The organism is Psychrobacter sp. M17(2026), from assembly GCF_055699815.1.
The window spans coordinates 2,941,246-3,171,931 of sequence record NZ_CM146741.1; the positions used below are offsets into that span (position 1 = coordinate 2,941,246).

178 protein-coding genes, 6 tRNA genes, 3 rRNA genes and 2 pseudogenes are annotated in these 230,686 nt (G+C 42.4%); 84 read left to right on the plus strand and 105 right to left on the minus strand.

Going from position 1 to position 230,686, the window contains the following annotated elements:
• Positions 1-15: 15 nt before the first annotated feature.
• Positions 16-1,578, minus strand: coding sequence for a DUF3360 family protein (locus ACR63T_RS12525; RefSeq protein WP_472784198.1), 1,563 nt, complete (start codon positions 1,576-1,578; stop codon positions 16-18).
• 245 nt (positions 1,579-1,823) lie between these two features.
• The gene (locus ACR63T_RS12530) at positions 1,824-2,171 is read right to left on the minus strand and encodes a hypothetical protein (protein ID WP_472784199.1); all 348 of its coding nucleotides are present in this window, start codon (positions 2,169-2,171) and stop codon (positions 1,824-1,826) included.
• Between the two features lie 155 nt (positions 2,172-2,326).
• Here ACR63T_RS12530 and ACR63T_RS12535 point away from each other — a divergent pair, with 155 nt between their 5' ends.
• The gene (locus ACR63T_RS12535) at positions 2,327-2,881 is read left to right on the plus strand and encodes a DUF4442 domain-containing protein (RefSeq protein ID WP_305899061.1); all 555 of its coding nucleotides are present in this window, start codon (positions 2,327-2,329) and stop codon (positions 2,879-2,881) included.
• A 179-nt stretch (positions 2,882-3,060) separates the two neighbouring features.
• Here the strand turns inward: ACR63T_RS12535 and rplS are convergent, their stop codons facing one another.
• The 4 genes from rplS to rpsP form a co-directional block, all read right to left on the minus strand.
• Positions 3,061-3,492, minus strand: coding sequence for a 50S ribosomal protein L19 (gene rplS / locus ACR63T_RS12540; protein WP_201570438.1), 432 nt, complete (start codon positions 3,490-3,492; stop codon positions 3,061-3,063).
• Positions 3,493-3,720: 228 nt separating this feature from the next.
• Positions 3,721-4,491, minus strand: coding sequence for a tRNA (guanosine(37)-N1)-methyltransferase TrmD (trmD, locus tag ACR63T_RS12545; protein ID WP_472784200.1), 771 nt, complete (start codon positions 4,489-4,491; stop codon positions 3,721-3,723).
• Positions 4,492-4,523: 32 nt separating this feature from the next.
• Positions 4,524-5,054 (minus strand): ribosome maturation factor RimM, encoded by a 531-nt coding sequence (gene rimM / locus ACR63T_RS12550; RefSeq protein ID WP_201570442.1) that lies wholly within the window; start codon positions 5,052-5,054, stop codon positions 4,524-4,526.
• Positions 5,055-5,309: 255 nt separating this feature from the next.
• On the minus strand, positions 5,310-5,579 hold the full coding sequence (rpsP, locus tag ACR63T_RS12555) for a 30S ribosomal protein S16 (protein WP_305899064.1): 270 nt from the start codon (positions 5,577-5,579) through the stop codon (positions 5,310-5,312).
• 223 nt (positions 5,580-5,802) lie between these two features.
• Here rpsP and ACR63T_RS12560 point away from each other — a divergent pair, with 223 nt between their 5' ends.
• On the plus strand, positions 5,803-7,275 hold the full coding sequence (locus ACR63T_RS12560) for an ATP-binding protein (protein ID WP_472784201.1): 1,473 nt from the start codon (positions 5,803-5,805) through the stop codon (positions 7,273-7,275).
• A gap of 105 nt (positions 7,276-7,380) precedes the next feature.
• Here ACR63T_RS12560 and ACR63T_RS12565 read toward each other — a convergent pair whose 3' ends face one another.
• From ACR63T_RS12565 to ACR63T_RS12625, 13 genes are all read right to left on the minus strand, one after another.
• Complete coding sequence (locus ACR63T_RS12565; RefSeq protein ID WP_305899066.1) at positions 7,381-7,560, minus strand: hypothetical protein; 180 nt, start codon at positions 7,558-7,560, stop codon at positions 7,381-7,383.
• A 51-nt stretch (positions 7,561-7,611) separates the two neighbouring features.
• On the minus strand, positions 7,612-9,297 hold the full coding sequence (locus ACR63T_RS12570; protein ID WP_472784202.1) for an ATP-binding protein: 1,686 nt from the start codon (positions 9,295-9,297) through the stop codon (positions 7,612-7,614).
• Positions 9,298-9,487: 190 nt separating this feature from the next.
• Complete coding sequence (locus ACR63T_RS12575) at positions 9,488-10,204, minus strand: response regulator (RefSeq protein WP_201570451.1); 717 nt, start codon at positions 10,202-10,204, stop codon at positions 9,488-9,490.
• Positions 10,205-10,756: 552 nt separating this feature from the next.
• Entirely contained in the window at positions 10,757-11,173 is a 417-nt protein-coding gene (locus ACR63T_RS12580) for a F0F1 ATP synthase subunit epsilon (RefSeq protein ID WP_201570452.1), read from the minus strand.
• 119 nt (positions 11,174-11,292) lie between these two features.
• The gene (gene atpD, locus ACR63T_RS12585) at positions 11,293-12,726 is read right to left on the minus strand and encodes a F0F1 ATP synthase subunit beta (RefSeq protein WP_305899068.1); all 1,434 of its coding nucleotides are present in this window, start codon (positions 12,724-12,726) and stop codon (positions 11,293-11,295) included.
• Between the two features lie 58 nt (positions 12,727-12,784).
• Complete coding sequence (gene atpG / locus ACR63T_RS12590) at positions 12,785-13,666, minus strand: F0F1 ATP synthase subunit gamma (RefSeq protein ID WP_472784203.1); 882 nt, start codon at positions 13,664-13,666, stop codon at positions 12,785-12,787.
• A 232-nt stretch (positions 13,667-13,898) separates the two neighbouring features.
• Positions 13,899-15,443, minus strand: coding sequence for a F0F1 ATP synthase subunit alpha (gene atpA / locus ACR63T_RS12595; RefSeq protein ID WP_201570456.1), 1,545 nt, complete (start codon positions 15,441-15,443; stop codon positions 13,899-13,901).
• 97 nt (positions 15,444-15,540) lie between these two features.
• Complete coding sequence (locus tag ACR63T_RS12600; protein WP_472784204.1) at positions 15,541-16,158, minus strand: F0F1 ATP synthase subunit delta; 618 nt, start codon at positions 16,156-16,158, stop codon at positions 15,541-15,543.
• Positions 16,159-16,171: 13 nt separating this feature from the next.
• Entirely contained in the window at positions 16,172-16,642 is a 471-nt protein-coding gene (locus ACR63T_RS12605; protein WP_305899070.1) for a F0F1 ATP synthase subunit B, read from the minus strand.
• A 117-nt stretch (positions 16,643-16,759) separates the two neighbouring features.
• On the minus strand, positions 16,760-17,008 hold the full coding sequence (gene atpE / locus ACR63T_RS12610) for a F0F1 ATP synthase subunit C (RefSeq protein ID WP_010197960.1): 249 nt from the start codon (positions 17,006-17,008) through the stop codon (positions 16,760-16,762).
• A 29-nt stretch (positions 17,009-17,037) separates the two neighbouring features.
• Complete coding sequence (atpB, locus tag ACR63T_RS12615) at positions 17,038-17,904, minus strand: F0F1 ATP synthase subunit A (protein ID WP_201570459.1); 867 nt, start codon at positions 17,902-17,904, stop codon at positions 17,038-17,040.
• 533 nt (positions 17,905-18,437) lie between these two features.
• On the minus strand, positions 18,438-18,836 hold the full coding sequence (locus ACR63T_RS12620; protein WP_201570460.1) for an ATP synthase subunit I: 399 nt from the start codon (positions 18,834-18,836) through the stop codon (positions 18,438-18,440).
• Positions 18,837-19,209: 373 nt separating this feature from the next.
• Positions 19,210-20,151, minus strand: a complete 942-nt coding sequence (locus ACR63T_RS12625; protein WP_201570461.1) for a metal ABC transporter substrate-binding protein — start codon at positions 20,149-20,151, stop codon at positions 19,210-19,212.
• Positions 20,152-20,356: 205 nt separating this feature from the next.
• Here ACR63T_RS12625 and ACR63T_RS12630 point away from each other — a divergent pair, with 205 nt between their 5' ends.
• The 6 genes from ACR63T_RS12630 to gluQRS all read left to right on the plus strand — a co-directional run bounded on the left by ACR63T_RS12630 (position 20,357) and on the right by gluQRS (position 25,681).
• Positions 20,357-20,914 (plus strand): Fur family transcriptional regulator, encoded by a 558-nt coding sequence (locus ACR63T_RS12630; RefSeq protein ID WP_472784205.1) that lies wholly within the window; start codon positions 20,357-20,359, stop codon positions 20,912-20,914.
• Between the two features lie 159 nt (positions 20,915-21,073).
• On the plus strand, positions 21,074-21,826 hold the full coding sequence (locus ACR63T_RS12635; protein WP_472785285.1) for a metal ABC transporter ATP-binding protein: 753 nt from the start codon (positions 21,074-21,076) through the stop codon (positions 21,824-21,826).
• Between the two features lie 80 nt (positions 21,827-21,906).
• On the plus strand, positions 21,907-22,746 hold the full coding sequence (locus tag ACR63T_RS12640) for a metal ABC transporter permease (RefSeq protein ID WP_201570464.1): 840 nt from the start codon (positions 21,907-21,909) through the stop codon (positions 22,744-22,746).
• A 168-nt stretch (positions 22,747-22,914) separates the two neighbouring features.
• Positions 22,915-23,736 carry a metallophosphoesterase family protein gene (locus ACR63T_RS12645; protein WP_472784206.1) on the plus strand — a complete coding sequence of 274 codons (822 nt, stop codon included), beginning with the start codon at positions 22,915-22,917 and terminating at the stop codon, positions 23,734-23,736.
• Between the two features lie 292 nt (positions 23,737-24,028).
• Positions 24,029-24,466 carry an RNA polymerase-binding protein DksA gene (gene dksA, locus ACR63T_RS12650; protein WP_472784207.1) on the plus strand — a complete coding sequence of 146 codons (438 nt, stop codon included), beginning with the start codon at positions 24,029-24,031 and terminating at the stop codon, positions 24,464-24,466.
• Between the two features lie 291 nt (positions 24,467-24,757).
• Positions 24,758-25,681, plus strand: a complete 924-nt coding sequence (gluQRS, locus tag ACR63T_RS12655; protein WP_472784208.1) for a tRNA glutamyl-Q(34) synthetase GluQRS — start codon at positions 24,758-24,760, stop codon at positions 25,679-25,681.
• A gap of 77 nt (positions 25,682-25,758) precedes the next feature.
• Here gluQRS and ftsW read toward each other — a convergent pair whose 3' ends face one another.
• Both ftsW and murD read right to left on the minus strand, forming a co-directional pair.
• Entirely contained in the window at positions 25,759-26,952 is a 1,194-nt protein-coding gene (ftsW, locus tag ACR63T_RS12660; RefSeq protein WP_201570467.1) for a putative lipid II flippase FtsW, read from the minus strand.
• A 244-nt stretch (positions 26,953-27,196) separates the two neighbouring features.
• The gene (murD, locus tag ACR63T_RS12665; protein WP_472784209.1) at positions 27,197-28,630 is read right to left on the minus strand and encodes a UDP-N-acetylmuramoyl-L-alanine--D-glutamate ligase; all 1,434 of its coding nucleotides are present in this window, start codon (positions 28,628-28,630) and stop codon (positions 27,197-27,199) included.
• Positions 28,631-29,068: 438 nt separating this feature from the next.
• Between murD and ACR63T_RS12670 the strand changes: the two genes are divergently transcribed.
• From ACR63T_RS12670 to ACR63T_RS12685, 4 genes are all read left to right on the plus strand, one after another.
• The gene (locus ACR63T_RS12670; RefSeq protein ID WP_201570469.1) at positions 29,069-30,568 is read left to right on the plus strand and encodes a SulP family inorganic anion transporter; all 1,500 of its coding nucleotides are present in this window, start codon (positions 29,069-29,071) and stop codon (positions 30,566-30,568) included.
• A gap of 62 nt (positions 30,569-30,630) precedes the next feature.
• The gene (locus ACR63T_RS12675; RefSeq protein ID WP_305899078.1) at positions 30,631-31,485 is read left to right on the plus strand and encodes a universal stress protein; all 855 of its coding nucleotides are present in this window, start codon (positions 30,631-30,633) and stop codon (positions 31,483-31,485) included.
• 532 nt (positions 31,486-32,017) lie between these two features.
• Positions 32,018-32,356 carry a P-II family nitrogen regulator gene (locus tag ACR63T_RS12680; protein WP_201570471.1) on the plus strand — a complete coding sequence of 113 codons (339 nt, stop codon included), beginning with the start codon at positions 32,018-32,020 and terminating at the stop codon, positions 32,354-32,356.
• A gap of 139 nt (positions 32,357-32,495) precedes the next feature.
• A complete protein-coding gene (locus tag ACR63T_RS12685) occupies positions 32,496-33,758 on the plus strand; it encodes an ammonium transporter (RefSeq protein ID WP_472784210.1) in 1,263 nt (420 codons plus the stop codon).
• 124 nt (positions 33,759-33,882) lie between these two features.
• On the opposite strand, the gene ACR63T_RS12690 is transcribed toward ACR63T_RS12685, so the two are convergent.
• From ACR63T_RS12690 to ACR63T_RS12705, 4 genes are all read right to left on the minus strand, one after another.
• Positions 33,883-34,266 carry a DUF2147 domain-containing protein gene (locus ACR63T_RS12690; RefSeq protein ID WP_472784211.1) on the minus strand — a complete coding sequence of 128 codons (384 nt, stop codon included), beginning with the start codon at positions 34,264-34,266 and terminating at the stop codon, positions 33,883-33,885.
• A 228-nt stretch (positions 34,267-34,494) separates the two neighbouring features.
• Positions 34,495-34,758, minus strand: a complete 264-nt coding sequence (locus tag ACR63T_RS12695) for a hypothetical protein (protein WP_472784212.1) — start codon at positions 34,756-34,758, stop codon at positions 34,495-34,497.
• A 52-nt stretch (positions 34,759-34,810) separates the two neighbouring features.
• Entirely contained in the window at positions 34,811-35,782 is a 972-nt protein-coding gene (locus tag ACR63T_RS12700) for a DNA/RNA non-specific endonuclease (RefSeq protein ID WP_472784213.1), read from the minus strand.
• 93 nt (positions 35,783-35,875) lie between these two features.
• On the minus strand, positions 35,876-36,721 hold the full coding sequence (locus ACR63T_RS12705; RefSeq protein ID WP_472784214.1) for a DNA/RNA non-specific endonuclease: 846 nt from the start codon (positions 36,719-36,721) through the stop codon (positions 35,876-35,878).
• A 263-nt stretch (positions 36,722-36,984) separates the two neighbouring features.
• Here ACR63T_RS12705 and ACR63T_RS12710 point away from each other — a divergent pair.
• A tRNA-Ser gene (locus ACR63T_RS12710) sits at positions 36,985-37,075 on the plus strand.
• A gap of 233 nt (positions 37,076-37,308) precedes the next feature.
• On the opposite strand, the gene ACR63T_RS12715 is transcribed toward ACR63T_RS12710, so the two are convergent.
• Both ACR63T_RS12715 and ACR63T_RS12720 read right to left on the minus strand, forming a co-directional pair.
• Positions 37,309-38,637 carry a hypothetical protein gene (locus tag ACR63T_RS12715; protein WP_472784215.1) on the minus strand — a complete coding sequence of 443 codons (1,329 nt, stop codon included), beginning with the start codon at positions 38,635-38,637 and terminating at the stop codon, positions 37,309-37,311.
• 18 nt (positions 38,638-38,655) lie between these two features.
• Complete coding sequence (locus ACR63T_RS12720; RefSeq protein ID WP_305899083.1) at positions 38,656-39,420, minus strand: OB-fold nucleic acid binding domain-containing protein; 765 nt, start codon at positions 39,418-39,420, stop codon at positions 38,656-38,658.
• A gap of 241 nt (positions 39,421-39,661) precedes the next feature.
• Here ACR63T_RS12720 and ppk2 point away from each other — a divergent pair.
• The 5 genes and pseudogenes from ppk2 to ACR63T_RS12745 all read left to right on the plus strand — a co-directional run bounded on the left by ppk2 (position 39,662) and on the right by ACR63T_RS12745 (position 45,546).
• Positions 39,662-40,627: pseudogene (ppk2, locus tag ACR63T_RS12725) on the plus strand (polyphosphate kinase 2).
• Positions 40,628-40,963: 336 nt separating this feature from the next.
• Positions 40,964-42,160, plus strand: a complete 1,197-nt coding sequence (benE, locus tag ACR63T_RS12730) for a benzoate/H(+) symporter BenE (protein ID WP_472784216.1) — start codon at positions 40,964-40,966, stop codon at positions 42,158-42,160.
• 112 nt (positions 42,161-42,272) lie between these two features.
• Positions 42,273-42,980, plus strand: a complete 708-nt coding sequence (locus ACR63T_RS12735) for a hypothetical protein (RefSeq protein ID WP_472784217.1) — start codon at positions 42,273-42,275, stop codon at positions 42,978-42,980.
• A gap of 384 nt (positions 42,981-43,364) precedes the next feature.
• Positions 43,365-44,567 carry a CynX/NimT family MFS transporter gene (locus ACR63T_RS12740; protein WP_472784218.1) on the plus strand — a complete coding sequence of 401 codons (1,203 nt, stop codon included), beginning with the start codon at positions 43,365-43,367 and terminating at the stop codon, positions 44,565-44,567.
• Between the two features lie 193 nt (positions 44,568-44,760).
• The gene (locus ACR63T_RS12745) at positions 44,761-45,546 is read left to right on the plus strand and encodes a YdcF family protein (protein WP_305899087.1); all 786 of its coding nucleotides are present in this window, start codon (positions 44,761-44,763) and stop codon (positions 45,544-45,546) included.
• A gap of 5 nt (positions 45,547-45,551) precedes the next feature.
• Here ACR63T_RS12745 and uvrA read toward each other — a convergent pair whose 3' ends face one another.
• Both uvrA and ACR63T_RS12755 read right to left on the minus strand, forming a co-directional pair.
• Positions 45,552-48,143 (minus strand): excinuclease ABC subunit UvrA, encoded by a 2,592-nt coding sequence (uvrA, locus tag ACR63T_RS12750; RefSeq protein ID WP_472784219.1) that lies wholly within the window; start codon positions 48,141-48,143, stop codon positions 45,552-45,554.
• A 417-nt stretch (positions 48,144-48,560) separates the two neighbouring features.
• Positions 48,561-49,430 carry a LysR family transcriptional regulator gene (locus ACR63T_RS12755; protein WP_305899089.1) on the minus strand — a complete coding sequence of 290 codons (870 nt, stop codon included), beginning with the start codon at positions 49,428-49,430 and terminating at the stop codon, positions 48,561-48,563.
• A 173-nt stretch (positions 49,431-49,603) separates the two neighbouring features.
• Between ACR63T_RS12755 and ACR63T_RS12760 the strand changes: the two genes are divergently transcribed.
• Positions 49,604-50,734 carry an S-(hydroxymethyl)glutathione dehydrogenase/class III alcohol dehydrogenase gene (locus tag ACR63T_RS12760; RefSeq protein WP_201570495.1) on the plus strand — a complete coding sequence of 377 codons (1,131 nt, stop codon included), beginning with the start codon at positions 49,604-49,606 and terminating at the stop codon, positions 50,732-50,734.
• 89 nt (positions 50,735-50,823) lie between these two features.
• On the opposite strand, the gene ACR63T_RS12765 is transcribed toward ACR63T_RS12760, so the two are convergent.
• From ACR63T_RS12765 to ACR63T_RS12775, 3 genes are all read right to left on the minus strand, one after another.
• Complete coding sequence (locus ACR63T_RS12765) at positions 50,824-51,369, minus strand: DUF3124 domain-containing protein (RefSeq protein WP_305899090.1); 546 nt, start codon at positions 51,367-51,369, stop codon at positions 50,824-50,826.
• A 99-nt stretch (positions 51,370-51,468) separates the two neighbouring features.
• Entirely contained in the window at positions 51,469-52,170 is a 702-nt protein-coding gene (locus ACR63T_RS12770) for a potassium channel family protein (protein ID WP_305899091.1), read from the minus strand.
• A gap of 24 nt (positions 52,171-52,194) precedes the next feature.
• Positions 52,195-53,982, minus strand: coding sequence for a TrkH family potassium uptake protein (locus tag ACR63T_RS12775; protein WP_472784220.1), 1,788 nt, complete (start codon positions 53,980-53,982; stop codon positions 52,195-52,197).
• A 405-nt stretch (positions 53,983-54,387) separates the two neighbouring features.
• On the opposite strand from ACR63T_RS12775, the gene cls reads away from it, so the two are divergent.
• Positions 54,388-55,839 (plus strand): cardiolipin synthase, encoded by a 1,452-nt coding sequence (gene cls / locus ACR63T_RS12780; protein ID WP_472784221.1) that lies wholly within the window; start codon positions 54,388-54,390, stop codon positions 55,837-55,839.
• On the opposite strand, the gene ACR63T_RS12785 is transcribed toward cls, so the two are convergent.
• The 7 genes from ACR63T_RS12785 to rsmH all read right to left on the minus strand — a co-directional run bounded on the left by ACR63T_RS12785 (position 55,820) and on the right by rsmH (position 65,497).
• Complete coding sequence (locus ACR63T_RS12785) at positions 55,820-56,875, minus strand: putative RNA methyltransferase (RefSeq protein WP_472784222.1); 1,056 nt, start codon at positions 56,873-56,875, stop codon at positions 55,820-55,822. The genes cls and ACR63T_RS12785 overlap by 20 nt on opposite strands.
• Before the next feature lie 146 nt (positions 56,876-57,021).
• Positions 57,022-58,140, minus strand: coding sequence for a phospho-N-acetylmuramoyl-pentapeptide-transferase (gene mraY, locus ACR63T_RS12790; protein WP_305899095.1), 1,119 nt, complete (start codon positions 58,138-58,140; stop codon positions 57,022-57,024).
• 3 nt (positions 58,141-58,143) lie between these two features.
• Complete coding sequence (locus tag ACR63T_RS12795) at positions 58,144-59,619, minus strand: UDP-N-acetylmuramoyl-tripeptide--D-alanyl-D-alanine ligase (protein WP_472785286.1); 1,476 nt, start codon at positions 59,617-59,619, stop codon at positions 58,144-58,146.
• Positions 59,620-59,732: 113 nt separating this feature from the next.
• Positions 59,733-61,385, minus strand: coding sequence for a UDP-N-acetylmuramoyl-L-alanyl-D-glutamate--2,6-diaminopimelate ligase (locus tag ACR63T_RS12800; protein WP_472784223.1), 1,653 nt, complete (start codon positions 61,383-61,385; stop codon positions 59,733-59,735).
• A gap of 231 nt (positions 61,386-61,616) precedes the next feature.
• Positions 61,617-63,725: a peptidoglycan D,D-transpeptidase FtsI family protein gene (locus tag ACR63T_RS12805; protein WP_305899097.1), complete on the minus strand. Its 2,109-nt coding sequence runs from the start codon at positions 63,723-63,725 to the stop codon at positions 61,617-61,619.
• Positions 63,722-64,189, minus strand: a complete 468-nt coding sequence (gene ftsL, locus ACR63T_RS12810) for a cell division protein FtsL (protein ID WP_305899098.1) — start codon at positions 64,187-64,189, stop codon at positions 63,722-63,724. Before ftsL ends, ACR63T_RS12805 begins: the two co-directional genes overlap by 4 nt.
• 309 nt (positions 64,190-64,498) lie before the next feature.
• The gene (rsmH, locus tag ACR63T_RS12815) at positions 64,499-65,497 is read right to left on the minus strand and encodes a 16S rRNA (cytosine(1402)-N(4))-methyltransferase RsmH (protein ID WP_472784224.1); all 999 of its coding nucleotides are present in this window, start codon (positions 65,495-65,497) and stop codon (positions 64,499-64,501) included.
• A 325-nt stretch (positions 65,498-65,822) separates the two neighbouring features.
• Between rsmH and gltX the strand changes: the two genes are divergently transcribed.
• From gltX to ACR63T_RS12855, 8 genes are all read left to right on the plus strand, one after another.
• Positions 65,823-67,346, plus strand: coding sequence for a glutamate--tRNA ligase (gltX, locus tag ACR63T_RS12820; protein WP_472784225.1), 1,524 nt, complete (start codon positions 65,823-65,825; stop codon positions 67,344-67,346).
• A 164-nt stretch (positions 67,347-67,510) separates the two neighbouring features.
• Positions 67,511-67,876: a hypothetical protein gene (locus ACR63T_RS12825; RefSeq protein ID WP_472784226.1), complete on the plus strand. Its 366-nt coding sequence runs from the start codon at positions 67,511-67,513 to the stop codon at positions 67,874-67,876.
• 114 nt (positions 67,877-67,990) lie between these two features.
• Positions 67,991-68,401: a hypothetical protein gene (locus tag ACR63T_RS12830; protein WP_472784227.1), complete on the plus strand. Its 411-nt coding sequence runs from the start codon at positions 67,991-67,993 to the stop codon at positions 68,399-68,401.
• 84 nt (positions 68,402-68,485) lie between these two features.
• Entirely contained in the window at positions 68,486-68,974 is a 489-nt protein-coding gene (locus ACR63T_RS12835; protein ID WP_472784228.1) for a DUF2262 domain-containing protein, read from the plus strand.
• A 132-nt stretch (positions 68,975-69,106) separates the two neighbouring features.
• Positions 69,107-69,182, plus strand: a tRNA-Ala gene (locus tag ACR63T_RS12840).
• A gap of 149 nt (positions 69,183-69,331) precedes the next feature.
• Positions 69,332-69,407: transfer RNA gene (locus ACR63T_RS12845), tRNA-Glu, on the plus strand.
• Positions 69,408-69,611: 204 nt separating this feature from the next.
• Entirely contained in the window at positions 69,612-70,427 is an 816-nt protein-coding gene (locus ACR63T_RS12850) for a nucleotidyltransferase domain-containing protein (RefSeq protein ID WP_472784229.1), read from the plus strand.
• A 35-nt stretch (positions 70,428-70,462) separates the two neighbouring features.
• Positions 70,463-71,590 carry a DNA polymerase beta superfamily protein gene (locus ACR63T_RS12855; protein WP_472784230.1) on the plus strand — a complete coding sequence of 376 codons (1,128 nt, stop codon included), beginning with the start codon at positions 70,463-70,465 and terminating at the stop codon, positions 71,588-71,590.
• Here ACR63T_RS12855 and ACR63T_RS12860 read toward each other — a convergent pair.
• The 3 genes from ACR63T_RS12860 to ACR63T_RS12870 all read right to left on the minus strand — a co-directional run bounded on the left by ACR63T_RS12860 (position 71,545) and on the right by ACR63T_RS12870 (position 73,472).
• Positions 71,545-72,444: a DMT family transporter gene (locus ACR63T_RS12860; RefSeq protein WP_472784231.1), complete on the minus strand. Its 900-nt coding sequence runs from the start codon at positions 72,442-72,444 to the stop codon at positions 71,545-71,547. The two genes, ACR63T_RS12855 and ACR63T_RS12860, sit on opposite strands and share 46 nt — an antisense overlap.
• Before the next feature lie 247 nt (positions 72,445-72,691).
• The gene (locus ACR63T_RS12865) at positions 72,692-73,066 is read right to left on the minus strand and encodes a ribosomal maturation YjgA family protein (RefSeq protein ID WP_472784232.1); all 375 of its coding nucleotides are present in this window, start codon (positions 73,064-73,066) and stop codon (positions 72,692-72,694) included.
• 106 nt (positions 73,067-73,172) lie between these two features.
• Positions 73,173-73,472 carry a hypothetical protein gene (locus tag ACR63T_RS12870; protein ID WP_472784233.1) on the minus strand — a complete coding sequence of 100 codons (300 nt, stop codon included), beginning with the start codon at positions 73,470-73,472 and terminating at the stop codon, positions 73,173-73,175.
• A gap of 175 nt (positions 73,473-73,647) precedes the next feature.
• On the opposite strand from ACR63T_RS12870, the gene ACR63T_RS12875 reads away from it, so the two are divergent.
• Positions 73,648-74,301 carry a LysE family translocator gene (locus ACR63T_RS12875; RefSeq protein ID WP_472784234.1) on the plus strand — a complete coding sequence of 218 codons (654 nt, stop codon included), beginning with the start codon at positions 73,648-73,650 and terminating at the stop codon, positions 74,299-74,301.
• Between the two features lie 14 nt (positions 74,302-74,315).
• Here the strand turns inward: ACR63T_RS12875 and ACR63T_RS12880 are convergent, their stop codons facing one another.
• From ACR63T_RS12880 to ACR63T_RS12895, 4 genes are all read right to left on the minus strand, one after another.
• The gene (locus ACR63T_RS12880; protein ID WP_472784235.1) at positions 74,316-74,711 is read right to left on the minus strand and encodes a type II toxin-antitoxin system VapC family toxin; all 396 of its coding nucleotides are present in this window, start codon (positions 74,709-74,711) and stop codon (positions 74,316-74,318) included.
• Complete coding sequence (locus tag ACR63T_RS12885; RefSeq protein ID WP_472784236.1) at positions 74,711-74,980, minus strand: type II toxin-antitoxin system Phd/YefM family antitoxin; 270 nt, start codon at positions 74,978-74,980, stop codon at positions 74,711-74,713. Before ACR63T_RS12885 ends, ACR63T_RS12880 begins: the two co-directional genes overlap by 1 nt.
• Before the next feature lie 407 nt (positions 74,981-75,387).
• The gene (gene acnA / locus ACR63T_RS12890) at positions 75,388-78,174 is read right to left on the minus strand and encodes an aconitate hydratase AcnA (RefSeq protein WP_472784237.1); all 2,787 of its coding nucleotides are present in this window, start codon (positions 78,172-78,174) and stop codon (positions 75,388-75,390) included.
• A gap of 269 nt (positions 78,175-78,443) precedes the next feature.
• Complete coding sequence (locus ACR63T_RS12895; protein WP_472784238.1) at positions 78,444-79,460, minus strand: DUF3025 domain-containing protein; 1,017 nt, start codon at positions 79,458-79,460, stop codon at positions 78,444-78,446.
• 117 nt (positions 79,461-79,577) lie between these two features.
• Between ACR63T_RS12895 and ACR63T_RS12900 the strand changes: the two genes are divergently transcribed.
• Positions 79,578-80,294, plus strand: a complete 717-nt coding sequence (locus tag ACR63T_RS12900) for a metal-dependent hydrolase (protein ID WP_472784239.1) — start codon at positions 79,578-79,580, stop codon at positions 80,292-80,294.
• Between the two features lie 180 nt (positions 80,295-80,474).
• Entirely contained in the window at positions 80,475-81,023 is a 549-nt protein-coding gene (locus ACR63T_RS12905) for a YchJ family protein (protein ID WP_201570522.1), read from the plus strand.
• On the opposite strand, the gene ACR63T_RS12910 is transcribed toward ACR63T_RS12905, so the two are convergent.
• The 4 genes from ACR63T_RS12910 to ACR63T_RS12925 form a co-directional block, all read right to left on the minus strand.
• Positions 81,020-81,919, minus strand: coding sequence for a class II glutamine amidotransferase (locus ACR63T_RS12910; RefSeq protein ID WP_305899115.1), 900 nt, complete (start codon positions 81,917-81,919; stop codon positions 81,020-81,022). The two genes, ACR63T_RS12905 and ACR63T_RS12910, sit on opposite strands and share 4 nt — an antisense overlap.
• Positions 81,920-82,255, minus strand: a complete 336-nt coding sequence (locus ACR63T_RS12915) for a hypothetical protein (RefSeq protein ID WP_472784240.1) — start codon at positions 82,253-82,255, stop codon at positions 81,920-81,922.
• 239 nt (positions 82,256-82,494) lie between these two features.
• The gene (locus ACR63T_RS12920) at positions 82,495-83,784 is read right to left on the minus strand and encodes a homoserine kinase (RefSeq protein WP_472784241.1); all 1,290 of its coding nucleotides are present in this window, start codon (positions 83,782-83,784) and stop codon (positions 82,495-82,497) included.
• 182 nt (positions 83,785-83,966) lie between these two features.
• Positions 83,967-84,815, minus strand: a complete 849-nt coding sequence (locus tag ACR63T_RS12925) for a class II glutamine amidotransferase (protein WP_472784242.1) — start codon at positions 84,813-84,815, stop codon at positions 83,967-83,969.
• A 252-nt stretch (positions 84,816-85,067) separates the two neighbouring features.
• On the opposite strand from ACR63T_RS12925, the gene hisF reads away from it, so the two are divergent.
• The 8 genes from hisF to glmS all read left to right on the plus strand — a co-directional run bounded on the left by hisF (position 85,068) and on the right by glmS (position 93,710).
• On the plus strand, positions 85,068-85,850 hold the full coding sequence (hisF, locus tag ACR63T_RS12930) for an imidazole glycerol phosphate synthase subunit HisF (RefSeq protein WP_472784243.1): 783 nt from the start codon (positions 85,068-85,070) through the stop codon (positions 85,848-85,850).
• Positions 85,851-85,976: 126 nt separating this feature from the next.
• Complete coding sequence (ribH, locus tag ACR63T_RS12935) at positions 85,977-86,501, plus strand: 6,7-dimethyl-8-ribityllumazine synthase (protein ID WP_201570527.1); 525 nt, start codon at positions 85,977-85,979, stop codon at positions 86,499-86,501.
• 198 nt (positions 86,502-86,699) lie between these two features.
• Positions 86,700-87,809, plus strand: coding sequence for a transcription antitermination factor NusB (gene nusB, locus ACR63T_RS12940; RefSeq protein WP_472784244.1), 1,110 nt, complete (start codon positions 86,700-86,702; stop codon positions 87,807-87,809).
• Between the two features lie 2 nt (positions 87,810-87,811).
• Positions 87,812-88,858: a thiamine-phosphate kinase gene (thiL, locus tag ACR63T_RS12945; protein WP_201570531.1), complete on the plus strand. Its 1,047-nt coding sequence runs from the start codon at positions 87,812-87,814 to the stop codon at positions 88,856-88,858.
• A 3-nt stretch (positions 88,859-88,861) separates the two neighbouring features.
• Positions 88,862-89,470 carry a phosphatidylglycerophosphatase A family protein gene (locus ACR63T_RS12950; RefSeq protein WP_472784245.1) on the plus strand — a complete coding sequence of 203 codons (609 nt, stop codon included), beginning with the start codon at positions 88,862-88,864 and terminating at the stop codon, positions 89,468-89,470.
• Between the two features lie 159 nt (positions 89,471-89,629).
• Complete coding sequence (glmU, locus tag ACR63T_RS12955; RefSeq protein ID WP_472784246.1) at positions 89,630-91,018, plus strand: bifunctional UDP-N-acetylglucosamine diphosphorylase/glucosamine-1-phosphate N-acetyltransferase GlmU; 1,389 nt, start codon at positions 89,630-89,632, stop codon at positions 91,016-91,018.
• Between the two features lie 57 nt (positions 91,019-91,075).
• Positions 91,076-91,444, plus strand: coding sequence for a hypothetical protein (locus ACR63T_RS12960; protein ID WP_472784247.1), 369 nt, complete (start codon positions 91,076-91,078; stop codon positions 91,442-91,444).
• A gap of 421 nt (positions 91,445-91,865) precedes the next feature.
• Positions 91,866-93,710 (plus strand): glutamine--fructose-6-phosphate transaminase (isomerizing), encoded by a 1,845-nt coding sequence (gene glmS, locus ACR63T_RS12965; protein WP_472784248.1) that lies wholly within the window; start codon positions 91,866-91,868, stop codon positions 93,708-93,710.
• Between the two features lie 103 nt (positions 93,711-93,813).
• Here glmS and ACR63T_RS12970 read toward each other — a convergent pair whose 3' ends face one another.
• The gene (locus ACR63T_RS12970) at positions 93,814-94,305 is read right to left on the minus strand and encodes a hypothetical protein (protein WP_472784249.1); all 492 of its coding nucleotides are present in this window, start codon (positions 94,303-94,305) and stop codon (positions 93,814-93,816) included.
• 81 nt (positions 94,306-94,386) lie between these two features.
• Positions 94,387-94,617, minus strand: a complete 231-nt coding sequence (locus ACR63T_RS12975; RefSeq protein WP_472784250.1) for a hypothetical protein — start codon at positions 94,615-94,617, stop codon at positions 94,387-94,389.
• A 183-nt stretch (positions 94,618-94,800) separates the two neighbouring features.
• On the opposite strand from ACR63T_RS12975, the gene truC reads away from it, so the two are divergent.
• The gene (gene truC / locus ACR63T_RS12980) at positions 94,801-95,568 is read left to right on the plus strand and encodes a tRNA pseudouridine(65) synthase TruC (protein ID WP_305899127.1); all 768 of its coding nucleotides are present in this window, start codon (positions 94,801-94,803) and stop codon (positions 95,566-95,568) included.
• Positions 95,569-96,001: 433 nt separating this feature from the next.
• On the opposite strand, the gene ACR63T_RS12985 is transcribed toward truC, so the two are convergent.
• The 8 genes from ACR63T_RS12985 to ACR63T_RS13020 form a co-directional block, all read right to left on the minus strand.
• Complete coding sequence (locus tag ACR63T_RS12985) at positions 96,002-97,393, minus strand: uracil-xanthine permease family protein (protein ID WP_201570545.1); 1,392 nt, start codon at positions 97,391-97,393, stop codon at positions 96,002-96,004.
• A gap of 348 nt (positions 97,394-97,741) precedes the next feature.
• Positions 97,742-99,094: an 8-oxoguanine deaminase gene (locus ACR63T_RS12990; RefSeq protein WP_201570547.1), complete on the minus strand. Its 1,353-nt coding sequence runs from the start codon at positions 99,092-99,094 to the stop codon at positions 97,742-97,744.
• Positions 99,095-99,486: 392 nt separating this feature from the next.
• Positions 99,487-100,014, minus strand: a complete 528-nt coding sequence (locus ACR63T_RS12995; protein ID WP_201570548.1) for a LysR family substrate-binding domain-containing protein — start codon at positions 100,012-100,014, stop codon at positions 99,487-99,489.
• 232 nt (positions 100,015-100,246) lie between these two features.
• Positions 100,247-101,023, minus strand: coding sequence for a sulfite exporter TauE/SafE family protein (locus ACR63T_RS13000; RefSeq protein WP_472784251.1), 777 nt, complete (start codon positions 101,021-101,023; stop codon positions 100,247-100,249).
• 210 nt (positions 101,024-101,233) lie between these two features.
• The gene (locus tag ACR63T_RS13005) at positions 101,234-102,739 is read right to left on the minus strand and encodes a tripartite tricarboxylate transporter permease (protein WP_472784252.1); all 1,506 of its coding nucleotides are present in this window, start codon (positions 102,737-102,739) and stop codon (positions 101,234-101,236) included.
• 5 nt (positions 102,740-102,744) lie between these two features.
• The gene (locus ACR63T_RS13010) at positions 102,745-103,200 is read right to left on the minus strand and encodes a tripartite tricarboxylate transporter TctB family protein (RefSeq protein WP_472784253.1); all 456 of its coding nucleotides are present in this window, start codon (positions 103,198-103,200) and stop codon (positions 102,745-102,747) included.
• Between the two features lie 116 nt (positions 103,201-103,316).
• Complete coding sequence (locus tag ACR63T_RS13015) at positions 103,317-104,336, minus strand: Bug family tripartite tricarboxylate transporter substrate binding protein (protein ID WP_472784254.1); 1,020 nt, start codon at positions 104,334-104,336, stop codon at positions 103,317-103,319.
• A gap of 511 nt (positions 104,337-104,847) precedes the next feature.
• On the minus strand, positions 104,848-106,137 hold the full coding sequence (locus ACR63T_RS13020) for an SLC13 family permease (RefSeq protein ID WP_201570552.1): 1,290 nt from the start codon (positions 106,135-106,137) through the stop codon (positions 104,848-104,850).
• 343 nt (positions 106,138-106,480) lie between these two features.
• On the opposite strand from ACR63T_RS13020, the gene ACR63T_RS13025 reads away from it, so the two are divergent.
• The gene (locus tag ACR63T_RS13025) at positions 106,481-107,206 is read left to right on the plus strand and encodes a GntR family transcriptional regulator (RefSeq protein WP_472784255.1); all 726 of its coding nucleotides are present in this window, start codon (positions 106,481-106,483) and stop codon (positions 107,204-107,206) included.
• 55 nt (positions 107,207-107,261) lie between these two features.
• On the opposite strand, the gene ACR63T_RS13030 is transcribed toward ACR63T_RS13025, so the two are convergent.
• The 6 genes from ACR63T_RS13030 to ACR63T_RS13055 form a co-directional block, all read right to left on the minus strand.
• Positions 107,262-108,095 (minus strand): sulfite exporter TauE/SafE family protein, encoded by an 834-nt coding sequence (locus ACR63T_RS13030; RefSeq protein ID WP_305899133.1) that lies wholly within the window; start codon positions 108,093-108,095, stop codon positions 107,262-107,264.
• A gap of 94 nt (positions 108,096-108,189) precedes the next feature.
• Entirely contained in the window at positions 108,190-108,681 is a 492-nt protein-coding gene (locus ACR63T_RS13035) for a flavin reductase (protein ID WP_472785287.1), read from the minus strand.
• Positions 108,682-108,725: 44 nt separating this feature from the next.
• Complete coding sequence (locus tag ACR63T_RS13040; protein WP_472784256.1) at positions 108,726-109,775, minus strand: methionine synthase; 1,050 nt, start codon at positions 109,773-109,775, stop codon at positions 108,726-108,728.
• 54 nt (positions 109,776-109,829) lie between these two features.
• Positions 109,830-110,852 (minus strand): DUF1852 domain-containing protein, encoded by a 1,023-nt coding sequence (locus ACR63T_RS13045; protein ID WP_472785288.1) that lies wholly within the window; start codon positions 110,850-110,852, stop codon positions 109,830-109,832.
• 241 nt (positions 110,853-111,093) lie between these two features.
• Entirely contained in the window at positions 111,094-111,984 is an 891-nt protein-coding gene (locus ACR63T_RS13050) for an OmpA family protein (protein WP_472784257.1), read from the minus strand.
• A gap of 91 nt (positions 111,985-112,075) precedes the next feature.
• Complete coding sequence (locus ACR63T_RS13055; RefSeq protein WP_472784258.1) at positions 112,076-130,024, minus strand: YadA-like family protein; 17,949 nt, start codon at positions 130,022-130,024, stop codon at positions 112,076-112,078.
• Between the two features lie 848 nt (positions 130,025-130,872).
• On the opposite strand from ACR63T_RS13055, the gene ACR63T_RS13060 reads away from it, so the two are divergent.
• A complete protein-coding gene (locus tag ACR63T_RS13060) occupies positions 130,873-132,114 on the plus strand; it encodes an amidohydrolase family protein (protein ID WP_472784259.1) in 1,242 nt (413 codons plus the stop codon).
• Positions 132,115-132,207: 93 nt separating this feature from the next.
• On the opposite strand, the gene ACR63T_RS13065 is transcribed toward ACR63T_RS13060, so the two are convergent.
• The 7 genes from ACR63T_RS13065 to recG all read right to left on the minus strand — a co-directional run bounded on the left by ACR63T_RS13065 (position 132,208) and on the right by recG (position 143,579).
• The gene (locus ACR63T_RS13065) at positions 132,208-132,897 is read right to left on the minus strand and encodes a hypothetical protein (protein WP_201570568.1); all 690 of its coding nucleotides are present in this window, start codon (positions 132,895-132,897) and stop codon (positions 132,208-132,210) included.
• Positions 132,898-133,180: 283 nt separating this feature from the next.
• The gene (locus tag ACR63T_RS13070) at positions 133,181-134,113 is read right to left on the minus strand and encodes an EamA family transporter (RefSeq protein ID WP_472784260.1); all 933 of its coding nucleotides are present in this window, start codon (positions 134,111-134,113) and stop codon (positions 133,181-133,183) included.
• A 92-nt stretch (positions 134,114-134,205) separates the two neighbouring features.
• Positions 134,206-134,829 carry a YceI family protein gene (locus ACR63T_RS13075; protein ID WP_472784261.1) on the minus strand — a complete coding sequence of 208 codons (624 nt, stop codon included), beginning with the start codon at positions 134,827-134,829 and terminating at the stop codon, positions 134,206-134,208.
• A gap of 35 nt (positions 134,830-134,864) precedes the next feature.
• Positions 134,865-137,987, minus strand: coding sequence for an efflux RND transporter permease subunit (locus ACR63T_RS13080; protein WP_472784262.1), 3,123 nt, complete (start codon positions 137,985-137,987; stop codon positions 134,865-134,867).
• On the minus strand, positions 137,984-139,363 hold the full coding sequence (locus ACR63T_RS13085) for an efflux RND transporter periplasmic adaptor subunit (RefSeq protein WP_472784263.1): 1,380 nt from the start codon (positions 139,361-139,363) through the stop codon (positions 137,984-137,986). Before ACR63T_RS13085 ends, ACR63T_RS13080 begins: the two co-directional genes overlap by 4 nt.
• Before the next feature lie 311 nt (positions 139,364-139,674).
• The gene (locus ACR63T_RS13090) at positions 139,675-140,787 is read right to left on the minus strand and encodes an OmpW/AlkL family protein (RefSeq protein ID WP_472784264.1); all 1,113 of its coding nucleotides are present in this window, start codon (positions 140,785-140,787) and stop codon (positions 139,675-139,677) included.
• A 449-nt stretch (positions 140,788-141,236) separates the two neighbouring features.
• Positions 141,237-143,579, minus strand: a complete 2,343-nt coding sequence (gene recG / locus ACR63T_RS13095; RefSeq protein WP_472784265.1) for an ATP-dependent DNA helicase RecG — start codon at positions 143,577-143,579, stop codon at positions 141,237-141,239.
• A 251-nt stretch (positions 143,580-143,830) separates the two neighbouring features.
• Between recG and ACR63T_RS13100 the strand changes: the two genes are divergently transcribed.
• Positions 143,831-144,793: a patatin-like phospholipase family protein gene (locus tag ACR63T_RS13100; protein WP_472784266.1), complete on the plus strand. Its 963-nt coding sequence runs from the start codon at positions 143,831-143,833 to the stop codon at positions 144,791-144,793.
• Positions 144,794-144,920: 127 nt separating this feature from the next.
• Here the strand turns inward: ACR63T_RS13100 and ACR63T_RS13105 are convergent, their stop codons facing one another.
• Positions 144,921-145,514 carry a hypothetical protein gene (locus tag ACR63T_RS13105; protein ID WP_472784267.1) on the minus strand — a complete coding sequence of 198 codons (594 nt, stop codon included), beginning with the start codon at positions 145,512-145,514 and terminating at the stop codon, positions 144,921-144,923.
• Positions 145,515-145,960: 446 nt separating this feature from the next.
• Here ACR63T_RS13105 and argA point away from each other — a divergent pair, with 446 nt between their 5' ends.
• Positions 145,961-147,283 carry an amino-acid N-acetyltransferase gene (argA, locus tag ACR63T_RS13110; protein ID WP_201570580.1) on the plus strand — a complete coding sequence of 441 codons (1,323 nt, stop codon included), beginning with the start codon at positions 145,961-145,963 and terminating at the stop codon, positions 147,281-147,283.
• Between the two features lie 97 nt (positions 147,284-147,380).
• Here argA and ACR63T_RS13115 read toward each other — a convergent pair whose 3' ends face one another.
• Complete coding sequence (locus ACR63T_RS13115; protein WP_305899147.1) at positions 147,381-148,106, minus strand: FKBP-type peptidyl-prolyl cis-trans isomerase; 726 nt, start codon at positions 148,104-148,106, stop codon at positions 147,381-147,383.
• A 611-nt stretch (positions 148,107-148,717) separates the two neighbouring features.
• On the opposite strand from ACR63T_RS13115, the gene ACR63T_RS13120 reads away from it, so the two are divergent.
• The gene (locus ACR63T_RS13120; RefSeq protein WP_305899148.1) at positions 148,718-150,403 is read left to right on the plus strand and encodes a mechanosensitive ion channel; all 1,686 of its coding nucleotides are present in this window, start codon (positions 148,718-148,720) and stop codon (positions 150,401-150,403) included.
• Positions 150,404-150,527: 124 nt separating this feature from the next.
• On the opposite strand, the gene ACR63T_RS13125 is transcribed toward ACR63T_RS13120, so the two are convergent.
• Positions 150,528-151,967 (minus strand): hypothetical protein, encoded by a 1,440-nt coding sequence (locus tag ACR63T_RS13125; protein WP_472784268.1) that lies wholly within the window; start codon positions 151,965-151,967, stop codon positions 150,528-150,530.
• A gap of 281 nt (positions 151,968-152,248) precedes the next feature.
• On the opposite strand from ACR63T_RS13125, the gene ACR63T_RS13130 reads away from it, so the two are divergent.
• Positions 152,249-152,917, plus strand: coding sequence for an SDR family oxidoreductase (locus ACR63T_RS13130; RefSeq protein WP_472784269.1), 669 nt, complete (start codon positions 152,249-152,251; stop codon positions 152,915-152,917).
• A gap of 89 nt (positions 152,918-153,006) precedes the next feature.
• Here ACR63T_RS13130 and ACR63T_RS13135 read toward each other — a convergent pair whose 3' ends face one another.
• The 3 genes from ACR63T_RS13135 to ACR63T_RS13145 form a co-directional block, all read right to left on the minus strand.
• On the minus strand, positions 153,007-153,687 hold the full coding sequence (locus ACR63T_RS13135; RefSeq protein ID WP_305899151.1) for a lysophospholipid acyltransferase family protein: 681 nt from the start codon (positions 153,685-153,687) through the stop codon (positions 153,007-153,009).
• Positions 153,688-153,838: 151 nt separating this feature from the next.
• A complete protein-coding gene (parE, locus tag ACR63T_RS13140; RefSeq protein ID WP_472784270.1) occupies positions 153,839-155,728 on the minus strand; it encodes a DNA topoisomerase IV subunit B in 1,890 nt (629 codons plus the stop codon).
• A gap of 127 nt (positions 155,729-155,855) precedes the next feature.
• Positions 155,856-156,479, minus strand: coding sequence for a YqiA/YcfP family alpha/beta fold hydrolase (locus ACR63T_RS13145; protein ID WP_472784271.1), 624 nt, complete (start codon positions 156,477-156,479; stop codon positions 155,856-155,858).
• Between the two features lie 220 nt (positions 156,480-156,699).
• Between ACR63T_RS13145 and ACR63T_RS13150 the strand changes: the two genes are divergently transcribed.
• Positions 156,700-156,960, plus strand: a complete 261-nt coding sequence (locus ACR63T_RS13150) for a DUF1289 domain-containing protein (RefSeq protein ID WP_472784272.1) — start codon at positions 156,700-156,702, stop codon at positions 156,958-156,960.
• Positions 156,961-157,049: 89 nt separating this feature from the next.
• On the opposite strand, the gene ACR63T_RS13155 is transcribed toward ACR63T_RS13150, so the two are convergent.
• The 7 genes from ACR63T_RS13155 to ACR63T_RS13185 form a co-directional block, all read right to left on the minus strand.
• The gene (locus ACR63T_RS13155) at positions 157,050-157,391 is read right to left on the minus strand and encodes a hypothetical protein (protein WP_472784273.1); all 342 of its coding nucleotides are present in this window, start codon (positions 157,389-157,391) and stop codon (positions 157,050-157,052) included.
• A gap of 105 nt (positions 157,392-157,496) precedes the next feature.
• The gene (locus ACR63T_RS13160) at positions 157,497-158,117 is read right to left on the minus strand and encodes a hypothetical protein (RefSeq protein WP_472784274.1); all 621 of its coding nucleotides are present in this window, start codon (positions 158,115-158,117) and stop codon (positions 157,497-157,499) included.
• Between the two features lie 111 nt (positions 158,118-158,228).
• Positions 158,229-158,343 (minus strand): 5S ribosomal RNA (rrf, locus tag ACR63T_RS13165).
• A 121-nt stretch (positions 158,344-158,464) separates the two neighbouring features.
• Positions 158,465-161,327 (minus strand): 23S ribosomal RNA (locus ACR63T_RS13170).
• Between the two features lie 325 nt (positions 161,328-161,652).
• Positions 161,653-161,728, minus strand: a tRNA-Ala gene (locus tag ACR63T_RS13175).
• Between the two features lie 9 nt (positions 161,729-161,737).
• A tRNA-Ile gene (locus ACR63T_RS13180) sits at positions 161,738-161,814 on the minus strand.
• Positions 161,815-161,896: 82 nt separating this feature from the next.
• Positions 161,897-163,435 (minus strand): 16S ribosomal RNA (locus ACR63T_RS13185).
• Together the 16S, 23S and 5S rRNA genes with 2 tRNA genes alongside form the textbook arrangement of a ribosomal RNA operon.
• A gap of 1,220 nt (positions 163,436-164,655) precedes the next feature.
• Between ACR63T_RS13185 and thrS the strand changes: the two genes are divergently transcribed.
• The 4 genes from thrS to rnr all read left to right on the plus strand — a co-directional run bounded on the left by thrS (position 164,656) and on the right by rnr (position 171,066).
• The gene (gene thrS / locus ACR63T_RS13190; RefSeq protein ID WP_201570600.1) at positions 164,656-166,590 is read left to right on the plus strand and encodes a threonine--tRNA ligase; all 1,935 of its coding nucleotides are present in this window, start codon (positions 164,656-164,658) and stop codon (positions 166,588-166,590) included.
• Between the two features lie 29 nt (positions 166,591-166,619).
• Positions 166,620-167,117: a translation initiation factor IF-3 gene (infC, locus tag ACR63T_RS13195; protein WP_201573624.1), complete on the plus strand. Its 498-nt coding sequence runs from the start codon at positions 166,620-166,622 to the stop codon at positions 167,115-167,117.
• Positions 167,118-167,382: 265 nt separating this feature from the next.
• Entirely contained in the window at positions 167,383-168,627 is a 1,245-nt protein-coding gene (locus ACR63T_RS13200) for a toxic anion resistance protein (protein ID WP_201570601.1), read from the plus strand.
• A 183-nt stretch (positions 168,628-168,810) separates the two neighbouring features.
• A complete protein-coding gene (gene rnr, locus ACR63T_RS13205) occupies positions 168,811-171,066 on the plus strand; it encodes a ribonuclease R (protein ID WP_201570602.1) in 2,256 nt (751 codons plus the stop codon).
• 108 nt (positions 171,067-171,174) lie between these two features.
• Here the strand turns inward: rnr and ACR63T_RS13210 are convergent, their stop codons facing one another.
• From ACR63T_RS13210 to hisA, 3 genes are read right to left on the minus strand one after another with little or no spacing between them, the layout of a single operon-like run.
• On the minus strand, positions 171,175-171,474 hold the full coding sequence (locus ACR63T_RS13210; protein ID WP_201570604.1) for a hypothetical protein: 300 nt from the start codon (positions 171,472-171,474) through the stop codon (positions 171,175-171,177).
• Between the two features lie 34 nt (positions 171,475-171,508).
• Complete coding sequence (locus tag ACR63T_RS13215; RefSeq protein ID WP_472784275.1) at positions 171,509-173,176, minus strand: mechanosensitive ion channel domain-containing protein; 1,668 nt, start codon at positions 173,174-173,176, stop codon at positions 171,509-171,511.
• Positions 173,177-173,230: 54 nt separating this feature from the next.
• Positions 173,231-173,989 carry a 1-(5-phosphoribosyl)-5-[(5-phosphoribosylamino)methylideneamino]imidazole-4-carboxamide isomerase gene (gene hisA / locus ACR63T_RS13220; RefSeq protein ID WP_472784276.1) on the minus strand — a complete coding sequence of 253 codons (759 nt, stop codon included), beginning with the start codon at positions 173,987-173,989 and terminating at the stop codon, positions 173,231-173,233.
• A gap of 1,029 nt (positions 173,990-175,018) precedes the next feature.
• Here hisA and ACR63T_RS13225 point away from each other — a divergent pair.
• The 14 genes from ACR63T_RS13225 to ACR63T_RS13290 all read left to right on the plus strand — a co-directional run bounded on the left by ACR63T_RS13225 (position 175,019) and on the right by ACR63T_RS13290 (position 190,115).
• Positions 175,019-176,368 carry a Na(+)-translocating NADH-quinone reductase subunit A gene (locus ACR63T_RS13225; RefSeq protein WP_201570609.1) on the plus strand — a complete coding sequence of 450 codons (1,350 nt, stop codon included), beginning with the start codon at positions 175,019-175,021 and terminating at the stop codon, positions 176,366-176,368.
• Between the two features lie 5 nt (positions 176,369-176,373).
• Positions 176,374-177,609: an NADH:ubiquinone reductase (Na(+)-transporting) subunit B gene (locus ACR63T_RS13230; RefSeq protein WP_201570610.1), complete on the plus strand. Its 1,236-nt coding sequence runs from the start codon at positions 176,374-176,376 to the stop codon at positions 177,607-177,609.
• The gene (locus ACR63T_RS13235; protein WP_201570611.1) at positions 177,590-178,552 is read left to right on the plus strand and encodes a Na(+)-translocating NADH-quinone reductase subunit C; all 963 of its coding nucleotides are present in this window, start codon (positions 177,590-177,592) and stop codon (positions 178,550-178,552) included. The genes ACR63T_RS13230 and ACR63T_RS13235 overlap by 20 nt, the downstream gene beginning before the upstream one ends.
• 1 nt (position 178,553) lies before the next feature.
• Positions 178,554-179,225, plus strand: a complete 672-nt coding sequence (locus tag ACR63T_RS13240) for an NADH:ubiquinone reductase (Na(+)-transporting) subunit D (protein ID WP_201570612.1) — start codon at positions 178,554-178,556, stop codon at positions 179,223-179,225.
• Complete coding sequence (gene nqrE / locus ACR63T_RS13245) at positions 179,225-179,833, plus strand: NADH:ubiquinone reductase (Na(+)-transporting) subunit E (RefSeq protein WP_201570613.1); 609 nt, start codon at positions 179,225-179,227, stop codon at positions 179,831-179,833. Before ACR63T_RS13240 ends, nqrE begins: the two co-directional genes overlap by 1 nt.
• Positions 179,834-179,945: 112 nt before the next feature.
• A complete protein-coding gene (nqrF, locus tag ACR63T_RS13250; protein WP_201570614.1) occupies positions 179,946-181,181 on the plus strand; it encodes an NADH:ubiquinone reductase (Na(+)-transporting) subunit F in 1,236 nt (411 codons plus the stop codon).
• 147 nt (positions 181,182-181,328) lie between these two features.
• Positions 181,329-182,135: an SDR family NAD(P)-dependent oxidoreductase gene (locus ACR63T_RS13255; protein WP_371747950.1), complete on the plus strand. Its 807-nt coding sequence runs from the start codon at positions 181,329-181,331 to the stop codon at positions 182,133-182,135.
• A 140-nt stretch (positions 182,136-182,275) separates the two neighbouring features.
• Complete coding sequence (locus tag ACR63T_RS13260) at positions 182,276-183,415, plus strand: FAD:protein FMN transferase (RefSeq protein ID WP_472784277.1); 1,140 nt, start codon at positions 182,276-182,278, stop codon at positions 183,413-183,415.
• A 152-nt stretch (positions 183,416-183,567) separates the two neighbouring features.
• Positions 183,568-183,816 carry a (Na+)-NQR maturation NqrM gene (gene nqrM, locus ACR63T_RS13265; protein WP_472784278.1) on the plus strand — a complete coding sequence of 83 codons (249 nt, stop codon included), beginning with the start codon at positions 183,568-183,570 and terminating at the stop codon, positions 183,814-183,816.
• Positions 183,817-184,122: 306 nt separating this feature from the next.
• Positions 184,123-185,379 carry an MFS transporter gene (locus tag ACR63T_RS13270; protein ID WP_472784279.1) on the plus strand — a complete coding sequence of 419 codons (1,257 nt, stop codon included), beginning with the start codon at positions 184,123-184,125 and terminating at the stop codon, positions 185,377-185,379.
• 88 nt (positions 185,380-185,467) lie between these two features.
• Positions 185,468-186,358 (plus strand): arylesterase, encoded by an 891-nt coding sequence (locus ACR63T_RS13275; protein WP_472784280.1) that lies wholly within the window; start codon positions 185,468-185,470, stop codon positions 186,356-186,358.
• Complete coding sequence (locus ACR63T_RS13280) at positions 186,355-187,107, plus strand: ABC transporter ATP-binding protein (RefSeq protein WP_305899168.1); 753 nt, start codon at positions 186,355-186,357, stop codon at positions 187,105-187,107. Before ACR63T_RS13275 ends, ACR63T_RS13280 begins: the two co-directional genes overlap by 4 nt.
• A 64-nt stretch (positions 187,108-187,171) precedes the next feature.
• Positions 187,172-189,763, plus strand: a complete 2,592-nt coding sequence (locus ACR63T_RS13285; RefSeq protein ID WP_472785289.1) for an ABC transporter permease — start codon at positions 187,172-187,174, stop codon at positions 189,761-189,763.
• Between the two features lie 10 nt (positions 189,764-189,773).
• Positions 189,774-190,115 carry a DUF3969 family protein gene (locus tag ACR63T_RS13290; RefSeq protein ID WP_201560793.1) on the plus strand — a complete coding sequence of 114 codons (342 nt, stop codon included), beginning with the start codon at positions 189,774-189,776 and terminating at the stop codon, positions 190,113-190,115.
• A 119-nt stretch (positions 190,116-190,234) separates the two neighbouring features.
• Here the strand turns inward: ACR63T_RS13290 and ACR63T_RS13295 are convergent, their stop codons facing one another.
• Positions 190,235-191,116 carry a dCTP deaminase gene (locus ACR63T_RS13295; protein WP_201560792.1) on the minus strand — a complete coding sequence of 294 codons (882 nt, stop codon included), beginning with the start codon at positions 191,114-191,116 and terminating at the stop codon, positions 190,235-190,237.
• 1 nt (position 191,117) lies between these two features.
• A complete protein-coding gene (locus ACR63T_RS13300; RefSeq protein WP_201560791.1) occupies positions 191,118-191,669 on the minus strand; it encodes a hypothetical protein in 552 nt (183 codons plus the stop codon).
• Positions 191,670-191,701: 32 nt separating this feature from the next.
• Between ACR63T_RS13300 and ACR63T_RS13305 the strand changes: the two genes are divergently transcribed.
• From ACR63T_RS13305 to ACR63T_RS13315, 3 genes are all read left to right on the plus strand, one after another.
• On the plus strand, positions 191,702-192,187 hold the full coding sequence (locus ACR63T_RS13305) for a DUF1643 domain-containing protein (protein ID WP_472784281.1): 486 nt from the start codon (positions 191,702-191,704) through the stop codon (positions 192,185-192,187).
• Between the two features lie 337 nt (positions 192,188-192,524).
• Positions 192,525-194,294 carry a D-lactate dehydrogenase gene (dld, locus tag ACR63T_RS13310; protein ID WP_472784282.1) on the plus strand — a complete coding sequence of 590 codons (1,770 nt, stop codon included), beginning with the start codon at positions 192,525-192,527 and terminating at the stop codon, positions 194,292-194,294.
• Positions 194,295-194,411: 117 nt separating this feature from the next.
• Complete coding sequence (locus ACR63T_RS13315) at positions 194,412-195,731, plus strand: valine--pyruvate transaminase (protein WP_472784283.1); 1,320 nt, start codon at positions 194,412-194,414, stop codon at positions 195,729-195,731.
• A 100-nt stretch (positions 195,732-195,831) separates the two neighbouring features.
• Here ACR63T_RS13315 and ACR63T_RS13320 read toward each other — a convergent pair whose 3' ends face one another.
• From ACR63T_RS13320 to hisB, 4 genes are all read right to left on the minus strand, one after another.
• On the minus strand, positions 195,832-196,755 hold the full coding sequence (locus ACR63T_RS13320) for a DJ-1/PfpI family protein (protein ID WP_472784284.1): 924 nt from the start codon (positions 196,753-196,755) through the stop codon (positions 195,832-195,834).
• Positions 196,756-196,968: 213 nt separating this feature from the next.
• Positions 196,969-197,346, minus strand: a complete 378-nt coding sequence (locus ACR63T_RS13325) for a hypothetical protein (protein ID WP_472784285.1) — start codon at positions 197,344-197,346, stop codon at positions 196,969-196,971.
• 96 nt (positions 197,347-197,442) lie between these two features.
• Complete coding sequence (hisH, locus tag ACR63T_RS13330) at positions 197,443-198,087, minus strand: imidazole glycerol phosphate synthase subunit HisH (RefSeq protein WP_472784286.1); 645 nt, start codon at positions 198,085-198,087, stop codon at positions 197,443-197,445.
• Positions 198,087-198,722 (minus strand): imidazoleglycerol-phosphate dehydratase HisB, encoded by a 636-nt coding sequence (gene hisB / locus ACR63T_RS13335; protein WP_472784287.1) that lies wholly within the window; start codon positions 198,720-198,722, stop codon positions 198,087-198,089. Before hisB ends, hisH begins: the two co-directional genes overlap by 1 nt.
• A 218-nt stretch (positions 198,723-198,940) precedes the next feature.
• Between hisB and ACR63T_RS13340 the strand changes: the two genes are divergently transcribed.
• From ACR63T_RS13340 to ACR63T_RS13360, 5 genes are all read left to right on the plus strand, one after another.
• Positions 198,941-199,363 (plus strand): hypothetical protein, encoded by a 423-nt coding sequence (locus ACR63T_RS13340; protein WP_472784288.1) that lies wholly within the window; start codon positions 198,941-198,943, stop codon positions 199,361-199,363.
• 93 nt (positions 199,364-199,456) lie between these two features.
• Positions 199,457-199,532 (plus strand) — tRNA-Phe (locus ACR63T_RS13345).
• A 198-nt stretch (positions 199,533-199,730) separates the two neighbouring features.
• Entirely contained in the window at positions 199,731-200,231 is a 501-nt protein-coding gene (locus ACR63T_RS13350) for a DUF4385 domain-containing protein (RefSeq protein WP_472784289.1), read from the plus strand.
• Between the two features lie 81 nt (positions 200,232-200,312).
• The gene (locus ACR63T_RS13355; protein ID WP_472784290.1) at positions 200,313-201,005 is read left to right on the plus strand and encodes a phosphoglycolate phosphatase; all 693 of its coding nucleotides are present in this window, start codon (positions 200,313-200,315) and stop codon (positions 201,003-201,005) included.
• A gap of 238 nt (positions 201,006-201,243) precedes the next feature.
• Complete coding sequence (locus ACR63T_RS13360; RefSeq protein WP_472784291.1) at positions 201,244-202,971, plus strand: formate--tetrahydrofolate ligase; 1,728 nt, start codon at positions 201,244-201,246, stop codon at positions 202,969-202,971.
• A 10-nt stretch (positions 202,972-202,981) separates the two neighbouring features.
• Here ACR63T_RS13360 and ACR63T_RS13365 read toward each other — a convergent pair.
• A pseudogene (locus ACR63T_RS13365) lies at positions 202,982-203,392 on the minus strand (magnesium chelatase subunit ChlI family protein); the annotation flags it as partial.
• 75 nt (positions 203,393-203,467) lie between these two features.
• On the opposite strand from ACR63T_RS13365, the gene ACR63T_RS13370 reads away from it, so the two are divergent.
• From ACR63T_RS13370 to ACR63T_RS13395, 6 genes are all read left to right on the plus strand, one after another.
• Positions 203,468-204,133 carry a TnsA endonuclease N-terminal domain-containing protein gene (locus tag ACR63T_RS13370; protein WP_472784292.1) on the plus strand — a complete coding sequence of 222 codons (666 nt, stop codon included), beginning with the start codon at positions 203,468-203,470 and terminating at the stop codon, positions 204,131-204,133.
• Positions 204,134-204,137: 4 nt separating this feature from the next.
• Positions 204,138-206,030, plus strand: coding sequence for a transposase (locus ACR63T_RS13375; protein ID WP_472784293.1), 1,893 nt, complete (start codon positions 204,138-204,140; stop codon positions 206,028-206,030).
• Positions 206,031-206,033: 3 nt separating this feature from the next.
• Positions 206,034-206,936, plus strand: coding sequence for a TniB family NTP-binding protein (locus tag ACR63T_RS13380; RefSeq protein ID WP_472784294.1), 903 nt, complete (start codon positions 206,034-206,036; stop codon positions 206,934-206,936).
• The gene (locus ACR63T_RS13385; protein ID WP_472784295.1) at positions 206,933-207,958 is read left to right on the plus strand and encodes a TniQ family protein; all 1,026 of its coding nucleotides are present in this window, start codon (positions 206,933-206,935) and stop codon (positions 207,956-207,958) included. Before ACR63T_RS13380 ends, ACR63T_RS13385 begins: the two co-directional genes overlap by 4 nt.
• A gap of 228 nt (positions 207,959-208,186) precedes the next feature.
• Positions 208,187-208,441 carry an antitoxin VbhA family protein gene (locus ACR63T_RS13390; protein WP_472784296.1) on the plus strand — a complete coding sequence of 85 codons (255 nt, stop codon included), beginning with the start codon at positions 208,187-208,189 and terminating at the stop codon, positions 208,439-208,441.
• Between the two features lie 40 nt (positions 208,442-208,481).
• Entirely contained in the window at positions 208,482-208,721 is a 240-nt protein-coding gene (locus ACR63T_RS13395) for an antitoxin VbhA family protein (protein WP_472784297.1), read from the plus strand.
• On the opposite strand, the gene ACR63T_RS13400 is transcribed toward ACR63T_RS13395, so the two are convergent.
• Positions 208,722-208,946 (minus strand): helix-turn-helix domain-containing protein, encoded by a 225-nt coding sequence (locus ACR63T_RS13400; protein WP_472784298.1) that lies wholly within the window; start codon positions 208,944-208,946, stop codon positions 208,722-208,724.
• 83 nt (positions 208,947-209,029) lie between these two features.
• On the opposite strand from ACR63T_RS13400, the gene ACR63T_RS13405 reads away from it, so the two are divergent.
• Positions 209,030-210,226: a hypothetical protein gene (locus ACR63T_RS13405; protein WP_472784299.1), complete on the plus strand. Its 1,197-nt coding sequence runs from the start codon at positions 209,030-209,032 to the stop codon at positions 210,224-210,226.
• A 219-nt stretch (positions 210,227-210,445) separates the two neighbouring features.
• Entirely contained in the window at positions 210,446-211,288 is an 843-nt protein-coding gene (locus ACR63T_RS13410) for a hypothetical protein (RefSeq protein ID WP_472784300.1), read from the plus strand.
• Positions 211,289-211,500: 212 nt separating this feature from the next.
• Here the strand turns inward: ACR63T_RS13410 and ACR63T_RS13415 are convergent, their stop codons facing one another.
• From ACR63T_RS13415 to ACR63T_RS13445, 7 genes are all read right to left on the minus strand, one after another.
• Positions 211,501-212,577 carry a caspase family protein gene (locus ACR63T_RS13415; protein ID WP_472784301.1) on the minus strand — a complete coding sequence of 359 codons (1,077 nt, stop codon included), beginning with the start codon at positions 212,575-212,577 and terminating at the stop codon, positions 211,501-211,503.
• A 2-nt stretch (positions 212,578-212,579) separates the two neighbouring features.
• The gene (locus ACR63T_RS13420) at positions 212,580-215,060 is read right to left on the minus strand and encodes a GAP1-N1 domain-containing protein (RefSeq protein ID WP_472784302.1); all 2,481 of its coding nucleotides are present in this window, start codon (positions 215,058-215,060) and stop codon (positions 212,580-212,582) included.
• 22 nt (positions 215,061-215,082) lie between these two features.
• Entirely contained in the window at positions 215,083-215,910 is an 828-nt protein-coding gene (locus tag ACR63T_RS13425; RefSeq protein ID WP_472784303.1) for a TRAFAC clade GTPase domain-containing protein, read from the minus strand.
• The gene (locus ACR63T_RS13430) at positions 215,907-216,872 is read right to left on the minus strand and encodes a TRAFAC clade GTPase domain-containing protein (RefSeq protein WP_472784304.1); all 966 of its coding nucleotides are present in this window, start codon (positions 216,870-216,872) and stop codon (positions 215,907-215,909) included. Before ACR63T_RS13430 ends, ACR63T_RS13425 begins: the two co-directional genes overlap by 4 nt.
• Positions 216,865-218,166 (minus strand): GTPase-associated system all-helical protein GASH, encoded by a 1,302-nt coding sequence (locus ACR63T_RS13435; protein WP_472784305.1) that lies wholly within the window; start codon positions 218,164-218,166, stop codon positions 216,865-216,867. The genes ACR63T_RS13430 and ACR63T_RS13435 overlap by 8 nt, the downstream gene beginning before the upstream one ends.
• A gap of 76 nt (positions 218,167-218,242) precedes the next feature.
• Positions 218,243-221,107, minus strand: coding sequence for a UvrD-helicase domain-containing protein (locus tag ACR63T_RS13440; RefSeq protein ID WP_472784306.1), 2,865 nt, complete (start codon positions 221,105-221,107; stop codon positions 218,243-218,245).
• Positions 221,108-221,453: 346 nt separating this feature from the next.
• Positions 221,454-222,554, minus strand: coding sequence for a cysteine desulfurase family protein (locus ACR63T_RS13445; RefSeq protein ID WP_472784307.1), 1,101 nt, complete (start codon positions 222,552-222,554; stop codon positions 221,454-221,456).
• Positions 222,555-222,764: 210 nt separating this feature from the next.
• Between ACR63T_RS13445 and ACR63T_RS13450 the strand changes: the two genes are divergently transcribed.
• The 3 genes from ACR63T_RS13450 to ACR63T_RS13460 are packed head-to-tail and all read left to right on the plus strand — an operon-like array spanning position 222,765 to position 228,041.
• Entirely contained in the window at positions 222,765-223,775 is a 1,011-nt protein-coding gene (locus ACR63T_RS13450; protein ID WP_472784308.1) for a DUF4007 family protein, read from the plus strand.
• A gap of 57 nt (positions 223,776-223,832) precedes the next feature.
• Positions 223,833-227,204 carry a hypothetical protein gene (locus ACR63T_RS13455; protein ID WP_472784309.1) on the plus strand — a complete coding sequence of 1,124 codons (3,372 nt, stop codon included), beginning with the start codon at positions 223,833-223,835 and terminating at the stop codon, positions 227,202-227,204.
• Positions 227,205-228,041 carry a phosphoadenosine phosphosulfate reductase domain-containing protein gene (locus ACR63T_RS13460; protein ID WP_472784310.1) on the plus strand — a complete coding sequence of 279 codons (837 nt, stop codon included), beginning with the start codon at positions 227,205-227,207 and terminating at the stop codon, positions 228,039-228,041.
• Positions 228,042-228,047: 6 nt separating this feature from the next.
• On the opposite strand, the gene ACR63T_RS13465 is transcribed toward ACR63T_RS13460, so the two are convergent.
• Positions 228,048-230,477, minus strand: coding sequence for a DUF262 domain-containing protein (locus ACR63T_RS13465; protein WP_472784311.1), 2,430 nt, complete (start codon positions 230,475-230,477; stop codon positions 228,048-228,050).
• Positions 230,478-230,686: the final 209 nt, after the last annotated feature.

Here is a 230,686-nt window from a genome sequence, read left to right on the forward strand (position 1 = left end):
TTTGGTAACAGAATACTAATGACGGAAGCTGGCTACTAGCGCAGGAATACCTGGCAGCATACCGACGATAGCCATAACACTCGTTAGAATAATAAACACGGCTGCTGGTATTATCCAGCGACTCATTTTGGATAAGTTGGCACTACGCTCTTTGGAACCAATTAAGCCCAAATTATCTAGTAGCAAGGTAATCGACCAACCGAATGCTGGATTAACTAACGCTGAAGCAAACACCACAATCGCTGCTGACTGGGTGGTTTTACCTTCGCGCGTCATCTCCATACCAGCCTCTAGTAGCGGAATAAAGACGCCAACGATTAAGGCCACACACATCACAGGTTCCCAAATCGCCAAATCCATCGGATAGCCCCAAAGACCAGCAATCAGACAGAACAACGCGGTTAATACCGCACCAGCAGGAATCGGACGCTTAGCAATCGCCGCAGGAACAATATAAGTTCCCCACGATGACGCAAAGTTAGCACCACCAAGTACTGAGCCAGCTACTTGTCTTATAGAAGCACTGGTCATCGTATCATCAATATCCATCAGCACGCGCTCAGTCCGTTTTGGATAGCTTATCTTTTGGAACACTTGATGACCCAAAAAATCAGGCGACCACATAGCGACAGCCAGTACAGCAAAAGGAAGTACTACGATAAAGCTCTCAACCGTTGGCAACCCTAGCATCCAGCCTGTGTTCTCACCCCACCAATAAGCAGGACTCATATGCGGCAAGCCTGGAGCAGTTTTAAACTCGAATGGCGCACCCATAGCAAACGCCACGCCGCCACCCAGTAGACAGCTGAGCGGTACGGCAAGCCAACGCTTCTGGTAATTTTCTAACACCGCATAAAGCACGATGGTTAGCAAAATTACGGTAAAGGCAATATGCGACATACCAATGCCCTCTGCCCATGCAAATAGATTCTTAACTTGTGAGGTGGTGCCAATAAAGCCTAGGTATAGTAGTAAACCGCCGCACACTCCCTTACTCGTTAAATTTGCCAGCAGACTTCCACCTTTACTGATGGCTAATAGCAGCCCAAATGCACCAATGAGCAAGCCAAAGGCCATCGGATGACCACCGGCAGCGACGACAATAGGAATGAGCGGAATTAACGGGCCATGAGTCCCTGCTAAGTTAGCAGTCGGTAATAATAAGCCTGAGAATAAAAAGACAAAAACAGCGACAATCAGTAATTCATAACGAACGTTTTCTAATACAAAGGCCTCGCTCAATCCGAGTGGCCCTGCAAAAGTAGCCGCAATCGCACCAACCATGACGACTTTGCCGATAGTCGCTGCCATCGCAGGAATAGTATCCTCATATTCAAAGCGGTAGTCACGAAAAGGTAGGTTAACTCGCCAGCGTTTAGGCTGCATGATTTGCAATTCATGTTTTAGATAAGCATCGCGGTTTTTGAAACTAGCGCTTGGTTTGTGCAGATTTGGATAACTGTCAGGTAGTTCATTAGAATCGTTATTACTAGGGTTGTTGTTACCATCGTGATTGCTATCAGAGGAATTGGGTTGCTGGAGACTATGCTCGACAGCCGAATCTTGAGTACTACTCATCACACCACCTTATAACGTCTGAAACCATTTATCAAAATAAGCTATCAAAATAAGAACTATTTGAGTGCGGCAGACGATTATTTGTTTTAGTAAACAAATGAGCCGCCCAACACAAATTGATAGCTATTGTAAGTTACAAGGTTTTCAGATTCGAGCAGCATATGCCAAATTAGCCGTTAAAAAGATACAAAATGTATCAACACTAACATTATGGATATCTTAAACACTGGCCGATAAAATATAGTTTAGTGTCTAACTCTTATTTTTAGACCCGCTGGACGTTTTTTTACCCAATTGATAAATTTTTTTACTTCACTATGTGCTTGCAAACGCTCAACGCTGTGATAGTAGCTCGCCAGTTCATGGTTATCGAACAGTCGATGCACTTGACTGTGGCAAGGTCGACAGAGCATAGCAATATCGGTTTTCATTGCTACGCGGCTAAAATGGCGCTGGGTCCGAGTTTTATTGTGCCGTGCCAGTGGGATAAGATGATGGTGAGTCAGTGGCAACTCAGTACGAGCACATAACTCACAAGCGCTGTCAGTATTAATATCGCTTTGCGTAGTAGTTAAATTATTATTATGAGACATAATTATTTCCCTGCTTTTAAACCAGTTACGCATTAAGACTGGTAGATAATTCCATTATTAATTATTATAGACCTCTTTTATCAGCTTAGAGCGTACAAAAGCTCAGGGCGTGTTGAACCCTTGCGATAATTATAAAAATACCACAGGATATCTGTATGAGCCTATTACCGAAGAATTTTGAAACCTTTAAGCGTAAAACTAAAAAGAATATCATGCCGCTACTATCTCCGCATTTGTTGAAGCTGCGTATTAACAGCTACGCGCCTTATGTCGGCGCTGGCATTAAGGTTGAGCATGTTGACTTAGATCAAGGGCTATGTGTGGTCAGCATGGGTCTAAATGCGCTTAATAAAAACATTGTCGGTACCCAGTTTGGCGGTAGCTTATATTCGATGATCGACCCGTTTTATATGACTATGCTATTGCATCAGCTTGGTGGCAGCTATGTAGTCTGGGATAAAAGCTCGCACATTGAGTTTATAGCGCCAGGTAAGACCAAAGTCACTGCCCGTATAAAAATACCCAACGATGAAATTGCTCAAATTCGCAAGCTGGCCGAGGATGGCGAAGCAGTATTTCGTAATTATAAAACTGAGATTGTTGATACTCAGCAAAAAGTCATCGCTACCGTAACCAAAACCGTTTATATCCGTTTGCGTAATCACAGCAAATCTAAAGATCAAAGTAGCCCTATAGCGGCTATTGATTAGAGAGCATTTTTACTTAAACAATTAAAACTTAACTTAATTTAATTTAAAGTCTACTATCTTAAGTTATAGATACAAAAACCCCAGTTTGGCATTAGCACAAACTGGGGTTTTGTCTTTTTTGGTACGCCTACTTATTAATATAATAAACCTATAAATAAGGGCTTGTAGCAGATCTCAGCTTAGATACCTGGTGCAGTGTCAACAGCATCAGGAACGCCGGCATCAGTCTTTTTCTGAGCGCTAGGCTTCGCTGGACGTGCGCCCAACTTTTCGCGGATACGTGCTGATTTACCAGAACGCTCACGTAAGTAGTAAAGTTTCGCACGACGAACCGCACCACGGCGTTTCAATTCGATGCTATCGATAATAGGTGAATGCAACTGGAATGCACGCTCAACACCAACACCGCTTGAAATTTTACGCACGGTGAATGCTGAGTTTAGACCACGGTTACGCTTAGCGATTACTACGCCTTCAAAAGCCTGTAAACGCTCACGTTCGCCTTCACGAACTTTTACTTGTACGACAACCGTGTCGCCAGGGCTAAATTTCGGATGCTCACGCAATTGAGAGTTTTCAACACTTTGCACTAATGGATGTTTGTTGCTCATGAGAGTTATCTCCTCACATTAGATAATAGAGGCTATGCGCATATCACCTGTTTGTAATAATGGATTGTATCTGAATCATCTATAGTTAAACTTCATGATGAAAAGTATAATTAAGAAATAGTCACATACAGGATAAGGGTTTGGTAAACGGCCATTATTTTATGACCTGTTCAGTTATTATATAAAACTTATAAATTAACTTTTAAAGCCGTTATTGCTATCATTTATTTAATGGCTATTGCTATCAGATTTCGCTAGAGCTTTTAGCCATTTCGCTTGCTGAGCATTTGGCGTGAACGCTTGCCATAAGTCTGGCCGACGCGCTTGGGTTCGAGCAACTTGCTGACCAAAACGCCATTTGGCGATATTAGCATGATGACCTGATAGTAGTACTTCAGGGACGCTCATGCCCGCATACTCATGTGGCTTAGTATAATGTGGGCAGTCCAGCAAACCATCGACAAACGAGTCTTGTATTGCAGACTGATCGTCGCCCATAGTATCAGGCAGACGACGTATCACACTGTCCATAAGCACCATCGCTGGTAGTTCACCGCCTGTGAGGACATAATCCCCAATGGACACTTCACTATCGACATAGTGCATAAGTAGACGCTCATCAATGCCCTCATAACGACCACATAATATAATCATGCCATCGTAATCGCTCATCTCAAGCACACTATTCTCGCTCAGCGTCTGTCCTTGTGGGGACATATAGATCACTGGGCAATGCGCCGCATCAATACGACAACCATGCTGACTTGCACGGCCGCGAGCATCATCAATCGCTTGTGCTAGCGGCTCTGCCATCATTACCATACCAGGACCACCACCATAGGGGCGCTCATCGATACGGCGGTAATTATCAGCGGTATAATCGCGTGGGTTGATGCAATCAATCTTGACCTGACCTTGAGCGCTAGCTCGTCCCGTAATACCAAAATCACGAATCGAGGCAAACATCTCAGGGAAAATACTAATCACGGCAAAATACATCTAAATCCCATAGCGATAAATATTGATGCGTATTAATAGTCGCTTGGCCAAGCAACCACTACCGTTTTGCTAGCCATATCGACTTGCATAACCGTTTGCTTATGCCAAGGTATCAGGCGCTCTTCATTATCTAAACTGTCTGAGGTAACCGCTACTCGCATTATATCGTGAGCACCCGTTTCAAACATTTCAGTGATGTCGCCCAAATACTCGTCTTGTTCATTGATGACTTTCAAGCCCACCAAGTCTGACCAATAATACTCATCTGCCGCCGTCTCTGGTAATACGTCTTCGACCCAAACGGTAACTCCGTTCATAGTCTCAGCCACATTACGATCAGGTACTTGCTCAAACTGAGCAACAATTCCCGATCCTTGCTGACGCCACGCTTTGACAGTCAATGGCTGCATACCAGTGGCAGTTTTCATCCACCACGGCTGCATAGCAAAGATGTCTTCGCGATTATCCGTTTCACTAAATACCCATACCCAGCCTTTTATGCCATAAGGCTTTTTGAGCTGAGCGATTTTCATCAAGGCTTTAGGATCTGGAGCAGATGACATAGCGGCGAACCTAGCTTTTTATAAATGATAATAAACAATAAGTAATGACTACTATAAAATCTAGCAACTACTTATCAAAACAATAAATTTTTATTGCAACAATAAGCTTACAGCAGCAATAAACAGTTAATAGCGCACTTGGATTAACCAGTTACGCAGTATTTCAAAAACTGTATTAATGCAAGCTAAATACTATAAAAGCTTAGTTAACATTGTTAAATCAGCTGTTTATATTATAAGCTCTGCGTTTACTACTTAGGCCGTAGCTTCAGTGGTAGCAGCAGCTTTAGTGTAAGACTTAACTATTGATGCAACGCGATCTGAAGGCTGTGCGCCTTTGTCGATCCAAGACTGATACGCTTCCATGTTAACGCGTACAGACTCTTCTGAATCTTTAGCTAGCGGATTAAAAAAGCCAATGTTTTCGATGTAACGGCCATCACGCGCGCGGCGTTGATCAGCAACTACTACTTGATAAAACGGGCGTTTCTTGGCACCGCCCCGTGCTAAACGAATAACAACCATGTGAATTCTCTCTTTCGCAGGTATACCAAAAAGGGCGTAATTATAACATAGTATTTTTTGATTAAACACCTAAACTGTGTTTATTTAATGCTTTTATAACATCAGCTTATCGAAGTCTGCCTCATACCTCATGCTTTATGAAAATCTTGAATGTCTCATGGCACAATAAGGGCTATTGCACTATACTTTAGGCTACTATTGACTTGCTAGAGCCACAACTGATATGACACCTCCAAGCTCACGTACACGTCGCCAAAGCTTATTTTCTCGCTCTTACTCTAACAGCTGGAAGACGACTTTGGTGGTCGCCTTTATTGTCATTATCAGTGTTGGCTTGAGCATCTGGTTTTTTTGGCGAAGCCTTTATCTGCCTGAGCTAAAGAGTCATGCTCGTTATCTAACGAGCGAGCTGCGCTTAATAAATAGCGTAAAAAAAGACTGGCAAGATGATTTGAAAGTACAACGCTGGGTTTATAACCACTCGCATGTCGTTGTGGTAAATAATCCTAACGACTTTCCAGAAGTTTCAGACAAGGCTTTTGTAGGATTATTTACCGATGTATTACAGCGTGAGATCAGCGCGCAGCTGGGGCGTCCAGTAGAGGTCTACTTTAAGTTCAAGCCTACCCCGCAGATTTGGATACAAGATAGCCGTGACACTAGCTTTTGGATACGTGAATCTGTTGTTTACTACTCCCAATATAGTCCTGTACTATTATTCTTATTCTTACTTGGGCTACCAATATTGACGCTGTTAACTATTATTTTATTGGCGCGTCAGCTCAATCGACCGCTGCGGCACTTGCAACGTGCGGCAACTAACTATATTCGTTTGGGGCATGCAACAACTTTACCGATTGATAATGGGCCAACCGAAATCCGTCAAGTCAATACCGCGTTCAATAGGCTATTTACGACGCTTAATCAAGCGCAAAAAGAGCGTACTATTATGCTGGCAGGTATCTCTCATGACTTGCGTACACCATTGACACGGATGCGTCTGACTGCAGAGATGTTGCCTGATGACTTTTTTCGTGAAGGTCTTATTTACGACATTGAAGATATGGATGCGATCCTTGAGCAGTTCATCTCTTTTATGAAAGATGGTTCTGATGAGCCTGTTCGTCTAACCAATTTAGATACGATATTTAAAGAGATTATGGTGCAGTTTGCGCCGATGAAGTTTGTTTATCAGTCTGATTGCGATAAAGCAGTACCGATACGCCCCTTGTCAATCAAGCGCCTAATCATAAACTTAGTCAATAATGCCAATCGCTACGGTAAACCACCGATTTATCTATCTGCGACTATCGTCCCGACATTTATTGAAACTGAAATCGTAGTAGATGAAGATGTAATTAGCGAGAGCGATATGAACAAAGAAGCGCAAGAGCAATTAGTGATTTGTGTGCGTGATTGCGGTGATGGGGTAGCAGAGGATCAGCTAGAGCGCATCATGCAGCCCTTTGAGCGCGGTGAGACGGCTCGTACCACTCAAGGTAGCGGATTGGGACTGGCGATTGTGAATCGTATTGCTGAACTACATCATGGCAAAGTCGAAGCTACTAATCATCCGCATGGCGGCTTGCAAGTCTGCGTCCGTATTCCTCTAATATCTAAAGTCACAGACGCTGATACAGCAGCTATTGATACTAAAACCTTACCTAACCCTGATAACGTTATCAAAGGCGAATAAAGGTCAATTCGCGCTAACATAGCTGCTCAAGATCAACCTACCAGCAAAATACTAACTTACTTTTAGCTCAGCAGCCTTAACCTGTACACTTAGCAATGATACTTACTACTCTCTTTCCCCAATAGGCGGTGGAATATAAGCCGCGCTATTCGCAAAAACCAAGGGCTGGGTAATTTCAGATTGCGCCTTTTGTAGGCTATCGGTGGCGCTTGGCTGCTGTAAAAATAAGTAATACCCTAAGGTAATAGCATTCAAAAGTACTAGAGCACCAAATAAATAAGGCATTAATTACCCTCCTATTTTATAGTTTTATGCATAAGCTGCAAAATTTTTGAACTAGCTCTCAAAACTTCTCTCGCTTTGATCTTGAGTGATTTGATCAGCTGAAATAGTTTGGGTCAGAGGTTTTATCGGCCAAGTCATAGTAAAGCGAGCACCGCCAAGATCAGGACTCTCGTCTACACTCATAATACCATTAAACCAAAAAGCAATGCGTGATACTATCGATAAGCCCAATCCATAGCCACCAGAAGCGCGGGTACGACTATCATCTAAGCGGGCAAAAGGAATAAATACCTTTTCGCGATCCGCCTCCGGAATACCATGCCCATCATCTTCAACCATCACAAAAGCGTCACCTTTTTTGACTCCAGCGCTAATAACAATCGTCGTCTCTGCATAGCGTAGAGCGTTACCAGCCAAGTTCTGAATGACGCGATGTAAATAGCGACGATCAGCAATAGCCGTTACTTTTGTATTAGGCGGGTTCCCCACGATCTTAATATCTTTGCCTAAAGCATTCGTCTCACGCACGATCTGCTCTATCAGCTCTTTTAGATTTACCGACTCTAAATCAAGCTTAGGCGAGCCTTCCTCTAATTTAGCATACGTTAAGATTTCATCAATTAGACCATTTAGAGATTCAATATCTTCGTCAATAAAATCACGCTGCTGAAACCGTGAGTCTTCATCCTCAGTATCTGCGAGCATATCAACGGCAAAGCGGATACGAGCAACGGGTGTACGCAGCTCATGAGATACCGCGCGTGTCAGCTCACGCTGAGATTCAATCAAACGTTTGATATGTGATGTCATAGCATTAAAAGTTGCTGACAAACGCGCAATTTCATCTTGGCCTATCACTTGCACCTGAATATCGAGATTGCCTTCGCTAACCTCATTAACCCCAACTTGAATCAGCTGCAATTTGCGCTCAAGGGGAAAGATAAGCGCATAGACACCTAAACTTATCAAGAACATACTAATCAGTACCATACTGATAATAAGATTCAGTGGAAACCAATTAAAGAGCGGTACAGGTCCCATCATCACGACCATATCATTGATCTCAGATGGCACAATAATTTTGATCGAAGAGCTGCCTTGGCTACTGCTCGTATCTTGAAACAAAATCACCACTTCATCACGGCGCAAACGGGCTAACTGATCGCTATCCAAATTTAAGCTATTAATACCCTTCAGGGTCAATGGAAACGCAAATTTCTCTGATAATTGGCTTAAACGGTCACGTTTTTCCGATATCTTGGCATAATAGGACAAATCATCTAATAAGAACACTGCCATAGCACGTACTTGCTGCTCGGTCACTTGTGATATTCTGACCGTCAATACACTCTCACCATCTGGTAGGCGATGATAAACGTCAGCAAAAGTTGGTTGAGACACATAGCGTACAACAGTCTTATCATCTTCAAAACGACGTAGCTCACTTGAGCTAAAATCTATTTCTTTAATCGGTAGCACGCGAAAGCTTGAGCCAAAAAGACTGCTGGCATCTGATAACCAATATTCGCGCTGAGACTCGCTTTCTTGACGAGAAATTCCTTCACTTACTAAATAAAAAGCACCTGTCGCCATATTTTCGCGATAAGACTGGACACGCTCTTTATTAATAGTATCCATCAAAAGCTGTGCAAATAAAGCCACACATAGACAGACAATCAAGAGTCCACCATAGATACGAACGAAGATACTGTGTTTTAACGAAGAGATTAATGACATACGTGTCGTGACCAAACGGTTGAATGTGAATGAGATAAAAATAGAGCGCTTTTTATTTATAGCAGCTAATTAAACCATATAATACTAATAATAAGGTTAAAAAATTAAAATTTAGCCCTAAAAAAACCAGCATAGCGCTGGTTTTTCAGTAATTAACTATCAATAGACTATCTTAAAAGAACCAGAAAATTTAATTGCCTTCTTTTACAAACAAATAGCCTTTGCTACGCACAGTCTTAATGCGTTTTGGATTTTCAGGATCATCACCGATTTTTGGACGAATACGTGAGATACGCACATCGATAGAGCGATCCTGACCATCATACTCAATACCGCGCAGACGCTCAAAGATATCTTCGCGTGACAAAATACGACCTGCGTTAGAAGCTAATAGCCATAATAAATCATATTCAGCACTAGTAAAATCGACAAGCTCTTCGCCTAGCATTACCGAACGACCACCATTATCAATAACCAATTCACCGAACTCTAAACGCTGCGGTACATCTTCTGATGGTGCATTCTCAGAGCGACGCAACAAGGCACGGATACGAGCAAGCAATACTCGTGGTTGTGCAGGCTTGGCAACATAATCATCAGCGCCCATCTCTAAACCTAGTACTTGATCCATATCTTCGGTGCGCGCCGTCAACATCAAAATAGGGTTTTGATAATGAGGACGTACTTCACGGCAGACCGTCAAGCCATCGCTACCAGGTAGCATAACATCGAGCACTACTAAATCAGGTTGTTCACTTACAATACGACGGATAGCGCGGTTACCATCGGTCTCAATTGCTACTTCTAAGCCGTTTTTGACCAAATAATCTTGTGTCAACATGGCCAGACGCTCATCATCCTCAACAATCAAAATTCGAGGGGTATTATCGTCATCATTTGTTGTCATTTTGGTGTCCTCTAATACATCTTAATTAAAATAAAAAAGTTAACTCATAAATATTAACAGCACAATAAAATAGCACGATTTATTCTATGACTATTCATGCCTTTATGTTGGTATTTGTATTAACTTACTAGCTTAAGTTATCGTTACTTATTGCAGTACAAAGCATAGGGCTTCCTATACTATAGCCTATTGTTACTAACAAAACCTATAAACAATACAGATTAAAACTTTAGTATACGTCCAATATTTCTAATATATTCAATATAAGCTGCCATATAGACATTATTCTAATATAAATAATCCCTATTATAAATTTATTAATGATTGAGCAGTCATTTTCTAGTATTTATAGCAAAATTATCTGCTTGATAATATAACGAAATATTAAGGATACTGCTAGTAAATTTTATTAAAAACGCTTATTTGCTAGCGCTTGAGCGTCATTCGATGAATATCAATAATAATTATAAAGATGCCATAAAAAAACAGCCCCTAATGGACTGTTTTTTTAATAAAGAATATTAATTATATTCTACCAAATTAGTAACGAGGTTAGCTGCGGTTTTGGTACTTGCGGATAGTTTGCAACTGCGCTACTGACTCTGCAAGAGATGCTAGTGCAGCATTAGTTTGCAGCGTATCAGACTGATTAACTAGCATCTGCTCCGCTTGACGGCGAGCTTCAACGATTTTGCTTTCATCAAGGTTGTGCGCACGCATAGCCGTATCTGCTAAGATAGTTACCATCTGCGGCTGAACTTCTAAAACACCGCCTGAAACATAGATAACTTCTTCCTCACCATTTGCTGTTTGTACGCGCATTGCGCCTGGCTTTAGCAAAGTAATAAGTGGCGTGTGGCCTGGCAATATCCCGATTTCACCTTCAACTCCAGTGGCGATCAGCATACTAATCTCCCCTGAATATAACTCTTCACGGGCACTTACGACGCGACATTGTAACGTTGCCATACTAAACTCCATGTTTTAAAAACGGTTCTAAAAGCAGCTATAAAATCTGCAGTTATAAATCTACAATATAAGCGAGTACATAGATCATAATTTATGCACTCGCTTAATGTCGTAACGACTTATGCTGCGGTAGATTTCATTTTTTCAGCTTTAGCGACCACTTCATCGATACCGCCTGCCATATAGAAAGCTTGCTCTGGTAAATCATCATATTCACCCGCGATGATCGCTTTAAAGCTAGCAATGGTATCGCGTAGTGGGACATATTTACCAGGTGCGCCGGTGAAGATCTCAGCAACGTGGAATGGCTGTGATAAGAAGCGCTGAATCTTACGTGCGCGATAAACGGTTAGTTTATCTTCTTCTGACAGCTCATCCATACCGAGAATGGCGATGATATCTTTCAATTCTTTATAGCTCTGCAATACTTCCTGTACGCCACGAGCGACATTATAATGCTCTTCACCGATCACTTGTGGATCAAGCTGACGTGAGGTTGAATCCAATGGATCAACTGCAGGATAGATACCTTGTGATGCGATATCACGGCTCAATACAACCGTTGCATCCAAGTGAGCAAAAGTCGTAGCAGGTGATGGATCGGTCAAATCATCGGCTGGTACATAGACCGCTTGAACTGAAGTAATAGAACCTGATTGAGTTGACGTGATACGCTCTTGAAGCATACCCATCTCTTCCGCTAGCGTTGGCTGATAACCAACTGCTGATGGCATACGACCTAGCAGTGCTGACACTTCAGTACCGGCTAGTGTATAGCGATAGATATTGTCTACAAACAGCAATACGTCACGGCCTTTACCAGTAGCAGGATCTTTCGTATCACGGAAATATTCAGCCATAGTCAAACCAGACAGTGCAACACGTAAACGGTTACCCGGTGGCTCATTCATCTGGCCGTATACCATCGCTACTTTAGATTTGCTAAAGTCTTCGGTATTGACAACACCAGCGTCTTGCATTTCGTGATAGAAGTCATTTCCTTCACGAGTACGCTCACCAACACCAGCGAAAACTGATAGACCTTCGTGTTTCAATGCGATGTTGTTGATCAGTTCCATCATATTGACCGTTTTACCGACACCCGCACCACCGAACAAACCAACTTTACCACCTTTAGCAAACGGGCAAAGTAAGTCAATTACCTTGATACCTGTCTCTAAAAGCTCAGTGCTGTTTGATTGGTCAGCATAGCTTGGCGCGTCACGGTGAATAGACCAGCGCTCATCAGCAACGACAGGACCTTCTTCATCGATAGGACGTCCAAGAACATCCATAATACGACCTAGCGTACCAACACCTACTGGCACAGAAATTGGACCACCAGTGTTAGTAACCGGTAGGTTGCGCTTGAGGCCTTCGGTTGAGCCCATAGCAATCGTACGTACGATGCCATCACCCAACTGCTGCTGTACTTCTAAAGTGGTTTCGGTGCCATCAACTTGCAGGGCATCATAAATCTGTGGAACTTCGTTACGGTTGAACTCAACGTCAAGAACCGCGCCAATAATCTGTACAATACGACCGCTACTCATTGCGTTCTCCTTTAACTTCTATATATATAGGGGTTTCATATCTCATAAAGAGGATCAATTATGAAACAGCAGCAGCACCGCCAACGATTTCCGAGATCTCTCGGGTAATCGCCGCTTGACGCAGCTTGTTATAAACCAGTTGTAAATCGTTGATTAAGTCGCCAGCATTATCGGTTGCCGCTTTCATTGCAACCATACGTGATGACTGCTCTGAAGCAATGTTTTCCATAACCGCTTGATAGACGATCGATTCGATATAACGCCCAAGCAATTCATCAATCAAAGTTTTGACATCAGGCTCGTAGATATAATCCCAGCTCAGTTCGGTTTTTATACCGCTCTCTTCATCGTTTAAAGCATTCTCTGGTAATGGTACCAGCTGATTAACTGTAGGCTTTTGAGTCATCGCATTGATGAATTGGTTATAAACCACATAGATACGATCTATATTGCCTTTATTATAGTCATCAAGCATAGCTTGCACAGGCGAGTTAATCTGCTCAAAGGTTGGCTTATCGCCATAATCAGTCACAGCTGAGGTAACTTTACCGCCGAAGCTCTTAAAAAAGCTGACGCCTTTAGAACCAATAACGGCAAACTCAGCGTCTACGGACTGGTCTTGATACTGTTGAATATTTTTTGATAAAGCTTTGAATAAGTTAATATTCAAACCACCCGCTAGACCTCGATCTGAGGTGATAACGATATAGCCCACTTTATTAACTGGGCGCGTTACCATATATGGATGCTTATAGTCTGATGAGGCATGCACCAAATGCGAGATAACCCGGCGCATACTATCGGCATACGGGCGACCCACACTCATGCGCTCTTGAGCTCGGCGCATCTTACTCGCCGCTACCATTTGCATAGCACGAGTAATTTTTTGGGTGCTTTTAATACTGGTGACTTTGGCACGTATCTCTTTTAAGCTTGCCATAATGATTCCAATATAAGAGGGTTAAAAAGCATTGACGCACTATTTAAATAAAAAACACAACTACTATTAAATAACACTACGCAATTATATGCTGCTGCTTATAGGTAGTGACACGGATTTAAAAAACGTGCCACTATCCTTACTATCAGCTAGATTAGCTTAACCCGTTAACTTAGTATTTACTAACTTAGTATTTGTTAACTCAGTAACTATTAACCTAGTAACTGCTAAATTAGTAACTGTGGTTTTGTTTAAAAGTCTCAACAGATGATTTCAAACGACCAGCAATATCATCATTATAGTTTGCTGTTTCATCAATCTCATTCATTAAGTCAGATTGCTCATCGTGCATATAACGCAAGTAAGCTTCTTCAAAAGAGCCAATCTTATCGACAGGTACGTCTGCTAAGAAACCTTCATTTGAAGCATAGATAACAGCGGCTTGCTCAGAGATAGACATGGGCTGATATTGTTTTTGTTTCATCAGTTCAGTCACACGCTCACCATGATCCAACTGTTCGCGCGTCGCATCATCAAGATCTGATGCAAACTGAGCAAAGGCTGCTAATTCACGATACTGAGCCAGTGCAGTACGAATACCACCAGATAATTTCTTAATGATCTTCGTTTGCGCTGCACCACCAACACGAGATACCGAGATACCAGCGTTAACTGCTGGACGGATACCTGAGTTAAATAGGCTTGACTCTAAGAAGATCTGACCATCAGTAATTGAAATTACGTTAGTTGGTACGAATGCAGATACGTCACCCGCTTGAGTTTCAATAATCGGCAATGCAGTCAAAGAACCTGTTTTACCAACCACTTCACCATTAGTGAACTTCTCTACATACGCTGCGTTGACGCGTGATGCACGCTCAAGTAAACGTGAATGAAGATAGAATACATCTCCAGGATAAGCTTCACGACCTGGTGGACGACGTAGCAACAGTGATATCTGACGATAAGCAACCGCTTGCTTTGATAAATCATCAAAGATGATTAACGCATCTTCACCGCGGTCACGGAAATACTCACCCATCGTACAACCTGAATATGGTGCGATATACTGTAGTGCTGCTGGCTCTGAGGCTGACGCGACTACTACTGTGGTATACTCAAGTGCGCCAGTTTGCTCAAGCTTACGTACAACGTTAGCGATCGTAGAACGCTTCTGACCAATAGCCACATAAACACATTTGATGCCAGATGATTTCTGAGCAATAATCGCATCAATCGCCATCGCGGTTTTACCCGTCTGACGGTCACCAATGATAAGCTCACGCTGACCACGACCGATTGGAATCATCGTATCAACGGCTTTATAGCCCGTCATTACTGGTTGATCCACTGATTGACGATCAATAACGCCCGGGGCGATTTTCTCGACTTTATCAGTCATTTTGGCATCGATAGGGCCTTTGCCATCGATAGGATTACCTAGGGCATCAACAACACGTCCTAGCAGCTCAGGGCCTACAGGTACTTCAAGAATACGACCTGTACAATAAGCCTTTTGGCCTTCTTGTAATTTTAGATAATCACCTAAGACTACTGCACCGACAGAATCACGCTCTAAGTTCAGCGCCATACCGTAGATTTCGCCTTCAAACTCGATCATTTCGCCATACATGGCATCTTCAAGACCATGAATCTGCACGATACCGTCAGATACTTTGACAATCGTGCCTTCATTCTTTGCAGTTGCACCCGCATCAAGGTCTTGAATACGCTGCTTAATCAGACTACTGATTTCCGCTGGATTCAATTGTTGCATTGCCTGGATTCCTTTAATTTATGATACCGCTTGCGTGCTTAAAGATGCCTACTAACACTCCAAGCCATCTTTAGCTCGATAGTGTCTGTAGAACGTATTAAGCCGTTAGCTGTGTTTTTAACTGTTTTAACTTGCCGCGCACCGAATCATCAATGATCTTGTCACCGACTTTTATGGTAGCGCCTGCTAAAAGACTAGGGTCAACGGTTTCGTGGATCACCACACTAGCATTGAGCGAAGTGGAGAGACGGGTTTGTATCTGTTCACGTTGAGCCACTGTCAATGGATAAGCTGTGGTTACATAAGCGTCGAGCTGCTTTAGGCTAATCGCTTTGTGACGACGATAATGCTCGTAAACCTCAGGCAGCAAAGCTAAACGCTCTTGCTCTGCTAACTGATTGACAAAGTTGCTAAGCGCCGCAGATACTTTAGGAGAGCTTGAGCTATCACTAGAGCCTTTGGTTGCACTTAATAACTGCTTAAAAGCAGACTCGCCATCACCAGCTACTTGCGTATCATAAAGATCAGTCAAAGCCGCTGACTTATGCTCAGCGCTAACCGCTGGATTGTCTAGCATAGTGTGGAACGATTTATCACTGACAATAGTGCTGGCAACGAATAAAAAGTCTTCCCACGCGTTGACTACGCCGTGCTCGTTAGCATAGTCAAACGCAGCTTTTGCATAGGGTCGTGCTAAGGTTGATAAGTCAGCCATTATATCCTCACAATTACAGCTTCGCCGCCAGTTGATCTAACATGCTGGCATGTTTTTGCATATCGACTTTTTCTTGCAAAATCTTCTCAGCACCAAGGACTGCAAGCTCTGCAACTTGATTACGTAATGACTCACGCGCTTGATTGATTTCTTGGTCGATTGCCGCTTGTGCTTGCTGACGAATACGCTCGCCTTCTATTTGTGCTTGCGATTTGGCGTCTTCAACAAGTTGATTAGCGCTTTTATTCGCCTGCTCAATGAGCGCAGCCGCACGGGTTTTAGCAAGGTTAAGCTCTTGCTCTACATCTTGCTCTGCGGTCGCCAGGTCGGCTTTTGCTTTTTCAGCGGCATTTAAGCCTTCAGCGATTTTGCGCTGACGCTCATTAATAGCACCGATAAGTGGTGGCCACACAAACTTCATGCAGAACATCACAAAGATTGCAAAAGCAATGGCTTGACCGATGAGGGTAGAATTGATATTCACGTGATCACCTCTTTGTTAATGAAAAATCAGTTTCATTGACCATGTTTGATAGTCAAGGTTTGGCTATGGTTTCTAGACAAGCATCGAAAATCAAACATTTTCAACTGAGCTTTCTGATTAACCTGCTAGAGGGTTTGCGAACAACAATAGCATAGCGATACCAACACCGATCATTGGGATCGCATCAAGTAAGCCTGCTACGATGAACATACGGGTTTGCAACTGTGAGCCAAGCTCTGGTTGACGGGCAACGCCTTCTAAGAATTTGCCACCTAAGATTGCAAAGCCAATACCTGTACCTAGTGCGCCAAGGCCGATAAGTAGCGCTACTGCGATAACTGTGTAACCACCTAATACTGGATCCATTGATGTAACCTCATTTACCTATTGAAAAATTAATGTTCAGTTGAAGATGCTAGTGACATATAAACTATCGTTAGCATCATAAATACGAACGCTTGGAGGGTAATAATTAAAATATGGAAAATCGCCCATGGTACTGATAGTGCCCACTGAATCCAAAAAGGCATCAAGGCAATCAGTATGAAAATCAACTCACCAGCATACATGTTACCGAATAGTCGTAGACCTAAAGAGATAGGCTTGGCTATTAGGGTAACAAACTCTAAGATGAAGTTAATGGGTATTAAAATAATTTGTACGATAGGGTTTTTAGCGCTAAAAGGATGTAGCGTTAACTCGCCAACAAACCCGCCTAAACCTTTTTCTTTGATACTATAAAATAAAATCAAGATAAAGACAGAGAAGGACATACCAAGGGTAATGTTAGGATCAGTCGTTGGGACAATCTTAAAGAACACATGATGCGGATCGTGTCCCATCATTGCGCCAATTTGTCCAGCAATCATCGGGATAAAATCAACGGGTAGTAAATCCATCAAGTTCATCAAGAATATCCACACAAAGATGGTCAACGCTAAAGGCGCGATCAGCTTTGAGGTGCCACTGTAAGAGTCACGGACGTTGTTATCAACGAACTCAACAATCATCTCAACGGCAGCCTGTGTTTTGCTTGGCACCCCTGAAGTGACTTTTCGAGCGACCATCCAAAAGATCGCACAGAAAACAATGCCTAAACCAATTGACCAAAGCATAGAATCAAGGTGGATGGCTTTAAAGCCCATAGCACTTGCTTCTTCTGCCGTATAGGCAACCTTCCAACCTTCGCCCGGCAAATAGCCGTACGTCCAATTGGTCAAATGGTGAGAGATATATTCTGTTGTTGTTTGCTCGCCTGCCATAGTTTCAGCTTCTTATTAATCAACGATTTACTCAACTACCAAAAATATGGTTGTTATCTTCTAAGGTTGTTTATCTCACTTATTAATGAGACAAATAAACGCCTATTCAGCGCCCTTAAAATCAATAACAACCACCCCAATCTAGCTTTTACCCTAATGCAAATACTTGTTTTTATTAGCTTTACATAAATTTTAGCTATAAAAAAAGGGCTTGAAAGTAATAACTACTAGCCCTTTATATTCACATATAAGCTTATTTTACATAAGCTGGTTATATGTTGGCTTGTCTGTATCCATTCGACAAGTCTGCTGCTCAAATTAGTAAAGTTGAGCAAAACAATTAGTTGTGTATAGTAATGCAGCGTTGTATTCGTGTAAAGCCTATTATTCATTTTTTATCTACTATCTGCTTGATTTATTAGCTAACAGCTTTAACAGTATAGGTTTAGATGGATAAAGAAATTGTAAGATATTATTTTAAGTCTTGTTTTTAGTGAAAATTAGGCGTATTGAGCTATCATCCATTTATAACGTTACTTTATACGGCCCAACATCAGTACATGGCTGACTTTCATGGTAATAAACCCTATAAATAGAGCGGGTGCGGATAAGGGCTCAACCGTAGTAAAGATTAGAGCAAAACCAAAAACCGTCAATAGCCACTTTAGCGCCTGTCCACGGAAAAATTGACTAACAATGCGATTGCGAGCCTGATAGCCAGTATAACTAAACATAAACCAAGCGAATACCATTTGGGTTGCAAAACCTAGAAAACCACCGATAGCAGCACTTTTGGCTATGACTAAATCACTATGCAGCCAGCTACTATCTATCAGCCAAGCGCTGACAATAACTAATAATAGTGCCCAAGTTTGCCGTTTGAAATAGACCCGAATTTGATCTTTTTGGCTGCGTTTAGCAGGTTGGGTCATCAGCTATCCTAAAATGTTAAAGGCTCAACAAAGCGCTGATTATTATAGTAATTAACCTGAGCGTAAGCAAGTGAAACACGTCTACTATCAATTGTTTAGCGCTGACTTGACTTAAGCTTTATCTACAGCGAGCTAATTTTAAAGACACACTGGTTATCAGTTTTGTAGGGTGTGGTTAGCGAAGCATAAACCGCCAAATAGTTTAGATAACAATAGTTTAGATAGCATAGGCAGGTTACGTTTTATCTTGATTCTCTGCGAGAACAGAATAAAACTAACCTACTCTACGATAATTAAGTCATCGCTCACTTTAATATACTTAGACAGTTACGAGTAAGGTTTTACTCATATTAAAGTAGTTATCAGTGACAAACTAAACTATGCAGTTGGTTATCTGCTCGCTCATATCACGCCAGCCTTGTACAAAGTCCTGAGTGGCACTCATATCCTCTGATTGTATAGTGCTAGTCACAGGCTGTAGCTTCGCCAATAACCCTTTTGCAGGCGTACTTTGCGTGACCAAACACATGGTTTCAGCAGGGCGCTGCTCGCTCAGCCAACGTATTTGACTGGCTTTTGGTGCTAAATGATGATCCTGGCTTAGGCTGCCGACAAATTGAAGATTGGTAGCTGCTTCTAGGTACTGATAAGCATCATGATAAGCCCAATAAGGACGCAGCTGATTGAGATTTTTCGGCTTATTTTGTAAGGCTACTGCTTGATCCATACGCTGAGCAAACTCTTGCGCGTTGGCTTGATACAGCGCTTTATATTGCGGATTGGCATGGCTATGGATTACTGCCAAAGCGCGAGTGATTGCCTTGGCATTTTCAGGATCTAGCCAAATATGGGGATCTAACGTTCCTTGCATAGGCTGACCTTTGACGTCGCGAAGTGGGTGGCGATTGAAAGCGTCAAAGGCAAACAGTGAGATAGCATTTGGCGCAGTCTCTAAGCTAGTGGCTAGATTATTCTCTAATGACTTGCCAAACCAAACCACGAATTTGCTGTCCTGTATGTTTTTGATATCGCCTGGACTAATACTGCCATGATGACCGACTTCGCTTGGGTCTAATAGCTGTTTGGCTGAGGGTGCACCTATCGTTACCGCTTCGCTTAATAAAAATAGCGGATAGTTACTGACACTGACAGTCGCGGCTTGGGCATTTAAAATCATAGTGCTTATCATCACCAAAGCTGTTATCACCAGTCGCGGCAAGCTCAAAACAGGAGTTGATGCTTTGTTGATCAATGTCTTACACAGGCCGATGTCAGACTTTGTCTTTTTAGTGATAAGACTGGGATAAGATTTCATAGGTAAGCAATCCTCAATAAATAAGTGGTGATAAGGTAAATGGTACAAGGTAAGCGATGATAAATAATAGGACAGTGATGCGCCTTTTATTATTTCATTATGTTATACCATAACAATTATAAATGTATAGTTATTTTGAGCTATAATTTTAAAATAATATTATGTTATAATATAACGATTAATAGTTATTATTGGAGTTACTGCCTTGTCTACTACTGTTTCTGCTTGTCAGCATCCTCACGATACTCAGCATCTTTCAAGCGCTGATATCGCTGAGCGATTGATCGCTGCCATAGAGCAGTGTCGTGTACGAGGTGTGCGTTTTACTCAGCTACGCAAGCAAATATATGAGCTAGTTCTACAAGCTAAGAAGCCTGTCGGTGCTTATGATTTGATGACCCAGCTACAGCAGCTGCGCTTAGCACAGATGGCTGACACTGATGGCTTAGCTACAGAGCTTGTCGCCAAACAAAAGAAGCAACTTCCTAAAAATGTAGCGCCACCAACGGTGTATCGTAGTCTGGAGTTTTTATTAGGCGAAGGTCTTATCCATCAACTGACCTCAATCAATGCTTATGTGCCTTGCTGTCATCCCCGCGCTGAGCATACTGCCGCCTTTCTGATCTGTGACATATGCCTGCGCGTACAAGAATGTAGTAGCTTGCCTGTACAAGAGATGATGAGCTTTGCAGAACAAGACGTTGGCTTTAGAGTGACTCGTAGCGTCATTGAATTGAGCGGTCGCTGCCAAAACTGTCATTAGCTTTTACAGGTTAACCCTTTTCATTTTTAGTTGATCCTTTTATAGCTACTACTATGCCCTGATTTACGTCCGATGAGCTACCCTATTATGAGTTATTTAAGTCTTTCCTCCAGCTCGCCCAACGCTTCTATTGTTTCTACTGATCAATCAAATATCGATATACTCAACGCCAGTAATGAGAAGCGACCTATCGATAGTAAGCTTATAAGCTTAGACAATATCAACTACGATATCGATGGGCAACGCCTGCTATCTCATATCAATATCGACATTGCAGTCAATGAGACTTTAAGCCTTATTGGCCCTAATGGCGCTGGTAAATCAACGCTGGTCAAGCTGATCCTAGGTCTGATAAAGCCCAGTCAAGGCCGCATTATCACTCATCAAGCACTACGATTAGGCTACGTACCGCAGCGTTTTGCCGTAGCGCCTATCTTGCCACTGCGGGTGACTGACTTGTTAGCACAAGCCAATAAGCAGCGATTGAGCGCTGATCAACGCCAATTTATCTTTGATAATTTATCTTTGAATCATTTGCTGCCACAGCAGATGCTGCATCTATCAGGTGGTGAAACTCAACGCGTGCTGCTAGCAAGAGCCTTGCTCGAGAAGCCCAATTTACTGATTTTAGATGAGCCTATGCAAGGATTGGATCCTGAGACTGAGCTTTGGCTGTATAAGTTTATCGATGAGCTACCTGAATTTTTGCGCTGTGCAATGCTTGTGGTATCTCACGATCTGCATTGGGTGATGAGAGGCTCTCGGCGAGTGATCTGTTTGAATAAGCACATTTGCTGCGAGGGTCAGCCCAGCGAGCTGGCGATTAGCACTGAGTTTCAAAAGCTATTTGGTCATCACTACGAGCAGCCTTATGTGCACAAGCCTCATGCTTGCGAGCATCATAGTCGTTAATAAAAAAATGACTACTAAGAAAAGTTACTGATAAACAATCATTACTTATCATTTTCACAACGAATTTTAATGGACACTTTATGACTGCTTGGTTGGCTATCATCGCCCCTGCTTGGATCGCAGGCAGCATTCTAGGACTGCTATCAGCTCCACTTGGCTGTCTCGTATTATGGCGGCGTATGGCTTTTTTTGCTGATGCACTAGCGCATGGTACGCTGCTTGGTGTGGCACTAGCCGTCTGGTGGCAATTGCCTATGGGTATTGGGATCGCGATAGTCAGTATCGCGGTTGTGTTAGGACTAGTGCTCATTGATGATGAGCGGCTGCCTGTAGATGCCGTATTAGCCGTAGTCGCGGTGACTTTATTATGTCTTGGGCTACTAGCTTTGACTCAATTGACCAACCAGCAAGCCAATGTATTGGGGTTTTTATTCGGTAACTTACTTGAGCTGGATTGGTCAGATTTACCCCTACTTGGCGTTAGCGTAGCGGTAGGCTTAGGGCTGCTAATATATATTTGGCCTGCGCAAGTCAAGCTGGCCACTCATGAAGCTTTAGCTCGTATTCAAGGTATTGATCCGACTCGCCAGCGGCTGTTTTTTATGGGTCTACTAGCAGGGTTTTGTGCCATTGCTCTACAAGCGGTCGGCAGCTTACTTATCAGTGGCTTATTGGTACTGCCCGCTTTGACCGCAAGGCTTTATTCCACAGCACCTAAGCAGATGGTGATCATCGCCCTAGTCATAGCACAGGTTGGAGTAACGCTAGGGGTTTGGGGTAGTATCTGGCTGGATATTCAGACAGGTTTATCGATAGTATTAGTGCTAGCGATAATATTCTTTGCAGCACTTATCCTCTCAAAGTTGCTCTCGTCTAAGCCGATATTGGCTAAATTTCTCGCGCGTCGTCGTCAACACTAAAAAATAGCTCGAAGGGATAAGGCTCAAGTTATTATCATAATTAATTCAACTTTATTTTACTGAAGTCATTAAAGTTTCACACAAACTATGTTATAACCTTTTGCTACATTTACTTTTTAGAATGTTACTAATTAGGCTATATTGACCACTCGATAAGGATTGCCCCTTATGCTAAGTAGTCCTGTTTATATCCATGCTCAGAGCGAAGTATTCAATATTTTGCAACTGACTGATTTACATTTAACCACTGACAACGCCATGCACAGCTGTCAGCAGAGGTTTGATAAGGTGCTTAATCAAGCGCTTGAGGAAGCAGCTGAACAGAATGTGGTATGTGATTTGATTTTAGTAACAGGTGATCTAGTCAGTCAGGTTGAGCCTGCTATTTATGATTATATTTTTGCGGTATTGACTGCGACGAATATTCCTTTTGCTTGTATTGCGGGCAATCACGACGTTACCGAGGAGGTAGGTTATGATTTACCATTTGATCAGCGCCAGCTTATCGCACACCCTGCTGATCCACGTCTGCTGAGTCGCTATATTATAGATTCTGATTACTGGCAAATATTACTGATAAACTCTGCTATTGCTGGCCGAGTTGCAGGCGAGATTGAAGAGGATGATATCGACTGGCTATGTACGCAGCTTGACCGCTGTGATAAGCCTGCATTGCTCGCAATCCACCATCATCTTATCCCTATGTGCTCTGAATGGATAGATGCGCATATGGTACAAAATGCTGAAATGTTTTGGCAACGTACTAAAGACTGTGATAATTTACGCGTTATCATCAATGGGCATACGCATCAAGAACAAGTCCAGCATCGTAATGGTGTTACTGTTTATACGACACCTTCAACTTGCTATCAGTATCAGCCCCTTAATGATGAATTTGCTTATGATAAGACATCGCGTCCTGGATTTCGCTGGTTGCAATTAGCCAACAATGGACAGGTTGCAAGCTGGGTTAAAAGGTTGGATACTTGAGCGCCATTATTATTCTTATAAAAACATTGTAGTCGTATAAAGCTATTGCTATAAGTAAATATCGGCTATGATAAGGTAGAGATAAGCGCTTTTGGTGAAATGGATATTTGTCCAAAAGTACGAAGATAATGTTGTTTTTATAATTAAAAATGAAGCAAACTTAAATTGCGTTGAGTGTACGACCTAAGCAAAGTCCGTTAAGAATTATTTTTATACTAGAGTAAAGTCACGCTGACTCTTTGTTTTGCGCTATTGTTTTGTTGGATTAATTTGAAAAAATAGGATACCTACTATGAGCACCCTAACCACAGATCCGAATGATGTAAAGTTCACCCCTTATGAGCCAGCTAAAGACGAAGAATATATGTCTGATGCCCAGCTTGAGCACTTTAAAGCTATTTTGTTAGATTGGAAGCACCAGCTGGTAGGTGAGGCTGATCGTACTAAGACCTACATCCAAGATGAATCAAGCTCTATGCCAGATATCAATGATCGGGCCACTCAAGAAGAAGAGTTTGCTTTAGCGCTGCGCACTCGTGATCGTGAGCGTAAGCTGATTCGCAAAATCGACAAGTCAATGTCAGAGATTGAGAACGATGATTATGGTTTTTGTGAGACTTGTGGCGTTGAGATCGGCTTGCGTCGCTTAGAAGCTCGCCCCACTGCAACTCAGTGTATTGATTGCAAGACATTATCCGAGATGAAAGAGCGTCAAAACCAAGGTCAGTAGTCGCTTAATTTTTGTACCTCTAAAGAATAAAAAGTGAGCATTTCTCAATAGGAGTTCTCACTTTATTTTGTGTGCTCTATTTTATAAGTACGGTTAAGAGCCACTATACTCATCTGCAATCCATCATTCAAAAGTACCCATGAATGCTACTGAAAATAAATATCTTTTTAAAACAAGCTTGTTTATCCTAAAGCTATCTTCTCATTTTGGTAGCTGATTACTTTGAACTCCAGTAAAAACCTCAACTCTCCTTCTACATTTGTGTCGTCAAAGTCAAAAAGTCACCCTCAAGTGCGTATACCCGTAGGTCGTTTTGCGCCTTCGCCTACTGGTGAGCTACATTTGGGCTCTTTGACTACTGCGCTGGCAAGCTATTGCCATATCAAGTCATTAGGCGGTGATTGGCTACTACGTATGGAAGATACCGATATCACGCGTTGTGATCGTCAGTTCAGTGAGCAAATATTATTAGACTTAGAAGCGCTTGGAATGCTCTGGGATGGCGATATCATTTATCAGTCTGAGCGTACTGACATCTATAATGACTATTTGCAGTCAGCACTACAGCCGCTAAGCTATGGCTGTCAGTGTTCGCGTAAGCGCTTAGCACAGTTTTGGGCGGTACAGGAGCATCAGCAACAGCTTAACCCTATTGATAAAAAGTCTGATCGGCAGCGCTATCCTCGCTGTTGTATCGATGCTGAGCTAAACAAGCAACATCACAAACTGCGCTTGCAATTGCCCGATTACACCACAGGGTTTATAGATGGTATTCAAGGGCTGCAATGGGCGAATCCTCAGCAAACTTTAGGTGATATGGTCGTGCGTCGGCAAGACAGTACCATTAACTACATCCTAGCAGCTAGTATCGATGATGGCTTGCAAAATGTCAGCCATGTCATGCGTGGCCTCGATATCCTACCAATGACCACCGCGCAAATCGCTATCATGCAAATGGTCAAATTGCCTGCTATCGAGCGCTGGTATCATCTACCCTTAATCTGTAATAGCGAAGGTCAAAAGCTATCGAAACAGAATCTAGCGCAACCTATCAATACTAGCCAGCCCTGCAGGCTACTAGCTACTGCACTACACTTATTAAAACAGCCAGCAGTCGATATCGATACCCCAGAGCGAATGCTCATGCAAGCTGTGAGTCAATGGACAAATAAACCGCTACAAGGGTTAGAGCAGCTAAATGAGAGTGGTAGATAGTTTAGATTATTAGGGCGTGTTCCGTGGGTTAGCACCCACGCTACGTCATGTTTGCTTGTAAGCTCAAGAGTGTTTTATTAATAATAACGACATTGACTCTTTTCAATCTCAGGGCTTTCTTTATATATTTTTAATAATAAGGCGACCATGATTAAGCTAATTAGCATTGATGAGCCGCCATAGCTAAAGAATGGCATGGTCAAACCTTTCGTCGGCATCGCACCCATATTCATCGCTGCATTAATAATAGTTTGGGCAATAAAAATAACTCCAATGCCAAAAGCAGTATAGCTCATACGCATCTGTCGACGTTTTAGTGCATTGTAGCTAATACGCATTGCACTGCCGATAATAAGAGCCTCTAGTAGCAAAATCATCGTTACGCCGACAAAGCCCAATTCCTCACCCGTAATCGCTAACAAAAAATCGGTATGTGCTTCTGGCAAATGTGAGAGTTTTTGCACGCTTTCGCCATAGCCGACCCCTGTGAACTGACCACGACCAAAAGCGATCAGACTACGCGCCAGCTGATAATCCGTATCTTGAATATCATCAAACGGGTCTAAAAATGATAAGGCGCGGGTCAATCGATACTCCACCAGCGTTACCGCTAATACCCCAAGACCGCCTACTACTGCACCTAATGCCAAGAATTGCTTATAAGGCGCGCCTGCAATATAAAATATCGCAAATACGGTACCTACAATTACTACCAGCGAGCCAAAATCGGGCTGCAACAACAATAACAACGTCATCATGCCAATAACTAATGAGATGCGCAAAAACCCATCCCAACCATTACGCACTTCAAATGAGCGCCGCACTACGAAGTCGGAGACAAAAACGATAATCACTAACTTGGCAAGCTCTGCTACCTGAAAGTTAATAAATACCAAATTGAGCCAACGCTTTGAGCCATTGATTGGCGTACCAAACAACGTTGCGATCAATAGCAACGCTGTGATCCCTAATAGAATAAATTGCGTGCCTGTTTGATATAGCGTCTTTAGCGGTACCAGATAATAAGCTAGCGCTGCCGCAAACAGTCCAACACCCATATAGAGCAGCTGACGATTAAAAAAATGCAGCTCGGTCATACCGCGACTCAGCGCAAAGGGTATAGAAGCCGAAGCGACCATCAGCAGACTGAGCACCATCATACAGCCGACACTAGAGAGGAGTATTGAGCGCACTGAAGGTAAGGACAGAACACCGTCTGAGCGCGTATTCAGCTTAGACGAGGTAGATTTATTAAAAAAGGAGAGCGCCATAATATTCAAACACACTAACAAGCAAAGTACACGGCGTCTAATACCTGATATTCAATATCCAGTATAAGTAACAAGACGCCACCGTTAAATCATTAAGTTATTAATCATCAAGCTATTAAGAACATAGCATTAAACTGTTGAAGACGTAATATTGAACTACTGAACAATAAGTTATTGACAGTAGCAGCAATAGCTATACAAAACAATAGGATAAGACAAGCGTATATTAACACTTATCTCGCTTTCATTGAGAATCGATAGCAGTAGTATCAGCGGCAAGCTCATTGACTAGCTGAGTAAAATATTCACCGCGAGCAGCGTAGCCACTGAACTGATCAAAGCTGGCACAAGCAGGCGATAGTAGCACCGCTTGCACTTGCGATAGACTACTATCGGTTAGCTGCCCAATGATGACAAAAGCATTATCTAAGGTTTGGCATTGATGCAGACGAACGTCATCACTGAGGGCAGCGGCACGCAGATCTTGCTCTATCAGCTTGCTATCTTCGCCAATACATAGGACTTGGCTGACATATTTATTAATAAAAGGGCTCAGCTCACCGAATTGTTGTGCCTTGCCTTGTCCGCCTAAAATCAATAACAGCTTGCCATCTTTTGGCGCATATACGGCACCGAGTCCTTCGATAGCTGCAATCGTTGAGCCGATATTAGTGCCTTTTGAATCATTGAAATAGTCGATATCTGCTACTGTAGCGATATATTGACAGCGATGTTCAAGACCTGCGAACTGTTGTAGGGTGCCTAGCATACTCTCTAATGGGATACCTGCCAGCTCGCCAAGTGCTAGCGCAGCTTGAGCATTGAGCAGATTATGACGACCCTTTATCACCAGCTTATCTGCCGATAGTAATCTCTCTGTACCACGCGCTAAATAAATTTGCCCATCAGGCTCAGTAATCAAGCCATATTGGCCATTATCAGGCGCATGAATACCCGTACTAATACGCGGTAAGTTATCGGCAACTAAAGGCCGTGTCAAAGCATCTTCGCGGTTGATCACGACGGACTTTGCACCCTGAAAGATACGGTGTTTGGCCTGATGATAGCCAAGCATGTCGCCGTGACGATCCAAATGATCGGGCGACATATTGAGCACAGTAGCGACCTGAGCGCCAAGGTTAGTCACCGTTTCTAATTGAAAGCTCGATAGCTCTAGCACTGCCAGCTGCATATTCGGATTGGCTAGCAAATTCAATGCAGGTATACCGATATTACCGCCTACCCCAACATCGATACCTGCATCCTCTGCCATTTGCCCCACTAAGCTGGTTACGGTGCTCTTAGCGTTAGAGCCTGTGATTGCGACAATAGGCACAGTGCAAGCGGCGCAAAATAGCTGAATATCGCTGACGACAGCAATACCTGCCCCTCGAGCGGCAGCAACGGCTGCGGTAGTTAGAGCAATACCAGGGCTAATAACAATACGAGCAGCTTGCAATAATAACTCAGCATCAATTGCCCCAAATTGTCGAATCTCAACAGCTGCAGGTAATTGCTCTGCTAGTAATGGTTTGCTTTGGCTGTCAGTCACAGCAACTTGATAGCCATGATCTGCTAAATATCGCGCTGCTGAGAGTCCTGACTGTCCTAGGCCTACCACTACCTGTAGTCCACCGCCTTTATGAATAAGAGTATCTGTTGTGGCACGGCTAGTCATATTTTATCCTTTTAAGGGGCTGGTATTGAAGGGCTAATAATAGCTTACGCTTCGGTTGCATGGCATCATAACGCTATCGTTCATTTTTCGATACTGCTTTTTTGCCACTTTGTGCTATTATGCGCATACTTTTATATGAAATTGTAATGCACGACTTAAGCGTGCCATACCTATCCTATTTTATTCTTGGTCTGAGTGTCATACGCTTAGAGACCTTGCTTGAATATCTAACCAAATCTTATAGTCTTCATAGCCTGCAATACGCTTCAATAACTTTAAAATGATAGCGTCTAGATGATAGTTTTTGAGCTATCAAGCTAAGCAGCACCTTATTTAATGGATCAGCTTTTTTAATAATTAAACCTTAATTATTAATACGGTATCAACTCTATTAGATAATGATGAATTTTTTCGCCTCCAACCCTATGCAGTTTACTTATGACCTCATTTATTGATAGCTTACATGACGAATGGTTCTCTAATATCCGCGGTGACATTTTATCGGGTACTGTAGTCGCACTAGCGCTGATTCCAGAAGCCATTGCCTTCTCTATTATCGCAGGTGTCGATCCAAAAGTCGGTCTTTATGCCTCGTTTTGTATTGCTGTCGTCATCAGCTTTGTAGGGGGACGCCCTGGGATGATCTCAGCAGCTACTGGTGCTATGGCTCTAGTCATGGTCGATCTAGTCGCTGATTATGGCTTGCAATACTTGCTGGCCGCCACGCTTTTGTGCGGTGGTATTCAGATTGTAATGGGTATTTTAAAGCTTGGCAATCTTATGCGCTTTGTGTCGCGCTCGGTGATAATAGGCTTCGTCAATGCGCTCGCGATTTTGATCTTTGCCGCGCAGCTGCCTGAGCTCAATCCAATGACTGAGCGAGTTGGCTTGACGGTCTACATTATGACGGCAGCGGGGCTGGCGATTATTTATCTGTTTCCGCTGATTCCTAAGATCGGTCGTATACTACCCTCGCCCTTGATCTGTATCGTCGGTCTGACCGCGGTGGCTATGTATCTGAATCTAGATATCCGCAACGTTGGTAGTATGGGTGACCTACCTGATTCGCTACCTGTGTTTTTGTTGCCTGATATCCCGCTTAATTTAGATACTTTATTAATTATCGCGCCTTATTCTATTACCCTTGCGATCATCGGTTTACTTGAGTCCATGATGACCGCGACTATCGTCGATGAGCTCACCGATACCTCAAGTGATAAGAACCGCGAGTGCCGTGGTCAAGGCATATCGAATGTGGTTGCTGGATTCTTCGGTGGTATGGCAGGTTGTGCGATGATTGGTCAGTCAATGATCAACATAAAATCAGGAGGTCGAGGGCGCTTATCAGCATTGATAGCAGGGGTAGTACTCCTCATTATGGTGGTATTTTTAGGTCAATGGGTCAGCCAGATTCCAATGGCAGCGCTGGTAGCCGTGATGATTATGGTCTCTATCGGTACCTTTAACTGGCAGTCTATCCGCGAGTTCAAAACTCATCCTTTATCCTTTAATATCGTCATGCTAGCCACGGTATTGACCACCGTACTTACTCATAACTTAGCTTATGGAGTCGGCGTTGGGGTGCTGCTATCCGCGCTCGCCTTTGCTAATAAGATCGGTCAGTTCTTAACGATATTTAGCGAGTATGATGATGCTAATAATAGTCGCTACTATTACGTACAAGGGCAAGTGTTCTTTGCTTCGTCCACCCAGTTTTTGAACAGCTTTGACACCAAAGAGGCGCTCGATAGTATCCAAATCGACGTTAGCCAAGCACATTTTTGGGATGTTAGCGCGGTAGATACTTTGGATAAGCTTGTGATGCGCTTGCAACGTGAGGGAACTGATGTCAAAGTAGTAGGCCTTAATAACGCCAGTCGGACTTTGATTGATCGCTTCTCTATCCACGATCGCCGTGATATCGGGTTACTGGATTAATATCTGTTGAATTACATACCTCTTGAGTTTGGCGCTAGTTTTATTATCGATGTGGTTGTCTTATGAGTAATTTAAAACCCAATAGTGTGATTGCCTGCTTGGACTGTCCCGATCATGTGCAAGCGGTTCTAGACGCTAGTATGTGGGCGGCGATGCGCCTGCGAGTGCCGATAGGCCTACTCCATTCGATACCTAGTGTGCAGCAAAAAGCCGCTGTTAACTATTCAGGCTGCCTAAACATCGATGATGAGAGCTACCTGCTCGATCAGTTCACCAGCAAAGAGCAGCTGAGTAATGGCGAGCTAAAAGCTCAAGGCCGACTCCTGCTCCATCAAGCAGCGGCATATTGTGCCCAAAACCAGCCCAAACGCCAAACTTATACTTTGCATCGGCACGAGCATCTAAGTGAAAGCCTAGATTATGTCGATAATGAAGCTCAGCTAGTGGTTATCGGTCACGAGGTCACTTGCAAATCTACGCTAAGCCAGCTGATCCGTCTTAGTCACTGCCCTGTTTTGGTGACCCCTGCACCATTTTTGCCCCCTACTACTGCTTTATTCGCCTTTGATAATCGTGCGACTACTCATAAAATGCTTGATTGGCTATGCAAAATCCCGCTAACTCGTAACCTGACCATTCATATCGTGATGGTCGGTCGTGATAGTTCTGAAAATTGTGATGCACTAAGAGAGGCTTACGCGCGACTTAAGCAAGCAGGTATCAACTGTAAAAAGAAATTGATACAAAGCCGCGATGCTTGTGCAGCAATTAGCTATTACCAACAGGAGCATGAAATAGGTCTACTTATGACAGGTGCTTTTGGGCAGTCACGACTGCGCGAGATGCTACAAGGCAGCGATACTAAAAAGCTGCTAGGCACTACTAAAACCCCTTATCTATTGTTCCCCAAAGCTTAGCTTTCTTAACAGCTTACACTCTGTATAGCCCAGCGCTTATAGGCTTAAAGCTCCGATGTTTCACTATATAAGCGTATTGAAACCTACGTAAATCAACAGCTGTTTTCTCTAATTATCACTCCTCATTTTCATAGCGTTCAGCTAAAAGCGTTTACTAAGCTGTTCAGATATTTTATGGCTAATTTTTGCCGTTATCCATATTTTACTGCCATGAACAACGCAGCAAAACATCCTAAGATAGCCTGCCCTAAACCGAGCAAAGTTGGTTATAATAAACCGACAGCTGACTAATCATCAGCGCTATGTTAACTTTTTTTACAGCAATCGTATTTATAAAATGCCGTAAAAAGCATTCTATGCTGTTATCAATGGCTTCATCTAAGACGCTTAAGTCCATCCGTAATCAACCCCTTTTGAGAGCGTTTGGCATAATTCTTGAATGTCTTAAGTGAGAGAAATTGAGCACAGTAGCCGTACGATGCATCAAAACGCATGCATAAGCCTGCGATATTACTTAGATAAGGATAATCTTATGAAGCTAATCACTGCTATTTTAAAACCTTTTAAACTCGACGATGTGCGTGAAGCACTATCTGAGATTGGTGTTAAAGGCGTCACTGTCACCGAAGTCAAAGGTTTTGGTCGCCAAAAAGGACATACCGAGCTTTATCGCGGCGCAGAATACGTGGTGGACTTTTTACCTAAAGTAAAAGTTGAAGTCGCGGTGATCGATGAGATGGTCGAGCCCGCTATCGAAGCCATTACTCGTATCGCTAGCACTGGCAAAATCGGTGACGGCAAAATCTTCGTAACTGCGCTCGAACAAGTCATTCGCATTCGTACTGGAGAATCAGGTCCTGATGCCATCTAAATAATTTACGAGCCCAAGTCTATATCGCTGTTATTGCTCACTATTGAGTCTCTACAGCGATTTATAGACCACTGCTCATAAAACACGCTTAGCTATCTAAAAAAAAGTATCTGCATTGTCAATTCAAGGGGGAATTAAGATGCAAAGTCAAATTTTCGAACTACAGTACGCGCTCGATACGTTTTATTTTTTAATCTGTGGGGCGCTGGTCATGTGGATGGCCGCAGGCTTCACTATGTTAGAGGCAGGTTTAGTACGATCAAAAAACACCGTTGAGATATTGACAAAGAACATTTCACTGTTTGCTGTTGCTTGTACTATGTATATGGTGTGCGGTTATGCCATTATGTATGGTGGCAACATGTTTTTAAGCGGTATTGCAGGCAATGAGAGCTTAGTAGAGAACGCTTTGGCAGCCTCTGTAGAAAACGGCTTCAACGGTGATTCGGTATACTCTGATCCTTCTGACTTTTTCTTCCAAGTTGTGTTTGTGGCAACCTGTATGTCGATCGTTTCAGGTGCGGTCGCTGAGCGCATGAAGCTATGGGCGTTTCTATTATTCGCGGTAGTGATGACAGGCTTTATCTATCCAATGGAAGGTAGCTGGACTTGGGGTGGCAACGATGTATTTGGCTTCTTCAACTTAGGTGACATGGGCTTCTCTGACTTTGCAGGCTCTGGCATTGTCCATATGGCGGGTGCTGCTGCTGCACTAGCAGGCGTACTATTATTAGGAGCTCGCAAAGGCAAATATGGTGCTAATGGCGAAATACGTGCCATTCCTGGCGCAAACTTGCCATTAGCAGCGCTAGGTACGCTAATCTTATGGATGGGCTGGTTCGGCTTTAACGGTGGCTCAGTATTGAAACTGGGCGATATCGATAGTGCGAACACCGTCGCTATGGTGTTCCTAAATACTAATGCCGCAGCCGCTGGCGGGGCAATCGGTTCACTAATAATCGCCCGCCTTATCTTTGGCAAAGCTGATTTAACAATGCTCTTAAATGGTGCACTAGCAGGACTGGTTGCTATTACTGCTGAACCTTCAACGCCAACGGCCCTGCAAGCAACTTTATTTGGCGTAGCCGCAGGAGTGATCGTAGTTCTTTCTATCCTAGCAATAGATAAAATGAAAATCGATGATCCAGTTGGTGCTATCTCAGTACATGGCGTCGTTGGTCTATTTGGCTTGTTGATCGTGCCGATTACAAATCCAGCATCTACCTTTATCGGTCAGATTGCTGGTGCTGCTACCATTTTTGTTTGGGTATTTGTTACCAGTTTAATTGTGTGGAGCGTGCTCAAAGCTGTCATTGGTATTCGTATCTCTGAAGAAGATGAATATGAAGGCGCTGATATTGCTGAATGCGGTATGGAAGCCTATCCTGAATTTACAAAATAAATACTCTATAGCTATAAGAAAATAAACTAAAAACCCCGCTAAGCCTATTGGTTTAGCGGGGTTTTATATAAAGCTATTACAATAGTAAATACGTAAAAGCTAAGCTTTAAAATAAAATACTATCTTATTTCTTCTTCCACTGTTGGCTACGGAAGATTGGGCCTACGTAACCTTTTAAATTTAGCGTATTGCCGCTTAAGCTTGCGGTCATACGATAATCTTTACCCTTAGCAGGATCAGTGATCGTACCACCACTATATTTACCGCCGCCGTCTGCTTTTAGGCCTCTGATGACCGTAGTGCCGACGTATTGCTTGGCTTTTGCAGTAGAGCCTTCGATCAGCTTACCTGTCAAGACGCCATTGGACTCAGTGATTTTTACCACGCCTTTTGGCTGGCCGTCATCATAAGTCTGCCAAGTAGTGTTATGCAGTGGATCCGCAGCAAATGCCATAGTAGCCATGCTGATACCTGCTACTGCCATCATAGATTTTGTAAATAATTTCATAAATCGACTCCTTTCGTACGATGATTATTCAAAATGTGAACTCGAAATAGCATTTATAATATCCTTTACTATCTCCTAGCTACTGTCTCTATCACTATAACCGATAGAGAATTAACCAAAGAAAAAGTAATATAAACGCTAACTTGAGCCATTATAAGCATATTTTGCACTTTGCCTAGTAATTTTTTATATAAATTCCTTTCTGTAATTAACAATTATATCAAAGGCTTATAGAAACGGGTTGTCAACGGTTCCGTCTGTTCGGTCATCTTTTATCTTTGACACCTCATCATTTATTGTGTACTGACTTGTTTTTTCAAAGTGCTTTAGTATCTTGCTTGTTAACTCATTTAATTGCTTTGCTTGCTCAAAACCTATCTCATTAAGGTATAAATCAATATCCCCATAGATAATAATCTTATCGGTTTGATTCTCTATTATTAGTTCACCAATCTGCATACTTTGATAATCATTAGCAAAAGGGTCAATCATACGGGTATCCTTTTTATCCAAATTTAGCCAGAGTCTATTCGATGATAACGAATTAAGCTTGTAGTTGCATCACTAACCACTGGATAATGGCAACGACAAATATCATCCAAGCAGGCTCTTCATCAGTGTTAGAAATACCCAAGTCATCACCTGCCTGCATAGGCAGTGCTAGCGCCTGCGATCTAACCTGATAGTCCAATATAGGCATCACATCAATCCCCGTTTGCTCAGCTAGCTCATCAAGGCTGATAATTTCTATCCGCTCCGATTCATCATTAGGCGCATAGTAAACCCCTGCTTGATTAATTGCTGGAATATATACTGCCTTAAAGAAGTGACTAGGTACTAGCACAAAGTTTTCACGGTTCTCAGGATCCTTAATTTTCTCACAGTTCTTTAGCTTCTCACATTTCTCACGGTTCTCACGGTTCTCACGGTTCTCACGGTTCTCACGGTTCTCAAGTGTTTTGAGTTTTTTATCGGTAAAAGCGACACCAGTGACGGTATAGACTTCACCATACTGCTGGGTCAAATAACGGGTAGCCGACTCGATATTGCGCCAAATATAACGATTATTACGTGGTGACTGCGGGGCAATATTAGCCAAGCTAAAGCTATCATACTGTTGCCTACGATTGGCCATGTTGCCATTAGGCGCTAGATGCCCTCGATCGTAGCCAGAGCCTGAATAATCCGCTACTTTGGCACGCATAGAGGTTGGCAAACGACTCTCTTCATGAAAGCTATCATCACGATCAATTAGCTTGGCTTGATTAAGACGATTGCGATCTAAATATTCTGCTGACCACAATGGCGTGCGCGAAGCACCTGAATACATCACCGCAAAACCGTCAAAGCATAACGCTTGGGTGTTTTGACTTAATTTGGTATTAGTAAATTCAGGATAAATACCGCCATAGAACGACTCGCTACAATCACTAAAATTATTGGCGTGAGCGGTTGGCATGCTAAATATAGCAATGATTACTGTTAAACCAATAGATTTAGGACCAACTGTCATCATAGAACTCATTACCATAGTTTGTGTTTGTTGATATAAATACATTATCCTAGCAGGCGCATACTTGTATATAAAGAAAGTAAAGCTCGCTACCAGCTAGAATAATTTCGCTAAGTACCAAACTAATAGCTGAATTTTGCCCTTTATCCAGTCGATAATACCTAAGACAAATAGCATCCAAGCAGGCTCTTCATCATTTATTGTGAGATTATCTAAATCCTTACCGGCTTTAAGTGGTAAATCTAAAGCCTGCGCTTTGACCTGATAGTCTAATACAGGCATAACATCGATACCTGTTTGTGCTATCAACTCATCTAAGCTGATAATTTCTATGCTCTCAAACTCATCATTAGGTGCGTAATAAACGCCAGCTTGATTGGTCGCAGGAATATATACTGCTTTGAAGAAATGACTAGGCACTAGGACGCGATTATTTAAACGAGCTAGCTTTTTGGTTGTGAAAGCAACGCCAGTGACTGTATAGATCTCACCATACTGTTGAGTCAAATAGCGCGTAGCTGATTCAATATTACGCCAAACATAACGACTATTGCGCGGTGATTGCGGTGCAATATTGGCTAGACTAAAGCTATCGTACTGCTGAGAGCGATTTGCCATATCACCGTTAGGTGCTAGATGCCCACGATCATAACCTGAGCCAGAATAGTCCTTTAATGATGCACGGAAAGATTCAGGCAAACGACTCTCTTCATGAAAGCTAGCATCATAGTCGATTTGTTTAGCATCATTCAGGCGCTTGCGAGTCAGATACTCAGCTGACCATAACGGGGTACGCGAAACGCCTGAATACATAACGGCAAAACCATCAAAGCATAGCGCTTGGGTGTTTTGACTTAATTTTGTATTAATGAATTCAGGATAAATACCGCCATAAAAAGACTCGCTACACTGGCTTAAGTCCTCAGCATGTGCTACTGACATAGTTGCTACTACAGTGACTACTATAAGGGTGCTATTAAATATAGAATTAATCTGACTATTGTTGAAGATGTTTTTGCCACTATTAATTTTACCGTTCACTCTCATTACCCTATCATCAACTATTATTCAGCTTTGCATACTGCGCGCACTCTATCCTAGCAGGCGCTTGGTTATAATGAAAGATAAGACATATTAATCTATAATCATGACCTGCAAGTCGTGACATTGTAGGCACTATCGTCTATAATGAGCCGTCTCAAAACGGTGACGTGGGTGAGTGGCTGAAACCGCACGCCTGGAAAGTGTGTATGCGTTAATAGCGTATCGAGAGTTCGAATCTCTCCGTCACCGCCAATCTTATTCTCTGCTTAATCAAAACCTCTGTATTCCTAGCTTATTCTAATTTTTCTCTAAATAATTCTTCAATAGCATGACTTCGAGTCTGGACTTATCAATTTCTGTCGTTTGAAATATATTAATTTTTACGATTGAGACCTGCAAAGCTCTATATTTAAAACTTATAAGTTTTTTTGAAAAACCGTGGAAGTTTTAGCAACCATTCCTTATATCAAAAAGCTATCAGCAGGCTACGTAAGCCTATCCTTTAATTCCATAAGGCAATCTCTAGATTTTATAACATCGTTTTCAGTAATCTTTGTATTTACCTCATGAAACCTTTTATTCCTTTTCAATCTCAGTTCATGTAAATTCTCTCTAAGATAAAGATCAATTTTTTCCTTATCATAAGAATATTCAATTAACTTAGCAGGAGTAGCGACACTGGTAGGATAAGCATAATTTTTTAATAGAGTTTCAATATCTAGCCAGTTTTTTAAAAATTCGTCACTTATCTTTAGCTCCTTTATTGTTAAGGACATTTGTTCAATCACTTTCTCATTTTCTAGATTGACTGTTTTTTGTGAGTTGATCTCATTCTGAACGCTGTTAAGCTTACTCTGTGTTATTTCTTTCTCTAGTTTCAGCTGATTTGAGCCCTTGATTAATGACTGCTGTTGCTGCCGCATTTCATCGATTTTATTTTCTAAACTTAGCTTTTCTTTAGCTTGCAAAGCTATTGACTGATGGGCTTCTCTTAGCTTCAATAGATTACTACTCTTCTCTAATTCATTGCTCTTCAACTCATTACGAATATCTCGCAGTTGTTTTTCTAATTGTTTGGTAGCATTGCTGTTGTCTTGTTTATCTTTGAACACGGTTAAACTTTCAATCTTTTGCCTCAGACCCTGCTCTTTTCTCATCAGATCTTTTTTTATATTATCAATTTCTTCTTGAGACCTCGTTAACTGTTTTAAACTATTTTCCATCAAAAAAGTACTTTTTGTCAAAGACGATAATTTATCCTCCCTGTGCTTTTTCTCAGCAGATATTTCTTTTAAATTAACCTCAAGATCTCTATTCTGCTTGGTTAAATGGCTGTTTTTGTAATTTAGATTCTGCATAACTTTCAAGTTGTCTTTTATACTAACTCGCAATTCAGTTTCTCTTTTTTTCACATCATTCAGGCTAAGGTGTAATGAGTTTCTTTCTATTTGCAATGCTTCATTTGACTTTGTTAGACCCTCATTAAGCTGTCTAGACTCTTCTTCTCTCTTTTCGAGACTTGATACTGAATGAACAATTATATTTACAATAGCACCGATACTCAAAGCAAAGCAGGTTACGATGATTAGCGATACTTTGAAACCTAGATTAGGAATAAACATACTAAAAAATAGTATAGTGGCAATAGTGCTAGTCAAAATCGACAAGCCTTTATCAATAAAATAGCGCCCGTAGTCAACATAACCACAGATACTGCCAGTAATTAAACATACAAGTAAAGGCATGAAATCGAAGCTATCAAAGGCCACAAAAGCAAACAGCAAGTATATAATTAGTAATAGTGAAACAGGCATTGTGATCTCAACAGTATGTTAGTTATAAACCTTTGAAACAATTATTTGTAGCTCATTCTTATATATACCTATTTTGCCTTCCAGCTTAACTCGTTTAGAGGTATCGTTATAGTCTTCTAATAATAACAGTCGATCTTCTAATTGGTTGGTTTCAGAATTAAATAAAACCCCGTTTATGCTGCTTTTATCATCACTAACTTTGAAGAAGGAGTGACCTTTTTTACTAGTCTTTAAATCTGAAATCATAGCATTTAACAGTACATCACGACCCTGCATGCTACCTTGCACATCAGACACATTGATAGTCTCAGTACCTATATAAGTTTCAGTGTTCTTCCCAACCACTTTATAATCTGAAGTTTTATTCACAAAATAATAAGCATTGTTATGACTTTTATTAAGGGTATCGGGAAAACTAATGACATCTCCTAAGTTCACATTCACAAGCTGAGGTTCTAAGCTAGTGAGTAAAGTGTAGTCCAGATGATCGGCAAAACTATTTACCTTAATAAAGGTCTTTTGTTCTGCATTAGTATTGACATTAACTACCTTTCCAGTGATATATGCAGACTGCTCTACATTATCTGTGCCTTTGCTATTGTAGTTGTCATTTACATACGCTTCTTCTTCGTTATTATCATTGACCAATGTCGAAATATTTTCAGATGCCATATCATTGGTACTACTGACACTATATTTGGTATAAATAACATACGCTACTGAACCTAAAAGGAGCAACGCAACCGTTAAAAAAGCAAGTTTATAATTAGAGTTATTTGTCATTGTGAACCTAAAGTTAGTAAGTAAATGATTATAGTTGATCAAATTTTTATATAGCAATTATGTTGAATCGCGGAATCTTATCATTAATAAAATGAGAGTAGTAGATAGTTTATTTAAATTGCGTGATCTTTAGGCCAAATCATAGTCATACCAAAATCTACCGCTTAGCCTTCGATGGTAGCTATAGTCAGGCTATCAATTTAAAACCAAAGAAGTTATCGACGGAATTATTCTACAAGATCTGAAGGACGGTAACATCGATGGCATCTCCGATCACCTGCAAGCGTTAATCCATGACGCCTCACAAGATGACCTGATAAAGCTAAAAGACTTATTTGCTCAAAGCGCTTTGGATAAGCAAGTAAAAACAGGGATCAAAAAAGATGACGAGCTATCCGCTAAATGGCGTGAGGGCAGCTATCCTTATGAGAACCGCTTGTCACGCAAGACCTATGAAAAGCAAAAGTATCATCTACGAGTAGAGCTACTAAAGCTGCAACGCTGGGTCCGTGAAACGGGACAAAAAGTAGTGATTGTCTTTGAAGGTCGTGATGCCGCGGGTAAAGGTGGTACGATTAAGCGCTTTATGGAGCATCTCAACCCTCGCGGTGCCAAGGTAGTTGCGCTAGAAAAATTATCTGAACAGGAGCTTGGGTAATGGTATTTTCAGCGTTATGTCCAGCATCTACCAACGCAAGGCGAGTTCGTGCTTTTTGATCGCTCATGGTATAACCGAGCAGGCGTAGAGCGGGTAATGAACTTCTGTACTGATGAGCAGTATCAGACCTTTATGCGTCAGACTCTAGGCTTTGAGAAAAACCTGATCGACTCGGGTGTACATCTAATTAAGTTTTGGTTTTAGGTGAGCCGTGATGAACAGCGCCGCCGCTTTGCTCAATGTGAGGCTCATCCATTAACGCAATGGAAGCTGTCGCTTATCGATATGGCATCATTCGACACGTGGGATGACTATACGTTGGCTAAAGAGACGATGTTTTATAACACCGATCACGCTGAGTCGCCTTGGATCGTAATTAAGTCCGACTGTAAAAAGCGCGCGCGGCTAAATGCTATGCGATATGTACTCAATAAGCTACCGTATGACAATAAAGACAAAGAGCAAATCGGCTATGTTGATCCGCTGATTGTCGGTCGTGCTGGCGCTCTGTATGAGCTGGGTGAAAAAGACGAGCTAGCAGTGGTTTAAATTATTACAGTATTTAGACTAGCATCGATACCGCTACTCTAAGCGGCCTGATCCTACTCAAGCCATCCAATTACGATCGGGTGGCTTTTTTGTGCGCGGTGATGGCTTTTATGCTTACATTTACTTTCTTAAATTAGATAATATATTTTTATATAACGATAAACTATGTATCATTATATAAATAATATCGGTTGGCATGCTATAATATTATATTGATTTTCGTGGGAAAAATTCTGTTGTCTGATAGTGATTTGTACGAGAAGTGACTGTCAAACGATTTCAGGTTTACTCTCAAGATAATCAGTTGATAATATTATAGAGTTTGTAGGAACGTAGATGGTAACTGTAATACAAGATTTAAAAAAAGACTGGTCACTTTCAGCATCTGTTGCTGGTTTTTTAGCCGTACTCATTGCTTATGCTGGACCGTTAGTGATTTTTTTTCAAGCAGCACAAGCGGCGCAAGTATCAGAGGCGATGATGGCGTCTTGGATTTGGGGGATATCGATAGGCGCAGCGATACCGAGTATTTACCTCTCTATCAAATATAAAGCACCGATAGTAAACGCTTGGTCTGTGCCAGGAACGGTTTTACTCGTGACCTTATTTCCACAGATGAGTATTAATGAGGCCGTTGCTGGTTATATTATTTCAGCCATTGTCATTTTCATTGTCGGCGTGACGGGTTATTTTGATAAAATTCTAAAGTGGATCCCTAACAGTATCGCCGCAGGTATGATGGCAGGCATACTATTTCAATTCGGTTTGGCATTGTTCGTTGCCACTGACACTATGCCAGTTATCATTTTTAGTATGTTGGGTTGTTATCTATTAGCCAAACGCCTGTCACCGCGCTATACGATGATTTGGGTATTGTTGTGTGGCATTATCTTAAGCTTAGTATTTGGCAAGATGAATCCTGTTGATGTTGATTTTACAATGACGGTTCCTGTTTTTATTTCGCCAGAATGGTCATGGAACTCAACGTTTAACCTTGCTGTTCCCCTTATCCTTGTCAGTTTGACAGGGCAGTTTTTACCTGGGATGGCGATCTTGAATTTAAGTGGTTATGACACGCCAGCGAAACCTATTGTTATGGGCTCTAGCATTGCTTCATTAGCCGTTGCTTTTATAGGCGGTATTACCATTACGCTAGCCGCGATAACTGCTGCACTATGTACGGGAAAAGATGCGCACGAGCTCAAAGAAAAGCGCTATATCGCTGGTGTCGCTAATGGTGTTTTTTACTTATTAGGCGGGGTATTTGCTGGTAGCATTGTACTGGTATTTAGCTTATTGCCTAAAGAGCTGATCGCCGCTCTAGCTGGTTTGGCACTGATAGGTGCTATCTCAGCCAATATTGCTGTGGCTATGAAAGATGAGAGCCAAAGAGAACCGGCATTGATTACCTTTTTGGCAACAGCCTCTGGTATGCAGTTTTTGGGATTAAGTTCAGTTTTTTGGGGCCTTTGTATCGGTATCGTTGCTCATTACCTATTAACTAAAAAAATCCCTCAGCCAATTAATGTATAACTGAATTAATAGTTATAGTAGATTAATAATGACAAGGATGTTATTGCTTCAAAATTCGATTATAGTTATTGTTTATAATAATAACTTTCAACATTCAAATAGGGATCGAACTATGCAAAACTTAGGATTAGGGATAATAGCAGGGCTTGGCCTGAGCCTGAGCGCTTGTGTCACCATTAACGGCGCACCGATGGGCACTACAGATAACACGACTATAGTCACCCAATACCCAATTGAAGCCACGATGCTCAACATCTATACCAAAGCGCGTAGTGCAAAACTAATGGCAATAGTCGATGGTCAAACCGTAACGGCAGATATCAAAGTCACGCCCAAAGGGGCTATGCTGTTCAATGGCAAATCTGTACAAGGTGGCGAAATCAGCACTATTAGCACTCTATCGGGTCAAGTGACCAATCAAGCCGTTGCTACTAACTACTTTACGTTGAATCCGCTAGTATTCCACGGCTTTACGGACAACACAGGTATATACTCAGTATCGAATCAAACCTCCAGCATCCCCAAGAGCGCGCGCGTTGGCGAGTCTAGCAGTTTTGTCACTGATACGGTCTATACCGATCAAACGATGAGCCGCCAATTGGGCATTTATGAGCAGACATGGTCACTGACTCAAGATAGCAATAAAACCGCATGGTTCTGTATAGGGACCTCTGGGAATCTACTACTTAATAATGACCCTGATAGTGCATCGACAGAATGCTATAACATTAATGCTCAAGGTGATATCTTGGCTAGCAAAGTGGTTATTACACAGCCTGCTGAAAATGGTAACGGTACGATTGAACTGATGAGCCAGTAGGTTTTACTAACTTGCCTAATAACTTGACAATAGCTTTACTGAATTCTTTAGTGGGGTTTGCAATACTAGTAACTCGTTTATTATAAAAAGGAATTTATTATGGTATTGACTACAAAAGCTTTTATTCACTATGCTAATGATAATAGCTGCAGTTGCCCAAAATGCGATTGTAAAAATTCAGCCACTTGCAAGAGCTGCAATTGCTGTACAAACTGCTGCCAGTGCAATTGATTGTCAACGCCACTAATGAACAGTATAAATTAGTAAAATAATCAGTGTCCTAAAGTTATATTTAGGGCGCTGTTTTTTATTGAGAATAAAACTACTTAGTCCTGCAACGTTATCTACCTAGACCCCTCTCTCCTATTTCTGATGGCCTTATAAATGCGCACTGATTACTCCAAATCAAATACTCAGACATCAGCGCTTAGCTCATTATGGCCTATACTAGTCATAGCGGCGCTCGCATTGACCCTGCGCCCGACTTTGACATCTACTGGCCCGTTACTGGATGAGATTCGACTTAGCACAGGGATTGGCTTGCAGACTGCCTCGCTACTGGTAGTGCTGCCTATGCTGTGTATGGGCATCTATCCGCTACTACTGCCTTGGCTAGGTAAAAGCTTAAGTGAGAGCACTTGGATCATAGGCGGATTGATCGCCATTGCTTTATCAGGGTTATGGCGACTAGGGCTAACTTCAAGTGAGGCGTTGATTTTCAGTACGTTGTTAGGCGGTATTGGTATCGCCATTGTACAGTCGATGGCACCCGGTGTGGTCAAGCGCTGGTATCCCCATCGTGTACCACTAACGATGGGAATTTATTCTGCATTTTTGATGGTAGGCGGCGGTATTGCAGCGACCTTTAGCCCGTCAATCGCTCAGCATTATGGTAGCTGGCAGGCAGGACTCGGTGTGTGGTTAATATTGCCCGTTATTGCCTTATTGATGTGGTGGTTTCGACCAGCCAAGGCGACTCAGACCACACAAAGTAGCGTGCTGGTTAACTTTTTTAAGAATCGCCGTGCGTGGCTACTCGCCATCTATTTTGGCCTTGCCAATGCAGGCTACGCTTGTATGATTGCTTTTTTGCCGACTTATGCACGTGGTCTAGGGTGGAGCGCTCAAAGTAGCGGTGAGCTGATCGGCATTATGACCATATTTCAGGTGATAGGCGCACTAGGCGCTCCTGCGCTCTCAAACAGTCGGCTAGATCGCAGGTCTTGGTTATTCTTCGCCGTCGGTATTCAGCTTTTAGGCTTTGCAGGATTAATCCTGATGCCTGAGTCACTATTATTGCTGTGGGCAGCTCTAATAGGCGCAGGCCTTGGCGCTTGTTTTTCGTTGACACTAACGGTAGCACTTGATCATTTATCTGCACCAAACTTGGCGGGTGCACTGACTGCTTTTGTGCAAGGTATTGGTTTTATTATTACTGCGATTGTCCCCTACTTTGCAGGCTCACTACATGAATGGCAAGGCGGTTTCCAGATTATTTGGGTCATGCTTATTTTGACGTTAATAGGCATGTTAGCGGTCACTATAAGGTTTAATCCTGACAGTTATGCTGCAACTATGGACTATTAACATTCTTTAGACAACTACTTATTTTGAAGCTGATATGCAAACTCTACCTACATTAACCGGTGCAATAGCGCAAAATATAGTTAATACCGCTGTCATTACTCAAGCAGGCCTAAAAGCTTTGGAATAAAGGCTTATGGCGCTCAAAACAGTTTTCGCTTAAAGCAATTACGCTCAACACAATAAAAGGTAGCCGATGTTACTTAAAGTCTTACGTACCTTACTCACCATTAGCGGCTTAGTTTTTATTATAGACTGCGTCATCTTGATTGCTGTTGACAAAATTAATTTCAGTACCGTAGTGCCACTTTTAATAGGTCTTATCTTTATCGCTCATGGACTGTTTTGGCATACTATTCGCAATTTTGTGATTCAAAGCACTTGGCTCAATATCAGCTGGCACGCGCTATGGATTTTGTTTGGATTATGGCTAGTGAGTTTTGGCGTATTTATAGGGTCTTTGCAACAGCAGATTAAGCTGAGTAAGCAAGTTACACCGCCCGTTGCCGCTGTCATTATATTAGGATCAGGCACAGTCGGTGGTCAGCCAACGCCAACGCTCGCCGCCCGATTAGATAGAGCTGTACCTGTTATCAAATCACAACCGCAAGCTGTCGTTATTACCAGTGGTGGGGTGGGCTTTGGGCGCACGCGTAGTGAAGCCGATATTATGGCGACTTATCTTTATGAGACTCACGGCATACCTTTAGCGCGAGTGACGCAAGAAGGCGAGAGCACCAGCACAGAGGAGAATCTAATCAATAGCCAAGCTATTTTAGCAGCTCAATCAGTCAGTCTAAATGAGCCTATCGCTATCGTCACCAGCGATTTTCATACGATCCGCTCAGCAGCTATTGCCCGTCACCAAGGCTATAAGCAGCCAATATTACTAGCCAGCCCCACCCCATTGTCCGTCCGTTATAACGCTTGGTTTCGAGAGTATTTTGCTTTTGTTAGTGGCTGGCTATTAAATGAATATTAAAAGGGTTAAGACTCACACTCTACCAATAAAAACGGGGCAGTTTTACTGATCTCAGAGCAAGCCACTTGTTTAGGCACACCTTGAGCGACAATATGTCCACCCGCGTCTCCTGCGCCAGGGCCGATATCCATAACCCAGTCGCTATTGCTAGCCACTTGCATATCATGCTCGACCATAATAACCGTGTTGCCTGCATCGACTAGTCCATTCAATTGCGCCATCAACATTGATACGTCTTTAGGGTGCAAGCCAGTGGTCGGTTCATCCAGCACATAAAGCGTATCGCCACGCTGGCTGCGCTGTAATTCGGTAGCTAGTTTGATGCGTTGCGCTTCACCACCTGAGAGTTCAGTAGCTGGCTGACCTAATCTTAAGTAGCCTAGCCCAACTTGTAATAAAGCATCTAATGCTCGCAAAATAGATGGCTCATCAATGAAGAACTCACAGGCGCTCTCAACCGTAAGCGCCAGTACTTCAGCGATATTTTTATCGCGATATGTGATTTCTAACGTGTCCTCATTATAGCGCTGACCATGACAGACTTGACAGGGAGAATAAACGCTAGGTAAAAACAGCAGCTCGACCATCACGAAGCCTAAGCCTTCACAATTAGGGCAGCGACCTTTGGTAGTATTAAATGAAAAACGACCGACATTATAACGGCGTGCTTTGGCCTCGTCGGTGGCTGCAAACCGCTTACGCACATGATCAAACAACCCAGTATAAGTCGCTAAGTTAGAGCGCGGTGTACGCCCAATAGCCTTTTGATCGACAGTGACTAATCGTTTTATATCATCCATGCCAGCGATGATTTGACCACCCGTTGGGGTCTCTAACTCTTGCTCTAATAAATCAGCTTCACCCGTTGGCGCTTCTATGACTGGTTTTTGTCCTAGTACCTCATAGACCAGCTCAACCAGCGCCTGACTCACCAAGCTCGATTTACCTGAACCGGATACCCCTGTTACGGTAGTCATCACCCCTAACGGGAACTCGACAGCTAACCCTTGCAAGTTATTGCGCTCAACCCCTGCGAGTTTTAGCCAAGCTATAGGCTGTCTCGGCGGACGTTGCGCGCGCTCAGTAATGCTTTTAGCAGTATTAAAAAGATACTGACCTGTATGTGACTGTTTAACTGTACGTAGTCCCTCGACAGGACCACTATAAATCACTTCGCCGCCATGAGCTCCAGCATCGGGGCCAACGTCGACTATCCAATCAGCATGTCGAATAACACTGACATCGTGTTCGACTACAAATACCGAGTTGCCAGACGCGATAAGCTCATCTAACGCGCCTAATAACGCTTGAGTATCAGCAGGATGCAGACCAGCAGAAGGTTCATCCAGTACATACACTACTCCAAAAAGTTTCGAGCGAATTTGAGTGGCTAAGCGCAAGCGTTGCAGCTCACCTGGCGATAAGGTCGGCGTAGTACGCTCAAGCGATAAGTAGCCCAATCCTAGCATCGTCAATGCCTCGACACGCGAGAGAATATCACTAGCAATACGCTGAGCGACAATGGCTTTTTCTCGATCTACAGTATCATCAGTTGGTTTAGCTTCGGCAGCAGCACGTAGCTCAAGCGCGACTTCGGTGAGTGTTAGTTGCGATAATTCACCGATATCCAGTCCAGCAAATTTGACCGATAGCGACGCTCGTTTTAGCTTTTTGCCATGACACTCTGGGCATACTGAGATTTGCATAAATTGAGACACCCGCTTTTTGGTGAGCGGGCTTTGAGTTGTTGCAAAAGAGTGCAGAATAAAGTTTTTGGCACTGGTAAAAGTGCCTTTATAATTAGGTTTTTCGTTACTGTCGATGGCCGCACGTACTTGCTCGATATTATATTCTGGATAGACAGGTACGGTTGGCGTCTCATCAGTGAATAGTATCCAATCGCGAGTTGCTTTAGGCAGCTTATGCCAAGGTACATCGATATCGTAACCCAAGGTAGTTAGAATACGGCTTAAATTCTGACCTTGCCATGCGGGTGGCCATGCAGCAATCGCTCTATCCCGAATGGTCTTAGTAGGATCAGGAACTAGCAGCTGCTCAGTGACTTCGAACACGCGGCCAATACCTGAACAAGTTGGACAAGCGCCCTCTGGAGTATTTGGCGAAAACGCATCAGCATACAAGATATCTTGACCAGCAGGATACTCACCCGCCCGTGAGTAAAGCATGCGCAGACCATTTGAGATCGTAGTTATACTACCGACTGATGAGCGTACCGAAGGCGTACCACGCTGTTGTTGTAGGGCGACCGCTGGCGGCAGCCCTTCTATCGCATCGACATCTGGCTCATCGACTTGATCTATCAAGCGCCTTGCATAAGGCGATACTGAATCTAGGTAGCGGCGTTGCGATTCGGCAAATAAAGTACCAAACGCTAGCGACGACTTGCCGGAACCAGAGATACCAGTGAATACTACTAATTTATCACGCGGCAAATCGATATCGACATTTTTTAGATTATGAACGCGTGCGCCTCTTACTTGGATGCTGTGACCTGCTTGAATACTATGATCTGGATTATCTAGGGAGTTATTATCAATACGCTTATTGTTAGCACTTTTATCATTAGTAGTGGCCATAAAAAGGCTGTTCCTATTTTTGTATGTTTTAGTTTTGATGTGTTTTAATTGTATTTTTCAAAGAAATTTTTGAGGAATTTATAGAGAAGCGTTTATCGCTCGAAGTTAAGTAACTTGAAGCTGTATAAATAATAGAAGGGAATGAAGATAATCTTAACATTTTGCTGTACTGGTATAGATAACACCTTACTGACACAGTACGCATTACTTACATAGCTTTACTCGTCGTTCAGAGACAAAAAAATCCCATCATAGCTGCGGGATTTTTATAGTTTAGTCGTAGTGGATCAAAGTGCAACGTAGCCACCTTCCTATTTAGTGGTAACCATTATATCTGGTTCTTTGTAAAATATAATGACCCCAAATAGTAAAAGACCTTTACGGGTGAGTAATAGTTATCTGTGTATTTTAAGCTCATTATGGAAGCAAGCGCTCTGCTAAAAACTCTACTAACAGCCTAATTTTGGGGGATAAATAACGATTGTACGGGTAGAGCGCCCATATAGCCTCTTCAGGCTCTCTATAGCTATCTAATATGCTTATCAGCGCTCCTGATTGTAAATACTTTTGCACATAATAATCAGGCAACTGCACGATACCAAGCCCTTTTAGTGCGGCGTCAGCCAAACTATAACCGCTGTTATAACGCACGCTACCAGTCACCCGAATATTGCGCTCTTTGCCCTGTTCTTTAAAATGCCAGTAATCCAAGGTGCCAAGCAAACAGTTATGCTGGCCAAGCTCAGTCAGCGTGTTTGGTACACCGTATTTTTTGATATAAGCAGGCGCGGCACAAACAAAGTTGGTGCGGCTACTGAGTTTTTTAGCCATCATTGTCGAATCATTTAAATTACCGATACGAATCGCTAAATCATAACCGCCCTCTAATAAGTCAACCGTTTGATTACTCAAAAAAGCGGTCACTTCGATATCGCTATAGCGCATCATAAAGTCATTCACTAGTGGTAGTAACTGTTGCTCTCCATAGGTGACTGGGGCGGTAAGCTTAATCCTACCTTGCGGTTTTGATTGCAAATTACTGACGGCTTGCTCAGCAGCATCTAAACCGTCTAGCACCGCGCGGCAGTGCTGGTAAAACACTTGCCCCTCTTCAGTGAGCGATACCCTACGCGTGGTGCGATACAGCAACTTGATATTCAGACGCTTCTCTAAGGCGCTTACTTGACGACTGACTTGTGCGGTTGAGAGACCAATATTTTTGGCGGCTTTAGTAAAGCTTTCGTATTCAGCCACGTAGACAAATTCGCTAATACCTTCCCATTTCATGATTGTTACCACAGCGTAAAAGATATTTTCGAATATAGCATATTATCATCAGTTCAGAAATAAGTATAATAGTTACTATAAGCTTAAATATGCTACAGTCTATAACACTCGTTTATTACAGTTAAGGCTTGCATATACTAAAAGTCCAATTCACTAAAAAAAGAGAGACTGTTATGTCAGATAAATTTATCAAATCTAAAGCCGCCATCGCTTGGGGACCAAACCAACCATTATCGATCGAAGAAGTCGATGTGATGCTGCCGCGCAAAGGCGAAGTATTAGTAAAAATTCTTGCTAGTGGTGTCTGTCATACCGATGCTTATACGCTATCGGGTGAGGATCCAGAAGGTGTGTTCCCAGCGATCTTAGGTCATGAAGGTGGCGGTATCGTTGAGCAAATCGGTGAAGGTGTCACCAGCGTGCAAGTTGGCGATCATGTCATTCCTTTATATACCGCAGAATGTGGCGAATGTAAATTTTGCTTATCAGGTAAAACCAACCTATGCTCAGCAGTGCGCGAGACTCAAGGTAAAGGCTTAATGCCAGACGGCACAACGCGTTTTTATAAAGATGGTGAGCCAATTTACCATTATATGGGTTGCTCAACCTTTTCTGAATACACAGTATTGCCAGAGATTTCATTGGCCAAAGTCAATAAAGACGCACCATTAGAAAAAGTTTGCTTACTTGGTTGCGGCGTGACGACCGGTATGGGCGCGGTCATGAATACCGCCAAGGTTGAAGAAGGCGCTACTGTGGCTATCTTTGGTCTTGGTGGTATTGGACTCGCAGCCGTTATCGGTGCCAAAATGGCCAAAGCCAGCCGTATCATTGGCGTTGATATTAACGAAGATAAATTTGAATTGGCTAAAAAACTAGGCGCGACTGATTGCATCAACTCTAAAGACTACGATAAGCCTATCCAAGAGGTCATCGTTGAGATGACGGATGGCGGCGTTGATTACTCGTTTGAGTGTATCGGTAATGTCGATGTCATGCGTTCAGCGCTTGAGTGCTGCCACAAAGGCTGGGGCGAGTCGGTTATCATCGGTGTCGCTGGTGCAGGTAAAGAAATTTCAACCCGTCCATTCCAGCTAGTAACAGGTCGCGTCTGGCGTGGTTCAGCATTTGGTGGGGTTAAAGGCCGTTCAGAGCTGCCTGGTTACGTCGATCGTTATATGCAAGGTGATATCCCATTGAACGACTTTATCACTCATACCATGCCATTAGAAAATATTAATGAAGCGTTTGACTTGATGCATAAAGGTGAGAGTATTCGTACAGTGTTGCATTTTAAATCATAAAAGTCAGCTATCTAATTTAAGTCATAAGTATGCTGTCCCGAGATGGGGCAGCATTTTTGATTGAGTTATTATATTTTGAGTTGTCGTAGTTACTCGTGTATGACAGGTGTGCCTTCTGTACTAAACGCAAAGGCTTTATTGCTAAAATTGCCAATCATAACAGCCTCTATCACTGGCGTCACTGTCTCATCTATGCCTTCAACTTCAACGATAAAATTAGCCCCTGCACCGCCTCTATTCTCTTCCTTTTCAACAATATAATTGAGCGTGCCCATCGCTGGTAGCTCAATAGGCTTGTCTAAATAGGCTTTTACAAAATTACCGTGCGTATCATAATAATCAATTTTATTAATATAAAGTGACTTATTTAGGGTAGTATTACGCACGCTCAACGTCGCTGATAGCAAGACTTTGCGATTATCTCTATCAGTATAGATATCGGAGTAGATCGGTACATAAAAGGTTTGCTTATACTGAAACTGACTACGATCGACCGCTTGTGTAATCTCAAGCTCTTTGATTGGGTCTTGCTGATCCTCAGACAGTACAACATTAGGGTCTAAATCGGGCGAATTGCAACCTGACAGCAGTAGTACTACGCTGATGCTAAGTATGGAGAGTCGACATTTAGTCATGACCTTTTTCCTTTATACATCCAAATAACGGTTATTACAGATAGTTACTAGTGTTGGTCGTTATCAGTGTAAACAGCTGAGAGTCAATATACCAGCCTACTAATGTACTCTGACTCCAACACTACGCAAGAACTGATTGATATGCTTATTGGCGCCATAGACCACTAGCACATCGTTTTTTTGTAGTATTTGCTCAGGAGTGACCAAGCCTTGGATGCTTGGTTTGCTTTGCATAAGTCCAAAGCTGTCCTCGTATTCTTCATAGCATAAAGTACTTAGTAGCTTGATGTTAAACTTTTGCTCAAGTTTTAGCTCATTGACCGCTTTACCCACCAAAGCTTGCGGTATCTTAATCTCAACCATACTAAAAGTGTCGCTTAGCTCAAACGAATCTACAAAATAGCGTAATGACAGGCGTTTTGCCCAGCGCATTGCCGATTCTTTCTCAGGATGAAAAATATCATCCACTCCGATAGCTTGCAATACGGTCTCATGTAAGGGGTTAATACTACGACTGATCAGACGTTTAGCTTTTAGGGTTTTAAATAAGGCGGTTGCCATGACGTTAGCGCCTTGATCCTCACCTATAGCGACGATGACGATATCAGTGTCAATAATCGGCAAGCCTTTGACAGCATACTCATCAGTGGCACTCATACAGATAGTATGCGAGATAACTTCTTTGTAAGCTTCGACCTTTTGCATATTGCTGTCGATACCGATCACCTCATGACCTTGACTGGTCAGCGCTATGCCCAATGATGAGCCAAAGCTTCCTAAGCCTAATATAATAAATTTCATAACTCTCCTACTAGATGACTGAGCTTAGTTAATCGTAATCTCTTCGGTGGGATAACGATAGTTGCGTTGACGAGTGTTTTTGAGCAAAGCGATAAAGATAGTGAGCATACTCACTCGCCCAACGAACATGATAACCACGACCACTATCTTATTAAAATCTGACAAAGTAGCTGTCAGATTGAGGCTCAAACCGACTGTGCTATAGGCTGAGAAACACTCAAAAACGACTTTAAATAAGTCAAGCTCAGGCTGGTTGTAGCTCATCATGGTCACACCAGAACCGATAACCAACAGCGATAGCCACATAATGGAAAAAGCGCGGCGAATAGAAATGTCTGCGATTTCGCGTTGGAACACCTCCACTCTAGACAGTCCCCGTGCTAAGCTCAAGGTATTTAATAATGCAATAGCAAGGGTGCTGGTTTTGATACCGCCACCCGTCGAATTTGGAGAGGCACCAACCCACATCAAAAATATAGTCAGCATAATCGTTGGAAAAGCTAAGCTGTCCATATCAACGTTATTGAAGCCTGCGGTCCTTGGCGTCGCTGCGGTAAAGAACCCTGCTATTAGCTTACCAAAAATACTATTATGCTCTGCCAGTACCCCGTTGTACTCAAATATCATCACCCCAACTAGCCCGATCAACAGTAAGATCCCAGTGGTGATCAATGTAATACGGCTATTGATATTAAGTAGCCACGGCTGATAGTTATACCGAGGCTCATTACTATAACTATTGTGGTATAGCAACCGCTCGGTACGATAGCGCAAGTAACGCAATAGATTAACTACGATAATAAAACCTAAGCCACCGAATATAAAAGTAGTCGCAATGGTTAATTGCAAAGGGTAATTAAAACGGAGTGCCTCATCATAGAGTCCCGCGCTAAACGTCGAAAAACCTGCATTACAAAATGCTGAAACCGCATGAAAGGTGGCAAAAAACAAGCGTTCGGATAAATCCATATTGGGTAGATCATAGATACTAATAAAGATCAGCGCAGCCGCTACTGCTTCAACGCCAAAAGTGACATAGAGAATAGATTTAAGAGTAGCGACGACATCGCCCATTCTTCGCGCATAGGTCATCTCACCGATGCTTAGCTGGGTCTCATAACTGACACCACCCTTAAAAAAATAGCTAAAGTAAGTGACAAAAGTCAAAATACCTAAGCCACCAATTTGGATAAGACCCATAATAATGACTTGTCCAAAGGTGGTAAAATCAGTTGCAGTATCGACTACTATCAGCCCCGTCACACAGACCGCACTCGTCGCTGTAAACAGCGCATCGACAAAAGATATCGATTGGGTCGTGGCTTTAGGCATCATCAATAACAGCGCGCCAAGCAGAATCACTGACATAAAGCTTAAGATAAAAAACTGGCCTGGATTTAAAAAGGTACGCTTTAAGTTGAAATCGGTATCGGATATCTCACGAATAAAAGTGACAAATACTGCAACTTTAATCGCGACAAAACCATCAACAGCCATTGAAAATCCTGACTGTAATAAATCAGTAAAATGTAGCGCCAGTAATATGATGATAGTTATGCTCGTAAAAAAGTCAAATATAGCGACTTTATTGAATAGTAGCTCATGCAGAACTAGCAGCGTTTTTGGGCGCATATAACGATCTAAGATCGCTAAAAACCCTATGACAATAATAGCCAAATAAAAAAAGTGAAATAGCTGCTGTAGCCAAGTTGTCAGCGTAAAGCCACTGTCGATTAGCGCGATGCCAACCCCAAAAAAGCTGATGACAATGGCTATTTTATTTAACAACCGATAAGGTATGGCTGCGCGCATAGCTTGAGTCCGATAGAGGCGGTAAAGTTGCGAATAATAGAGCGAAAATCAAAATAAATTTATAGCAAAATCTGTATTTAATCAGACCATAACCATCATTCGATTTTGACGCTTAAAAAACGCTTATTACGCCAGTGCAAACCTATTTTCCAAATCATTTATACGCCACTTTTAATAAAGATGCTAAAAAAATATTCTAATAATAGTAACCAATTATTCAAGCTAATAAATGACAAACCCTAATGACAATCACCTAATTTCTACTGTCCTTTTTCGCTAAACTAATATCTATTATTTATCGAAAATGACCACCTTGCTGATGAAAACTTACTTTATGGTAGAGTGGTTTATAATCACTCAAAGCTGACTCTCTACCAGCACACCTGCCTACTATCGGATATTTTTATGGTCACTGACATACTGCTAACGATTCACTTTATTTTGCTGATCGTTATCTCTCTTAGAGTTTTAGCTCGCCATGATTTATCCTCACCTGCGCGGCTGGCTTGGCTGGTCATTCTGTTTATCCTGCCCTATATTGGCGTAGTTGTATATTGGATGTTTGGTGAGATTCACTTAGGGCGTGGCTTTGAGCGCGAGCATCGACAGATTATCGATAGATTGCATAGCCATGATCCTGAAGTGCTCGGTCACAAGGCCTCATTAGCAGAGGCTATAAAACCCGCCTATCAGGCTGCGTTTGCTTATTCGGCTAATGTGACTGGCTTTCATACCACACTTGGCAATCGTGCTGAGCTAATGGCGGATGCAGCCGATACTCAGGCGCGTATGATTGCAGACTTTGATGCGGCAACCGATCATATTCATGTTTTGTATTATATTTGGCTGATCGATGGCATGGGTATAGATACAGCAGAGGCACTGATGCGCGCCGCTCGTCGCGGAGTGACTTGTCGGGCGATGGTCGACGGTATGGGTTCGCGTAAGATGATCGGCTCGAGGATTTGGCAAGATATGCAGGATGCTGGTGTACAAGTGAGCGTAGCGCTACCGATTAGCAACCTAATAAAGGTTATCTTATTCAGCCGTTTAGATCTACGCAATCACCGCAAAATCACTGTGATAGATGGTAAAATTGGCTATTGTGGCAGTCGTAACTGCGCCGATCCTGAATTTCGCGTTAAGCCAAAATACGCACCATGGGTAGATATCATGTTACGAGTTGAAGGACCAGTGGTTGCCCAAAATCAGATGTTGTTCGCTAGTGATTGGCTCACTCAAAACCCTGAAACTCCCGTTGAGAGCTTTAAGTATTATACTGATATCGATAGTGAACAGCAGGCTGATGGTTTTGCAGCTCAGGTATTTGCCGACGGGCCAACTCAGCGTCATGGCACCACCCCGCAGTTCTTGGGCGCACTGATTAGCCAAGCCCAGCACACGCTTATTATCTCCACCCCTTACTTTGTTCCTGATTATTCGCTAGTTAGCATTTTGTGCGCGACAGCCTATCGCGGTGTCGATGTGACGATGATTTTCCCCCAAAAAAACGACTCTTTTGTGGTTGCAGCGACTTCTCATAGCTACTACTGGCAATTGCTTGAGGCGGGCGTAAAAATCTATGAGTATAAGCCTGGGCTACTGCACGCTAAGACTTTGACTATTGATGGCGAAATCAGCTTGATCGGCTCAACCAATCTTGATCTGCGCAGCTTTGATTTGAACTATGAGAATAACGTGGTTATCAGCGATAAAACGCTGACTGCCGATATCGTTGAGCGGCAGTTTCAATACATCGCTGACTCAGATGAGGTGCTTCGCGAGCATGTTGAGGCGTGGTCAGTCCCTTATAAAATATGGAATAATATCGTTGCGACTATGGGGCCTGTTCTTTAGAGTGTCTGGTTTGAGCCTCGCCCTTTGACGTCTTCTGCAATATATAAACAACAAACTTAGCTTCTGTTATAAAAGGCTTAGTATCAACCAAATCTAGTAAGGCTCGACGCTTATCAATTTGCGCCCGATACGCATACGGCGTCATGGTCAATAAGTCCGCCAGCGCTTCTGCTGACAAGCTCAACTCAGTGCTTACTTGATGGGTCTCAAGCAAAGTAAAATACGGCGCAAGCTCAGTCAAAAACTTGTCTGAATCATGCTCACGAACCTCATCAAATAGTGCTGCGCGCATACTTGCTAGATGACCACTATCAGGTTTGGCAATGATTAGATAGCCATTATCTTGCAAAACCTGAGCGAATGCTGCTGGCAGTATCGGACTGAAAATACTACTAATACCCGTTATGCTCTGCGCTTGTAGCGGTAGATGAGCGGCGCTGGTAACGATTGGGTAAACAACAGTCTTTTTCGGCGACGGCTGCTGACTATCTTTTTGGCTTTGTTGGCGCGTCTGCTCATGATTAACTCCTTGATTGGTGTTTGCAACGTCTTGTTGATACCACAAAGTATGCGCCGCTTTACTACCTTTTGCCATTTCTATCAATGCAGGCTTACTGATATCAGCAGCTATTAGCTCATCGATATCGACTTGCTCTGCTAGCGCTTGAGTATAGTAGCCCTCACCGCAGCCAATATCGAGCCAGCGTCTGTTAGCATAAGCGACCTGTTCATTATACGCCCGCTCTTTGACTGACATCTCTTTAGCTAACCATAAGGTTATTTGCTCACAGATTAAGTCTCGTAGCGGCTGATAGTAGCCTGCCTGCAAAAAACGTTGCCGCGCCTTAATTGATAAAGCACTGTCACCGGGCGCTTTGGACTTCTTTTGCTGTACCGGTAACAGATTGACGTACCCTTGCCGCGCCACATCAAAGCTGTGCGTCGTTTGTTTAGGATTGAGACTGCCATCACAACACCAATTATAAATAGCAGGTTGCAGTGGTGACTGGCAAAGCGGGCAAATAAATAAGGACACGACATTCTCAAAGGCAGCAAAAAAGTAGAAAAATTAAAACAGCATCTTAGCAAAACTCAGCTTATTTAACCTACTAAAAATGCTCTAACAAGCGCCTTTTTAGTAGGTAAATTGATAGCTAATAAGTTAATTGATAAAGCTAAGTTTTATCTTAGTTTCAAGGTCATAAGACCAAAGATCACTAATAAGATAGCGATAATCCAGAATCGAACCACCACTTGGGTCTCTTTCCAACCGATCTCTTCAAAGTGATGATGTAGTGGCGCCATACGAAAGATACGCTTCTTACGCAATTTGTAAGAGCCTACTTGTAATATAACGGATAAGGCTTCAGCGACAAATAAGCCACCCATAATCGCAAAGGCGATCTCTTGGCGGGTCATGACTGCAATCGTTCCCAGCATTGCACCTAATGCTAGCGCGCCAACATCACCCATAAATACTTGGGCAGGATGCGCGTTAAACCACAAAAATCCTAGACCTGCGCCAACCATAGCGCCACAAACGATAATAACCTCAGAGTTATAGGCGATATAAGGCACATGCAAATACTCGGAGAAACGTACATCACCCGAAACATAAGCCATCGCACCAAGACCTGCCGCCACTAACACCACAGGCAAGATAGCCAAACCATCCAAGCCATCGGTTAAGTTGACCGCATTGGAGGCACCATTAATCACGAAATAGGTAAAAATAATAAAGCCAATACCCAGTGGTAGCGCTGAGAAAGGAATGACCCAATCTTTAAAGACAGGCAATAATAAATCCTGCATCGCTCTGGTAGTCGTGATATCTGGCTGGAGGGTGGCAATATAATAAAGCGATGCGCCAACGAATAGCGCACCCATCGATAACCAAAAGTACTTTTTGCGCGCGATCAAACCTTTGGGATCTTTATATTTGATCTTGAGCCAATCATCAGTCCAACCGACTGCCCCAAAGATAATCATCACCACCAGCAGAATCCACACATAAGGATTGTTTAGTCGCGCCCACAAGAGTGTCGATATCGCAATAGTGGCTAAGATCATCACCCCGCCCATCGTCGGTGTCCCAGTCTTCGCTAGATGCGACTGTGGCCCGTCATTACGTATAGCCTGCCCGTACTTAAGCGTGCGCAAATGACGAATGACCCGACCACCAAAGGTCATGCTCAAAGCTAGCGCTGTCACGACCGCCAATAAAGCTCGCAGGGTTAAAGAGGATACCGCAGAAAACGGCGTATAATACTGGCTAAGCCATTCAAACAACCAAACTAACACCGCCTACTCCTTTACTAGTGCATCAATAAGGGTTTCCATTTCCATAAATCGCGACCCCTTGAACAATACCGTACAAGGGTGCAATTGCTGCACTTGTAAATACTGCTGTAAATAAGATAAAAGACTGTCTTTATCATCGAAAGCTTGCGCGTTGATACTATCCGCTGTGCCAATCTCTTTGGCACCTGCTACCGTATAACCTGCGTATTCACCAACACAAAGCAATATATCTATGCCAGCGGTAGCAATCGTTCGACCTAAGCTTTGGTGCTCACTGACCGCCGCCGCGCCAAGCTCGCCGATATCTCCTAATACTAAAATTTTCGTACCTGTTTGCGCGGCTAATACTTTGGTCGCGGCCCGTACCGAATGCGGGTTAGAGTTATAAGTATCATCGATTAAGCGATGCAAGCCTAGCATCTGACTATCTAAACGGCCTTTTGCTGGACGGGCATTCTCTAACCCGACAACGATGTCATCTATACTGATGTTAAGGGCATGGGCACAGGCGGCAGCTGCCAAAGCATTATTGACATTATGCTCGCCCGCCAATGGCAGACAGATATCTTTTACTTGCGTGCCAATATGTAATTTGAACTCGCTACTCGCAGGCTCAACATCGAGGTGGCTGGCGCTAACATCGGTATTACCGAAGCCAATGACGTTTGCAGTGTTATCCTCAGCAATGCGGCGCAACTGGTTAGTAAAATCGTCATTATCGGGCACGATAGCGTACTGCTCAGCCTTTAGAGTATGGTAAATCTCAGCCTTAGTTTGGCAAATACCCTCACGACTACCGAATTCTCCCAAATGTGCTGTGCCAATATTGAGAATACAAGCCACATCAGGGCGGACAATTTCGGTAGTATAAGCAATCTCACCGATATGATTGGCGCCAAGCTCTATAATGGCATAGCGATGATGATCGGAGAGCTCAAGCAGCATCATGGGCACGCCTAAGTCATTATTTAGGTTACCACGGGTGATAAGGGTTGGTGCTAAGCGACCAAAAATACTGCCTAGCATCTCCTTACAAGTGGTCTTACCACTGGAGCCTGTAATAGCGATAATAGTTACGTCTTTATGCTGCTGACGGCGATGTGCAGCCAAATGTCCCAGAGCCAAGCGCGTATCACTGACCACTAACTGTGGAATACTCGTTGAAATCGGGCGCGAGACAATAGTGGCAAGTGCGCCTTTAGAAGCGGCTAGATCGATATAATCATGACCATCAAAGTTATCGCCTTGTAAGGCCAAAAAGATATCGCCGCTCTTTATAGTCCGTGTATCGGTAGCAATACGATTGGCTGTGACAATATGGGCAGCCGTCTTATCATCACTAGCTTGGTTATCAGCGGTTTTTTGAGTTTCAGGAAGCTGCCAACGCCCATCGAGTGTCGTCGTGGCTGCTAGCAGATTGTCAGCTTGCCAAACATAAAGCCCTTGCGACTGTATCGTATTTTCAGTATCGGCGGTCATCATTGTTACCTCTAAGTAGCGGCTTATTTTTATTTATTAATGTAAAAGTAGGTGTGAACTTAAATACAGTTATTAATTTAAACGCAGGGGTTAATCAACAGTTCAGCAGATAATTATAACCGCCCTGCTTGCTGCAGCGCTTGCTGCAATACGATACTGTCATCAAAGTCATGACGCACGCCATGGATCTCTTGATAAGTCTCATGGCCTTTGCCTGCGATAACTACGATATCATCTACGCCTGCATGATTAACCGCATATTCAATCGCTTGTCTGCGAGCAGGCTCGATATAGGTACGCTGATATTGCTCAGTGCTCATACCGACTTGCATGTCTTGTAATATCTGCTTCGGATCTTCAGTACGCGGATTGTCGGCGGTCAAGATGACGCGGTCAGCACCTGCTAGACCTGCCTGCGCCATCAATGGACGCTTGCCGCTATCACGATCACCGCCGCAGCCGAACACTGCCCATAACTGACCTTTACAATGCGTTTTTAGACTAGCGAGCACTTGGCTGAGGGCATCAGGCGTGTGCGCGTAATCGACTATAAAACAGCCGTCGTTAGATGCCACGCGCTGCATCCGTCCGACAGCACCTTGCAGCTGTGGTACTAGCTTGGCTACCTGCTCAATATCTATACCAAGTGCGACTACAGCACCGATAGCGGCTAGTAGATTAGCCACATTAAAACGCCCTAATAAGGGGCTAACTACGGTTATATCCGTCGTTTGAGTATCAGCGATTTGGGTGCGTAAAGTGATCTTTACCCCCTCCAAACTCGGTTCAATATCAGTGGCGACAAAGGTAGCTTGCGCTGAGGGCTGTAAGCTATACGTCCAGACTGTTAGATTGCTGGCATATGCCGTATCTAGCATCACTTGCGCATAGTTTTCACCATGAGCATCATCGATATTAATAATAGCGTGGGTCAGATCTGGAAAATAGCGACGATCAAACAGCTTCGCCTTTGCCGCGACATACTCATCCATATCAGTATGATAATCAAGATGATCACGACTAAGGTTGGTATAAATGGCAACTTTTATAGGCACGCCTTGCAGACGCTGCTGATCAAGGCCGTGCGAGCTGGCCTCAAGCGCTAATAGATCGGCGCTTTCTACACCCATCTGATGTAAGAACTGCTGCACTGCCAAGGCATCGCCTGTGGTATGGCTAGCTTGTACCAAAGCGCCCAGTCTGCCATTGCCTGCTGTGCCCATAACGGCACTGCTGAGTGACGCCAGCCGTGCTAATTGCGCAACCAATTGACTAATAGTGGTCTTACCATTAGTACCTGTCACGGCTACTACGCTCGGTAGGGCGACAGACTGATGATACTGCAGCTTTGCTTGCGCTAAATCTCCCAATACATCACGAATATTAGGCACGTATAGCACAGGACAAGGTAGGTTGTCTAAATCCTGCGTGTTGTTAGCGGATTCATCATCAGTAGCTAGCAAAGTACTGGGCTCAATCTCAGATAAAATAAAGGCGGCTTGCGCGGCGGCTTGTTTAAGATACTCTGAACTGGCTTGAGGATTTTGCGTTTGGCTAGTGAGCAAGACAAAAACGTCGCCTTTATTGACTTGCCGACTATCTAAACAAAGCTGATGAAAAGGGATTTCATTAATTGAATCTAGACCATCTGCTGCTCGAGCTATGCCTCTTAATGACTGATTTATCGTACTATCGCTACTACTGTCTATTAGCTGTTGCAAAGTTGCAGTATCAAAAGTCACAGTATTATCAGAAGCTTGAGTCATGGGCAAATCCTAGACAAATAATAAAAATAGCCGTTAGCATAACTCGTTAAAAGGGTCGATGCAAAAAATAGGGTGAAATTAATTTATAAATTATTTAACGCTTATAATTAATTATAAGCATTAAAGTTAATCCTAAATAAAAACAAGACGCGTAAAGGGGTTAGCGTATTCAAGCCTGTCGCTAATAACTGCCAACGATAACTGCCAATAATAGATAGCCTAATACACTAGCTACTGCGTCTCTAAAGGCTTATCTAAAGGTACGTTGTAGAGACGTAGCGCTTCTTTCATCACGTTATGAAAAACTGGCGCTGCAGTTAGACCTGCATAATGCAGACCACGCGGATCCTCTAGCAGTATCACCCCTACTAGCTTGGGGTTGGATGCAGGTGCCATACCAGCGAACACATTACGGTACTGGTCAGTATAATAGCCACCGTCTGGATTGATACGTCGTGAAGTACCTGTCTTACCCGCAACGCGATAGCCATCAATAGCCGCCGCTTTTGCTGTACCGCCAGGCTCAGTGACTGCCTCTAGCATTTTTACAATATCCATCGCCTGCTCATGCTCCATGATGCGCTTACTTGGCAGTGGCTTAGCATTTTTGTCCAAGGTCAATGGATGCATCACTCCGCCTGAGGCCAATGCCGCATAAGCTTGTGCAACTTGCGCCAGTGTGACTTGTAGACCATAACCATAGCTGACGGTTGCCCGACGCGAATACTCTTTTTCTTTTGGCGTTGTTACTCGTCCTGTGCCCTCACCTGGGAACTGCAATGGCGTCTTGCTACCAAAGCCAAAGTTATGCTGCATATTAGTGATAGCATCAGGCGGTAGTGATAATGCAATTTTGGTTGAAGCGACGTTACTAGATTTTTGCAAAAGCGTCGCAAAGTTAATGGTGCCCAAATTGTTATGGTCACGAATCGTATAGCCTTGCACACGAATAGAGCCTGGATTGGTATCAATAAGCGAATTAGAGGTATATTTGCCTGAATCCAATGCTGCGGCAACCGTAAAGGGCTTCATCACAGAGCCAGGCTCAAACACATCAAGCAGCGCGCGATTGCGCTGGTTTTCACCCGTCATTTCATTGAGATTATTAGAATTGAACGAAGGCCATGTCGATAGCGCTAATACTTCACCTGTCTGTACATCAACGATCATACCTGTTGACCACCGCGCTTGCTGCAAGCGACCCGCCTTCTCTAACTCTTTATACAGCAGATATTGCAAGCGCGAATCAATGGTCAATGCCATATCTTGCCCTGCGATTTCTGGCTTAAGTTGCTTAAGCTCTCGTAAGCTATTTTGCTTGGCGTCTTTTAAGATCAGTACTTTGCCATCCTCTCCTGATAGCATCGACTCAAACTGACGCTCAATACCTGCTCGCCCCTCATAGCCGCCATCGGGATCATTGGCGTTTTGACCCATAAAGCCTAACAGCTGTGAGTTAGGCTGCGGCTGTGGATAATAGCGCTGAAAAAAGTTCTTTTCATAGACGCCTGGGAAGTCAAGAGAGCTGACGCTTTGGGCAATCTCAGGGGTGACTTTATTAAGTAGCGGCAGATAGTGCGAGCCTGCGCCTGAGGGTAGCGCTGCTTTTACGGCATCGGCATCCGTGACATCGACACTAGTATCAATAGCGGCAGCCTGTTGTAACTTTTCTAAAGGGATATTAGCCGCTACCGCCAGCGGAGTCAGGTCCATATTATCTAAGCGCTTTTGCATCCGTGCTTGCATCTGTGGATGATCAGGGTTTTCGATGACAATACGCTTGAGCTCATAGTACTCTTGCGCGTAGTCATGCGGACTAAAAGAGACCGTGGCCAATGGCGCACTGACTGCGAGCGGTAGCTGGTTGCGATCAGTTATCATACCGCGGTAGGACTTTTGCGTACGCACGCTGGTGATTAGCTCATTACCTTTATCTTGATAAAACTGTGCATTGGCGACTTGAATATAATAAGCGCGACCTATCAAGCCAACTAAGACGATAAGTGCAATACCCCAAATAGTACGAAAGCGGTTTTTATCACTCTCAAAGCCGCCACGCGATGACGCACCAGAAGCTTTATTAAAGGGGCGCTTGCTGCGGTTTTTGACGCTAGTATAAGCGCCTTTCGAAGTATTGTTTTTTAATCGCTGGGTCAGTCTACTGGTACGACTTTTACTGGTATCTTTAGCCTTGTTAGCCGCCTCTTTGCTACCTTTTGTGCTATTACGACGTAGAGGTTTGATGACTTTTCCTGCTGGGCCTGCTGCCGATTTATCAGTGGCTGATTTTTTATTACCGGTTTTAGCAGTGCCTTTAGCGGTTGGTTTTTTATCGCTCATTGACCTGCCCCCAACGCGTTAGGTGTCGCTTCTAACGATTCGTCCAATTCATTATTGTCAGCTACAACAGGTTTAGGCGTAGCGCTAGCCGCTACTGGCGCACCCAGTTGAATAATAAGCTTGTCTTTTAGGGTTGGCGAATACATGTTCAACTCAGAGACAGCACGACTGGCAATCTGCGGGGTAGCACTGAAGGTTTGCTGCTCGATCAATAAGCGCTGATGCTCTACTTGTAATTTGCGATGCTGCTTTTTCATATCTTGCAAAGTTTTATAATCCTGATGATACTGCTGTACGCCGTCAGCCGTTTTGATACCGCTCCAGATGATACCCGCTGCTAGCAACAGTAGTACTAAAACGTAAATACTGACCACATTAAAACGCTGTACGAAGATCTCACTGACGTCAGTGGTAGCCTGTGATGTCGCTTTGTGTCGGGTAGTCGGTTTGCCTGATAGTGCCATGACGATCTCGGAAAGGTGAGCTTACATATAAAATAATTATCTCAAAATGCTATAAATCTCAATGTGTCATAAAGAGTTTTTATAGTTCATTGCAATAATAAAAATGTCAGTTATATTTGATAAGAAACTAGCAGTACCTTTGCTTAGCTATTGCTTATAAAACACTAAAAAGTTATTCAAGCAAAATTAAGACAAGCAACAAAGACTAGCAGCTAATGTTTACAGCTTCTTAACAGCAGCGTAGTTATTCAGCATGAACGACTGCTTCTAATACTTACTATTTTTTGTAATTACTATTTTCAATAGTTACTACTTATTGTTTTCGCTATCTAAAACATTAGCGACGATATCTGTACGAGTCGCTGACCGTAACCAAGCACTGCGCGAGCGCGGATTGGTAGCGATCTCAGCTTTGCTTGGACCGACACGCTTGGGCTTACCAAAGTAGCGCGGGCGATCAGGACGTATCGGCAGATTCTCATCTTCAGGATACCGCCCTTTACTATGGCGCTGCAAAAACTGCTTAATCAGTCGGTCTTCCAAGGAATGAAAACTAATAACCGCTAATGGTCCACCTGCCTTGATAACTGGAATGCTTTGCTGCAAAAAGCTTTCGACATCGCCTAGCTCATTATTAATAAATATACGCATCGCCTGAAAGCTTTGAGTCGCTGGATGCTTGCCACGTTGCCAATTGGGATGCGCTACCTTAATGACTTCTGCTAACTCTAAAGTAGAAGTATAACTGTCCATAGCTTTTATCGCTCGAGCAATACGGCGACTGTGGCGCTCCTCGCCAAACTCATAGAGCACGTTAGCCAAAGTCTCATCATCCACTTGCTCAAGCCACTCTGAGACGGACTGACCACGGCTGGTATCCATGCGCATATCGACCGCGCCATCACGCATAAAGCTAAAGCCGCGACTGCCATCATCGATCTGCGGCGATGAGATGCCCAAATCTGCCATCAGCCCATCAACTTGAGTAATACCCATCGCGGCTAAGCTGTTGGTCAAAGTTGCAAAACTATCATGCACGATTTTCACCCGACTATCTGTGCTAGCCAATTGCTCAGCCACGCTAATAGCAGTCGGGTCTTTATCAAAAACAATCAGCTGCGCATCGTCAGCTAACTGAGATAGTAACAGTCGACTATGACCGCCACGACCGAAAGTTGCATCGACATAAATGCCGCTCACTTGTAGGCTTTCATTGTCATTATTAGGCAATGACTTGACGCCTAATACGGCGGCAACAGCTTCGTTCAATAATACCGCTTCGTGGTTAAAGCTTAATTCATCGGACATAATTATTGTTTTTCTCTTATTTTAGTGCGTGAATGTTAGATGAATTAAACTAAGTTTTAGATAACGAAACGAATAACTCAATAAATAACGATCCATTAGACTAACAATAGTAAAAATCAGATGAAAATAAACCACTTATCATTGATCTAGCGTTATTATCGCAAGGATACACGGCTAGTCAAGCATCATCTAGGCTTTTCAATAAAAAATATTGACTATCCCTGTTATAATGACGCTATATTTTACGCTATCTGCTACTGTTAATTTTACTTTTTTAACCCTCATTTTTGATTAACAATAATATTCTGAGACTACTATGACCCAAATGACTACTTCTCCTAGCAATCGCCCTATCCGCACCCGTATCGCCCCATCGCCTACTGGCTTTCCGCATGTTGGCACCGCTTATATTGCATTATTTAATTTAGCCTTTGCCAAAGCAAACGGCGGTGAATTCATTCTGCGCATCGAAGATACTGACCAAGTGCGCTCAACCGAGCAGTCTGAGCAAATGATCTTAGACGCGCTGCGTTGGGTCGGTCTTGACTGGGCGGAAGGTCCTGACGTTGGCGGACCACACGCACCGTATCGTCAAAGCGAACGCGCTGACATCTATAAAGAGCACGCGCAAATGCTTCTTGATAGTGACCATGCTTTCCGCTGTTTTTGTAGCAGTGAAGAGCTAGATGCTATGCGTGCTGAGCAAATGGCCAATGGTGAGACGCCACGCTATGACGGTCGCTATGCTAATTTATCACGCGAAGAGTCGGATAAAATGGTCGCTGATGGCAAGCCGTTTGTGATTCGTATGCGTGTGCCAAGCGAAGGGGTTTGTAAAGTTGAAGACATGCTCCGCGGTACGGTTGAGATCCCTTGGGCGCAGGTCGATATGCAAGTGCTGCTCAAGACTGACGGACTGCCCACTTATCATTTAGCCAACGTCGTCGATGATCACTTAATGGAGATCAGCCATGTGATGCGCGGTGAAGAGTGGCTCAACTCTGCGCCAAAGCATCAGCTGCTGTATGAATACTTTGGTTGGGAGATGCCTGTACTCTGCCATATGCCATTACTACGTAACCCTGATAAATCAAAGCTGTCTAAACGTAAAAACCCAACCTCGATCACTTATTATCGTGATGCTGGCGTATTACCAGAAGCGCTACTAAATTATCTAGGTCGTATGGGCTACTCAATGCCTGATGAGGCAGAAAAATTCACCTTAGAGGAAATGATAGCGAGCTTTGATATTCAACGGGTCTCACTTGGCGGCCCTATTTTTGACGTTGAAAAACTAAATTGGCTCAATGCTGAATGGCTACGCGCGCTCACGCCAGAGGAATTAAAAAACAAAATCCTAGAATGGGCAAACGATAGCGATAAACTCACTGCTATGGCAGCCGCTATCCAGCCGCGTATCGAACTACTCTCTGATGCAGTCAACTGGGGTGGCTTTTACTTCCAAAACTTGCCAGCAATCAAAGCAGAAGACTTTAGCCATAAATCGCTCTCCGATGAGCAAATCATGGAAGTACTGCAACTGGCTATTTGGCAATTAGAGGCGCTACCGACTTGGTCCGAAGAAAACATCTATGCGACTATCAAAGGGTTATCTGCTGCGCTTGATATTAAGATGCGTGACTTTATCGCCCCGTTCTTTATCGCTATCGCGGGTAGCTCATCGTCAACGCCTGTGATGAACTCAATGTGGATCATCGGTGCGGATATGACCTTGATACGCTTGCGTCATGCGGTCGATACTCTTGGCGGTTTGGGTAAGAAAAAGCTGAAGAAGCTTGAGAAGACAGCAGCAGATTTGCCTGATTTTTTGGTTGATGCAGATGAATAAGGTTAAAAAGTATTTTGGTTTGTAGGCTAGGTTTTTAACCCAGCTATAAAATTACGAACGAAGAAAACTATCTGACACGAGAAAAGCGTGGGTTTTGTAAAAGCAAAGCCCATGCTTTTCTTATTAAACGTAACCTACCATCTAACGCATAATTGGAAATAAATATGGTCGCCAAAACTGTCACTATAGAAAGCAAAGATTATGTCTTTAACACGCTCAAAGAAGCGCAAAAATACTATGATGCAATTGTAAAAGAGCTATACGATGCCAAGCTAACCCTCACAACTGGTCAAGACTTTGAAGATTTAAAGTGGATACATACCACCTACTGTAACTATAGCAGTCATAATACAGACCCAATAAAAACATCCGCTATCGCAGGCTTTAAAGGCATAAGCACAGTAAGACAAAATGGTGGGCAATATATCCAAACCACGTGTTGTGCCATTGTTTTTTCAGATGATACAGAAGAGGAATTCTTTATCGATAAAGCTATTAAAGAGATTGCTATCAAGCAAAATCCACGCTAATTTTCGATGATTAAGCTTTTGTAGTATCTGCCATGTGCACTAGCCATAAAGTTATAATTATTCATCGGTGCATGGAACGCACCCTACAACGACTCAAGTCTCAAAAGGCTTTTTATGAAATACCCAACCGTAATAGACCCTGACCAAGTCGGAGAATACGATGAAGCCGCTTACTCAGGTGGCGGCTATTTCTTCGATGAAGTACTAGAATATCGCGTTTGGTGCTATCCTGAGCAAGACGCAAATGAGGTAGATGCTGACGGTAGTTTTTTAATTGCTAATGAATATTACCGCGCTTTTGTGACTTTCGAGCAAGCGCTATTATTCGCTAATGACACGCCAGATTCAAGAACGCCAGTTGCTCTAGTTAGGCAGCTAGAATGGATTGATCAACCCTCACGAGGGGTTTATATTCATAATAAAGGTGAGCGTATTACCGAATGGCAGGCAAACTGGTTAGTTCGTGGTATCAGACAAGCGAACGATATCAGTGAGTTTTTGTTAAAGAATAAAAAGGCTCGATAATTATATGGTGAACCGAAAATCAGACTTTTAGAACGGTATCTTATGTAGTCTTAACTATTATTTTTCTCAAGGAATACTCTTATCATGGCTAATAAGAATAATATTGAGCAAGAATATTTGGTTTCCGATGACTATAACTCGCTAATTGTGATTGAAGATGAACAGTTAAAAAGCTTAGCATATAATAAAGAGTTAGAGTTTTTTGAAGGTCTTGCTATTTGGGTTGATAAAGAAATATATGTTTGTCTTGAGCGTTGTAATGATGCCAATATCCGACTTATAGAGTTAAAAAAATTGTTAAGCAATTCGAAAGATTGGGACAAAAGAATGCGCAACTTTTGCGCAGAAAAACTTATTAAATCTGCTCGTTATTGGCAAGAGAAATATGACATAAATAGTACTCCTATCTCACAAGAAAATTTTGCTCACAGAGTATTTTTGAAAGATATTTCTATGTGGGGTAATGGCGATTTTACTGCTTATTATGATGATAATAGTATGCTTCGAGACAATATCATTATAGTAGATGGTAATATGAATGGTAGGCTAATGGACGCGTACACGCCTAACTAATATCTTTTCTAAATACTCTCTTCTGACCTTATTCATATAGTTTTTACTTCTATTCACATAATTATCACTTAATTTAAAATTAGCTATTGACAACATCGCTGCACTTGCCTAAAATACGCACACTCTTAGCGAGGGGCTATAGCTCAGTTGGTAGAGCACTTGCATGGCATGCAAGGGGTCAACGGTTCGACTCCGTTTAGCTCCACCATCTATTTATTGTTAGCTTTACTATAATAAATATCGCTAGTAGGACAGTATCAGCACCTAGGCAAGGCTTGTTAGTAATAGATAAGCATTCTGATATTGTGAAGTACCGTTGTAGCGTTATTGAAAAATAATAGTTATAACACTCTATGCGTCCCCATCGTCTAGAGGCCTAGGACACCGCCCTTTCACGGCGGTAACGGGGGTTCGAATCCCCCTGGGGACGCCACTATTCGGCGTCACTTATTAGCACTTTTGCTTAGCATTATTAAGCATCAGATCAGACTAATAAGGTGCACTCTAAAAAGCCCAATCATTTATTTGATTGGGCTTTTTTTTGCGTGATTATTTCTCTCACTTTTTATAGTTTGATGGTTTTATGACGTGCAGACAGACTATAATCAATTATTCACTCTTTTCTTAGAACAAAATTATGACTAATACTGACCATAAGACCAAGAGCTTAGACGCAATTAATAAAAACGATGCAATACAGATAAAACAAGCTATCACACAAGTCTGCGACTCTTACAATATAACTTGCCTGCACGCTATTGAGAGCGGTAGTCGGGCTTGGGGTTTTGCCTCACCTGATAGTGATTACGATGTACGCCTACTTTATTGTCATCCGCTTAATTGGTATTTGAATCTATTTGATAATAAAGATACTTTTGAATTTATCGAAGAGGATTTATTATCGGTACCTTTTGATATTGGCGGTTGGGATATAAAAAAGGCTTTAACGCTTATCTATAAGTCTAATGCGGTGATATTTGAGTGGTTACACTCCCCTATTACTTATCAACAGCGCTCAGAGCTGATAGATACTTTAAAAATAATAAGTTTAGACTATTTTAAACCGATTACTGTTTTTCATCATTATCAAGGTATGGCCAAGACCGCGAGTATCGGGCTTGATTTGACAGCCTCTATTAAGCTAAAGAAGCTGTTTTATTTGTTGCGAGCACTCTTGGCTGCCAAATGGGTCATTACTTACGAGACACCACCACCTGTGGTTATGAGTGAAATGTTTGAGCTGATTAATGATGAAGCGCAATCGGCTATCTTACAGCTCATAGCGCTCAAAAGTAGTTGCGATGAGCGTCATACCTTACACATATCACTATTATTACAAAATGCTATTGCTCAGCTATGGCTTGATATAGACCAGCCTGTATTCAAAGAAAAGCCCAAAGCAGATGCAGGCGCTCTAAATGAGTTTTTTCAGCAAGTGCTTTATACGCAATAAAAGTATTACGTAAATAAACGGTGAGATTAACAGCGATGGCAATAGATTCAATAGCACCTCCACTCACGATAGAATATCTAAAATCTGAGAATTTAATTTTATTAGAATGTATTTCGGGCAGTCGAGCTTATGGCTTAGCGACCGCTGAGTCGGACACTGATATTAAAGGCGTGTTTTATTTACCAAAATCACACTATTTTGGCTTACATAATAATTACGTGCCACAAGTGAGTAATGTGACCAATGATATCGTCTATTATGAATTAGGCCGATATATCGAGCTGCTGTTGCAGAATAATCCAAACATGATGGAGCTGTTGGCGACTCCAGCTGAAAAGATACTTTATCGGCATCCTGTGATGGACAGCTTCTTGTCTGAGTGGTTTATTAGCAAGTTGTGTAAAAATACCTTTGCAGGGTTTGCTAATAGTCAGATTAAAAAAGCGCGTGGACTTAACAAAAAAATCGTAAATCCAATGGATAAAGAGAAAAAGTCGATTTTAGAGTTTTGCTCAGTATTTGCGAATAATCATAGCATTCCACTAGCTAACTGGCTAAAAGAGCAACCTTTTAGTCAAAGTCAAATCGGTCTGGTAGTCATGCCAAAATCTACGCAAATGTATGCGATGTATGTTGATGCTGACGATAAGCTAAACTTTTCAGGATTGATTCAAAAACCTGAAGCTACTCAGCTTAAGCTTAGTGCTATTCCTAAAGGTATGATCCCGATAGCTTATCTATCCTTTAATGCGCACGGCTTTAGTAAATATTGTAATGATTACGCCACCTATTGGCAGTGGGTAAGCGATCGTAATGAAGTACGCTATCAGACGACAGTCACGCATGGCAAACAGTACGATGCCAAAAATATGATGCACACCATTCGCTTGCTTGAGATGGCTTATGATATTGCTATTACTGGGCAAGTTATCGTTGAGCGTCCCAATCGTGATGAGTTGCTGGCGATAAAATCAGGTGCTAGCGATTATGATGCGCTGTTAATGCAAGCTGAACAGCTAACCCAGAAAATCGAAACTGCTTTTGCCAATAGCGCTCTGCCTGATTATCCTCATACTCAAAAAACTTTATCTACATTAGTGACTGTAAGAGATCAACTTTATGATTTACCTAAACTTCTAAAAGATAAATTTAGCGACAAGTAGGTGCCTACTAGGATTACAATCGAGCCAATAATAGCGCCAATATCTAATGCTTCACCGAGCAGTAAATATCCTAAAATAATCGCAAAGATAGGAATGACTAAAGTAATGCTGGTCGCGCGCATCGGGCCAATGCTTTTGATCAGCTGATTCATAAACACCAGCGCGATAGCAGTAGAGAACACGCCGATACAAATAACGGATACCCATGCCTTTACGCTAATACTAGCGCCATAGGGGAAGTTATAGGCGGCGACAGGGAGCATGACTAAGCTGGCTATAATCAGCGAGCCTGCGGTAATCGCTACAGGTGAGATATCTTCTAAGTAATTCCTAGTAATATTAGCACCGACCGCATAGCCCACTGCACCTAATAGCGCATAGCCCATCGGTAGCAAATTTGAGCTCAAATCTTGGGCTCCTGACTCAGAAAATAAGCTCTCGCTCATCAAGATGACTACCCCAATTACGCCAATAATTAAGCCTACTATTTGCTTTTTAGCGAGTTTTTCATTAAAAAAGGTACTGGCAATAAAACCGCTCATCATCGGCACCGCAGCGTTGAGTACTGCTAATACACCTGCATTGACAGTCTGCGCTGAAAAGGAAAATAAGATAAATGGAATCGCGGCAGAGAATAAGCCTACGATAGTGAGTATCTTCCATCGCTCTTTGATACCTGCGCGATCTTTTGAGCTGACTATTAAGAAGATAACCATAGTCAGACCTGCAAAGATCACTCGCAAACTGGCAAAGGCTAATGAGCCAAATTCAGGAACGCCTACGCGATAAAATACAAAAGATATCGACCACATAAAGGACAGGGTAATAAATATAATCAGGTCGCGTCTGCTCATCGTTTACTCAATAGTGATATTTATCTTTTTGCCTGACATGGCTTGAAACTGCTACTCTCATAAAGCCACGATGATAGCGTTTTAAACGCACAAAAGGTGGTGTATTTGTGTACTGATAGTCAATGTAGAGGAAATGGATTTTGAGAATTAAGATTTATTGAGATATAGGTTTCATTAAAATAGCTATTTTGATATAGGCTAGATTTTTACCCCAGCAAATTTACCTAAATCATTTAAAGTAAACTTTTTAAAAAACCCTTTCAACTAGCAAAATAAGCAGACAGCCTACGGCATAACAGACTAAATCCTCTACACTAAAAGTATTACCCAAGACAATATAAGGCACACTACCCTGCTCAAATCCCAAACGCTCCGCCAATTTAAAATATTGGCTAAATTCGATAGCAAAAGCGAATATCAGCGTAAATAAGATCACTGCCTTTCTATTAAAATTAACGATAGTCATCAAGGCGCTATATATCAATATAACGACCAATACATCACCTAGGTAATGCCTTATCCAGCCACCCGTATATTTGGCAATCGCTATCTCAACTAAGAAAAGCACAATAGCTAATAAGAGATAGCCGAAGTGAAAGCGAAATTTAGTTATTTTTGACAAGGCTTATCCTACGCTTATGACAATTAACAGAACATCAGCGTAGCAAAGAAACAGTCTATTTATTATGAAGTATTAAAGGATTATTTAAGCTAAAACTTATAACTGCTTATTGATTATAGCAGGAGACAAACTCTCTAATGGCCCAGCCCCAATATCTATACCCTCCTTGATAATAACCTTCCAAATAGACCCAAGGACGATCTTTGGAGTCGTAGGTAGTTTTGGTGATATAAACTTCTCGATCGTTACGCAGCTTATTTATAACCTTACCGTTAGGCTCAGCACGTATATCGAGTGGCGTCCCAGTTGGATCCGTTACTTTACAGACTCTCTCAGCATGAGCAGCACTCATCCCAGCGACAATGGTAAAAACTGATAATAGTAATGTACAAGCTAACCTTTTCATATAGAATCCTTTTAACAACAAATGTCTTATTTATTGCAATATATTATCAGCTATTGAGTTAAACAGTAGTAAAAGTTAACTTAAAGTTTTGAAAGCAATTGATTTTGAAGCGCTTAAGCTAATTTAAAATACAGTTACTTGAGCTTGTGTAAATACATTAAAAAGAGTCCTGTCCATGTTCGGTATCGAAAACTACTTAGGATTTATTGCTGCCAGCGTTTTGCTAAATGTCACTCCTGGCACCGATAGCATGTATATCATTACGCGCAGTATCTCTCAGGGTAGCAGAGCGGGATTTTATTCTGTATTGGGCATCACTTCAGGGATTTTGGTACATACGGTTCTAGCAGCGCTAGGGTTATCCATCCTGCTGGCTAACTCTCCCTTTACCTTTATAATCGTCAAATATATTGGCGCTATCTACTTATGTTATTTGGGCTATAAGATGATAATGAATAAAGGTGAGTCGCTATTAGCCAATAGTTTACCAAAAGGTGAACAGCCTACTCGCTCAAAACCGTTAGATCGTTGGAAGATATACCAGCAAGGCGTATTAACCAACGTTTTCAATCCAAAAGTCGCGCTATTTTTTATCGCCTTTTTCCCGCAGTTTATCGACGCAAGCTACGCTTATGTGACGGTATCATTTTTGATGTTAGGCATTAGCTTTGCGATCACTGGCTTTTTATGGTGCTCGTGCTTGGCTTTTTTGGCATCGATATTTAGTAAAAATCTACGTGAGAATCCAGCTATTGAGTCAATATTAAATAAGATCGGCGGTGTGGTATTTATTGGGATGGGGATTAAGCTGTTGACTGAGAGGGGTTGAATAATTGAATAGAACTAAAGCCGAACATCTTTTACTTGTCCTTGCTCATATCGCAAAATATTTGCATCTGCTGTCATCAAAGTAAGTTTTTCAAGCTTTGACTGAACAAGCAATAGTCTGTCGAAAGGGTCGCCATGTATTAGCGGTAAGCTGCCTATAGCACAAACGTGATTAATAGTAATAGGTAACTCAATAAAACCAAGCCTTAATAGCTCTCCTGCAATTTGTTTCGGATCATAGCTAAAGTCGGGCTTACCTAAACTTGCTTTGATTGATAACTCCCAAATACTCGCAACACTGAAATATAGCCCAGAGCTAATATCATTGAGAATATCTACAGTTTCTATCGATAATTTATCTGTATTACCTGTCAAAAACCAGAGCAGCACATGAGTATCAAGCAGATACATTATAAATTACTCTTATTGAACATATCAGCTATCTCATCTTCGAATAAATGATCAAAGCTATCAGGAATAACAATACTATCTTTTAAAGTGCCCATTTCACGTTTAGTTGACGGCATATCTAAAGGTACAAGCTTTACTTGTGGTACACCAGCTTTTGCAATGATAACAGGCTGACCTAATAGCTTCACATCTTCGATAATGCGTGATAGATGCGTTTTAGCTTCATTAATGTTGACCGATTTTATATCTAATGGGGTTAGATTAGTCATAGCAATTCTCCATTTATCAACTACTTGCTAAACCAAGTCTTTTTACTTAGTTTACTACTTTAGTCTATACCTATAAGATAACTAAGTATAGTAAGCGTTAGAGTAGGCGTACTCTTAAAATTCTTATAGATAATGACAAAAAAGCGTAACTCGCCATTTTAGCTGTAGGGTGCATTCCACGCACCGATATATTATAAAATTTTTCAAACCATAACTAATATTAGCTAGAACGAGATGTTACCACTAGCCGTGACTTAAGAGCCGTTTAAAAATTGCACTGCAAACTGCGAACATAGCTCTTGTCTTGCGTCGGGGTAAGCGTTTCCCAAACACTTATTTTATCCTTCCTCACAACAAAAAACCCCAACATAAGGTTGAGGTTTTATTTTTTAAGAACTATTTAAAAGTTAACCAGCTTCCATACTCTCAGCAGCGAGTTGACGTAACACATAGTGCAATACCCCACCATGACGCACGTATTCGCGCTCTTTTGGTGTCTGTAGCATGACGTTGACATCGAAGCTTTCAGTTGAGCCATCAGCACGAGTAGCAGTGACTTTTGCTGTTTTGCTCTCACCATTATCAAGACCTGTAATACTCATAACCTCAGAGCCATCAAGCTTATAAGTCTCTGCGTTTTCACCCTCTTTAAAGGTCAATGGCAACACACCCATACCGACTAAGTTTGAACGGTGAATACGCTCAAATGAGCTGGTCAATACCGCTTTTACTCCGAGCAAAATAGTACCTTTGGCTGCCCAGTCACGACTTGAACCAGAGCCATACTCGCTACCGCCAAGTACCACGAGTGGACGCTTGTCTTCTTTATACTTCATCGCCGCATCATAGATAGCCATTTCTTGACCGTCTTGTAATGTCGCTTTGTCACCGTTGAAGTAATACGTATAACCGCCCTCTTTGCCACCCATCATTGAGTTTTTGATACGGATGTTCGCAAAGGTACCGCGTGTCATCACCGCATCGTTGCCACGGCGTGAGCCATAACTATTAAAGTCGGCTTCCATTACGCCGCGCTCTTGCAAGTACTTGCCCGCAGGAGAGCCAGCATCGATATTACCAGCAGGCGAGATATGATCTGTGGTGATCGAATCACCGAATAGACCTAAAATACGCGCGCCTTCGATATCAGGAATACCTTCTGGCTCCATAGTCATACCATCAAAGAACGGTGGGTTCTTGATATAAGTAGACGTCTCCTCCCATGGATACAGCTGGCTATCGGCTGAGCTAATAGCGTTCCATGCGGCACTACCGTCGAACACTTCACCGTAATTTTTACGGAACATATCCGCATCGATATTATTAGCGATTAGCTCGTTAATCTCTTCTGAGGTCGGCCAGATATCTTTTAAGAACACATCATTGCCGTCTTGGTCTTGTCCTAGTGGCTGCGTCGTCAAATCGATATCGACCGTACCTGCCAGCGCATAAGCGACAACCAATGGCGGCGATGCCAAGTAGCTTGCTTTTACATGTGAGTGAATACGACCTTCAAAGTTACGGTTACCTGAGAGTACAGCAGCGGCGACCAAATCTTTTTCTTCAATGCCTTTTTCGATCGACTCTAAGAGCGGTCCTGAGTTACCAATACAAGTGGTACAACCATAGCCGACTAAGTAAAAGCCTGTTTTTTCAAGCTCGTCCATTAACTTAGACTTTTCAAGATAATCAGTCACCACCTTCGAACCAGGTGCCAACGAGGTTTTAACCCAAGGCTTGGCTTTTAGACCTTTTGCAGCGGCTTTTTTCGCCACCAACCCTGCCCCAATCATAACCGCAGGGTTTGAGGTGTTAGTACACGAGGTGATAGCGGCGATAACGACCGAACCATCACGCAGCTTATGGCTTTTATCATCGATATTGACATCAGAGTAGACGTTAGGCTTAGCATAGAGTCTATCGGCTTGCTCTTGCTCGCCGCCTTCTTCATCAAAACGCTCTTTACCTTTGATTTCCGATTTGCGATCTTTGGTCATTTTTTCTAGCGTTTCGCCAAATTTTTCGTGCATATCAGATAGATTGATACGCTGCTGTGGTAAGTTAGGACCTGCAAGTGCAGGCTGTACCGATGATAAATCTAGCTCAAGCTTACTTGAATAAGTCGCAGCTGGCGTATCAGCATCATGCCATAAGCCTTGCGCCTTGGCATACTGCTCAACGAGCTTAATTTGGCTCTCTTCGCGACCTGATAGACGCAGATAATCAATCGCCATTTGGTCAATCGGGAAGATACCACAAGTCGCACCATACTCTGGTGACATATTGGCAATGGTGGCACGATCAGCCAGCGGCATACTATGCAGACCTTCGCCAAAGAATTCAACGAACTTACCCACGACACCATGGGCTCGTAGCATTTCAACCACGCGCAATACCAAATCCGTTGCGGTAACGCCTTCGTTAAGCTTACCTTTTAGCTCAAAACCGACCACTTGTGGAATAAGCATTGAGGACGGTTGACCAAGCATTGCCGCTTCCGCTTCAATACCGCCGACACCCCAACCAAGCACGCCGATACCATTAATCATCGTTGTGTGACTATCCGTACCGAACACCGTGTCAGGATAAGCGGTCAGCTCGCCGTCGACATCAGCAGCCATCACCACGCGTGCTAGATACTCTAAGTTAACCTGATGCACAATACCGGTGGCTGGTGGTACAACAACGAAGTTTTTAAAGGCATTCTTGCCCCAATGCAAAAACTCATAGCGCTCATTGTTGCGTTTAAACTCAATCTTTTCATTCAAATCTAACGCATCTTCGCGGCCGTAAGCGTCAACTTGTACCGAGTGATCGACGACCAACTCACTTGGGATAAAGGGATTAATCTGTTCGGCTTTACCGCCTAATTCAACAACAGCATCACGCATGGCTGCGAGATCGACTACTGAGGGCACGCCTGTGAAATCTTGCAGCACGACACGGGCTGGCATAAAGGCGATCTCTTTTGACGCTTCTGCGCCTGCGTCCCAATTAGCGACCGCTTCGATATGGTCTTTGCCAACAGACTGACCGTCATCCTCATTACGTAATAAGTTTTCTAAAACAACTTTCATGCAAAAGGGTAACTTACTAATATTTTCGTAAGTTTCAGTTAATTTTGGCAAGCTGTAATAGGCATGATCCTTGCCGTCAACACTCAAAGTGTTTTTTACATTGAAGATATCACTCATGGTAGCTTCCTTATCTACTAAGTAGAATGTTATGAATTTATTTTTATGACAGGTGGCTATACTTCTAAATTCTATTCATCTAAGTTTTAGTCATTAAGCTTTACTTATCTCGTGGTAAATATTTAACGAGACCTTTTATTAAAATCTTAATAATTAATAGTATTACCCTTTTACTATAACAACTAACCCTACACTTGTTAACCTTATCTAGTTAGTGAATGGTAACTAATTACGAGAAAAAACAGCTATTTAACCTTTTTAACATCAACTTATTTACTTGATTCTCGACGACCACTGCGAAACACGTAGCTATCATCATAAAAGCTAGGATCAGCGTTCTCTGACCAAAAGTGTGGCACGCCCAAAACAGGTAGGGGCGCAAGCTGACGCGGAGTAACGTTGTCTTGTGATAATAACTCATTCATATATATGGCAAGCTGGTCATCCAAATAAGAGATGCGCTCAGGCAAAGATAATGCAAAGAAATCAGCCGCTACATTAATAACCACGCTATGCGCACACAAAGGTTTGCGCGGTTGTATTAACTGTTCGAGCAAGGCATGACCAAAAATATAAACGGCAGCTTGAGAATGTGTATCACGTTTTTTGGGATTATCCCACTTATCACGCGGTACAACTAAACTTGCCTGCCAGTCAAAATTAATCAATGCCTCACCTATATTAGGGTCAGCGGTCACGAGTATCGCACCATTTTCGTCAAAGACAGTGATAGTATCGCGTACTCGCCCGCGTCTTGCACCTTTACCATCCTCATGACACGCTGCAATCTCTAGCATATGATAATAATTTAGTAGCGCTTTAGTTTTAGGAAAAGTTAGCCAAATGCTACCGTTAAATAAATCATGCAAATTATCTCGCGTCGGAATCTTGCCTGTGCTCCCAATAAACTGCTCATAGCCTACGCCCTCAGGCAAGGCGTTTTTCGAGACAAACTTTAAACGATGAGCTTGGTTGTCTTCTACAGGTTTCGTAGTTGGCAATGGGTTTTGGCAGTCTTCACTTTGCCACTTTAAAGCTGTATTTAATACTTTGGCAATGACATCTATTTGAGTATCTAAGCTAGCAGTATTAGCTAGTTGCTTATCGGCTTTATTAACATTAGCGTTAGCATCACTCAGCTGCTTTATAGTGGCACTTAGATAGCTTAATTGATTTATGTGAGCCAACCAAGGCGCTTGCCAGTCGATAGGAGCAAAGCTTGCATCAAGTTGGTTATAAGAATAAGAGCTTGAGAAATCGTTATTAATCGAGTTAGCAATAGTCATAATTAGAATCTCAAAATAAGTATCTTAGAGTCTGTAGTAGATTGGCCTATGGTATCATAGGGCGCTTTTTTAATAGCAGCTGACCTCTTATTTAGAGCACTACTCGAGACCCTTTTTATGGCCAATTTCAACACCCATCTTAATGGCGCATTTGCCGTGAGTGGTATCGCCGCTTTGACCATTTATAAAACTGGATTGATAGATGATTCGGGGTTTTTGATGTGCGTAGCGCTCGGCACGATAGGTGGACTCTTACCTGATTTGGATTCGGACAACTCGACACCGATCAAGCTTGGCTTTAATCTAGCTTCCTTTATGTTTGCTTTTGGGCTAGTGATGCACTGGCGTGATGAGTTAAGCCTATTAGCACTTATGGCGTTATGGCTGGCGGGCTATGGTTTTATGCGCTACGTAGTGTTTTATATCTTTACCACCATGACGGTGCATCGCGGGGTCATTCATTCGGTGCCTTATATGGCAATCCTAGGTCTAGGGCTGACTTGCTTGAGTTATTTTGTCATGGATAATGCTCTGACTACCAGCTGGTTTTATGGGCTATTTCTGTTTGGTGGCGCACTGGTACATCTAAGCCTTGATGAGCTATATAGCGTTAATTTATCAGGCATGAAAATGAAGCGCTCTTCAGGTACCGCGATGAAGTTCTATCAGCATCGAGATAAATGGTGGTATTTGCTGCTGTATGCAGTAATAGCCGTGCTCTTATACTTTGCACCGCCTTTCGAGCCGTTTTGGGAGCAAATGCGTGACCCAGCGCCATGGGCTCAGCTTAGAGTAGGTATGTTACCGAATATCCTAGAAGACTATTTTCGTTAAGAGAAATCACTATTATTTGTAGGGTGCTTTTTAAGCACCAGAAAGCTATTGGTGTAAAAATTACTTTATTCAACTTTCAAATAAAACCCTTTAAGTAAATATTTCTATTATTAAAATTTCATTCTAAATGATGCATGGAATGCACCCCCTACGATAAACCATATTCAGTCAGAGTAAATTATGCAACTATGCCCTTGCCAAGTCTCGCCAAAGTTAGATTTCTTAATACAGCCCATAGCTTATAGCGACTGCTGTCAGCCGTATCACGATAGTTTACTTGATAACAGTAGTGATAAAGCTGATGGTATCAAAGCCGAAAGTGCTGAGCGTCTCATGCGTACGCGTTATAGTGCTTTTGTGTTGGTGAAGCCAGAATATATCGTCAAGACTACTTTACCTGCGCAGCAAGCATTACTTGATACTAAGTCTATAGAATCATGGGCACGTGAGACCAATTGGGCAGGATTAGAGATTGTCAGTCATACTGCAAAGCTAGGTAAGCGTCATGCACAAGTTGAGTTTAAAGCGTTTTATACCCAGTCAAAAGGGCAGCCTGATGGTCAGCAAGCTGCGCATCATGAATTATCTAGTTTCGTAAAGGTAAAAGATAAAACAAGCGAGCGCTGGTACTTTTTAGATCCGACTGTTGATATGAGTGTTAGTCAAAAACAGCCGTGTATTTGTGGGTCTGGGGAGAAGTTTAAGCGGTGTTGTGGCGACTTCATCTAAACACTCGCCCCAACCGATCGTGCAATAGCTATCCCTTCGTCAATCGTTAAAAACTTACGCTGGCTTGGACTGTCTTTAAATAGAATATCGCCATCTCGAAAGATGATGCATTCGTTGACGGCCAGCTGTTGCCATTTTTCATTTTTGGTCAAGGGTACGGTGACTAAGATAGTGACTTTATCAGTATCAGTGGTCACATCACCAAAGTTAATCGCCAGCTCATCATCAGCCAGCTCCGCCTTGCCAAATGGCGCTTGACGGGTGAGATAAAACAATAAGCTACCCGCATAAGCCAATTGCCAATTGCCATTAGATATCAGGCAATTAAACAGCCCATTGGCCGATAGATAACGGCATTGAGTGGTCAAAAAGTTAAATAGAGTCCGATCATCAGGACGCGATTTAAAGCTGCTCTTAAGGCGATTGATTAAGTAGCAAAATGCCATTTCAGAATCAGTAGTACCGACAGGCTGGCAGTATTCAGCATTGCCATTGTCTTGCAAACGCTGACAGCGCTGAATAAAAGACTTATTCATCTGACCATTATGGGCAAACACCCACTGCTCGCCCCATACTTCACGGACAAAGGGATGGGTGTTAGCCAAGCAGTTTTGACCTTGAGTGGCCTTACGGATATGAGCGATGACATTTATCGCCTTGATCGGATAGTTATTGACCAAATCTGCGACAGGCGACTCATGGCTAGGGCGATTATCATGGAACAGACGCAGCCCCGTTGAAGCGTTATTATTGTCAGCGCAGTCACTACGCTCAAAAAACGCAATACCAAAACCATCTTCGTGGCTGTCCGTCACGCCGCCGCGCCGACGAAACCCTGCAAAGCTAAAGCCGATATCGGTTGGGACATTACAGTTCATACCTAAAAGTTGACACATTTACAGAGTACCGCCTTTATTCATTGTGCTGCTATCGCTTATCGTTTGGCTTGATGAAGTGTCGTTACTGATACCTAATTCGGCATCACTCATCTGAGCGAGCAGGCTTGCGCCATCAGCACCATCATTATTGACGCTTTGTAGGATGTGCTGAGCTTGTGCTAGATCGGTTTTTTCAACCCACAATACAATGCCAGAGTTCATGCCTGGTATAGCGCTTAGCGGTTGCAACGAAACCGTAACGCCATTATTACGTAATAGGTTCGCATGTAGCTCGCCTTGCATATTGGTGTCGTAGCGCGCCAGCTGGTGCCAATTATCAGCTTCATTAGTCATAAGGGTATCCTTAGATTCTGCAAGATTGGGTTCTGCGTGCTTAGCCATTGCAAGATTTGGAAGTCTGTAAGTGGCTAAGACTTTTAGAATAGATAAGGTCAATTCAGAATAGGCCTATAAAAAGGGGGAGAATAAAATTAAACCAATTGATTCATTGTATATTCTTTAACCAGCGCTAGGGTAGCTATATCATTACTAATCCCAGCTTTCTATCACTTGATATAAATCAGCTAAAAGCTTTATTGATAACTAACAAACCCTTGTGACCAATTGATTTGACCTAGCGGATACTCATCAATATGAAAACCGTTTGGATAATCTATAAAACCAGGCTGTGACTTTAATTGATCTATAGCTGCTTGAGCCTGTTTGCTAGTAGCAAATACTCCGATAAGTTTAAAATCTTCTACGTCATTATCTTTGTTGTCATCTTTATAGCGAGCATGTTCAAGCACATATACAGTATTTTGCGATTTTTCGACATGCGAGAAGTGATAAGCGGCAAGGCGTTTCATTAAGTCAGGGTTTTTGACCATGATATTATCGCCCGTACGTCCCTCGGTGCGATTATAATGAATGACATTAAGGCGCAGTAGCCAGAATATCACTGCCGCTTTGGCAAGCATCACCGGTAGCGCCTGTTTTTCATCAAAATTAAGCACGCGCTTGGATTCATACCCCTTCAAAAAAGCACTCATTTTACTACGGTCAAAATTTACTGTCTCGCCTTGCTCAGCATCGCCCCAAGTCGTACAAAAGTCATTGATAGTGATGGCAATATCCATCACATAATGATCGACACTGACCTCAGTAAAATCAAGTAAGCCCGTCAGTTTTGCATTGGCTTGTTGACCATTGTTAGAGGGCAAATTCTGTGCTGGCAGGTTTTGTGATGGTAAGTCCCACAAGGTATTATCAGCAAACATATCAAGATGACACAGACCTTTTGGCAAGGTATCAAGTGGCAAATCCGTATAAGACTGCCAAATATCACCCATCAGTTTGGCTTCATCACCAGGCATAAATTGAATTTCGCGATCACGAACCTCACTCCAGGGATAAAGCGCTACGCCATAATCCTCGCTTGGTTGCAGCGCCTGCAAGGTTTCATGCAGCAGGGCTAACGCTGCGCCAATCTCGTGACACATCGCTTGGGTAGTTTGCTTGGGATGTGCGCCAGCTAAGCAAGGCACTAAGGTAATAGCTTTATTATCGTAATGGATGACGTAGCTTTTTTGGTTCGTATTATCATCTGCTTTATCATTGACTAGAGCCAATGGCGCAGCAACGGGCAGTTTACCTTGCAATTGATTAAGGATAACCGCCATTTTTTCGATATCACTTGGTGGACGCTCTTCAAACAAGGTGAAGACATAAGAGTGATCGCCATCGTTATCATCCGTGGTTTGAATAAACCAGTTTGAGTTTTTGATACCTTGGGTAATAGGAATAGCACGGGCAAAAGACACGCCAAAGTTTTGACAAAATGCAGCAAACTGCTCATTAGTAAGTTGAGTATAGACAGACATGGACGCTCTCGTAAGAATTGATAAATAAATGAGAATTAGGAATGAGGATAAGGCTATTATACCTAAAATACTTGGGCTTACACCCTAGTGCGCTAAATGTCTTTAAGATTTTAGGATTAGGACTGTACCTTCAAGGCTTAAAAAACAGAAATGTTTTTATGACTTAAACAAGCCTGCATAAACTACTTATTTTTAGCAATCTCTAAGCCTTTTTCAATCGATAAATAGACAGGCTGATCGGGTACATCTTGATAAACAATGTCGCCCTTGGCAAATATCACGCACTCATTAATAGCTAGCTGCTGCCAATTCTCATCACTGGTTAATGGCGTAGTCGCAAGTATAGTAATCACATCGTCAGACTTGTTAACTTGAGCGAAATCGATAGTGACATCAGCATCAATAAGCGTCGCTGAGCCAAACGGCGCTTGCCGAGTGACGTAAAACAGTAAAGTTGTCGCATAACTCAGTAGCCAATCGCCATTAGATAATAGACAGTTAAAAAGACCATAACCAGCCAAAAATCGACACTGCTTTGTCAAAAAGTCAAACATCGTCTTATCATCAGGCTTATGCTCAAAACGCTCTTTTAGCTGGTTAAGCAAATAGCAAAAGGCAAACTCGGAATCCGTATCGCCTACTGGGCAATAATAGCGCGACACTCCTTGCTTGATAGCATCGTTATCACTCGCCTGCTTAATAGTCATTTTACCATTATGAGAAAACACCCAAGACTCGCCCCATATCTCACGAATAAAGGGATGAGCATTACGCAACAGACTATCATCTGACTTACGCAGATGCACGATAGTGGTTAAAGCTTTAACTTTAGTGAGGCTCACCAGTTCAGCAATTGGCGAGTCCATAGCCGCGCGATCATCACAATACAGTCGTAGCCCTGTCGGCTCAAAATAAGCCACGCCAAAGCCCTCAGTATGATCATCAGTCAAGCCGCCACGACAACGAAAGCCTGTAAAGGAAAAGCTAATATCGGCAGGGTTTTTGCTGTTCATAGCGAACAATTGACACATAAGGAGCCTTAATATTTTTTTAAAATTTCAATTATCAAATTTTTGAACTTTGAGAGGTTAAACAATAACTTTATTATATATAAATTCAAATAAATGATAGTTAAAAGTTTTGTTAGCTTTGTAGTTTTAAGAAAATTAAAGTAGTTATAAAATAGATAGCTTAAATGTCGATTACCATGATATCAGCTTGCTAATTTTGGTAAAATGCATCGATAAATACCTTTATGGTTTTAAATTAATAAGTGAGACCCTATGCTAGCAAAACGTATTATTCCATGTTTGGATGTAGATAATGGTCGCGTGGTAAAAGGTGTTCAGTTCGTCGATATTATTGATGCAGGTGATCCTGTCGAAGTCGCTAGACGCTATAACGAACAAGGCGCTGATGAGATTACTTTTTTAGATATTACGGCGACCAGCGACGCGCGTGATACTACCTATCATACGGTTGAGCGTATGGCAGAAAGCGTCTTTGTACCGCTAACTGTCGGTGGCGGCGTACGTAAGGTCGCTGATATCCGTAACCTGCTTAATGCAGGCGCAGATAAAGTGGCGATCAACTCAGCAGCTGTTTTTACTCCTGAATTCGTAGGGGAAGCGGCACAAAAATTTGGCAACCAATGTATCGTCGTGGCTATCGATGCTAAGCAAGTCGCTGATATTATGATCGATGGTATCCTGCAACCACGTTGGGAAATCTTTACCCATGGCGGTCGTAAGCCGACAGGCATAGATGCGATTGCTTGGGCGTCTAAAATGGCAGAGCTGGGCGCTGGTGAATTATTAGTCACTTCAATGGATGGGGATGGTACCAAAAAGGGCTACGATTTAGCCTTAATGAAGCAGATTACTAGCCATGTCAACGTACCAGTAATCGCTTCAGGTGGTGTCGGTAATTTGCAGCATTTAGCCGATGGCGTATTACAAGGTGGCGTCGATGCGGTACTTGCTGCTAGTATCTTTCACTTCGGTGAGCACACTGTTTTAGAGGCAAAGCGCTATATGGCAGCACAAGGTATACCGATGCGCCTATAAGACAGTAGTGGCTGTGTAAAACACAATTTTATCTAGAAAAATGCTATCATAGCGCTACCTATTTATTGATGATAATTCATCTCAGCACATTTACGATAAAAACGATTCATAATAAAGGATAACTCTATGTCAAATTTACAACAACAGCGCGATGCCGTCACTCATATCGATGGTAACTTGCACCAAAATGCTGACGTTCGTGTCGGTATAGTGGTCGCCCGTTTCAACGGTTTTGTGGTTGAGTCACTAGTAGATGGCGCTATCGATGCGCTATTACGTCATGGCGTATTGGGTAGCAATATCACTGTCGTCCGAGTACCTGGCGCTTTTGAGTTACCGCTAGTCGCCCAGCGCGCTGCTGAATCAGATCGTTTTGACGCTATTGTCGCTTTGGGCGCTATTATCCGTGGTAGCACCCCACATTTTGACTTTGTGGCCAGCGAATCCGCTAAAGGCTTAAGTAGTGTTGCTACCGATTATAATATCCCTGTCGCTAATGGCGTATTGACCACCGATAGCATCGAGCAAGCGATTGAACGTGCTGGCACCAAAGCTGGTAATAAAGGCTCAGAAGCGGCTATGGTTGTACTTGAGATGATCGCGGTATTATCACAGTTAGATATCGATGATAGCGATGAAGACGACGCTTAATTTGAAGCGCTCGTAGTTTAATCATTTTAAAAAATTAATGAGCGCTATGCCACTATCATAGCGCTCATGCTCTAAAACGGACTGGCAAAATTTACCAGTCGACTACTATTTAACAGCATTGTTTCTTATTAATAATACGCTCCAAAACCATTTATTAACGACCCTATTTAACATATTAACACCTAGGTACTGACCCTTATGACTGACCAACTCAAGCAAGCTATTAACGCTGCAAAAACCGCTCAAAACCATACCGACATGGATTTGAAGTCCGAACAAGCCGAAGCGATTCGTCTGGCAAGCAGTAGTGCTGGTGAGCAGAGCTTCGATATGAGTGAGTCGACTTATAAGACTAGCCACACGGCGGTACGAAAGGCGCGTCGCTTTGCTATGCAAGGCTTGTATGAGTGGCTAGTTACCGATCGTCGCTTTGATACCTCAGGTAAGATGGGCTGGAAAGACAATGCCCCACATGATATCGCAGCGCGTACGCGTGCCACTAATGCGATGCATACAGTACATATTGGCTATTATCATGAGATGATGCATGATATCCCAGAGCAAATTGATGCTTTAGATGCGCTGATTAGCCAGCATCTAGACCGTGAAGTGGATCAGCTCGATACCGTTGAGCACGCTATTTTATTGATTGGTGCTTATGAGCTACAAAACCGCTTAGAGATTCCTTATAAAGTCGTGATGGACGAAGCGATGAAGCTGAATAATCACTTTGGAGCGACCGACGCGCATAAATTAATCAATGCGGTACTGGATAGAATAGCCATTGAATTGCGTAGTCTTGAAGTAGAAGCTGACACCAAAGCCAATAAGCGCAACTCACAAAAGCCTGCGGTTACAAAAATATCAGCACCAACGCCAGTCAACGGAACAGCGCTAGCTGCCGAAACTGAGACAGCTGATGCCTCTACTAAGCCCCGAATTAGCGCTAATAAAGCAGGCGTTAAGCGTAAGCGCCCAAGCAAAGCTACCGCTGGCACTAGTACCAAAGCTGCGATCGCTAATGCAAAGGCTCAATCCATCAATACAAAAACAGACACCACGAAAACAGATAATGTAACACCAGCTGCTATCGTTGAAGAGACCAGCACAATTACTATCAACGAAACCGTTAATACTCAAAATATAGAGACTAATACGGAAACTGATATAAAAACTGGTACAGAAACTTTAGATACGGCTAGTATCGTTGCTGCCAGTGTAAGTGAGTCAATAGCAGAGGCACATGATGGTAGTATCGATGATGATACTGCTCATCCAGAAAACACTGTTAATAAAGATAACGACTAGTCATGACTGAATTTGAGCTAATTGAGCGCATATTTCTTAAGCTGCAAGCTGATTTATCTTTGCCTACTGATATCAGTCAAGGCATCAATAAAGGCATCGGTGATGACGCTGCCGTAATGAGCTTGCCAGCTGACGCGCGGCTGGTGAGTTGCATCGATACGCTCGTGCAAGGCCGACACTTTAGCGCAGATTGGGACGAGGTTAACGCGTTAGCATTCTCTATTGGCTATAAAGCAGTTGCCGTCAATATCTCAGATTTAGCCGCTATGGGCGCCGCGCCGCACAGCATCTTACTAGCATTAGCTTTGCCTGAGCGCTTAGCTAATGAGCTATGGCTAACTGAATTTGCTAAGGGCTTATTTCATGCCTGCAAGCTATTCAATGTGGCGCTGATCGGTGGTGATACGACTCGTAGTGATAGCTTAATATTGAGTGTTAGCGCTCAAGGGCTATTAGAGAAAAACACCCCAGCAGTCTATCGCTCAGGTGCGCAAGTGGGTGACAAGGTCTATGTATCGGGTACGCTTGGTGATGCCGCTTATGCTTTGAGAAACCTAGATAATGCCCATAATACTAGTGCTCAAGAGCTTGTCCATCGCTTACATATGCCAACGCCGCGTATCACATTAGGTGCTGCGTTAGCAAAAATTGGCGCGACCGCCATGATAGATATCTCTGACGGGCTGTATCAGGACTTAGGTCATATCTGTCAGCAGAGTGGCGTTGCGATGCGCGTCAATCTTGAGCAGCTACCGGTTAGTGAGCCGTTAGCAAAAGTCGATTTGGCCCAGCGTTTATTGTGTCAGTTAACGGGTGGCGATGATTACGAGCTAGCTTTTACTTTGCCTGCTAATGTCGAGCTACCTATTAGTAATACTCAAGTCACTTGCATTGGTGAAGTTATCGCTACTGCTGATAATGCTGATAGAAACTCTACCACCCCATTACATCCACAGTTATTTTATCAAAATCAAGCCGTCACTCAGGCAAACCCAGCACCTTTTACCATGCTTCCCACTTTGACGGGTTATCAACACTTTGCAGGTTAAGCTATGACTAATGACGCCTCTAACAACGAGCATAAGCCTGATAATAGCCATAAGCCTGATATCAGTAAGGCCAATGACTGCCCGCCCCTGCCTGCTAATGCCAGCACACTTGATACCATAGTTTATTGGCTAGGTATTGGTTTGGGTAGCGGGCTGCCACGTCGCGCGCCTGGCACTTGGGGAACCGTTGGTGGACTCATTATCGCTATTCCGCTGATGAGCTTAGGCTTTGTGCCTTTTTTGATTATCACAATATTATCTTGTGTGATTGGCGTTTGGATATGTGGGCGTACCGCTGAGCTAATGCAGATGCACGACGATCCGCATATTGTTTGGGATGAATGGTCGGGTATTTGGATTACCCTACTGCCTTTTTCCTATTTGAACGTAAGTATCGCCAACTTTTGGCAAGACATTACTCAGGCGCTATCTATTCTCTCGTTAGCAGTCGCTTTTATCCTATTTCGCTTTTTTGATATTATAAAACCGCCCCCTATCGGCTGGGCGGACGAAAAAGTCGCAGGCGGTCTCGGTATTATGCTTGATGATATTATCGCAGGGGTCATGGCCGCAATCGTTTGGATTATTTTTATCGTAGGTATAATGCTATAGCCAGCAGCATTGGTAATAGAGAATAGCGCTCTATTACCACCTGTTAACTATTCCAATATAAATTAATGCCAACATAAATCGATATTTACTACCTATATGTATTATCGGATATTTAGGTTATAATTTTAAACTATATCTTGTTACACTTTTGGAAATAATATGTCCTTATCTGCGTCTTCATCTTTATCTGTCGTTATTCTCGCTGCTGGCAAAGGCACGCGCATGCAGTCCGCTAAGCCAAAAGTACTGCAGACTCTAGCGGGGAAAACCTTGCTAGGTCACGTATTAGATACTTGCTATCAGCTTGATGTGGATGACACTATCATCGTTTATGGTTTTGGCGGTGATCAAGTTAAGACGACTATCGACAATCAATATGCGCATCTGCCTATTACTTGGGTCGCGCAGACGGAACAACTAGGCACAGGACACGCGGTAAAAGTCGCTCTTGATAAGTTGCCAAAAGAGGGACAAAGTCTAATACTTTATGGTGACGTGCCACTGGTTAGCAATCAGACTTTAACCAGTCTAAAGAGCGCTAATACTGACGGTATGTCGATGCTAACACTGACCGTAGCCAATCCCTTTGGTCTTGGTCGTATCAAGCGTAATAGCAATGGGCATATCGAGGCTATCGTTGAGCAAAAAGACGCTAATGATGACGAGCGACTCATTGCTGAGATTAATAGCGGTATTTATTGTGTAGATAATGCCTTACTACATAAATATTTGCCAAAGCTTTCTAATGATAATGCGCAGCAAGAGTATTATTTGACCGATATTGTAAAAATGGCAGTAGCAGATGGCGTTACTATCGCAGCGATTGAGCCTGAGCATGCGTTTGAGATTGAAGGCGTTAATAATCGTCAACAGCTTGCCAGCTTAGAGCGCGCTTGGCAGAATAAGATGGTTGCTGATTTGCAAGTGGCTGGTGTGCAATTTGCTGATCCAACTCGCGTTGATATTCGTGGTAGCTTGAGCGCTGGACAAGATGTGTTCGTCGATGTCAATGTCGTGTTTGAAGGGGATTGTGTCCTTGGTGATAATGTTTATATTGAAGCTGGCTGTATTATTAAGAATGCACAGATTGGTAATGCTTGTCATCTAAAACCCTATTGTGTCATTGATCGTACTCAAGTTGGTGCAGGCGTCGATATTGGACCTTTTGCCAATCTACGTCCTGATACGGTGTTGGCGGATAACAGCAAAGTTGGTAATTTTGTTGAGATCAAAAAGTCAACTATTGGTCAAAATAGCAAGGTTAATCACTTAAGCTATATTGGCGATGCCACAGTCGGCACTGGTGCCAATATCGGTGCGGGAACCATTACCTGTAATTATGATGGGGTCAATAAATCACAAACGATCATCGAAGATAATGCCTTTATTGGTTCAAACTCAAGCTTAGTGGCGCCAGTGACTATCGGTGAGAATGCTACGGTTGGTGCAGGTTCTGTCATTACCAGCGATGTCGATGCCAATGCCTTAGCTTTAGGTCGCGCTAAGCAAGTGCAAAAAACTAGCTTTATACGGCCAACTAAAAAATAAATAGCACAGCAACGTAGGCGTTTTTTTATCTAAAAAGAACATCTTAAGGAATGTGTGATGCGAAAATTTTTATCGGTTATTTTTATTTTTTCAACTACCGTGCTGTCATTTTCAATAGCATCAGCGAGCACTACTTTAGAATATGATGGAGAGTGCAAATACTCTGATGCTAAAAAAGTATCAAAGTACTCAGGTAACTGTCATTTTAACTGGGGTGTAGGTATGTTACCTGATCCTGATAATGATTCTTACGAGCGTTACATAATGACCTACCCTAATGGCAATGAAGTTTGGATATATATCAACGCGAACGGTTCTGCTAGTGTCAATGACATCGCAGCAGTGTCATTAGAAGCGGAAAAAGGGTATAGAAAAGTGATGACTACTGAAGGCGAAGTATTTGAATTTACTAAAGGGTCGGAATAAAGTTTGAATGTTTAAGTTTGGCCATTTACAAGTATCACTTTATTAATTATAAGCAGCGCGGCAATATTTGTGGTGCTGCTTATTAGTATTTATCTAGACCTTAGGGTCTGTTGAACATTCACAAGTAGGCACTGCTGATAGCTAAAATGGTTCTAGTCTAGGTAAAAATCGCAGGTAATGCAGATGCCTTGGCTAGATTTTTACAACGAATAGGGCGATTTTAGCATCAGCCTGCAAGGACAGGACTCTTTTTTGCCGATTCTAGATTAAAAAGATCCGCTTAGAGTGACTAAACTAGATATTTTTAATCTAGAATCGCCTAAAAAATAGTCACTGTCAGTGCCACGGTCGAATGTTCAACAGACCCTAATATCACTACTTATTTATAAATAACAAAATAAATTTAATTTAAGGACTTATTATGTGTGGAATCGTAGGCGCAGTTGCTGAGCGTAATATCGCTAATATCTTGCTTGAAGGTCTTAAGCGCTTAGAGTATCGAGGGTACGATTCTGCGGGTCTCACCGTGATTCGTGATGGCGCGCTACATCGCGAACGCCAAGTCGGCAAAGTACAAGCGCTAGTCGATGCGGTCGCTGTCAATCCTGAGTTTTTTGATGGTCATATTGGTATTGCTCATACGCGCTGGGCGACTCATGGCGAGCCTGCACAGCGTAATGCTCATCCGCACGTATCCGGCAAAATCGCCGTTGTGCATAATGGTATCGTTGAGAACTATGCTGAGCTCAAAGAAGAGCTAATCGCCAAAGGCTATGAGTTCACCTCACAAACCGATACCGAAGTGGTCGCCCATTTAATCAATGATCTATACAGCCAAAGCCCTGATTTATTAGAGGCGGTACGTGCCGTTATTCCACTATTGCACGGTGCATTTGCTTTAGGAATCGTCCATGTCGATAATCCTGATGAGCTGATAACCGTACGCTTAGGCTCACCGCTAGTTATTGGCGTGGGTATTGGTGAGAACTTTATCGCCTCAGATCAGCTGGCACTATTGCCTGTGACCAACCGCTTCATTTACTTAGAAGAAGGTGATATCGCCAAGTTAACTCGTAATAGCATTCAGATCTTTGCTGATGGCATTGAGGTGAGTCGCAAAATCAATGAGATTGATGCGCAGCAACATAATGCAGATAAAGGCGAGTTCAAGCATTATATGCTTAAAGAGATTTACGAGCAGCCTGATGCAGTCGCCCGTACTATTGAGATGGCAGTAGATAATGCCGATACTCCTACCTTACGTAGCGACTTCTTACAGCGCCATGAGCCACAGCTCGCTGGCATTCGTAACATACAAGTGATTGCTTGTGGCACTAGCTATCATGCGGGTATGGTCGCCAAGTACTGGTTTGAGAACTTGACTCGCCTACCCTGCTCAGTCGAAGTTGCTAGTGAATTTCGCTATCGTAACCCAGTCGTCGTCGACAACTCGCTGGTTATCTGTATCTCCCAATCAGGTGAAACTGCTGATACTTTATCCGCGCTACGTGATACGCAAAAGCAAAATCCAACGGGTTTAGTCAGTTTAGCCTTATGTAACGTGCCAACCTCGTCGCTAGTGCGCGAAACAGACATCTATCTACCAACGCTAGCAGGCCCTGAGATTGGTGTTGCCTCTACCAAGGCCTTTACCACCCAGCTTGCCGCTTTAATGCTGTTAGTATTGAAGATTGGCGCTACTCAATCACGTATTGATAATGAACGCCTAACGGATTTACTCAGTGAGCTACACAAGCTCCCTGGTCAGCTGTTTGCTAGCCTCAAGCTAGACGGCGATATTCAAATCATGAGCGAACACTTTGAAGATAAGAAAAGCTGCCTATTTTTAGGGCGCGGTCTTCAGTTCCCAATCGCCTTAGAAGGTGCACTTAAGCTAAAAGAAATCTCCTATATTCACGCTGAAGGCTATGCGGCAGGCGAGCTAAAACATGGGCCGCTGGCACTCGTTGATAAAGACATGCCTATCGTCGTACTCGCGCCAAAAGACAGTATGTTCGATAAGCTCAAAGCCAATATGCAAGAGGTGCACGCGCGCCACGGTGAGCTGTTTGTATTCGCTAGTGAAGCCAGCAAAATGGTCGCTGAGGATCGATTACATGTGGTCTATGTGCCTGATATCTGTGAGACTCTAGCGCCTATCGTTTATAGTGTGCCAATACAGTTATTGTCTTATCATGTGGCAGTCATGCGTGGTACCGATGTTGACCAGCCACGCAATCTAGCTAAGAGTGTTACGGTTGAGTAGGTTTGAAGCGTAAAAACTGAGTGTAAAAAATCCCCGCTACTGTCTTGATAGTAGTGGGGATTTTTTATTGGGAAACATAGACTGTGTAACTAACAAAAAGTTATCATACTTCAGAAGGCGGGAAGATAGCATAGCGATTTTTATAAAAAGTATAACCCGTTAACGTTATAAATACAGCGATGCCAAGCAGTAAGACTAGCTGAATTATCGAGGCTAATGAGGGAGCAACTAAACCATTAGTGTAGGCGCTATAGATACCGAAGTATGCCCATGCAACTGCGATAGGAAAGACCGCATTTCGATAGCGCAGCACATAGCCTACTACTAGAGCCACTATCACTAACAATACGATAATCGTCCAAACTGAGCCTGAAATACCAAACCCTTGCCATCCTTGTTGAACAGATAAGATAGCTGTATTCAAGATAGTGGCAACAAACACCCAAGACGCGTAAAGGCTAAAAGCTATGCCTGCTAAAGTAGACGGGAACTCGTCTCGTCCGTTGTAGATTCTATGCACAATAGCCACTAACGAGGCTAATATACCGATTATAAAGAGCGTTGACAGCCCTACTCTTTCGTAAGAAAAAGCCACGATCCATGCCAAATAAGCTACTGACCACGAATGGCGCGGATATCAATCCAATGAGCCTAGCAACGGCAGGATCTTTGCTCTTTATAAAAAGAGTGACGAGCGTTGCAAAGCAAGCGTATAAATGACGCCCCAAATCGAGAACGCAAAATTATTAGGCATCAGTAGTGTCTGGTATTTCTTTGACACCGCAGCCTGTCCCATACCATTAAAAAATCCAGATGCGCCTAGATAATTGACGCCTAAAGTGGCGAAAAAAACCAGTAAATTTATAACCGTCCACACAGTCGACCGTTTGGAATTTAACTCATTCATTATTTACGATTCCCTTTATATGGTTATCTTTACAACCTTATCTAAAATTATAGTGAACTTTATAAATAAAAGTCACTATAAGTGTAATAAAAGCATAGTTATAAAAGATAGCGGCTATATAATTATAGAATTTGAAGCATTAGTATCTAAAATAATAACATTTAAAATATAGGCACTGAACATATGGAAATTGAGAGCGACATCGCAAGCCCAATAGACATTATCTATGAAGATGAATTTTTGGTAGCGATTAATAAAGAGGCTGGTCTATTGGTGCATCGCAGTTGGCTGGATACAGGCGAGACGCGCTTTGCCATGCAGCTTACCCGTGATGCGGTAGGTTGCCATGTCTTTCCTGTACATAGGTTAGACAAGCCGACATCGGGCGTGTTGCTCTTTGCTAAGAGCTCAGCCGTGGCACGCAGCCTTAACGAGGCTTTTACTGAGCACAAAGTGACTAAGCAATATTTAGCTGTGGTGCGCGGCTATATGCCAGAGCAAGGAGTCGTCGACTATGCGTTGAGCTTTAAGCCTGATGCTATCGCCGATAAGTTTGCCGACTTGGATAAACCCGCTCAAGAGGCGGTAACCCATTGGCAGAGTCTAGCCCAAATTGAGTTGCCCTTTGCGGTGTCAAAAAAGCATGAGACCAGCCGTTATAGTCTAGTGCGCTTAACACCTGAGACAGGACGTAAGCATCAACTGCGTCGGCACATGAGACATTTATTTCATCATATAGTGGGTGATACTAGCCATGGTGACGGACGGCACAATCGGTTTTTTCGTAGTCAATATGATTGCTCACGCATGTTGCTACATGCCCAGACTTTAGCACTTAGTCATCCCGTCACTGGCGAGCCATTGTTGCTAAAAGCAGGATTGGACGATCAATGGATGCGTGTTTTAGAGGAGTTTGATTGGGCAGAGAGTGTTGAAGTTTCAAGTCTCTAGTGAGGACTCGAATATTAGGCTGTAGGTTAATGGTATCAGTGTTTTAATTTATTGGAATGATCACAGTGTACTTCATAGTGTGCTTACCCTATATATTCTATTCGTGATCAGTACGCTTGAGACAGGTATCCACTTAATTGTCTATGAGCGCAGTCGCAACTGTATGCATCCTGAGTTTCGGGTTAAATTAAAATATGCTCATTGGGTATATATGATGCTGCGGGTTGAGCGGACATAGTCGCACAAAATGAAAGGCTATTTGCTAGCGACTAATTAACTTAAAAACCTAATATTTCAGTCGAGCGCTTTAAGTATCATACTGAGCCGCAGCCTGATGTTTTGGCTATTGAAACTAATAATACACATATCGGAAAGGTGTATTATTAGTTGATGATAGACCACAATAATTTAATGATCGGCTTTAAGGCAATCACTAAGCCACGTTGATCTCTGGATTCTCTCCTGATAGCTCTTCTTGCTCAACGTCATTATTCTTTTCCTTAGGCATAATCAAGCTCATCAAAATAGCAGAAATACCGGCAACAGTAACAGATGAGCTAAAAATACTTTTCATTAATGGTGGAAATGAATTAGTTATTTCAGGCACTGCAACCACACCGAGCCCTAAACCAAAAGAGACAGCCATAATGAGTAAGTCACGACGGTCTAACTCAGCAGTCGCTAAAATACGAATACCTGCGGCAGCAACCGTACCAAATATCACTAAGGTTGCTCCTCCTAAAACTGGTTTTGGTATGGTTTGTAATACGGCACCAATAATCGGAAATAACCCAAGCAAAACAAGTAAACCCGCAACATAAAAGGCAACATAGCGACTTGCCACGCCCGTTAACTGAATAACCCCATTATTTTGACTAAAAGTCGACATTGGAAAACTGCCGAAGATAGCGGCTATACAAGAATTAACCCCATCACTTAATACACCACTTCTAATGCGATCAACGTATACAGGCCCTTGTGTAGGCTCATTCGAAACGACAGAGTTTGCCGTTAAATCACCTGTGGTCTCAATAGCAGTTACTACTGAGATAATAGCTATGGGAATAAATGCCGCTAAGTCAAAGTTAAAACCATATTTAAAGGGCATAGGAACAGATATTAGTGCTGTATCAGGAATTGCAAAGGTAACCATTCCCATAAAGTAGGCAGTAATATAGCCAATTACCATACCGATCATAATACCAGAAAGGCGTAATATTGGATTATTAAAGCGATTCATGAAAATAACGGCAACTAATGTCACCGCGCCGACAATCACAAACTTTGCGGCACCAAATTCTTCATTACCAAAACCACCAGCGATATCTGTCATTCCTACTTCAAGTAACGATAAACCAATGGTAGTAATAACTATGCCAGTGGTCACAGGTGTTATTACATTTTTTAGTTTATGGATAAAACGACTTAAAATTATTTCAACGAAAGAGGCAAAGAAAGCAACGCCAAAAATCATCGCTAAAATATCTTCTGGAGTACCACCACGGTTTTTCACAATAAAACCCGCAGCTAAAATAGCACTTAAAAAGGCGAAGCTTGTTCCTTGTACACAGAGTAGACCAGAGCCTATAGGACCAATGCGTTTAGCTTGTATAAAAGTACCAACACCGGAGACTACTAATGCCATTGAGATTAAATAAGGTAACTCACTTCCTAATCCTAATGTACCGCCAATAACTAAAGCAGGGGTAATAATGCCAATAAAGCTGGCCAATATATGTTGCAAAGCAGCAAAAAAAGCTTTTTGTGGAGAAGGACGATCATGAAGACCGTATAACAATTCAGATTTTCTTCGTGGTGCGTTCATAGAAACCTCTATTAAATATATTTAACAAGGCATATTGAACATTCAATCATGGCACTGATAGCGACTATTTTTGTCAATGAAGCAGCAAAAAATCCTGTCTTGAGAACGGGTAAAGTAATCCTTTACTTATTTCGTCCTCGAAGCTGATGCTGAAACTGGCCCCAGCTATTTATAAGCAGTGTGCTGCAAATCTAGCCAAGGCATTAGAATTATCATTAGCATTAGCATTAGAATCAATTTTTGCCTAGTCTGAACCCAGCTTTTACAGAGTAGCAGCTATCAACAGTGTCTATTGGTGAATGTCTAACACGTCCTAATTGTGTTTATATAATTTACATTCACATATTTCTAAGCATGTGCCAAATTCGCCGCTAGCGTAATTTGTTTTGCCATTAATTGATTAATGTCAACATCAACCACTTGACCTTCTAACACACGCCATTTACCGGCAACCATTACCTTATCTGCTTTAGTTGCGCCACAAAGTAATAGTGCTGCAACAGGAGATCCTGCACCTGCAAAGCGTATTTCATCAAGTTTAAATAGCGCTATATCGGCTTGTTTACCTACCGCTATCTCTCCAATATCATCACGTCCTAAACATCCTGCTGAGCCTTTAGTGGCCCAATCAAACGCCTTTTGATGAGTAATCTCTTTAGCGCCATAGCGTAAACGTTGTAACAATAAAGCTTGACGGACTTCACCAATCATATTCGAGCCGTCATTTGATGCTGAGCCATCAACACCAAGACCGACAGGGCAACCTGCCTCTTGTAGTGCAATGGTAGGACACTGCCCTGACGCTAATATCATGTTTGATGAAGGGCAATGAGCAATACCTACGTTAGCTGCCCCTAACCGGACTATTTCTTCATCATTAAAATGAATACCGTGTGCAAGCCACGTACGATTATTTAGCCAACCAACGCGCTCAAGATAGTCCACAGGGCGCACACCAAACATCTTTATACAAAAGTCTGTTTCATCGTGGGTTTCGGCCAAATGGGTGTGCAAGCGAACATCAAGATCTTGGGCTAAATCAGCCGTTGCTCGCATTAGCTCTTCACTAACCGAAAATGGTGAGCATGGGGCTAGTGCTATGCGGGTCATCGCGCCATCTTCATATTGATGATAGGCTTTAATCAATCGTTGGCTATCCTCTAAGATTTCGTGATCTGTTTGAATGGTGGTTCTGGGAGGTAAGCCGCCCTGATCTTCACCTAAGCTCATTGAGCCACGGGTAAGGTGAACACGAATACCTAGTTTGGTTGCCTGTTCTACTTGAATATCAATAGCATGCTCTAAACCATTAGGAAATAAATAATGATGATCACTGGCTGTAGTACAACCAGAGAGTAGTAGTTCGCAAAGCGCTATTTGGGTAGATGTTGCTATCATTTCAGGGGTTAGTCTCGCCCAAACGGGATAGAGGCTTTGTAACCAAGGAAAGAGATTTTTATTTAACGCGGCAGGAAAAGCACGGGTTAAGGTTTGATAAAAGTGATGGTGGCTATTGATTAAGCCGGGTATAAGAACGTGTTCATGGGCATCGACTACTTCGTCAACCACTTGCAAAGGTTGTTCGCCAGCACTGATTAATTCAACAATAACATCATCTTGAATAACAATGCCACCCGCATAAGCTGGGTCTAAACAGTCGAGGGGATTTTTGATCCAAATTTTTTGAGATTTAACCTGCATAGTGACTCCTAGTCATCAGGTTTAGGAAAGATTAAAAAAGTCTTAATCGCTTAAACCCGGATGTAGGAGCTACTGGCACACAAACCGGAAAGGTGTGAAGAGTAGTTGATTTAAAATCACGGCTATTTAATGATCGCCTCCAAATCATTGTTCATAAATATATTGGCAAAAAATAACTGCGTTGTCAATTATTAAATAAGTTTTGCTGTACTTTGCTATATTTAGTTCGATATAAAATCGATATACCTCATATCATAAAGTGGTTTAGGTAGATTATTCTCTATTCAGCCTTGGCATAAAGATTTAGCTTACGCTCCCTTTTTTCAACAGGATATATCTATCTTTAATTTTACTCTCGCCATTAATATTTTTTTGAAATTTGTTAACAATGTTCAGATGGTCATGCTGCTTTGAATATCATTTTTGGCGCTAAAAGCAATATCTACGAATGCGCTTACTGTTGCGCTAACCTCATTTTTTTTAAATTGAATTTGTACCGGGATTTGCTTATTTACATTGTTTAAAGCTATAAAGTGACAGCCTTCGCTATATAGCTTTCGAACACAATACGGAGCTATCGCTACGCCTAATCCTGCTGCCACTTCGGTCACTAATGTTTGCACGTGTTTGGGTTGGCTGACGATATTGGGCGAAAAACCTGCCTGTCTACATATCATGATGGTTTCATCAAATAGACCAAGAGCTTCATCACGATTAAAAATAATAAACTTCTCTTCCTTTAACTGCGTCAAATCAATAGTTTTCTGACTCGCCAGCGTATGGCTCTGGTTCACAATAGCAACAAGCTGATCGATATAAACATTATGGCTGACAAAGTCATCAGCAATAGCACTCAACAATGGCCTTGAAAAACCAATGTTGATACGGTCATTGTTGAACGCTTCTATTTGTTCGGTCACCTTCATCCCGTTACTGGCGAGCCCTTGTTGCTAAAAGTAGGATTAGATGATCAATGGATAAACGTCTTGGAAGCGTTTATTTGGGTAGAGAGTGCTGAAATTTAGGGTTCATCTTAAAAAATATTATTAATAGAGTCGAAATACTGGCCTTAAAGTGGTCAGCAGACTTTAAAATAAAAAGTAACCAATCCTAATATTATCGTTGGCGAATACAGCATCTAATTGAGAGTTTTTAAAACAACACGTCTATGTTTCTTAATATCATTATCAGACCACTAACCACCATAAGTATGAGCAGCATGACTCTAAACTGACTGATGCTTATACCCGCCAAAAAGCGTTTGCCAATGATATTGCCTACGACAGCACCTAGTCCTAATACTAGGCCATATAGCCAAATTTTAGCAGTGAGTACGCCAAAAAAGGTATAACTACCAATTTGTACAATACCTACAAAAAATGAATTAGCTGTTTTGGTGGCAATAAGGTTTTCTTTTTCTAGTCCAGCATTCATATAAAAAGGATTGAGTATCGGACCAAGACCACCGACTAAGGTGCTCATAAAAGCAATGACAAAGCCTAAAGGAATAAATCCTACTTTCGGCATATCAAACGTTTTAGCGACTTTACCGAACTTATATTGGAAAATAGTGGACACCAAAAACGCGCCAACCAGTAGTTGAATCCAGCCAGCATCTAAACGACTAAAAACCAATGCCGCTAACCATGCTCCGATAATAGCACTTGGTACATAGTACTTAGTTAATGACCAATCAATATCACTCCAAAATAGGTACATTCTTGAAGTGTTGCTGATAAAAGTAGCTACGTTGATGACAGGTGGCGCAATCGCGGCTCCTACCATCCAAGAAGTGAATGGTATTAGTAAAATAGCACCACCACCACCTGAGATAGTTGAGATAATAAAAGCTATCATCCCAGCGATAAAAAAACCTGCTAAATGCCACATTGGGATGGATTGTAATAAATCTAAAATAGGCATCATCATAAAATCCTATTCCATAAATGATATTAATTGATAATGATTAACTCATTTTTCGTAATGAATTAGATATCTCATCCTAGTAGCCTTTATTCTTGTCAGAGCGTCAAAGTATTGTCAGAAATATAAGTCTTAACGAGCTGCTAAAAAAACGGCGGTCATACCCAGAGTACAACCGCCGTAAGAAATCTTTTTTAAGAATAAAGTAGTTAGGATTTATCTAATAGCTTTCTTAAAGCGCTTACGATACATTTTGCGAATAATTGGCATGAATATCATGACAACTACCAAACCCCATAGTGACACGGTGATTGGGCTACTCCATAGAATAGACATCTCACCTTGGGAAATAGACAAGGCACGTCTGAGGTTAGATTCCATTAGCTCTCCTAGTACATAACCTAGAATAAGGGCTGATAGAGGGAAATGTAACTTACGTAAGAAATAACCAAATATCCCAAGTGATACCATGAATACCATATCAAAGGTCGTGCTGTTGATAGAGTAAACACCAACGAAACTGATAGCAGCAATTGATGGTATCAAGATATAGTTTGGTACATTAAGTAGCTTAGAAAATACACCGACCAAAGGAATATTCATAACTAACAAGATAACGTTACAAATAAATAGCGAGGCAATAAGACCCCAAACGATATCTGGCTGCTCAGTAAATAGCTGTGGACCTGGTGTAATATTATACAGAGTCAACGCACCCATCATGACTGCTGTCGTACCAGAACCAGGAACACCCAAGGTCAACATTGGTACGAATGAACCACAGGCTGATGCGTTGTTAGCTGCCTCTGGAGAGGCTAAACCACGAAGATCACCTTCACCAAATTTGCCAGTGTCTCCAGCAATTTTGCGCTCACTAGCGTAGGTCATAGCACTCGCGATAGTCGCGCCTGCACCCGGCAAAATACCAACGAAGAAGCCCATTATGCCACTACGAACCATAGCGCCAATGGTAAAGAGAAACTCTTTTAGGTTGAACAAGCTACGCTTACCTTGCGCGATTACTTTCCCACCAGTACTGGTTCTTTCGAGCAAAATCAAGATTTCACTGACACTGAAAAAGCCAATAACGATCGTTGTGAACTGAATACCATCAGACAAATTGACTGAATCAAAGGTATAGCGATAAATACCTGTGACTGCATCGACACCAACAGTAGCCAGACCCAAACCGATCAATGCTGACACTGCTGTCTTGATAGGTTGATCACCAACCAAACCACTCAAGCAGCAAATCGCGAATACCATCAATACGAAGTATTCAGCAGGTCCAAAAGACACCGCCCATTTGGCCAATAGAGGCGCGAATAAGACCACACCAATAGTCGCAATCGTAGAACCAACAAACGAGGCGACCGCAGAGATGGATAAGGCGATGCCTGCTTTGCCCTGAATCGCTAGCGGGTTACCATCTAATGAGGTCATAACCGCCGCGGCAGATCCCGGCACGTTAAGTAGAATGGCAGAAATACGACCGCCATATTCGCAACCAAGATAAACAGCTGCTAGTAAGATAAGCGCACTCTCTGGTGGCAGACCAAGGGCAAAGGCAAAAGGTAATAGAATTGCCACACCATTAATAGGGCCAAGGCCAGGCAACATACCCACAACAGTACCAATAAAAGCACCGATAAGCGCAATAAGTAAGTTTTTGGGCAACATCGCTACGCCAAAACCTTGCATTAAAAAGTCAAAAGTTTCCATAATAGCTATCCCATAATTCCTGATAATATTCCAAGTGGCAGAATCACATCCAAAGCTATGTCAAATAAGACATACAGGGCGATACTGATCACAACTGAAAAGATAAGGCTTTTGATAGGATTGCCGGCAAACAATAAACCAACTGCAAAACACATTAGTGTCGTAGCAACAACAAAACCTAAAGGCTCAAAAACTAAGCTATAAATCAATAATGCGCTGACACACAACACAAGATTTCTAAGCACGACCTTGTTATAGCCTAAATCGATGACTTTTGTAAATCGCGCTGGACGAAAGGCAATAACCAAAGTCAAAAGCGCCATAAGGGAGAAAATCAAAATAGGATAGGGTCTAGGGCCGATAGGATCATAGGCAATGGGAGCAACGTAACCAATAGCTAAATAGACCAAAAATAAGCTAAATAGTCCCATTAATCCAGAAAATGCACGTTCCATTGTCATAGAAGTATTCCTTAAATTCCAAAATAAGAAGGTTGAGAGATGTCTCATCTTTCAACCTTCGATAAATACTATAAAACTCAGTATTCAATCATTAAGGGGATGTGATCTGAGTAATACTACTTAGTTGCAGCATCAACAAGACCGTACTCAGCAGACAACTCACGTAGCTCACCTGTACGTTTATAAACGTATGCTTCTAGCTCATCACCAGTCATAGAGAATGGCAGTAGCTCTTGCTGCTCGCGTAAATCAGCGAATTTTGGATCAGCAAGCATAGTATCAAAGCTCGCTTTCCACCAGTCATAAGCAGCAGGGCTGACATCTGGACCCATGTAATAACCACGTACCACTGGCCAAGTAACGTCATAACCTTGCTCTACAGCAGTGGGAATATCGGCCATAGTGCCACCCAATCTTTCATCTGAAAATACAGCTAACACACGTAACTTGCCAGCAGTGGCTTGTGGCATGATCTCAGCAATACCAGCGCTCACGACAGTAACATGGTTACCCATTACCGCTGTAATTGCCTCGCCGCCACCTTCCATCGCAACATAAGTCATGTCACTAGGGTTAACACCAACTGCCTTGGCTAAAATCGCCGTCTGCATCCAGTCTTGACCACCAACACTACCACCAGCCGCAAAACTAATTGCTTTTGGATTTGACTTAAGTTCAGCGATCAATCCCGCCAAATCTTTGATAGGTGACTCGGCATTGACAGCGATAGCACCATAATCAGTACCAACAGCTGCTAGCCATTTCACATCTTTTTCAGTAAATTTCCCAAATTTTCCTTGCGATAAATTTAGGATAGAGCCAGTAGAGAAGGCAATGATTGCATCGTTATTAGCGCGATCGTTAGCAACGATTTTGTTATAAGCAACAGCACCCACACCGCCTGGCATATAAGTGACTCGCATCGGATCTTCTAATAAACCGGTATCTCTTAGGCCAGCTTGAGCAAGTTTACAAGTCAAGTCAAAGCCGCCACCTGGTTTTGCTGGAGCAATACATTCTGGACGTGAAGGACCTGCAAACTCATCTGCGCCTACGCTAGCAGTTTTATTAGCATTGTCACAGGCTGTCAGAGATAGGATAGATAGACCAAGAGCCAAATAGGAAAGTTTTTTCACACGACACTCCTTGTGTGTATTTTTACAATAAAAATTTAATAGGATTCTAATCAGAATAACAAATTGTCAAAATTACGATCAGATTAATGAAGTTACTACACTTCATTAGAATATGTTTTTTTGTCACTGTGCAAAAGTAACAGACTATTTAAAAAATAACAAGAAACATATGTATGTATATATGAATTTTATAGTAGTATACTTGCTCAAAGACTGATTCATTACCTCTTACTGCTTTAATAAAAAAGATAAAGATATTAAATTATTATTTCTGAATTAATATTTTTATCAATTAAAACAACAGGATACTTAGTTTTTGATAGAAGAGATTATTGAGTCGTACTAAGCATCACATTGATATTAGCATCACTAAGAGACTACAATAACATTATAAGAAGTTATGCATTTATTATGAGGAACCGATCTATTGTGGACAAAATATTATGGTTAAAATAAGATAAGCAGATATAAATAATTCAAAGAGACTAAGACATACTTTACTTATAAGCAGTTAGAATATTAACTGAATAACTAAAATTGCTAGTATTCCAACGCCAATATCTAAAGGCACCGCCTTGAATAATAGCGCATTGAAAAGCTTGTCTTTGCTTATAACAACTTGAGAAGCGCCTAGCATTAGACTACCTCCTGATGAGAAAGGGGAAAGTGATGAGCTTTGCGCTCCCACCACAATACAGGTAAATAGCAATAAAGGGTTTAGTCCGGAGGCAACGGCGAGAGGCAGTACCATAGGAAATAAAGTAGGGGCAACTACGCCGAGTGTACTAGCAAATACCGACATAATAGCGCTGATAACGAAGACTAGAAACGGTATCATCCAAATAGGAACGTTAGTACTTAGCCATTCTGTTAGCTCGTAAATAACCCCTATTTCTACTCCTAAACTAATTAACATACCAACGCCACAAATCATAATAAGCGTATTCCAAGGTATTAGTGCAATTACTGCTTTTTCGTCACCTAGCTTTAGAAACAAACTAATTAAAGCAAAAATAATAGCAATAAAACCAATATCAATTCGATCATTCAAAAACTGAATCTCTGCTACCTGCGGCATAAGTAGGTTTGCAATAGGTACAACAAGCACAATGGCCATCATGATAAAAATCAGCATAATAGATTGTTTTTGTTTAGGATCAAAAGGTTCTGGAACTATCGTTTGAATCGCGATTTTGCTATTTTTGGCAGTGATAAAGCTATAAATACCTAACAGAATTATAGGCATAATAAAAGTAGCAGCGAAGATGCTTAAGACATAAGTAAAAGTATTATCATTTGCTACGCCTGCGCCGCGCATTAGTTCCCTAAAAATAACACCGCTCTGTGAGGTGATAAAGTTAGCACCAGCTAAGGCACCGTAATTCACTGACAAGGTTGCAATAACAAGATTCAAGTTAGTGCGTTTAGACAACAGTAGGATCATAGGTGCCATAGTGGCTAGAACGGTATAATAACCAGCTCCTAAGCCTGCAATAATCGTAGCAACAAAGAAAATAACCAAAGGTAATAATTCGGGAAAGTGACGACACTTATAGATTAAATGATTAGATAGCTTCTCTAAAGCGCCGTTAGCTAAAGGAAAGTTATAGAAAAGAGTAACCGCAAAAATAACAAAGAAAATTTTGAGGGGCCATAGCTCAATAATCTCATACGCTTTCAGTCCCATACCAAAACAACCGATAAGGTATGAAAATGCGATCGCAAATAGACCAATATTGATTTTGGTGGTATAGCCCAAAATGATACATATTACTATAGCGGCTATAATATAAAGCGTCACGACTGCCCCTTGACTTTAACTATATGAAGTCTGTAACAAACTATATCGGTTTTTACAGAGTAAAGAGCATTACGATGATATCAACCAATAGCTTTCCAGATTAGAAAATCTATACGAGCTTCAAAAGTGTATTTAGTTGAGTAGAATGATAGCAAAAAAGGTCACATTATTTAGATAAAATTGACTGCTAATATATCACTCAGTTTTAACAGTGAAGTGACACCTATAAAATTTAATTAGGACTTAAGGTAGTCTGACTAGATATATACTTCTTTTAAAAACAATAATAACGCTTGACGAGATTGAGACAGTTAATAAAAACCTTTCTATTACGGTGAAAAAAATGTTAAATAATTTTAAAGAGTTTAAAGTACCACGCTATGAGCAAGTGCGATGGCACATACAGTCTTTATTAACAGAGAGTAAATGGGATGAAAACACACCTTTGCCTACGGAACAGGAGTTTGCAGATAAGTATGAGGTATCTGTGGGAACCGTACGTAAAGCTGTTGAGAAATTAGTAGAAGATGGGGTCTTAATAAAGCAACAAGGCAAAGGCACTTTTCTAAAGCGCCCAAACTTTGAAAGTTCATTATTAAGATTTTTTAAGTTCCGTGATAAAGACGCTAGCTATGTCACGCCGCAAGGCATAGTCAAAAAAACTATGGTAATAGCCGGTATTGATGATATTAATAAAAAGCTGAATATAAGTAAAAACCAAGCTCTAATCTACATGGAACGTGTGCGTATGGTTGAAGATAGAGTCTTATTGAGTGAAAGAATCTGGCTGCCTAAGAATCGCTATCAAGCCTTTGTAACTTTAGATTCCGAGGATTTTGAAAATCTTCTTTATCCATTTTATTATACAAAGTGCGGTCAGTTTGTGTCGTCTGCTGTAGAGACACTGTTTTTTATAACCGATCACAGCGATTCTTATTTAGGCAATAGCAAGCAAGAAAACTTAGTCAAAGTGTGCCGCATTGCCAAAAATTTAGAAGGTGACTCTATCGAGTATAGAGAGTCATATGGACTAGCAGAGAAGTTCAGTTATGAGATTAATATTATTTAGTGACATCGATGGTCATAGTCAAAGAATATCTATCTTGGATTGTTATAATCTAATCTCAAACCAAGCCTTTATAAAGAAAATACAGCCCCACCACGAATAACAATACCGAAAAACATTTCTTTAATAGCTCTGGCGATAAGATATGAGCGACTTTTGCACCTACTTTAGCGGTAAAAAAGCTCATACTAGCAATGCCTAAAAAGGCATAAATATGCACAAAGCCAATAGTATTAGGTACGTTTACATCTTCTTGCAATCCGAAAATCATAAAGCCAAGTGCGCCAGCAATGGCAATAGGCAAACCACACGCTGCTGAGGTGCCAACCGCTTTTTGCATGACTACACCATAACGAGTGAGATAAGGCACCGTTAAGCTGCCGCCGCCGATACCAAAGATGGCAGAAGCGATACCAATCACCCCACCTGCCGCTAATTGCTTAGGTTTTGACGGCAGATCTGTATTGGCATTACTGGTTCCACTAGCATTAGTAGCATTGCTATCCACCTGCTTTTTGCCACCCATAAACATTTTATAGGCGACCCAAAGTAAAAACACCCCAACAATGAGCTGAAGATATAGCCCTGATATCTGCCCTGCAACCCCTGCCCCAAAAAAGCAGCCGAGCGCTAAACCTGGTGCTAGGTTTTTAAAGACAGGCCACATGACAGCGCCTTTTTTATTGTGCGCCATGAGCGAGCTGATAGAGGTGATAATAATGGTCGCAAGCGATGTCCCTAGAGCCAGATGCATGACATTATCAGCAGGATAGTCCATTTGCGTAAAGACGATAAATAACAAGGGTACGATGATAGTGCCACCGCCCACGCCAAAAAGCCCTGCAGCAAAACCTGCTAGAGCACCTATGATTAAAAAAATGAGTATTTCCACGGGATGACTGCTTTTAAGTTGGATTAATTTTAGGAATAAAGAGTTAAAATTGGCTAAAGTGCTATTTTAGCTAAATAAAAGCTAGATGGCGAATCTAAGCAATCTCTACTTGAGCCACTTGATGGTAAGCGCGATTAAAATAAACCAAACTTTCTTCTTGCTGACTTTGTTTGATAGCCACTACTCGGCACATAAAAATACTGTGGCTACCCACTTGCTGAATATCCTCAATCTCACAGTCAAAGCTCACCAAAGCATCTTCCAAGACAGGCGAACCTGTTGCAAGCTCAGTCCAAGAACCTTGCTCAAAGCGCTCTTTTGAACTCAATCTAGAGGCAAAGGCGTTAGATAGGTATTCATGCTGCGCGCCTAATACATTGACACTTAACGTCTCATTATCGACAAAATGAGCGTGTGAGCGCGAGCTATGATTCATACAGACCAGCAGAGTTGGCGGCGTATCAGTGACGCTACACACCGCAGACGCAGTAAAGCCATGAGCACCAGAGTGACCTCTTGTGGTGATTACATTGACCGCTGTTGTTAACAGAGCCATAGCATTTTTAAAGTCGCTTGCTTCAATCATCATATGCCTCTTAATTTTGACTATTACTTATTTTTAGATTGCGTTTAAGCCGTCAATTCATTACGAACAATGGCTGCGCCTGCACTTAATGCTGCAAGCTTGCCGCGAGCAACTTCACGTGACAAAGGTGCCATACCGCAGTTGGTCGAAGGATAGAGCTTGTCCGCATCGACAAATTGCAGGGCTTTACGTAGCGTATTGGCGACTTCTTCAGGAGTTTCGATAGTATTAGTCGCTACATCGATTGCACCGATCATCACCTTCTTACCGCGAATCAGTTCGATTAGATCCATCGGCACGTGCGAGTTTTGACACTCAAGCGAGATAATATCGATGCTTGACTGTTGCAGCTTCGGAAACGCTTTTTCATATTGACGCCATTCTGAGCCTAGCGTTTTCTTCCAATTATTATTGGCTTCGATACCATAGCCGTAACAGATATGCACTGCCGTCTCGCACTTTAGACCTTCGATAGCGCGCTCTAAAGTAGCCACACCCCAGTCGTTAACGTCATCGAAGAACACGTTAAAGGCGGGCTCATCAAATTGGATAATATCCACACCAGCCGCCTCTAATTCGCGTGCCTCGTCATTAAGGATTTTAGCAAATTCCCACGCCAATTTTTCACGGCTTTTATAATGACTGTCATATAGCGTATCAATCATGGTCATTGGGCCAGGCAATGCCCATTTAATCGGCTGATCGGTTTGTGCGCGTAAAAACTTGGCATCGTCAACGAAGACAGGCTTGGTACGGCTTACCGCACCCACCACGGTTGGCACACTGGCATCATAACGATCACGGATTTTGACCGTCTCACGCTGCTCAAAATCGACGCCATCCAGATGTTCAATAAAGGTAGTGACAAAATGCTGACGGGTCTGCTCGCCATCACTGACAATATCGATCCCTGCATGAATTTGCTCTTGCAAGGATACCCGTAGCGCATCTTGCTTGGCATCAATTAACTGCTCACCTTCCAAGGCCCAAGGAGACCAAATTTTCTCAGGTTCTGCCAGCCAAGATGGTTTGGGTAAGCTGCCAGCGGTTGAGGTCGGTAATAATATTTGTTTTGGTGATGATGTTGTGGTCATATTTATTTATCTTTTATATTTTAATGGTTTATATTTAAACAGATTTTTAGTCCATTAAGCAGCACGTTTTTTCACGACAGGTTTTTGAGTTTCAAAGTTTGCTGCCCATTGCTCAAGAATACCTTGATACGGCTTAATAAACTCTTCTTCGGTGAACTTACCTTGCGTTACCGCCATTTGGCTACGCTCTTCGCGGTCATAGACTATTTGCGTCAGCGAGTAATCTTGATACTTCAAGCTTGGCTGATACACTTGCGCGGCTGTCGAGTTGGCATTATAAATCTCAGGACGATAGATCTTTTGGAACGACTCCATCGTCGCAATGGCACTAATTAGCTCAAGGTCAGTATAATCGCTCAACAAGTCACCAGTGAAATAAAACGCTAAAGGCGCGGCGCTTCCAGCAGGCATGAAATAGCGCACGCTTAAGCCCATCTTGGCAAAATAATCATCCGTTAATGACCCTTTGTTTAAAAATGAGCCATCCTGTCTGTATTCTACCCCTAATACCGGATGCTGATTGGCTGTGCGATGATAAGTTTTGCTGGTTGATACACTTAAGCAAATCACAGGATTTTTGGTAAAGTTGGCTTGGTAGGCCTCTGACTGCAAAAGATATTGAAATAATTTACCATGCAGATCACCAAAACTCTCTGGTGGCGGGCATTCTGGGTTCTTATCGAAATGATCTAAAAGTACTACGCTAAAATCATAATCGCGTACGTAAGAAGAGAAGCTATTACCGATCATACCGTTGATACGGATGTTATCTTTGTGATCGACAATCGTGGTTTGCAGCATCTCAATGATAGGAAATGCATTACCCTTGCCTTCTATATCCATATTGACTGAAACAATATCAACCTCGACAGAATAGCGGTCGGCGCTAGGATTGTCAGAATGTGCCAAGGCATTAAAACGATTATTGATCATTCTTAAGGTTTTGCTTAGGTTCTCTTGACGATGCTCGCCACGTGCTAGATTGGCAAAGTTCGTAGTCAGACGTGTGCTATCTGCAGGGCTATAACTCTCATCAAAACGGATGCACTTGATGGAACAGCTAAACTTATTACTCAATTGGTTACTCATAGTGACTCTCAACTTTAATTATTTTAGATAGACCAAATTTCTTTATGAGGGAATCATACCCGAACTATGACATGAATAAAAACGACTTAAATTGAATTTAAGATGAATAATATTCATGTATATACTTAGCTCATTAAAAAGCTAGAGCATGAGCAGTCTTTATCGCGAGCAACAAAAAAGCTGCCAATCAATAATTAGCAGCTTTTGATAACGATAGGTTAGTAGTGTTTTATTGAATAACTGTTACATCAAGCGTGACACGGCGGTTTGGCTGCAAGCAGTCAATCTCTTGTTGGCGAGGTAGTGTGGTTGAACACTGCTGGACAGGCTGAGTCTCACCTGCCCCTGTCGCAATGATAGTATTGGCATTCACGCCTTGATTGATCAGATAGCTGCGTACTGTTTGAGCGCGTTTGATGGATAAGTTCATGTTATAGGCGTCATCCCCTTTGCGATCGGTATGACCGGTCACAATGATTCTGCTATCACCCATATCTTGATACTGTCTAAGCTTTGAAGCCAGCTCGTCAAGCTCTCGGCGACCTTGATCCAGCATATCTTGGGTATCGGATTTATCAAATCTAAACAGCGCATCAGCGCCTAAGTTAATGCGCTCTTTGATAGGCGCTGGCGGAGCTGGAACTGCAACTGGGGCAGGAGCAGGCATCTGCTGGATGATGGTTTGCGTCACCACTTGCGGCTCTGCCACTGGCGGCGGACAATCAGCAGGACTCCAATAGAACTCTTGACCCTTAAACTGCTTATCAAAGATGATTTTGTATTGGCAGATTTTGACGGAGTTATCTGGCATATAGAATTTCATAATATAGTCCCATTCGCGGGCATACTGCCCTTCGCTAAAATGGGGACGACCAAGCAGCTGGTAGACATCATCTTTACCAACACCAGGACGCATCTTTGATAAGTTCTCTCTATTAGGGAACTGGCCTTGATCCTGCCAAGCTTTGTCTAGATCTGGAAAGACGATGTCTTGCATCTGCACTTGGCCTTGATCGGTGATGCCATCGCTTAGATGGGTGGTACCTAGACAGCCGCTCATGCCCAGTACTGCTAAACTCAGTGCGCTAATACCTGCGACTTTACTTATGTGATTGTTCATGTGACTTCCTTTTAAAATTGATCAAATGGTTAGGAGGGACTTGCACCTTATTTGACTCTGAGGTGCAAGTCCCTACAGGTTTTTACTGTTTTTAGAAATGGAACCCTGCTCCAATCGCAGCGCCAGCATTACCTTGAGTATCTGCTGTACCATTCAATTTCATCACCCAACGACCATTGTCAGAGACTCTCGATAGACCGACAGCAACTGCGCTCTCGCCGTTGTAGGTTGCAACACCACCACCAATCATGGAGCGACCTGGTAAGAACGATTGAGGTATTGACGACATTGCCATAGCAGCTGAGATACCAGCGTTAGCGTCATCTCCTACTTCACCTATTTTATAGCCAAGCTCGTTGATGCTGTTATTGATCACATTACCAAAGTTATTTAACTGACCGCCATTTATAGCATCTGTGCTGCCATCAGCGATAACACCATCAGCCACACCAGTCACTACTTTACCACCTGCATTGATGCCAGCCGTCGTGATGCTTGGACCGTCTTTGATAGTCACACCATCATTATTAACGACTGTGTTGCCAGTCTTAACACTACCTTTATCTCCTAAGTCGAGGTTAGGATTGAGATTAAAGCTGATGTCGTTGCTATCAACAGGCTTAGTGACAGTGATGTTGCCATCAGTATTGTTAAAGTCAACGGTGCCGCCATTAGCTACATTTGATGATTTGTCCCCTTGAGCGGTGACATTGAAGCCTTTGTTAGCGCCTGCAACGACATTATTTAGCTGGCCGACGTTAACGGCATCGGTGTCATTTTTACCAGCACCGACACCTGTGATGACATTGCCGCCATTATTAAGACCTGCATTGCCTAGAGTCACATCACCTTTGTCACCGCCGGTGATGGTTAGACCGTCCTTCTTGACTGTGGTGTCACCTACGGTTAGGCCGTCACCATTTAGCACGTTATCGCCTGCGGTCACGCTATCAACGTTAAGGTCTTTTGATGTTGCAACCTTATAGTCAGTAGAGCCATCTGCATTAGTAGACTTAGTGACAAGAATATTGTCACCTTCGGTCACGGTTGATTTGGCTTGAGCGGCTTTGGTGTTAACAGCTTTGATAGCGTCATCGATGGTGTCTTTACCTGTACCGCCAATGTCAGTTGTGGTTACGATACCGCCTACATTGGTTGCGTTGCCGCCAATGACGTTGGTAATAGAGCCTGCGGTAGCATTGAGCTGACCACCGTTCACCGCGTCTTTGCTGTCAGGAGCGATAGTGCCGTCAGCAACGTTAATGATTTTGTTGCCACCGTTGTCAAGACCTGTCTGTGAGATTTTGACATCACCAAAGGTTGCACTGTTAAGACCAGTGAGGTCTTTGGCAAGCTGTACGGTTAATCCATTGTTACCATTAGCAGTGATACCAATATTATTACCAGTAAGCTTAGTAGTATCTGTTACGCCACCTGTGATATTGAGCGTATCGCCAAGCTTGCTATTGACAGTCGTACCGCTATCACCTGCAAAGTTTAGACCTTTATTCATACTATTATTAGTAGCATTTAATTGGCCGACGTTCACCGCATCGGTGTCGTCTGTGCCTGCTGCAACGTTAGTGATTTTGTTGCCAGCTACGTCCACTTGACTACTGGTAAAGGTTGGGCCACCAGTGATGGTGAGACCTTCTGTGTTGAGTACGCTGTTACCAACGGTCACGCTGTCAAGCTCGGTGAGATCCCGTGCCATGACTAGGTTGAGTTTGCCATCTTTACTGTCAACGCGTAGGTTGGCGCCAGAGGCGGTTGCACTATCGGCAAGCTCGCCTTCGATGCTCAAGGTTTCGTTGAGCTGTTTGGCGATGGTGTCGCCGGTGTTACCAGCAAACTTGAGGCCATCCGCTAAGGTGGCGACTTCTTTGTCGTCGATGACGATGCGGGTGATGCCGTCTTTGCCATCAACGCCTGCGCTGCCATCTTTGACGGTGATGGTGCCATTGGTGCCATCTTTGCCAGTGAGGCCGATTGAGCCATCTTTACCATTTAGAACCACACCTGAGATGCCGTCTGCGCCATTAACGCCGATGGTGCCATCTTTGCCAGGTTGTCCATTTGCGCCTGGGCCACCAACCGTGAGGTCGTTGCCAAGAGCGAAGTCGACGTTGTTGTCGGTGATGGTGGTGATGATGCTGCCATCAGTGCTGTCATAGGTGACGGTTTCGCCAAGTTTGACGTTGTCCGCTGCGCCATTAGCGCCTGCGATGTTGAAGCCTTTGTTGACTTGGGTGTTGGTGTCATTCAACTGGCCGACGTTCACCGCATCGGTGTCGTCTGTGCCTGCTGCAACGTTAGTGATTTTGTTGCCAGCTACGTCCACTTGACTACTGGTAAAGGTTGGGCCACCAGTGATGGTGAGACCTTCTGTGTTGAGTACGCTGTTACCAACGGTCACGCTGTCAAGCTCGGTGAGATCCCGTGCCATGACTAGGTTGAGTTTGCCATCTTTACTGTCAACGCGTAGGTTGGCGCCAGAGGCGGTTGCACTATCGGCAAGCTCGCCTTCGATGCTCAAGGTTTCGTTGAGCTGTTTGGCGATGGTGTCGCCGGTGTTACCAGCAAACTTGAGGCCATCCGCTAAGGTGGCGACTTCTTTGTCGTCGATGACGATGCGGGTGATGCCGTCTTTGCCATCAACGCCTGCGCTGCCATCTTTGACGGTGATGGTGCCATTGGTGCCATCTTTGCCAGTGAGGCCGATTGAGCCATCTTTACCATTTAGAACCACACCTGAGATGCCGTCTGCGCCATTAACGCCGATGGTGCCATCTTTGCCAGGTTGTCCATTTGCGCCTGGGCCACCAACCGTGAGGTCGTTGCCAAGAGCGAAGTCGACGTTGTTGTCGGTGATGGTGGTGATGATGCTGCCATCGGTGCTGTCATAGGTGACGGTTTCGCCAAGTTTGACGTTGTCCGCGGCGCCGTTAGCGCCTGCGATGTTGAAGCCTTTGTTGACTTGGGTGTTGGTGTCATTCAACTGGCCGACGTTCACCGCATCGGTGTCGTCTGTGCCTGCTGCAACGTTAGTGATTTTGTTGCCAGCTACGTCCACTTTACTACTGGTAAAGGTTGGGCCACCAGTGATGGTGAGACCTTCTGTGTTGAGTACGCTGTTACCAACGGTCACGCTGTCAAGCTCGGTGAGATCCCGTGCCATGACTAGGTTGAGTTTGCCATCTTTGCTGTCAACGCGTAGGTTGGCGCCAGAGGCGGTTGCACTATCGGCAAGCTCGCCTTCGATGCTCAAGGTTTCGTTGAGCTGTTTGGCGATGGTGTCGCCGGTGTTACCAGCAAACTTGAGGCCATCCGCTAAGGTGGCGACTTCTTTGTCGTCGATGACGATGCGGGTGATGCCGTCTTTGCCATCAACGCCTGCGCTGCCATCTTTGACGGTGATGGTGCCATTGGTGCCATCTTTGCCAGTGAGGCCGATTGAGCCATCTTTACCATTTAGAACCACACCTGAGATGCCGTCTGCGCCATTAACGCCGATGGTGCCATCTTTGCCAGGTTGTCCATTTGCGCCTGGGCCACCAACCGTGAGGTCGTTGCCAAGAGCGAAGTCGACGTTGTTGTCGGTGATGGTGGTGATGATGCTGCCATCGGTGCTGTCATAGGTGACGGTTTCGCCAAGTTTGACGTTGTCCGCGGCGCCGTTAGCGCCTGCGATGTTGAAGCCTTTGTTGACTTGGGTGTTGGTGTCATTCAACTGGCCGACGTTCACCGCATCGGTGTCGTCTGTGCCTGCTGCAACGTTAGTGATTTTGTTGCCAGCTACGTCCACTTGACTACTGGTAAAGGTTGGGCCACCAGTGATGGTGAGACCTTCTGTGTTGAGTACGCTGTTACCAACGGTCACGCTGTCAAGCTCGGTGAGATCCCGTGCCATGACTAGGTTGAGTTTGCCATCTTTACTGTCAACGCGTAGGTTGGCGCCAGAGGCGGTTGCACTATCGGCAAGCTCGCCTTCGATGCTCAAGGTTTCGTTGAGCTGTTTGGCGATGGTGTCGCCGGTGTTACCAGCAAACTTGAGGCCATCCGCTAAGGTGGCGACTTCTTTGTCGTCGATGACGATGCGGGTGATGCCGTCTTTGCCATCAACGCCTGCGCTGCCATCTTTGACGGTGATGGTGCCATTGGTGCCATCTTTGCCAGTGAGGCCGATTGAGCCATCTTTACCATTTAGAACCACACCTGAGATGCCGTCTGCGCCATTAACGCCGATGGTGCCATCTTTGCCAGGTTGTCCATTTGCGCCTGGGCCACCAACCGTGAGGTCGTTGCCAAGAGCGAAGTCGACGTTGTTGTCGGTGATGGTGGTGATGATGCTGCCATCAGTGCTGTCATAGGTGACGGTTTCGCCAAGTTTGACGTTGTCCGCTGCGCCATTAGCGCCTGCGATGTTGAAGCCTTTGTTGACTTGGGTGTTGGTGTCATTCAACTGGCCGACGTTCACCGCATCGGTGTCGTCTGTGCCTGCTGCAACGTTAGTGATTTTGTTGCCAGCTACGTCCACTTGACTACTGGTAAAGGTTGGGCCACCAGTGATGGTGAGACCTTCTGTGTTGAGTACGCTGTTACCAACGGTCACGCTGTCAAGCTCGGTGAGATCCCGTGCCATGACTAGGTTGAGTTTGCCATCTTTACTGTCAACGCGTAGGTTGGCGCCAGAGGCGGTTGCACTATCGGCAAGCTCGCCTTCGATGCTCAAGGTTTCGTTGAGCTGTTTGGCGATGGTGTCGCCGGTGTTACCAGCAAACTTGAGGCCGTCTGCTAAGGTGGCAACTTCTTTGTCGTCGATGACGATGCGGGTGATGCCATCTTTGCCATCAACGCCTGCGCTGCCATCTTTGACGGTGATGGTGCCGTTGGTACCATCTTTGCCAGTGAGGCCGATTGAGCCATCTTTACCATTTAGAACCACACCTGAGATGCCGTCTGCGCCATTAACGCCGATGGTGCCATCTTTACCAGGTTGTCCATTTGCGCCTGGGCCACCAACCGTGAGGTCGTTGCCAAGAGCGAAGTCGACGTTGTTGTCGGTGATGGTGGTGATGATGCTGCCATCGGTGCTGTCATAGGTGACGGTTTCGCCAAGTTTGACGTTGTCCGCGGCGCCGTTAGCGCCTGCGATGTTGAAGCCTTTGTTGACTTGGGTGTTGGTGTCATTTAATTGGCCGACGTTCACCGCATCGGTGTCGTCTGTGCCTGCTGCAACGTTAGTGATTTTGTTGCCAGCTACGTCCACTTTACTACTGGTAAAGGTTGGGCCACCAGTGATGGTGAGACCTTCTGTGTTGAGTACGCTGTTACCAACGGTCACGCTGTCAAGCTCGGTGAGATCCCGTGCCATGACTAGGTTGAGTTTGCCATCTTTGCTGTCAACGCGTAGGTTGGCGCCAGAGGCGGTTGCACTGTCTGCAAGCTCGCCTTCGATGCTCAAGGTTTCGTTGAGCTGTTTGGCGATGGTGTCGCCGGTGTTACCAGCAAACTTGAGGCCGTCTGCTAAGGTGGCAACTTCTTTGTCGTCGATGACGATGCGGGTGATGCCATCTTTGCCATCAACGCCTGCGCTGCCATCTTTGACGGTGATGGTGCCGTTGGTGCCATCTTTGCCAGTGAGGCCGATTGAGCCATCTTTACCATTTAGAACCACACCTGAGATGCCGTCTGCGCCATTAACGCCGATGGTGCCATCTTTGCCAGGTTGTCCATTTGCGCCTGGGCCACCAACCGTGAGGTCGTTGCCAAGAGCGAAGTCGACGTTGTTGTCGGTGATGGTGGTGATGATGCTGCCATCAGTGCTGTCATAGGTGACGGTTTCGCCAAGTTTGACGTTGTCCGCGGCGCCGTTAGCGCCTGCGATGTTAAAGCCTTTGTTGACTTGGGTGTTGGTGTCATTTAATTGGCCGACGTTCACCGCATCGGTGTCGTCTGTGCCTGCTGCAACGTTAGTGATTTTGTTGCCAGCAACGTCCACTTTACTACTGGTAAAGGTTGGGCCACCAGTGATGGTGAGACCTTCTGTGTTGAGTACGCTGTTACCAACGGTCACGCTGTCAAGCTCGGTGAGATCCCGTGCCATGACTAGGTTGAGTTTGCCATCTTTGCTGTCAACGCGTAGGTTGGCGCCAGAGGCGGTTGCACTATCGGCAAGCTCGCCTTCGATGCTCAAGGTTTCGTTGAGCTGTTTGGCGATGGTGTCGCCGGTGTTACCAGCAAACTTGAGGCCGTCTGCTAAGGTGGCGACTTCTTTGTCGTCGATGACGATGCGGGTGATGCCATCTTTGCCATCAACGCCTGCGCTGCCATCTTTGACGGTGATGGTGCCGTTGGTGCCATCTTTGCCAGTGAGGCCGATTGAGCCATCTTTACCATTTAGAACCACACCTGAGATGCCGTCTGCGCCATTAACGCCGATGGTGCCATCTTTGCCAGGTTGTCCATTTGCGCCTGGGCCACCAACCGTGAGGTCGTTGCCAAGAGCGAAGTCGACGTTGTTGTCGGTGATGGTGGTGATGATGCTGCCATCAGTGCTGTCATAGGTGACGGTTTCGCCAAGTTTGACGTTGTCCGCGGCGCCGTTAGCGCCTGCGATGTTAAAGCCTTTGTTGACTTGGGTGTTGGTGTCATTTAATTGGCCGACGTTCACCGCATCGGTGTCGTCTGTGCCTGCTGCAACGTTAGTGATTTTGTTGCCAGCAACGTCCACTTTACTACTGGTAAAGGTTGGGCCACCAGTGATGGTGAGACCTTCTGTGTTGAGTACGCTGTTACCAACGGTCACGCTGTCAAGCTCGGTGAGATCCCGTGCCATGACTAGGTTGAGTTTGCCATCTTTGCTGTCAACGCGTAGGTTGGCGCCAGAGGCGGTTGCACTGTCTGCAAGCTCGCCTTCGATGCTCAAGGTTTCGTTGAGCTGTTTGGCGATGGTGTCGCCGGTGTTGCCGGCAAACTTGAGGCCGTCCGCTAAGGTGGCAACCTCTTTGTCGTCGATGACGATGCGGGTGATGCCATCTTTGCCATCAACGCCTGCGCTGCCATCTTTGACGGTGATGGTGCCGTTGGTGCCATCTTTGCCAGTGAGGCCGATTGAGCCATCTTTACCATTTAGAACCACACCTGAGATGCCGTCTGCGCCATTAACGCCGATGGTGCCATCTTTGCCAGGTTGTCCATTTGCGCCTGGGCCACCAACCGTGAGGTCGTTGCCTAAGGCGAAGTCGACGTTGTTGTCGGTGATGGTGGTGGTGATGCTGCCATCAGTGCTGTCATAGGTGACGGTTTCGCCAAGTTTGACGTTGTCCGCGGCGCCGTTAGCGCCTGCGATGTTGAAGCCTTTGTTGACTTGGGTGTTGGTGTCATTTAATTGGCCGACGTTCACCGCATCGGTGTCGTCTGTGCCTGCTGCAACGTTAGTGATTTTGTTGCCAGCTACGTCCACTTTACTACTGGTAAAGGTTGGGCCACCAGTGATGGTGAGACCTGCGGTGTTGAGTACGCTGTTACCAACGGTCACGCTGTCAAGCTCGGTGAGATCCCGTGCCATGACTAGGTTGAGTTTGCCATCTTTGCTGTCAACGCGTAGGTTGGCGCCAGAGGCGGTTGCACTGTCTGCAAGCTCGCCTTCGATGCTCAAGGTTTCGTTGAGCTGTTTGGCGATGGTGTCGCCGGTGTTACCAGCAAACTTGAGGCCGTCTGCTAAGGTGGCAACTTCTTTGTCGTCGATGACGATGCGGGTGATGCCATCTTTGCCATCAACGCCTGCGCTGCCATCTTTGACGGTGATGGTGCCGTTGGTGCCATCTTTGCCAGTGAGGCCGATTGAGCCATCTTTACCATTTAGAACCACACCTGAGATGCCGTCTGCGCCATTAACGCCGATGGTGCCATCTTTGCCAGGTTGTCCATTTGCGCCTGGGCCACCAACCGTGAGGTCGTTGCCTAAGGCGAAGTCGACGTTGTTGTCGGTGATGGTGGTGATGATGCTGCCATCAGTGCTGTCATAGGTGACGGTTTCGCCAAGTTTGACGTTGTCCGCGGCGCCGTTAGCGCCTGCGATGTTAAAGCCTTTGTTGACTTGGGTGTTGGTGTCATTTAACTGGCCGACGTTCACCGCATCGGTGTCGTCTGTGCCTGCTGCAACGTTAGTGATTTTGTTGCCAGCAACGTCCACTTTACTACTGGTAAAGGTTGGGCCACCAGTGATGGTGAGACCTTCTGTGTTGAGTACGCTGTTACCAACGGTCACGCTGTCAAGCTCGGTGAGATCCCGTGCCATGACTAGGTTGAGTTTGCCATCTTTGCTGTCAACGCGTAGGTTGGCGCCAGAGGCGGTTGCACTGTCTGCAAGCTCGCCTTCGATGCTCAAGGTTTCGTTGAGCTGTTTGGCGATGGTGTCGCCGGTGTTGCCGGCAAACTTGAGGCCGTCCGCTAAGGTGGCGACTTCTTTGTCGTCGATGACGATGCGGGTGATGCCATCTTTGCCATCAACGCCTGCGCTGCCATCTTTGACGGTGATGGTGCCGTTGGTGCCATCTTTGCCAGTGAGGCCGATTGAGCCATCTTTACCATTTAGAACCACACCTGAGATGCCGTCTGCGCCATTAACGCCGATGGTGCCATCTTTGCCAGGTTGTCCATTTGCGCCTGGGCCACCAACCGTGAGGTCGTTGCCTAAGGCGAAGTCGACGTTGTTGTCGGTGATGGTGGTGATGATGCTGCCATCAGTGCTGTCATAGGTGACGGTTTCGCCAAGTTTGACGTTGTCCGCGGCGCCGTTAGCGCCTGCGATGTTAAAGCCTTTGTTGACTTGGGTGTTGGTGTCATTTAATTGGCCGACGTTCACCGCATCGGTGTCGTCTGTGCCTGCTGCAACGTTAGTGATTTTGTTGCCAGCAACGTCCACTTTACTACTGGTAAAGGTTGGGCCACCAGTGATGGTGAGACCTTCTGTGTTGAGTACGCTGTTACCAACGGTCACGCTGTCAAGCTCGGTGAGATCCCGTGCCATGACTAGGTTGAGTTTGCCATCTTTGCTGTCAACGCGTAGGTTGGCGCCAGAGGCGGTTGCACTGTCTGCAAGCTCGCCTTCGATGCTCAAGGTTTCGTTGAGCTGTTTGGCGATGGTGTCGCCGGTGTTGCCGGCAAACTTGAGGCCGTCCGCTAAGGTGGCAACCTCTTTGTCGTCGATGACGATGCGGGTGATGCCATCTTTGCCATCAACGCCTGCGCTGCCATCTTTGACGGTGATGGTGCCGTTGGTGCCATCTTTGCCAGTGAGGCCGATTGAGCCATCTTTACCATTTAGAACCACACCTGAGATGCCGTCTGCGCCATTAACGCCGATGGTGCCATCTTTGCCAGGTTGTCCATTTGCGCCTGGGCCACCAACCGTGAGGTCGTTGCCTAAGGCGAAGTCGACGTTGTTGTCGGTGATGGTGGTGATGATGCTGCCATCAGTGCTGTCATAGGTGACGGTTTCGCCAAGTTTGACGTTGTCCGCGGCGCCGTTAGCGCCTGCGATGTTAAAGCCTTTGTTGATAGTTTCATTAGAAGCTGTTAGCTGATCAACGTTGACTGCATCAGTTCCTGCAACCCCTGTAGCGACATTGGTGATAACTTTGCTACCGGCATCAATACCGCTGGTGGTGATGCTTGGGTTGCCTGCACCCAAGGTTAGGCCTGTGTTAGTTAAGATGCTGTTACCAGCAGTAAAGCTGTTTGCGGTGACGGTGTCAACGGTGAGGTCTTTATTCAGTGCAAAGTCAACGACGTTGCCTGTTTTGCTGACGGTGATGTTAGTTTCACCATTAGCAGTGCCGATGTCTACGGTGTCGCCCGCTTTGATTGCACCTGTATCAGCACCATTACTCTCAAGGTTGAAGCCACCTTGTAAGGTTGTGATGTCACCTGCGTTTTTGGTGATGTTTTTGGTGTTGTTGGTGACGTTGGTGTTGGTAGTATTGAGCTGGCTACCATTAATAGCGTCTTTAGAATCTTTGCTGATGTCGCCATCTGCAACGTTGGTGATTTTGTTGCCAGCAACGTCCACTTTACTACTGGTAAAGGTCGGGCCACCGGTGATGGTGAGGCCATCGTTGTTTAGTACGCTGTTGCCTGTGGTGACGCTAGCTAAGCTGATGTTCTGCTTAACTGAGATCTTAACGCCACCTGCCTCCTCGGTTAGGTCTATGTTGTCGCCAGTGACGAAGTTAGCAGTGTTGTCATTTTTAGTTAAGGTCTTGACGTTTTGACCATCAATTTGGGTAACGACTGACTGTAGTGAGCTATCGGCTTTATCTAAGCTGTCTTTGGTGTCTTTGCCTAAGGCTACTTGATAGTCGGTAACGTTGTTAGCATCTTTGGTGCCTTTGGTGACGGTAAGAGCGTCATTATCCGCTGAGCTGACACTTGTGCCATCGGCATTGACGGTGTAAGTAGTCTTGTTGCCATCAACTTTTGTAGCAACGCTTGCATTGGTGCCGCCCTCTACTACTGCGCTGCCTACTCCTGAGGCAAGGTCATTTAACTGACCAACGTTAACAGCATCATTGATATCAATACCTGCAGCGACGTTAGTAATAACTTTGTTGCCAGCGTTGATGCCATCTTTGGTTATACTAGGACCATTAGCAATGCTTAGACCGTTAGTGTTGATTAAGGTATTGCCAACGTTTACTTGGTTGGCATCTACGCTATTGACGGTGATGTCATCAGCTAGGTTGTAGTTGATTTTGTTGTCACTAACGCTTGCAACTAAATTGCCATCAGTGTTGGTAAAGTCAACGGTCTCGCCAAGCTTGACGTTGTCTGCATTAATTTGGCTACCATTGGCAGTGATGTTAAAGCCTTTGTTAACTTGCGTGTTAGTGTCATTCAACTGGCCGACGTTCACCGCATCGGTGTCATTTGTACCTGCTGCTACATTGGTGATTTTGTTGCCAGCAACGTCCACTTTACTACTGGTAAAGGTCGGGCCACCGGTGATGGTGAGGCCATCGTTGTTTAGTACGCTGTTGCCTGTGGTGACGCTAGCTAAGCTGATGTTCTGCTTAACTGAGATCTTAACGCCACCTGCCTCCTCGGTTAGGTCTATGTTGTCGCCGGTGACGAAGTTAGCGGTGTTGTCATCTTTGGTTAGGGTCTTGACGTTTTGACCATCGATCTGGGTGACGACTGACTGTAGTGAGCTATCGGCTTTATCTAAGCTGTCTTTAGTCTTTTGACCTAAAGCGACTTGGTAGTCGATATCGTTGTTAGCATCTTTGGTGCCTTTGGTGACAGTAAGGGCATCATTATCCGCTGAGCTTACTGTAGTGCCATCGGCATTGACGGTGTAAGTGGTTTCGTTGCCATCAACTTTTGTAGCAACGCTTGCATTGGTGCCGCCCTCTACTACTGTGTTGCCTATGCCTGCGGTGATGCCTTTGAGCTGATCAACGTTGACCGCGTCAGTTCCTGCAACCCCTGTGGCTACATTTGAAATAACTTTGCTACCGGCATCAATACCGCTGGTGGTGATGCTTGGGTTGCCTGCACCTAAGGTGAGGCCTGTGTTAGTTAAGATGCTGTTACCAGCAGTAAAGCTGTTAGCGGTGACGGTTTTAACGGTGATGTCATCAGCTAAGTCATAGTTAATAGTGTTGTCAGCGGTTTTAGTAACCACTAAATTATTATCGTCATTAGTAAAATCGACAGTCTCACCAAGCTTGACGTTGTCTTTGTTCTGACCTTCAGCTGTGATATTGAAGCCTTTGTTAACGGCTTGGTTTGTGTCGAATAACTGGCTGCCATTGATGGCATCAGTGCTATCTGCGCTGATTTCACCATCTGCTACTCGGATAATTTTATTATTACCGTTATCCAGACCAGTATTAGTTAAGCCAACCGATTGGTTTGGACCGAAAGGCGCTGCAATGACCAAACCATTTTTGTCTAAAACAGTATTACCGATAGTCAAATTACCTGACTCAGTAAGATCAACATTTTTTGCTAACTGCACAGTTAAAGTGTTGTTTGCATCATTAGCAATAACACCAACATTACCAGTAGTTAGAGTACTTAGATCAACAGCATCACCTTTTATAGTGATTTTCTCACCAGATTTGCGATTGATAATTACGTTAGTATTATCACCGGCAAAATCTATTCCTTTGTTCAGGTTATTATTAAGTGCACCTAACTGCTCTTGAGTAGCCGCTTGTCCACCTGTGTAATTCTTTGTAGGATCAAAATCAGTATTAGTTAAACCAGAGATAGTACCTGTCGTACCATCAACCTTAACAGGATTCCCATTTGGTGATGCCTGACCTACAGTGATAATGTTGCCTAAGCCTAGTTGCACGCCGTCTTTAGTCGTCGTTGAGGTGATGTTGTCGTCACCTTTAACATTGATGGTGTCACCTAGCTCATATTTATTGGCTGTGCTGCCATCACCAAACTTAATACCTTTAGCAATATCAGTAGTATTAGTACCTACTTGCGTTAGGGTGTCTTTAGTCTTTTGACCTAAAGCGACTTGGTAGTCGGTATCATTGTTAGCATCTTTGGTGCCTTTGGTGACGGTAAGGGCGTCATTATCCGCTGAGCTTACTGTGGTGCCATCTGCATTGACGGTGTAAGTGGTTTCATTACCATTAACTTCTGTGACAACGCTTGCATTGGTGCCGCCTGCAACAACTGTTTTACCTATGCCTGCGGTGATGCCTTTTAGCTGATCAACGTTGACTGCATCAGTTCCTGCAACCCCTGTAGCGACATTGGTGATAACTTTGCTACCGGCATCAATACCGCTGGTGGTGATGCTTGGGTTGCCTGCACCCAAGGTTAGGCCTGTGTTAGTTAAGATGCTGTTACCAGCAGTAAAGCTGTTTGCGGTGACGGTGTCAACGGTGAGGTCTTTATTCAGTGCAAAGTCAACGACGTTGCCTGTTTTGCTGACGGTGATGTTAGTTTCACCATTAGCAGTGCCGATGTCTACGGTGTCGCCCGCTTTGATTGCACCTGTATCAGCACCATTACTCTCAAGGTTGAAGCCACCTTGTAAGGTTGTGATGTCACCTGCGTTTTTGGTGATGTTTTTGGTGTTGTTGGTGACGTTGGTGTTGGTAGTATTGAGCTGGCTACCATTAATAGCGTCTTTAGAATCTTTGCTGATGTCGCCATCTGCTACATTAGTTAAGGTAACGGTATCAGTGGCACCTGTGCCACCTAGGGTTACGCTGGTTTTGTCAGCATTGTCATACTGTACTGAGTTGTCTGCTTTATCTAAGCTGTCTTTAGTCTTTTGACCTAAAGCGACTTGGTAGTCGGTATCATTGTTAGCATCTTTGGTGCCTTTGGTGACGGTAAGGGCGTCATTATCCGCTGAGCTTACTGTGGTGCCATCTGCATTGACGGTGTAAGTGGTTTCATTACCATCAACTTCTGTGACAACGCTTGCATTGGTGCCGCCTTCAACGACTGTTTTACCTATGCCTGCGGTGATGCCTTTTAGCTGATCAACGTTGACTGCATCAGTTCCTGCAACCCCTGTGGCGACATTGGTGATAACTTTGCTACCGGCATCAATACCACTTGTGGTGATGCTTGGGTTGCCTGCGCCTAAGGTTAGGCCTGTGTTAGTTAAGATGCTGTTGCCAGCAGTAAAGCTGTTTGCGGTGACGCTACCTACAGTAATGTCATTTGCAAGATCGTAGTTAATAGTGTTATCAGCGGTTTTAGTAACTACTAAATTATTATCGTCATTAGTAAAGTCAACAGTCTCGCCAAGCTTGACGTTGTCTTTGTTCTGACCTTCAGCACTGATGTTGAAACCTTTAGCAATATCAGTAGTGTTAGTACCTACTTGCGTTAGGGTGTCTTTAGTCTTTTGACCTAAAGCGACTTGGTAGTCGGTATCATTGTTAGCATCTTTGGTGCCTTTGGTGACGGTAAGGGCGTCATTATCCGCTGAGCTTACTGTGGTGCCATCTGCATTGACGGTGTAAGTGGTTTCATTACCATTAACTTCTGTGACAACGCTTGCATTGGTGCCGCCTGCAACAACTGTTTTACCTATGCCTGCGGTGATGCCTTTTAGCTGATCAACGTTGACTGCATCAGTTCCTGCAACCCCTGTGGCTACATTGGTGATAACTTTGCTACCGGCATCAATACCGCTGGTGGTGATGCTTGGGTTGCCTGCACCCAAGGTTAGGCCTGTGTTAGTTAAGATGCTGTTACCAGCAGTAAAGCTGTTTGCGGTGACGGTGTCAACGGTGAGGTCTTTATTCAGTGCAAAGTCAACGACGTTGCCTGTTTTGCTGACGGTGATGTTAGTTTCACCATTAGCAGTGCCGATGTCTACGGTGTCGCCCGCTTTGATTGCACCTGTATCAGCACCATTACTCTCAAGGTTGAAGCCACCTTGTAAGGTTGTGATGTCACCTGCGTTTTTGGTGATGTTTTTGGTGTTGTTGGTGACGTTGGTGTTGGTAGTATTGAGCTGGCTACCATTAATAGCGTCTTTAGAATCTTTGCTGATGTCGCCATCTGCAACGTTGGTGATTTTGTTGCCAGCAACGTCCACTTTACTACTGGTAAAGGTCGGGCCACCGGTGATGGTGAGGCCATCGTTGTTTAGTACGCTGTTGCCTGTGGTGACGCTAGCTAAGCTGATGTTCTGCTTAACTGAGATCTTAACGCCACCTGCCTCCTCGGTTAGGTCTATGTTGTCGCCGGTGACGAAGTTGGCAGTGTTGTCATCTTTAGTTAGGGTCTTGACGTTTTGACCATCAATTTGGGTAACGACTGACTGTAGTGAGCTATCGGCTTTATCTAAGCTGTCTTTGGTGTCTTTGCCTAAGGCTACTTGATAGTCGGTAACGTTGTTAGCATCTTTGGTGCCTTTGGTGACGGTAAGAGCGTCATTATCCGCTGAGCTGACACTTGTGCCATCGGCATTGACGGTGTAAGTAGTCTTGTTGCCATCAACTTTTGTAGCAACGCTTGCATTGGTGCCGCCCTCTACTACTGTTTTACCTAAACCTGAGGTAAATGATTTAATATCGCCAATATTCGCAGCGTTGGTGTCTACATTGCCACCGCTTGCGACATTAGTAATCTTATCACCACCAACACTTAAGCCATTAGCCGTGCTAGTTAATACCGTGTTGTTCGTCGCATTACCTATGGTCACTTGATTGACACTGATGTCTTTAGCAAGATCATAGTTGATGGTGTTATTAGCGGTCTTGGTTACAACTAAGTTGTTGTCATCATTGGTGAAGTCAACGGTCTCACCAAGCTTGACGTTGTCTTTGTTCTGACCTTCAGCTGTGATGTTGAAGCCTTTGTTAACGGTTTCAGAAACATTGGTAATCGATTGATTAGTGGCGTTGAGTTGACTGCCATTAATGGCATCAGTGCTATCTGCGCTAATCTTACCACTCGCGACATTCTTGATTTGACGCTCTGAGCCTTTAGAGCCTACAGAAACTTGAGCGCCAGTATCTCCATCTTCTACACTGCCAGCAAAATTGTACTTAACGCCATTAATAGTAACTGACTTCTCAGAGGTCGCATCGCCATCGGTGGTTGAACCTGCACCAAGAGCAACTGAGCCCTTTTTGGTCGCTTTAGAAGCTACACCAAATGCAGATGAGGCGTCGCCACTTGCTTCAGCACGAGTACCAAAAGCCGTAGACAAAGCACCTGACGCTGCAGACTGTACACCAATAGTAATTGCGCCAGCACCTGAAGCTTTAGCTGGTGTATAAAGATTACTGGTATCAACTAAGTCTTTGCCACCAGAGTATTCTTTAAATAGAGCGTTTACAGTGCCGCCATTCAGGGCGCTTGCCGCGGTGCTACCATTTGTATTTGTTCTTGAAGCATCGTTTAGATCGTCGCCACCTATTGCTATAGATGAATTACCTGCTGAGACAGTGTTGGCACCAATAGCAATGGACTGGTTACCACTAGAGGTTGTTGGTGCTGAGTCACTTAGATTATCCTGAACACCACCGATAGCGATAGACTGTTGGCCTGAGGCTACAGAGTTATTACCAATAGCTACGCTGTTGACACCTTGACCTGTGGCACCGCCACCGATAGCAACAGTGTTTGTTCCAGCAGCAGTGGTATCTTTACCTATAGCAATGGCATTCGTACCCGTTGCGCCTTTATTATCTGCGTTGCCACCACCTGTAGAGTTTACACTGAAGTATTTAACTGATCCGCCGCCCGATATAATAGCAGCATTAAGCTGGCTTAAGTTGACCGCATCTTTATCATTAGTACCGTTGGCGACATTGGTAATCTTGTCGCCACCGACACTCAAACCATTAGCCGTGCTGGTTAAGACCGTGTTGTTGGTCGCATTACCTATGGTGACTTGATTGACACTGATGTCTTTAGCAAGATCATAGTTGATGGTGTTATTAGCAGTTTTAGTGACAACTAGATTATTGTCGTCATTAGTGAAGTCAACGGTCTCACCAAGCTTGACGTTGTCTGAGTTTTTGCCCTCAGCGCTGATGTTGAAGCCTTTAGCGATAGTGTTGGTGTTATTGCTAATGTTAGTTGTGTTGTTCTTAATGTTGGTAGTGTTAGTACCCACTTGCGTTAAGGTGTCTTTAGTCTTTTGACCTAAGTCAACTTTATAGTCGGTGACGTTGTTAGCATCTTTAGTGCCAGGGGTAACGGTAATCGCATCATTATTTGCTGAGCTAACTTTAGTACCATCGGCATTGACCGTATAAGTGGTTGTGTTGCCGTCTACTTTTGTGGCTACATTAGCATTCGTGCCACCTTTTACAACTGTTTTTCCAAGACCTGTGGTGAGAGACTTAATATCGCCAATATTTGCGGCATTCGTGTCTACATTACCACCGCTCTTCACATTGGTGATTTGGTTGCCACCATTGTTAAGACCGTTATTAGTCAAGTTGACATTTTGGTTAGGGCCACCTGCTATATTAATACCCGCATTGTTGACGACAGTATTGCCGATCTTAAGATGACCCTCTTGGGTCAAATCAATCTTTTTAGATAGCTTAACGGTTAGAGTATCATGACCGTCAGCGACCACTCCGATATTATTATCAGTTAGATTAGTAGCGCCGCCTTTGACCTTTAGAGTCTCACCTAATTTGCGATCAACATTGCTGCCCGTATCACCTGCAAAGGTAATTGGCTTTTTAGTGGCTGAAGATAGTTCATGAGCAACTGAATACAGCTGACTGCCGTTGATAGCATCAGTGCTACTCGCATTGATATTACCTGCAGCGACGTTTTTGAGTTGACGCTCATTACCTGCACTACCAAATGATACTTGATCACCCGCACTAATATCTTTTGAGCCCGCAAAATTACCAAAAGTCACATCGCCGACTTTGGCACTTTGAACGCCGTTAGCGTCTTTATCGGTAATAGAGTGAGCTCCAATGGCGACTGAACCGTGTTTGGTCGCTTTTGCCACTTTACCAAGAGCAGTAGCGTAATCTGCTGTTGCTTCAGAGTATGATCCAACTGAGGTAGAGCCGAATTTTTCTGCTTTTGCCTTATGACCGACGGCTGAAGCGTATTTCTCTAATGCTTCAGATTGTGATCCAATCGCGGTAGAAGCGTATGCTTTTGCTTTTGCTATCTTACCGAAGGCTGAAGCATACTGGTCTGTCGCCTCAGAGTATGCGCCAACTGCAGTAGCACCATGGCCTCTCGCTAGTGCATCTTTACCTATTGCAACACCGTAATTATCAGCGCTGGCGCCATAGCCACAAGTCACCGCAGTAGTTCCTATACAATAGGAATTATTATAAGTTGCGCTAGCTTGCATGCTCAGCCCTGAGGCTGCTAGTCCTGCACATATCGCACTCAGACGCAATGCGTTACTATTTGAGTTGATGACATCCAAAGCGTTAGCACCTGAACTGACCGCTCCGCTTGATGACTTACCTTGGCTCTTGGCATACTCTGCAACAGCAGTGAAGCAGCCTAATGAGCGATTCCAAACAACTTTATAATTACGATTCATGAGAGTGCTTCCTGTGTATTCAAACGTTTGTATTAGTTAATGAGCAAATGCGTTTAGCGAATGAGTGAGCTCTAAAAAATGAGCTAAATTGGTAACGAATGGTTCAATAATTAGTTGAATATGTGATTTCTTGTAAGTTATATATAATGTTAGTTAGAAAGACCAACCATATCAATGTCACCCATATGAGATTTAATACCGCTTGTCTAATTAAAATATGAATAGATAGTTTCAAGCTCAGAACTTCATTTATTTTGACTATTTCTAACTATTATTACAAACAATTGTCAACCAAATAATGAAAAATACTACTATAGATAGGCTTATTTTCAAAATGCCTAATGGTCAAATCACTGTAGAGTAAAAGAGCTATTGGTTAGAATTAGTTAACTGTTTTTATAAATTTTTTATACTGTCGTGCTTACAGAATTATTGAAAATAAAGAGCCAATATTCTTATAGATATATATTTAGCTGAAATATCAATGTTTTATGAGCCAATTTAGTAAAATTAACCCTCTTTTTTGGAGTCGCTGATTACTGTTAAATAGACTGGTATAAAGTTGATAGGTAACTGAATTTTTAGCTAGAAATTCAACATGGAAGGAAGTTGTTGCTTAAAATACTAAATGAACGTGTTTTAAATACAGTCCTGCTATTGTTCAATGGTGATAATTTGGTTTTTGAGGTGTCATTTAGCAAAAACATAGCGTCTTTATGTATGAAATCTATACAGCTCGTACAATAGAAAACTACAGAGAATTGACACTCACATTGTTAAATTAGTTATTGAGTTTTCAATCTGTTATCTAATATTGATAACCGCTAACTACCATGGATAAAATAACAATGACAGACTTAATTATAAGAAATGCGCAACTAGCGGGACGAAAGCAGTTAGTCGATATCCACGTAACAGAGGCAATGATCACTGACATTGCAGATTCTAAAAATAGAGCTGATGATAGTGAAACAATTGCTCATAAGATTTATAATGCTAAAGGTCACTTTGTCTGCACAGGATTTTATGAAAGCCATATCCATTTGGATAAAGCTTGCATTCTAGATCGTTGTAGCGTCACTGAAGGTACGCTAAAGGAAGCGGTTGATGAGACGGGTAATGCAAAAGAAGATTTCACAGAAGAGGACGTCTTTGAACGTGCCTCAAAAGTGGTAGAGATGGCTATCAAAAAAGGCACTGTTGGCCTGCGAAGCTTCGTTGAGACTGACGAAAAGACAGAGATGCGTAGTTTTGTAGCCCTAAAGAGAGTGCAAGAAAAGTATGCCTTTGCTATTGATATAGAGCTTTGTGCCTTTGCGCAATCAGGACTAACCACTAAGCCTCTAACTCAAAAACTACTCAAACAAGCCCTAGCAGAAGGTGCTGATCTGATCGGTGGCTGTCCTTATAAAGATGATAATCCTGATGAGCACATCGAGATGATATTTGATATCGCTGAACAATTCGATGTCGATGTGGATTTTCATTTAGACTTTGACTTAGATCCTGAGGGTTCAACTATTCCAAAAGTAGCTGAGGAGACGATCAAGCGTAATTATCAAGGTCGCGTCTCTATCGGTCATGTGACTAAGCTTGCGGCAATGGATAAGATGAAACGTGGCGAGATGGCAGGACTATTGAAGCAGGCAGACATCACCTTGATCGTCTTGCCAGCCACTGATATTTATATTAATGGTAGTGACTATGAGAAGCTCATTCCTCGCGGCACAGTCAACGCCAATCAATTTGCCGATCTGGGTATTAATACGACCATCTCTAGTAATAATATTTTAAATGCTTTTACGCCTTTCGGTGATGCTTCATTAATTCGTATGGCTAATATGTATGTCAATATCGCTCAGCTATCGACTGACGATGAAATGAAAGACGCTTTTGCAATGATTACTAAAAATGCAGCTAAGCTATTATCTTTTGAGACTGAAATAAAGGTAGAAGTGCCAGCAACTTTAGTCGTTATAGAAGCAAAAGATGCTATTGAGGCTATTAGAACCAACTCGCAAGCTTTAGCAGGATTTAAGAATGGCAAGCAGACCTTTTGTAATGAGGCTGCCTATATTTGCTTTGAGTAAAGTTATTTTAAAACCACTGAATGCAAAAAGCGCAGTCCTATTTTGACTGCGCTTTTTTGTGGGATTATGTTTTTACCATAACACTCTATCGTATCAGTCCTTACATAGCTCTAACTCTAGACAAGTATTATGAAGTTGCTTGAGCACCACTTCATAGCAAATTCCAACCACATTGATTCTATACTTACCACTTTTTGCGCCACGAGTCCGTATGACGATCTCTCGTGATACGCAGTTATTGCCGCCCTCTATACAAGGTCCTAAATCGCCAAAGCATATAGGTCCTACAGGTATAATTTGTACTGAAGGCGTGCCATCAGGCATCAGAGGTACAGGGGAGCCGTCAGCTATAGTGACGTAAAGGTATGAGATACGCACATTGCTAAAAGTAATGTTTGAGTAGCAATTACAGATTGAGATCATCGCAACTTCAACATCGTCCGTCTCAAAACAGTCGCAGTCGCTATCGCCCCATGCTATAGATACGCAAGACTCGAAATTAGGTAATCGAACTTGTTTGCATTTGCCTCCATCAGGTCCAATGCAAGAACAAGATTGATCTTTTCCATTACAGTGCTCTAGGGTATTTAACTTTTGCTCTTTGAGGTAATTTAAATAGTTATTTATAGAGTTGCCGATAAGACCACAAAAATCAAACCGCATATCTTTCATTTCACTTAGCTTTTTATCTTCATAGATTTCTTGGATACTCGTAATTTGTTTTTGTTCCTGTTCAGCAGCGATGGCCTTTTTATCCTCATTTTTAATCTTGGCATCTCTCATAATATTCTCCTAGTTAATAAATTTTTTCTACAACTTCCCTGTCCTAGTGAACTCATTAGGCCACGCTTTTAGGTGATTAATCGATAAATAATTTATTAAAAATAACTACTTACTGTTTAAGCTACAGCTTTATATTCAAAAAATCGAATATAATGTACATGCTTTACTAATTATCTATCAATAAAAAGACCTTTATCACTTATATGAAATGATAAAGGTCATCTATTTTGAGGTAAATATTATTCGTATCAATAAAAGTACTTTTCAGAAACAGTGAGGTATTTTAAAGTTTATCACTAATAGGTTTTGCCATTCTAATTCCACCCCAAGTCACTAAAGCCACACCCAGCGCAATCAAAGAAGCTCCTAATATCAGCCCTTCTGGTGGTGCCTCTCCTTGCAAAAATACCGCAACAGGGACGCCAACGACGGCACCAATTGCACCAAGTAAGCTAAGCAATACTGGTCCGCCTGTCTTTTGTAATAAGAATAGTAATAAGAACTGCGCGGCAAATATACAAGCCTGTACTGTAATTAGTATTACGGGTTGAGCTTTGTTAAATGGAATAGTCAGTGAGAAACTTGGTAGCAAAGCGACTGCTGCTAACATTAAAGCGGCGGCAATCAGCATTCCAGGGGCTAAGGCGATAGCAGAAGCGTCAGCAGGCCAGCGCAGTGAGCGATATATATTACCTATAGCGAGCAGTACAGGCCCACAAAGTGCTAGCACTATCCAAAAAAGACTAGCATCAGGCGCTGCAAATTTACGAGCGGCTAACACCCCAGCACCCGCTAAGGCTGCGGCTACCCCAAGAGCGCGCCATTTATCAAAGCGCTCAATATTGAGTAATAAAGCGCCCAAATAGGTTAATAAAGGAGGTAGCGCAATAATCAGCGCGACAAAACCCGCCCCGACATGAGGAATCGCTGAGAAAAAAATCAGATTAGAGCCTGCAACACTAACTAATGCAGCGATGACATAATATTCTAGATTTCGGCTATTTAAGGGTAGAGTATCTCGTTGTATCAAAGCAACAATCTGCAAAATTAGCGCCGCCCCTGCTATTGACCAAAACAAATAACCTAGTGGCGTCAAACCAATTTCAATAGCGAATTTGGCAAGATTAGTAGATATTCCTAAAAACACACCACCGACTAATAGACAAGCGAACGGAATCAGCCAAGTATTTTTACGATTAGATATTTTATGTTGCATAGCTGCGCTCAACTGCCTTAGTGATTAAAAAGGCCAAAACTTAGGTTAAGTTTTGGCCTTTTCCATAGGGTAAATAGTTATACGGTAAACACTTACTGTTTTGCCGCTTCGATTTGAATTTTTAATTTGACCATTTCGGTAATACCAAGCAAAGTATATTTGCTGATATCCCATTTTCGGCGGTCAATAGTAGTAGTGAAATCGCCACCGCAGACTTGGCTTTTGGCAATAAAGCTAAAGTAACAGTTAAACTTAGTAGCACTTAGAGTGACAGGATGAGTGCTACCGTGCATGGTCAAATTACCATCGACTTTTACCACATCGCCAACTCCCACACCATTAGCATTAGTATCTGCAAAGTGCCAGTTAGTGGATTCAAAAGAAATCAGCGGATATTTGTCAGCATCAAAAAAGTCAGGACTAATAAGCACATTATCAAAGGCTTTATTGCCCGTGTTTAAGCTATTTACTGGAATGACAACTGAGATATTACCTATTTTAGCATCAGGGTCATATTGCAGTTGACCTGTTATATTGTAAAAACCACCCGTATTGGTTGAAGTATTGAAATGATCAATCTCAAAGCGCGCATTGCTATTATCAGGCACAATTAGATAAGTGGTAGCGTGTGTACTACCGATCAATCCTGCTAATAGTGCTATGCTGAGCAATGGCTTCTTATAATGCGCGGCGACGTTCGATAAAAAATGACTCATAACAACACTCCTTTGTAGCGTTAATTTCTGTAGATTTAATTAGTGTTATCAACAGATGAACTATCAGTCGCTTGCTTTTTACTTTTATCCTGCGGCATTAGCAACTTAGTAAAGAATTCTGACACATCATCCATCAAGGTATAAACCACAGGAATAACCACTAGACTAAGCAGCGTTGACGTTACCAAACCACCTAATACCGCTGCCGCCATCGGACGACGGAAAGTCGGATCAGCATCACCCCAACCGAACACTAATGGCAACATACCAGCGCCCATAGCAATTGTGGTCATAATAATCGGCCGCGCACGCTTGCGACAAGCATCAATAATAGCGTCGAGACGTGCAAGCCCACGATTTTGCGCGATGATAGCGTAGTCAACGAGCAGAATTGAGTTTTTGGTCGCAATACCCATCAGCATAATAAAGCCAATCATCGATGGCATCGATAGGCTGCTGCCCGTGATAACTAGACCTGCAAGCGCACCACCAATCGATAGTGGTAGCGCCATCAAAATAGTAAAAGGCTGCAATAATTTGCCAAAAAGTAAAATAAGCACCCCTAAAATACAAACAATACCAACCGACATCGCGATAATGAAGCCACTAAATAGATCAGCCATGTTCTCGGCTTGACCTTGTTCAACGATACTGATTGTTGATGGTAAATTCTGCATCGTAGGAGTCTGTTTGACCGCTTCTACTAACTCACCAAGCTCGCCATCAGCAGGTTGCACCGTGACACTAATAGCTCGTTCACGATCTAGGCGTTTGATCTGCGCAGGCCCTGTACCAAACTCTAAATCAGCGACTTCACCGAGACGCACGCCTTCGCTTGTCGGACGACTATTGAGCACGTATAAGCCTTCTAGCTGCGTAACGTTTTGTTTGGCGACATCAGGTAGACGCACCACGATAGGTATCTGACGCGTATCGAGATTGAGCTTGGAGAGACGCTGCTCATAATCGCCAACTGTCGCTATGCGTAGCGTTGAGGCGATATCTTGCGTCGTCACGCCTTTGTCAGCCATGGCTAATCGATCGGGAATGACCGTCAGCTCCGGTCTAGGTAAGCTTCGATCGCTAGTGACCGCTCCTGCGGCTGGTAGCGCACGCACCTCGGTCATAATTTTCTGAGCGGTTTGCTCCAAAATCTCTGGACTACTACTGGTTAAAGAGAAGTTATAGCCACTACCGCCGCCACTGCCTATACCAACGGTAAAGCGCGCACCAGGCACCTCTTCCATCAAAGCACTGATTTCACGTTCTATCGATTTTTTGAAAGCGCGTTCATCTCTCGCTACGAGCACGATATCTAGATTGGCAATGTTTTTGGCTTTGCTACCGCCGCTAGAGCCTGCCTCCATAGTGGCTTGTGCCTCTCCAACAGAGGTAAAAATGTTGCTAACCTCAGGCATTGCCAAGATACGGCTACTAGCCATTTCAGCGACGCGCTCAGTATCAGCCAGCTCAGCATCAGGCGTCAGCTCTATCGATACGCGCGTCTGATTGCCATTGTCATCTGGAATAAACGCCGTCGGCAATAGTCCTGCTAAGCTTAGTGAACCGACAAATAACAGCAGCGTTGTGCCCATGGTTATCCAGCGATGACTCAGTGTCCACGAAACCACTTTAAGATAGCCTGTCATGACTCTACTTTGCTTTTCGACTCGATGCTTTTCAGGCCGCAATATATAAGCCGCCATCATCGGCGTTATCAGACGTGCGACTAGCAAAGACATCACGATTGAGATAGCAGCCGTCCAACCAAATTGACGGAAGAACTGACCGACAACACCGCCCATAAAGGCCGTTGGTAAAAATACTGCGACCAGCGTAAAGGTCGTAGCCACTACTGCTAAGCCAATCTCATCAGCCGCTTCCATCGCCGCTTCATAAGGTGTTTTGCCCATTCGTAAATGGCGAATAATGTTTTCAACCTCAACGATAGCGTCATCAACTAATACGCCAACGACTAACGATAAAGCTAGTAGAGTAATAATATTAAGGCTAAAGTCGAATAAGTACATCCCTAAAAAGGTAGGAATAATGGACAGTGGTAACGCAACGGCAGTGACGATGGTTGCACGAATATTACGCAGGAATAAAAAGACCACGATGACGGCTAAGATACCTCCTTCGATCAGCATAGTGAGCGACGCTTTATAATCCTCTGCTACTGGTACGGCGCGGTCATAGACCTTTTCTATAGTAATACTACTCATCTCACTACTGAGTTTGGCAAGCTCGGCATCGACCCGTTCTGCTACTTCAACTTCACCATTACCACGCGAGCGTACAATGTTGAAGGCCACTACGGTTTGCTCATTTAACTTAGCCACTGAACTACGATCAGCCGGAGCATCGGTGATGGTTGCCATACGTCCTAGCGCTTGTGTCCCGCCTATCGGTACGGCAATCTGTAAATTGTTCAACTCGTTAGCGCGCTCAACTGCACCCAATACTCTGATAGTTTGCGTCGCATTACCGACTTCAGCCTCCCCGCCCGCACCATCTTGCTGAATACCTGCTATCTGCTGCGATAGCTGCACGATAGAGAGCTGTAATCCACTGAGCACGATAGGGTCTGCTGCAATTCTAATCTCACGCTGCAACCCACCGATACGATTAACCGAACCAACGCCAGGTATATCCGATAGACGCTTGGTAATCGTATCATCGACGAACCACGACAAATCCTCAACGCTCATATTGTCCGCAGCAACTGAATAGGTCACTACTGGAAACCCTGAGGTCGAGACTTTAGTAATAATCGGATCATTGGCAGCAGCTGGTAGATCGCCACGAATCTCATCGACTGCGGAGCGGATATCATCGAGCGCTTCTTGAATATCTTTTTCTAACACGAATTCAGAAACAATCGTTACCGCGCCTGTTTGTACGGTGGTACGGATATGATCGATACCATTGATACTGGTTAACTTGTTTTCAATCTTCTTAGCGACGTCGTTTTCTAGTTGGACGGGATCAGCACCAGGTAAGGTTACGGTCACTACTACAGACGGGAAATCAATATCAGGAAATTCCTGCACTTTCATCTGCCCAAAACCGTATATTCCACCCATGGTTAAGAGCACGAATAAAAGAATAGCGACTAGCGGATTTCGAATCGAATAAGCCGACGCATTCATACTCATGAGGATGCCTGCGCTGATTTCTGTACTGATTTTCGTACTGAGGCCGTTGAGTTTGTTGCTTGAGCTACGGCGCTAGCATTAGTGTTGGTTTCGCTATTAGTACTACTCTCGACCACACGTACAAGATCGCCTTCATTTAAGAAGCTACCACCTTGCTTTACTAAGCGACTATCTGCTGGTAACGGCTCTGCAATCGCAACATTTTCACCGAAGCGCGCGCCTAGCTGCACACGCTCACGTTTGACGCGCCCGACGGTTTTGTCATTAGTGGTTTTGATATCAGTCACTAGCATCACATAGTCGTAACCATCATTACTGATAATCGCACTATTAGGCACCGTTTGCATACTGACGCTACCTAATAAGAACTCGCCCGTTTGATACATGCCAGCTCGAGCATTACTACTATTAGCGAGACTGGCATAAATAGTAATTTGACGATTGTCACTGGCGGTTGGTGCGATACGGCGCACCTCTCCCATTACTGACTGTCCTTGCGATAGGCTCACTTTGACAGGCGTACCTATCTTTACCTCACCAATGAGCTTAGGATCGATATCCGCTTGCCATTCTAAGGTGCCGTTTTTGATAATAGTAAATAATGGCTCACCGCCTGCTACTTGCCCAACTTCGATTAGCTTTTCACTGATAATGCCGCTGACAGGCGCAGTGACTGTGGCGTTAGATAAGCTTAAACGCTGGCTACTGAGCCGTGCTCTAGCCGACTGTAGAGCCGCTTGCGCTCGTAGCTCAGAGGTACGATAGCGATCAGCCTCTTGACGACTAATAGCATCGATATCTATTAAAGGGAGTACTCTTGCGGCATCCGCTTTAGCATTAGCAAGGGTCGCTTGTGCTTCTGCTTCATCAGCCTCTGCTTGCAATATCTGCTGCTGCACCGCATCAGTATCAAATACAGCTAACACTTGACCCGCTTTGACACGCTGACCTTCTTCGACTAACACTTGCTCAATCGCCACGCCACTCACTTTAGCGCTGACATTGGCAGTGTCTTTCGCGCTAATCGTCCCGTCAGCGCTCAAAGTATTGCCGATATTATCTTGGCTTGGCATCACAGTTTCGACCGATAGTACTGTTTGCTCAGTACTAGTATCGCTGGCTGTAGTTACCGTTGAGGTTTCATCTGTCGCTGCTTTTTCAGCACTATCACTGCTACTATTGCCCCAATACCGACCTAATAGTACGCCCAGTACTAACATAGCGATCAACACTGGTATCAGCCATGATGGCTTCTTACTCGTTGATTTCTGTGCCGCTTCAGCTTGACGATACGGCGGCAGCTCCGTTTGCGCCTCTGGAAGGACTTTAGAAGTAGCAGGATCTTGATTATTATTAGGGTCTTGAAAGTCACTCATAATAGGTCTCTACGGACAAGCATAGTGATAAAAAAAGGGTTTAGCGATAGCTTTTATATAGGGGCAGTTTATCTTAATGACAGCCTTTAGCCTTATAGTCTATATTACTAACGAGTCAACTATCATCGCTATTTATGTCGTTATAGCATACGTACCATTTATCAACAAAAGACGAAGTAAGTATTTTACAGTAGTAGCTTTTATGTACAAAGAGATATGACTATTAAATAAAATAGCATTACTTCAAAGATAAAAACGCACACTCAAAAGAATGCGCGTCTCGTTGCCTACATTTTACCTAAAACAACTGACTAAAAACGATAACCCAGACCCAGATAGGTGATGTAAGGGTCAATATCGAGGTTGGTTTTTGATTTGATTAATTCCTCTCCTCTTTCGTTCTTTACAGTAATGGTGGTTTCGCTGTCTAGCTTGGCATAAGATAATGAGCCGACCGCAAACCATCGATCATTAAAGTCGTAAGTAGCACCTAGGGTAATAATAGGTGCAAGCGTGCTTTCAGCATCGACCTCTACTGTCATATCGCTACTAGATTTCAAGTCCTCTAGAGCAGCGCCTGCTTTATCGTCTTTGATATTTTGGATTTGATCGCCCGCTCTTTGCAAGTCTTGCTCGATGCCCTCATTGAGTTCAATATCATCAAAATAGGCATAGATGGCGCCTGCGACGACATACGGCCGGAATTTATTGACCCCCGATTTACCGAACTGATATTGCACGCCCGCTGCTGGTAACCAAGCGCGAGCTGTTGAAGCTACGCCATTACCTTGCGTTAAATCAGTGATAGGAATGTCTTTTTTGATATCAAATTCTGGTAGAATTGCCCCCACTCCACCAGCATTGACCCTGCCAGTCAACGGTGCAAAAACTTGCCCTTCACCTAATATATCTACCGTAGGAGGTATACCCGCTTTGAACTCCACCGACCAATTGTCGCTAAGATAATAGTTGAATAACAATCCTACCGTATCCGCATCATCCGCTTTGAGTCCAGTACCTGGGCTGCTCCAATTTTCCAAGCCATTAATTTCGACGTCGCCTGATACATCACCAAAAGTAGTTGAAGACAAATCAGTCTCTTCACCTCTAAAACTTGCTAACCCTATAAGAGTTAGACCTGTATTTACTGTCAATTTAGTGAGCTCACTTTGGTCAGGATCGATAACCTCTCTAACCGTTTTGATTTTGACACTACCGTTTTTAGCAACGGTGCCATCATTGATAGAGGTAGAGTTTTGTAAGGGATTGGGGTCACCTTGTGGCATAGCATGTAACCAACCAGCAGAGACTGAAAAGCGCTTAAAGCTGTCATCGGTCTTAAAATAATCAAATTCAGCAAAAGCGGATTGGCTAAGCAATAAAGAAGAGGTAATAGCACAGGCAAGAAGGGATAAGTGTTTCATAGAACGTCCTTGTATGAGATTTGGTTTATAAGATGAATGACACCATAAAATATATGAGTAATTCAGTAGGCTCTACAGATTTAACACCTGCGTACCCTCAAGACTCTAACCTCCTGTCAGAACCGAGTGATAAATTGACATACTATCATTAAGATATCAATATTAATTCGCGAACGAATAAATCAAATTCGGTGAAATTTGAGGTAAGCAAAATTATCGTATTGACCTCAAGGACAATGACGTACAAACAATGAGGGCTTTAGTAACGACTATTAGTAACGACTATTGTTTAATAAAATGACTGATGAGTATTCCAAAAACTAGAGATACGGTATAAAGCTCGAATGAGCACAAATAAGATATAAATTGAAACCAGAGAGGCAAGCAGATTTTGATAATCGATAGCTAGAGATGATTTGCTTTTTTATTAAAAATAAGACAGTGACAAGTTAGGCATTGGTATAGCGACTGGCCTCAGGCATCCAGCGATGAATGAGTTGACTGACGTCAGCTTTGCGAGTGCTGTCTGCAATCAAGTGCTTGGCGAGATGCTGCGCAATAGCGAATAGCTGCTCATCACGGATTAGATCCGCTAGATAATAGCCAATATTACCGGTTTGTCGTTTACCTAATAACTCTCCAGGTCCGCGTAGCTCTAAGTCTTTTTGGGCGATTACAAAACCGTCGGTACTATCGCGTAGCACATTCAAGCGCTCAGTACCTGTCTCAGAGAGTGGCTTTTGATACAGCAGCACGCAATAGCTCTTAGCCCGCCCACGTCCTACGCGCCCGCGCAATTGATGCAGTTGCGAAAGTCCTAAACGCTCAGCATTTTCAATGACCATCAGTGAAGCATTGGGGACATCGACTCCGACCTCGATGACCGTCGTGGCAATCAATAAATCTAATTCTCCAGCTTTGAACTGCTGCATAATCGCTTGCTTATCGACCGACTTCATCTTGCCGTGCACCAGACCAATGCGAATGTCTAAGCGCTCATTGAGATCCTCATAAGTCGCCTCAGCAGCCTGTGCATCAAGGACGCTAGACTCCTCTACTAACGAGCATACCCAATAAGCTTGTCTGCCCTCTTCGCAGTTAATAGCAATACGCTCAATCACATCGTTACGGCGGTTACGATCGATAGTGACGGTAGTAATAGGCGTCCGTCCTGGTGGTAGCTCATCAATGATAGAAGTATCCATATCGCCATAGACGCTCATCGCCAGCGTCCGTGGTATTGGGGTTGCGGTCATGATCAGCTGATGTGGCGTACTGCCAGCGACGCCTTTATTAGTCAACGCCATCCGCTGCTCAACCCCAAAGCGATGCTGCTCATCAATAATCACTAAACCCAACTTGGCAAATTGCACCGTATCTTGAAACAGTGCGTGAGTACCAACGACGATTTGCACCGTATTATCTACGACCGCTGCAAGTGATTCGCGGCGCTGCTTAGCCGTTTGTTTACCTGCCAGCCAACCCACGCCAATACCCAATGGCTCAAACCACTGCTTAAAGTTCAATAAATGCTGCTCGGCTAATATCTCAGTCGGTGCCATGACTGCCACTTGCCAGCCACTATCAAGCGCGTAGCCTGCTGCTCCTGCTGCTACCAAAGTCTTACCTGAACCAACATCGCCTTGTATTAGCCTGAGCATCGGAATAGAGGTTGCCATATCAGCGGTAATATCTTTTATGACTCTTTGCTGAGCGCCTGTCAGCTCAAACGGCAAGGCTGCAAACAACTGATCTGACAATGGGCTCTTATTAGCACATTTCGGCGCTTTAAACTTATGCAGTTGCTGACGCCGATACAATAGGCTGAGCTGATGCGCGGTTAGCTCTTCAATGATTAAGCGCTGGCAAGCGGCATGGCTGCGGGCCGTAAGCTGGGTTAATAGCTTATATTGCTGGTTAGCGTCAGTATAAGTTGGCGGGGTATGGAGGAGTACTAACGCTTCAAATATAGTCAGATTATAGACATTATTATTGATAGCGCTAGTCGCTAGACTACTGGTATTACTATGGTTATATATAGTAGGGCTAGCTTTACTAACACTGTTATTGGCACTGTCGTTGACGCTATTGTCAGGAACTCGACGCGCCAAGGTCGAAAAGATATCTTCTACATCCTCCTCAACTACAATAGGTTTTGTAGTCTCAAAAGGCGCTAATGGCAAGTCAGCGACTACCGCAAAATCCTCTCGTGTAAACAAGGTCATTGGCAAACCTTGAGAGCGCACGGTTTGTAGAGCCAATTTAATTAACGTCCGTAGTTTATTCTGATGTAAGCCCTTTACGGTCGGATAAATCGGCTGTAATCCAATATCAGTGAAGGCCGTATTGCCTGTGATGATTTGATATTCAGGATGATGTATCTGCTTACCATAACGGCTGACTTTGACTTCTCCGAATAGCTGCAACTCAGTGCCCAGACTCATAGTTTGCTCAAGGCCGCGATAGACTTTAAAGAATCGCAATCCCACTGTACCCGTACCGTCATCTATTATCACGGTCATGCCACTGCGCTTATTATCGACATGTACGACGCGTCCTTGAATGAGAGCCGCCTGCCCATGCGCAACATCATTTATAGAGACCAGCCGACTACGATCCTCGTAGCCACGCGGCAGATGCAACAGCAGATCAAATATACGCGCGATACCTAACTGCGTCAGCTGATCGGCGACCTTTGGCCCAACCCCAGGCAGCGCTGAGACTGACATATCTAGCGCTGAAGATTCACTATCCACGGGAGTGTTTATCGTCTGTATAGCAGGTGTTGGCATCGAAAGTCCTAGTCATATAACTTTTAGAATTAGATTAGCATATCGACAGAGTTTTGCAGAATGAATAAATGACCTTTTATATAAATAATGAGTTATAACTAGGGCGTGTTGAAATTCAAACAGATATCACTAATGTCGTGTAGGCTGGCGCTTTAGCTCAGCAAACCATTATGCAAAATCACAATAGCGGATAATTTAATAGATTATGCTAAGCTACTACTGGGAATAAAAATTTAATACTAAGGCTTTTTATGGCGAGTGTCTCTTTGATTAGATCTATTGTCTATACCAGCTTATTTGGTGCATCAGCTCTGCTAATGAGTGCCTGTAGCACTACGACTCCAGCTATTATACCTATAACGCCAGTGGTAGAAGCGCCGCGCGTGGCTTTAGTGCTAGGCGGTGGCGGGGCTAAGGGTTTTGCGCATGTTGGTGTGATTAAGGCTTTGGAAGAAAGCGGCATCACCCCAGACATAATAGTAGGTACTAGCGTTGGCAGCTTAGTGGGTAGTCTCTATGCCAGCGGGATCACTGCTAATCGACTTGAGCAATTAGCCTTAACAACCGCTGATAATGAGCTGATTGATTTTACTTGGTCCAATCAAGGTTTTATTGAAGGCATTAAGCTTAAGAATTTTATTAATACCAATGTCATGGGACAGTCTATAGAAGATTTTCCGATTAGCTTTGCCGCGATTGCAGCAGACAGAGACACTTTAACCAAAGCCGTTTTTAGCACAGGTAATGCTGGACTTGCTGTACAAGCTTCTTGTAGCGTGCCCAATATATTTATCTCGCCACGCATTCCCGAAAAAATCGGTAAAAAATACATCGATGGCGGCGTGGTCAGCTTAGTACCCGTCGATAGCGCCTTTGACTTGGGCGCAGATATCGTCATCGCTGTCGATGTAACCGCTACTGATAGCAGGGCGCCAAAGACATCTAGTCAGATGTTGAATATTAAATCATTAGGCAGCTTTTGGGGTTTGTTAGAGCAAAACTTAACCACGAACACCACCAACGGCAAGCGTGCTAATACAGAGCTGAACCGTGCCGATATCATTATTACGCCAAAAGTTAGTCATATCAGCTCATTAGATACCAGCCAGCGCCGCGCTTTAATCGCCGCGGGCAATCAAGCAACCACCCTACAAATTGCTAATATTAAGCAGTTGATTACGGATAAATCCAAAAGCAAATATGCGAAGCTATAAAAAAGCACTACCCTAAAAAAGGATAGTGCTGCATGTTAAAAGTTGGGAACTATTATTAATTTAAAGCACTGTTAATTTAAAGCACTGTTAATTTAAAACGTCGTTAATTAAAAGACAGTTAAACTATCTATTTAACGCGCGCACGATACTTAACCATCACCGTGTCATTGAGACCCACGCCTTCTAGATTCCAGCGCACTGACTTGTAAAACTGTAAAGGGATCTCTTGATTTTGACCATTCATCTGGCCACGTAATGGCATCCGCGCAAAGGTGCTGTTATCAACACTTGCAAAAGCGAAGTCTGGTGCTACGCCGCCCAATAACTCAACTTGCTGAGGAATACTCATCGTAACCGTCATTTTACGTACACGATCAGCGTTATTATTAGTGAAATATCCATGATACTCCAACACATTACCTGACTGCAGACGAGTACTATTAGTGACTGGCGATAACGACTCCAGACCATTAGCATCAACAGTGATCAAGGATGCCGTAATTTTACTGCTTACTGCTTGCGCATTTGAAGCACTGTTATTTGAAGCGCTACTAGCGGCTATTTGCATAGCTATAGGATCAGCTGCTCCCTCTGGCGTTGGCAACATAGCTGAGGCTTGAGTGACAACCATAGCGCCAACTAGCGTACCAGCAACGATATGAAATAAGCGATGACCACTCCAAGCGGCGAAAGGATTAGCAAAAGAATTGGTTTTTTTCATGATATTTGAGATTCCTAATTAAGATATCGATAAAACAATAAGGATAAATACGGCGTCTTACAAACTAAAAATACAAATTAAGAAATAGTGGCGATTGTTTTAAATTATTTATATTCGAGAATATTCAGATTTAAAGTCAAGTATATAGCATAAAGATTAGGGTACAGCGCTTAGCATAACAAAAACTTTTTCTTAACACATTAACCCCGTGTTGAGGTTGTGTATAAAACAACTATCTACCTATTAGGGCTCACTATAATAACCGACTTGCTAAAATAAAAAGATAGCTCATAACTATAATTTTTGCTATGGTAATTCTATAATTGACAAGAATCTAGTCATTAAAAATCTGACTGTTAAAATACAGTTATTAAAATCGTCGTTGTTAAACTTGTTATTAAACTACAGCTATCCCCTTTTTCTCTCTACTACTTACTGTCCCTACTATGATGACTTGCGCCATGCCTAAGATCAACCCAGAATACGTTCATTGGTTCCGTAACTCGGCACCTTATATCAATACCCATCGCGGCAAGACTTTCGTGATCATGTTCGGTGGTGAGGCGGTCAAGCACCCTAACTTTAGTACCCTTATTCACGACTTTGCGCTACTGCATAGTTTAGGTATCAAGCTAGTACTCGTACATGGGGCGCGCCCGCAAATCGAGCACAACCTCCAAGAGGCCGGTATTGACTCGCCCCTACATAGAGATATTCGAGTCACACCGCGTATTGCTATGTCACCGATTCTGCAAGCGGTTGGCGCTATTCGTTTGCAAATAGAGGCGCAGTTATCCATGGGCTTGGCCAACTCCCCTATGTACGGCTCGCGTATTGATGCGGTGTCGGGTAACTTTGTTACCGCACGCCCCTATGGCATCCGTGATGGCGTTGATTATCAGATGACGGGTGAAGTACGCTCCATCGATATCGATGCCATAAAAAACAACTTAGCTCATAATCATATCGTGATACTAGGATCAATGGGCTTTTCAGCGACGGGCGAAGTGTTCAATCTATTAGCTGAAGACGTCGCGCTTAGCGCAGCGGTAGCCTTAGAGGCAGACAAGCTTATTTTCTTAGGAGAGGAAGCTGATATTAATGATAATGGTCGCCCGCTGCATGAGATGATCCCTAATGAAGTCGATCGCTTTTTACGTGAGCGTGATGTCAATAATGAGATAAATTATTTCTTGCACTGTGCAAGTAGTGCCTGTCGTCAAGGCGTTCATCGCACGCACATTATCTCTTATGCCAAAAATGGTGCGCTATTAGAAGAGCTGTTCACCCGCGATGGTTCAGGGACTTTGATCAGTCACGATCCTTACGAAGAGATTCGCCATGCTGATATCGATGATGTGGTGGGATTGACTGAATTGCTTGCACCGCTAGAGGATCAAGGTATTTTAGTAGCACGTTCTCGCGAGCGCTTAGAGCAAGAGATTGATCGTTATAGTGTCATTGAGCGTGACGGCATGATTTTAGGCTGCGCTGCGCTGTATCCATTAGATGATAGCTCAGCAGAAATCGCTTGTGTCGCCGTACATCCTGATTACCGTAATGGTAGTCGCGGTACTGATTTGCTGGCGTTTTTAGAGCAGCAAGCGCGTAGCCACGGACTACACAAACTATTTGTATTAACCACGCGTACCGCGCATTGGTTTGTGGAGCAGGGTTTTGCAGAGGTTGATGCTGACAGCTTACCTGAGGCGCGCCAGCAGCAGTACTATAATGGTCGCAACTCAAAAGTGTTTCAGAAAAAGCTATAGCTTGCACTTTTAAGCAGTTATTCACTAAAAAATAGCCACTAAAAAGCCCTCATAGCAAAAACTATGAGGGCTTTTTTTAACCTAAAATCTAAGTCGGTTATTTTACTTTTAATAATTCCACGACAAATACTAAAGTGCTGTTAGGCTCGATACCTTGATTTCCTGCTTCGCCATAAGCGATGTCTGATGGGATATAGAACTCATACTTTGCACCTTCTTTCATAAGCTGTACGCCCTCAGTCCAGCCCGCGATAACTTGATTCAATGGGAATTCAACAGGCTCGCCGCGCTCATATGAGCTGTCGAACACTGTACCATCGATCAGTTTACCTTCGTAATTGACTTCGACTACGTCAGTTGCTTTTGGTGATTTACCTGTACCTTCGGTCAATATCTTATATTGCAAACCTGAAGCCGTTTCCATCACACCTTCTTTTTTAGCGTTCGCCACTAAGAATGCCGCGCCCGCTGTTTTGTTCTCTACGACTTTAGCTTCCATATCTTCTACAAACTTCTCTTCTTGAGCTTTTTGGTAATCCGTCAATACTTTTTCCATCTGCTCTTGCGTCAAGGCTGATTTAGTACCTTCATAGCCATCACGAAAGCCTTTTTCAAAAGTATCAAGATCTAAGTCCGCTATAGATTCCTTATTACCATCAGCCATCATGTAGCCCAAGCTATAGCCTACTTTTTGCTCAGCGGTACTTTGTTCTGTTATTGATACACTGGCAGCAGCCGTTTCTTTATTGTTAGTGCTACAGCCAGTCGTTAATAAAATAGCAGCGCTCAAAGCACTGATTGTTAAAGTAGTGATTTTTTTCATAAAATATTCTCGAGTTATCAAAAAGGTATGGATAATTATTTGAGGGCTATCATAACAAATCTTGGTTTTATGAACCATTAATAAGATAAAAATATTAAATCATTGTATATACTTTGTAACTAACAGCTATCTGTATAACAACTTATCACACAAATATGATGCTAAGTTAAGATTTCTATCTTTATTCAGTACATGATATCAGCTAAGCTGTATCTGCCTTATATTTGAATAGCTTAATATAATCATTTTATGATAGACAGCTTAGGGTTATACGATAATAATTTTGATTATTAATAACTTACATCATTACGGCACGACGTATTAGTTAATATCGATAATGAGAGTTAAAGTGCTTAAGAGTTACTTTACGCAACTGTTTACCCTAAAATGAATTGTTTTTTATCAAAATTTGAATAGTGGCAAACCTTACTATGATCTTAATTATACTGTTATGATACTTAGGTCGAAGCTTGATAGTTTAGGATAACTGTTAAGTATTCTTGCGATAATAGAATAATTTCAATTAGAACCCTACTCATATGCTAATTAATTCAAGAGTAATACTCCTCGCTACTAGCATATGATAATTTGAGGAAAAAAGGACGAATCCAATGCTTACATCATTCAACGGTTATCTTGGCGGGCCCATAGGCTCTATCATTGGTGCCATTTTAATTTTCATTATTGGCTGGCTAGTCGCCTTAGGTATTGCTGCTGTAGTACGCAATGTTTTAGCTAAAGTGAATGTTAATCAGCGTATGAACTCATCAACAGGTAAATCTTATGACATAGAGGGAATCATCTCTAAGGTTGTCTTTTGGTTTATCTTTATTATTGCCATTTCAGCGGCGCTTAATCAGCTGAATTTAAACTCTATCTCAGCACCATTTGCTAATATGGTTGGTCAAGTATTGAGCTTTATCCCAAATCTAGTAGCTGCTATAGCTATTGGTGTGATTGGTTGGGTTGTTGCAACGGTAGTGCGTACAGCAGTTACCGCTGGACTATCTAAGACATCAATGGATGAACGCTTAAGTGCCCAAGCTGGCGTTAAGCCTATGAGTAGTACTATTGCTGATATCATCTACTGGTTTATCCTATTGATCGTATTGACGATGGTATTAGGTCAACTAGAGCTCGACGGTTTATTCGCGCCTTTAAGCTTGATGGTTAGCCAGATATTTGACGCTATTCCTAATATCCTCAAAGCAGGTATCGTACTATTCATCGGTTATATCATTGCCAAAGTTGTCCGTGGTATTGTTACTAACCTTGTTTCTACCGTTAATGTACAAGAGCTTGCTTCAAAAGCAGGTTTGAGTGAGCAAAACAGTTTACCTAATATTGCAGGTTCATTAGCGTTTTTGTTAGTTATCATCCCAACGATTATAGCGGCACTTGAAGCCTTAAAAATAGAAGTTATCGCGCGTCCTGCGACCAATATGCTCAACAAAATCGTTGAAGCCTTGCCTAATATTTTTATGGCAATCGCTATCTTAGTCGTTACCTACTTCATCATGCGTATGGTTGCAGGTATTGTTAAGGGTCTCATCGAAAACACTCAGATCAACCAGTTACCCGCCAAAGTCGGCTTGCAAGAAACTATGGGCGACAAAAAGATCTCTGATCTAGTCGGTTACGCTATTATTTTCTTTGCCATGCTGTTTGCTTCTATCGCTGCAGCTGACCTGTTAGGCTTTGAAGCAATCTCAGCTATTATCACTATGTTTATCGCTTTTGGCGCAAACATTATCCTAGGCGCGATAATCTTATTTATCGGCTTTTGGTTGGCTAATATCATTGCAGGTGTGGTTGAGCGCTCTGAAAAAGGCTCACAATTCTTAGCCAATATCGTTCGTGTATTGATCATGGGCTTAGTGCTGGCTATGGGCTTAAAAGCCATGGGTATCGCTGATTCTATCGTTAATCTAGCCTTCGGTCTGACGCTAGGCGCCGTTGCCGTTGCTTTCGCACTATCTTTCGGTCTAGGTGGTCGCGATGCTGCTGCTCGTCTATTGAGCAAAATGCAAGACAAAATGGATGAAGAAAGCAAGAAAGCAAAAGCTAAATCAGCGCTACAACCAAGCAAATCTACTGAAGAAAAAGTTAAAGAATCTGTGAGCGATAACACGCCTGCAGCGCCTAGTACTTCGATGACTCCAAGTGCATCAGCTACTGATCTGCGTACGGACACGGTAGATACTAGTGATCTTAATACCAATACAGTAGACATCAATAATGACGCTAACAATGGCTCATTACCTAGTAGCGGTCTGATTGACGACACTAGTAAGTAAATTATAAATCTTTTCGTAAATATAAAAAAGACAGCCTAGGCTGTCTTTTTTTGCGTGTTATTTTCACTATAATAATGCTGTCGTAATACGATTGACTAAGACAACCAGTAACCCTCTTTGAATGTTAATCATTAGGAATATTTGCTGGAACAGTAAGGCTAAGGTTCAAGCTTGGCAGCTTAAGATTAGGTGTCGACTTAGAACTAACTTGGCTCTTTTTCTCTCTCGTCTGCTTAGGTTTTTGTTGCTGACTTAACCGCTGCAATTGCTTAGTCAGCTGACGCTCTTTGGCAGTCATCGCAACAATAGGTTGAATCCATAGATCTATATCGATAAAAGTACCTTCTTCATCTCCTATAAAGTCTATACCCATCACAATAACGTGATGTAACTCCTCTAGTGGCAGGCGTGTGGCTACTTCTTGGGCGACGGTGGCTAAGTTAGGTTGAATCTTTTGCCGACTTTGCTGCGCATTGGCTCCTTGACCATAGAATATTAACACATAGTGTCGTCCTAGACTCTCATAAGAGTGCTGATGCACTACATATCCCTGCTCTATCATCACAGCCGATTGCTTAGGGTGTTTATATATCGTACGCACCAGCTCATGCCGTGAAAACAGTGACTCATCTAGTAGCTGCTGCTGCCACTGCTTAGCCGACATAGCGGCGACTTTATCACTGTTATTAGCCTCAAGGCTAGTAGCTTTGACGTTGTTAGAACCTTCAAGCTTCTCATAAGTAAGCTCAATCATCTGTGTGCTCAGCTGCGACCACAGCATAGCGGCCTGTTGCATATGCTGCTGATACATCTGCGCGGTCGCACTGCCTTGCTTTTGCGCCAAACTCATAGTGATGAGCGCAGCATTAGGCTTGTCTTGAATAGCATAACTAATGACTGCATTATCTACGCTGATAGCTTGGGCAAACAATTTAGTACTATTTCTAAACTGCTGTAATAGCTTTTTTTCAGAGTCAAATGTTGCGATGCCTCTAGTGATTGAATCTTGCAGCTGCTCGATATGATAGCTCAAAAATCGCCATAGATCACAAGGGGTCTTTAGAGTCGCTAGTGCCGCCTGCCAGTCTTGCCAGCTAAAGACTTGTAATGCACCGCTGGTTTCACTAATATCTAATACGAGCTCTTCCATAAAGTAGCTTGCACCAAAGCTATGGCTTAACTGCTGCGAGCTTTTTTTGTTCGTCTTGAACGTATTAGCTAGCGCATCATCGAGCCTGATATCGATGATGAGCACGCAATAGGACTGCTCATCTTGTTCATCCTTTTGCACACAGCGCTTTTGCCAAGCTAGTGCGGACTTGATGACGGCTTGGCGTGCGCCTTCGATAGCGCCCTTACTAGCCGCGGCAGGCAAATGCAAGGTACCGTTTAATAAACGTAACGTTCCTGATGGCAATAAATAGCTGGACTGTTGCAGCTGGCAGTTATCCTCTAAATTGCTCATTGCCAAAACAGCAATAGGCTCAGCGTCGATCTGCTCATAGCAAGCTAACTCATTTATTTTTTTGCTAATGTCGGAGTCGGTTGGTAACAGTTCAGGCACAGCGCTTACCTCATGTTATAAATTGAAAATAAATAAAAAAATATTAAGACCTCTATTTATAAACGGTAGTGTTACTTGGGCCTATATCGCTTTCACAGCTATGACTTGGTATGATGAAATGAGTTTACAAATAGGATTAAACATGAACCCTATTTAAAACAACCATTTGCTAAATTTTATTTGTATAACCAGCTTATTTCAGCCGTTATATTGATATATCATGTGGTACTTATAACCCTAATGCTGTAACGAAATTTTTATGATAACAGGGATTAAAAATTATGAAACGTTTTAACGATAAAGTGGTCATTATTACTGGCGCAGATTCTGATATTGGACGCTCAACAGCGCTCAAATTTGCCAAAGAAGAAGCCAATTGTGTATTAGTTGGTATCAATCATGATTTATTAGAATACATCTATAAAGATCTTCCACAGGATCATACTTGGATCAATACAGGCAATCACCTTACTGTAACTTGCAAGGTCAATGAATCTTCACAGATCGAAGAGATGATAAAGCATGTGCTCGAAAAGTATGGCCACATCGATGTACTGGTCAATATAGATACTGAAATTGGCATTCATCAGTCTGTCATTCCAGAACTCATAAAGACCAAAGGTAATATCGTTAATGTTACCACACTTACAGATATACCAAGTGATTGGAACCTTGATGCTTATTATGCCGAAAAAGATAACTTTGACAAAACCACAAAAGACTTAGCTTTAAAAAATGCCGCAAGTGGCGTACGTATCAATGCTGTCGCGGCAGGTCTAGTTACAACAGATACTAGCTCTAACCCTTTCCTCAGCCATTGTCCGTTAGGAAGAACGGCCACGCCTAATGATGTTACCAATGCCATTGTATTTTTGGCGAGTAATGATGCTGCGATGATAACGGGAGTTAATTTGCCTATCGACGGTGGTATCAGTGCCTTAAATACATAATCACCAATAAAAAATCTTCTACTAATCAAAACTTATTCGGCATGGCATTAGCAGCCTAGCACAAGAATAATCAGAGAGAAGAGCCTCATCTAATCGGTACTATTATTGATATCCTGTAGCGGCTTTGACAGACGCTCAGGATGACGAGGTATCACACCACGATACTGTTCATATATCTTTGGCAAGTCGATATCGATATCACCTGTAGGATATACCAACGCCAAAAAACGCACCTCTTTAGTATTATAATCAAGCGCTACTGGCAAGATAGGTACATTAGCCCCTACGGCTAAGTAATAAAAGCCCGTTTTCCAGCTTTGGGTATAATCGCGCGTGCCTTCAGGCGACAAACCTAAAAATAGCGGCTCGCCGCTTTTGAACTTATCAATACTGGCTTGCAATACTGAACCTTTGACACTGCGGTTAATAGGAATAATCCCTGTCCAAGTCAATAGTTGCTTAAGTACAGGTACTTTGAATAGCGTATGCTTACCCATAATACTGATCTTTATATCCAGCGCAAATAGGCTAGGCAACGCATAAACACCGTCAACATTAGAAGTATGCGGCAGGGCTAAGACAACGGCTTGCGAGATATTAGGTATCTCACCAACCGTACGCCACCCTGCTACCTTCATTAGCCATGATGATATTGGCGGTACAATAGTGCCATTACGCTTAGGCACAAGGTTACCTAAGTCCTTTCTACGTAACTTAGGTAATATTTTAGAGCGAGTCGCTTGAGAACGGGCGGTAGGTTTAGAGAACATAGCAGCACTATAAAAAAAGAATTAATTCATCATAACATTTACACCTGTTCACTGAATTAATATTTGCCATAATTAGCAAAATATTTAACAGTATTTAAGGATGAAATTTGATCAGCGCTGCTATAGTAGATTGAGTTTTAAAACGCATAGCTTATAAAGCGATATCTGCCAAGTTACCTTTATGCTCAAGCCATGTCTTGCGATCGGCAGAGCGTTTTTTGGCTAAGAGCATATCCATTACGCTATTGGTCAATACCATATCATCCATATCGAGCTGTACCAATCGACGCGTATCGCGATTCATTGTGGTCTCACGCAATTGTTCAGCGCTCATCTCACCCAAGCCTTTAAAGCGAGTAATCTGCGCTTTTTTATTGCCAGGCACATTGGCTAATATATGCTCAAGCTCGCTTTCATCCAACGCGTAATGCACCTCACGACCAACATCAACTCGATACAGTGGCGGCATCGCGACAAACAAATGCCCTGCATCAACTAACGCAGGAAAATGCTTCACAAACAATGCGCAAATCAGCGTGGCAATGTGTAAACCATCAGAGTCGGCATCGGCAAGAATACAAACCTTGTCATAACGTAACTCAGACAAATCATCCGAGGCAGGATCAACCCCGATAGCGATAGCAATATCATGGATTTCTTGGCTTGATAGCACCGTATCTGAGGACACCTCCCACGTATTGAGAATCTTGCCACGCAAGGGTAATATCGCCTGATAATGACGGTCACGCGCTTGCTTAGCTGAGCCACCAGCAGAGTCACCCTCTACCAAGAACAGCTCAGCGCCATCACGCAAGTCACCACGACAATCCGCCAGCTTACCGGGTAATGCTGGGCCTTGGGTGATCTTCTTGCGAGCGACCTTTTTGGCAGACTTTAGGCGGCGACCTGCTTTGTTAATTGCCAACTCTGCAATTTGCGCACCTATATCCGCATGTTTATTCAGCCATAAGCTAAAGGCATCTTTAGCTAAAGTTTGCACCGCGCCAGCCGCTTCCCGACTCGATAAACGCTCTTTGGTCTGACCCGAAAATTGCGGCTCAGAGAACTTGAGCGATAAGATGTAATTGACCCCATCCCATACATCTTCTACAGTCAGCTTAACACTGCGTGGCAATAAGTTATGAATATCACAAAACTCGCGTAACGCCTCTAAGATACCAGTACGCAAGCCATTGACATGCGTACCGCCTTGAGCCGTAGGAATGAGGTTGACATAGCTCTCTTGCACAGGTGTACCGCCTTCAGGCAACCAAGATAGCGCAAAAGTAATCCCAGCGCGCTCGCCATTGATGGCTTCATGATCATAATAAAAAGGCACATCAGGTAGCGTCTCTAAACCATCTAGTTGCTCTGCTAAATATTCAACTACACCATCAGTAAACTGCCAAACAATCTTTTCATTATTGATATCATCAACGAATTCAATCGTCAGACCAGCGGCTAATACGGCTTTGGCCTTGAGATTATGTTTGAGCTGCTTGATGTTAAATTTAGGTGTATCGAAGAAGCTACCATCCGCCCAAAAGCGCACTTTAGTACCACGCTTGCGTTTATTAGGACTGACTGATTCTACTAAACCAGTAACTGGTGCACCATTCTCTAGCGCCATATCATACTGGATAGCATCACGCCATACGGTGACTTCTAAGCGTGTCGACAAAGCATTGACCACTGAGATACCCACGCCATGCAAGCCACCTGATACTTGATAATTAGAAGTCGAAAACTTACCACCCGCATGTAAACGGGTTAATATAATTTCAATTCCTGTTTGCTTAAACTCAGGATGGATATCGGTTGGCATACCACGACCATCGTCTTCTACCGATAGCGAGCCGTCCTCATAGAGCTGTACTTTGATCGTTTTAGCATAGCCTGCTAAGGCTTCATCGACTGAGTTATCGATCACTTCTTGCGCCAAATGGTTCGGGCGTGTAGTGTCGGTATACATACCTGGGCGGCGACGTACAGGCTCTAGTCCTTCTAAAACTTCTAACGATTGCGCAGTATATTGACTCACAAATGCTATCCTTAATTTTTATAAACTACTAATTCTATTACTCTATTATAGCTAAAAATGGGGCTGTCAGCACTGATAGTCAATAGCTTGCGTCATATAATGTCGTCTGTTAAATGAACAGCACGCACTATAGCTGTTTTAAAATTTTCAGCACTCGCGGTAAATGTTCAGCAAAATCACTAAAGCGATGATCACCACCTGCTTGTATGGTTACAGTAGCGCCTTGCTGACGATAAAACGCAGCGGATAAGTTAGCATCGAGTAATTCATCGCCTTTCTTAATCATGACTTCAACGTCACTTGGGTTTTCGACGGTTGATAATGTGTGACGCGTAAACCATTGTAAGTCAGCTTTAGTCAATGCCCAGCCACCATCAGTAGTATGCAGTACCTTGTTTTGGTTGCTGTCCGTCTTTGGAGCATCTGCTGCGCTTTTATCAGCATCAAAGCGCTGTAGGGTGATATGTGGTTGGGTGCTAGGGTTAATCAGTAGCGCAGGACAGCCTGTTTGATTACTAACTAAGGTCGCAAAGTAACCGCCTAATGAGCTGCCGACTAACACGACCTTAGAGCCTCTACCCAATTCCTCTACTAGATGGACTAGCTTATCGAATACTGCTTGTGGCGGTTGGTTTAGATCAGGACGATGTACGCTGATATCGGGGTGATGCTGTTGGCAATATTCGTCTAATAATAGACCTTTAGTAGAATTAGCATCGCTATCTAAGCCATGAATATAGATAAGGTTCATGTATGATCTCGCTTATTAGGGTTATTATATTTTTATAAAAACAAAGTCGATGCTAAAGAGAATAGCACGTAGGCTTTAAGCTTAATAATAACAATACGGCACACTGATAGTCTTAAGCGGCACAATGGCGCTGATAATTTGGCTATTTTTGCATAAGTGAACTTTTTATAAAACTAAAGTATTATGTATCTAGAGACAGCAGAATGAGCGTGGTATCGCCATGACCCAACAAATCGAACTATTTGATATCGCAAACCCTTGTGTTAGCGTCTGCACGAGCAATAAAAAGGGCTATTGCTTTGGCTGTCTGCGCAGTCGCACCGAGCGTCAGCTATGGCTAAGCATGACTAATGAGCAGCGTCGTGAAGTACTGAGATTAATAGCAGGGCGCAAGCAGCGTATTGAGCAGATGAGATTGCTTAAAGGGCAGCAATTAGGGTTTGATTTTGAGGAAGTGGTTGAGGTTGGAGAGTTGTTTTGAAATGTTTTAAACTAATGAATAGAATCTCGCTGAATATTATTATCAATAATTAAATTTACAATTTATATTACAAAATATTGGGAGCCTTGTCAGTCATCGTATACTATCAAATTATTTTTAGATAAGTCAGAGACTACCTCAGTATATTCAAATGTGAACCAAGAGCTATGTGACTCAAATGTGACTTCGACAGGTGCTTCAGCATTGTCATAAGTAAACTCTCCAATTTCGTGCTCAAAAATGGCATCAAAATTTTCTTCAAAACAGTTACCCCAACAATTCTGATCTTCCATATCGAATAAATATACATTTGGATGATGGTTTAAAGCATCTAAATCCCAACTCTCCAAGATAGGATGATTTTTTTTGACCCAATTAAGGAACTTTTCTGTGCCGTAAACTGTAATAGCGCTTCTGTTTATGTATTTCATTTTTTATTAATACCTTAATAAGATTTGAAATTTATTTTTTCACAGAGTAGTACTTGGACATATGTAGAACAGTCGTAAGATTATAAATAAGAAATTAACGGCTTATTAAGGCATACCCCAAAAACCATTCTCAATTGGTGAATTTTCTAAAGCAAACTCTACGTCTATTCTCTTTAAAAAGCATATATGTTCTGAAATATCAGCTTCTAATACACGCCTGAGTAGAACTAAATAATTTCCACTTTCTAGATGTCTTTTTAGTTCAACCATATTTTCAAACTCAAGAAAATATTTTCTAAACTCTCTTACTTCTGTAGCTTTCAAACTTCTATCTATTTTAAAAACCACGTTTTTAAGCCGATAATTCGCAATAAGGCTTTGCTTACCCCTGTCCCCATCATCGAACTCAATCTCATAAATGTGCCCAAATTTAAGAGGGGCAAATGAACATCCCGTATTTGCAACTATACCTAGTATGCGAACCTTTACCAAGTATGTAATTTCGGACCCACAGAGACCAGCAATTGTCAATGGTAACCGTTGTACTAAAGTTTCTAACTGATCACCATGAACTAATATACCTGGCTTTATAAGCTCACCTATATTTTTTTTGTCTCTACTCTCGTAAATTATAGACATACTATGAGAAATCTCAGCTATACCTTCAACCTCGATCTCAGTTCCTAAGACGGTTTCCCAATTATCTACAGCTTCCGCTACTCTCATGACTGTAAGTACCTAGTAATCTATTATCTTTCAATATTAGCATCAAAACCAAATTCTAACCAAAGAAAAGCCCCCAACGAATTAACGTTGGGGGCAAGTCTAGGAATAGAGAGCTGACGATGACCTACTCTCACATGGCCGGAGCCACACTACCATTGGCGCTAAGACGTTTCACTTCTGAGTTCGAGAAGGGATCAGGTGGTTCCGTCTTGCTATTGTCGTCAGCAAAGGGGGTTAGATATGAGTCTGTTTGTTTTACTTATTGACTAAGTATCACTATCCTAACTGAACCAAGGATAAGGTGATATCGATATAATGCTTTATATACAAAACCACTTGGGTGTTGTATGGTCAAGCCAAACGAGCAATTAGTACAGGTTAGCTACATGCATCGCTGCACTTCCACACCCTGCCTATCAACGTCGTAGTCTTCAACGGCTCTTTAGGGAAATCTTATCTTGAGGTGGGCTTCCCGCTTAGATGCTTTCAGCGGTTATCCCATCCGAACGTAGCTACCGGGCAATGCCATTGGCATGACAACCCGAACACCAGTGGTTCGTCCACTCTGGTCCTCTCGTACTAGGAGCAGCTCCTCTCAAATTTCCAACGCCCACGGTAGATAGGGACCGAACTGTCTCACGACGTTCTAAACCCAGCTCGCGTACCTCTTTAAATGGCGAACAGCCATACCCTTAGGACCTGCTTCAGCCCTAGGATGAGATGAGCCGACATCGAGGTGCCAAACACCGCCGTCGATATGAACTCTTGGGCGGTATCAGCCTGTTATCCCCAGAGTACCTTTTATCCGTTGAGCGATGGCCCTTCCATACAGAACCACCGGATCACTAAGACCTACTTTCGTACCTGCTCGACTTGTGGGTCTCGCAGTTAAGCGCGCTTTTGCCTTTATACTCTACGACCGATTTCCGACCGGTCTGAGCGCACCTTCGTACTCCTCCGTTACTCTTTAGGAGGAGACCGCCCCAGTCAAACTACCCACCATACATTGTCCTCGGTACTGTTATACCTGAGTTAGAACCCCAACATGACCAGGGTGGTATTTCAAGATTGGCTCCACCAACACTAGCGTGCTGGCTTCAAAGCCTCCCACCTATCCTGCACAAGTCAGGTCAAAGTTCAATGTAAAGCTGTAGTAAAGGTTCACGGGGTCTTTCCGTCTAGCCGCGGGTACACAGCATCTTCACTGCGATTTCGATTTCACTGAGTCTCTGCTGGAGACAGCGCTGCCATCATTATGCCATTCGTGCAGGTCGGAACTTACCCGACAAGGAATTTCGCTACCTTAGGACCGTTATAGTTACGGCCGCCGTTTACTGGGGCTTCGATCAAGAGCTTCGCTTACGCTAACCCCATCAATTAACCTTCCAGCACCGGGCAGGCATCACACCCTATACGTCCACTTTCGTGTTTGCAGAGTGCTGTGTTTTTAATAAACAGTTGCAGCAGCCTGGTATCTGCGACTGCCAACAGCTCAAGGAGCGTGTCCTATCACCATCAGCAGCGTACCTTCTCCCGAAGTTACGGTACCATTTTGCCTAGTTCCTTCAGCAGAGTTCTCTCAAGCGCCTTGGTATTCTCTACCTGATCACCTGTGTCGGTTTAGGGTACGATTCGTTTATAACTATTGCTTAGAAGCTTTTCCTGGAAGCATGGTATTTGCCACTTCACTGTACAAGTACAGCTTGCTATCAGATCTCAGCCTTGTTGTAGCCCGGATTTACCTAAGCCACAAGCCTACATCCTTTCACCTGGACAACCAACGCCAGGCTGACATAACCTTCTCCGTCCCTCCATCGCATTATAAACAAGTATCGGAATATTAACCGATTTCCCATCGACTACGCCTTTCGGCCTCGCCTTAGGGGTCGACTCACCCAGCCCCGATTAACGTTGGACTGGAACCCTTGATCTTCCGGCGTGCGAGCTTTTCACTCGCATTATCGTTACTCACGTCAGCATTCGCTCTTGTGATACCTCCAGCATGCCTTACGACACACCTTCACAGGCTTACACAACGCTCCCCTACCACTTGAAAACAAATTCAAATCCGCAGCTTCGGCTCCTAGTTTGAGCCCCGTTACATCTTCCGCGCGGGCCGACTCGACTAGTGAGCTATTACGCTTTCTTTAAAGGATGGCTGCTTCTAAGCCAACCTCCTAGCTGTCTATGCCTTCCCACCTCGTTTCCCACTTAACTAGGAATTTGGGGCCTTAGCTGGCGGTCTGGGTTGTTTCCCTCTCCACAATGGACGTTAGCACCCACTGTGTGTCTCCCGGATATCACTCATCGGTATTCGGAGTTTGCATCGGTTTGGTAAGTCGGTATGACCCCCTAGCCGAAACAGTGCTCTACCCCCAATGGTGTTCGTCCGAGGCGCTACCTAAATAGCTTTCGGGGAGAACCAGCTATCACCGAGTTTGATTAGCCTTTCACCCCTATCCACAAGTCATCCCCTGGCTTTTCAACGACAGTGGGTTCGGTCCTCCGGTGTCTGTTACGACACTTTCAACCTGCTCATGGATAGATCACTCGGTTTCGGGTCTATGCCCTGCAACTAATTCGCCCTATTAAGACTCGGTTTCCCTACGGCTCCCCTAAATGGTTAACCTCGCTACAGAACATAAGTCGCTGACCCATTATACAAAAGGTACGCAGTCACTCCAATAAATTGAAGCTCCTACTGCTTGTACGCACACGGTTTCAGGTTCTATTTCACTCCCCTCACAGGGGTTCTTTTCGCCTTTCCCTCACGGTACTGGTTCACTATCGGTCAGTCAGGAGTATTTAGCCTTGGAGGATGGTCCCCCCATCTTCAAACAGGATTTCTCGTGTCCCGCTCTACTTAATATGTCATCTCTAGAATTTAAAATACAGGACTATCACCTACTACGGTCAGCTTTCCCACGCTGTTCTTCTATTCTAGAAACAATCGGCTTCTCCCCGTTCGCTCGCCGCTACTTGGGGAATCTCATTTGATGTCTTTTCCTAAGGGTACTGAGATGTTTCACTTCCCCTCGTTCGCTTCCCATACAAGTATGGAATACCTATCTTATGATAGGTGGGTTTCCCCATTCAGAAATCTCCGGATCACAGGATATTGCCGCCTCCCCGAAGCTTATCGCAGGCTGTCACGTCTTTCATCGCCTCTGACTGCCAAGGCATCCACCATGTGCGCTTAATTACTTGACCATACAACCCCAAAGGGTCTTTGTCAGCAATTATAACGATATCACCTAATTTATACGCTTGATTCAGTTCTCTTTACTTTTTTAATAACCCACCCCTGGGATAACAACTGATGTCGTTAAGAGGTGAGTTATTAAGGTTAGAAAGAAACGTGTGAACACGCTCTTTCTAACCCAGACTCATATCTATGTTTTTAAATAGTTCCTACGCTCTCGTCGAGTCGTAAGCTCTGTATAAAACAGAAAGAAATAATCAATCTTACCCTCAGGTAAAGTGAATCATTTGTTTCTATTTATACTCATTGTCTATATTAGCATTTATTAATGTATGGTGGAGCCAAACGGAGTCGAACCGTTGACCTCCTGCGTGCAAGGCAGGCGCTCTACCAACTGAGCTATGGCCCCGTAATAAAATGGTAGGCCTGGGCAGACTTGAACTGCCGACCCCCGCGTTATCAACACGGTGCTCTAACCAGCTGAGCTACAGGCCTGTAAGAGGCATATACCTCATGCTAATATTTAAGCTAACTAAAGAACAACTTGTTGTGAATTCTTGCCAAGTGGATGCGTCTATAAGGAGGTGATCCAGCCGCAGGTTCCCCTACGGCTACCTTGTTACGACTTCACCCCAGTCATCAACCACACCGTGGTGAGCGCCTCCCCTAAGGTTAGGCTACCCACTTCTGGTGCAATCAACTCCCATGGTGTGACGGGCGGTGTGTACAAGGCCCGGGAACGTATTCACCGCGGCATTCTGATCCGCGATTACTAGCGATTCCTACTTCATGGAGTCGAGTTGCAGACTCCAATCTGGACTACGATAGGCTTTTTGAGATTCGCATCACATCGCTGTGTAGCTGCCCTCTGTACCTACCATTGTAGCACGTGTGTAGCCCTGGTCGTAAGGGCCATGATGACTTGACGTCGTCCCCGCCTTCCTCCAGTTTGTCACTGGCAGTATCCTTAGAGTTCCCGGCTTAACCCGCTGGTAACTAAGGACAAGGGTTGCGCTCGTTGCGGGACTTAACCCAACATCTCACGACACGAGCTGACGACAGCCATGCAGCACCTGTATTCTAATTCCCGAAGGCACTCCCGCATCTCTGCAGGATTCTAGATATGTCAAGACCAGGTAAGGTTCTTCGCGTTGCATCGAATTAAACCACATGCTCCACCGCTTGTGCGGGCCCCCGTCAATTCATTTGAGTTTTAACCTTGCGGCCGTACTCCCCAGGCGGTCTACTTATTGCGTTAGCTGCGTCACTAAGTCCTCAAGGGACCCAACGACTAGTAGACATCGTTTACGGCGTGGACTACCAGGGTATCTAATCCTGTTTGCTACCCACGCTTTCGAGCCTCAGTGTCAGTATTATGCCAGAAGGCTGCCTTCGCCATCGGTATTCCTCCAGATCTCTACGCATTTCACCGCTACACCTGGAATTCTACCTTCCTCTCACATACTCTAGCACGACAGTTTCAGATGCAGTTCCCAGGTTGAGCCCGGGGATTTCACATCTGACTTATCGAGCCACCTACGCTCCCTTTACGCCCAGTAATTCCGATTAACGCTTGCACCCTCTGTATTACCGCGGCTGCTGGCACAGAGTTAGCCGGTGCTTATTCTGCAGCTAATGTCATCGCATATGGGTATTAACCATATGGTCTTCTTCACTGCTTAAAGTGCTTTACAACCAAAAGGCCTTCTTCACACACGCGGCATGGCTGGATCAGGGTTGCCCCCATTGTCCAATATTCCCCACTGCTGCCTCCCGTAGGAGTCCGGGCCGTGTCTCAGTCCCGGTGTGGCTGATCATCCTCTCAGACCAGCTACAGATCGTCGCCATGGTAGGCCTTTACCCCACCATCTAGCTAATCCGACTTAGGCTCATCTAATAGCGAGAGCAGTAAACTGCCCCCTTTCTCCCGTAGGTCGTATGCGGTATTAATACGAGTTTCCCCGTGCTATCCCCCACTACTAGGTAGATTCCTAAGTATTACTCACCCGTCCGCCGCTCGACGCCTACTAGCAAGCTAGTATCGTTTCCGCTCGACTTGCATGTGTTAAGCCTGCCGCCAGCGTTCAATCTGAGCCATGATCAAACTCTTCAGTTTAATCTTGCTATGTAACCCTTTAAAGAGGTCACTAAACTTGGCTCATCTATTCTGGCAAAATCGCTAAAAATTATGTTCGTAATGAATTAACTTTGAGTTTTTCTGCTGTCTTAGATGATAAATTTTTATAGTTAGAATCAACTTCGAAAAGAAGTCTCAACCAACTTTATTTATGCATCCTGACTCAGCAAAAATCCACACAAGTTGTTCTTTAGTTAAGCTTTTAAATAGTAACCACTTCTGTCGTCCAGTAAGTAGTTTGTATCAGTATTCTTATCTAGCTATTCGGCTCTAAACCATATGGCTTATGCTGTTTAGCGAGCTGACTATCATAACACAATGCGCTAGTCTGTCAAGCTTTTATTTTAATTCTTTAAAATTTGTTTCATCCGATTTGCTGTCATTATCACTAATATCTCTTAGTGTTTAACTTCTAGCTCGTCTTGATGAGGTGCGTATTATAGACGCTTTAATTATGTTGTCAAGGGTTTATTTTATTTAGTTTGAATGTTTTTATCATGCTACCTAGGTAGTTGGTTTTAACATTCAATCTATCGGCTGATTGGTTAATAGCTTCGCTATTAATAGTAAGTGGTAAACCACTTTCCCAATCCGCCTTCCCTTCCGACTGGGTGGCATTATACGCAGTTCTGAATGAGGGTCAAGCGGTTTTGGTGAGATTGTTTAAGTTATTTTCAGTTAATGAGATACTTCTACTCTTATCAAGGGCTTAGCTTTAAGTTTTATTTCCTATTACATGTGCTTTTAGCTGTGGCTGCTTTATAACTGCTTTATTGATCACTTCCTTTACTCTAGTTATCAGCCAATTTGCCTCTATATATAGTAAAGTTGATTTTTTGATCAATGTACTGTTTATACACTATAGCTAATCTTGCTTTCATTCTTATAGGATAACGTTCTATATAGAAGAGCTCTTATAATAGAAGAACTTTATCAACAAATAGCGATGAAGTAGATATAACTTTACCACTGGCTTCGATAGATTCGATGTCCTAGTACTATCTATAAGCTATATATAAGATAGCAGGCTACAGAGAAAACTAGTTATAAGTAAATAGCAAGAATAGCTACTAAAAATCGTTTATAATAGCGCCAACTCTATAATATTGATACTTTGGCTGGCATTTGTGTCGGTTTTTCTGCTTTAATAAATAGTTGTCTACATTAGATAACGTATAAATAATATTGGATTGAAGACTATGGTAGCGATCACTTTACCCGATGGTAGCGTAAAACAGTTTGACGGTCACACTACAGTGATGCAAGTGGCCGAAAGTATTGGGCCAGGACTCGCGAAGGCTACGATAGCTGGCCGCGTTGATGGACATCTAGTAGATGCCAGCGATCCTATAGTAGCCGACGCCAAAGTCGAAATCGTTACCGCAAAAGATGATGATGGTGTCGACATTATCCGTCACTCTTGCGCTCACTTATTAGGTCATGCGGTCAAGCAGCTCTATCCTGAGGTAAAAATGGTTATCGGCCCCGTCATTGACGATGGTTTTTATTATGATATTTTTAGCGAGACGCCCTTCACGCCTGAGCATATGGAAGCAATCGAAAAGCGTATGATGGCGCTTATTAAGCAAGACTATGATGTCATCAAGAAGATAACCCCACGTGATGAAGTCATTAAAATATTTGAAGAGCGTGGCGAAGATTATAAGCTTAAGCTGATTAATGATATGCCAGGCGAAGATGCCTTTGGTCTCTATCATCATCAAGAATATGTCGATATGTGCCGTGGCCCGCACGTGCCTAACACTCGATTCTTAAAAGTATTTAAGCTCACTAAGATGTCAGGCGCTTATTGGCGCGGCGATGCGAAGAACGAACAATTACAACGTATCTATGGCACAGCTTGGGCAGACAAAAAGCAGCTAAAAGCTTATATTCAACGTATTGAAGAAGCAGAGAAGCGTGATCATCGTAAAATTGGTAAAGCCTTAAACTTGTTTCATATGCAAGAGCAAGCGCCAGGTATGGTGTTTTGGCATCCAAATGGCTGGACAATTTATCAAGTACTTGAGCAATATATGCGTAAAGTACAAAATGATAATGGCTATGAAGAGATCAAAACACCGCAAATCGTTGATCGTAGTCTGTGGGAGCGCTCAGGTCACTGGGGCAACTATGCGACCAATATGTTCACTACCTCTAGTGAAAGCCGTGATTACGCGGTAAAGCCGATGAACTGCCCTTGTCACGTGCAAGTATTCAATCAAGGTCTAAAATCTTATCGCGACTTGCCGCTACGTATGGCGGAGTTTGGCTCTTGTCATCGCAATGAACCATCAGGCTCACTACATGGTTTGATGCGGGTACGTGGTTTCACTCAAGATGACGCGCATATCTTCTGTACGCAAGCGCAGATTCAGGCGGAGGTGGCAGACTTTATTAAGCTGACTTTAGCTGTTTATGAAGACTTTGGCTTTAAAGATATCATTATGAAACTCTCTACTCGCCCTGAAAAGCGCGTAGGTAGTGATGAATCTTGGGACTTTGCAGAAAAAGCGCTAGCTGATGCGCTCGATAGCTCAGGTCTCAATTGGGATTATTTGCCAGGCGAAGGCGCTTTTTATGGTCCTAAGATTGAATTTAGTCTCAAAGACTCTTTAGGACGTGTTTGGCAGTGCGGTACTATTCAGGTCGATCCTAATATGACTGAACGTCTTGACGCTGAATTCGTTAATGAGCAAAACGAACGTGAAGTGCCTATTATGCTACACCGTGCTATCTTAGGTTCATTCGAGCGTTTCATTGGTATACTCATCGAAAACTATGCTGGTTGGATGCCTGTTTGGCTTGCTCCGCAACAAGTAGTTGTCATGAATATTACTGATAAACAGGCCGAAGCTTGCGAAAACGTGGTAAAAGAGCTGAAAAATGCAGGTCTGCGTGCTAATAGTGACTTGCGTAACGAAAAAATTGGATTTAAGATACGAGAGAAAACATTAGAACGTATTCCCTATATGTTAGTATTAGGGGATAAAGAAGTAGAATCAGGCAAGGTCAACGTCCGAACTCGCGAAGGTGAGAATTTAGGCGTGATGAGTGTCTCAGAGTTTATTACCTTAGTAAATGTAGCTGTCAGCGAAAAAGGCCGACAGACCCCAAAAATAGATCAGGAGTAATACCTATTAAACAGTCGAATCGTTTAAACATTAATGAAGATATCAGCGTCAAAGAAGTCCGTTTAGTAAAAGAAGACGGCGAGCAAATGGGCGTAGTCGATATCGAAACCGCGATGAAAGCGGCACGCGAAGACAATTTAGATTTGGTCGAGCTGGTGCCCGATGCCAAACCGCCCGTGTGCAAGATCATGGATTATAAACACTATCTGTATGATCAAAAGCAAAAGGCGAAAGAGGCTAAAAAGAACCAAAAGCAAACTCAGCTCAAAGAGATGAAATTGCGTCCTAGTACTGAAGAGGCCGATTATCAGGTAAAACTGAAAAAAATCGTTAGCTTCTTGGAAGATCAGGATAAGGTTAAGATTAGTATTCGCTTTCGTGGTCGTGAGATGGCGCATCAAGAGATCGGTCGTAAGCAGCTTGATCGTATTATCGAAGACACTGCTGAAATCTCAAATGTTGAGCAATATCCTAAGATGGAAGGTCGTCAGATGGGTATGCTATTAGGGCCTACTAAGAAAAGATAAATGCTTGCCCTAATCTTAGGGTTAGTATTTAGTATTATTTTTTGACCATCAATATGCGTACGTGTATTGATGGTTTTTTACTATTGCGCCGAGCAAAACATGTTGCAGCACGTATAAACGAGTTTACAAAATCAGCCTTCTAACCTTGATAATTACAAGGTAATCTAAAGCAGAATATATCATCTAATTGTAAACAAACCCCAATATAATAATAAAGCTTATAGTAGACCTTCTGAAATTAATCCCCTCTATTAAAGGAATATCCATGCAAGAATTGACCCCACCTGAAAATGCAGCCGCGCCTAGTATTTCGTTAACCCCGCCTGCTGCTGTTAAAGAAGTACAAAAGAGCGAAGCGGATCAGATGGTCAAGCTGGATGAAAGCCAAATCCCAGAGCTCGATGCTAAAGTCGATGCCTTTGTCGATCATGTTCTAAATAATTCAGTACATAGTCCTGAATTTCAGCAAAATGTTCAATCTATCCACAACTTAGGCTCAAAAGAGATTCGAGAGTCCGCGCAAGTCTCTAACCGTATGCTTGAGCTACCCGCTAAAAGCCTGAACGACAGCTTGTTTGATAACTCCCCTATTGCTAAGTCATTGACAGATTTGCGCGGTATTGTAGAGGATTTAGATCCTAGCAAAAAGCAGTTAACTAGCTCGCGTAAGCTATTCGGCATCATTCCTTTTGGTAATAAAGTACAAGATTACTTTCGTCAATATGAATCCGCACAGTCGCATATCAATGCGGTGGTGACCAGTCTATATAATGGTAAGGATGAGCTGCTCAAAGACAATGCTATGATTGAGCAAGAAAAAGTCAATATGTGGGAGCTCATGCAGTCGATTCGCCAGTACGTCTATGTCGGAAAGAAAATCGATGAACAACTCGAGCAAAAGGTCTATGCTATTGAAGCGAGCGACCCTGAAAAGGCTCGTATTATAAAAGAAGAGATGCTGTTCTATGTGCGTCAAAAAAATACCGACTTTTTGACTCAGTTGGCTGTCAACGTTCAAGGCTATTTAGCCTTAGATACTATTCGCCGTAATAATATGGAGCTGATAAAGGGGGTCGATCGCGCCACAACAACGACCGTTTCAGCGCTACGTACTGCGGTTATTGTTGCGCAAGCGATGACCAATCAAAAGCTAGTATTAGATCAGATTACTGCTTTGAACAAAACCACTAGCAGCTTAATTGAATCAACCTCAGCGATGCTCAAACGTCAGTCTGGCGAAATTCATGAGCAGGCGACCAGTAGTACTATTGAGCTCGATAAACTGCAAAACGCTTTTAATAATGTCTATGACACAATGGATATGATCAGTAATTATAAGATTGAGGCGCTTGAGAACATGAAGCAGACGGTCAATACTTTGACAACTGAAGTCGACAAAGCTCAAAAGTATTTGGATAAATCGAATCAAACAACAGTGCTTGAGGTTACAAAAGAGCTGGATAGTAAAAAGATAACGAATAAATCAGACGGTCTTGATATCGATATCTAAAGACCGCATTTACTTAGTAATAATAGGCTATCGATGACATGTGGACAATTGACATAAGCTATTAAGCGAATGTTCGTGTTAAGATAGCCATACTAACATTTTTAGAGCTAGCAAGTTTAGAGCTAACAATTTCAGAGCTAATAAGCTTAAAACCAATAATCCTAAAAACAGATACGGTACTTTATGAGTTGGAATGATCCAAACGCCTCAAGTGAGGCACAAAGATATGTTAACCCCATCCCTAGTCGCGAGCTAATCATTGGCACGATCAATGAGCTGGGTGAAACCACGCACCAAAAATTGGCAAAAGCCTTTAATATTGATGATGAAGATCAAATTGAAGCCCTAGCCAATCGACTAAAAGCTATGGTGCGCGATGGACAAATTACCCGTGAAGGACGCCCTTCGCGCTTTCGTACGGTAACCAAACACGATGTTGTCACAGGAACCGTCTCAGCTCATGCTAAAGGCTTCGGTTTTGTACTGCTAAGTGATATGCCTGATTTGTTTTTGCACGAAAAGCAAATGCGCTGGGTATTCAATGGCGATACCGTTGAAGCGGTAGGCACTTCTACAGACAATCGTGGTCGCACAGAAGGTCGTATCGTTGATGTCGTTGAGCGCCAACAAAACCAATTCATTGGTACCTTGGCTAAAGATGAAGACGGCTATTGCGTTGAGCTGGGTAGCCCAAACAACCATCAGCCGATTACCGTTACTGATGACAACGTAAAAGCCATGGATGTAAAGCTTGGTTATCCTGTCAAAGTAGATGTGATTGATTGGCCAAACCAGCACGAATTTGCGACGGGTAAGATTACTGAAGTGCTCAGCGATGATAATGATCGTGAGTTAATTATTGAGACCACTTTACTGAACTACGATATTCCTTTTGAGTTTAGCGCAGCGACGCTTAAACAAGCCAATGACTATAAAGAGCCGACCGAAAAAGATATAAAAGGTCGTACTGATCTGCGTAATATACCCCTGGTCACTATCGATGGGGAAGATGCCCGTGATTTTGATGATGCGGTGTTTGCAGAGAAGCGCTCTGGTGGTAACTATCGAGTGCTTGTGGCTATTGCTGATGTCAGCAATTATGTCACACCGAACTCGCCACTAGACAAAGAGGCTTATGAGCGCGGTACTTCGGTATATTTCCCACATCGCGTTATACCGATGTTGCCAGAGGTGTTATCGAACGGTCTATGCTCACTAAATCCTAACGTCGACCGCTTGTGTATGGTCGCTGATATTAAAGTGTCGCGCGCGGGTAAAGTGACAGGCTATGAGTTTTATCCTGCGGTTATGAACTCACAAGCGCGCTTAACTTATAACCAAGTCAATGACTATTTTAATGATCCAAAAGACGCTAGTATTCCTAAGTCTTTAACGGGCAATGCAGAGGTCAAAAAGTCTGTTGATACGCTGCATCAGCTTTATGACTTGCTGGTGAAAAAACGTGAAGAGCGCCATGCGATGGAGTTTGAAACGGTTGAAACTTATATTAAATTTAACGAGACTGGTGGTATCGCAGCTATCGTGCCGCGTACACGAGGGGATGCGCATAAGCTGATCGAAGAGTGTATGCTGCTGGCTAATACTTGTGCGGCGAATTTTGCGCTAAAACATGAGTTGCCTGTGTTATATCGTAACCATGATAAGCCCGATGGCGAAAAGTCCATGCGTATTCATGAGTACGCCAAGAACTTTGGCCTGTCCTTCCCAGAGGAGAGCCCAACACAAGCAGACTATCAGCGCATTATTGAAGCCACTAAAGAGCGTCCTGATGCTATCAGTATCCATAGTATGCTATTGCGCTCGATGATGCAGGCCAACTATGCCCCTGATAATATCGGTCATTTTGGCTTAGCTTACGATGAATACAGTCACTTTACTTCACCGATTCGCCGTTATCCTGATCTGATGCTCCATCGGGCAATAAAAGCCAAAGTGACGAATAGTCAACAGCCTGTTATGGACTTTTCACTCGATGGTGCTGGCACGCAAACCTCAGATACTGAGCGCCGTGCTGAAAAAGCATCACGCTATGTTGAGTCATGGCTCAAATGCCATTACATGAAAGATCATGTCGGTGAAGACTTTGAAGGTGTGGTCACTAGTGTTACAAGCTTTGGCTTATTTGTGACTTTGACCGATCTGTATATCGATGGATTGGTACATATCTCTAATGTAGGCGATGATTACTTTGTCTATGATGAAAAGCAGCAGCAGCTTATCGGTAAAGATAAAGGCAACTTATTTGGCCTAGGTGACTCAGTACGAGTAAAAGTGGCTGGCGTCAATATGGATCTCTTGCAGATAGATTTTGATCTAAAAGAAAAACTCAAATCGAGTGAGATGAATCAAAGCAAAAAAGGTCCTGCTAAGAAAGCACCCGCTAAAAAGAATACTCGTAGTAAAAGTAAAAAAAGCTAGTTTACTAGATTTTCAAACAGCTCTCAAAACAATAAACAAAAAGGCTAACGTTATCGTTAGCCTTTTTTTTGCACAATTTTATCGTTTGTTAATTACAATAAAACCTCACTATTGAGCATTATCCATCTGCTCAAGACGCTGCTGTTCAACGTTTTGAGCTTGTTCAATTTGACTAATAGTATTATCAATAATCGCTTTAGGTTGCTTGCCTAATGGTTGTGCTGCAATATCCACTGATCCATCAGTGGTGTCATTTGCAATAGATGAGCTTATCTCAGTAACTGCTGCTACATCTTTATCCAACAGCGCAGCTCTATCCTTTTCGTGAAAGTAGTTATTAATCATGTTAAAGCCAAGCAACATAAAAATAGTGGCTAGAGTAAAAGCAATCAAGTGTTTTCTTTGCATAATTGCAACCTTAAGTTTGATGATTCATCTTGTACTATTCTTGTGGACTGTTTTTATTTAAAAGATCCGTCTCGCCTGTATTATCCGCAATCTCTTGTTCTACCTTTTCCTTTAGCTTCTGATCAGGACTAGCATCTAGTACTTCATCAGCCTCAGCCCCTTGCAAGATTTGCTTAGCACGGGCTTTTGCTTGTTGTTTTTCCAGATCGTCAGAATTTTTATTGTTAATGATATTAGCACCTGTCTGGTCAGGCATTATGGATTTAACCGTCAATTCGGGTAAAGCATTCTCGCCGCTATTACTTTGTAGGTGCTCAAGTGCTTTTTCAACTTTGCTATCGAAGCGTAATTTGTAAATAGGTTCAGGTAAGCTAAAGCCTGTGTTCTCTAAGGCGTGCTTGGTTTCACGAATAGCGATACTGCGTGCTTTTGGATAATCTGTCTGCGTCTGGTCAACCCAGACTTGAAACTCAAGGACAATATTTGAATCACCAACGTTAGTGATAATTGCGATTGGCTTAGGCTTGGCTAATACGAAGTCCAAAGTGCGTAGAGCATCTAAGCCCACTTTAATCGCGGCTAGTGGATCGTCATTAGCATCAACGCCTAGCTCAAAGGTAAATCTGCGCTCAGGGTTTTTGGTATAGTTTAATATAGTCGCTTTGAAAACTTCGGCATTAGGAATGCGCAGCTGGTTACCGTCTAAAGTCATCAAAATAGTAGCTCTTGACGTCAAACGCACGACAATGCCCTCCTTATCATTGATAACGATTTGATCACGAGCCCGAAACGGTTGGCGAATACTAAGCAGTAAGGAGGCTATATAATTCTCTATACTGTCTTTTACCGCAAAACCTACCGCAATACCGATAACCCCAGCACCACCAAGCAGCGTTCCAAGTAGAGTTTCTGCGCCAATCAAACTTAACGCTAATATTAAGCCAAAGATGATAAAAATGACTTTAACGGTTTGCGATAGCAGTTCAGCGACAAAAGGGTTGGGCGTAAGGCGCTGCCAGAACTTTTTACGATTGGATAGAAAGCTGCCAAACCAAGTCACTACTCCAAATATGACTAAGCCGACCAGTATCAGTGGCAAAGCTTTCATAAAGTTCTTAACTTGGTTTTTTAGGCCTTGATATACGGTATTGACGTTGTCCTGCACATCGAGCGTACGCTCAATCTTGTCTTCTACTGTAACCACATCGGTTAAGCGATTGGTTAGGTTAATCGCTTGTTGCGCTTTTTTCTCATTAGGGGTCTCTCCTGCAAGGGTAACCACACCTTGCGTCACGCTTGCGGTAACCGCTTGCAGACCGTCAATCTCAGAGAAGATACCGCTAATTCGAGCGCGTATATCATTATCTTTTTGCGGGGTTGGGGTGGTTTCTATCTGTGCATTATTAGTGCTCTCACCACTGATCACAGGTGGCGGCTTTACTGAGTCTACGGGAGCTACGCCTGCTTCACTGTTATCAGCTGCACCACTCTCAGGATCAGCTTCAGCCCCTTTATTGGAGCTCAACGCGCCTTCTGGTAGCCCTAAAGCTGTGGCCGTATCTGCTAATACTTTATCAGAGGTACTAGTAGACGCTTCTTCAGCAGCTAAAGCTGGCAAGCCAAAAGTCATGCTTAGTAGCAGTATTTGACTATAAACCAGCAATTGCTTAGCCAATGATAGGCGATTTGGAGAAGCTGCCATAGATATCCTTTGTCACCTAGTATTGAAGGCAATAAGACAGGTTAAACCCGATGCTTATTTACCGTCTAAGTAGTTCTGTGCTTCGCCCAAGTCTAGCGTACCCTCATAAATGGCACGACCAGTAATAATACCCTCGATACAATCACCAAAAGGCTTAAGCAACTCAATATCTTTTATATCAGTGACGCCGCCAGAGGCGATAACAGGTAGACCCCCTTCGCGGGCAAGATTGACCGTTTGTTCTACATTGACGCCTTGCATCATACCATCGCGGTTGATATCAGTATAAACAATGGAGGAGACGCCAACATCGGCAAAGCGCTTAGCCAATTCAGTGGCACGAGTATCCGTAACATTGGCCCAGCCGTGGGTCGCTACCATGCCATCTTTGGCATCAATACCTACGATAATGTGACCTGCAAACTCGCGACAAGCTTCAGCGACAAACTCAGGGTCTTCAACGGCTTTGGTACCGATAATGATGTAAGTTAGACCTGCGGTAATGTATTGCTCTATAGTGCGCATATTACGCACACCACCGCCAAGCTGAATAGGTAAATTAGGGAAAGCTTTGGCAATATCATGAACGACTTGTTTATGAACTGGCACGCCATCAAAAGCACCATTGAGATCTACTAAATGCAAACGACGAGCACCCTCATGCACCCAACGCGCTGCCATCGCAACTGGATCATCAGAGAACACGGTATCGTCCTCCATCCGTCCTTGTTTTAGACGAACACATTTGCCGTCTTTAAGATCAATAGCTGGGATTATTACTGGTACTGCTACTGGTACTGGTACTGCACACATAGAGCATTCCTTATAAAAGTCTTACATTTTTAGCAAAACAAGCAAAATTAAGAATATTGATTATCCTGTTTAAACAGGTGTTTTATGATTTAAGTCTGATTATTAGCACTTTCAAATCACGTTTTGTACTCAAGAGAAAATAAACTACTGATGATTAGGGCGTGTTAAACATTCAAAAAATAGTCACTGTCAGTGCCACGGTTGAATTATCAAACACGCCCTAACTCATAACCATAAGTTTATCTATCTAAAATCAAGACTAATATCAGCTAAATTGAGTTACTGACTGGCAATTTTAGGTTAATTTAGCGTATAATCCTAGGTAAATTTGTACATGTTTCTATATAGTTGTCTAAAAGTGTCCGTCTTTATAGACCGCTTTTCGGTATCTATTGAAGACCATTAAATGCTAGTAACTAAATAATAGCAGCGTGCTTGAGACTATTAAGAACACTATATACAGATATAGTTTAGATAATTTCTAATATTTCAATTGCAAAATAGGCATTGAATAGTTTGCGATTTTCAGATCATTAAATGGGTTAACTAATAATCGATTTTATTGTGCATATGCTTATAACACCCTTACAATTTTAGCCAAGTATATTGTTGTAGGCTATTGATTTATATAAGCTTTGTTTCCATATAATACACATTGACCATTTACTGATTCAGATGATTGCTTATCTAATCAAACTGACATGACAATTTTAAAGACTTTATATGTATAGACTGTTTGTTATTTAAAACGATCAACCTGTTTTCAGATAGCAGATACTAGCATATACCTTGGTAGCCAGTCGCCACTTGGTAATTCGTATAAGACATTAACGTGTTGTTTAGGAGTCTAAGATCAGCGTTAATCATCTTATCTAATAGTACTACTTAAGCGTATATATAAAGCATTTAATTCCTGTTTTGCGTCATCGATAGAGAATTGAATGCTTTTAATAATGTTAAAGTTGCTACTGTCGATATGCCGAACAGGATGTCTGGTATCGTTTTGGACTATGGACTAAGTTTTCGCCTATGATTACCATCAAAAAAGGTTTGGATTTGCCTATCACCGGTGAGCCCTCCCGCGAGATATCTGAGCACCAACCAACACATGTGGCACTCATTGGCTATGATTATGTGGGCATGAAGCCTACTATGAACGTCAAAGAAGGCGACATCGTAGCCAAAGGTCAGCCCGTTTTTGAAGATAAGAAACGTGCTGGCGTTATCTATACTGCCCCTGCTGCTGGCAAAGTCATCGCTATCAAACGTGGTGAGCGCCGCGTATTTGAGAGTCTCGTGATCGCTGTCGACCCTAAGGGTGAAGAAGTGGAGTTTGAGCGTTTTGACTCTGGGCAGCTGGCTTCTCTTGACTCTGAAGTGATTGAGAAACAATTACTAGCTTCAGGTGAATGGACAGCATTTCGTACGCGTCCTTACAGCCGTGCGCCTGAGATCGGTGCGCGTCCGCAAGCGATCTTTGTCACTGCCATGGATACCAATCCATTAGCTTTTGATCCAATGCTATTGATCAATGAGCAGACTCAAGCATTTAACGATGGTTTATCCGCTCTATCTACCTTAAGTCCAAAGACCTTTGTCTGTCATCATGGCGATGCTCATTTGACCCCTGCCACCAATATGGCAACCGATAACGTCACTGAGTACCATAGCTTTAGTGGTAAGCACCCTGCGGGTTTGGCTGGTACGCACATTCACTTTTTGCACCCGCTTATGCGCGGCGTTAGTGTTTGGACGATCGGTTATCAAGATGTGATTGCTATCGGTAAGCTGTTTACCACAGGACGTCTATATACTCGTCGTCTCTTGAGCCTAGCAGGACCTGCAGTAAAAGCACCGCATCTCGTCGCAACCGAGCGCGGCGCGGACGTTACTGCTTTGACTAAAGGCAAACTGGTCGGTGATGATAACCGTATCATCTCAGGCTCAGTACTGTCGGGTCGCAAAGTGTTTGACAATGTCGCTTATTTGGGTCGTTTTCATGACCAGGTCAGTGTGTTGTCCGAAGGCCATGAGCGTCCAGCATTTCACTTCTTTACTCCTGGTAAAAATCGCTTTTCAAAGCTGCCTATTTATATCTCGCAGTTTTTTAAGAAAAAATATAATTTCACTACGACGACTAATGGTTCACCGCGAGCGATGGTGCCAATTGGCGTTTACGAAGAGGTGATGCCGCAGGACTATCTGCCAACGCAGCTGTTACGTGCGCTCATTGTTGAAGACATTATCACTGCTGTTGACTTAGGTGTCTTAGAACTTGATGAAGAAGATTTGGCTCTGTGCACCTTTGTATCCCCTGGCAAATACGAATACAGCGATATCTTGCGTGATAATTTGACACGCATTGAGCTGGAGGGTTAACCACGATGAAATTTTTACACAACATGTTCGATCGTATGGAGCCGTCTTTTGTTAAGGGTGGTAAGCACGAAAAATACTATCCTATCTTTGAGATGTTCGATACGTTTTTGCGTCAGCCAGATTCAACGACTTTTACTTCTTCTCATGTGCGCGACGGTATTGATCTAAAGCGCATTATGATTACGGTGTGGATGTGTACTTTTCCAGCGATGTTCTTTGGCATGTACAACGTCGGTCACCAAGCGCTAACCGCTATTGCTGAGCTTGGTCTACAGGCTGATGGCTGGCGTACTATCATCACTGGCATGGTGGGCTATGATCCGACTAGTATCTGGGCTTGTTTTGTTTACGGGGCGATGCAGTTCTTACCGATTTATATCGTCACCTTTGTCGTTGGTATTACTTGTGAGATTCTGTTCGCTATTACCCGTGGTCATGACGTCAATGAGGGCTTTTTTGTTACCTCAGTGCTGTACGCACTGATCATGCCACCAGATATTCCTTTATGGCAAGTGGCTTTGGGTATTATCTTTGGGGTTGTCGTTGCCAAAGAAGTATTCGGTGGTACGGGTAAGAACTTCTTAAACCCTGCCCTATCGGGACGAGCTTTTCTTTATTTCGCTTATCCGTCCTATATATCAGGCGATTCGGTATGGACAGCGGTCGATGGGTTCTCAGGAGCGACGCCACTTGGCCTAGCTGCTCTTGGCGTAAGTCCAGCTGACTTTACTAATGTCTATGGTCAAGCGATTACTTGGAGTGATGCCTTTTTTGGTAATATCCAAGGTAGTGTCGGTGAAGTATCGACTTTAGCTATCTTGTTTGGCGCGGCAGTGTTGCTGTGGACGCGTATTGCTTCATGGCGCATCATGTCAGGCTGTGTTATCGGTTTGGTAGCCACGTCACTTATCTTTAATATGATTGGCTCTGATGACAATCTGATGATGGAACTGCCTTTTTATTGGCACTTAGTCATCGGTGGCTTTGCTTTTGGTGCGGTATTTATGGCCACGGATCCTGTATCAGCGGCGCATACCAATAAAGGTCGCTGGGCTTATGGTATCTTGATTGGCTTTATGACGGTATTGATCCGTGTGGTCAATCCAGCTTTCCCAGAAGGCATCATGCTGGCTATTTTGTTTGCCAACCTATTTGCTCCATTGTTTGATTATTTTGTGACACAAGCGAATATCAAACGTCAAACGGCACGGAGGGTTCGTTATGTCCAAGCCCAAAAGTAATAACATGAAAACGGTCAGCGTAGCGTTAACGTTATGCTTAGTATGTTCAGTACTCGTTTCAGCGGCAGCGGTTGGTTTAAAGCCATCGCAAGTCGAAAACGCGCGCTTAGACCGTAACAAGAACATCTTAGTAGCGGCTGGTATGTTTGATCCAGCACAAGATACCAATGATGATGTCGCTGAACGCTTTAAAGACTTCGATGTCGAAATCGTTGATTTGAAGGCGGGCGATTATCTTGAGGATGATGCGCTAAGCGCAGTCGGTATTGATGATCGCAATGCTTATGATGCCAGCCAAGCGACCAAAAATCAGGCACTAAGTGAAGACTTGGGTGATAACGATCCCGCTAGTATTGGCCGTGTACCTAAATATGCCAAAGTCTATGTCAAAAATGATGATGCTGGCAAGCCTGAACTGGTCGTATTGCCGATTCAAGGCTACGGCTTATGGGGTACAATTTATGGGTTTTTAACGCTTGAGAGCGATATGAATACCATCAAAGGTATTAGCTTTTATGAGCATAAAGAAACCCCAGGTCTTGGCGCGCGTATCGAAGAGCCAAAATGGCGTGCGACGTGGAGCGGTATTCACTCGTATGATGAAAACGGCGAAGTCGCTACTGGCGTGGCCAAAGCAGGTAATCCAAAAGATAACTGGGTCGATGGTATTAGCGGTGCGACTTTGACCAGTCGTGGTGTCAGTAACATGATTCAGTTCTGGTTGGGTGAGCAAGGCTACAAGCCTTATTTAGATGCACAGCGTGAACAGAGTGGCAAAACACTTGAGAGTACGGATGCAGTTGCTCGTCAAAGCTTACATCAAGACAGCCCTTATCAAAAGCTAGGTCAGAATGATGCTGCCCTAACTCATTCTGTAACCAAGCTGGCAGTCGTTGTACCAGCTGCCAATGTTACAACTGCTACCAATGGCAAGGAGGCGTAAGATGGCTAATACCAAAGAGATTTTAGTTTCCCCTATTTTTGACAATAACCCTATTGGTTTACAGATTTTAGGGATTTGTTCAGCATTAGCAGTGACCACGAGCGTCTCAAATGCTCTCGTCATGAGTGTGGCGCTGACATTAGTGACCGCGTTTTCAAGCTTTTTTATCTCAATTATTCGCAAAAAAATACCTTCAAGTATTCGTATTATTGTGCAGATGACTATTATTGCCTCTTTGGTTATTTTAGTGGATCAGGTACTAAAAGCGGTCGCTTATGATGTTAGTAAGGGACTATCGGTATTTGTCGGCTTGATTATTACTAACTGTATTGTTATGGGTCGCGCCGAAGCATATGCGATGAGTAACCCACCTATTCCCAGCTTTTTAGATGGCATCGGTAACGGTCTTGGCTACTCTGCGGTACTACTGTTTGTCGCTAGTATCCGTGAGATATTTGGCGCTGGCAGTTGGTTTGGCTTCACGCTATTACAGCCTGCTACTGATGGTGGCTGGTACGTGCCTAATGGTCTGATGCTATTACCGCCTTCAGCGTTCTTTATTATCACTATGTTTATTGTCATCATACGTATCTGGAAACCAGAACAGATCGAAGAAGCTGACTTCGTTATGAAGCCTCAGTCTAAAGGCATGGCGCACGGAGGCGGACACTAATGGGACATTATATTAGCTTATTTATAACCTCAGTCTTTATTGAAAATATGGCCTTGGCCTATTTTTTAGGCATGTGTACCTTTTTGGCGGTATCAAAAAAGGTCTCAACGGCTATCGGTCTTGGGGTTGCCGTCATCGTGGTTATGGCTATCACCGTACCACTAAATAACCTACTCTTTCAGTTCATCCTAAAAGATGGTGCGCTGGCTTGGGCAGGTTTCCCAGGGATTGACTTAAGCTTCTTAGGCTTGCTGAGCTACATCGGTCTAATCGCGGCAACGGTACAGATTCTAGAGATGTTCTTAGACAAGTTCGTGCCTGCCTTGTATAACGCGCTTGGTGTATTCTTACCCTTGATTACAGTCAACTGTGCGATCTTAGGTGGCGTACTATTTATGGTTGAGCGTGACTATAACTTTGGCGAATCTATGGTCTATGGTATCGGTGCAGGTTTTGGTTGGGCGCTAGCAATTACTGTATTGGCTGGTATCCGCGAAAAGCTTAAGTACTCAGATATTCCAGCACCTCTACAAGGCTTAGGGATTACGTTTCTTACCGTAGGGCTTATGTCATTAGGCTTTATGTCGTTCGGTGGTATGTCCATCTAAACGATAACCCTTATTAGCTATTTGAGATAATTAATTCATTTATTCGGTAAGGTTGCAGATCATAAATTGATTTATATTTGCTCCCCTACCCCATAAATTAAGGACACTTACCATGGATTATGCTACGGCGATTGGTGGCGTCGCTATGTTCACTGTGATTATCATGAGCCTTGTTGCTATTATTTTAGCAGCGCGCTCTAGATTAGTCAGCTCAGGCGACGTTACTATCCATATTAATGAAAATCCTGATAATGACGTAGTAACCCCTGCAGGTGGCAAACTATTACAAACCCTTGCAGCTGAAGGTATATTTTTATCTTCAGCTTGTGGTGGTGGTGGTACTTGTGCGCAGTGTCGTTGCCGAGTCATCGAAGGTGGTGGTTCTATTCTACCTACCGAAGAAGGTTATTTTACCCAAGGTGAAATCCGTAACCATATGCGTCTGGCTTGTCAGGTTGCTGTTAAGCAAGATATGGAAATTGAGATTGATCCTGAATTCTTTGATGTACAAAAATGGGAATGCGAGGTTATCTCAAATGATAACGTTGCGACCTTTATTAAAGAGTTAGTACTTAAAATTCCAGAAGGTGAAGAAGTCAACTTCCGTGCTGGTGGTTATGTACAGCTTGAGGCGCCACCTCATGAAGTACATTACAAAGACTTCGACATCGCTGAAGAATATCGCGAAGATTGGGATAAGTTTGGTATTTTTGATTATGTATCAAAAGTTGATGAGCCCGTTATCCGTGCTTATTCAATGGCCAACTACCCTGAAGAAAAAGGCTTAATCAAGTTCAACATTCGTATTGCAAGTCCGCCACCTCGTGGTCCTGCTAATATTCCGCCAGGTAAGATGTCTTCTTGGACGTTTAGCTTAAAACCAGGCGATAAAGTTACCGTATCAGGCCCTTATGGTGAGTTCTTTGCCAAAGATACTGAAGCTGAGATGATATTCGTTGGTGGTGGTGCAGGTATGGCGCCAATGCGCTCGCATATCTTTGATCAGCTCAAACGCTTGAATACTGATCGTAAGATTAGCTTTTGGTATGGTGCGCGCTCAATTCGTGAGATGTTCTATGTTGAAGATTATGATCAACTAGAAGAGCAATTTGATAACTTTGAATGGCATGTTGCGCTGTCCGATCCCCTACCAGAGGATAATTGGACAGGTTATACCGGCTTTATTCATAACGTCTTATTGGAAGAGTATCTAAAAGGTCATCCAAATCCAGAAGACTGTGAATATTATATGTGTGGGCCACCGATGATGAATGCTGCGGTCATCGATATGCTGCATAGCATGGGCGTCGAAGATGAAAACATCGCGCTTGATGACTTTGGTGGTTAACTCTAATAAGTGAACGAATAATATTTAAATAAGAGTCTCAATTGAGGCTCTTTTTTTATGGCTGTTTATAACGGCACAGTCTACAAAATTGAATAGTAACTTGCCTAAGCTTTGCTATAGTACTAGTTCATTCATCCTATAAAAAGAATAGCTATGAAAACAGATTACGAAGAATTGACAATTTGGATAACGGGCGCTTCAAGTGGTATTGGTGAGGCGATGGCACTTGAATTTGCCAAGCAAGGCGCACGAATTATCTTGAGTGGTCGTAATGAAAAAAAGTTAGCACTAGTCAAAAACTGCTGTAAAAACTCAGATAAGCACATTATCGCAGCTTTTGATATTTGCGATGCCGAGCAAGTTAACAACACTTATGAGCAGTTAAAGTCACAAAACGTACAAATCAATTGGCTAATCAATAATGCAGGTATTAGTCAGCGCTCGCTTATTATGGAAACTAATGAGGACGTTGAACGTAAGATCATGGAGATAGACTATTTTGCGCAAACCCGTCTAACACGATTGGTATTGCCCGATATGCTCGCTCAAGATGGTGGCAAAGTGATTATGATATCGAGCGTAGCAGGCCTTGTAGGAACGCAATATCGCGGGGCTTATAGTGCTGCCAAAGCCGCTATTCATCTGTGGGCCAATAGTTTACGTGCTGAATTGTTTGATCAGGGAATAGAAGTCGCAACTATCTTTCCAGGTTTTATCCAGACTAATGTCTCTTTGAATGCTTTAACGGGGGATGGCAGCGTCCAAGGAACCATGGATGAAGCTACTGAGAAAGGTCTAAAAGCCAGCGATTTTGCCAAGCAAGTGGTTAGAGCACTAAGCAGAGGGGATGAATATATCGTCGTTGGTGGTCGACTAGAAAACTTTGCCACTAAAGTCAATCGAATCTCACCGTCTAGATTATATAAAATGATTCGTGCAAGTAAGGTCAAGTAGCTTATTAACAATTAAATTAAATTTGGACAATACATAAAAGCATAAGCTATTTGCTCAATAGTTATTGTTCAAGATATTTGAGTCGAAGGGGTGTAAAATGTACCCATCACATTCACCCCTACTCTATATCAATACTCCTTATGATAAATTTATCGTTACTAACACCTACTAAAACCAGCACTTATAAAGCCTTACTAGCTGCTATAAGCTCTGTCGCAGTTATCAGCCTAGCTGCCTGCCAGCAGCCACCAGAGTATAATTATCTTAGTGGCGAGACAATGGGCACAAGCTATCATATTACTTATAAGCTACCTGACCATGCTAGTGACGCTAACGAGGCTGATATTCAAGCCGCTATCGATAAGCGACTGCAGCAGATCAACGATAGTATGTCGACTTATCAAGATGACTCCACCATCTCAAAATTTAATCGTTTAGCAAAAGACACACCGATAGTTATTGACGCTGATTTTAATCAAGTGCTAGCAGTATCTAGACAGGTCTATGAGCAGTCAAACGGAGCCTTTGACCCGACGGTGATGCCTCTTGTTGAGACTTGGGGTTTTGGTAGTACGATGACGGTTGAGCGCTTGCAAAGTCCACCATCCGCACTAGAAATTGCTGAGGCCAAGGCGCTAGTCAATTTTGAAAGCGTACTGCATCGTGATGATAGTATCTACAAAACCCAAGACGGTGTTGGCTTGGACTTCTCGGCAGTCGCCAAAGGCTATGGCGTCGATGTCATCGCTGATGTACTGCGTGATGACTATCAGATTCGTAATTATATGGTGGAGATCGGTGGCGAAGTGGCGACCTCTGGCGTCAGCGCGCAACAGCAGCCTTGGCAAATAGCCCTTGACGCGCCTATCGAAGGCAGTACCGTTAGCGAGCGTCAGACGATTGCTGCTATCCGTCAGCCTACGAACATGGGCAATAAAATGCATCTAGCAACTTCGGGCAACTATCGTAATTCTGTTATTTTTGATAATAAACGTTATAGCCATACTATAGATCCGACTACGGGCGATCCGATAGTAGGCGGTGCACCATCGGTCACTGTGGCAGCGGATTCAGTAGCTCTAGCCGATGCTTGGGCCACAGCGTTGACCGCTATGCCGTACAAGAAAGCTTTAAGTATCGCTAAAAAGAAAAACATAGCTGCATTGTTTGTGATATTAGCGGATAGTGTTGAGGCAGGCGATGCTGCCGATAGTCTTGAGGACTGGCAAATAGTAGAAACGCCAGCTATGCAAAATCTGCGTGCAGATAAAAAGAGCTGAATTTAGAATCACTAATCGTCATCTATAGATAGCCGATAAACTATTGATAATAAACGAAGCGCTTGAAATTTTGCTATACTAGCGTCATATCATTACTATTGATAAAGATATTACGAAGAAAGATCGTCATTTATAAAATAGAGGTCACTGTTATGCTTAGCCAATTGCTTCCGATGCTTGCCATTACTTTTACCGTATTCGTGCTGTTCTTTGTGTTTATGGGTATTGGTTATATGTACAAAAAAGAACCGCTCAAAGGCTCTTGTGGTGGTGTTGCCAAACTGATGGGCAATGAAAAATGCGACTATTGTGGCGATGATCCTAATAAATGTGACGCCAAGATCACTGAGCAATCAGAAAGCGCTCTTAAAGCGGCTCAACTAGGTAAACCTGTTCTGTAAATTTAAGATTAAGAGGTTCTGTTACCATACGCTGATAGTACCCTTTACGATATGTCCCTATAATAGCGCTAATCCTTATAAGAGAGGGTTAGCGTTATTTTTATATAATCCTAAAATACAAAGTTTACTGGTCATTCTATTGATAGGTAGTAGAATTACTTGTCTGTATTACTTGCTTTTTGCAAGTTGCTTATCTGCTGTGTTTGCCACCGTTATGGTGGAATTTTTTTGGTGTTATTTTAAAAAGTGCTCTTTTGTTAGCAATTCCCTAATAACGTGTCCTTTTTCTTACTATACAGTGCTGCTATGTCTAACCCTGCTAATTTACACCCTAATCCTGCGCCAATTAAGCGTAAAATCATAAACCCACCTTCTTCAAAATTTACTTTTTGGCTAGTGCTTTGCGCCATAATGCTACTCGGTACCAACATGCGTGCGCCTATTGTAGCGCTAGGCTCCATTGCCCCAGTGGTACAGGAGGCGCTAAATATCTCAGCAGTCCAAATCGGTTGGCTAGGTGCAGTGCCTATGCTGACCTTTGCGCTTGGTGCTTTGATATCGCCCACTATTGGTAAGCGTTTTGGTCTCGAAAATACCTTGATCGCTATGATTGTCATGCTGACTTTTGGTATGGTGCTGCGAGTCGTCGTGCCAACATGGATTGGGTTCTTAACAGGTACCGTGCTATTAACTTTGGCCATTGGCTTTGCCAATACTTTAGCTGCGCCAGTTATCAAGCAGCGTACGCCAAAAAACATCCCCTTAGTCACGGGCTTATTTAGTCTGACTATGACAGTCGCTGCTGGTATTATTGCGGGCGTGGTATTGCCATTATCAGAATGGGTGGGCTGGCAATGGGCGCTTGGGGGCTGGTCGCTATTAGGACTATTCACTATTGTCATTTGGATATTTTTGCGGGTACGTCTTGGGTCATCGCGTGATCAAGTGATTCCTGCCGCCGTTGAAGGATCATCCAACGTTTCTGTCTGGCGCACCAGCTTTGCGTGGCAAATCGGCATATTCTTGGGTGTTCAATCCTTGCTGTACTACACGGTTGCTAGCTTTTTACCGTCGATCTTAGTCAGTAAAGGTATGGACGCGGTGCAAGGAGGGCAAATGAGTGCGGTATTTCAGTTTATGGCACCGTTGGCTATTTTAATCATAACGTGGCTCATTAATCGCGGTCGTCCTATTCAGGCGCTGGCGGTGTCTGCCGCTACTCTTAACGTCATCGGTATTTTAGGTCTCAGCTATTTGTCAGTAGATTTGGCTTGGTTATGGTCAGCACTCATGGGCTTAGGCTGCGCCGCTATCTTTACCTTAAGTATCATGCTGTTTTCTTTGCGCACTTATACCACTAATCAAGCGAGTGAGCTGTCTGGCATGGCACAGTTCGTCGGCTATATTATTGCGTTCTTTGGTCCACTAGGCACTGGCTGGTTACATAAGATCACCGATAGCTGGGATTTACCACTATTTATAACGCTTATTTTGATGATTATGAACGTAGGCATTGCTTGGCTAGTTAGTCGTCCAGTGATGGTCGATGGTAAAAAGATTTAAACTAAAATGATAATCTTAACGGTTGCGCAATATTGCTAAGTAGCTTGGTTTGCTACACTAGTAATATTGCTCATAGGATAAGATAGTTATGATAAACCGCTCTCGTAATTCAGCTCAATCCAACAAAAAAAATTCTCTAGTATGGCGACCCTTATCCTATTTAACGGTTGCTGTGTTGTCCTCAGTAGTCGCGCTTAGTGGCTGCCAAAAAAAGCCTGAAACTGATGTCGTTGCCGATCCTACAACTGAGACTCAAACCTCTGAGCCTGCAACGGTAACGGCTCCTGTTGCACAAAGCAATGATGCTGATAACGCTGATGTTAATGCCAGTGGCTTAACGGAACAAGGCATGCTGGCTCCTGTAACAGTCTTAGCCTTAGGCGACTCTTTGACCGAAGGCTTAGGCGTGGCAAAGGATGACAATTACCCTGCGCAATTACAAGCCAGCCTACAAAACATGGGCTATAAAAATATTGAAGTGGTGAACTCAGGACTGAGCGGTGAGACTAGCACAGGCTTGGTTAATCGCATAGATTGGGTATTGCAGACTAAGCCTGATATTACTATTTTGACTATCGGTGCAAATGACGCTATTCGTGGTCTAGATATCGCAATGATTGAGGCGAATATTCGTACTGCGGTTAAAAAGCTGCAAGATAATGGCAGCGAGGTCATCTTAGGTGGTATGCAAATCTATGACAATTTAGGTAATGATTACGTTAAGTCATTTAGCGCTATTTATCCTCGGGTTGCCGAAGATATGAACGTACCTCTTATTCCTTTTTTCTTAAAGGGTGTCGGTGGTGATGCTAATCTCAATCAAGCGGATGCTATTCATCCGACTCGCGAGGGCTATACCATTATCGTTAATGATAATATTCTACCTGTGCTAAAACCGGAGCTTGAGCAAATGCTACTATCGACTCAAGCAAATTCGCAGGCTTCTGTAGCTACGTCAGCAACTGAGAATGTCCAATGACTTCTAATATCTCAACAAATTCTAATATCTCAGCTAGCCAAGACAATGCACTACTTCGTGCCACGCAACTCAACAAAACCGTGACCGTCGGTGAGCAGAAGCTGGCGATTATCAAAGACGTCAGTATCCATGTCGATGCTGGCGAGTTTGTGGTGATCATGGGCAAATCAGGCTCGGGCAAATCGACGCTGCTCGGGCTATTAGCAGCATTGGATTATCCTGATAATGGCTCGGTTGAGCTAGCTAATCAAATGCTCAGTCAGATGGATGAAGATGCACTAGCCGTGATTCGTCAACGTGATATGGGCTTTGTGTTTCAATCCTTTCATCTATTGCCAACGCTGACCGTCGCTGAGAATATCGCCTTTCCACTCGATATTGCCCGACGTCCCGATGCTGCACGAGTCGATGAGTTGATCGCTGCGGTAGATCTCAGTCACAGGCGTAATAGCCTGCCGAGTCAATTGTCAGGCGGTGAGCAGCAGCGTACTGCCGTAGCGCGCGCACTAGTATCTCGTCCAAAGATTGTTTTTGCTGATGAGCCAACGGGCAACCTAGATGAGCAAAACGCCGATCAAGTGATGGACTTACTATTGGATTTGCGTAAGCGTACAGGCTCGGCGTTAGTAGTTGTGACCCATGATCCCGCACTGGCAGCAACCGCCGATCGAGTGATTACTATGCATGATGGGATGATTGACCACTCTATCGATAATAATCGCTTTAAAGAGCAATTGGCTCATGGATAAGCGCTCTACAGATAATCAACTCAATAGCTCTAACCTTATGAATAATGATAGTACTACAGACAATATGAGTAATGATGAAGCTGCTACCGCCAATACTGGCGGTTTTTTTACTGGCCGAACCTTAGGCGCACAAGCGCTCTCCCGCAGCTGGTGGCGACGCTGGATTTATCCGTTGCTATTTCTGATTACGCTGATGCTATCACTGGCCACTTATCTGACTTTGGATTCTGTGCAGCAGTCGGTGAATACCTATGTCAATGACAATCAGCTAGCACTGGTCGGTGGCGATCTGATATTAGAAAGTAATCAAGCGTGGCCTGAAGAGGTGCTCACGCAAGTCCAGACTTTACCTGAAGACCAAACCGTTTACGATTATAAGTTCAATGCCATGCTAGTGGCTGGCGAGCAAACCTTGCTTGCTCGGATCAAAGGCGTGACCTCAGCTTATCCGTTATATGGTGAAGTTGAATTGGCCTCAGGCAAACCCTTATGGGAGCAGCTCAGCGCTAATAGCGTCGTCGTAGCGCCAGAAGTGCTTAGAAGTCTCAATGTACAAATCGGCGATACAATCGCTATCGGTGAGGGGCAATTTAGAATTAGCGACGAGCTGATTCGTGAGCCAGATCGTCCGCTGACTGCCTTTGGTTTTGGTGGTCGTGTCATGATGACGCAGGAAGCGTTAGAAGCAACTGATTTGATGGGTCAGCGCAGTCGCATCAGCTATCAAATTGAGCTGGCGGGTGAGCCTGATTTAATAGCCGCTCAACGTGAGCAGTTAACCAATATACTCGTCAACTACCCCGATATTGAGCTATCTGATCCTGAAACTGAGGAAACTTCGGTCTCACGCATCTCTGATAATGTATTAATGTTCCTCAAACTGCTGGTCATCGCCGTACTGCTGTTATCGGCAGTGGCTATGTATGGGGTGATTACCGCTTTTGTGACTAAGCAGCAGTCTAATGACGCGATACGTATGGCACTGGGTGAGACCAATAGCTCTATTAAGCGCAGCTACTATTGGCTACTATTGCTAATGGCAGTGATCGCTTGTATTGCAGCAGTCGCGCTCAGTCTGGTGTTACTAAAAATCGGTCAGCCTTATCTAACGGCTATCTTACCTGCCAATCTAGGCTTAGCCATTAACCCTATTAGTATTATTAAGACTATCGTCATCGCTCTAGTACTAACCCTCTTGATTACTCAGCGTGGTCTACAAGCGCTCGATGATACCAAGCCTGCGGCGCTGCTCAACCAAGGTGGTAATAATCAAGCTACCAAACGTTTGACATGGCAGCAAAGAGCACCACTGCTACGTTATGGCCTACTGTTGATTGGACTCTATGCCTTCCTCGCTTATGAAGTCAATTCCTTTACATTTGGCGCGCAAATACTCATCGGTTTGATCGTATTTATTGCTGTATTTTGGGCATTGGCTCGTGGCTGGTTAGGGTTGCTAGCCCGTTTGAGTAACCTTGGCAAAATCAGTTGGATGCAGCGGATTGCTATTCATAATCTAGCTCGTAAGGGCAATCAGTCAGCTTTGTTTTTTGTGACCTTGGCGCTGTCAGTAGCAGTGTTGACTCTTATCACCACTATTAATCACAGTATCAATGAGCAGTTCGTTAACGCCTATCCGGAGGATGCGCCCAATCTGTTTTTATTAGATGTGCAAACCGAACAGCACGACGCTATCGATGATATCCTCAAGGTACCCGTCACTTATTTCCCCGTCATTCGAGCGCGAGTCGTTACCGCTAATGGTGTAGCGGCAGCAGATATCGAATCAAGCGAGAGTGGCGATGATCCGACTCGAGTATTTAATCTGAGCTATGCCGATACGGTCATGGACACGGAGTTTATTACCGAATCGCTAACCGACGATGCGCTATATACTCCTATTGAGGGTCAGGATACTGATGCCTCTTCCCTCGCTCAAGTTCAACCGTTATCTATTTTGGATACCGCTGCTGATATGCTCAATGTCGGTATGGGTGATCAGGTCAGATTCAATATTCAAGGCATTGAGCTAACAGGACAGATTACTAGTATTCGCTCACGTTTTGAGCGTGGTCCTAGTCCTTTCTTCTACTTCTTATTTGAGCCGTCTGTGCTATCTGCTGCGCCGCAAATTCAATTCGCCACCGCGCACGTATCACCAGAGGCTATTCCTGATCTACAAAGCGATCTCGTACGTGAGTTCCCAGCGGTGACGAGTATCGATGGTACGATTATCGCTGAGCAAGTCCAAGGACTCGTCGCACAGATGAGTCGCTTAGTCTATATCTTTACTTTGCTAGCGCTACTCACGGGCATTATGGTGCTGATCAGCTCGCTACTCTCAACGTCACAGGATCGCATGAAAGAGAGCGCGTCGTTCCGTCTACTCGGTATGCAAAAGTCTGATCTGTATAAGCTCAACATGTTAGAGATTGGCGTACTCGGTATCAGCGCGTCACTGTTTGCGGTGACTATCGCTAGTGTCGGGGCATGGCTTGCAATCACGCAATGGTTCAATCTACGCTATAGCGTGCCGTGGGTGAATCTAGGTATTGGTGGTGCAGCGTTGGTCGCTCTACTACTTGGTATTGCTATTATCTATGTGAGATTGGTGATTGGGCGTGGGATTATGGCGAGAGTTCGGGCTATGATTTAGGAGATATGCGATGAATTCAAATGACATAATAGTTAGTACTTTTTTGATAGGAATTATTCGACTTTTACGCCTTGGTGAAATTAGCATTGACCAAGCGCATTTTTTGATTTTCAGCTCTGGTGGATTATCAAGAATTAAGGAAAATGATGATTTAAAAGGGCTAGCGCCTATTATTCATCAGGCGCTAGAACTCGAAGATATACTGTCTATATTAGGTATTGAAAAGTATCAGCAGGAACTGACGCAGCTTGAACAGCTATTGATTAAGCGTTTAACATTTGATGGTCATGAGAGTTTGTATGACACATCAAAAGTGATAACTTCACTAGGGACTGGTGCTGATAGTAACTAAAAACACTTATCCTAATGTGCGGTTAAGCTATAGCTGAAGTGGTAGCTTGGTGATTGGGCGGGGGTTATGGCGAGGATTTGAGGAAAAGTAATACTATTTACCTATTAAAATCCTATATATTACTTATCTCTTTTTTTTGATAAGCAGTAGTCTTCAAATCTATGCAGAAGGCCTTTCAACATATCTTTAAGGCGTAAAAAAACTGAGTGGCTTATAATCGTTCTAATTACTTTTCTTATTAATAAATAAAATTCGATATGAAAAAGCAATCCTATTAATATAGTTAATGTTAGTAACATTACAGGAAAGGATATATTACTTATATCATATTTTTCATATAACTTTCTAAATATAAACACATCAATAGGTATCAATAGCGCTAAAAATAATGTTGATTTAAATGAAGACTGTGTAGACCTTAACTCTAGCTCATTAATTTTATCAGATAGATTTTTTAATGTTTCAGCATCCTGTGAATTTTCAATTATATTATTCGGTATAGTAACAAAACCTTTTTCGTTATCTTTTGGCTTATCATCTTCAAAATCTAAATTGCTAAACCAAATTGAGAATATGCCCATGCCTTGACGTATAGGAATTCTTTTTACACCAGCATTATAAACAGCAAATATAATCTTTCCTGAATAACCAGGATCTACGTGGAAACCAGAAACATTTACTAAGCCAGATGCTTTAGTAGAGAACTTCATAGATATAAAAGCTAAACAATCTCTAGGTATATTAATTTCTTCATCAGTTATAAGATAAGCAAATTGCCCTGGAGGTATATAGCAAATACCTTTCTTAATATTAAGTTTTTCAACTTTATCTAGTTTAATCTTGGGACTAGATGTTACGAATACTTCACTACCTACAGTAAGTGTATATGAAGCCTCTTTTACTCTTTCCTCTTGGAAATTTGATATTAACGGTTTATTATTATCTAAGTCAGATAATAGTGAATTACGCTGTATTATTGTTTGTGTAGACCAGAAGCTCAATTTATACTCTCAATTTTTTTTTGATACTGTAGACTACATTCTTGGAGTTTATCTTACTTTCAACTTCATCTAAGCGCTTGTTAGCATCTTTTATCAAACTAATATTATGTTGAATTGAGTCCTGTTCAAATAGTTCGAACAGATTACATATAGACTCTTCCCAACTTTGATGAAAACTGTGTTTCTCGAAGTGATCATATGATTCACAACTTTTACTAAAAATTGAGGAAAAATATAAATAGTTGGATAAAAACCCACCTTCTACAAAATTATTACGTTTATTAACTTCTGATAAATCTATATCAAGTAGATTAGCGCCTGATACAATCATCACAAAAGAATCTGTATAATCCTTTTGAAACTTTTCATGGTGTCTAGGTAATGAGATGCCGTAAGCATATTTAGATAAATGAAGTGCGACGTGAGTCAGTCTTCTAACCAAGCCTAAAGCTACAATATCTGCATGATAGGATATATCATGCTCATATTGTCTGACTTGGTATAAACCAAGCTCTTTAAAGTCGAATTTCAAGCTTTTATCTTGAATATTCATGAATTTACCCGTTATCTATAGGTTTATAAATTATGTTGAAACAAGCCACTATCTCGACTTGTGACCAATATCGGTACGATTTAATACGAAAATGGAATCCAGATGGCAAAAATCTAGTATCACTTATAGGTCTAAACCCTTCTACCGCGGATGCGAACAAAGATGATCCTACTCTAGTAAGATGCATGAACTTTAGCAAATCTCTAGGCTTTGATGGTTTGATTTTAGTAAATCTATTTGCTTACCGCTCGACATCGCCCAAAGCAATGAAAGAGTTTATTAATCCTATAGGTGAAAAAAATAATGCTTATATTATAGATGCTATCGCTCGAACAAACAAAACAATTTTATGCTGGGGTAATCACGGGAGTCATGAATCACGTGATATAGATGTACTTAAGTTAATCAGACAATATCGAGAAGAATATTTCTGCTTTGGAAAGACTAAAAATAATCAGCCTAAACATCCCCTTTATTTGTCAAAAGAAACTTCTTTAGAGTCTTTTCTAATTCTTTAAACATCATTGCAATAATAAGTGTATGCGAAGCATTCTGCCTATACTAAGGACTTAGCTGAGAGGGTTATCGAGGCAACAGGAACACTATCAGCCTTTAGTCACCACGCCAGTGAGCATATAAGATAGTAGCGGATGGCGAGATTAGCTCCAAAACCCTAAGTCCTTAAAGCAGCAAACCTAAAACGCCCTCTATTCATTTAGCGGGCGTTTTTTTATTTAACACACCCCTCATTTGCTATAATAAAGCTACCTTATTAATCTAGGTTTACATGTAAGATACTAGCGTTAGTAGCAATAATTGCAAAGTACACTTTTGGCTTTTAAAGGCGTTACCCTCATGACTGACCAGCAATCGCTACACAAGGAAAATCCCATTCCTTTATCCAATATAGCCTCTCAAGATAACCTCAGCACCGATCAAGTGTTAGATAAACTAACCGACGTACTGGGTGCCAGTAATGTACAGGCAGATCCTGAGAAAAACGAGCACTATAGAATGGGCTGGCGCTCTGGTGGTGGCAGTGCTTTGGCGGTGGTATTTCCGCAAACCTTGCTTGAGATTTGGCGTAGCTTAGAGATATGTGTGCAAGGCGATTGCATTATTATCATGCAAGCGGCCAAAACGGGATTGACCGAAGGCTCGACGCCAAGCGGTAACGACTACGATAGACCTGTTGTCGTGATTAATACCCTTGCCATAAACCATCTGTATTTGATTAACGATAACCAGCAAGTGATTGGCTTGCCTGGAACGACATTGCACCATCTGCAAAGTCAGCTCAATACTGTTAATAGAGCGCCGCATTCCGTCATTGGCTCATCGACATTGGGCGCCTCTATTATCGGTGGCATCTCCAATAATTCAGGAGGCGCTCTGGTAAAAAGAGGCCCTGCTTATACTGAGCTTGCATTATTTGCCCAAATAAATGAACACGGTCAGCTCGTACTAGTCAATCATTTAGACGTCGAGCTAGGTGACTCCCCTGAAGAGATACTCACTAACCTACAAACAGGTAATTTTGCTAAAAGTGGCTTACCTGACAGTGGTAGGCTGGCATCCGATAAAGAATATATCGCTCGTGTGACCGACGTTAATGCCAGTACCCCAAGCCGTTTTAATGCGGACAAGCGCAGACTGTATGAAGCCAGTGGCTGCGCTGGCAAGCTTGCCGTATTTGCCGTACGCCTTGACACTTATCCCATCGCGGTAAAAGAACAGACTTTTTATATAGGCAGCAATAGTACGCACGAGCTGGCACAGTTGCGACGACAGATACTATCAAGCTTTAACCATATTCCTGAAGTAGGCGAATATATGCACCGTGATATATTCGATATCTCTGCCAAATATGGTAAAGATACTTTTTTGAGTATTAAGCATTTAGGAACTAATGCCTTACCGAGACTATTTTCTATCAAAGGCGCTATCGATGCTAGATTGAATAAATGGTCTTGGATGCCCAAATACTTCACCGATAAAGTGATGCAGATGATAGGTAATCTATTTCCAAAGCATTTGCCCAAGCGCATGACAGAGTATCGTGATGAGTACGAGCATCATCTGATCATAAAAATGAGTGATGAGGGAATAAAGGAGGCGCAAGATTTTTTACGCTCGTTTTTTGAACGCTCAGAAACAGGTGCTTATTTTGAATGTGATAAAGCAGAGTCAGAAAGTGCTTTTCTCAACCGTTTTGCCGCAGCAGGCGCTGCGATTAGGTATGAAGTGATGTATGAAAAAGAGGTTGGCGAGATGCTAGCCCTTGATATTGCCATACCCCGTAATGAGCTTGAATGGTTTGAGGTGTTGCCTGATGACATAGCACAGCATTTAGAAAAGAAGCTCTATTACGGGCATTTCTTTTGTTATGTGTTTCACCAAGACTATATCCTAAAAAAAGGCAGCGATGCCAAGCATGTTAAAGAGATGATGCTAAAGCGCTTGAGCGAGCGCGGGGCAAAATATCCTGCCGAGCATAATGTCGGGCACTTGTATGAGGCGGAACCTGATTTGCAAAACTTCTATAAAAGCCTAGACCCAACCAATACCTTTAATCCTGGTATCGGTCAAACATCGAAAACTAAGCGTAACTGTGCATGTTGTTGATAGGCAGTCTGACTGTCAACTCAATATATGCTATACGTCATAAAAGCTGTGTAAACCTTTGCTATAATAGCGCCACTTTATCAAACAAATAACCTCTTATAACCTCACGGTAACGCTATGAAATTCTCAAAGTTCGGTCAGAAATTTACTCAGCCAACTGGTATCTCGCAATTAATGGATGATTTAGGTGACGCGCTAAAAAGCGATCAGCCCATCAACATGCTAGGCGGCGGTAATCCTGCCAAGATTGAAGAAGTAAACGAGCTATTTTTGGCAACTTATAGAGCGCTTGGCAATGATAATGATACAGGTGAAGCGAATAGCACCTCAATTATCAGCATGGCGAATTATTCTAATCCGCAGGGCGATGCTGCTTTTATCGAGGCTTTGGTTGGCTTCTTTAATCGTCATTATGATTGGAATTTGAGCGCAGAAAATATTGCTTTGACCAATGGCTCGCAGAATGCTTTTTTCTATTTGTTTAATTTGTTTGGTGGTGCCTTCCCTGATGAAAAGAACGAATCTGTCGATAAATCTATTTTATTGCCGCTAACCCCTGAATATATTGGTTATAGCGATGTGCATGTCGAAGGTCAGCATTTTGCCGCAGTATTGCCACATATCGACGAAGTGACTCATGATGGCGAGGACGGATTTTTTAAATATCGAGTCGATTTTGAAGCGTTAGAGAGCTTGCCAGCGCTTATTGAGGGTCGTATTGGCGCGATTTGTTGTTCACGCCCGACCAACCCAACAGGTAACGTACTCACTGATGATGAAATGGCGCGGTTAGCTGAGATTGCCAAGCGTTATGACGTGCCGTTAATCATCGATAATGCTTATGGCATGCCCTTCCCTAATATCATTTATTCAGACGCGCATCTAAATTGGGATAACAATACGATTCTTTGCTTTAGCCTGTCTAAAATTGGCCTACCAGGAGTACGTACAGGCATTATCGTAGCAGCGTCCGAAGTTATCGCAGCGGTTAGTTCGATGAATGCGGTGGTCAATCTAGCGCCGACACGTTTTGGCGCAGCGATTGCTACGCCACTGGTGAAAGACGACCGCATTAAGCAGTTATCTGATGACACGATTAAGCCTTTTTATCAGCAGCAAGCCACTACTGCAGTACGTCTGCTAAAAAAAGCTTTGGGTGAATATCCGCTAGTGATTCATAAGCCTGAAGGCGCGATATTCTTATGGTTATGGTTTAAAGACTTACCGATTACTACCGTCGAGCTGTACGAGATTCTAAAAGAAAAAAGCACGCTTATCGTACCCAGCAAATACTTCTTCCCCGGTGTTGATGTAGATAACTATAAACATGCGCATGAATGTATTCGCATGAGCATCGCCGCTGATGAAGATACTTTGAAAAAAGGTATTACTGTGATCGGTGAGGTGGTTCGTGGGTTGTATGATGAGGCTAAATAAATAGCTTTAAAAAAACTAAGATCAAAAACAAAAAAACGGACTATTCATTAGTCCGTTTTTTTATGCTGTAGGCGTATAGCAATAGTTTAACTAAGCTCTCTTAATTGAGCGCTTTTAGTAATTCATTAGCACTAAGCTTACCAAATTCATTAGCTGCTAATGGCCCATCGCCTGAGATGAGCTTTCTATCTTGATGCGTCTGTCCTGAGGCTAGTTTATTATCAATAGTCATGCCTAAATCTTCCAGCTTTTCACCGAAGTACCATGGCATTAGTCCCGGCAAATAGCCAAGCTTGGGCATTTGCTTATCCATACCCGTCGGGAACGCCACTATTTTATAACCTTTAAAAATAAAATCGCTTTCAGACTTAGCCGTTCCATCAGGACTATCAAGATTAGCAGCTAGTAAAGCCGCGGGGCCATGACAAATCGCTAGCGTAAATAAATCCTTTTTATGACCCCAACGTAGCAGTTCACCAAGGTTTTTATCTTCAGGCAAACCTAGCATCGCGCCATGACCACCTGGGATAAATATTGCCGCGTAGTCGTCGCTACCTGCCATATCGTTTGCTACAAAGCCTGCAATACTATTTGGGTTCTCAAGCTTTGACTTATATTCGTTATAGATAGCTTTGACGTCTTCGTCTTGATCAGGCATCGCCCACTGCTCAACTTTGACAGGGTCACCCGTTGGGGTAAAGACATCCACCTCAAAGCCTGCTTTTCTGAAATGTAATAAAGGCACCATCATCTCAACGGGATGATTACCCGTATCAAATTTATTGCCGTTCTCCATGGTCATATACTGCTGCTCGGTACAGACCATTAGAATTTTTTTATTACCCATATATGGCGTGTCGTACTCGGTATTATCATAGTTGGTTTTGCTAGGTGCAGCGAGTTTAAGCGATGATGTCGATGGAATATAAATCCCTGCTTCGGTTTCTTGTGGCTCTAGACCTAAAGTGTCTTTGGCTTTATCTAAAGTATCTTTAGCTTTGTCCATTATGTTTTGAATGTTCATGAATTTTCCTTTTTTATTATTTATCATCATAAATAGCTAGAATTGATAAACCTGATAGATATATCAATTTGGCTATTGTCTGACAATAAGATAACAAACTAAGGAGTCTATAAATAGATGAAAAATTTTATGTTTCGTAAGCTTTGTAAAGTAAAGGTTGCTAAGTTATAAGTAGTTGCAGAGCCATGACAGTTACTAAATTATAGAGTGCTTCTAACGTAGTTTTTTTAGCATTTTACTAGGCGTGATAGTAGGCTGAAAAACTCTCGTCCAATTCATCAGCGCAAACAGCACATAAGACAATAGGCAAGTATTAATCAGATCATGAATACTGGCTTTTATGTTTACACTGCCTAACGCCGAGAAGCCTTTAGGTGCAATGATATAACGATTGTCCAGATACTCGCCTGCCAAAGCCACGCACGTTACTATGATTAAGGCAATAAACGATCTTATACCTTGTCTTTTAATAATTGGACGTAGTATCAGTAGGCTTAATATATAGACGCTGGTACCGACATAAATATGTAGAGCGTCCTTATCGAGGCCCGTAGCCGCTATTACGCCTAGTTTAAAGGTTTCAAAATCCACTTATTTCTCTCTAAATAACAGCTATTACTATAAATAAAAAGGTGAGTTAGACACATACTAACTCACCTCAAACTCAAATATGTGCATCAATATTATCTAGACATCCCAATCTACAAAGTTCTTTAGTAGCTGCAAGCCTGCTTTATGGCTTTTTTCTGGATGGAACTGAGTAGCGAATAAATTGTCTTTGATCACGCTAGCGCAAAATGGCTGGCCATAATCGCAGCTAGCTGCGACTTGAATGCTATCAGCAGGCGCGCAATAATAACTGTGCACAAAGTAAAAATGGGCGTTATCTTCAATACCAGTCCATAATGGATGATTAAAATCCATATCGGTAATAGTATTCCAGCCCATGTGCGGCACTTTAATGGTGGCGCCCTGCTCGTCTTTCCAAGTTGGATCAAACGCTTTTACGCTGCCCTCTAAGATGCTCAAACATGCCGTGCCACCATTCTCAGCAGACTGCTCAAATAATGCTTGCATACCGACACAGATCGCCATGACAGGCTTATTAAATACCGCATGGCGCACGACTTCATCAATACCAGCATCGTGCATGCCGATCATACAATCGCGCATGGCACCGACACCAGGGAAGACAATCTTATCAGCAGCCGCGACAACCTTTGGATCATTAGTAATCGATACTTCCGCGCCAACTGCTGAGAGTGCTTTGCTAGCTGAGTGCAAGTTACCCATACCGTAGTCTAGGAGAGCTATTTTGGTCGCTTTACTCATCAAAACGCCTCTTTGGTCGACGGCAAGGTATTCAGTGCGCGCTCATCATACTCACAAGCCATACGTAGCGCACGGGCAAAGGCTTTAAAGGTAGACTCGATTTGATGATGGCTGTTCTTGCCCTTGAGATTATCCAAATGTACCGTCATCCATGAGTGATTGACAAAACCATAGAAGAATTCGCTAAATAGATCCACATCAAAGCGACCCACATGCGAGCGGGTAAACGGAATATCCATATGTAAACCTGGACGCCCTGATAGATCAACAACGGCACGGGTTAAAGCTTCATCGAGTGGCGCATAAAAGTGCCCATAACGACGAATGCCCTTCTTATCACCAAGCGCTTTGTTAAATGCTTGTCCTAGCGTAATACCTGTATCTTCAACACTGTGGTGATCATCAATAAAGGTATCACCGGTGCACTTGATATCTAAGTCAAACAGACCGTGACGCTTGATTTGATCAATCATATGATCTAGAAAAGGCACGCCTGTATCGACTGTACCCTGACCTGTACCATCAAGATTAACCGTACAAGTCACTTGAGTCTCAGCAGTATCACGGGTCACGGTAGCGATACGGGCAGGACGACCATACAGATTTAGGTTTGCATCAGATGTTTGGGCAGTCATAGCTACTCTCTATAAAATAATTGTTATCAAAAGTGATGATATTAAAAAGATGGTCTTATCATAGCAAAACAGCATCATAACAGCTATGGTATGACCGTAAAGCACGCACATATTTGCCCTATTCTGCTAAAATAGTGTGTTTAGTATTTTTAATCACACCTTTTTTTACCCTATATTATTTTTAACTACACAACTGCTCGACATTATAGGATACCGTTATGCCTTTAGAAGCAATTGCCATCAATGACTTAAATGCGCCACTAATGGCGAAGCCAACGCGTGACAATGAGCTGGCCGAGCGCTTGCAGTCCCTTTATGACAGCGATGATAATCATCCCTGTGGCGAATCAGTTTTGGCTATTATCGAGCAAGGTTTTAAGCGTGGGCAATGGCTGTATGTCGGTATGTTCAATGACAAGCCTATCGCCGCCGTTGGCTGTTTTGATGATGGGCAGACTAACGCTAGACGTTTGCAGTATTTAACGGTTCATGAGCAAAATCGCGGCCGCGCTATCGATGCCAAATTTATCAAAATGGTCTACGATGCGGAGATCAAAAAAGGCGTGCGTCAGTTTGTCCCTGTCGATGAGGATATCCACCGTATTATGAGTGAATATGATTTGTTACAGCTAAAATCATAATTTTTCCTTTAAAATGGTTTATTTAGCATAAAAAAGCAAAAATACCTTGACAGCTGAGCCTATATTTAGTTTAATAGCGTCCTCAACGAAGACGGCTCGATAGCTCAGTCGGTAGAGCAACGGATTGAAAATCCGTGTGTCGGCAGTTCGAACCTGCCTCGAGCCACCATTCGTTAATTGCATTCAGCTTTTAAATAAGCGACCAAAAAGACCTCAGACATTCGTGTTTGAGGTCTTTTTTTTGTCTGCGATCTAGGGTTACTCTACTATTTTCGTCACTTATTCATAACACTTTTAGTCTACCTCTACTGCCAGCTTGCTCAGTATACTAAAGTCAATATAGCGTCAAAGGACAAGGTAGAGAGCTATGAGAGAGTTTGATTACGACTTAGATTATAAAAATTTAGACCTGCGCGCGCAGCCTGAGCTGTATCGAGTTGGGCGTGGTGAGCAAGGTGTGCTCTTGGTTGAGCCTTATAAGTCAGAGATATTGCCGCATTGGCGCTTTGCGACTCCTGAGCTCGCGACCGAAAGTAGTGAGACTATTTGGCAGATGTTTTTAGATTATTTGGCTGACGATGATTTTGTCGGAGCGGATATGGCGCGTAAATTTATCCAAATGGGCTTTACCCGCGCGCGGCGCTACGCCAACCATAAAGGTGGCAAGAAATACAAAGGGCCTGTGCCTGATGATAAAAAAGGTCAAAGTGGCGCGCATGGTCGCGATGAATTACCTAGGCAAGAGGAAGATCCTATCAAAGCAGAATCGGCGCGTATCTTTAAGCAAAAATGGGACGACTGCCGCGAGAATGAGGACTATCTTCGCATGAAGAAGGAACACCGCGAGCGCTATAAGGAGGTAGAATAAAGTAGACTGGTCTAACTGCTGTGCTAAGGTAATAACAGCCAAAAACTAATATTAAATGACCTAACTTACAGGCGAAAAATAATGAGCGAAACAATGAATGATAAGCAGCTATTAATTTTTGATTTTGATGGCACTTTGATCGATAGCGTACCTGATTTGGCAGATGCAACCAATACCATGCTTGCGCAACTAGATAAGCCGACTCATTCGCTGGCAACGATAAAAGAGTGGGTCGGTAATGGTTCTAGGTTATTGATAGAAAGAGCGTTGGTTGGTAAGACGGAAGTTCTAGAGGGCGAATTAACGACAGAGGAAGCCGATCACGCTGAGCAAATATTTTTTGACGCCTATAAAAATATTACTAATAGTAAAACCCTCGCTTACCCTGATGTCGATGCAGGATTGCGTCAATTAAAAGAAGCAGGATTTACTTTAGCTTTGGTCACTAATAAGCCAATACGTTTTGTGCCCAAAATATTAGAAAACTTTGGCTGGACAGCGCTGTTTAGCAAAGTATTAGGCGGTGATAGCTTGTCCGTTAAAAAGCCCGACCCTGCGCCCTTATTGCAAGTCTGTAAGACACTAAACTTTGAGCCTGCCCAAGCATACATGATTGGCGATTCAATCAATGATATCTCAGCAGGCAAGAACGCTAACATCGATACTTTAGCCTTATCTTATGGCTATAACTACGGCAAAGATATTCGCGATAGTCAGCCTAATCAGGCTTTTGATAACTTTGCTGATTTGATGAAATACTTATTAAAAGACTAATACGAAACCCAAAAATACAATATATAGCGTTTATTTCTTTTAGGTTTTTGTAGGGCGCATTTTATGCACCGCTGAGTTAAATCAATAGTGCATAGAATGCACCCTACGCCTACTCTGGCTTTTTTGAATAGTATAAGCTATCAAGTTGTAGACTGGGTTTAAAACCCAGAAAATGATAACTATTTGCCAATGATAATAAGTTAAATCTATCGTCTATTTGTTCGTAGGAATTTTTTATATGACGACTACCCTTAGCGACATTGATATTGCTCAAAGCGCCACTTTACAATCTATTACTACTATTGCCGAAAAAATTGGTCTCTCTGCTAATAATTTACAGCCTTATGGGCACTATAAAGCTAAGATAAATCCAAACGATGTATTCGCTAAACCTGCAAAATCTATCAATAGCAAATTGATACTAGTCACTGCGATCAATCCAACACCTGCGGGCGAAGGTAAAACTACCGTGACTATTGGTCTAGCCGATGCCCTAAATCGTATTCATCAGCAGCAGCATACTAACGCGATTAATGCTAAAAAAGTCACCATGGTCGCCCTGCGTGAGCCTTCACTTGGCCCTGTATTTGGGATTAAAGGTGGCGCTGCGGGTGGTGGCTATGCGCAAGTGTTACCTATGGAAGATATCAACCTGCACTTTACTGGCGACTTCCATGCTATCGGTGCCGCCAACAATCTCTTAGCTGCGCTACTCGATAATCATATCTATCAAGGTAATGCGCTGGATATCGATCCCAAACAGGTGCTATGGCGACGTGCGGTAGATATGAATGACCGTCAGCTGCGTAACATTATCAGTGGTATCGGCAAAAAGACCGATGGCGTCATGCGCGAAGATGGTTTTGATATTACCGTCGCCTCTGAGGTAATGGCTATCTTTTGCTTGGCGACTGATTTGGCTGATCTCAAACAGCGTTTAGGTAATATTTTGGTCGCTTATAATTATGACAAGCAGCCTATTTATGCTAGAGATCTCAATGCGCATGGTGCGATGGCAGCCCTGCTTAAAGACGCACTACAACCAAACTTAGTACAGACTATCGAAGGTACACCTGCCATCGTGCATGGTGGTCCTTTTGCTAATATTGCTCATGGCTGTAATTCAGTCATTGCGACACGGGTGGCTATGCACTTGAGCGATTATACTTTGACTGAGGCCGGATTTGGTGCGGATCTGGGTGCGCAAAAGTTCTTTGATATAAAATGTCGACTTTCAGGGCTCACACCAGATGCTGTGGTTATAGTAGCGACCATTCGCGCCTTAAAATACAATGGTGGCGTTGCGAAAGATGCGCTGACTGATGAGAACTTAGCGGCACTTGAAGAAGGCTTGCCAAACCTGTTTAAACATATCGATAATATGCGCGATGTTTATGGGATGCCAGTCGTGGTAGCTATCAATCACTTTATTAGTGATACCGATGCCGAGGTTGCCTTAGTGCGCAACGCTTGCCTACAAAAAGGCGTTGAGGTTGCCTTGACGCAAGTATGGGAAAAAGGCGGCGCTGGTGGCGAAGCACTGGCGCATTCGTTGCTTAATTTATTAGATAAAAATAATGAATCAGCTAGCCAGTTTCGTCTGGCTCATGATAGCGATAATAGCGTTGAGGAAAAAATTCGTACGATTGCTCAGCGGATTTATGGCGCAAATGACATCGATATTAGCAGCCTTGCGCAATCAAAAATTAAGCGCTTAGAGGCGCTAAACCTAGACAAGATGCCTATCTGTATTGCCAAAACGCAATATTCACTCAGTGATAACGCCAAGCTGCTTGGGCGTCCTACTGATTTTAATATTCATGTACGCGATATCAGTATCTCCACTGGCGCAGGATTTATCATAGTTATTTGTGGCGCTATTATGAAGATGCCAGGACTGCCTAAACATCCTTCAGCTGAGCGAATTGATGTTGACGATAAAGGTAATATCACAGGGTTGTTTTAACGCAAACAATCTACTTGCTGCGATAACTCAGTGCCTCTGATACATGGGCGCTAGTGATGCCTTGGCTATCTGCCAAATCAGCAATTGTTCGGGCGACTCGCAGTACTCTATGATAGCCACGCGCTGATAAATTTAGGCGCTGCTGAGCGAGCTGTAATAACTGTTGTTCGCCCTCGCCTAACTGAACATGTTCATCCAGCTCACTAGGACTTAGCTCATTATTGACCTTGTTCTGCCGTGCCAGCTGACGCTTATGAGCAGCAGCGACTCGCATCCTTACTTGCTCTGAGCTCTCCCCTGCTTTTGCGTTTTGTAGATCGGCAATCGGTAGTGCTGGCACCGTAATATGTAGATCAATTCGATCTAGTAGTGGCCCTGATAGCTTATCTTGATAGCGCTTAACCTGTTCAGGACGACAGCGACTGACAACTACAAAATTAACTGATAATATCGAGGAGCCACCGACTAAAACACTACAAAAATAGATGATAATCTGATGACGATGACTAAATCTACAATACTAAATGATAATTTTCCAGCTAGAATTATCCCTAGAAACCATAGAACCGTGACAGGTTTTATTCATGGTAATAGTAGTACATATTCAGGTTTCGAATCAAGTCTAGAACGTGACGCTCTGATATTGACTGAGTTTAATTTATCAATAGTAGACCACTTAGCTCAACCCAGAACATTTGAATATTTTTACGATAATAAGAACAGGAAATATACGCCTGATATTTTCATAGAATATAGTAATGGGAAAAAACTATACGTTGAAGTTAAATATAGGGACGACATAAAAAAAGACTGGGCTATTCTAAAGCCTAAGTTCAAAGCAGCTATTAAAGAGCTATCCACTGAGGAAAATACACGATTCAAAATCTGGACAGAAAAAGAGATCAGAAGTCCTTTACTAAAAAACGCTACCTTTCTCCTTCCTTATAGGCACAGAAGTTTTGAAAACTATCAGCTTGAAATGATTAAAAAAGTAGTTTCAAGATTTAATGAAACAACTCCTGAAGATGTGATTAGGATATGTTCTAGTAGTTTAGAAGCTCGTGCTGAATTCCTAAATACTTTATGGTACGCCTTATCTAATCAGATAATAAAGGCTGATTTGACTCGTCCCCTAACAATGAACTCTTCTATATGGATTTAATAAGATGTATGAAGTTAAGTTAAATGTAGGTGAAGAAGTTTTTAGCGGTAACTCTCGCTATAGAATAACAGCTGTTCTTGACATAGAGCATGTATGTGTTCGTAGCAGTTTTACTGGTAAATCAAAAAAAGTTCATATATCTGAGTTGTCTTCAAGTCCTATTGATGAAGATGACACAAAGATAATACCAGCTACTGAGTTGATGCATATTCCAGATGAGGAATGGGTCGAAATTCATAATAAGGCTGGGCTTTTTAATAACATCCTTCAATCCGATTCTGATGACAGGCGTGATGAAATAAAAAAGGCTGCTGAGGAACTAGGAGTATCAGAGCCAACACTATATAGACAATTGCAGAAATACAAAGCGAGTAAGGGAGATCCAACTAGCTTATTAAGAAAAAAGCGTGTGGATAATGGACGCTTTGAGCCTGAGATAGAGACAATAATACAGTCATGTATAACTCAATATCTATCGACAGATAAACTAAAAGTTTCAGATGTTTTTAGAAATCTGGAAACTCAAGTCTACCAATATAATAAGCTGCATGGAACTACATTTACTGCACCGCATATCAATACTCTAAGGTACAGAATATCTCAGCTTACTGCTGCTGAGATTGGATCAACAAGGCTAGGTAAAAACGGTCAAGAGTCCTATCGCCCTATTATTGGTAAGTTTCCAGAGGTAATAAAACCTTTGGAGATTGTACAGATTGATCACACTCCCTTAGATCTTATGGTTGTTGATGATGTGAATAGATTAGCTATAGGTCGGCCAACAATCACGTTAGCGATTGATGTTTTTAGTCGAATGGTTACGGGTTTTTACATCTCGCTAGAAAAGCCAAACACGTTACTGACAGGGTGTTGTATCACACACTCAATCCTAGATAAAAAGAAATGGTTGGCAGATCACAAGATAGATGCTCAATGGCCAGTATATGGCTTAATAGATACTATCCATACTGATAACGGTAAAGAGTTTCATGGTAAAGCCTTAAAAAGAGCATGTGAAAAATATCATATTAACCTAACTAAAAGACCCGTTGGGACGCCAAGGTATGGTGGACATATTGAACGACTTTTTAAAACTTTCAACGATACAGGTATCCATGCATTACCTGGAACGACTAAATCAAATATTGTAGATAAAGGCGAATACGATTCGGAGAAGAAAGCAGTATTAACTTTGTTTGAGCTTGAAACTTGGTTTACGGAGCTTGTGGTCAATATCTATCACCATACGGTTCATTCTGAACTTGGAATGACTCCCTTTGAGAAGTATAAAGAAGGTATTTTAGGGAACGATACTACTTTAGGTAGAGGGCTTCCACCTAAGATAGAGCATGAACTACAGCTCAAAATAGATTTCTTACCCTATGAAGAGAGAAGCGTACAAAAATATGGGATCCAGCTTTTTGGCATCCTTTACTATCATGATCTTTTAAGAAAATGGATACGCCAACCTGATAAAACACGTAAAAACTCAAAACAATTTATTATCAAATACGATCCAAGAGATTTAAGCTCAGTATTCTTTTATGATCCTGATATGAAGTCATACATTACTGTTCCTTATAGAAACTTGAGTCGACCTGCGATATCTCTATGGGAGCTAAGAGAAATCAAGAGAAGATTAGCGGACTCTGCTCCGATAAGTCAGGTTACAGAAGACGATATCTTTGAAGCTAGAATTAAAATGGCTAGTATTGTTGAAAATGCATCAAAAGAAACAAAAAAAATAAGACGTTTGAAACAAAAAGAGTCTGTCAGAGTAAAAGAATCTATTCCACAGATGGCTGTGAAAGCTGAGCAACTAGAAGAGGTTCATTTAGAAGAATTTGAGGACTTAGAAGACTTTGATATTCAGCCATTCGAAGATATAGAGGAGTAGTATATGGAACATTTATCTGATAAAGCTCGAAGCTTAATAAATGCTTCAAACGATGAAAAAATATTCTATATAAACACAGATAGGTGGATTGGCTACCCACGATCTCAAGAAGTTCTTAACAGCTTAGAAGATCTAATGTGCTATCCAAAGACAGATAGAATGCCAAACTTACTAATTGTTGGTGATTCTAACAATGGTAAGACAAAGATATTGAAACAGTTCTTAAAACGTTATCCATTTGATATGGATGAAGATACTGCACTCAATATTCAACCAGTTGTCATGGTATCAGCGCCTTCAAAACCAGATGAAAATAGTTTCTATATCCGTCTGCTCCAAAAGCTTCACACCCCTTACGTAAAAAATGAAAGCGCGAGTGTCAAAAGAGAGCGGATTATTCGAGTACTGAAAAAACGTCAAACTAGAATGCTAATTATTGATGAAATTCAACACATTATCGCAGGCTCATTCAACTCTCAAAGAAACCTGCTTAATGCGATAAAGGATTTAAGTAATACTCTTCAAATTCCAATTGTTGGCGCGGGTATTGAAGATGCCTTTAACGCTATTCAAGTAGACCCACAGTTAGCTAACCGCTTTCAGTTAGAAGTTCTACCAAGATGGAAAATAAACACTCTAGATGACACTAAGAATTTTGCTCGATTAATCGCATCTATCGAACAAAGCTTAATATTACCAGAGGCCTCATATCTATATAAAAAGCCGTATCTTGAGAAAATCCACTATCTTAGTGAAGGTCTGATTGGTGAAGTTTTTCAAATATTAAGAAAGTTGGCTATTTTTTCAATTAAAAACGATCAAACTTGTATTAACGAAGATACGTTTGATTCTGTAACCTTGTCGCCACCTTCAAACAGACGCAAATTGTTAAGCCAATTAAGATGAGCCGTAAATATCAAGGTTTAGAGCTATCATATAGATTACAGCTACTTCCAATACGTCAAGACGAACTACTTAGATCTTGGATAATGCGTAATGCGCTATTTCTTAATATGAAACCATCGCAGCTATCTACTATCGTTTTCCAAAATACTGATATCTGGAAGTCAGACATTGATACTCAGCTTTCCACTAAAAGTATTGAGTCACTATTAGGCACTGTAGAAATCAAAAAAGAAGATTTGGACAACACATTAATTTCTTTAAACTGTGACTATTTTTACCCTCACCTGAATGATTCTAAACAAATAAAGTGGGTTTTGAGCATTGGTGTTCATCAAAGAAGTCAAAAAAGTAGTATTCAATATTGTCCGTTGTGTCTATCTACAGATCAGGTTCCCTACTTTAGAACATACTGGCGGTTCGGGTTTTTAACAAGCTGCCACATTCACAATATTTGTTTTCTAGACAACTGTTATAACTGTAGTGCCTCAATAGATTTAGTTCGTTATGATAAGAAAAATGATGAGCATTTTAAGCAAGTAGATTGTTTAAAATGCAGCCAATGCTCTTACGACTTAAGAGATGCCCCAAAGATAAGACCTCATCATCATGAACTTAAAGCAAACCAAGAGCATTTTAGACTACTAGTAAAAGGCTATGGGAGTGTTGGTAACTTGCATTTCAATTATTCGCATATTTACTACGATGGTTTTAAGCGAATCATGTCATTTCTACTCTGTAGCAAAAACGGAATTGAGATGTTCGAGTATATTGTTAATATAAATAAATTAGACCAGAGTTTCGTCAACGATAGAAGTTTGGTACATCGGCATTCGGAACCTGAACACTTATCACTTGATATGCGAAGAATCAGTATTATTTTCTCATATTATGTAATGAAAGACTGGCCTATAAGCTTTATTAGAATCTGCAAAGAATTTGGAATTACTAAACGCTTCATATACTCTCCACATCTTGATTATCCTTTTTGGCTAAAAAAGGTTTTAGACTTAGAGTTAGCTTAGAATGGAAGCTTTAATTGTTACAATACTAAGATATCTGAAAGTTTCCTAAAAACTATGCAACTGTCTTTTGAATTAGATACCTGCTCATACGAGTAATAAAAATATCTATTTGTGAATTGGAGGAGGTAACTTTTTAAAGATTTTCTGAATTTCTCTACGAACTACTTCTTAATTTAATAATATAATTCACTTTAAGTAAGAACAAATGATTTAAAACCAGAGGTCGTTATGAGTGAGTCTAAAAACAAAATTTTATTTAACAATGATCATCTAACTCTTGTAAGTCAAGAAGAGATAGAGAATCGACGCCGTACTCATTCAGACGCCCTAGCCAATTTTGCAGTCGATAATATTCCTGTTAACCCTGAAACTCAGCACATTTTTAATAATTACGTTGAAGGTAGAATAGCAACAACTAAAGAGGTAAAAGAGTTATTACATGCTCACTATACTAAAGTGCAATCTGAAAACAATCGAAAGTAGATTACATACCAATAAACTAAATACTTTTAGCGGCACATTTATGAAAAAACCTGAAGACCAAGAAATAACGGTTGATAACCGTCCAATATTAGTAAGTCAAAAAGAGATAGAGAATCGACGACGTATTAGTTCGGACGGACTTGCTGACTTTGCGGTCGATAATATTCCTATTAACCCTGATACCAGACATATCTTCAATGATTATGTTGAAGGTAGGATTGCAACAATTGAAGAAGTAGAATCTTTGTTAGATGCTCATTACACTAAAGTAGCTTTTTAATTAGCTTAAAGAGCTAAAAACTAATTCGCTTATATCTACCTCCAATGCATCGCAAATCTCATATACCTTTTTCAAGGTAACATTTTTCTCCCCACGCTCAATATTTCCCATATAGCTACGATCAATATTTGCTAGCTCTGAAAGCTTTTCTTGCGATATGCCCTTCGCCTTTCTTACTTCACGCACCCGTTTTCCAAATGCAATTATTCTCTCATCTTTTGTCATGTCTACGCCACTAGCAAAAGTGGCATTATTCGCAGTCGTAGGATATAATATCCACGGGATATAGTCCGTATTTTGAGAATCCTATGGAAACGCGGATTGAATATCAGTCGGATGTAACTGTAATCAATAGAATTATCTGTGCCAGGTACTGGTTATTTGACACAAATGATTTTATTCATACTGTCAAAGAGATTGGTCAAAATTTCGGAATCAAAGCTCATGAAGTGACTCAGGTAGCCCAAAAAAATGCCTATTTAATCGTATATGACTATCAGTGTATCGGCTGCAATAAGACGAGCCACTGCCATACACGCAATGAGTTTAGGCAGTTAAAGCTAGGTGACTGGCGCTGCGCTCAATGTCGGAGAATATATGACGAGAAAAGGTACGGAACGTTTCAGCAGTTCTCTTTAGAACGAAATCGTGTGAGAGAACATCATAGAAAAGTCGTTATCAAAGTATTAGAGCATCATAAAGCATCTCAAATGGGCAATATACCTTGCTTAGATAAGCTGGATACAGTCGATAGCCTATTACTTGTGGCAACCATTGAAAGCCTTTGTTCAAAAGCGTTAACGACGACAGAACCTTTATGTAGTAACTCAGCATTACCTTTAACTCCCACTTTTAGCATGGACAAAAAAGTACTTAAACACCTTTTCGACTTAAATTTACTATTCTTAAATCCTCAAGAAAATTACCACTGGGTTGACATCAATAAGGATGGTCATTTAGAAATTAATTACTATCGAGCGATTTTTAAGTTTGCTCATGATACCGAAAGTCTCAGGCAGTTAGCCGTGAAAACAAAGTCCAATCAAATACAAAGCTATTTCATAGGAGACATCAAATTTCAACAATGGTGTCAGTGTATACAGCTAGCAGAGTGCGAAAACCACTTGTTTGACCAGATTACATTAGAGCAGTTAATCCTGAATATTGACGAAAAAATGCTTTATTTATTCCAGTCAGGTTTGGCTTCTTATTCAGTAGCTGACATGTGCCGTATTATCACTAAAGCCGCAAAGATTCTTGATATAGCGCTCTCAAATTCAAGTATCACCAAAGCGCAGGCTCTAACTATTCTTTGTAAGAGCATTGAGAGTAATCTCAATAAACTACGCGATGGTCGTTGGCAGAGGCAAACCTATAAGCGTGATATTTTTGATCCTCAGTCTGCTATCTCTAAAGTATTTTTTAACTACGGTTTAAGAATAGAGGGTTTTAGTTTCAACTATACGCTTAATGAGATGTTTAACCTACACAGTGGCCAACATTAGTATTTGAATCTATAGACCTAAGCTGTAGTTCCATAGTCAAATATTAAGGTCATGTGACGTATAAACTTATCAGGAACAGTATTAAAACGCTTAGGCGGAAGAATAGAGGGTCTACTGAGTCCATTTAATCAGAATCGTGATCTTGTTTTAAGGTTTTAGCAGTATTCGTGTGTTTTTATCGAAACAATTCAGTAAATCAGCTTATAAAAGGATTTAAGTGTGCAAATAAATATTTCAACAGTGGCATTGATCGCTATGTTATCGATCAATATTATGGCTTGTAGCAACGAGCCTTCATCAAACTCAGTAGCTGAGAGCGATGCCGAAATTTATGAGGATGATCAGGATGCATTAGCTGAATATATATTGGCTACTGAGAAGAGCGATACTGAATCCGCACCTGTAGCTTTTGATGCTTCTCTTTATCACGATATTAATCAAGATTCAGATTTTAGTTATATAACAGCTTTGTCTTTAGCACAAACTGATAGAGATATGTTTGATAATGAGCGTCTTATTCATATGTATCCTGAGTACCAACAAGAACAAGATCCACAAAAAAGAGAAGCGATGGCTAAAGAGCTAATTCCTAAGATGAAATCAGAGATGGCTAAATACGAGGATCCGTATCGAATTAAAGTAAAAGTAATGCCCCCTGATGAAGGCTATGAGTTTGGTTTGGAACAAGAGAAGAAAGGCCTTACAGGCGCTTTTTTTAGGGCAGACGGTGATAAGTTGAGAAGATATGATTTTGAGACTAAATCTTTCCCTATTTCTCCTGTTCAAATGGGTGGTAGCAAAAGTCCATGTTGGTTCCCCTTGAGACTAACAAATAAATTACAAAATCATGATTCAAGCATACAACCAAACGAAGACTGCACTTTAGAAATTTCAGACGAATCTTTGGCAGAAAAAATGTCGACGGCCTACATATCTCTGACGGGTATGGCCTACTATCGCATAGAAGATATTACTGCTTTTCCTGAACGTGTAGATTTGGTTTTTTCTAATAGCGAAACAGGTGAAGAGTATGCAACTAAGACATTTACTTGGAGTTATTGAGTTTCGTATAGTTCGCTAAAGATATAGACTAATTTCAATCTTTGTTGAAATTGGTCAGTCTTATTGACTATCACTGATTAACGATCTGTCAGCGTCAGATAAAAGTTTAAACTAGAGTCGTAAGTGTATACAACTGTTATACTCTTTTACTCTAAAGATTAGACAATCACCTCATTCTATGACGGCTCATGCCCCATTTCTTACTCTAAATTTCAATTAAAATATGGATGATTTTGAAAATCACTTTTAACCTCTAATATTAAACTATCTAAGTTTATTCCTGCTCCTCCTCCACCTTGCTGCAATAGACGAAGCGCAGAAAACCATTGGGAACGTCCCGCACCATTTAGTTTTAGTCGTGAGATATCTCCTCCTGATCTTAACCATATTTCTTGATCTAAAGGACCTGATGGATATAAGTCAGCGAGGACCTCTTCAAGTTTCCTATCGTGGTTAACACTTTCTATTACATTCATATTAGTATTTAGTGCTTTTATACCGCCATATCGTAGCGCAACAGGAAAATTATTTTCTAAATTACTTTTAAAGACAGGGTGCTGATTATGATTTACTGTTTTGGCCTCCATTGGAACATTCTTTTCTAAATAAGAAAATATATCAAATACCCGAATAAGATCTTCATTAGAAGACCCTGCTGATCCTTTCAAGGCAGACAGTAAATGCTTTGTAAACAAGCTATTCTGATCACCAGGCAAAATTATAGACGTTTCTGAATCTTTTGAAGACGCAATAAATACTTTACCACGCCCCTGTGAGAGTCGCGCTAAAGACTTATTAGTAAGGCCAGAAAAATTAAATTGACTCTGTGCGAACGATTTAAAGGTCGCAGTTCCAGCCGAGTGACAAGCATCTATAACAAATAATAATCTTTCTGATTTAATCTTAGACAGTAATGACGATAGTTCGTCTTCAGGTAAAAAGCCACCACTAGGACTGTCAAAATCAACGGGAGCTAAAAAGCAATTCGGATTTGATTTATCACCCTGATTACCACCATGTCCTGAAAAATAGACAAAGACTGTATCACCTTCATTTGCTTTTGTAGCAAGCTTGCTCATTTCACTGCGTATGTTTGAGAGTGTAGCTTCAGAGTCTAACAATAGCATCACATTTGTATTCTCATAACCACAATAGTTTGCTGCTGTGAGTACATTAGCAACATCATAGGCATCTTTCGTCACTATATCGGGAAGCACAGCCTTTCCTTCATATTCTGAGATCGCGATTATAAGTGCGTGAGCTTGAGAGAAAGATTTATATTGATCCATATTCAGTCCTTAAATAATTTTTCTAAGATTTTAACTTTGTCATTATTTGGGAAATCAGATTTTATTTTATTTACTAAATTACTTACAAATGGCTTGGCACCGTTTCGTATCTTTTGTATAGCATCTTCCCAAGCTTCAAATCCTGTTCTATTATTCAGAGTACTTCCATTTACACCTCCAGATCTAATCCATAGGTTGTTTTCCTCTGGTCCAGATGGATATAGGTCTTGTGCTAGCAATGTAAGAGCTTCCCATTTGTAATCAGATGTATAAAATCCAATTTCAAATTTACTCCAAAATGGTAATAGGTCTTTACAAGGTGTCAAAATAGTCTTAGCGTTTGGTGACGAGGTTTTATATTTTCTAAAAGCTAAACTAGCAGCCTCTTTCCAGTTTCTATCTTGAATTAGCTGTCCAACAGTTATCATATTAGAATTAGGCTGTCGCCTTGTGTTATCAATCCAACGATTTAGCCATATTAAGAAATTAGGTTCAGAGAGAGATGTAACACGTTTAAATATTTCGAGTATTGTTTTGGTAGTATCTAGATCAGCTTGTCTTATTTTTTCAGTTATATTGGGTACTTTAGAAACTGCTTTGTCTAATTCGTCATCTAAGTCTATAAAGTCTTGATTTAATGCACGTTCATACCATCCTAAAGCAGTTTGACTTAAGTAGTTTTCACGAACATCATTATCAAGTAAACTCCAAATACTTGAACGTTTGGGAAACTCACACAAGTCTGAAATAGGGGTCACTGATAGCAAACGTAAAAGCTCTATATGACTGGATTTACTTAAAGTCACGTACTCATCCAACAAAGAAAACAAAATTTCTTGTGGTTTTTGTGGAGCACTCCAAGCATGTGGATTTATGAGTAATACTTCATTCCAAATAGACAAAGAATGTTTTGAAGAGAAACTAATTTCTCTAAGTATTGACGGATCTTCGACTGCATTAGCAACTGTGATTTTGGTAACACGTTGATCATTTATGGATAAACATGCTGATAATAGTTCTGAAGGAACCGCTTTATTAGCGATGACTTCTAAACCTTTTATTAATGATCCATCTTTATCAACTAATAATTGTTTCGAAAAGGCTTCATATGTTGAATAGCACAGCGCTAAGACTAGTCCATGTAGCTGAAGCAAATTGTTGTTCGCAAAAAACGGAAGCATCAGCTCTTCTGTTTCTTTAAATATTTTATCTGGTGCATTATGCTTGAGCAGGTTCTCAATCGGAGGAGTTATCTTTATAAGGCTTAGAAGTTGCTCCGTTGTTCCAAAATCAAGATTTAACCATCTCCAAATAGCCGTATATATTAACGAAGTCTGGCTATTAAACGTTTGAATAAAACCAGTTTGAATAGATTGTCTCCAACCGTCTACAGCTTTTCCCTTGTCAAAAGAGTTACTAATCATCTTTATCATTGAAACATCGTCTTTACTAGCAAAATCACAACCTTTCAATTTAAGCTCAACGGCATCCCAAATTATTTTTAAAGAGTTAAAGCCTTGGCCAGAGATATTTCTGAGTTTTAGTATCTCTTCGATATTAATTTTAAAGATCGAACTTTCTAGTTGAATAACTAACTGCTCTTTTTTGACGCTACCTTTAACACTATCGGGAGAGAGCTGCTCAAGGAGCCTTATTAAGGATAAGCAGTTATCAAATTCTGGTTCTAAAATACTTCTTAGATACACATCATAAGCTTGAACCACAAGCTCTAGCATCGAAGGTTCTACCAAGTCAATACCAAAGTTTATACAAAAGTCATTATGTTCCTCATACCTATTAAGAAAAGCTTCAGCAACTTTTGATACAGGCTCTGATTTTTGAGCTTTACCAATAATCTTGAAATCACTATTCCAACGAGAGACTAATGACTCAGGAACACAAACTAAACTGGGTAAGTTAGGCTCAATACAGTCTCTAGGACTTAAGCTTAGACGAAAAGAGAAGTCCTTACGCATACTCGGCCATAACTTCTGCCATACTGATGCTATCAATTCCTCAAAACCTAAGAAACCAACATGAATAATGGGTCCCACATTTTTACTTACTAATAATTCTACAGCATCGTTACTCAAAACTATGTTAGGTTCAGTTGAATCGTTTGTTAAGTTTAAATTGACACATTCATCGCAAAAACCATTATTATTGATGAGTGTATCTGGAAGCAGCTTCAAAAGCTGATTGAGATCATTAAGACGTTGTATTTGATTAATAGGAACTGCCAGAGCATATGAAGCTACCATCCCTGAACGTGAAGCGTTTGCATCTAAAAAAGTTTTAGCAACAATATATTTATCTTCTAATGCAAAACCTGAAATGTAGGGAGAGAAATTTACGCTAGAGGGGAGAGAGTCAGGCAAATCTAACCACTGAGAGGCCTTTTTAAATAGATTTTCGTTTGAACTAAAGTTGCGTAGGCCATGACCATGACCAACCTGACCAAATACTGCTTTATCCACATTCATAATGGAGTCTCTATATTCATAGTTAATCAATCAAATACTGAATGGGTCGAGTTATATCTGAATCATTACTTCCATCAGGTAAAACGACATAACCAAATTTTTCTGGACCAGCGCTACTATATTCACTATCTTCATCTGCCATATCTAAACTTTGCCCAAGTGCTGAAAGTCCCATTATTAAAGGATCACTCCAATGTGAATGAATAAATTCAGATAGCATGGGAAGCTGATCATTCAATAGCTTACAAGGAAGGACATCAGTTTCTAATTCGTCCCAGCAACTGATTAAGAAGCATACTTTTGGGGTCGTACTGGAATAAGAAGATGAGCTTTTGTGTATATAAAGCAGTATTTGTAACAGCTCGACTAAACGTGACTGATCAGAAAGCTCTGATGTATTAGTGATATCATTTTTATCTTTAGGTTCGGTTTCAGAGGGTTTAGAGAGTATATCTTCAGGTAATCGATATTGATTAGGCCGAATCATAAATATCCAAGATGAGCTTTTAGCTACACGGTTATACCATTCGTTTGGGATATCACGAGACGTAGATATATTTAATATTTGTTCACCACCGTAGTCAGGCCAAATTAATTCTTTACTGTAACCAGAAAGGCCTACTATTGGCCATATACTCTCAATATAAGTCGATACTGGCGTATGGCCTGCTGCAAGTCCTTCGTTTAACAAATCTATCGTTTCTGCAAATGGTTCAACGTTAACAGGCGTACCGTCCATAGACAGTTGACCCAAGTTCTGCTGCAAACTCATAAGAACTTTTGCACCATAGTGAGTCTTTCCTACACCAGACTCACCGATTATTAATATCGAGTCATTATCGTTTTTCACATTAGATTCCTACATCCAAACATAAAGAAAGGATCTTGTCCTGTATATTGTAGTTCTGGTAATTTTACTTTAAGAGATTCTTGTTCTACAACCCAGCTTAGCAGCTCTAAAAGGCCACTCTCTGGCGTCTCATTTCCAGAATTTGGAAGCACTTGAATTTGGAATTCGCAAGCCTCTGGTATGACAGAGTATGTACTGTCCCTGATACTCTTGACCATAATTTCATCTTTTCCTATGTCCCCTTTAGTCCAAACAAATGCTATAGGTCGTCCATTAAGTTCTCCACCTAGTCTCTGAACTAAACGTTTAAACTCTGATCTAGCACGACCTTTATTTTTTCCAGACAACGCATCTCTGTCAGCCATAAGAAGGAACATATCAGCGTTCTTAGCTAACCAACGAGCGCCTTCAGCTTCTGTAGACTCCGAATTTAAAGCCCATTTCCCAAACCACTCACCTGGAGCATCAGCAAATAGATATTCTTGAGCATTGCCTGTAGCTTGATTCTGAAATGTTATGTGTAACAATCCAGGCGAGCGTCGGGAGCTACTGGGCGTATGAGATGGAAAACAAGGGGGCTGCCCAGGTTCCCATCTAAGACCGTCTGAGATAGACTCCCAACCTGCTAAGGAATATGATCCTGCAAAACGTCTTTGTATTTTAGTAGAAAGTCCTTTGGAAATTAATAAATACCATGCTGCCAATAGCGAAGTCTTACCTGCGTTTTCAGCTCCAATAATACCGACAACTATAGGTTTGGAGCATCCACTAATAAATTCAACATCAGTTAATCCTAAAGCCAAACCCGTCCACGGAAGACGAACTTCACCTTCTTTATTAATAACCTCTTCTTTTTCTGGATCAGAATCGGAAGACCAATAGTCACAGTCAGATAAATTTAATTCGCCAAAAGAACACCCAACATCAGGTGCGTTACATCCATCTTTAGAACAGCTACTCATCAACATCAACTCCTTGTAGCACTGCTCTTGTAGCCTGTAACTCTCTAAATATCCAAGAAGCCCAATCAGAATTTGACAATTGAGTGTCTGACTCAAGACCTATTAAATCCCGAAAACCTTCCGCATTAGGGCTTGAAGAACGAGAACTGTGTCTTAACAATGGTAATAAAAGACCATGCCCTTGATCTTTTTTTAGAACTTCATCGAGATACTTACTAAAAGAGTTAGTGTATTCTGATTGTTGTATCTCTTTGATCAATTCAGCTAACTCTATTTGTTCTTTACTTTCATCCATTGAAAGAGACCACACTGATTCATACAAAAAAGCCGTAACACTTGCAGGTGAGCAAGTTGGAACTTGATTAAAAATATCAAACGCCATCATCACAGAAGCAACAATAGATGGCATTTGCCGATAGCTACTAAAAGCACTTGGAGAATAAAAAGACTCTTTCCACCAGATTAAACTGGTTCGTCTTTGTAATCCTATAGTTGCGCCACTCACTGAACCCAGGGCTGCATCAATATGAGTAGCTACAGCAGTGGATAGCTCTTTTAGTGGTTTTGAGAAATCAACCTGAACTTCTGAAAAGGCAGTATCTACAACATCAGCAATGGCTTTAGTTATAAGAGGGGTAAACTTATGCACCCATTGTTCACCACTATTTGACCAAACATTATTTCCGCTTGTTGCTTCTGCTTCTGGGTTATTAGGACCACTGGCCTTTTCTATTCCACTTAGAAGAGAGTCACGATCTAGCGTCACATCTTTAGAAGATAATTTAACAGATTTTGAAGGAGTATAAGAGAACTCCTCAACAGTGATGCTTTCAGGAGCAGCCCACTCTGCTTCAGCTTGATAGTTTAGTTCTTGTTCAATGTTTATAATCAGTTTAGGCCATACATTATCTTCATTACCAACACCTACAAGACTTAGAACATTCCGAGCAATGGATACAAATGCAATAGCCACTTGCTGGTTTTTTTCTGCCTCATTAACTAGTGCTTGAAGCAATAGTGCGCGAACAACCTGAATTGGAACATCAGAGAATGTATTGAAATACGTTGTCCAGTTATCTTCAAGTACAGAAAGAACCTCTTTTACAACAGGACTATCTTTAGAGGATTGTGGATTCAGCGCAACTAAGATGTATGATAAAACCTTTGATGGGGTTTGCTCTAAAATATTGCCTAATTCAGTCGATGTAGATATTAGCTTTTCAAGCTTTTCATCGCTGCCGCCAAGGTCAACAAGTCCCTGTTTTAAAAATAATACTAAAACTTCTGTAGACACTAAAACCTCCTTCAAAATTAATCTTAAATTACCTACAGAACAGCCTAATCTCAAGCCATTCTGTAAATAGATCTAATTATACAATCTTTGTCGTGTTTTTGCATTGATCTTCAGGAGAGCCAAAGCCTGTACAGCCCCAGAACTTACCAAACTTGCCTTCTCGAATACTCATCGGACGCCCACACTTATTGCATATCTTAATTGAATGTTCGCAAGAAGGGTTGCTACATTTGCTTTCATGTTTTTGATCAAATGAGGGTGAACCACATTTCTTACAGACTCGTGCTATACCGACAGAGCAACCTTTATCAGAGCTACATTTATAATACTCGTTATATTGTCCTTTAGCTAAGCGTAGATAGCCACTCTGACAATTTATGCATTTGTATAAGGCTCTATGATGTTCTTGAAAGGTCTCAGAGAACACATTGATACCGTATTTAGGTGATAGTAACTCAACAATAAACTCTGAGGGTGCTGTAGCACTGGCAATAAGGTAGCACTTCTTTTTAGCGCGAGTGATGCCAACATAAAGCAAGCGTCGTTCCTCAGAATAGGGATAGGAGTCTACTGTAGGCAGCAGTGCCTCAGGAATAGCATCTTCACGATTCTCATTGGGGAAGCCCATATTTCCTTGAGACAAGCCAATTAAAATACCATAGTCCACCTCTAGGCCTTTAGATTTATGAAAGCTCCAAAACTTAATATTTTTTAACTTGTCCTTTTTTAAAAATTCAGAGGACTCTTTTAACAGGTAGTTATAGCGAGCAATAATAGCTATTGTTCCCTCAGAGTCTTCTTCTCTAATTTTACGGACAATCTCAGAGATACGTTGGTATAGCCCATCCTCCTCATCCGACTTGTCATCTAATAAATAAACTTGTGATTCGTTAACGACATCATGAGTCTCAATAAGCTTTTGGTACTGCTCAGGGTTTTCCATGATGAATGTGCCCGCAGTATCAGCGATACTATTGTTGTAGCGAAAGCTTTTTTGCAGCATGGTTAGCGTATGCGAACCGACCAGCTCATCAAATCTAGTAGTAAGCGCAAGCTTACCTCCATTGAATCGATAAATAGATTGCCAGTCATCACCAACTACTGTTAATGATGGATTCGGGCCTTTATCAATAATACTGTCAACAAAGTGCATTCGAGAAGTGGATATATCCTGAAACTCATCAACAAGGATATACTTCCATTTCGGTAGGTATTGCCCGTTATTTATCACATCAATCGCACGAATGATCATGTCATCAAAGTCAATTGAATTAGAAGCTTTTAGCTCTTCTACATAGGCATTGTGCAAGTCAGCTAGAATGCGTGTTTTTTTATCCGCTTGTGATATCTTCGAATTATTCAATGTTTTTAATATTGCGCTTTCATCAAGTCTCTCAAACCTTATAATTTTCAAGGCTTTGATAAGCATTTTGCTCCAACTAGCAACTTGCTTATTCTCCCTCAGGTTTAAAAGCAGTTCTGCTAAAGTCTGCTCAAGCGCATTCTTATCAGGGACAATGCCAACAGCAGCTAATTGCTTTTCAAGTCGATTCTCAAGCTCTCCTTCAATCCAATCATAATGAAACGTTTCTACTAAAGTGGTTTTAAGCTCACGATGTAGATTGCGTTTGCTTCTCATAGAGTCGTTATAAGCTACTTTATCAATGTCTGGACGAGTATTACCTTGTCTATCAATGCCAAAGTGCTCGATATAGATGGTGGAGTCTAATATATGAAAGTCGGGTCGATAGTCAAAGCCGATATCAATTCGGCGCTTACTGACGTAGGGCGCTTCATATTTATAGGGTATTCTATGAAGCGCCAACCAGTTAGCAATTAACAGCTCTTGATAACCCTTAACGAGTTCACCTCGAAGCGTTCTAAATTCATTGTCTCTAACGTGCTGCTCGTATTCTTTTTGAGTATTGAAATTAAAAGGATTGACGGGTTCTGGGAATAAAGAGATAAAATCAACAAACCTTTTTGGGTTCTCTGATAAATACTCTATTAACCATTCTGTGACCCATGTACCAAACGCCATGCTATCTTCGGTAAACAGACTCATATAAGTTGAGATACCAGCCTCTTTTATGATTTGTCTACCTAGTGCATGGAACGTTGATATTTGAGGTGGAGCCGTCAAACTGATACCAGAGTTTTTAGCTTTATCAGCGAGACGCTCTTGTAGCTCTTTAGCAGCCGCTTTATTGTAGGCTAGGATTAAAATCTCGGTGGGATGAGCTAAGCCTCTATCTATCAGATCAAGCGCTTTCGCTACCATGACCGAGGTTTTGCCTGTACCAGCAGCTGCGAGTACCATATTCTTATCATTGGATCTGAGCACACCCAGTCTCTGCTCAAGGGTTAAGGGGTTTGATTCAACACTATCAAAAAAAGATTGTCTTTGCTCTAAGTGAATCTCTTCATGATATACCCCTAAAGATTTCTGCTTGATAGGCGTAAGATCATGTATTTTATTAATTTCACTGTATAGACTGTCATTATCAAAGTAATCCCAAGATACTCCAGCCTTTGTATATATTGCTACCAACTCATCCGCTATATGTCTAATTCTGTCTGCTTTAGAGTCTCTTGGATAATTCGTCACCACTTGAAGATTAAAATCTTCGACTAATCCTACAACGTAAGGTTCTAGCTCATGAGCAATTTTTTTATTGATGGCATCGACAAACGCTACTGCATCTGCTTTTGATAAAAATTTAAACTCATCGAAAGAATGGCCACTATGAATAAATAAGGTTGACCCAAAGAACCCGTTTTCAACATAAGCAAATCGTTTGGTTTCAGAAAAATTGAATAGCGCTCTTGAGCCTTTTCTAGAGTCTAAGGTTATGCCTTCTTCTGTCAGGGTAATGGCGCTGTTTCCAAAAAATCTACCAAAAGAGTTAAATTTTAACTGCCTAGTAATAATAGCTGCCACTTTTTCTCTCGTATTTATAGTTGAAATTTAATTTTATTTTTATGAAACTTACCTTCATTATTGAACAGCTCCTTTAATGGCGCTGATAACTTTAAGATGGCAGTGACTCATTTTAATGATGTATGGAGCAAGAAATATAAGTGTGTCGTCAAGTCTTAACGACCTAAACTAAGAAAGCTTGATGTCTTTCTATGATTATTCTAAGTGACTACACTTATTTAAACTATAGACCAACTTTTGAGTTTAAAAAACACTGTTATGATAATTCTAACCAACTAAGCCTAGCGACTTAACGTACATGAACTGCCTCCGAAATAACTGAGGAGTTCAGTATGCATCTAAATAGCTAATATAATAATTGGCTTACTAACTTTTCAGCAGCTACAGTAATGATATTAACAGCTTCTCTTACTTCTTCTTTAGTTGTCATTCTACCGACACATATCCTAAAAGAATGTTCTGCCTCATCTCTAGGAACATTGATCGCTTGCATAAGTGGAGAATAATCAAGATTCATACCATCACACGCTGATCCAAGTGAGAAAGCTAAATATGGTTGTACATTATTGAGGAGCTGAATGCTATTAACACCATCAATTGCTAAATACAAATTGCCAGGATGTCTATTCTTAAGGCTACCATGAACAGTAATAGAAAAAACTTTTCTTAGCTCGCTCAATAAATAATCTCTTAACTCTTCAATACGTTTCGCTTCCATATCTTTATTTTCACTCAGCTCTTTTGCAGCTTCAGCGAATCCAATGACGAGAGGTACAGGAAGAGTACCAGCACGCAAACCATTTTGTTGACTGCCGCCTGATATAATAGGCAAAAATCCAGCCTGATTTAAATGTTTTGAGAAAAGCAGCCCTAGACCTGAAGGACCATATATTTTATGCGCTGAAAGCGTCAAATAATCGATATCCAGGTCGTGGCAGCTAATATCAAGGTAGGCCGCTTGTGACGCATCAACATGCACTACAGCTTCAAAGCTTTGACAAAGCTGGACTAATTGATGAATAGGCTGATTGGTCCCGATAACACCATTAGTCATGCAGCAAGAAACCCATAGCACACTATTGTTATTTAACTTATTCTGCAAATCTTCTAAGTCAATGATGCCCTCAGCTGTAATGCCCACATAAATCAAACGCAAATTGTGCTTTGCTGCTGCTATCTCTAATGGGTTTAATACGGACTTATGCTCAAGATGACTTGTTAAAATAGTATCAGCATTGGGATTTATTAGCTTCGCTAGCGCAATTCCTGAGCAAATAGCTAAATTGTTTGCTTCAGTCGCACCCGAAGTAAATAATAAATCTTCTTCCATACAATCATATATATCTGCAAAACTTTTTAAAGCATCATCTATCAGCTGCTGTTTTGACCAGCCGAAATAATGATTAATTGAATGCGGATTCCCTGGCTGTTGCCATAAATCGTTCATAGCTTGGACAACTCTAAGACTACAAGGAGTATGTGAATTATAGTCTAAGTATATATTTTTAATCATATTTTCACTTATGAATGACTTATCTTAATAAGATAATATTTATAAAAAACTAAGTATAATCATACCACATATATGTTAGAATTCTATCATTGGAACTACTTCCCAAAAGCGATTTATATATAATTAGATGGTTGATGATAAAATATGCGTTATTTCTCTTCTTTGATTGATAATATTAAACCCACTCTTTCAGGTCATGACACTTTTCCTCTACGTTATGGGTGGATGAAGAAAACTTATGATCAAATTAATGCTCAACCAGAGATTGCAAACGTCTTTTCTCAAGATACGGCTATTGCAGATTTTGGTGTGGGTAAGAATATGCTTAATGCTATGAAGTTTTGGTCTACACATACCATGATGATTGTCAAAGACAATAATCGTTATATCAACACTGATGGTAGCTATACAACAACGAATTTTTCTATTTTCGATGAAGATAGCATTAATTCTACTAACTATCTTAATGACTTTTATAATGCTGAAAACTTTTTTAGTGATGAAGGTCTAGACCCGTTTTTAGAGTCTCCTTCAACCATTTGGCTATTGCATCTTGCCTTAGTTACGAATCCTAACTTAGTAACCTATTACTGGTTTTTTAACATCAACACAAAGTCTGAGCTTACTCGAGAGGATTTTGCACGACTGTTAAAAGATTTTCTGCAAGATCATAACTTAAAAATTCCTTCTAGCTCTACACTAAAGCGCGATATTGAATGCTTTATTCAAAACTATACTGCAAAACGTCGAAAATCAAATGAAGACTTTGAAAGTACGTTAGAGGGGCCTCTAGTGGAACTTGGCCTTATAACTAGAGTTAATAAATATAACATTCGAGCTTTAAGAGGTGAGAAAAACTCTTTAACGTTATCTGTATTCATCTACGCACTAATTAATTTTTGGCGTGTGCATAACTTTTCTGCCGATACACTGTCTTTGGAGTCTTGTACTTATGATGAGTGCTCACCTGGACGTGTGTTTATGTTGGATGAAGAAGCAATCATCGGATATGCAGAGCAATTACAAGACTCTGGCTATTCATTATCATGGACACAATCAGCAGGTATAAAACAGTTTCAGATTATTGATAGTGATCTACAGAGTGTCTTTAATCAATGCGTAAAGAAAATGGAGCAAGATGATTACAGCCGCTAAATCAGACTAAGTACTGATAGTACCGTCTACCTATTGTCTACAGAGACTTAAATAATTATGAATATAAATAATAATCCAGCATCTTATCTTATTGATTTTATCGAGCGTAAAGAGTATTTTCAGCGCTCTATTAATATCACCTACGATAATAACGATAGTGAAGCAATTGAAAACTTTTATTGCCCGATGTCATATGAGCAAGTCATCATTAGAATGATCGATCATATTAATCAGTCAGGTCAAGCTGCATTTACTTGGACAGGACCTTACGGATCAGGCAAATCGAGTCTAGCTATATTTTTACAAGCTCTCGTCAACAACGATAAGAAAATTGCAAAATCTGCTGCCGCAAAATTAAGTAAAAAGAACAAGAGCGTTATTACTAAGTATTTCAATGCTAAGAAACTGCAATGGAAGGTCTTAAACCTCGTTGGGCAAGCTAAAGCACCTGAGCAAATCTTCAAAGAAGCGCTAGGCTTAGATAATAATGCAAGTTCTGATGATATCATCGAAACGCTATCTACTTATGCCCCTGAAGGACAACGATTATTGATCTTTGTTGATGAATTAGGCAAAGTATTTGATGGAGCTGCTAAAAGTAGTCGACCTGAGGATATCTATTTTTTACAACAGTTAGCTGAATTTACCAATCGCAGTCAAGGTAATATACTCTTGATTGGTATTTTGCATCAATCGTTTATGGCTTATGCACGTCAGGCGACTACAAAAACACATAATGAATGGCTAAAAATACAAGGTAGGTTTGTTGATTGTGCTGTGACTCTATCGGTTGATGAGCAGATCCATCTTATTAGTCAAGTTATCAAAATAAAAATTAGTAATTTAGATGATTTAAACGAGCTTCACCAAGATGGTGATTTGTTGGAACAAGTTGAAGCAGTAGTTGCTAATATTGCATCTAGTCGCAAGACTGATACGGAGAAATTCACGCAGCTACTCCTTGATGTATTTCCATTACATCCTTTGGTTGCTGTTTTATTATGTCAATTATCTAAAAAGAATTTTGGGCAAAATCAGCGTAGTATTTTTTCTTTTCTCATGTCTGCTGAACCTAACGGCTTTGGATACTATTTAAGAAATACTTCTTTAAAATACTTTTCTTTATTTTCTCCAATACAGTTCTGGGATTACTTAGATAGCAATCTAAACAGTACCATTCAAGCATCTGAATATGGAAAGCAATGGTTGTTGTCGCAGATGGCAGTGAACCGTTATGAAGAACTTGATGATGAAATGGCTGTAAAACTGGTTAAGATAGTCTCTCTTATCAGTATATTTGCTGATGATACAGGGATTCGTGCTGATGAGGCACTATTAAAATCTGTACTAAACATTGATGATGAAAAGCTAAGTGATTTACTCAAAACATTAGAAACAGCATCTGTAATTTTTTATCGTAAGTTTACTCAATCTTATTCACTAAGCGAGGGCAGTGACTTCAACTTAAGTGAGGCTGTTACGCTCCAGCTGCAAGATTTAGATTCGTTGTCCTTTGAAGACTTAGAACAGTTCGAGCCTATTGTAGCCAAAGCTCATTATCAATTAACAGGAAGTCTGCGTTGGATGGAAGTTAAGCTACTTCCAGTATCAGATAGCATAGAAAAAACGCTTCTAAAAATGCAAGCAGATGTAGATGCATCTCTTGTTGGCTATTATTGTCTTTTGATACCAAAAAACGATAGTGAGATGGCATCAGCAATCACGCTGTGCAATAAGGTATCAAGCTCAGATGATTTAAATAACATTGTGATTTCTGTTTTAGATAGTCATGTCACGATTATTGATATGTTAAAAGATAAAATAGCGCTTAGTAATATTTTAAAAAATGAAGAGCGTTTGTTGAATGATAAGATTGCTCGTCAAGAGGCAGAAGGTCGTTTAGTAGAAACCGAAGATGCTCTTAACAGATTGCTTGAGAAGAGTTTGAATACTTCTAAATGGTACAGCACACACTTAGAAAAACCTGAAAGCCAGCTAAATAGATTTAAGCTTTCAGCCTTAGCCTCGACTATCGCAGATAAGCAAGTTACTGAAAATTTTACCTGCAACAATGAGCTAATTAATCGTAATAAACCATCGCCTAGTGCTAAGGGAGCTATTCGTGAACTCTTAAAGCGAATGATAGAGAACAGCGATGAGGTGAATTTTGGTATAGAGAAGTACCCACCAGAGAAAGGCATTTATGACTCTATCTTATTAAAAAATGGTCTTCACAAAGCAGATGATGATGGTAACTATTTTATCTCTCGACCTAGCGATGACAAACTAAGCGCTATTTGGAAACGTGCAGATGAAGTGATAACAGCAAGTCAAGGTGAGCTAGTTACTGCGAATGAAATCTACGAAGCTTGGAGCCAATCTCCTTATGGTCTTAAGTCTGGACTGCATGAAGTTCTCTATATTGCTTATATATTATCGCGCCATAACGACTTAGCAAACTACATTAACGGTGAGTACAAACCTACAGTTCAATATCTTTTAGCAGAGTACCTTATCAAAGCGCCTGATAGTGTTGGAATTAGAGAAGTATCTTTTTTAGAAGGTAAGCAAAGTTGGATTCATGTGTTAAAGGATGAGCTAGAAATTAAATTTAGTTCGCGTTTTAAATTGCCTATCGAAGATGAACCGCTTCCAATTGCTCAGGCATTAATAAGTGTTTTTGTCAATATGCATCCCTGGATTCAGCGCACAAATAGACTAGAGCCTAAAACTAAGCAATTACGTAATATTTTGAAGCAAGCTAATGATCCAAACCAGTTACTCTTTGATGACTTGCCAAAGTTTTTTAATGCAAATGATGATGATGAACGAAAAGTATCTAAAATTATCGAAGGTTTAGAAGAGTTAGATATTACATATCCTACCCTTGTTCAAGATGTTAATGCTAAATTGCTTAACTACCTTATGATTAAGGCAGATGAAACAAACCCTTATATAGAGATAAATCAGCGTGCAGCGCTGTTATTTGGACGCTCAGGAGACTATTTGTTAGATTCCTTCATAGCACGTCTAGTTAAGTACGACGGCTCTATGAACGACTCAGAGAGCCTAATTAGCTTATTAGCTGGTAACAAACCTGCAAACAAATGGATTGATCAAGATATTACTAAAGCTTTACAACAGATTGCCTCTTACTGTTTTCAATTTTTAGAAGCTGAAGTCAATTCTGATATAGAGGTAAGTCCTAATAGAAGAAAAGTTAGTGTTATTACTAAATCTCCTAATAAGACAATGAGTACCATTGAAGAGGCGCACATAACCTCTTCAAATGCTGAACCTGTTCAAGTAAGTGCTCTTAGGTTTCTATCAGATTTAGGGGATAAAAGTTTTAGCAGAAATGATCAGATTGCTGTGATTGCTGAAATGCTTGAAGCGCTTACGATTGATGTAGAGCAAAAGGAAGCATAAATGAATAAGATTAAACATGTTCTTGGCGTATCTGGTGGCAAAGATAGTGCGGCTCTTGCTATTTATATGCGTGATAACTACCCAGAGCTTGAAATTGAATATTTCTTTACCGATACGGGCAAAGAATTAGAAGAAGTTTATGATTATTTATCTTATTTAGAAGGTTATCTTGGGAAACCTGTGCAGCGCATAAACCCAGACCGTGATTTTGATTTCTGGCTCACGCAACATAACGACTATCTACCGTCACCACAAGCACGCTGGTGTACGATTAAGATGAAGTTAAAGCCATTTCAGGATTGGGTACAAAACTTTTTAGATGAAGGTTATAAAGTTTACTCTTATGTGGCTATTCGAGCGGATGAACCATATCGTACTGGGTACAACTCTAATGATGAAAATTTAATCGTAAAGCTACCCTTTCGTGATGACGGTGTAGATAGATCGGGGGTCATGGATATTTTAGAAAACTCAGGCGTAGGTCTGCCAGCTTACTATAAATGGAGAACACGTAGCGGCTGCACTTTTTGCTTTTTCCAACGTAAAATAGAATGGGTTGGTCTCTTAGAGAATCATCCTGAAGAGTTTCAAAAAGCGATGAATTATGAAAAAAAGGCGATGGCTAATCAATCCCCATTTACATGGTCTGAACGTGAATCCTTAGAAGAACTGAGTCGTCCTGAGCGCATTGCAGAAATTAAAGCTGATCATGAGAAGCGATTGATAAAAATGAAAAAGCGGATTAAAGTGAATCCGCTTAGACCAGATGGAGAACCAGAGTTAGATATGGATGATGTTTATGGACAGGGCAAAATATGTGTGATGTGCCATAAATAATAGTGACTATTCAAGCCATTTAATAAGCTCATCCCAAGCTAGTGAATACAAGTGCTTAGAACGTTTTTCAATCCATTCAGCGTTCCAACCACTTTCAATATTACCTAACGTAACTAAATTTGGCATATGATTTTGCTCTTCAAGAATTGCCTTTGTACTATCTCGGAAATTGAATCCATACTTTGTTTGAGCATCAATCAGAATTTCATTGGCTTCTTCTCTGGTTTTTGCGCCTACTGCCTTGTATATTGTTTTTTTCTCTTGCCATACCTTATTACTCAATGCCGAATTTAACTTTGAGGAGATTAGTATTAAGTTTCCTAACGTATGAACTAGTGTTCCGTTAGAGTATATCTCTGGTGGCCATTTATCACCGTGCGTTTGGGGAGCAATATGCTCTAATGTTAAGCTAACTTCGTCTTGATACATCTCCATAGTTAAACAAGAATTTGTAGCAGATTTACCTTTGATAAGAAAACCAGGATTTTCTGGGTCTTCCACCGTATTATTATGAGCTGATAAAAGCACTATTTTAGCTACTTTTTTCTGATTGTATATAGGTAGAGCTGTCGCTTTTTGAATGAAACCTTGCTTATCTTTTAAAGCACCTTTACGACTAGGGTCAATCAATCGTGATTTAAGCGCTTTTTTAAACGAATCAATGTCGATAATGTCATCTTTCATATGAATTTTAGCTATAGGCAGCAGACCTGTAGTATCGGTAATGCCTAAAAGTTCTCTATACTCTTTATCTATGCCAGCTGTACCCATCCTAGATGCTCGCCATAAGACACTAAATGCAACAATAGCTTTTAGCGCTTCTTCAAACTCATAGAGTCTAAGCTGTTTTTGATCATTGTCTTTTGATTCAATTATTTGAGTGAAGAAGTTAGTCAATACGGGAATTACAATTGTATGAGTTAAGTCATTTAGAAAGCTTAAACATAGTCTACTAGTGTTAGACAATGCTCTATCACCAATAAATTGATGGATATTATTAAAACTCTTCGTTTCCCAAAAATAATTTTTAAAGTTAGCACAGTCACGTAGCGTCTGAATTAACCTTATTTTTTCTTGCGAATGATCATCACCATAATTCTTATCTTCGCTCTGAGCATTTTCAAAAGCGGTTTTTAGCTTACTACGCTGTTCGTTCAATCTACCTGAAACCTTCAGACCCGAATAAGCACCGAAAAAAGCTATTAATAAGTCTTTCGTGGCTTTTTGACGTTTATCACTGGCTGAGTAATCACTCAAATACTCTCCAATTTCATCTAAAAGCTTTTTCTCTCTAGAGTTTTCATAATTAGCTAATTTAACAGAGCCAACAACACGCGGTTTAAAAGTTTCAAAAGCTGTTAAAGGCTCTCCCGTCGTATTTAAAGACTCGAAAATTGTAAACGCGTAGTCTTCGTTTTTGCCTTTTACGACAGTCACGACAACTCTGTTTAGAATATAGTTAGCATAAAACATTAGCAGAGACAGTTGATCAAAGTTATCTTTAAATTCTGTGCTGATATTTTTGATATGATCGACAGGTACTGTGCCAGGATTAAACAAATTCTCTAAAAAAACTTTAGAGTTGTAAATCTCGTTACAAGTAGGAATCTCCTCCATTTCATCATCATCACTGTTTTTATCAAGCTTTCTTAATATGTTTTTTAACTGGTTAAACCTATCAACTAGATCTGCTTCGCCTTCAATATTTTCATCAATTCTTTTAGAGGGTCGAAAATTAGTAGCTTGATAACCTTCTTTGTTTATCTCTTGAATATAGTTAAAGGTTAGATGCGCGGCAGGCGAATGATAGTGACATTTATCTTTGTCTCTAGACCATGAATCTTCTAATGATCTGATCATTCTTGGGTAAAAAGGCGAATTTCCACGACCATAATTTTCATAAAAAGTTAGAGCTAAGTCCGTCAGAACATCTATCGTTTTTCCATCTAACCATTTGAAAGCTTCCATATTCTCTTCATATCTTTGCTTTTCTCTTTGGTCACCTTCTTCAACGGAATCTTGTTCTTGTTCAAAATTACTTTGGTATTTATCCATCATTTTTTTAAATCGCTTGTACATCAACGATATTTCATTGTGCAAAGCTATACATAATATCAGGAGTGTGGTCATTCGCTGTTGACCATCAATTACTGTTAAAACCTTACCAGGTACATCGTCCCTTACTATAGGCTGAATGGTAGAGTGATTGATATCATGTATTGTTATGACTGTGCCAAGAAACGTAAAACTATCATTAGAATCAATAAGCTTTTTAAAACCATGGCTAATGTCTTCCATTAGCCTATCGACCTTATTCTTATTCCAGCTATAAGGTCTTTGATAAGATGGTATGTAAAGTCCGAGACCTCGATCATATAGTAATTCTGATACAGGCTTAGTTACCGCTTCAAATATGCTTTTTGCTTCTACAGACATTTTTCGACCTTGTATATGATGGTATTAGACAGGAAAATAAGATTCTAACAATTGTAGGTTTCTAAAATCTACAGAATAGATTGATGTTGGCTTATCTTGCTTTAAGTATGATATTTTATTTTAGTTCAAAAGTAGCATTTTTGATACTGTATTTTAAGTTATAAGTAGTTATTGAGCGCCAAGACCATGAAATAGGTACGCTTAGATAA

What these genes read in the sequence shown, in the direction of transcription:
- ACR63T_RS12525 (WP_472784198.1), bottom strand. Translation starts at nt 1,578, where the DNA reads ATGAGTAGTACTCAAGATTCGGCTGTCGAGCATAGTCTCCAGCAACCC.
- ACR63T_RS12530 (WP_472784199.1), bottom strand. Translation starts at nt 2,171, where the DNA reads ATGTCTCATAATAATAATTTAACTACTACGCAAAGCGATATTAATACT.
- ACR63T_RS12535 (WP_305899061.1), top strand. Translation starts at nt 2,327, where the DNA reads ATGAGCCTATTACCGAAGAATTTTGAAACCTTTAAGCGTAAAACTAAA.
- rplS (WP_201570438.1), bottom strand. Translation starts at nt 3,492, where the DNA reads ATGAGCAACAAACATCCATTAGTGCAAAGTGTTGAAAACTCTCAATTG.
- trmD (WP_472784200.1), bottom strand. Translation starts at nt 4,491, where the DNA reads ATGTATTTTGCCGTGATTAGTATTTTCCCTGAGATGTTTGCCTCGATT.
- rimM (WP_201570442.1), bottom strand. Translation starts at nt 5,054, where the DNA reads ATGTCATCTGCTCCAGATCCTAAAGCCTTGATGAAAATCGCTCAGCTC.
- rpsP (WP_305899064.1), bottom strand. Translation starts at nt 5,579, where the DNA reads ATGGTTGTTATTCGTTTAGCACGGGGCGGTGCCAAGAAACGCCCGTTT.
- ACR63T_RS12560 (WP_472784201.1), top strand. Translation starts at nt 5,803, where the DNA reads ATGACACCTCCAAGCTCACGTACACGTCGCCAAAGCTTATTTTCTCGC.
- ACR63T_RS12565 (WP_305899066.1), bottom strand. Translation starts at nt 7,560, where the DNA reads ATGCCTTATTTATTTGGTGCTCTAGTACTTTTGAATGCTATTACCTTA.
- ACR63T_RS12570 (WP_472784202.1), bottom strand. Translation starts at nt 9,297, where the DNA reads ATGTCATTAATCTCTTCGTTAAAACACAGTATCTTCGTTCGTATCTAT.
- ACR63T_RS12575 (WP_201570451.1), bottom strand. Translation starts at nt 10,204, where the DNA reads ATGACAACAAATGATGACGATAATACCCCTCGAATTTTGATTGTTGAG.
- ACR63T_RS12580 (WP_201570452.1), bottom strand. Translation starts at nt 11,173, where the DNA reads ATGGCAACGTTACAATGTCGCGTCGTAAGTGCCCGTGAAGAGTTATAT.
- atpD (WP_305899068.1), bottom strand. Translation starts at nt 12,726, where the DNA reads ATGAGTAGCGGTCGTATTGTACAGATTATTGGCGCGGTTCTTGACGTT.
- atpG (WP_472784203.1), bottom strand. Translation starts at nt 13,666, where the DNA reads ATGGCAAGCTTAAAAGAGATACGTGCCAAAGTCACCAGTATTAAAAGC.
- atpA (WP_201570456.1), bottom strand. Translation starts at nt 15,443, where the DNA reads ATGCAACAATTGAATCCAGCGGAAATCAGTAGTCTGATTAAGCAGCGT.
- ACR63T_RS12600 (WP_472784204.1), bottom strand. Translation starts at nt 16,158, where the DNA reads ATGGCTGACTTATCAACCTTAGCACGACCCTATGCAAAAGCTGCGTTT.
- atpE (WP_010197960.1), bottom strand. Translation starts at nt 17,008, where the DNA reads ATGGATCCAGTATTAGGTGGTTACACAGTTATCGCAGTAGCGCTACTT.
- atpB (WP_201570459.1), bottom strand. Translation starts at nt 17,904, where the DNA reads ATGGCAGGCGAGCAAACAACAACAGAATATATCTCTCACCATTTGACC.
- ACR63T_RS12620 (WP_201570460.1), bottom strand. Translation starts at nt 18,836, where the DNA reads ATGACCCAACCTGCTAAACGCAGCCAAAAAGATCAAATTCGGGTCTAT.
- ACR63T_RS12625 (WP_201570461.1), bottom strand. Translation starts at nt 20,151, where the DNA reads ATGAAATCTTATCCCAGTCTTATCACTAAAAAGACAAAGTCTGACATC.
- ACR63T_RS12640 (WP_201570464.1), top strand. Translation starts at nt 21,907, where the DNA reads ATGACTGCTTGGTTGGCTATCATCGCCCCTGCTTGGATCGCAGGCAGC.
- ACR63T_RS12645 (WP_472784206.1), top strand. Translation starts at nt 22,915, where the DNA reads ATGCTAAGTAGTCCTGTTTATATCCATGCTCAGAGCGAAGTATTCAAT.
- dksA (WP_472784207.1), top strand. Translation starts at nt 24,029, where the DNA reads ATGAGCACCCTAACCACAGATCCGAATGATGTAAAGTTCACCCCTTAT.
- ftsW (WP_201570467.1), bottom strand. Translation starts at nt 26,952, where the DNA reads ATGGCGCTCTCCTTTTTTAATAAATCTACCTCGTCTAAGCTGAATACG.
- murD (WP_472784209.1), bottom strand. Translation starts at nt 28,630, where the DNA reads ATGACTAGCCGTGCCACAACAGATACTCTTATTCATAAAGGCGGTGGA.
- ACR63T_RS12670 (WP_201570469.1), top strand. Translation starts at nt 29,069, where the DNA reads ATGACCTCATTTATTGATAGCTTACATGACGAATGGTTCTCTAATATC.
- ACR63T_RS12675 (WP_305899078.1), top strand. Translation starts at nt 30,631, where the DNA reads ATGAGTAATTTAAAACCCAATAGTGTGATTGCCTGCTTGGACTGTCCC.
- ACR63T_RS12680 (WP_201570471.1), top strand. Translation starts at nt 32,018, where the DNA reads ATGAAGCTAATCACTGCTATTTTAAAACCTTTTAAACTCGACGATGTG.
- ACR63T_RS12685 (WP_472784210.1), top strand. Translation starts at nt 32,496, where the DNA reads ATGCAAAGTCAAATTTTCGAACTACAGTACGCGCTCGATACGTTTTAT.
- ACR63T_RS12690 (WP_472784211.1), bottom strand. Translation starts at nt 34,266, where the DNA reads ATGAAATTATTTACAAAATCTATGATGGCAGTAGCAGGTATCAGCATG.
- ACR63T_RS12695 (WP_472784212.1), bottom strand. Translation starts at nt 34,758, where the DNA reads ATGATTGACCCTTTTGCTAATGATTATCAAAGTATGCAGATTGGTGAA.
- ACR63T_RS12700 (WP_472784213.1), bottom strand. Translation starts at nt 35,782, where the DNA reads ATGATGACAGTTGGTCCTAAATCTATTGGTTTAACAGTAATCATTGCT.
- ACR63T_RS12705 (WP_472784214.1), bottom strand. Translation starts at nt 36,721, where the DNA reads ATGTCAGTAGCACATGCTGAGGACTTAAGCCAGTGTAGCGAGTCTTTT.
- ACR63T_RS12715 (WP_472784215.1), bottom strand. Translation starts at nt 38,637, where the DNA reads ATGCCTGTTTCACTATTACTAATTATATACTTGCTGTTTGCTTTTGTG.
- ACR63T_RS12720 (WP_305899083.1), bottom strand. Translation starts at nt 39,420, where the DNA reads ATGACAAATAACTCTAATTATAAACTTGCTTTTTTAACGGTTGCGTTG.
- benE (WP_472784216.1), top strand. Translation starts at nt 40,964, where the DNA reads ATGGTAACTGTAATACAAGATTTAAAAAAAGACTGGTCACTTTCAGCA.
- ACR63T_RS12735 (WP_472784217.1), top strand. Translation starts at nt 42,273, where the DNA reads ATGCAAAACTTAGGATTAGGGATAATAGCAGGGCTTGGCCTGAGCCTG.
- ACR63T_RS12740 (WP_472784218.1), top strand. Translation starts at nt 43,365, where the DNA reads ATGCGCACTGATTACTCCAAATCAAATACTCAGACATCAGCGCTTAGC.
- ACR63T_RS12745 (WP_305899087.1), top strand. Translation starts at nt 44,761, where the DNA reads ATGTTACTTAAAGTCTTACGTACCTTACTCACCATTAGCGGCTTAGTT.
- uvrA (WP_472784219.1), bottom strand. Translation starts at nt 48,143, where the DNA reads ATGGCCACTACTAATGATAAAAGTGCTAACAATAAGCGTATTGATAAT.
- ACR63T_RS12755 (WP_305899089.1), bottom strand. Translation starts at nt 49,430, where the DNA reads ATGAAATGGGAAGGTATTAGCGAATTTGTCTACGTGGCTGAATACGAA.
- ACR63T_RS12760 (WP_201570495.1), top strand. Translation starts at nt 49,604, where the DNA reads ATGTCAGATAAATTTATCAAATCTAAAGCCGCCATCGCTTGGGGACCA.
- ACR63T_RS12765 (WP_305899090.1), bottom strand. Translation starts at nt 51,369, where the DNA reads ATGACTAAATGTCGACTCTCCATACTTAGCATCAGCGTAGTACTACTG.
- ACR63T_RS12770 (WP_305899091.1), bottom strand. Translation starts at nt 52,170, where the DNA reads ATGAAATTTATTATATTAGGCTTAGGAAGCTTTGGCTCATCATTGGGC.
- ACR63T_RS12775 (WP_472784220.1), bottom strand. Translation starts at nt 53,982, where the DNA reads ATGCGCGCAGCCATACCTTATCGGTTGTTAAATAAAATAGCCATTGTC.
- cls (WP_472784221.1), top strand. Translation starts at nt 54,388, where the DNA reads ATGGTCACTGACATACTGCTAACGATTCACTTTATTTTGCTGATCGTT.
- ACR63T_RS12795 (WP_472785286.1), bottom strand. Translation starts at nt 59,619, where the DNA reads ATGACCGCCGATACTGAAAATACGATACAGTCGCAAGGGCTTTATGTT.
- ACR63T_RS12800 (WP_472784223.1), bottom strand. Translation starts at nt 61,385, where the DNA reads ATGACTCAAGCTTCTGATAATACTGTGACTTTTGATACTGCAACTTTG.
- ACR63T_RS12805 (WP_305899097.1), bottom strand. Translation starts at nt 63,725, where the DNA reads ATGAGCGATAAAAAACCAACCGCTAAAGGCACTGCTAAAACCGGTAAT.
- ftsL (WP_305899098.1), bottom strand. Translation starts at nt 64,189, where the DNA reads ATGGCACTATCAGGCAAACCGACTACCCGACACAAAGCGACATCACAG.
- rsmH (WP_472784224.1), bottom strand. Translation starts at nt 65,497, where the DNA reads ATGTCCGATGAATTAAGCTTTAACCACGAAGCGGTATTATTGAACGAA.
- gltX (WP_472784225.1), top strand. Translation starts at nt 65,823, where the DNA reads ATGACTACTTCTCCTAGCAATCGCCCTATCCGCACCCGTATCGCCCCA.
- ACR63T_RS12825 (WP_472784226.1), top strand. Translation starts at nt 67,511, where the DNA reads ATGGTCGCCAAAACTGTCACTATAGAAAGCAAAGATTATGTCTTTAAC.
- ACR63T_RS12830 (WP_472784227.1), top strand. Translation starts at nt 67,991, where the DNA reads ATGAAATACCCAACCGTAATAGACCCTGACCAAGTCGGAGAATACGAT.
- ACR63T_RS12835 (WP_472784228.1), top strand. Translation starts at nt 68,486, where the DNA reads ATGGCTAATAAGAATAATATTGAGCAAGAATATTTGGTTTCCGATGAC.
- ACR63T_RS12850 (WP_472784229.1), top strand. Translation starts at nt 69,612, where the DNA reads ATGACTAATACTGACCATAAGACCAAGAGCTTAGACGCAATTAATAAA.
- ACR63T_RS12855 (WP_472784230.1), top strand. Translation starts at nt 70,463, where the DNA reads ATGGCAATAGATTCAATAGCACCTCCACTCACGATAGAATATCTAAAA.
- ACR63T_RS12860 (WP_472784231.1), bottom strand. Translation starts at nt 72,444, where the DNA reads ATGAGCAGACGCGACCTGATTATATTTATTACCCTGTCCTTTATGTGG.
- ACR63T_RS12870 (WP_472784233.1), bottom strand. Translation starts at nt 73,472, where the DNA reads ATGAAAAGGTTAGCTTGTACATTACTATTATCAGTTTTTACCATTGTC.
- ACR63T_RS12875 (WP_472784234.1), top strand. Translation starts at nt 73,648, where the DNA reads ATGTTCGGTATCGAAAACTACTTAGGATTTATTGCTGCCAGCGTTTTG.
- ACR63T_RS12880 (WP_472784235.1), bottom strand. Translation starts at nt 74,711, where the DNA reads ATGTATCTGCTTGATACTCATGTGCTGCTCTGGTTTTTGACAGGTAAT.
- ACR63T_RS12885 (WP_472784236.1), bottom strand. Translation starts at nt 74,980, where the DNA reads ATGACTAATCTAACCCCATTAGATATAAAATCGGTCAACATTAATGAA.
- acnA (WP_472784237.1), bottom strand. Translation starts at nt 78,174, where the DNA reads ATGAGTGATATCTTCAATGTAAAAAACACTTTGAGTGTTGACGGCAAG.
- ACR63T_RS12895 (WP_472784238.1), bottom strand. Translation starts at nt 79,460, where the DNA reads ATGACTATTGCTAACTCGATTAATAACGATTTCTCAAGCTCTTATTCT.
- ACR63T_RS12900 (WP_472784239.1), top strand. Translation starts at nt 79,578, where the DNA reads ATGGCCAATTTCAACACCCATCTTAATGGCGCATTTGCCGTGAGTGGT.
- ACR63T_RS12905 (WP_201570522.1), top strand. Translation starts at nt 80,475, where the DNA reads ATGCAACTATGCCCTTGCCAAGTCTCGCCAAAGTTAGATTTCTTAATA.
- ACR63T_RS12910 (WP_305899115.1), bottom strand. Translation starts at nt 81,919, where the DNA reads ATGTGTCAACTTTTAGGTATGAACTGTAATGTCCCAACCGATATCGGC.
- ACR63T_RS12915 (WP_472784240.1), bottom strand. Translation starts at nt 82,255, where the DNA reads ATGACTAATGAAGCTGATAATTGGCACCAGCTGGCGCGCTACGACACC.
- ACR63T_RS12920 (WP_472784241.1), bottom strand. Translation starts at nt 83,784, where the DNA reads ATGTCTGTCTATACTCAACTTACTAATGAGCAGTTTGCTGCATTTTGT.
- ACR63T_RS12925 (WP_472784242.1), bottom strand. Translation starts at nt 84,815, where the DNA reads ATGTGTCAATTGTTCGCTATGAACAGCAAAAACCCTGCCGATATTAGC.
- hisF (WP_472784243.1), top strand. Translation starts at nt 85,068, where the DNA reads ATGCTAGCAAAACGTATTATTCCATGTTTGGATGTAGATAATGGTCGC.
- ribH (WP_201570527.1), top strand. Translation starts at nt 85,977, where the DNA reads ATGTCAAATTTACAACAACAGCGCGATGCCGTCACTCATATCGATGGT.
- nusB (WP_472784244.1), top strand. Translation starts at nt 86,700, where the DNA reads ATGACTGACCAACTCAAGCAAGCTATTAACGCTGCAAAAACCGCTCAA.
- thiL (WP_201570531.1), top strand. Translation starts at nt 87,812, where the DNA reads ATGACTGAATTTGAGCTAATTGAGCGCATATTTCTTAAGCTGCAAGCT.
- ACR63T_RS12950 (WP_472784245.1), top strand. Translation starts at nt 88,862, where the DNA reads ATGACTAATGACGCCTCTAACAACGAGCATAAGCCTGATAATAGCCAT.
- glmU (WP_472784246.1), top strand. Translation starts at nt 89,630, where the DNA reads ATGTCCTTATCTGCGTCTTCATCTTTATCTGTCGTTATTCTCGCTGCT.
- ACR63T_RS12960 (WP_472784247.1), top strand. Translation starts at nt 91,076, where the DNA reads ATGCGAAAATTTTTATCGGTTATTTTTATTTTTTCAACTACCGTGCTG.
- glmS (WP_472784248.1), top strand. Translation starts at nt 91,866, where the DNA reads ATGTGTGGAATCGTAGGCGCAGTTGCTGAGCGTAATATCGCTAATATC.
- ACR63T_RS12975 (WP_472784250.1), bottom strand. Translation starts at nt 94,617, where the DNA reads ATGAATGAGTTAAATTCCAAACGGTCGACTGTGTGGACGGTTATAAAT.
- truC (WP_305899127.1), top strand. Translation starts at nt 94,801, where the DNA reads ATGGAAATTGAGAGCGACATCGCAAGCCCAATAGACATTATCTATGAA.
- ACR63T_RS12985 (WP_201570545.1), bottom strand. Translation starts at nt 97,393, where the DNA reads ATGAACGCACCACGAAGAAAATCTGAATTGTTATACGGTCTTCATGAT.
- ACR63T_RS12990 (WP_201570547.1), bottom strand. Translation starts at nt 99,094, where the DNA reads ATGCAGGTTAAATCTCAAAAAATTTGGATCAAAAATCCCCTCGACTGT.
- ACR63T_RS13000 (WP_472784251.1), bottom strand. Translation starts at nt 101,023, where the DNA reads ATGATGATGCCTATTTTAGATTTATTACAATCCATCCCAATGTGGCAT.
- ACR63T_RS13005 (WP_472784252.1), bottom strand. Translation starts at nt 102,739, where the DNA reads ATGGAAACTTTTGACTTTTTAATGCAAGGTTTTGGCGTAGCGATGTTG.
- ACR63T_RS13010 (WP_472784253.1), bottom strand. Translation starts at nt 103,200, where the DNA reads ATGACAATGGAACGTGCATTTTCTGGATTAATGGGACTATTTAGCTTA.
- ACR63T_RS13025 (WP_472784255.1), top strand. Translation starts at nt 106,481, where the DNA reads ATGTTAAATAATTTTAAAGAGTTTAAAGTACCACGCTATGAGCAAGTG.
- ACR63T_RS13035 (WP_472785287.1), bottom strand. Translation starts at nt 108,681, where the DNA reads ATGATTGAAGCAAGCGACTTTAAAAATGCTATGGCTCTGTTAACAACA.
- ACR63T_RS13040 (WP_472784256.1), bottom strand. Translation starts at nt 109,775, where the DNA reads ATGACCACAACATCATCACCAAAACAAATATTATTACCGACCTCAACC.
- ACR63T_RS13050 (WP_472784257.1), bottom strand. Translation starts at nt 111,984, where the DNA reads ATGAACAATCACATAAGTAAAGTCGCAGGTATTAGCGCACTGAGTTTA.
- ACR63T_RS13055 (WP_472784258.1), bottom strand. Translation starts at nt 130,024, where the DNA reads ATGAATCGTAATTATAAAGTTGTTTGGAATCGCTCATTAGGCTGCTTC.
- ACR63T_RS13060 (WP_472784259.1), top strand. Translation starts at nt 130,873, where the DNA reads ATGACAGACTTAATTATAAGAAATGCGCAACTAGCGGGACGAAAGCAG.
- ACR63T_RS13065 (WP_201570568.1), bottom strand. Translation starts at nt 132,897, where the DNA reads ATGAGAGATGCCAAGATTAAAAATGAGGATAAAAAGGCCATCGCTGCT.
- ACR63T_RS13070 (WP_472784260.1), bottom strand. Translation starts at nt 134,113, where the DNA reads ATGCAACATAAAATATCTAATCGTAAAAATACTTGGCTGATTCCGTTC.
- ACR63T_RS13075 (WP_472784261.1), bottom strand. Translation starts at nt 134,829, where the DNA reads ATGAGTCATTTTTTATCGAACGTCGCCGCGCATTATAAGAAGCCATTG.
- ACR63T_RS13080 (WP_472784262.1), bottom strand. Translation starts at nt 137,987, where the DNA reads ATGAGTATGAATGCGTCGGCTTATTCGATTCGAAATCCGCTAGTCGCT.
- ACR63T_RS13085 (WP_472784263.1), bottom strand. Translation starts at nt 139,363, where the DNA reads ATGAGTGACTTTCAAGACCCTAATAATAATCAAGATCCTGCTACTTCT.
- ACR63T_RS13090 (WP_472784264.1), bottom strand. Translation starts at nt 140,787, where the DNA reads ATGAAACACTTATCCCTTCTTGCCTGTGCTATTACCTCTTCTTTATTG.
- recG (WP_472784265.1), bottom strand. Translation starts at nt 143,579, where the DNA reads ATGCCAACACCTGCTATACAGACGATAAACACTCCCGTGGATAGTGAA.
- ACR63T_RS13100 (WP_472784266.1), top strand. Translation starts at nt 143,831, where the DNA reads ATGGCGAGTGTCTCTTTGATTAGATCTATTGTCTATACCAGCTTATTT.
- ACR63T_RS13105 (WP_472784267.1), bottom strand. Translation starts at nt 145,514, where the DNA reads ATGAAAAAAACCAATTCTTTTGCTAATCCTTTCGCCGCTTGGAGTGGT.
- argA (WP_201570580.1), top strand. Translation starts at nt 145,961, where the DNA reads ATGATGACTTGCGCCATGCCTAAGATCAACCCAGAATACGTTCATTGG.
- ACR63T_RS13115 (WP_305899147.1), bottom strand. Translation starts at nt 148,106, where the DNA reads ATGAAAAAAATCACTACTTTAACAATCAGTGCTTTGAGCGCTGCTATT.
- ACR63T_RS13120 (WP_305899148.1), top strand. Translation starts at nt 148,718, where the DNA reads ATGCTTACATCATTCAACGGTTATCTTGGCGGGCCCATAGGCTCTATC.
- ACR63T_RS13130 (WP_472784269.1), top strand. Translation starts at nt 152,249, where the DNA reads ATGAAACGTTTTAACGATAAAGTGGTCATTATTACTGGCGCAGATTCT.
- ACR63T_RS13135 (WP_305899151.1), bottom strand. Translation starts at nt 153,687, where the DNA reads ATGTTCTCTAAACCTACCGCCCGTTCTCAAGCGACTCGCTCTAAAATA.
- ACR63T_RS13145 (WP_472784271.1), bottom strand. Translation starts at nt 156,479, where the DNA reads ATGAACCTTATCTATATTCATGGCTTAGATAGCGATGCTAATTCTACT.
- ACR63T_RS13150 (WP_472784272.1), top strand. Translation starts at nt 156,700, where the DNA reads ATGACCCAACAAATCGAACTATTTGATATCGCAAACCCTTGTGTTAGC.
- ACR63T_RS13155 (WP_472784273.1), bottom strand. Translation starts at nt 157,391, where the DNA reads ATGAAATACATAAACAGAAGCGCTATTACAGTTTACGGCACAGAAAAG.
- ACR63T_RS13160 (WP_472784274.1), bottom strand. Translation starts at nt 158,117, where the DNA reads ATGAGAGTAGCGGAAGCTGTAGATAATTGGGAAACCGTCTTAGGAACT.
- thrS (WP_201570600.1), top strand. Translation starts at nt 164,656, where the DNA reads ATGGTAGCGATCACTTTACCCGATGGTAGCGTAAAACAGTTTGACGGT.
- ACR63T_RS13200 (WP_201570601.1), top strand. Translation starts at nt 167,383, where the DNA reads ATGCAAGAATTGACCCCACCTGAAAATGCAGCCGCGCCTAGTATTTCG.
- rnr (WP_201570602.1), top strand. Translation starts at nt 168,811, where the DNA reads ATGAGTTGGAATGATCCAAACGCCTCAAGTGAGGCACAAAGATATGTT.
- ACR63T_RS13210 (WP_201570604.1), bottom strand. Translation starts at nt 171,474, where the DNA reads ATGCAAAGAAAACACTTGATTGCTTTTACTCTAGCCACTATTTTTATG.
- ACR63T_RS13215 (WP_472784275.1), bottom strand. Translation starts at nt 173,176, where the DNA reads ATGGCAGCTTCTCCAAATCGCCTATCATTGGCTAAGCAATTGCTGGTT.
- hisA (WP_472784276.1), bottom strand. Translation starts at nt 173,989, where the DNA reads ATGTGTGCAGTACCAGTACCAGTAGCAGTACCAGTAATAATCCCAGCT.
- ACR63T_RS13225 (WP_201570609.1), top strand. Translation starts at nt 175,019, where the DNA reads ATGATTACCATCAAAAAAGGTTTGGATTTGCCTATCACCGGTGAGCCC.
- ACR63T_RS13230 (WP_201570610.1), top strand. Translation starts at nt 176,374, where the DNA reads ATGAAATTTTTACACAACATGTTCGATCGTATGGAGCCGTCTTTTGTT.
- ACR63T_RS13235 (WP_201570611.1), top strand. Translation starts at nt 177,590, where the DNA reads ATGTCCAAGCCCAAAAGTAATAACATGAAAACGGTCAGCGTAGCGTTA.
- ACR63T_RS13240 (WP_201570612.1), top strand. Translation starts at nt 178,554, where the DNA reads ATGGCTAATACCAAAGAGATTTTAGTTTCCCCTATTTTTGACAATAAC.
- nqrE (WP_201570613.1), top strand. Translation starts at nt 179,225, where the DNA reads ATGGGACATTATATTAGCTTATTTATAACCTCAGTCTTTATTGAAAAT.
- nqrF (WP_201570614.1), top strand. Translation starts at nt 179,946, where the DNA reads ATGGATTATGCTACGGCGATTGGTGGCGTCGCTATGTTCACTGTGATT.
- ACR63T_RS13260 (WP_472784277.1), top strand. Translation starts at nt 182,276, where the DNA reads ATGATAAATTTATCGTTACTAACACCTACTAAAACCAGCACTTATAAA.
- nqrM (WP_472784278.1), top strand. Translation starts at nt 183,568, where the DNA reads ATGCTTAGCCAATTGCTTCCGATGCTTGCCATTACTTTTACCGTATTC.
- ACR63T_RS13270 (WP_472784279.1), top strand. Translation starts at nt 184,123, where the DNA reads ATGTCTAACCCTGCTAATTTACACCCTAATCCTGCGCCAATTAAGCGT.
- ACR63T_RS13275 (WP_472784280.1), top strand. Translation starts at nt 185,468, where the DNA reads ATGATAAACCGCTCTCGTAATTCAGCTCAATCCAACAAAAAAAATTCT.
- ACR63T_RS13280 (WP_305899168.1), top strand. Translation starts at nt 186,355, where the DNA reads ATGACTTCTAATATCTCAACAAATTCTAATATCTCAGCTAGCCAAGAC.
- ACR63T_RS13285 (WP_472785289.1), top strand. Translation starts at nt 187,172, where the DNA reads ATGAGTAATGATGAAGCTGCTACCGCCAATACTGGCGGTTTTTTTACT.
- ACR63T_RS13290 (WP_201560793.1), top strand. Translation starts at nt 189,774, where the DNA reads ATGAATTCAAATGACATAATAGTTAGTACTTTTTTGATAGGAATTATT.
- ACR63T_RS13300 (WP_201560791.1), bottom strand. Translation starts at nt 191,669, where the DNA reads ATGAATATTCAAGATAAAAGCTTGAAATTCGACTTTAAAGAGCTTGGT.
- ACR63T_RS13305 (WP_472784281.1), top strand. Translation starts at nt 191,702, where the DNA reads ATGTTGAAACAAGCCACTATCTCGACTTGTGACCAATATCGGTACGAT.
- dld (WP_472784282.1), top strand. Translation starts at nt 192,525, where the DNA reads ATGACTGACCAGCAATCGCTACACAAGGAAAATCCCATTCCTTTATCC.
- ACR63T_RS13315 (WP_472784283.1), top strand. Translation starts at nt 194,412, where the DNA reads ATGAAATTCTCAAAGTTCGGTCAGAAATTTACTCAGCCAACTGGTATC.
- ACR63T_RS13320 (WP_472784284.1), bottom strand. Translation starts at nt 196,755, where the DNA reads ATGAACATTCAAAACATAATGGACAAAGCTAAAGATACTTTAGATAAA.
- hisH (WP_472784286.1), bottom strand. Translation starts at nt 198,087, where the DNA reads ATGAGTAAAGCGACCAAAATAGCTCTCCTAGACTACGGTATGGGTAAC.
- hisB (WP_472784287.1), bottom strand. Translation starts at nt 198,722, where the DNA reads ATGACTGCCCAAACATCTGATGCAAACCTAAATCTGTATGGTCGTCCT.
- ACR63T_RS13340 (WP_472784288.1), top strand. Translation starts at nt 198,941, where the DNA reads ATGCCTTTAGAAGCAATTGCCATCAATGACTTAAATGCGCCACTAATG.
- ACR63T_RS13350 (WP_472784289.1), top strand. Translation starts at nt 199,731, where the DNA reads ATGAGAGAGTTTGATTACGACTTAGATTATAAAAATTTAGACCTGCGC.
- ACR63T_RS13355 (WP_472784290.1), top strand. Translation starts at nt 200,313, where the DNA reads ATGAGCGAAACAATGAATGATAAGCAGCTATTAATTTTTGATTTTGAT.
- ACR63T_RS13360 (WP_472784291.1), top strand. Translation starts at nt 201,244, where the DNA reads ATGACGACTACCCTTAGCGACATTGATATTGCTCAAAGCGCCACTTTA.
- ACR63T_RS13370 (WP_472784292.1), top strand. Translation starts at nt 203,468, where the DNA reads ATGACGATGACTAAATCTACAATACTAAATGATAATTTTCCAGCTAGA.
- ACR63T_RS13375 (WP_472784293.1), top strand. Translation starts at nt 204,138, where the DNA reads ATGTATGAAGTTAAGTTAAATGTAGGTGAAGAAGTTTTTAGCGGTAAC.
- ACR63T_RS13380 (WP_472784294.1), top strand. Translation starts at nt 206,034, where the DNA reads ATGGAACATTTATCTGATAAAGCTCGAAGCTTAATAAATGCTTCAAAC.
- ACR63T_RS13385 (WP_472784295.1), top strand. Translation starts at nt 206,933, where the DNA reads ATGAGCCGTAAATATCAAGGTTTAGAGCTATCATATAGATTACAGCTA.
- ACR63T_RS13390 (WP_472784296.1), top strand. Translation starts at nt 208,187, where the DNA reads ATGAGTGAGTCTAAAAACAAAATTTTATTTAACAATGATCATCTAACT.
- ACR63T_RS13395 (WP_472784297.1), top strand. Translation starts at nt 208,482, where the DNA reads ATGAAAAAACCTGAAGACCAAGAAATAACGGTTGATAACCGTCCAATA.
- ACR63T_RS13400 (WP_472784298.1), bottom strand. Translation starts at nt 208,946, where the DNA reads ATGACAAAAGATGAGAGAATAATTGCATTTGGAAAACGGGTGCGTGAA.
- ACR63T_RS13405 (WP_472784299.1), top strand. Translation starts at nt 209,030, where the DNA reads ATGGAAACGCGGATTGAATATCAGTCGGATGTAACTGTAATCAATAGA.
- ACR63T_RS13415 (WP_472784301.1), bottom strand. Translation starts at nt 212,577, where the DNA reads ATGGATCAATATAAATCTTTCTCTCAAGCTCACGCACTTATAATCGCG.
- ACR63T_RS13420 (WP_472784302.1), bottom strand. Translation starts at nt 215,060, where the DNA reads ATGAATGTGGATAAAGCAGTATTTGGTCAGGTTGGTCATGGTCATGGC.
- ACR63T_RS13430 (WP_472784304.1), bottom strand. Translation starts at nt 216,872, where the DNA reads ATGAGTAGCTGTTCTAAAGATGGATGTAACGCACCTGATGTTGGGTGT.
- ACR63T_RS13445 (WP_472784307.1), bottom strand. Translation starts at nt 222,554, where the DNA reads ATGAACGATTTATGGCAACAGCCAGGGAATCCGCATTCAATTAATCAT.
- ACR63T_RS13450 (WP_472784308.1), top strand. Translation starts at nt 222,765, where the DNA reads ATGCGTTATTTCTCTTCTTTGATTGATAATATTAAACCCACTCTTTCA.
- ACR63T_RS13455 (WP_472784309.1), top strand. Translation starts at nt 223,833, where the DNA reads ATGAATATAAATAATAATCCAGCATCTTATCTTATTGATTTTATCGAG.
- ACR63T_RS13460 (WP_472784310.1), top strand. Translation starts at nt 227,205, where the DNA reads ATGAATAAGATTAAACATGTTCTTGGCGTATCTGGTGGCAAAGATAGT.
- ACR63T_RS13465 (WP_472784311.1), bottom strand. Translation starts at nt 230,477, where the DNA reads ATGTCTGTAGAAGCAAAAAGCATATTTGAAGCGGTAACTAAGCCTGTA.